This is a genomic window from Pseudomonas sp. IT-P2 (assembly GCF_949767575.1).
Classification (GTDB): domain Bacteria; phylum Pseudomonadota; class Gammaproteobacteria; order Pseudomonadales; family Pseudomonadaceae; genus Aquipseudomonas; species Aquipseudomonas pharyngis.
The window spans coordinates 448,572-658,303 of the sequence record NZ_CATKQA010000033.1 but is presented as its reverse complement, the minus strand read 5'-3'; the positions used below and the strand labels follow the sequence as shown (position 1 = coordinate 658,303).

General features: G+C 60.3%; 204 protein-coding genes, 2 tRNA genes, 1 pseudogene and 1 riboswitch (1 of these 208 only partly in view). Of the genes and pseudogenes, 97 read left to right on the top strand and 110 right to left on the bottom strand.

Going from position 1 to position 209,732, the window contains the following annotated elements:
- A partial coding sequence (locus tag ACM6JM_RS19260) for a retention module-containing protein (protein ID WP_414882347.1) occupies positions 1–2,325 on the bottom strand: 2,325 nt, incomplete at its 3' end.
- Between the two features lie 531 nt (positions 2,326–2,856).
- On the opposite strand from ACM6JM_RS19260, the gene ACM6JM_RS19255 reads away from it, so the two are divergent.
- The 3 genes from ACM6JM_RS19255 (at position 2,857) to ACM6JM_RS19245 (ending at position 7,957) form a co-directional block, all read left to right on the top strand.
- A complete protein-coding gene (locus ACM6JM_RS19255) occupies positions 2,857–4,215 on the top strand; it encodes a TolC family outer membrane protein (protein WP_074691154.1) in 1,359 nt (452 codons plus the stop codon).
- Between the two features lie 210 nt (positions 4,216–4,425).
- The gene (locus ACM6JM_RS19250; RefSeq protein ID WP_414882346.1) at positions 4,426–6,585 is read left to right on the top strand and encodes a type I secretion system permease/ATPase; all 2,160 of its coding nucleotides are present in this window, start codon (positions 4,426–4,428) and stop codon (positions 6,583–6,585) included.
- 10 nt (positions 6,586–6,595) lie between these two features.
- A complete protein-coding gene (locus ACM6JM_RS19245; RefSeq protein WP_414882345.1) occupies positions 6,596–7,957 on the top strand; it encodes an HlyD family type I secretion periplasmic adaptor subunit in 1,362 nt (453 codons plus the stop codon).
- Positions 7,958–8,109: 152 nt separating this feature from the next.
- Here the strand turns inward: ACM6JM_RS19245 and ACM6JM_RS19240 are convergent, their stop codons facing one another.
- A complete protein-coding gene (locus tag ACM6JM_RS19240) occupies positions 8,110–8,703 on the bottom strand; it encodes a tRNA-uridine aminocarboxypropyltransferase (protein ID WP_103385749.1) in 594 nt (197 codons plus the stop codon).
- Positions 8,704–8,707: 4 nt separating this feature from the next.
- Positions 8,708–9,601 (bottom strand): LysR family transcriptional regulator, encoded by an 894-nt coding sequence (locus ACM6JM_RS19235; protein ID WP_039772530.1) that lies wholly within the window; start codon positions 9,599–9,601, stop codon positions 8,708–8,710.
- A gap of 313 nt (positions 9,602–9,914) precedes the next feature.
- Between ACM6JM_RS19235 and speB the strand changes: the two genes are divergently transcribed.
- The 6 genes from speB to ACM6JM_RS19205 all read left to right on the top strand — a co-directional run bounded on the left by speB (position 9,915) and on the right by ACM6JM_RS19205 (position 15,440).
- The gene (gene speB / locus ACM6JM_RS19230) at positions 9,915–10,865 is read left to right on the top strand and encodes an agmatinase (RefSeq protein WP_003222717.1); all 951 of its coding nucleotides are present in this window, start codon (positions 9,915–9,917) and stop codon (positions 10,863–10,865) included.
- Positions 10,866–10,875: 10 nt separating this feature from the next.
- A complete protein-coding gene (locus tag ACM6JM_RS19225) occupies positions 10,876–11,298 on the top strand; it encodes a YybH family protein (RefSeq protein WP_103385750.1) in 423 nt (140 codons plus the stop codon).
- Between the two features lie 56 nt (positions 11,299–11,354).
- Complete coding sequence (locus ACM6JM_RS19220; RefSeq protein ID WP_064594245.1) at positions 11,355–12,866, top strand: purine-cytosine permease family protein; 1,512 nt, start codon at positions 11,355–11,357, stop codon at positions 12,864–12,866.
- Between the two features lie 93 nt (positions 12,867–12,959).
- On the top strand, positions 12,960–14,339 hold the full coding sequence (locus tag ACM6JM_RS19215; RefSeq protein ID WP_039772536.1) for a sodium:solute symporter: 1,380 nt from the start codon (positions 12,960–12,962) through the stop codon (positions 14,337–14,339).
- Positions 14,340–14,421: 82 nt separating this feature from the next.
- Entirely contained in the window at positions 14,422–15,147 is a 726-nt protein-coding gene (locus ACM6JM_RS19210) for an MBL fold metallo-hydrolase (RefSeq protein WP_414882344.1), read from the top strand.
- Positions 15,148–15,191: 44 nt separating this feature from the next.
- The gene (locus ACM6JM_RS19205; protein WP_039772540.1) at positions 15,192–15,440 is read left to right on the top strand and encodes a phosphopantetheine-containing protein; all 249 of its coding nucleotides are present in this window, start codon (positions 15,192–15,194) and stop codon (positions 15,438–15,440) included.
- 93 nt (positions 15,441–15,533) lie between these two features.
- Here ACM6JM_RS19205 and ACM6JM_RS19200 read toward each other — a convergent pair whose 3' ends face one another.
- Together ACM6JM_RS19200 and ptrR are read right to left on the bottom strand one after the other, a co-directional pair.
- The gene (locus ACM6JM_RS19200; RefSeq protein WP_003184145.1) at positions 15,534–15,662 is read right to left on the bottom strand and encodes a PA1414 family protein; all 129 of its coding nucleotides are present in this window, start codon (positions 15,660–15,662) and stop codon (positions 15,534–15,536) included.
- Between the two features lie 142 nt (positions 15,663–15,804).
- Positions 15,805–16,698, bottom strand: coding sequence for a putrescine utilization regulator PtrR (gene ptrR, locus ACM6JM_RS19195; protein WP_074691146.1), 894 nt, complete (start codon positions 16,696–16,698; stop codon positions 15,805–15,807).
- Positions 16,699–16,802: 104 nt separating this feature from the next.
- On the opposite strand from ptrR, the gene ACM6JM_RS19190 reads away from it, so the two are divergent.
- The gene (locus ACM6JM_RS19190; RefSeq protein WP_163974268.1) at positions 16,803–17,984 is read left to right on the top strand and encodes an MFS transporter; all 1,182 of its coding nucleotides are present in this window, start codon (positions 16,803–16,805) and stop codon (positions 17,982–17,984) included.
- On the opposite strand, the gene ACM6JM_RS19185 is transcribed toward ACM6JM_RS19190, so the two are convergent.
- From ACM6JM_RS19185 to ACM6JM_RS19175, 3 genes are all read right to left on the bottom strand, one after another.
- Positions 17,929–18,861 (bottom strand): DMT family transporter, encoded by a 933-nt coding sequence (locus ACM6JM_RS19185; protein WP_039772543.1) that lies wholly within the window; start codon positions 18,859–18,861, stop codon positions 17,929–17,931. The two genes, ACM6JM_RS19190 and ACM6JM_RS19185, sit on opposite strands and share 56 nt — an antisense overlap.
- Before the next feature lie 163 nt (positions 18,862–19,024).
- A complete protein-coding gene (locus ACM6JM_RS19180) occupies positions 19,025–19,414 on the bottom strand; it encodes a DUF2177 family protein (RefSeq protein WP_414882343.1) in 390 nt (129 codons plus the stop codon).
- Positions 19,415–19,458: 44 nt separating this feature from the next.
- Positions 19,459–20,295 carry a S1 RNA-binding domain-containing protein gene (locus ACM6JM_RS19175; protein WP_064594229.1) on the bottom strand — a complete coding sequence of 279 codons (837 nt, stop codon included), beginning with the start codon at positions 20,293–20,295 and terminating at the stop codon, positions 19,459–19,461.
- A gap of 351 nt (positions 20,296–20,646) precedes the next feature.
- Between ACM6JM_RS19175 and ACM6JM_RS19170 the strand changes: the two genes are divergently transcribed.
- The 3 genes from ACM6JM_RS19170 to ACM6JM_RS19160 all read left to right on the top strand — a co-directional run bounded on the left by ACM6JM_RS19170 (position 20,647) and on the right by ACM6JM_RS19160 (position 22,716).
- Positions 20,647–20,835, top strand: a complete 189-nt coding sequence (locus ACM6JM_RS19170) for a hypothetical protein (protein WP_170844885.1) — start codon at positions 20,647–20,649, stop codon at positions 20,833–20,835.
- A gap of 217 nt (positions 20,836–21,052) precedes the next feature.
- The gene (locus ACM6JM_RS19165) at positions 21,053–21,769 is read left to right on the top strand and encodes a TorF family putative porin (protein WP_039772546.1); all 717 of its coding nucleotides are present in this window, start codon (positions 21,053–21,055) and stop codon (positions 21,767–21,769) included.
- A gap of 77 nt (positions 21,770–21,846) precedes the next feature.
- Positions 21,847–22,716: a DUF6279 family lipoprotein gene (locus ACM6JM_RS19160; RefSeq protein ID WP_414882342.1), complete on the top strand. Its 870-nt coding sequence runs from the start codon at positions 21,847–21,849 to the stop codon at positions 22,714–22,716.
- 62 nt (positions 22,717–22,778) lie between these two features.
- On the opposite strand, the gene ACM6JM_RS19155 is transcribed toward ACM6JM_RS19160, so the two are convergent.
- On the bottom strand, positions 22,779–23,171 hold the full coding sequence (locus ACM6JM_RS19155) for a hypothetical protein (protein ID WP_039772548.1): 393 nt from the start codon (positions 23,169–23,171) through the stop codon (positions 22,779–22,781).
- Positions 23,172–23,348: 177 nt separating this feature from the next.
- Between ACM6JM_RS19155 and ACM6JM_RS19150 the strand changes: the two genes are divergently transcribed.
- The 4 genes from ACM6JM_RS19150 to ACM6JM_RS19135 all read left to right on the top strand — a co-directional run bounded on the left by ACM6JM_RS19150 (position 23,349) and on the right by ACM6JM_RS19135 (position 25,884).
- Entirely contained in the window at positions 23,349–24,083 is a 735-nt protein-coding gene (locus ACM6JM_RS19150; RefSeq protein WP_039772549.1) for a DUF899 domain-containing protein, read from the top strand.
- Positions 24,084–24,163: 80 nt separating this feature from the next.
- Positions 24,164–24,439 carry a hypothetical protein gene (locus ACM6JM_RS19145; protein ID WP_085666745.1) on the top strand — a complete coding sequence of 92 codons (276 nt, stop codon included), beginning with the start codon at positions 24,164–24,166 and terminating at the stop codon, positions 24,437–24,439.
- A 249-nt stretch (positions 24,440–24,688) separates the two neighbouring features.
- The gene (locus ACM6JM_RS19140; RefSeq protein WP_163974261.1) at positions 24,689–25,288 is read left to right on the top strand and encodes a papain-like cysteine protease family protein; all 600 of its coding nucleotides are present in this window, start codon (positions 24,689–24,691) and stop codon (positions 25,286–25,288) included.
- Entirely contained in the window at positions 25,285–25,884 is a 600-nt protein-coding gene (locus ACM6JM_RS19135) for a hypothetical protein (RefSeq protein ID WP_039772551.1), read from the top strand. The genes ACM6JM_RS19140 and ACM6JM_RS19135 overlap by 4 nt, the downstream gene beginning before the upstream one ends.
- 62 nt (positions 25,885–25,946) lie before the next feature.
- Here the strand turns inward: ACM6JM_RS19135 and ACM6JM_RS19130 are convergent, their stop codons facing one another.
- On the bottom strand, positions 25,947–27,287 hold the full coding sequence (locus ACM6JM_RS19130) for a DEAD/DEAH box helicase (RefSeq protein ID WP_011332966.1): 1,341 nt from the start codon (positions 27,285–27,287) through the stop codon (positions 25,947–25,949).
- A gap of 191 nt (positions 27,288–27,478) precedes the next feature.
- Between ACM6JM_RS19130 and ACM6JM_RS19125 the strand changes: the two genes are divergently transcribed.
- Entirely contained in the window at positions 27,479–28,777 is a 1,299-nt protein-coding gene (locus tag ACM6JM_RS19125; protein WP_064594211.1) for a mechanosensitive ion channel family protein, read from the top strand.
- A 65-nt stretch (positions 28,778–28,842) separates the two neighbouring features.
- Here the strand turns inward: ACM6JM_RS19125 and ACM6JM_RS19120 are convergent, their stop codons facing one another.
- A complete protein-coding gene (locus ACM6JM_RS19120) occupies positions 28,843–29,484 on the bottom strand; it encodes a hydrolase (RefSeq protein WP_007956548.1) in 642 nt (213 codons plus the stop codon).
- A 169-nt stretch (positions 29,485–29,653) separates the two neighbouring features.
- Between ACM6JM_RS19120 and ACM6JM_RS19115 the strand changes: the two genes are divergently transcribed.
- Positions 29,654–30,541 carry a LysR family transcriptional regulator gene (locus ACM6JM_RS19115; RefSeq protein WP_210711170.1) on the top strand — a complete coding sequence of 296 codons (888 nt, stop codon included), beginning with the start codon at positions 29,654–29,656 and terminating at the stop codon, positions 30,539–30,541.
- Here the strand turns inward: ACM6JM_RS19115 and ACM6JM_RS19110 are convergent.
- The 9 genes from ACM6JM_RS19110 to ACM6JM_RS19070 all read right to left on the bottom strand — a co-directional run bounded on the left by ACM6JM_RS19110 (position 30,504) and on the right by ACM6JM_RS19070 (position 38,092).
- On the bottom strand, positions 30,504–32,093 hold the full coding sequence (locus tag ACM6JM_RS19110; RefSeq protein WP_414882341.1) for a bacteriocin immunity protein: 1,590 nt from the start codon (positions 32,091–32,093) through the stop codon (positions 30,504–30,506). The genes ACM6JM_RS19115 and ACM6JM_RS19110 overlap by 38 nt on opposite strands.
- Positions 32,094–32,176: 83 nt before the next feature.
- Positions 32,177–32,452, bottom strand: a complete 276-nt coding sequence (locus tag ACM6JM_RS19105) for a bacteriocin immunity protein (RefSeq protein WP_103385759.1) — start codon at positions 32,450–32,452, stop codon at positions 32,177–32,179.
- Between the two features lie 25 nt (positions 32,453–32,477).
- Positions 32,478–32,753, bottom strand: a complete 276-nt coding sequence (locus ACM6JM_RS19100) for a bacteriocin immunity protein (RefSeq protein WP_103385760.1) — start codon at positions 32,751–32,753, stop codon at positions 32,478–32,480.
- 40 nt (positions 32,754–32,793) lie between these two features.
- Entirely contained in the window at positions 32,794–33,261 is a 468-nt protein-coding gene (locus tag ACM6JM_RS19095) for a DUF6392 family protein (RefSeq protein WP_103385761.1), read from the bottom strand.
- Entirely contained in the window at positions 33,261–33,449 is a 189-nt protein-coding gene (locus ACM6JM_RS19090; protein WP_414882340.1) for a hypothetical protein, read from the bottom strand. The genes ACM6JM_RS19095 and ACM6JM_RS19090 overlap by 1 nt, the downstream gene beginning before the upstream one ends.
- Positions 33,427–35,841: an S-type pyocin domain-containing protein gene (locus tag ACM6JM_RS19085; RefSeq protein WP_414882339.1), complete on the bottom strand. Its 2,415-nt coding sequence runs from the start codon at positions 35,839–35,841 to the stop codon at positions 33,427–33,429. The genes ACM6JM_RS19090 and ACM6JM_RS19085 overlap by 23 nt, the downstream gene beginning before the upstream one ends.
- A 98-nt stretch (positions 35,842–35,939) precedes the next feature.
- Positions 35,940–36,806 carry a carboxylate/amino acid/amine transporter gene (locus ACM6JM_RS19080; RefSeq protein ID WP_103385763.1) on the bottom strand — a complete coding sequence of 289 codons (867 nt, stop codon included), beginning with the start codon at positions 36,804–36,806 and terminating at the stop codon, positions 35,940–35,942.
- A gap of 212 nt (positions 36,807–37,018) precedes the next feature.
- Positions 37,019–37,618, bottom strand: coding sequence for an FMN-dependent NADH-azoreductase (locus ACM6JM_RS19075; RefSeq protein ID WP_011332962.1), 600 nt, complete (start codon positions 37,616–37,618; stop codon positions 37,019–37,021).
- Between the two features lie 159 nt (positions 37,619–37,777).
- Positions 37,778–38,092, bottom strand: a complete 315-nt coding sequence (locus ACM6JM_RS19070; protein WP_011332961.1) for a hypothetical protein — start codon at positions 38,090–38,092, stop codon at positions 37,778–37,780.
- Between the two features lie 49 nt (positions 38,093–38,141).
- On the opposite strand from ACM6JM_RS19070, the gene ACM6JM_RS19065 reads away from it, so the two are divergent.
- The 5 genes from ACM6JM_RS19065 to aqpZ all read left to right on the top strand — a co-directional run bounded on the left by ACM6JM_RS19065 (position 38,142) and on the right by aqpZ (position 43,290).
- Positions 38,142–39,065, top strand: a complete 924-nt coding sequence (locus ACM6JM_RS19065) for a LysR family transcriptional regulator (protein WP_011332960.1) — start codon at positions 38,142–38,144, stop codon at positions 39,063–39,065.
- A 14-nt stretch (positions 39,066–39,079) separates the two neighbouring features.
- Positions 39,080–39,883 (top strand): alpha/beta fold hydrolase, encoded by an 804-nt coding sequence (locus ACM6JM_RS19060; RefSeq protein WP_074691123.1) that lies wholly within the window; start codon positions 39,080–39,082, stop codon positions 39,881–39,883.
- 3 nt (positions 39,884–39,886) lie between these two features.
- Positions 39,887–40,450, top strand: a complete 564-nt coding sequence (locus ACM6JM_RS19055) for a peptidylprolyl isomerase A (protein WP_011332958.1) — start codon at positions 39,887–39,889, stop codon at positions 40,448–40,450.
- Between the two features lie 88 nt (positions 40,451–40,538).
- Positions 40,539–42,371, top strand: coding sequence for an ABC transporter ATP-binding protein (locus ACM6JM_RS19050; protein WP_414882338.1), 1,833 nt, complete (start codon positions 40,539–40,541; stop codon positions 42,369–42,371).
- 223 nt (positions 42,372–42,594) lie between these two features.
- Complete coding sequence (gene aqpZ, locus ACM6JM_RS19045) at positions 42,595–43,290, top strand: aquaporin Z (RefSeq protein WP_103385764.1); 696 nt, start codon at positions 42,595–42,597, stop codon at positions 43,288–43,290.
- 15 nt (positions 43,291–43,305) lie between these two features.
- Here the strand turns inward: aqpZ and ACM6JM_RS19040 are convergent, their stop codons facing one another.
- Complete coding sequence (locus tag ACM6JM_RS19040) at positions 43,306–44,430, bottom strand: GNAT family N-acetyltransferase (RefSeq protein WP_103385765.1); 1,125 nt, start codon at positions 44,428–44,430, stop codon at positions 43,306–43,308.
- A 282-nt stretch (positions 44,431–44,712) separates the two neighbouring features.
- Here ACM6JM_RS19040 and ACM6JM_RS19035 point away from each other — a divergent pair, with 282 nt between their 5' ends.
- A complete protein-coding gene (locus tag ACM6JM_RS19035; RefSeq protein WP_039772596.1) occupies positions 44,713–46,035 on the top strand; it encodes a putative porin in 1,323 nt (440 codons plus the stop codon).
- Positions 46,036–46,164: 129 nt separating this feature from the next.
- Here the strand turns inward: ACM6JM_RS19035 and ACM6JM_RS19030 are convergent, their stop codons facing one another.
- The 5 genes from ACM6JM_RS19030 to aceK form a co-directional block, all read right to left on the bottom strand.
- Positions 46,165–46,401 (bottom strand): anti-sigma factor family protein, encoded by a 237-nt coding sequence (locus ACM6JM_RS19030; RefSeq protein ID WP_039772598.1) that lies wholly within the window; start codon positions 46,399–46,401, stop codon positions 46,165–46,167.
- Positions 46,395–47,006 (bottom strand): RNA polymerase sigma factor, encoded by a 612-nt coding sequence (locus ACM6JM_RS19025; protein ID WP_064594197.1) that lies wholly within the window; start codon positions 47,004–47,006, stop codon positions 46,395–46,397. The genes ACM6JM_RS19030 and ACM6JM_RS19025 overlap by 7 nt, the downstream gene beginning before the upstream one ends.
- A gap of 135 nt (positions 47,007–47,141) precedes the next feature.
- Complete coding sequence (locus ACM6JM_RS19020; RefSeq protein ID WP_039772601.1) at positions 47,142–48,263, bottom strand: beta-ketoacyl-ACP synthase III; 1,122 nt, start codon at positions 48,261–48,263, stop codon at positions 47,142–47,144.
- Between the two features lie 318 nt (positions 48,264–48,581).
- Complete coding sequence (gene hrpA, locus ACM6JM_RS19015) at positions 48,582–52,493, bottom strand: ATP-dependent RNA helicase HrpA (protein ID WP_414882337.1); 3,912 nt, start codon at positions 52,491–52,493, stop codon at positions 48,582–48,584.
- Between the two features lie 135 nt (positions 52,494–52,628).
- On the bottom strand, positions 52,629–54,350 hold the full coding sequence (aceK, locus tag ACM6JM_RS19010; RefSeq protein WP_103385767.1) for a bifunctional isocitrate dehydrogenase kinase/phosphatase: 1,722 nt from the start codon (positions 54,348–54,350) through the stop codon (positions 52,629–52,631).
- Positions 54,351–54,758: 408 nt separating this feature from the next.
- Here aceK and ACM6JM_RS19005 point away from each other — a divergent pair, with 408 nt between their 5' ends.
- Positions 54,759–56,384: a methyl-accepting chemotaxis protein gene (locus ACM6JM_RS19005; RefSeq protein WP_103385768.1), complete on the top strand. Its 1,626-nt coding sequence runs from the start codon at positions 54,759–54,761 to the stop codon at positions 56,382–56,384.
- An 84-nt stretch (positions 56,385–56,468) separates the two neighbouring features.
- On the top strand, positions 56,469–57,377 hold the full coding sequence (locus ACM6JM_RS19000; protein ID WP_074691112.1) for a DMT family transporter: 909 nt from the start codon (positions 56,469–56,471) through the stop codon (positions 57,375–57,377).
- Between the two features lie 57 nt (positions 57,378–57,434).
- Here the strand turns inward: ACM6JM_RS19000 and ACM6JM_RS18995 are convergent, their stop codons facing one another.
- On the bottom strand, positions 57,435–58,298 hold the full coding sequence (locus ACM6JM_RS18995) for a DMT family transporter (protein WP_414882336.1): 864 nt from the start codon (positions 58,296–58,298) through the stop codon (positions 57,435–57,437).
- A 450-nt stretch (positions 58,299–58,748) separates the two neighbouring features.
- Between ACM6JM_RS18995 and ACM6JM_RS18990 the strand changes: the two genes are divergently transcribed.
- Positions 58,749–59,294, top strand: a complete 546-nt coding sequence (locus ACM6JM_RS18990) for a hypothetical protein (RefSeq protein WP_085666758.1) — start codon at positions 58,749–58,751, stop codon at positions 59,292–59,294.
- Positions 59,291–59,491: a hypothetical protein gene (locus tag ACM6JM_RS18985; protein WP_074691111.1), complete on the top strand. Its 201-nt coding sequence runs from the start codon at positions 59,291–59,293 to the stop codon at positions 59,489–59,491. The genes ACM6JM_RS18990 and ACM6JM_RS18985 overlap by 4 nt, the downstream gene beginning before the upstream one ends.
- Before the next feature lie 56 nt (positions 59,492–59,547).
- On the opposite strand, the gene ACM6JM_RS18980 is transcribed toward ACM6JM_RS18985, so the two are convergent.
- On the bottom strand, positions 59,548–60,486 hold the full coding sequence (locus tag ACM6JM_RS18980; protein WP_085700631.1) for an aspartyl/asparaginyl beta-hydroxylase domain-containing protein: 939 nt from the start codon (positions 60,484–60,486) through the stop codon (positions 59,548–59,550).
- A gap of 187 nt (positions 60,487–60,673) precedes the next feature.
- Entirely contained in the window at positions 60,674–61,648 is a 975-nt protein-coding gene (cysK, locus tag ACM6JM_RS18975; RefSeq protein ID WP_011332943.1) for a cysteine synthase A, read from the bottom strand.
- Between the two features lie 128 nt (positions 61,649–61,776).
- Here cysK and ACM6JM_RS18970 point away from each other — a divergent pair, with 128 nt between their 5' ends.
- Entirely contained in the window at positions 61,777–62,853 is a 1,077-nt protein-coding gene (locus ACM6JM_RS18970) for a DUF748 domain-containing protein (RefSeq protein WP_085666760.1), read from the top strand.
- Here ACM6JM_RS18970 and ACM6JM_RS18965 read toward each other — a convergent pair.
- On the bottom strand, positions 62,850–63,350 hold the full coding sequence (locus ACM6JM_RS18965; protein WP_039772614.1) for a DUF2442 domain-containing protein: 501 nt from the start codon (positions 63,348–63,350) through the stop codon (positions 62,850–62,852). The genes ACM6JM_RS18970 and ACM6JM_RS18965 overlap by 4 nt on opposite strands.
- Positions 63,338–63,568, bottom strand: coding sequence for a DUF4160 domain-containing protein (locus ACM6JM_RS18960; protein WP_039772616.1), 231 nt, complete (start codon positions 63,566–63,568; stop codon positions 63,338–63,340). Before ACM6JM_RS18960 ends, ACM6JM_RS18965 begins: the two co-directional genes overlap by 13 nt.
- Positions 63,569–63,768: 200 nt before the next feature.
- Between ACM6JM_RS18960 and ACM6JM_RS18955 the strand changes: the two genes are divergently transcribed.
- Entirely contained in the window at positions 63,769–64,614 is an 846-nt protein-coding gene (locus ACM6JM_RS18955) for an AAA family ATPase (protein ID WP_007911294.1), read from the top strand.
- A 12-nt stretch (positions 64,615–64,626) separates the two neighbouring features.
- Positions 64,627–65,805, top strand: a complete 1,179-nt coding sequence (locus ACM6JM_RS18950) for a vWA domain-containing protein (protein ID WP_016771218.1) — start codon at positions 64,627–64,629, stop codon at positions 65,803–65,805.
- A gap of 150 nt (positions 65,806–65,955) precedes the next feature.
- Here ACM6JM_RS18950 and ACM6JM_RS18945 read toward each other — a convergent pair whose 3' ends face one another.
- The 4 genes from ACM6JM_RS18945 to ACM6JM_RS18930 form a co-directional block, all read right to left on the bottom strand.
- A complete protein-coding gene (locus ACM6JM_RS18945) occupies positions 65,956–66,873 on the bottom strand; it encodes a biotin-dependent carboxyltransferase family protein (RefSeq protein WP_414882334.1) in 918 nt (305 codons plus the stop codon).
- A complete protein-coding gene (locus ACM6JM_RS18940; protein ID WP_039772620.1) occupies positions 66,870–67,574 on the bottom strand; it encodes a 5-oxoprolinase subunit B family protein in 705 nt (234 codons plus the stop codon). Before ACM6JM_RS18940 ends, ACM6JM_RS18945 begins: the two co-directional genes overlap by 4 nt.
- Positions 67,571–68,323 carry a 5-oxoprolinase subunit PxpA gene (locus ACM6JM_RS18935; protein ID WP_039772754.1) on the bottom strand — a complete coding sequence of 251 codons (753 nt, stop codon included), beginning with the start codon at positions 68,321–68,323 and terminating at the stop codon, positions 67,571–67,573. The genes ACM6JM_RS18940 and ACM6JM_RS18935 overlap by 4 nt, the downstream gene beginning before the upstream one ends.
- A 66-nt stretch (positions 68,324–68,389) precedes the next feature.
- Positions 68,390–69,676 (bottom strand): MFS transporter, encoded by a 1,287-nt coding sequence (locus ACM6JM_RS18930; protein WP_074691107.1) that lies wholly within the window; start codon positions 69,674–69,676, stop codon positions 68,390–68,392.
- Between the two features lie 146 nt (positions 69,677–69,822).
- On the opposite strand from ACM6JM_RS18930, the gene ACM6JM_RS18925 reads away from it, so the two are divergent.
- Entirely contained in the window at positions 69,823–70,734 is a 912-nt protein-coding gene (locus tag ACM6JM_RS18925) for a LysR family transcriptional regulator (RefSeq protein WP_163974239.1), read from the top strand.
- Positions 70,735–70,853: 119 nt separating this feature from the next.
- Here the strand turns inward: ACM6JM_RS18925 and ACM6JM_RS18920 are convergent, their stop codons facing one another.
- From ACM6JM_RS18920 to ltrA, 4 genes are all read right to left on the bottom strand, one after another.
- On the bottom strand, positions 70,854–71,396 hold the full coding sequence (locus ACM6JM_RS18920) for a DUF2937 family protein (protein WP_011332934.1): 543 nt from the start codon (positions 71,394–71,396) through the stop codon (positions 70,854–70,856).
- Positions 71,397–71,409: 13 nt separating this feature from the next.
- Complete coding sequence (locus ACM6JM_RS18915; protein ID WP_025110635.1) at positions 71,410–72,186, bottom strand: class II glutamine amidotransferase; 777 nt, start codon at positions 72,184–72,186, stop codon at positions 71,410–71,412.
- Between the two features lie 16 nt (positions 72,187–72,202).
- Positions 72,203–72,703, bottom strand: coding sequence for an MFS transporter (locus ACM6JM_RS18910; protein ID WP_414882333.1), 501 nt, complete (start codon positions 72,701–72,703; stop codon positions 72,203–72,205).
- Positions 72,704–72,798: 95 nt separating this feature from the next.
- Positions 72,799–74,496, bottom strand: a complete 1,698-nt coding sequence (ltrA, locus tag ACM6JM_RS18905) for a group II intron reverse transcriptase/maturase (RefSeq protein WP_103385775.1) — start codon at positions 74,494–74,496, stop codon at positions 72,799–72,801.
- 1,150 nt (positions 74,497–75,646) lie between these two features.
- On the opposite strand from ltrA, the gene ACM6JM_RS18900 reads away from it, so the two are divergent.
- Positions 75,647–77,701 (top strand): S9 family peptidase, encoded by a 2,055-nt coding sequence (locus ACM6JM_RS18900; RefSeq protein ID WP_414882332.1) that lies wholly within the window; start codon positions 75,647–75,649, stop codon positions 77,699–77,701.
- Positions 77,702–77,809: 108 nt separating this feature from the next.
- Positions 77,810–78,283, top strand: coding sequence for a cyclic nucleotide-binding domain-containing protein (locus ACM6JM_RS18895; RefSeq protein ID WP_414882331.1), 474 nt, complete (start codon positions 77,810–77,812; stop codon positions 78,281–78,283).
- Here the strand turns inward: ACM6JM_RS18895 and ACM6JM_RS18890 are convergent.
- Entirely contained in the window at positions 78,280–78,564 is a 285-nt protein-coding gene (locus tag ACM6JM_RS18890) for a hypothetical protein (protein ID WP_039772629.1), read from the bottom strand. The genes ACM6JM_RS18895 and ACM6JM_RS18890 overlap by 4 nt on opposite strands.
- A gap of 79 nt (positions 78,565–78,643) precedes the next feature.
- On the opposite strand from ACM6JM_RS18890, the gene ACM6JM_RS18885 reads away from it, so the two are divergent.
- From ACM6JM_RS18885 to ACM6JM_RS18870, 4 genes are all read left to right on the top strand, one after another.
- On the top strand, positions 78,644–79,330 hold the full coding sequence (locus tag ACM6JM_RS18885; RefSeq protein WP_039772631.1) for a hypothetical protein: 687 nt from the start codon (positions 78,644–78,646) through the stop codon (positions 79,328–79,330).
- Between the two features lie 48 nt (positions 79,331–79,378).
- On the top strand, positions 79,379–79,750 hold the full coding sequence (locus tag ACM6JM_RS18880; RefSeq protein WP_007944009.1) for a YajD family HNH nuclease: 372 nt from the start codon (positions 79,379–79,381) through the stop codon (positions 79,748–79,750).
- 212 nt (positions 79,751–79,962) lie between these two features.
- Entirely contained in the window at positions 79,963–80,433 is a 471-nt protein-coding gene (locus ACM6JM_RS18875; RefSeq protein WP_007958066.1) for an RNA methyltransferase, read from the top strand.
- A gap of 81 nt (positions 80,434–80,514) precedes the next feature.
- The gene (locus ACM6JM_RS18870) at positions 80,515–80,892 is read left to right on the top strand and encodes a DUF2892 domain-containing protein (protein WP_039772634.1); all 378 of its coding nucleotides are present in this window, start codon (positions 80,515–80,517) and stop codon (positions 80,890–80,892) included.
- Between the two features lie 3 nt (positions 80,893–80,895).
- On the opposite strand, the gene ACM6JM_RS18865 is transcribed toward ACM6JM_RS18870, so the two are convergent.
- Positions 80,896–82,125, bottom strand: coding sequence for a hypothetical protein (locus ACM6JM_RS18865; RefSeq protein ID WP_414882330.1), 1,230 nt, complete (start codon positions 82,123–82,125; stop codon positions 80,896–80,898).
- Between the two features lie 20 nt (positions 82,126–82,145).
- Positions 82,146–82,595, bottom strand: a complete 450-nt coding sequence (locus tag ACM6JM_RS18860; RefSeq protein WP_007958058.1) for a YcgN family cysteine cluster protein — start codon at positions 82,593–82,595, stop codon at positions 82,146–82,148.
- Positions 82,596–82,874: 279 nt separating this feature from the next.
- On the opposite strand from ACM6JM_RS18860, the gene ACM6JM_RS18855 reads away from it, so the two are divergent.
- On the top strand, positions 82,875–83,468 hold the full coding sequence (locus tag ACM6JM_RS18855) for a nitroreductase family protein (protein ID WP_039772638.1): 594 nt from the start codon (positions 82,875–82,877) through the stop codon (positions 83,466–83,468).
- 131 nt (positions 83,469–83,599) lie between these two features.
- Here ACM6JM_RS18855 and ACM6JM_RS18850 read toward each other — a convergent pair whose 3' ends face one another.
- The 4 genes from ACM6JM_RS18850 to ACM6JM_RS18835 form a co-directional block, all read right to left on the bottom strand.
- Positions 83,600–84,532 (bottom strand): D-2-hydroxyacid dehydrogenase, encoded by a 933-nt coding sequence (locus ACM6JM_RS18850; protein WP_039772640.1) that lies wholly within the window; start codon positions 84,530–84,532, stop codon positions 83,600–83,602.
- Positions 84,533–84,638: 106 nt separating this feature from the next.
- Positions 84,639–84,932: a YcgL domain-containing protein gene (locus tag ACM6JM_RS18845; RefSeq protein WP_007958052.1), complete on the bottom strand. Its 294-nt coding sequence runs from the start codon at positions 84,930–84,932 to the stop codon at positions 84,639–84,641.
- A complete protein-coding gene (gene rnd / locus ACM6JM_RS18840) occupies positions 84,929–86,062 on the bottom strand; it encodes a ribonuclease D (RefSeq protein ID WP_039772643.1) in 1,134 nt (377 codons plus the stop codon). The genes ACM6JM_RS18845 and rnd overlap by 4 nt, the downstream gene beginning before the upstream one ends.
- 130 nt (positions 86,063–86,192) lie before the next feature.
- Positions 86,193–87,842 (bottom strand): phosphoethanolamine transferase, encoded by a 1,650-nt coding sequence (locus tag ACM6JM_RS18835; RefSeq protein ID WP_414882329.1) that lies wholly within the window; start codon positions 87,840–87,842, stop codon positions 86,193–86,195.
- Between the two features lie 297 nt (positions 87,843–88,139).
- Here ACM6JM_RS18835 and ACM6JM_RS18830 point away from each other — a divergent pair, with 297 nt between their 5' ends.
- The gene (locus ACM6JM_RS18830; RefSeq protein WP_414882328.1) at positions 88,140–89,345 is read left to right on the top strand and encodes a cyanate transporter; all 1,206 of its coding nucleotides are present in this window, start codon (positions 88,140–88,142) and stop codon (positions 89,343–89,345) included.
- Between the two features lie 176 nt (positions 89,346–89,521).
- Positions 89,522–90,457, top strand: coding sequence for a LysR family transcriptional regulator (locus ACM6JM_RS18825; RefSeq protein ID WP_064383125.1), 936 nt, complete (start codon positions 89,522–89,524; stop codon positions 90,455–90,457).
- 3 nt (positions 90,458–90,460) lie between these two features.
- Here the strand turns inward: ACM6JM_RS18825 and ACM6JM_RS18820 are convergent, their stop codons facing one another.
- The 6 genes from ACM6JM_RS18820 to ACM6JM_RS18795 all read right to left on the bottom strand — a co-directional run bounded on the left by ACM6JM_RS18820 (position 90,461) and on the right by ACM6JM_RS18795 (position 96,042).
- A complete protein-coding gene (locus ACM6JM_RS18820) occupies positions 90,461–90,826 on the bottom strand; it encodes a 5-carboxymethyl-2-hydroxymuconate Delta-isomerase (RefSeq protein ID WP_039772649.1) in 366 nt (121 codons plus the stop codon).
- 57 nt (positions 90,827–90,883) lie between these two features.
- Positions 90,884–91,810: a LysR substrate-binding domain-containing protein gene (locus ACM6JM_RS18815; RefSeq protein ID WP_039772651.1), complete on the bottom strand. Its 927-nt coding sequence runs from the start codon at positions 91,808–91,810 to the stop codon at positions 90,884–90,886.
- 73 nt (positions 91,811–91,883) lie between these two features.
- A complete protein-coding gene (locus tag ACM6JM_RS18810; protein ID WP_414882327.1) occupies positions 91,884–93,980 on the bottom strand; it encodes a DUF6311 domain-containing protein in 2,097 nt (698 codons plus the stop codon).
- Positions 93,977–94,363, bottom strand: a complete 387-nt coding sequence (locus ACM6JM_RS18805) for a GtrA family protein (RefSeq protein WP_039772655.1) — start codon at positions 94,361–94,363, stop codon at positions 93,977–93,979. The genes ACM6JM_RS18810 and ACM6JM_RS18805 overlap by 4 nt, the downstream gene beginning before the upstream one ends.
- Positions 94,360–95,070: a class I SAM-dependent methyltransferase gene (locus tag ACM6JM_RS18800; RefSeq protein WP_039772657.1), complete on the bottom strand. Its 711-nt coding sequence runs from the start codon at positions 95,068–95,070 to the stop codon at positions 94,360–94,362. Before ACM6JM_RS18800 ends, ACM6JM_RS18805 begins: the two co-directional genes overlap by 4 nt.
- 3 nt (positions 95,071–95,073) lie before the next feature.
- The gene (locus tag ACM6JM_RS18795; protein ID WP_039772658.1) at positions 95,074–96,042 is read right to left on the bottom strand and encodes a glycosyltransferase family 2 protein; all 969 of its coding nucleotides are present in this window, start codon (positions 96,040–96,042) and stop codon (positions 95,074–95,076) included.
- 274 nt (positions 96,043–96,316) lie between these two features.
- Here ACM6JM_RS18795 and ACM6JM_RS18790 point away from each other — a divergent pair, with 274 nt between their 5' ends.
- Positions 96,317–96,508, top strand: a complete 192-nt coding sequence (locus ACM6JM_RS18790; protein ID WP_039772660.1) for a YegP family protein — start codon at positions 96,317–96,319, stop codon at positions 96,506–96,508.
- A gap of 61 nt (positions 96,509–96,569) precedes the next feature.
- Here the strand turns inward: ACM6JM_RS18790 and ppk2 are convergent, their stop codons facing one another.
- Positions 96,570–97,394, bottom strand: a complete 825-nt coding sequence (gene ppk2 / locus ACM6JM_RS18785; RefSeq protein WP_129972853.1) for a polyphosphate kinase 2 — start codon at positions 97,392–97,394, stop codon at positions 96,570–96,572.
- Positions 97,395–97,651: 257 nt separating this feature from the next.
- Between ppk2 and ACM6JM_RS18780 the strand changes: the two genes are divergently transcribed.
- Together ACM6JM_RS18780 and ACM6JM_RS18775 are read left to right on the top strand one after the other, a co-directional pair.
- Positions 97,652–99,052: a DUF3300 domain-containing protein gene (locus ACM6JM_RS18780; RefSeq protein ID WP_414882326.1), complete on the top strand. Its 1,401-nt coding sequence runs from the start codon at positions 97,652–97,654 to the stop codon at positions 99,050–99,052.
- Complete coding sequence (locus ACM6JM_RS18775; RefSeq protein WP_103386830.1) at positions 99,049–99,945, top strand: DUF2950 domain-containing protein; 897 nt, start codon at positions 99,049–99,051, stop codon at positions 99,943–99,945. Before ACM6JM_RS18780 ends, ACM6JM_RS18775 begins: the two co-directional genes overlap by 4 nt.
- Positions 99,946–100,020: 75 nt before the next feature.
- On the opposite strand, the gene ACM6JM_RS18770 is transcribed toward ACM6JM_RS18775, so the two are convergent.
- The 5 genes from ACM6JM_RS18770 to dapA form a co-directional block, all read right to left on the bottom strand.
- A tRNA-Ser gene (locus ACM6JM_RS18770) sits at positions 100,021–100,110 on the bottom strand.
- Positions 100,111–100,194: 84 nt separating this feature from the next.
- Positions 100,195–100,908, bottom strand: a complete 714-nt coding sequence (gene purC, locus ACM6JM_RS18765) for a phosphoribosylaminoimidazolesuccinocarboxamide synthase (RefSeq protein WP_007958019.1) — start codon at positions 100,906–100,908, stop codon at positions 100,195–100,197.
- 28 nt (positions 100,909–100,936) lie between these two features.
- Positions 100,937–101,698 (bottom strand): MBL fold metallo-hydrolase, encoded by a 762-nt coding sequence (locus ACM6JM_RS18760; RefSeq protein WP_011332911.1) that lies wholly within the window; start codon positions 101,696–101,698, stop codon positions 100,937–100,939.
- 4 nt (positions 101,699–101,702) lie between these two features.
- Complete coding sequence (bamC, locus tag ACM6JM_RS18755) at positions 101,703–102,818, bottom strand: outer membrane protein assembly factor BamC (protein ID WP_011332910.1); 1,116 nt, start codon at positions 102,816–102,818, stop codon at positions 101,703–101,705.
- Positions 102,819–102,835: 17 nt separating this feature from the next.
- Complete coding sequence (dapA, locus tag ACM6JM_RS18750) at positions 102,836–103,714, bottom strand: 4-hydroxy-tetrahydrodipicolinate synthase (RefSeq protein ID WP_007958015.1); 879 nt, start codon at positions 103,712–103,714, stop codon at positions 102,836–102,838.
- Between the two features lie 313 nt (positions 103,715–104,027).
- Between dapA and ACM6JM_RS18745 the strand changes: the two genes are divergently transcribed.
- Both ACM6JM_RS18745 and ACM6JM_RS18740 read left to right on the top strand, forming a co-directional pair.
- Positions 104,028–104,588 (top strand): glycine cleavage system protein R, encoded by a 561-nt coding sequence (locus tag ACM6JM_RS18745; RefSeq protein ID WP_007958014.1) that lies wholly within the window; start codon positions 104,028–104,030, stop codon positions 104,586–104,588.
- 10 nt (positions 104,589–104,598) lie between these two features.
- A complete protein-coding gene (locus tag ACM6JM_RS18740) occupies positions 104,599–105,072 on the top strand; it encodes a peroxiredoxin (RefSeq protein WP_163974165.1) in 474 nt (157 codons plus the stop codon).
- Between the two features lie 34 nt (positions 105,073–105,106).
- On the opposite strand, the gene ACM6JM_RS18735 is transcribed toward ACM6JM_RS18740, so the two are convergent.
- The gene (locus ACM6JM_RS18735) at positions 105,107–106,177 is read right to left on the bottom strand and encodes an AI-2E family transporter (protein ID WP_039772670.1); all 1,071 of its coding nucleotides are present in this window, start codon (positions 106,175–106,177) and stop codon (positions 105,107–105,109) included.
- Positions 106,178–106,209: 32 nt separating this feature from the next.
- On the bottom strand, positions 106,210–106,449 hold the full coding sequence (locus tag ACM6JM_RS18730; protein ID WP_007958011.1) for a sulfurtransferase TusA family protein: 240 nt from the start codon (positions 106,447–106,449) through the stop codon (positions 106,210–106,212).
- Positions 106,450–106,546: 97 nt separating this feature from the next.
- Here ACM6JM_RS18730 and ACM6JM_RS18725 point away from each other — a divergent pair, with 97 nt between their 5' ends.
- Positions 106,547–107,980, top strand: coding sequence for a M48 family metalloprotease (locus ACM6JM_RS18725; RefSeq protein WP_323150930.1), 1,434 nt, complete (start codon positions 106,547–106,549; stop codon positions 107,978–107,980).
- Positions 107,981–108,058: 78 nt separating this feature from the next.
- On the opposite strand, the gene ACM6JM_RS18720 is transcribed toward ACM6JM_RS18725, so the two are convergent.
- The 4 genes from ACM6JM_RS18720 to rpoE form a co-directional block, all read right to left on the bottom strand.
- Complete coding sequence (locus ACM6JM_RS18720) at positions 108,059–109,507, bottom strand: DegQ family serine endoprotease (protein ID WP_163974163.1); 1,449 nt, start codon at positions 109,505–109,507, stop codon at positions 108,059–108,061.
- A 206-nt stretch (positions 109,508–109,713) separates the two neighbouring features.
- On the bottom strand, positions 109,714–110,676 hold the full coding sequence (locus ACM6JM_RS18715) for a MucB/RseB C-terminal domain-containing protein (RefSeq protein WP_039772677.1): 963 nt from the start codon (positions 110,674–110,676) through the stop codon (positions 109,714–109,716).
- A gap of 8 nt (positions 110,677–110,684) precedes the next feature.
- The gene (locus tag ACM6JM_RS18710) at positions 110,685–111,272 is read right to left on the bottom strand and encodes a sigma-E factor negative regulatory protein (RefSeq protein WP_039772679.1); all 588 of its coding nucleotides are present in this window, start codon (positions 111,270–111,272) and stop codon (positions 110,685–110,687) included.
- A 31-nt stretch (positions 111,273–111,303) separates the two neighbouring features.
- Complete coding sequence (gene rpoE, locus ACM6JM_RS18705) at positions 111,304–111,885, bottom strand: RNA polymerase sigma factor RpoE (protein ID WP_003172477.1); 582 nt, start codon at positions 111,883–111,885, stop codon at positions 111,304–111,306.
- A gap of 559 nt (positions 111,886–112,444) precedes the next feature.
- Here rpoE and nadB point away from each other — a divergent pair.
- Complete coding sequence (gene nadB, locus ACM6JM_RS18700; protein WP_064594112.1) at positions 112,445–114,061, top strand: L-aspartate oxidase; 1,617 nt, start codon at positions 112,445–112,447, stop codon at positions 114,059–114,061.
- On the opposite strand, the gene ACM6JM_RS18695 is transcribed toward nadB, so the two are convergent.
- Entirely contained in the window at positions 114,030–114,482 is a 453-nt protein-coding gene (locus tag ACM6JM_RS18695; RefSeq protein WP_074691089.1) for a protein YgfX, read from the bottom strand. The genes nadB and ACM6JM_RS18695 overlap by 32 nt on opposite strands.
- On the bottom strand, positions 114,466–114,720 hold the full coding sequence (locus ACM6JM_RS18690; RefSeq protein ID WP_007957989.1) for a succinate dehydrogenase assembly factor 2: 255 nt from the start codon (positions 114,718–114,720) through the stop codon (positions 114,466–114,468). Before ACM6JM_RS18690 ends, ACM6JM_RS18695 begins: the two co-directional genes overlap by 17 nt.
- A gap of 149 nt (positions 114,721–114,869) precedes the next feature.
- Here ACM6JM_RS18690 and ACM6JM_RS18685 point away from each other — a divergent pair, with 149 nt between their 5' ends.
- A complete protein-coding gene (locus ACM6JM_RS18685; protein ID WP_414882325.1) occupies positions 114,870–115,811 on the top strand; it encodes a YgfZ/GcvT domain-containing protein in 942 nt (313 codons plus the stop codon).
- Positions 115,812–115,846: 35 nt separating this feature from the next.
- Positions 115,847–116,668, top strand: coding sequence for an HDOD domain-containing protein (locus tag ACM6JM_RS18680; RefSeq protein WP_039772686.1), 822 nt, complete (start codon positions 115,847–115,849; stop codon positions 116,666–116,668).
- Here ACM6JM_RS18680 and ACM6JM_RS18675 read toward each other — a convergent pair whose 3' ends face one another.
- Positions 116,669–118,054, bottom strand: coding sequence for a sensor histidine kinase (locus ACM6JM_RS18675; protein WP_039772688.1), 1,386 nt, complete (start codon positions 118,052–118,054; stop codon positions 116,669–116,671).
- Positions 118,047–118,718, bottom strand: coding sequence for a response regulator (locus ACM6JM_RS18670; protein WP_007957980.1), 672 nt, complete (start codon positions 118,716–118,718; stop codon positions 118,047–118,049). Before ACM6JM_RS18670 ends, ACM6JM_RS18675 begins: the two co-directional genes overlap by 8 nt.
- Positions 118,719–119,168: 450 nt before the next feature.
- Here ACM6JM_RS18670 and ACM6JM_RS18665 point away from each other — a divergent pair, with 450 nt between their 5' ends.
- Genes ACM6JM_RS18665 through ACM6JM_RS18650 form a run of 4 tightly spaced genes read left to right on the top strand, consistent with a single transcriptional unit; the run spans position 119,169 to position 123,207 of the window.
- Complete coding sequence (locus ACM6JM_RS18665) at positions 119,169–120,146, top strand: Bug family tripartite tricarboxylate transporter substrate binding protein (protein WP_414882324.1); 978 nt, start codon at positions 119,169–119,171, stop codon at positions 120,144–120,146.
- Positions 120,147–120,202: 56 nt separating this feature from the next.
- Complete coding sequence (locus ACM6JM_RS18660) at positions 120,203–120,661, top strand: tripartite tricarboxylate transporter TctB family protein (RefSeq protein ID WP_039772692.1); 459 nt, start codon at positions 120,203–120,205, stop codon at positions 120,659–120,661.
- 1 nt (position 120,662) lies between these two features.
- On the top strand, positions 120,663–122,177 hold the full coding sequence (locus tag ACM6JM_RS18655; RefSeq protein WP_414882323.1) for a tripartite tricarboxylate transporter permease: 1,515 nt from the start codon (positions 120,663–120,665) through the stop codon (positions 122,175–122,177).
- Entirely contained in the window at positions 122,170–123,207 is a 1,038-nt protein-coding gene (locus tag ACM6JM_RS18650; protein WP_039772696.1) for an AbrB family transcriptional regulator, read from the top strand. The genes ACM6JM_RS18655 and ACM6JM_RS18650 overlap by 8 nt, the downstream gene beginning before the upstream one ends.
- 151 nt (positions 123,208–123,358) lie before the next feature.
- Here the strand turns inward: ACM6JM_RS18650 and ung are convergent, their stop codons facing one another.
- Positions 123,359–124,054: a uracil-DNA glycosylase gene (ung, locus tag ACM6JM_RS18645; RefSeq protein ID WP_064384152.1), complete on the bottom strand. Its 696-nt coding sequence runs from the start codon at positions 124,052–124,054 to the stop codon at positions 123,359–123,361.
- Positions 124,055–124,186: 132 nt separating this feature from the next.
- Between ung and ACM6JM_RS18640 the strand changes: the two genes are divergently transcribed.
- Positions 124,187–125,299, top strand: coding sequence for an enoyl-CoA hydratase/isomerase family protein (locus ACM6JM_RS18640; protein ID WP_414882322.1), 1,113 nt, complete (start codon positions 124,187–124,189; stop codon positions 125,297–125,299).
- A gap of 77 nt (positions 125,300–125,376) precedes the next feature.
- Here the strand turns inward: ACM6JM_RS18640 and ACM6JM_RS18635 are convergent, their stop codons facing one another.
- From ACM6JM_RS18635 to ACM6JM_RS18615, 5 genes are all read right to left on the bottom strand, one after another.
- Positions 125,377–130,929 carry a calcium-binding protein gene (locus ACM6JM_RS18635; protein ID WP_414882321.1) on the bottom strand — a complete coding sequence of 1,851 codons (5,553 nt, stop codon included), beginning with the start codon at positions 130,927–130,929 and terminating at the stop codon, positions 125,377–125,379.
- A 2-nt stretch (positions 130,930–130,931) separates the two neighbouring features.
- Positions 130,932–131,792: a hypothetical protein gene (locus tag ACM6JM_RS18630; RefSeq protein WP_414882319.1), complete on the bottom strand. Its 861-nt coding sequence runs from the start codon at positions 131,790–131,792 to the stop codon at positions 130,932–130,934.
- Positions 131,793–131,838: 46 nt separating this feature from the next.
- Positions 131,839–133,038: a glycosyltransferase family 4 protein gene (locus ACM6JM_RS18625; protein WP_103386820.1), complete on the bottom strand. Its 1,200-nt coding sequence runs from the start codon at positions 133,036–133,038 to the stop codon at positions 131,839–131,841.
- Positions 133,039–133,241: 203 nt separating this feature from the next.
- Positions 133,242–133,643: a hypothetical protein gene (locus tag ACM6JM_RS18620; protein WP_134334246.1), complete on the bottom strand. Its 402-nt coding sequence runs from the start codon at positions 133,641–133,643 to the stop codon at positions 133,242–133,244.
- Between the two features lie 178 nt (positions 133,644–133,821).
- Positions 133,822–134,085, bottom strand: a complete 264-nt coding sequence (locus ACM6JM_RS18615; RefSeq protein ID WP_064383076.1) for a hypothetical protein — start codon at positions 134,083–134,085, stop codon at positions 133,822–133,824.
- Positions 134,086–134,368: 283 nt separating this feature from the next.
- Positions 134,369–134,469, top strand: a riboswitch (guanidine-I (ykkC/yxkD leader).
- A gap of 63 nt (positions 134,470–134,532) precedes the next feature.
- Here ACM6JM_RS18615 and ACM6JM_RS18610 point away from each other — a divergent pair.
- From ACM6JM_RS18610 to ACM6JM_RS18545, 14 genes are all read left to right on the top strand, one after another.
- Complete coding sequence (locus tag ACM6JM_RS18610; protein WP_134334245.1) at positions 134,533–135,600, top strand: putative urea ABC transporter substrate-binding protein; 1,068 nt, start codon at positions 134,533–134,535, stop codon at positions 135,598–135,600.
- 18 nt (positions 135,601–135,618) lie between these two features.
- Positions 135,619–136,434, top strand: coding sequence for an ABC transporter permease (locus tag ACM6JM_RS18605; RefSeq protein WP_085611623.1), 816 nt, complete (start codon positions 135,619–135,621; stop codon positions 136,432–136,434).
- Positions 136,431–137,219, top strand: a complete 789-nt coding sequence (locus ACM6JM_RS18600) for an ABC transporter ATP-binding protein (protein ID WP_039772712.1) — start codon at positions 136,431–136,433, stop codon at positions 137,217–137,219. The genes ACM6JM_RS18605 and ACM6JM_RS18600 overlap by 4 nt, the downstream gene beginning before the upstream one ends.
- Before the next feature lie 13 nt (positions 137,220–137,232).
- Positions 137,233–137,958 carry an urea amidolyase associated protein UAAP1 gene (locus ACM6JM_RS18595; protein WP_074691078.1) on the top strand — a complete coding sequence of 242 codons (726 nt, stop codon included), beginning with the start codon at positions 137,233–137,235 and terminating at the stop codon, positions 137,956–137,958.
- Between the two features lie 11 nt (positions 137,959–137,969).
- Positions 137,970–138,611: an urea amidolyase associated protein UAAP2 gene (locus tag ACM6JM_RS18590; RefSeq protein WP_201819592.1), complete on the top strand. Its 642-nt coding sequence runs from the start codon at positions 137,970–137,972 to the stop codon at positions 138,609–138,611.
- A gap of 175 nt (positions 138,612–138,786) precedes the next feature.
- On the top strand, positions 138,787–142,419 hold the full coding sequence (gene uca / locus ACM6JM_RS18585) for an urea carboxylase (RefSeq protein WP_414882318.1): 3,633 nt from the start codon (positions 138,787–138,789) through the stop codon (positions 142,417–142,419).
- 24 nt (positions 142,420–142,443) lie between these two features.
- Positions 142,444–144,216 (top strand): allophanate hydrolase, encoded by a 1,773-nt coding sequence (atzF, locus tag ACM6JM_RS18580; protein WP_414882317.1) that lies wholly within the window; start codon positions 142,444–142,446, stop codon positions 144,214–144,216.
- Positions 144,217–144,384: 168 nt separating this feature from the next.
- Positions 144,385–145,872 carry a diguanylate cyclase domain-containing protein gene (locus ACM6JM_RS18575; RefSeq protein ID WP_414882316.1) on the top strand — a complete coding sequence of 496 codons (1,488 nt, stop codon included), beginning with the start codon at positions 144,385–144,387 and terminating at the stop codon, positions 145,870–145,872.
- Entirely contained in the window at positions 145,865–146,095 is a 231-nt protein-coding gene (locus tag ACM6JM_RS18570; protein ID WP_085648617.1) for a cysteine-rich CWC family protein, read from the top strand. The genes ACM6JM_RS18575 and ACM6JM_RS18570 overlap by 8 nt, the downstream gene beginning before the upstream one ends.
- 33 nt (positions 146,096–146,128) lie before the next feature.
- The gene (locus ACM6JM_RS18565) at positions 146,129–146,821 is read left to right on the top strand and encodes a pseudouridine synthase (protein ID WP_414882315.1); all 693 of its coding nucleotides are present in this window, start codon (positions 146,129–146,131) and stop codon (positions 146,819–146,821) included.
- A gap of 316 nt (positions 146,822–147,137) precedes the next feature.
- A complete protein-coding gene (locus ACM6JM_RS18560; protein WP_414882314.1) occupies positions 147,138–148,022 on the top strand; it encodes an alpha/beta fold hydrolase in 885 nt (294 codons plus the stop codon).
- A gap of 170 nt (positions 148,023–148,192) precedes the next feature.
- Positions 148,193–148,266, top strand: a tRNA-Gly gene (locus ACM6JM_RS18555).
- A gap of 355 nt (positions 148,267–148,621) precedes the next feature.
- Positions 148,622–148,876 (top strand): hypothetical protein, encoded by a 255-nt coding sequence (locus tag ACM6JM_RS18550; protein WP_256587046.1) that lies wholly within the window; start codon positions 148,622–148,624, stop codon positions 148,874–148,876.
- A gap of 8 nt (positions 148,877–148,884) precedes the next feature.
- On the top strand, positions 148,885–149,181 hold the full coding sequence (locus ACM6JM_RS18545; RefSeq protein WP_103386810.1) for a hypothetical protein: 297 nt from the start codon (positions 148,885–148,887) through the stop codon (positions 149,179–149,181).
- A gap of 793 nt (positions 149,182–149,974) precedes the next feature.
- Here the strand turns inward: ACM6JM_RS18545 and ACM6JM_RS18540 are convergent.
- Positions 149,975–150,748, bottom strand: a pseudogene (locus ACM6JM_RS18540) (hypothetical protein); the annotation flags it as partial.
- A gap of 228 nt (positions 150,749–150,976) precedes the next feature.
- Between ACM6JM_RS18540 and ACM6JM_RS18535 the strand changes: the two are divergent.
- The 4 genes from ACM6JM_RS18535 (at position 150,977) to ACM6JM_RS18520 (ending at position 153,292) form a co-directional block, all read left to right on the top strand.
- Positions 150,977–151,381 carry a type II toxin-antitoxin system HicB family antitoxin gene (locus ACM6JM_RS18535; protein WP_103386809.1) on the top strand — a complete coding sequence of 135 codons (405 nt, stop codon included), beginning with the start codon at positions 150,977–150,979 and terminating at the stop codon, positions 151,379–151,381.
- Between the two features lie 44 nt (positions 151,382–151,425).
- Positions 151,426–151,620, top strand: a complete 195-nt coding sequence (locus ACM6JM_RS18530; RefSeq protein WP_103386808.1) for a hypothetical protein — start codon at positions 151,426–151,428, stop codon at positions 151,618–151,620.
- A 147-nt stretch (positions 151,621–151,767) separates the two neighbouring features.
- On the top strand, positions 151,768–152,913 hold the full coding sequence (locus tag ACM6JM_RS18525; RefSeq protein WP_103386807.1) for a polymorphic toxin type 44 domain-containing protein: 1,146 nt from the start codon (positions 151,768–151,770) through the stop codon (positions 152,911–152,913).
- Positions 152,894–153,292 (top strand): hypothetical protein, encoded by a 399-nt coding sequence (locus ACM6JM_RS18520; protein ID WP_414882313.1) that lies wholly within the window; start codon positions 152,894–152,896, stop codon positions 153,290–153,292. Before ACM6JM_RS18525 ends, ACM6JM_RS18520 begins: the two co-directional genes overlap by 20 nt.
- 79 nt (positions 153,293–153,371) lie before the next feature.
- Here ACM6JM_RS18520 and ACM6JM_RS18515 read toward each other — a convergent pair whose 3' ends face one another.
- On the bottom strand, positions 153,372–153,740 hold the full coding sequence (locus ACM6JM_RS18515) for a DUF6124 family protein (protein WP_103386805.1): 369 nt from the start codon (positions 153,738–153,740) through the stop codon (positions 153,372–153,374).
- Positions 153,741–154,263: 523 nt separating this feature from the next.
- Here ACM6JM_RS18515 and ACM6JM_RS18510 point away from each other — a divergent pair.
- On the top strand, positions 154,264–154,992 hold the full coding sequence (locus ACM6JM_RS18510) for a class I SAM-dependent methyltransferase (protein ID WP_414882312.1): 729 nt from the start codon (positions 154,264–154,266) through the stop codon (positions 154,990–154,992).
- A gap of 39 nt (positions 154,993–155,031) precedes the next feature.
- Here ACM6JM_RS18510 and tam read toward each other — a convergent pair whose 3' ends face one another.
- Positions 155,032–155,802, bottom strand: coding sequence for a trans-aconitate 2-methyltransferase (gene tam / locus ACM6JM_RS18505; protein ID WP_414882311.1), 771 nt, complete (start codon positions 155,800–155,802; stop codon positions 155,032–155,034).
- A 161-nt stretch (positions 155,803–155,963) separates the two neighbouring features.
- On the bottom strand, positions 155,964–157,049 hold the full coding sequence (locus ACM6JM_RS18500; protein WP_085666786.1) for a type I restriction endonuclease: 1,086 nt from the start codon (positions 157,047–157,049) through the stop codon (positions 155,964–155,966).
- 224 nt (positions 157,050–157,273) lie between these two features.
- Between ACM6JM_RS18500 and ACM6JM_RS18495 the strand changes: the two genes are divergently transcribed.
- Positions 157,274–157,684 (top strand): low affinity iron permease family protein, encoded by a 411-nt coding sequence (locus ACM6JM_RS18495; protein WP_039772727.1) that lies wholly within the window; start codon positions 157,274–157,276, stop codon positions 157,682–157,684.
- Positions 157,685–157,733: 49 nt separating this feature from the next.
- Here ACM6JM_RS18495 and ACM6JM_RS18490 read toward each other — a convergent pair whose 3' ends face one another.
- From ACM6JM_RS18490 to ACM6JM_RS18455, 8 genes are all read right to left on the bottom strand, one after another.
- Entirely contained in the window at positions 157,734–158,237 is a 504-nt protein-coding gene (locus ACM6JM_RS18490) for a DUF4142 domain-containing protein (protein WP_064594055.1), read from the bottom strand.
- 75 nt (positions 158,238–158,312) lie between these two features.
- Complete coding sequence (locus ACM6JM_RS18485) at positions 158,313–158,468, bottom strand: KGG domain-containing protein (RefSeq protein ID WP_080770669.1); 156 nt, start codon at positions 158,466–158,468, stop codon at positions 158,313–158,315.
- 118 nt (positions 158,469–158,586) lie between these two features.
- On the bottom strand, positions 158,587–159,936 hold the full coding sequence (locus ACM6JM_RS18480) for a diguanylate cyclase domain-containing protein (RefSeq protein ID WP_414882310.1): 1,350 nt from the start codon (positions 159,934–159,936) through the stop codon (positions 158,587–158,589).
- A 76-nt stretch (positions 159,937–160,012) separates the two neighbouring features.
- Positions 160,013–160,651, bottom strand: a complete 639-nt coding sequence (locus ACM6JM_RS18475; RefSeq protein WP_039772730.1) for a LysE family translocator — start codon at positions 160,649–160,651, stop codon at positions 160,013–160,015.
- Between the two features lie 60 nt (positions 160,652–160,711).
- Positions 160,712–161,128, bottom strand: a complete 417-nt coding sequence (gene fos / locus ACM6JM_RS18470; RefSeq protein ID WP_414882309.1) for a fosfomycin resistance glutathione transferase — start codon at positions 161,126–161,128, stop codon at positions 160,712–160,714.
- A gap of 3 nt (positions 161,129–161,131) precedes the next feature.
- Positions 161,132–161,854, bottom strand: a complete 723-nt coding sequence (locus tag ACM6JM_RS18465; protein WP_414882308.1) for a hypothetical protein — start codon at positions 161,852–161,854, stop codon at positions 161,132–161,134.
- A gap of 35 nt (positions 161,855–161,889) precedes the next feature.
- On the bottom strand, positions 161,890–162,627 hold the full coding sequence (locus ACM6JM_RS18460; RefSeq protein WP_414882307.1) for a hypothetical protein: 738 nt from the start codon (positions 162,625–162,627) through the stop codon (positions 161,890–161,892).
- A 19-nt stretch (positions 162,628–162,646) separates the two neighbouring features.
- Positions 162,647–163,558, bottom strand: coding sequence for a LysR family transcriptional regulator (locus ACM6JM_RS18455; protein ID WP_414882306.1), 912 nt, complete (start codon positions 163,556–163,558; stop codon positions 162,647–162,649).
- Positions 163,559–163,636: 78 nt separating this feature from the next.
- On the opposite strand from ACM6JM_RS18455, the gene ACM6JM_RS18450 reads away from it, so the two are divergent.
- The 3 genes from ACM6JM_RS18450 (at position 163,637) to ACM6JM_RS18440 (ending at position 166,754) form a co-directional block, all read left to right on the top strand.
- The gene (locus ACM6JM_RS18450) at positions 163,637–164,125 is read left to right on the top strand and encodes a DMT family transporter (RefSeq protein WP_074691062.1); all 489 of its coding nucleotides are present in this window, start codon (positions 163,637–163,639) and stop codon (positions 164,123–164,125) included.
- Between the two features lie 209 nt (positions 164,126–164,334).
- Positions 164,335–165,570, top strand: coding sequence for an aminotransferase class I/II-fold pyridoxal phosphate-dependent enzyme (locus tag ACM6JM_RS18445; protein WP_414882305.1), 1,236 nt, complete (start codon positions 164,335–164,337; stop codon positions 165,568–165,570).
- 17 nt (positions 165,571–165,587) lie between these two features.
- Positions 165,588–166,754, top strand: a complete 1,167-nt coding sequence (locus ACM6JM_RS18440; protein ID WP_414882303.1) for an MFS transporter — start codon at positions 165,588–165,590, stop codon at positions 166,752–166,754.
- On the opposite strand, the gene yiaY is transcribed toward ACM6JM_RS18440, so the two are convergent.
- The gene (yiaY, locus tag ACM6JM_RS18435; RefSeq protein WP_414882302.1) at positions 166,751–167,899 is read right to left on the bottom strand and encodes an L-threonine dehydrogenase; all 1,149 of its coding nucleotides are present in this window, start codon (positions 167,897–167,899) and stop codon (positions 166,751–166,753) included. The genes ACM6JM_RS18440 and yiaY overlap by 4 nt on opposite strands.
- A gap of 154 nt (positions 167,900–168,053) precedes the next feature.
- Between yiaY and ACM6JM_RS18430 the strand changes: the two genes are divergently transcribed.
- Positions 168,054–169,073 (top strand): DUF4917 family protein, encoded by a 1,020-nt coding sequence (locus ACM6JM_RS18430; RefSeq protein WP_414882301.1) that lies wholly within the window; start codon positions 168,054–168,056, stop codon positions 169,071–169,073.
- Here ACM6JM_RS18430 and ACM6JM_RS18425 read toward each other — a convergent pair whose 3' ends face one another.
- Positions 169,074–169,616: a helix-turn-helix domain-containing protein gene (locus ACM6JM_RS18425; protein ID WP_039772739.1), complete on the bottom strand. Its 543-nt coding sequence runs from the start codon at positions 169,614–169,616 to the stop codon at positions 169,074–169,076.
- A 108-nt stretch (positions 169,617–169,724) separates the two neighbouring features.
- On the opposite strand from ACM6JM_RS18425, the gene ACM6JM_RS18420 reads away from it, so the two are divergent.
- Together ACM6JM_RS18420 and ACM6JM_RS18415 are read left to right on the top strand one after the other, a co-directional pair.
- Positions 169,725–170,507 (top strand): aldolase, encoded by a 783-nt coding sequence (locus tag ACM6JM_RS18420; RefSeq protein ID WP_064594034.1) that lies wholly within the window; start codon positions 169,725–169,727, stop codon positions 170,505–170,507.
- Positions 170,508–170,533: 26 nt separating this feature from the next.
- Positions 170,534–171,415, top strand: coding sequence for a dihydrodipicolinate synthase family protein (locus ACM6JM_RS18415; RefSeq protein WP_163974145.1), 882 nt, complete (start codon positions 170,534–170,536; stop codon positions 171,413–171,415).
- Positions 171,416–171,468: 53 nt separating this feature from the next.
- Here the strand turns inward: ACM6JM_RS18415 and ACM6JM_RS18410 are convergent, their stop codons facing one another.
- The 4 genes from ACM6JM_RS18410 to ACM6JM_RS18395 all read right to left on the bottom strand — a co-directional run bounded on the left by ACM6JM_RS18410 (position 171,469) and on the right by ACM6JM_RS18395 (position 173,739).
- Positions 171,469–171,993 carry a hypothetical protein gene (locus tag ACM6JM_RS18410; RefSeq protein ID WP_039772742.1) on the bottom strand — a complete coding sequence of 175 codons (525 nt, stop codon included), beginning with the start codon at positions 171,991–171,993 and terminating at the stop codon, positions 171,469–171,471.
- Entirely contained in the window at positions 171,993–172,637 is a 645-nt protein-coding gene (locus ACM6JM_RS18405; protein ID WP_039772743.1) for a hypothetical protein, read from the bottom strand. Before ACM6JM_RS18405 ends, ACM6JM_RS18410 begins: the two co-directional genes overlap by 1 nt.
- Before the next feature lie 153 nt (positions 172,638–172,790).
- Positions 172,791–173,135, bottom strand: coding sequence for a YegP family protein (locus ACM6JM_RS18400; protein ID WP_414882300.1), 345 nt, complete (start codon positions 173,133–173,135; stop codon positions 172,791–172,793).
- A gap of 22 nt (positions 173,136–173,157) precedes the next feature.
- Entirely contained in the window at positions 173,158–173,739 is a 582-nt protein-coding gene (locus tag ACM6JM_RS18395; protein WP_064594029.1) for a DJ-1/PfpI family protein, read from the bottom strand.
- A 170-nt stretch (positions 173,740–173,909) separates the two neighbouring features.
- On the opposite strand from ACM6JM_RS18395, the gene ACM6JM_RS18390 reads away from it, so the two are divergent.
- Positions 173,910–174,824 carry a DMT family transporter gene (locus ACM6JM_RS18390; RefSeq protein ID WP_085666795.1) on the top strand — a complete coding sequence of 305 codons (915 nt, stop codon included), beginning with the start codon at positions 173,910–173,912 and terminating at the stop codon, positions 174,822–174,824.
- Here the strand turns inward: ACM6JM_RS18390 and ACM6JM_RS18385 are convergent.
- The 4 genes from ACM6JM_RS18385 to ACM6JM_RS18370 all read right to left on the bottom strand — a co-directional run bounded on the left by ACM6JM_RS18385 (position 174,814) and on the right by ACM6JM_RS18370 (position 178,157).
- Positions 174,814–176,046: a class I SAM-dependent methyltransferase gene (locus ACM6JM_RS18385; RefSeq protein ID WP_414882299.1), complete on the bottom strand. Its 1,233-nt coding sequence runs from the start codon at positions 176,044–176,046 to the stop codon at positions 174,814–174,816. The genes ACM6JM_RS18390 and ACM6JM_RS18385 overlap by 11 nt on opposite strands.
- A gap of 90 nt (positions 176,047–176,136) precedes the next feature.
- A complete protein-coding gene (locus ACM6JM_RS18380; RefSeq protein ID WP_039772747.1) occupies positions 176,137–176,754 on the bottom strand; it encodes a TPM domain-containing protein in 618 nt (205 codons plus the stop codon).
- 28 nt (positions 176,755–176,782) lie between these two features.
- On the bottom strand, positions 176,783–177,535 hold the full coding sequence (locus ACM6JM_RS18375) for a TPM domain-containing protein (protein ID WP_039771483.1): 753 nt from the start codon (positions 177,533–177,535) through the stop codon (positions 176,783–176,785).
- Positions 177,536–177,548: 13 nt separating this feature from the next.
- Positions 177,549–178,157 carry a LemA family protein gene (locus tag ACM6JM_RS18370; protein ID WP_039771481.1) on the bottom strand — a complete coding sequence of 203 codons (609 nt, stop codon included), beginning with the start codon at positions 178,155–178,157 and terminating at the stop codon, positions 177,549–177,551.
- 260 nt (positions 178,158–178,417) lie between these two features.
- Between ACM6JM_RS18370 and bglX the strand changes: the two genes are divergently transcribed.
- Entirely contained in the window at positions 178,418–180,709 is a 2,292-nt protein-coding gene (bglX, locus tag ACM6JM_RS18365) for a beta-glucosidase BglX (RefSeq protein WP_414882298.1), read from the top strand.
- Between the two features lie 164 nt (positions 180,710–180,873).
- Here the strand turns inward: bglX and ACM6JM_RS18360 are convergent, their stop codons facing one another.
- From ACM6JM_RS18360 to ACM6JM_RS18320, 9 genes are all read right to left on the bottom strand, one after another.
- A complete protein-coding gene (locus ACM6JM_RS18360; protein ID WP_236191642.1) occupies positions 180,874–182,031 on the bottom strand; it encodes a phospholipase D-like domain-containing protein in 1,158 nt (385 codons plus the stop codon).
- Position 182,032: 1 nt separating this feature from the next.
- Complete coding sequence (locus ACM6JM_RS18355) at positions 182,033–182,623, bottom strand: YceI family protein (RefSeq protein WP_236180988.1); 591 nt, start codon at positions 182,621–182,623, stop codon at positions 182,033–182,035.
- 81 nt (positions 182,624–182,704) lie between these two features.
- Positions 182,705–183,475 (bottom strand): IclR family transcriptional regulator, encoded by a 771-nt coding sequence (locus ACM6JM_RS18350; protein ID WP_414882297.1) that lies wholly within the window; start codon positions 183,473–183,475, stop codon positions 182,705–182,707.
- Positions 183,476–183,534: 59 nt separating this feature from the next.
- The gene (locus ACM6JM_RS18345) at positions 183,535–184,992 is read right to left on the bottom strand and encodes an amidase (protein ID WP_414882296.1); all 1,458 of its coding nucleotides are present in this window, start codon (positions 184,990–184,992) and stop codon (positions 183,535–183,537) included.
- Positions 184,989–186,299, bottom strand: a complete 1,311-nt coding sequence (locus tag ACM6JM_RS18340) for a citrate-proton symporter (protein ID WP_039771466.1) — start codon at positions 186,297–186,299, stop codon at positions 184,989–184,991. The genes ACM6JM_RS18345 and ACM6JM_RS18340 overlap by 4 nt, the downstream gene beginning before the upstream one ends.
- Positions 186,300–186,378: 79 nt before the next feature.
- A complete protein-coding gene (locus tag ACM6JM_RS18335) occupies positions 186,379–187,554 on the bottom strand; it encodes a M20 aminoacylase family protein (protein WP_210711121.1) in 1,176 nt (391 codons plus the stop codon).
- A gap of 143 nt (positions 187,555–187,697) precedes the next feature.
- Positions 187,698–188,000 (bottom strand): amidase, encoded by a 303-nt coding sequence (locus ACM6JM_RS18330; protein ID WP_414882295.1) that lies wholly within the window; start codon positions 187,998–188,000, stop codon positions 187,698–187,700.
- On the bottom strand, positions 187,997–189,076 hold the full coding sequence (locus ACM6JM_RS18325) for a serine hydrolase domain-containing protein (protein ID WP_414882294.1): 1,080 nt from the start codon (positions 189,074–189,076) through the stop codon (positions 187,997–187,999). Before ACM6JM_RS18325 ends, ACM6JM_RS18330 begins: the two co-directional genes overlap by 4 nt.
- A 31-nt stretch (positions 189,077–189,107) precedes the next feature.
- Positions 189,108–190,013, bottom strand: a complete 906-nt coding sequence (locus tag ACM6JM_RS18320) for an acyl-CoA dehydrogenase (RefSeq protein WP_414882293.1) — start codon at positions 190,011–190,013, stop codon at positions 189,108–189,110.
- A 153-nt stretch (positions 190,014–190,166) separates the two neighbouring features.
- Between ACM6JM_RS18320 and olsB the strand changes: the two genes are divergently transcribed.
- On the top strand, positions 190,167–190,922 hold the full coding sequence (gene olsB / locus ACM6JM_RS18315) for an L-ornithine N(alpha)-acyltransferase (RefSeq protein ID WP_039771455.1): 756 nt from the start codon (positions 190,167–190,169) through the stop codon (positions 190,920–190,922).
- A complete protein-coding gene (locus ACM6JM_RS18310; protein WP_414882292.1) occupies positions 190,922–191,716 on the top strand; it encodes a lysophospholipid acyltransferase family protein in 795 nt (264 codons plus the stop codon). The genes olsB and ACM6JM_RS18310 overlap by 1 nt, the downstream gene beginning before the upstream one ends.
- A 14-nt stretch (positions 191,717–191,730) precedes the next feature.
- Here ACM6JM_RS18310 and ACM6JM_RS18305 read toward each other — a convergent pair whose 3' ends face one another.
- Positions 191,731–192,303: an ACP phosphodiesterase gene (locus tag ACM6JM_RS18305; protein ID WP_039771450.1), complete on the bottom strand. Its 573-nt coding sequence runs from the start codon at positions 192,301–192,303 to the stop codon at positions 191,731–191,733.
- A gap of 171 nt (positions 192,304–192,474) precedes the next feature.
- Between ACM6JM_RS18305 and ACM6JM_RS18300 the strand changes: the two genes are divergently transcribed.
- The 4 genes from ACM6JM_RS18300 (at position 192,475) to ACM6JM_RS18285 (ending at position 195,924) form a co-directional block, all read left to right on the top strand.
- Positions 192,475–192,777 carry an ArsR/SmtB family transcription factor gene (locus ACM6JM_RS18300; RefSeq protein ID WP_007957866.1) on the top strand — a complete coding sequence of 101 codons (303 nt, stop codon included), beginning with the start codon at positions 192,475–192,477 and terminating at the stop codon, positions 192,775–192,777.
- Between the two features lie 33 nt (positions 192,778–192,810).
- Positions 192,811–193,974 (top strand): MFS transporter, encoded by a 1,164-nt coding sequence (locus ACM6JM_RS18295; protein ID WP_011332833.1) that lies wholly within the window; start codon positions 192,811–192,813, stop codon positions 193,972–193,974.
- A 32-nt stretch (positions 193,975–194,006) separates the two neighbouring features.
- Positions 194,007–195,056, top strand: a complete 1,050-nt coding sequence (locus tag ACM6JM_RS18290; protein WP_163974139.1) for an alkene reductase — start codon at positions 194,007–194,009, stop codon at positions 195,054–195,056.
- 166 nt (positions 195,057–195,222) lie between these two features.
- A complete protein-coding gene (locus tag ACM6JM_RS18285) occupies positions 195,223–195,924 on the top strand; it encodes a hypothetical protein (protein ID WP_414882291.1) in 702 nt (233 codons plus the stop codon).
- A 435-nt stretch (positions 195,925–196,359) separates the two neighbouring features.
- On the opposite strand, the gene ACM6JM_RS18280 is transcribed toward ACM6JM_RS18285, so the two are convergent.
- Complete coding sequence (locus ACM6JM_RS18280; RefSeq protein WP_039771446.1) at positions 196,360–196,992, bottom strand: TetR family transcriptional regulator; 633 nt, start codon at positions 196,990–196,992, stop codon at positions 196,360–196,362.
- A 266-nt stretch (positions 196,993–197,258) separates the two neighbouring features.
- Between ACM6JM_RS18280 and emhA the strand changes: the two genes are divergently transcribed.
- The 7 genes from emhA (at position 197,259) to ACM6JM_RS18245 (ending at position 207,188) form a co-directional block, all read left to right on the top strand.
- On the top strand, positions 197,259–198,416 hold the full coding sequence (emhA, locus tag ACM6JM_RS18275; protein WP_039771445.1) for an efflux RND transporter periplasmic adaptor subunit EmhA: 1,158 nt from the start codon (positions 197,259–197,261) through the stop codon (positions 198,414–198,416).
- A gap of 3 nt (positions 198,417–198,419) precedes the next feature.
- On the top strand, positions 198,420–201,584 hold the full coding sequence (gene emhB, locus ACM6JM_RS18270) for an efflux RND transporter permease subunit EmhB (protein WP_064593993.1): 3,165 nt from the start codon (positions 198,420–198,422) through the stop codon (positions 201,582–201,584).
- Positions 201,581–203,041, top strand: a complete 1,461-nt coding sequence (gene emhC / locus ACM6JM_RS18265) for an efflux RND transporter outer membrane subunit EmhC (RefSeq protein ID WP_064593991.1) — start codon at positions 201,581–201,583, stop codon at positions 203,039–203,041. The genes emhB and emhC overlap by 4 nt, the downstream gene beginning before the upstream one ends.
- Before the next feature lie 289 nt (positions 203,042–203,330).
- On the top strand, positions 203,331–204,590 hold the full coding sequence (locus ACM6JM_RS18260; RefSeq protein WP_074691044.1) for an OprD family porin: 1,260 nt from the start codon (positions 203,331–203,333) through the stop codon (positions 204,588–204,590).
- A 184-nt stretch (positions 204,591–204,774) separates the two neighbouring features.
- Positions 204,775–205,965 carry an FAD/NAD(P)-binding oxidoreductase gene (locus ACM6JM_RS18255; RefSeq protein WP_414882290.1) on the top strand — a complete coding sequence of 397 codons (1,191 nt, stop codon included), beginning with the start codon at positions 204,775–204,777 and terminating at the stop codon, positions 205,963–205,965.
- A 26-nt stretch (positions 205,966–205,991) separates the two neighbouring features.
- Positions 205,992–206,348: a DUF1641 domain-containing protein gene (locus ACM6JM_RS18250; RefSeq protein ID WP_052266600.1), complete on the top strand. Its 357-nt coding sequence runs from the start codon at positions 205,992–205,994 to the stop codon at positions 206,346–206,348.
- 21 nt (positions 206,349–206,369) lie between these two features.
- A complete protein-coding gene (locus tag ACM6JM_RS18245) occupies positions 206,370–207,188 on the top strand; it encodes a methyltransferase domain-containing protein (RefSeq protein WP_414882289.1) in 819 nt (272 codons plus the stop codon).
- 104 nt (positions 207,189–207,292) lie between these two features.
- Here ACM6JM_RS18245 and pcaC read toward each other — a convergent pair whose 3' ends face one another.
- The 3 genes in view from pcaC to ACM6JM_RS18230 are tightly spaced (at most 12 nt apart) and all read right to left on the bottom strand, a layout consistent with a single transcriptional unit that may run on beyond the window.
- Positions 207,293–207,685, bottom strand: a complete 393-nt coding sequence (gene pcaC, locus ACM6JM_RS18240) for a 4-carboxymuconolactone decarboxylase (RefSeq protein WP_064593983.1) — start codon at positions 207,683–207,685, stop codon at positions 207,293–207,295.
- Positions 207,686–207,697: 12 nt separating this feature from the next.
- Positions 207,698–208,489: a 3-oxoadipate enol-lactonase gene (gene pcaD, locus ACM6JM_RS18235; protein ID WP_134334222.1), complete on the bottom strand. Its 792-nt coding sequence runs from the start codon at positions 208,487–208,489 to the stop codon at positions 207,698–207,700.
- Between the two features lie 12 nt (positions 208,490–208,501).
- Positions 208,502–209,732, bottom strand: the 3' portion of a protein-coding gene (locus ACM6JM_RS18230; RefSeq protein ID WP_414882288.1) for a 3-carboxy-cis,cis-muconate cycloisomerase. It continues 134 nt past the right edge of the window; the window shows 1,231 of its 1,365 coding nt (coding positions 135–1,365); its start codon lies off the right edge, out of view; the stop codon is at positions 208,502–208,504.

Here is a 209,732-nt window from a genome sequence, read left to right as displayed (position 1 = left end):
GCCAGTCGCAGCATTGAAGCCGGTAATGGTCAGCGTACTGCCCAACGGAGTGACGATGGATTGCGGGAAGCCTGCCGCCACACCGTTAGTGACCACGGCGATGCCGCCGATGGTCAGCGTGGTAACGCCGTCCAGCGCGGTGATGGTGAAGGTGCCGCTTTGGGTCAGGGCTGGAGCGTCAGGGCTGCTGCCGTCGCCGAGGTTTTTTTCGTAGATGGTGAGTTCACCGCCATTCACGTCGAGGCCGTTGATGATTACCGGATCGTCGTTGTTGTGGATCTGCAGCACCAGGTTGGCGGTGCTGGTGTCGCCGTCAGCATCGGTGATGGTGTAGGTGAAGGTTTCGGTGCCGTTGCCGCCGCCGTGCAGGGCTTTGAAATCGGCATCGCTGGTATTCAGCGTGTAGGTGTAAGTGCCGTTGGCGTTCAGCACCAAGGTGCCGTAAGTCCCGGTGAAAGTGCCTGCGGTGATCGGGCCAGCGTTTTCGCCGACGGGTACACGGTCGGCGCCCTGCACGTCGTTGGTCAGGACGTTGCCGCTCAGCGTGAGGTTGGTTTCCGACGCGGTGCCGGCGTTGCTGTCGTCCACGCCTTTTGGCAGGTCGTCGACGATGTTCACGTCCAGCGTGGCATTGGCGGTGGTGCCGTTGTCGTCGACCACGGTCACAGCGAACTGCTCGTTCAGCACGTTGGCGCCGTTGGCATTCGGGTGCGCTTCGTTGTCGACCAGGGTGTAGCTGTAGCTGACGACGCCGGTTGCAGCGTTGAACCCGGTGATGGTCAGTGTGCTGCCCAGTGGCGTAGTCACCGATTGTGGGAATCCTGCGGCTACGCCGTTAGTAACCACGGCAATGCCACCGATGGTCAGCGTGGTGACGCCGTCCAGCGCGGTGATGGTGAAGGTGCCGGTCTGGGTCAGGGCTCCCGAATCCGGGGCGCTACCGTCGCCGAGGTTTTTCTCGTAAACGGTGAGTTCACCACCCTCGACGTTCAACCCGTTGATGACCACAGGATCGTCGTTGTTGTGGATCTGCAGCACGAGGTTGGCGGTGCTGGTGTCGCCGTCGGCATCGGTCAGGGTGTAAGTGAACGTCTCGGTGCCATTGCCACCGCCATGCAGATTCTTGAAGTCCGCATCACTGGTATTCAGCGTGTAGGTGTAGGTGCCGTTGGCATTCAGCACCAACGTGCCGTAAGTGCCGATGAAGGTCCCGGGGGTGATCGGGCCGGCGTTTTCGCCGACAGGTACGCGGTCGGCGCCCTGCACGTCGTTGGTCAGGACGTTGCCGGTCAGGGTCAGTTGGGTCTCTGATGCCGTGCCATTGTTGTCATCGAACGCTTTCGGCACGTCGTCGGTGATGTTGACGTCCAGCGTGCCGGTGGCGGTGTCGCCATTGCTGTCGCCGGCGATCACGGTGAATTGCTCGCTGAGGTTGTTCGTCCCGTCGCCGGCTGCGTGAGTTTCGTTGCCGTTGAGGGTGTAGCTGTAACTGACCGTGCCGGTGGCCGGGTTGTAGCCGGTGATGGTCAGGGTGTTGCCCAGTTGCGTGGTGATCGATTGCGGGAAACCGATCGGCACGCCACCGACGATCACATTGATGCCGCCGATGCTCAGGCTGCTCAGACCGTCCGGCGCCGACACCGTGAAGCTGCCGGTCTGGGTCAGCGCGCCAGGGTTGGCGGCGGAACCGTCGGGCAGATTGGCTTCGTTGAGATTCAATTCGCCACCGGCAACAGACAGCCCGGTGAGTGTTACCGGGTTGTTGACTGGCGGTGGTGGTGGGGCGATCGGCGTGGTGTCGTCACCGTTGTCGATCACCGCGTTGTGACGTTCTTCGGGAAACTCGGGAATGCCATTGAAACCGGCGGTGGGGAAACCGATGACCGGATCGACCCGGCCCGCCACTTCGGTCAACAACACGAAACTGTGACCGCCACCCAGCGCGCCCGGCGCGCCACCGGTGGCTCCGGGGCCGGCCGCGGTCGCTTCGGCGGATTGGGTCGGGTCATCGCCGGCGGCAATGGCTTTCTGGATCTGTTCGACGTCGGTCAGTTGCGACTCGCTCGGGGTCACCGCTTCCGGTGCATTGACGTGTGCTGCCTGATCGGCGAGCAACTGGCCGGTCATGGTCAGGCTGCTGTCGCGACCGAGGGTCAGCTCCTGGCCATTTTGCAGATGGACGGCAACCGCCCCCTCCGCCCCGGTGATCAATTGATCCCCTGCAAACAGCCGATCGCCTTCGACCAATGGGCGCCGACTGCCGTCTGCCGATTGAGCGAAAACCTGACCAATGACTTTAGTGACGATCCCGATGAGCGTTGCCATGTGCATTCCTCCGCTGCCGACCACCGTCGGCGCTGGTTCGCGAAGCAGCCCATGGCTCAAGCGGGTTGTCGGGGCGACGCTCGCACCTCGACAGTTCGTTTCGCAGGTTGTGCAGATTCAGAAACTCCAGCGCCATCAGGCACTTGGAATCTCTGTTCACTGCAGCAGGCCCACTAGCGCTACGTAACGGTGGTGAATCACCCGAGTGACAAAAATCTGTCGCTCATCAGCCGCTACGCGTCCCTCCCCTTTAGCAGTACTTCGCCGTATGTCGCAAAGTGAGTGGAACTTTCCTCAAGCCTTTCTGTGCTCCCTAAAGCGCATAAAACAAAGGCTTTCGAGTGGAACAATGTGCTGGATTTGGCGAACCGCATAAGTTTTTTTTGGCATAACCCTTATGAAAATTTTTTCTTAGCTACGCTTCAGGATGTTCTTAGCTCTGTTGTTACAGACATGAAACGCTTTTTACTAAAAATATCGTCAATAAATTGGCGACAGCGAAACACCATCAGGACTCAGGGAGATGCATCCATGCGCGTACTAACCCCCCTCTGCAGCGCGGTTTTGCTGGCCATGGCTTGCACTTCCCAAGCCCAGGCCATGAACCTCACCGAGGCGATTCAGAGTACCATCGCCACCCACCCCGAACTGGCCTCGCGCGTGGATGCGCGCCTGTCGGCTGATGAACAGGTGAAGGTCGCCAAGGGCGGCTTCTATCCGTCGGTGGATCTGAACGCTGCTTACGGGCGCGGCTACAGCGACAACACCAACACCCGGGCCTTCGGTAACCACCACACCGAAATCCTCAATTACACCCAGTCCGAGCTGCGGCTGCGGCAGATGCTGTTCGACGGTTTCAACACCGCCAACGAAGTCGAGCGCACCAAGGGCGTTTCCAACTCGCGCGCCTATTACGCGCAAGGCACCGCCCAGGATCTGGCCCTGCGCACCATCGAGGTCTACCTTGAAGTGCTCAAGCGTCGCGAACTGGTGACCCTGGCCAAGAACAACCTGCAGGCGCACTTGCGGGTCAACGACCAGATTGGCCTGCGCACCGAGCGCGGGGTGGGCAGCACCGCCGACTCCGATCAATCGGTGGCCCGTAAGGCGCTGGCGCAAAACAACCTCGACACCGCCGAAGTCGATCTGGCGGATGCCGAGTCGAACTTCTACAGCGTGGTCGGGCGCATGCCGGATGAGCTGGAAACCCCGGCCTCGACCCGCGGCGAATTGCCCGCCACCTTGCCTGAAGCCCAACAGAGCATGGTCGAGAACAACCCGTACCTGAAATCTGCCCAGGCCGACGTGCAATCGGCCGAGAGCCAGTACGAAGTCGCCAAGTCGCCGTTCTATCCACGCTTCGACGCAGAAGCCGCCGTCGGCGCCAACAACAACGTGCAGGGTGACGAGGGCCACGACAACGAATGGCGGGTCGGCGTGGTGATGAACTACAACCTGTTCCGTGGCGGCAGCGACAAGGCGCGACTGGCCTCCGACGCGCACCAGATCAACCAGGCAATGGACATCCGCAACAACGCCCTGCGCCAGCTCAACGAGAACATTCACCTGGCCTGGAACGCCATGCTCAACGCCAGGAAACAGACCCCGACCGCCCGCGAATACGCCGAAACCACCAAGCGTGTACGCGCCGCGTATCAGGATCAGTTCGGCCTCGGCCAGCGCACCCTGCTGGACGTGCTCGACAGTGAAAACGAGCTGTACAACGCCAACCGTCGCTACACCGAAATCCGCTACACCGAGGAATACTCGATGTACCGCGTGCTGGCGAACATGGGCCAGTTGTTGAGCAAGCAACGGGTGGTGCTGCCGGCCGATGCGATTGCTGCGACCGAGGTGAAAAACGAAGCGCGCTTGCCCGAGCTGAAATAACCACACTGCCGAAGGCTGTGTTTTTGATCGTTCCCACGCTCTGCGTGGGAATGCAGCCCGTGACGCTCCGCGTCACTGGACGCAGAGCGTCCCTAGAGGCATTCCCACGCAGAGCGTGGGAACGATCAGTACGGTTCGACGCTTCGACGTGGGAACGATCAACACAGGGTTGATGTGGATAGCCGAGCCAGTTCAACGGGAGCGATCAATATGACCAGCATGCAACCCGGTAACACCGGGATCGATCCGCGGCTGAGTTTCGATGACCCGTTGCTCGACGGTCTGTTGATCCTCTGCAAACTGCATGGCGCGACGGTCAGTCGCGCCAGCCTGAGCGCCGGGCTGCCCCTGGACAAACAACGCCTGAGCCTGGACCTGCTGCCCCGCGCCGCAGCCCGGGCCGGGTTGCAGGCGCGCTTGCTGCGCCGGGAACTCAAGGACATTTCACCGCTGAACCTGCCGGTGCTGTTGTTGCTGGGCAACGGGCGCACGGCAGTGCTGCGGCGGTTTGCCGAAGATGGCAAGGCGCTGATCCTGCCCAGCGAAGCCGACGGCGGCGAGCAATGGGTCAGCCGTGAAGAACTCACCGAACACTACAGCGGCCAGGCCTTGTTCGCCCGGCCACGGCATGAACTGGAAGACCTGCGCTCGCCGCTGGTGCCACGGGTGCAGGCGTGGTTTCGCGACACCCTGAAGCTGTCGAAATGGCTCTACAGCGACGCGATTCTTGCCAGTTTCCTGATCAACCTGCTGGGCCTGATGGTGCCGCTGTTCGTCATGCAGACCTACGATCGCGTGGTGCCGAACCAGGCCACGTCGACCCTGTGGGTGCTGGCCATCGGGCTGCTGATCGGCACCGGTTTCGAACTGGTGCTGCGGGTGGTGCGCGCGCACCTGCTGGACACTGCCGGCAAGAAGACCGACGTGATCCTTTCCGCGACTTTATTCGAACGCATCACCGGCATGGCGATGAAAGCCCGGCCGGCGACCATCGGCGGCTTCGCCCAGAGCATTCATGATTTTCAGGGCCTGCGCGAATTTCTCACCGCCGTGACCCTGACCAGCCTGATCGACCTGCCCTTCGTGGTGTTGATGCTGGTGGTGATCGGCCTGCTCGGCGGCTGGCTGGTGGTGATTCCACTGCTGGCATTTCCGATCACGATCGTGTTCGCGATGATCATTCAGGCCCGTCTGCGCGACACCGTGCAGAAAAGCCTCAGCCTCGGCGCCGAGCGCCAGGCATTGCTGATCGAAACCCTCGGCGGCCTGGAAACCCTCAAGGCGTGCAGCGCCGAAAGCGAGCGTCAACACAAATGGGAGAGCACCCACGGCGCCCTCACCCGCCTCGACAGCCATGCCCGTAATCTCTCGGCGCTGGCCACCAACGGCACGCTGTTCATCCAGCAGTTTTCGGGGATGGCGACGATTGTGGCCGGGGTTTACAGCATCATCGCCGGCAACCTCAGTGTCGGTGCGCTGGTGGCGACTTACATGCTCGGCAGCCGCGTGCTGGCGCCGCTGGGCCAGATCGCCGGGCTGATCACCCGCTACCAGCAAGCGCAACTGACCATGAAAAGCACCGACGCGCTGATGTCCCTGCCTCAGGAGCGCGACGGCAAACAGCGGCCGCTGGAGCGCACGCAACTGCAAGGTGCGCTGGACGCCAACGCGGTGACCTTCCACTACAACGGCCAGAATGCCCCGGCCCTGAGCAACGTCAGTTTCAGCGTCAGACCCGGCGAACGGATCGGCATCATCGGCCGCAGCGGCTCGGGCAAAAGCACCCTGGCGCGACTGGTGATGGGCTTCTACGAACCGGACGAAGGCCAGTTGCTGCTCGACGGCCTCGACCTGCGGCAACTGGATGTCGCCGACCTGCGCCAGCAGATCGGTTATGTCGCCCACGACCTGCCGCTGCTGGCCGGCAGCCTGCGTGACAACCTGACCCTCGGCGCCCGCTACATCAGCGATTCACGGATGCTCGAAGTGGCCGAACTGACCGGCGTCACCGAGCTTGCACGGCAGCACCCGCAAGGCTTCGACCGGCCGGTGGGCGAGCGCGGGCAACTGCTCTCCGGTGGCCAGCGCCAAGCCGTACTGCTGGCGCGGGCGCTGTTGCTCGACCCACCGATCATGCTGCTCGACGAACCGACCAGCGCCATGGACAACAGCAGCGAAGACGTCTTGCGCCAGAAGCTGCACGGCTGGGTGCAGGGCAAAACCTTGCTGCTGGTCACCCACCGCACTTCAATGCTGAGCCTGGTGGACCGGTTGCTGGTGCTGGACAACGGCCGGATCGTCGCCGACGGTCCGAAAGAAGCGGTCATCGATGCGTTGCGCAAGGGCCGGGTCGGCTCGGCAGCGGTCTAGGAGTTACCCCATGTCTGCTTCCTCCTCCTCAAAACCGCGCGGTTACTTCGACAGCTTCGGTAAAAGCGCCGAAGCCGAATTCATGCCGGAAACCGCCGGTGCTTCGCTGCAGGATTCGCCACGCTGGTCGCGGATCACCGTGTGGCTGGCGGCGGCGCTGCTGATCAGTGCGCTGGTCTGGGCCAAGTTCGCGGTGTTGCAGGAAGTGACCATGGGCGAAGGCAAGGCGATTCCGTCGAGCAAGGTCCAGGTGATCCAGAACCTGGAGGGCGGGATCGTCACCGAGATCTTCGTGCGCGAAGGACAAATGGTCGACAAGGGCGACAAACTGCTGCGCCTGGACGACACGCGGTTTCTGTCGAACAAGGGTGAGAGCGAGGCCGATCGTTATGCCTTGACCGCGCAGGTCGAACGCTTGTCCGCCGAAGCAGAGGGCCGGCCGTTCAAGCTGTCGGACGAAGTGATCGCCAAGGCGCCGCAAGTGGCCGAGGACGAGCGTTCGCTGTATGAACAACGGCAGCGGCGGCTGGCCAGCGAACAGAGAACCCTCAGCGAACAACTGCGGCAGAAGACTCAGGAGCTGGCGGAGTTTCGCTCGAAACAGGGGCAATACAGTTCGAGCCTGGCGCTGGTCAATCAGGAAATGAACATGTCCGAACCGCTGGTCAAGACCGGTGCCGTGTCGCCGGTGGAGATCTTGCGGCTCAAGCGCAGTGCGGTGGAAATCCGCGGTTCCCTGAACGCCACGACCCTGGCCATTCCCCGCGCCGAATCGGCCATCGCCGAGATCCGCAGCAAGATCGACGAATCGGAACAGTCCTTCCGCTCCGAAGCGGCCAAAGAGCTCAACGAGAAACGCACCGACCTGTCGAAAATCACCGCGTCGAGCATCGCCATCGACGACCGCGTCAGCCGCACCACCGTGACTTCGCCGGTGCATGGGGTGATCAAGCAGATGAAGGTCAACACCATCGGCGGCGTGGTGCAGCCGGGCAGTGACATGGTGGAAATCGTGCCGTTGGAAGACAACCTGCTGATCGAAGCCAAGGTCCGCCCTCAGGACGTGGCGTTCCTGCATCCGGGCCAGAAAGCCATGGTCAAGTTCAGCGCCTACGACTACACGATCTACGGCGGGCTCAGCGCCAAGCTTGAGCTGATCGGCGCCGACACCATCACTGATGACAAGGGCAACAGCTTCTACCTGATTCAGGTGCGCACCGACAAAAACCATTTGGGCGGGGATGTGAAACCGTTGCTGATCATTCCGGGGATGGTCGCGACGGTGGACATCATTACCGGGGAGAAAAGCGTGCTGGATTACCTGCTCAAACCGGTGCTGAAAGCCCGGACCGAGGCGATGCGCGAGCGCTAGTGATTGATCGCTCTCACGTTGATCGTTCCCACGCTCTGCGTGGGAATGCATCCAGTGACGCTCTGCGTCACCGTCTCGAAGGGACGCGGAGCGTCCCGGGCGGCATTCCCACGCGGAGCGTGGGAACGATCAGGCGATCAGTATCCGTCCGATCAGCCTCCGTGATTCTTCTGGAAAGTCTCCTCCCCCATCGCCGCAATCTGCCCCTCGATCAGCGCCTCGAACGGTTTAAGCAACGGCTCGAACGAGGCCGGCGCTTCCAGCGTCTGCAACGCCTGAACAATCGCCTCAATCGTCGACAACGCCCCTGGCTCCGGAGCCTTGCGCAGCCGATACCGCGAAACCCCGCCCTGGGCCAACGTCACCCGCGGCAACGCCGCCAGCAACGGATTGAGGTGCAACATCTTGCGCGCCTTGCGCCACGTGCCGTCCGGCACCACCAGCAACAGCGGTTCATCGCAAGCCGCGTAAGCCTGCATCGGCTGCGCATCGTCCGCCGGGAACAACAACCGTGCCCGATACCCCGGCCGATTCAGCAGCGCGGGCAAATCCTCGAATACCTCACCGACGATCAGCTCGGCATTGTTCAACCCAAGCGCCGCCAGCCGCGCGGTGTTGAGCGCGTGATTGACCTCACTCGGGTGCTGCAACAGCAACACCCGGGTGCGGCTGTCGAGGCTGGGGATCAGCGGGCACAGGCAATGGGTTTGTGGGCGCAGGCAGCGCGGGCATTGGGGTCTGGACATTGTCTTATGCCTGATTGAGCTGCGCTTTGAGCAGGTCGCGGAAAGTCTGGATCAGCGGCTCGCGGCTGCGGCCACGGCGCATGATCATGGAAAACGGCGCCTGATAGCCGAAGGTGGCCGGCAGCAGCACCCGCAGGTCGCCCTTGTCGGCCCAGGCCTGGGCGTAGTGCTCCGGCAGGTAACCGATGTAGGCGCCGGACAGCACCAGAATCAGCTGCGCCTCCATACTTTCCACGGTCGCGGCGCTGTGTTTGAAACCGTGGCGCGCCAGTTCGGCCTGGCTCCAGTAACCGCGCCCGACCATGCGTTGCTGGGTGATGACCTGCTCGGGAATCCGCCGTTCGTTGAACAGCGGGTGCCGGTTGCTGCAATACAGCCAGTGCTGCTCGCGATACAGCGGCATGTACACCAGACCGCTCATGCGCGTGGAAAACGCGCCAATGGCCAGATCGAGACGATTGTCCTGCACGCCGAGTTGCAGCTCATACGGGCTCATCACCGACAAATGCAGATGCACCGCCGGGTGTTCCTGGCTGTAGGCGCCGATGGCTTCGGCGAACGGCAAGGCCTTGTCGCTGACCGTGGAGTCGATCACCCCGAGGTTGAGCGTGCCGCGCAACTCGCCCTTGAGCGCCGCGGCGTATTGCTCGAAACCTTCAAGCTCCGCGAGCAGGCGCAGGGTTTCCTGATGGAACAGCTCGCCCTTGCTGGTCAGGCTGAAACCACCGCGCCCGCGATGGCACAGCACCAGACCCAGCGCGGCTTCGAGCTGACTCATGTAGGTGCTGATCGCCGAGGTCGACAGGTTGAGTTCCTGCTGCGCGTTGGCAAACCCCTGATGGCGCACGACGCTGACGAAGATGCGCAAAAGTTTCAGGTCGGGTAAAGCGTTGGCCATGTCTACTCCAAGGATCGTTCCCCATAGATCGTTCCCACGCTCTGCGTGGGAATGCCGCCTTGGACGCTCTGCGTCCGCTTCACGGCTGTGACGCGGAGCGTCACGGGATGCATTCCCACGCCGAGCGTGGGAACGATCAGCGAGAAGTCTATCCATCTCCCTCGCATTAGTTTAGAAATTTCTGAACTAAGTATTTGCCCGTAGCGATTCTTCCGCCTCACTACATTTCGCAGAATCGGCCCACAGCGGTGCCCGTGACCTTGCGAATACGGCGTGCCGACATAAATAAAACAAAGACGATGAGGCCCTACCCGTGGACAAGATTCTTCACCAACCACTGGGCGGCAACGAAATGCCGCGCTTCGGCGGCATCGCCACCATGCTCCGACTCCCCCATGTACCGACCGCTGCCGGTCTGGACGCTGCCTTCGTTGGCGTGCCGCTGGACATCGGTACTTCGCTGCGCCCCGGCACCCGCTTCGGGCCGCGCGACATCCGCACCGAATCGGTGATGATCCGCCCGTACAACATGGCCACCGGCGCTGCGCCGTTCGACTCGCTGTCGGTTGCCGACATCGGTGACGTGGCGATCAACACCTTCAACCTGCTCGACGCCGTGCGCATCATCGAAGAAGCCTACGACAACATCCTCGAGCACAACGTGATCCCGATGACCCTGGGTGGCGACCACACCATCACCCTGCCGATCCTGCGTGCGATCCACAAAAAGCACGGCAAGGTCGGTCTGGTGCACATCGACGCTCACGCTGATGTCAACGATCACATGTTCGGCGAGAAGATCGCCCACGGTACGACCTTCCGTCGTGCGGTCGAAGAAGGTCTTCTGGACTGCGACCGTGTGGTGCAGATCGGTCTGCGGGCGCAGGGTTACACCGCCGACGACTTCAACTGGAGCCGCGATCAGGGCTTCCGCGTCGTTCAGGCCGAAGAGTGCTGGCACAAGTCGCTGGCGCCGCTGATGGCTGAAGTGCGCGAGAAAGTCGGTGGCGGCCCGGTGTACCTGAGCTTCGACATCGACGGCATCGACCCGGCCTGGGCGCCAGGCACCGGCACCCCGGAAATCGGTGGTCTGACGACCATTCAGGCGATTGAAATCGTTCGCGGCTGCCAGGGCCTCGACCTGATCGGCTGCGATCTGGTAGAAGTCTCGCCCGCTTATGACACCACCGGCAACACCTCGCTGCTGGCCGCCAACCTGCTGTACGAAATGCTCTGCGTACTGCCGGGCGTGGTCCACCGCTGAGGGTCGGGTCATGAACGAACGTGATCAGGTTCTGAAAGCGGCCGCCGCTCTGGTGTCCGCCTTCGCCCGCAACGATCGCGAAGCCTACTTCGGCGCGTTCAGCGCCGATGCGAGCTTTGTGTTCTACACCCTCGAACAGCCCTTGCTGTCGCGCGATGCCTATCAGGCGTTGTGGGACAACTGGCGCGCCGAGGATGGCTTCGAGGTGCTGTCCTGCACCTCGAGCAACGCCTTCGTCAGCCTGCAGGGTGACGTGGCGATTTTCATCCATGACGTGGCCACCGAGCTGCGCATGCAAGGGGAGCAACACTTCAGCCAGGAGCGCGAGACGATTGTTTTCAGAAAACAAGCGTCGAGCCTAGAACAACAAGGCCATTGGCTGGCCTGCCACGAACATTTGTCCGCAATGCCGGAAGGGCTGCCATCCCCTTAGCCAAACAGGTGACGCCTCACACACGATGAGGCGCGCCTTTATGATCGGAGCAGATCATGAATAACAACAACAACGACCAAAGCCTTACGCAAATTGAAACCCACGGGGTCGAACAGATCCCGGACAACGAACGCACCGCCGGTCCCGTGGACTTGTTCCGCATGATCTTTGGCGGCGCGAATACCTTTGCCACCGCCGTGCTCGGCAGTTTCCCGGTGCTGTTCGGCCTGTCCTTTCAGGCGGGCGTCTGGGCGATTGTCTCGGGCGTGCTGCTCGGCTCGCTGATCCTTGCACCGATGGGCCTGTTCGGCCCGCTCAACGGCACCAACAATGCCGTGTCGTCCGGTGCGCACTTCGGCGTGCACGGGCGGATCGTCGGTTCGTTCCTGTCGCTGCTGACCGCCATCGCCTTCTTCTCGCTCTCGGTGTGGAGTTCGGGGGATGCGCTGATCGGTGGTGCAAAACGCCTGATCGGCCTGCCGGAAACCGACCTGACCCTGGGCCTGGCCTACGGTCTGTTCGCGATTCTGGTGCTGACCGTGTGCATCTACGGCTTCCGCTTCCTGCTGTGGGTGAACAAGGTCGCGGTGTGGAGCGCGAGCCTGCTGTTCCTGCTGGGCATCTTCGCTTTCGCAGGCCCGTTCGATTCGCACTACGCCGGCACCGTCAGCCTCGGCCAGCCGGGCTTCTGGGCCGCGTTCATCGGCGCCGCGCTGGTGGCCATGAGCAACCCGATTTCCTTCGGCGCGTTCCTCGGCGACTGGGCCCGCTACATCCCGCGTGAAACCTCGCGCCAGCGGATCATGGCGGCGGTGGTGCTCTCGCAGATCGCCACCTTCATCCCGTTCCTGTTCGGCCTGACCACCGCGACCATCGTCGCGATTCAGGCGCCGGACTACATCGCGGCCAACAACTACGTCGGCGGTCTGCTGGCGGTGTCGCCGAGCTGGTTCTTCCTGCCGGTGTGCCTGATTGCGGTGATCGGCGGCATGTCCACCGGCACCACCTCGCTGTATGGCACCGGGCTGGACATGTCGAGCGTGTTCCCGCGTCTGCTGTCGCGGGTCAAGGCGACGCTGCTGATCGGCGTGCTGTCGATTGCCTTCATCTTCATCGGGCGCTTTGCGGCGAATCTGGTGCAGAGCGTGTCGACCTTCGCCGTGCTGATCATCACCTGCACCACCCCGTGGATGGTGATCATGATCATCGGCCTGGTGGTGCGTCGCGGCTTCTACTGCCCGGACGACCTGCAAGTGTTCACTCGCGGCGAGCAAGGCGGACGCTACTGGTTCAGCCACGGCTGGAACTGGCGCGGCCTGGGCGCGTGGATCCCGAGCGCGGCGGTCGGCCTGTGCTTCGTCAACCTGCCGGGGCAGTTCGTGGGTCCGCTGGGTGAACTGGCCGGCGGCATCGACATCAGCCTGCTGGTGACCCTCGGTCTGGCCTCGGTGATGTACCTGATGCTGCTGAGCCTGTTCCCGGAGCCGGCGCTGGTCTACGGCCCGAAGGATCCCCGCAGCAAAGGCGCGCATGCGCCGGCTGAAGCGGCGCTGCGTCAGGCTGCCTGATCAACCTTGTGGGAGCGGGCTTGCTCCCACAAGGGCAGCCTCATAGAACCAATTTTGTTTCACCATAAAAAAGACAATCGGAGACACGCCATCATGGCTTTGGATTTATTCGTCGTCCTCATCTACGCCGCCGGCATGCTCTTGCTCGGCTACTTTGGCATGCGCAAGGCCAAGACCAACGAGGACTTCCTGGTCGCCGGGCGTAACCTAGGCCCGAGCCTGTACATGGGCACCATGGCTGCGACCGTTCTCGGCGGCGCGTCCACCGTCGGCACCGTGCGCCTGGGCTACGTGCACGGCATCTCCGGTTTCTGGCTGTGCGCGGCACTGGGTTGCGGCATCGTGGCGCTGAACCTGTTCCTCGCCAAGCCGCTGCTGAAACTGAAGATCTACACCGTTACCCAGGTCCTGGAAAAACGCTATAACCCGATGGCCCGCTCGGCCAGCGCGGCAATCATGCTGGCCTACGCGCTGATGATCGGCGTGACCTCGATCCTCGCCATCGGCACCGTGCTGCAAGTGCTGTTCGGCCTGCCGTTCTGGATCTCGGTACTGCTCGGCGGTGGCGTGGTGGTGATCTACTCGGCCATCGGCGGCATGTGGTCGCTGACCCTGACCGACATCGTCCAGTTCATCATCAAGACCGTCGGCCTGATGTTCATCCTCCTGCCAATCTGCCTGTACCGCGTCGGCGGCTGGGACGAACTGGTGCTGAAACTGCCGGCCACCGCCTTCAGCTTCACCACCATCGGCTGGGACACGATCATCACCTACTTCATGATCTACTTCTTCGGCATCCTGATCGGTCAGGACATCTGGCAACGGGTGTTCACCGTCAAGAACGAAAAAGTGGCTCAGTACGCCGGTAGCTTCGCGGGCATCTACTGCATCCTTTACGGTCTGGCCTGTGCCCTGATCGGCATGGCGGCGCACGTGCTGATCCCGGATCTGGACAACGTCAACAACGCCTTCGCCGCCATCGTCAAACTGTCGCTCCCGGATGGCATCCGTGGCCTGGTGATCGCCGCTGCCCTGGCCGCGATGATGTCCACCGCCAGCGCCGGTCTGCTCGCCGCTGCCACCACCCTGACCGAAGACCTGCTGCCGAAACTGCGTGGCGGCAAACAGTCGAGCCTGGGGGTAAACCGCCTGTTCACCCTGCTGACCGGTGTCGTGGTGCTGGGCATCGCGCTGGTGGTCAACGACGTGATCAGCGCCCTGACCCTCGCGTACAACCTGTTGGTGGGCGGCATGCTGATCCCGCTGATCGGTGCGATCTTCTGGAAACGCGCCACCACCGCCGGCGCCATCGCCAGCATGGGCCTGGGCTTCGCCACCGCCCTGCTGTTCATGTTCAAGGATGGTCTGGATGCCAACACGCCGATCTACTACAGCCTGGCTGTGGGGCTGGTGAGTTTTGTGGTGGTCAGCCTGATGTCCCGTCGCCCAAACGTGGTGGCCAGCGCGATCTAAGCTGAAGCGGTAGCAACAACTTTCTTCGGCGGGTGTGGCGTCGGTTGCCACACCCGTTTTTTTCGTCTCAAGGAAAGTGCTTATGAAGATTGTTTCTCGCGATCAGTGGTTCGAAGTGCAGCACCTTAGCGACGGCATTCGGCTGATTCACGAGCCGTTCATCCGCCCGTTCTATCGCTGCAACCTGTGGCACGTTCAGGGCCGGGACAAGGATCTGTTGCTCGACAGCGGTTCCGGGCTGGTCAGCCTGCGCGAACAACTGCCGTGGCTGACCGAACGGCCGCTGGTGGCGGTGGCCAGTCATTGCCATTTCGACCACATCGCCGGGCATCACGAATTTACCGAACGGCTGGTGCACCCGGCCGAGGCGGACATTCTGGCGGCGCCGGATGGCGAGAACGATCTGAGCCGGGCCTTCGTCGGCGACGACATGTTCGAAGCGCACCCGGATTGCCCGTTGTGCTACGCCGAATATCGGGTCAAGGCGGCGCCGGCCACTGGTTTTGTCGAGGACGGCGATGTGCTGGACCTGGGCAATCGCACGCTGCAGGTGCTGCACACGCCGGGGCATTCACCGGGCGGGATCAGCCTCTACGAAGCGGCCAGCGAAACCCTGTTCAGCGGCGACATCATTTACGACGGGCCGTTGATCGAGGACGCCTACCATTCCAACCTCGACGACTACGCCGCCAGCCTGCGGCGCTTGCAGGGGTTGAAGATCCGCACGGTGCATGGCGGGCACTTCGGCAGTTTTTCCGGAGAGCACCTGCGCGGGATGATTGACGAATGGTTGCGCCGGCACGCTTGAGGCCTGCTGTACTTCAGTCAGATCAACCACAATAAAAATCTGCCATGAGAAGAGCTGCCGTGCGTGCTGCCGTGCACCGCTTCATCCTGCGCCTGCTGGAAAATCGTGAATTCGACGACCACACCAGCCTGGCGCAACTGGGGCTGGAAAAAGCGGATATCGAGGATCTGATCTTCCATCTGGAAGATGAATTCGGACTGACGGCCTTCACCGCCGAAGAGGATCGGATGCTCAAGACTGCGAAAACCGTGAATGACCTGAGCCGGTTTCTGATGGAAATCGGGCGTCACTGAAAACAAAAGATCGCACCCGGCCGCCACTCCATGGAGCGACGGCCGGATGCGATCTTTTGTCGTTTAAATCCTTTGATCCTTCAAAGCGGGGCATTACCGCCGACGTGGCTGACGCCGACGCTGTTCGTCATCGGTGCGAATCGGGACCGGTTGCAGAGGCGGTTCGATCAAGCCGAGGGCAACACCCAAATCGTGCAGCCAGTTTTGAATTTTCTCTTTCATCGTCATGCCCCCTTCAGGGTGGTGCTGAGCGTCCGGAATTCTGAGGCCGCTTCGCACTGATAATAGTCCGAAGTCCTACGCAATGCTCGGCCAAATCCGCAATGATCTGTTACTGAATTGATCCAAATCCCTGACCGTTCGTTCAAGCCGTTTCCCGCACGTCCTCGCCAGCCACGGGATAGAGCGCCTGCTGCTGTTCAATCCACGCGTTGAGGTTGGCACCGACCATGCCCCGGCGCCACATGAGCCATGTTGTCGCACTGGCAAAAGGTTCGGCCAGCGGATGCACCGCCACGCTTTCGCGCCCCGGCAGGCTGGCGAGCATCGACTCCGACATCAGCGCCACACCGCTGCCGGCAATCACGCAGGCGAGCATGCCCTGATAGGACTCGATTTCCATCGCCCGGCCCATCGCCGCCTGGTAGTGGGCGAACCACGCTTCCAGCCGTGCGCGATAGGCGCAGCCATGACGAAAGGTGAACACTGCGCGCCCTTCGACATCCTTGGCGCTGCGCACCGGCGGGTGATCGGCCTCGCTGATCAGCACCAGTCGCTCGTTGCACAACGGCACGCCGTCGATCCCGGCCAGTTGCGGCGGGCCGTCCACCAGCGCGGCGTCGAGGCGCCCGGTGAGCAGGCCTTCGAGCAACTCGCCACTTGGCCCGGACTGCACCTGAAGATTCACTGCCGGATATTGCTTGTGATAGCGCGCCAGCAGCGCCGGCAAATGGATCGCGGCGGTGCTGTACAGCGTACCGAGCACGAAATCCCCCGCCGGCTGCCCGCCCATCACCGCCGCGCAGGCCTGATCGCGCAAGGCGAACAGTTTGCCGGTGTAGTCCAGCAGGACTTTTCCCGCAGGCGACAACTGCAAACGCTGACGCTCACGGACGAACAGTTCGACGCCCAGTTGCTCCTCCAGTTGTTTAAGCCGGGTCGACAGGTTCGACGGCACCCGATGCAAACGTTCGGCGGCGCGGGTGATCGAGCCCTCTTCCGCAACGGCCTGGAAGATCCGCAATTGGCTGAACTCCACAACCTTTCTCCTGAACAGAACAAGTTACTCACTATTATTCAATTTTAAAGAAAGTCAATCAGTCCTAGCCTTACGGTCATTGAACCTCCAACGGAATTCAGACCATGTCACCGCTGATTCGCTTATCCGCCTGTTTCGTTGCCCTGATGATGGCCATGGGCATCGGGCGTTTCGCCCTCACCCCGCAACTGCCGCACCTGCTCAGCGAACGCCAGATCGACCTGACCGCCGCCGGTCTGATTGCGGCGGCCAACTACCTTGGTTACCTGCTCGGTGCGGTGGACGCGATGTTTTCCCGGCGGCCGGATCAGGTACAGCGACGCCTGCACGGTGGCTTGTGGTTGTGTGTGCTGCTGACACTGGCGTCGTTCTGGGCCAACGGTTTCTGGTCGCATCTGTTGCTGCGGTTCGGCACCGGAGTGGCCAGCGCCTGGGTGCTGGTGATGATTACTGCGTTGAGTCAGCCACTGGCTGCGGCGGCGGGTCGCCCACGGTTGGGGGCGCTGGTATTTGCCGGGCCGGGGTTGGGGATTTTTCTGACTGGGCTGTTGGCGCTGTTCTCACATCTGGCGCAGCAGACTTCCGCGACTCTGTGGCTGATCTATGCCGCCGTGGCGCTGGTGATGTTGCTGGGGATCGTGCGGATCCTGCCGCAACCGGGTGTCGGCGTGCCGGCCGCGCCGACTGCGGTCGGTTCGTCAAATCGTGGAATTGGACGTTTGGCGGTGGTGTATGCCTTGTACGGCGTGGGCTACATCATTCCGGCCACGTTTCTGTCGCAAATGGCCAACGCGCAGTTTCACGGGCAGTGGCAGGCGGATCTGTTCTGGCCGTGCTTCGGCCTCGGCGCTGCAATCGGGGTGCTGCTGGTGAGTTTGCGTCGGCACGATCCGGAAACCACCCGGCACTGGTTGATGGCGACGTTGTGGCTGCAGGCCGCCGGGGTGTTCGCTTGTCTGCTGGGCAGTGGCCCTGGTCTGGCGCTGGGCGTGATCCTGTGCGGCACGCCGTTCCTGGCCTGCATGCAACTGGTGATGCAACGCTCCCGGGAACTGGCGCCCCACGCCACCCAGCGCAACGCCGGCCTGCTCACTGCGTGCTTCGCCGTCGGCCAGCTCAGCGGGCCGTTGCTGGCGGCGGTCAGCAGCCATTTCAGCGGCGGCCTGCAACCGGCGCTGGTGATCGCCGGCAGCGGCCTGCTGATTGCCGGCGGTCTGGCGTGCAAATCCGTTACGGCTGGCCGAGGGCTTTGCGCAAACGCCGACGCACCCACTGTTCCGCGCTGACGAAGGTGATGCCGAGTAACACCAGCACGGCACCGACGATGAAGTTCAGGCTGAGTTCTTCGCCGAGCAGCACTACGCCGAAGGTCACGCCGAACAATGGCGTCATGAAGGAAAACACCGCGAGGTTGGCCGCCAGATAACGGCGCAGCAGCCAGAACCAGGTCAGGTAACTGAAGAACGACACCACCAGCCCCTGAAACAACACGCTGCCCACCGCTACGACGGTCAGGCTGACGTGGGTGATCTGGCCGCTGAGCAACGCGATCAGCAGCAGGCCGATGAAGCCGACGATCAGTTGATAGAACAGGGTCAGGGTCACCGGCGCTTCCGACAGACGCGAGGCGCGCACCACCACGGTGGTCGCGCCCCAACTGGCACCGGCCAGCACGCCGAGGGCATCGCCCATCAACATGCGGCGGTCGAGGTTGTCCCACGACACGCCACCGGCAAATGCAATGGCAATCCCGACGAACGCGAGGAAAATCCCCAGCCATTGCACCGGGCGCAGACGCTCGCTCGGCAACAGGAAATGCACACCCAGCGCGGTGAAGATTGGTGCGGTGTAAAGGAACACCGACATGTGCGCCGCCGTGGTCAACTGCAAGCCTTCGGAGATGAACAGGAACTCCAGACCGAACAAGGCACCGGCCAGCAAGCCGCCGCGCCAGGTAGCACCGACCTGATCCCAGCCGCCCTTCCAGCAGATGAGCAGTCCTACCAGCAACGCGGAAATTCCCGACCGCCCCGCCGCCTGCATCACCGGCGCAATGTCGGTCGCCGCCCATTTGATCATCACCTGCTGCACGCCCCAGATCAGGCACAGGCCGATCATCACTTGCAGGGCAAACCCGTCGGCACTGCGCCGACTGGCGCTCACCTCGACACCTCGAACACACACGACATGGCAGTTTTTCCAATGGTCAAACAAAGCCCCGGCTCTTTGTCCGGGGCTAAAAAGGATGGCAGGGATTATCAACCAGTCGGACAGAAATTGCCGCCCGGCAAAGACATGCAATTGCCCTGTTGCGTCATGCCCGCCGTCAGCCTCGGCGAGCGGCCCAAAACCCGACCGTACAGGCCAGCGCCGTGGCAAACGTCCCCCAGGCCCAATCAATCAGCGACACCTGCATCGACCAGCCGCGCAAGGTCGCCCAATTGGTCAGGTCATAGGTGCCATAAGCCACCAGCCCGAGCAGCGCGCCCATCCGCGCGGCGCGTTGCCAGGTCAGCGACGGCAGCACCACAAACACCACACAGCCGAAAACGTACAGGCAATAAAAAACCGCTGCCGGTACCAGCAACGGTTTTTCGAGCATCAGCGAACCGAGCAGCTCACGATAGGTCGGCGCCATCAGCACGCCGAGCCAGAGCCCGTCGAGCAGAAGAAACGTCAGCAGTGTGGCAACGTAGGCAATCAACGCTTTTTTCATCTGCCGATCTCAAGTAAGCCCATGCAACATGGGCCACGCAAGACTCAGGTTAGTTCAATGCGATCGGCATGAATGACGATCTGACCGTTCTTGTACAACGAACCGATGGCCTTCTTGAAATTGCCCTTGCTGACACCGAACAGGCTGCTGATCAGCGCCGGATCGCTCTTGTCGCTGACGGCCAGGGTGCCATCGTTTTCGCGCAACTTGGCGAGGATCTTCGAGTTGAGGCTGCTGGCCGCTTCCTGCCCTACCGGTTGCAGACTCAGGCTGATCTTGCCGTCGGCGCGCACTTCCTTGATGAAACCTTTCTCGCGCATGCCGGAACGCATGAACTTGAAGATTTCATTCTTGTGAATCAGACCCCAGTGCTTGTTGTTGATGATCGCCTTGAAGCCCATGTCGGTGGCTTCGGCGACCAGCAGATCAACTTCCTGCCCAGCGCTATAGTTGGCCGGGGTCTTGTCCAGATAACGATCCAGGCGCGCGGTGGCGGTGATGCGGCGGGTGTGCTTGTCGAGGTAGACATGCACCACGCAGTACTCTCCGGCGGTCATCTGGCGTTTTTCTTCGGAGTAAGGCAGCAGCAGATCCTTCGGCAGGCCCCAATCAAGGAACACGCCGATGCTGTTGACTTCAACAACTTTCAAACTGGCAAATTCACCGACCTGAACTTTTGGTTTTTCAGTGGTGGCAATAAGTTTGTCATCACTGTCCAGATAAATGAAAACATTGAGCCAGTCTTCATCTTCGCTAGGAATATCTTTGGGGATATAACGGTTGGGCAAAAGGATTTCGCCGTCGGCACCGCCGTCCAGATATAAACCGAAGTTAGTGTGTTTAACCACTTGCAAACTGTTGTAACGCCCGACTAAAGCCATTTCCAATACCCTCATTGCGTGGGCGGCATTCTACCCGGTTTTGCCGTGCTGGTTGGCCGTCCGATCGGCCGGCCGCGCGAAAATCTGTGGTAAGCCTTGATTCTCCTGGATTTCGCGTTGGATGGACGCCGCTCGTCAGGCCAGCGTGACGGCTATCACGCGTTCCCGACAGCGCCGAACATCATGGAATCGCCTAAATGTTGTTATTTAAAACAGCAGGTTAGCGGGATATTTCGAATAATTAATCACGAATAATCCACCCGCCCACTGGGTTATTCCGGGGGATATTTACCAAGCAATTGTCAAGTTATTCCTGTACGATGCCTGGCCGAGTTACTTTTCTACAGGTTAATGGCCGCCATGCGTGTAAAAGCATCCTCCAGCAAAGCAAAGCCAGCTCCAGCCGTTGAAACCAGCGAATCGATCAACGATCAGATCGCGGCATTCCTCAAGTCCGGCGGCGAAATCCAGCAAATTGCCAAGGGCGTCAGCGGCCAGACGTTCGGCCCGTCCAAGCAGATCAGCCTGGGCAAGAAGTAACACCCCCGCAGCACACCAGTCCAAAGGCGCTTTGAGCTTCGAAGCGTCTGGACCGGATCCCTCGCAAGACCTCTCTCGCGTTTAATCAAACCTGTAAAACAGCAGAAATCGACGAACGGCCCTCGATGCCGATCATTCGCCGGTATCCTTGCACGCGTCTGGATCAAGCGTTTCAGCAGGCTTTATCGCCCTGCGCTCGCTGCTCAAGGAGTGACGCATGCTCAAATCATCCTGTTTATTGCTTGTAGGCCTGCTGGCGAGCACGGCCGCGCACGCGCAGATTTTCCAGCGTGAACTCGGTGACTTCGACCTCAAGCTCGGCACCACGCCCAGCCGCAGCATGGCCCAGGGGCTGGTCAAACCTTCCGCAGTCGGCTCGTTCCACGGCGGTCTGGATCTGAGCCATGACAGCGGCCTGTATGTTGGCCAGTACGCACCGAGCATGGGCCTCACGCCGGGGAAGAATCTCGAAATCGACTCCTACGTCGGCTTTAAACAACCTTTCGATCAGACCCTCGGTTACGAAGTCGGGATGATCCATTACAGCTATCCCAAGGTCGACACCCTCGACAGCCAGGAACTGTTCGGTGGCCTGACCCTGCTCGGCAGCCGGATCGGCATCGCCCTGAGCAACGATCCGGATAAACAGAACAACACCCTGTTTGCCGACCTGGGCGGCAATCAGCCGTTCGGCATCGGGATCAGCATGAAATACACCACCCATCAGCTCAACACGCCGGTCTCGGTGGACGGGGGTTATGTCAGCAGTTTTACCGATTGGTCGGTGAAACTTTCCCGGCCGTTCATGGGCATCGACCTCGACCTGATCTACAGCAATTCGAGCCTCAGCGGCAGCGATTGCTCGGCCTATTCCGGGCATAACAGTCAGTGCGACGGGCTGGTCACGCTCAAGGCCGAACGCCCGTTCTTTTGATGGGCTGAACTGCCGGGGCCATCCTGTGTTCACATGAGAATCAGACCCTCAAGGCTGGCTTTCGCAAGGACTCGCCCATGTCTAGCTGGTTCAAACGCATCGCGATTCTACTGATCCTGACCCTTGCCCTCGGCGCCTGCAGCCGTGTTGGCCTGGCCTATCGCAATCTTGACGTGATCATTCCGTGGACGCTCAGCGACTACCTGGACATGAACGGCGAGCAGAAGGACTGGTTCAACGAGCGACTCAGGGAACACTTGAACTGGCATTGCACCACGCAATTGCCGGGTTATCTCGATTGGCTGGATCGCCTGCAAACCATGGTCGAGACCAATCAGGTCACCGACGCCGCGCTCCAGGCCCGCACCGCAGAAGCCAAGCAGGCGATCGCCGAAACCGCCCGGGAAATCACCCCGTCGGCGATTGAGTTGCTGCAAGGGCTGGATGATCGGCAAGTCGCTGAAATGAACGACGCCTTTGCCAAGGATCTGCAAAAGCGCCAGCAGGAATACCTCAAGCCACCACTGGCGCAGCAGATTGCCGAACGAGGCGCGCGCATGGACAAGCGTCTCAACGATTGGCTCGGCCCATTGAGCGCCAAACAGGAACAGCGGGTGATGGCTTGGTCGACCGCCCTGGGCGATCAGAACACCCAGTGGATCGCCAACCGCGCCCACTGGCAGAAGCAGTTCAGCGCGGCAGTCGCGCAACGCAAAGATCCTGAATTCCCACAGCGGATCGAGACCCTTCTGGTCAATCGCGAGCGTTTATGGACCCCGGATTACCAAAAGGCCTACGCCAATACCGAGGCGCAAGCCCGTTCGCTGTTCGTCGATCTGATGGCAGAGAGCACGCCGCAGCAAAGACAGCGCCTGTTGAAAAAAATCGAGGGGGTGCGCAAGGACTTCAATGACTTGAAGTGCCTGAAGGCTGCGCAAAAAAGCTGAGATCACTGAAAAACCCGTGTGGGAGCGAGCAAAATCGCTCCCACATTTTTTTGTGCAAAGCCTCAGGCAATCTGCGCCTTGGAGGCCACCTCATCGAATGTCAGCTCATCCAGCGCATCTTCCTGCTCATCGAGCACCTGACGCGGATGATCGTTGCCGGGAATGCTGCTGTCGATCAGGCTCAACAGGCTGGAACCACGCGGGGTCAGGCTGAAGTTGTTGCCGGTACTGCCTTCATCTTCGCCACGGGGCTCGATGTAGCCGCGCTCCAGCAGCAGTTTTTCGTAGTCGCAGGCGAGCGTTTTCAGGTGATCCAGATTCTCGATCGGCTCGCCCGCCGCCGCTTTTTCTGCCGCATAGTCTTCGGCGAATGACCGTGGCGCGAAGCTGTGGCCCGCGCCGTTCTGCACTTCATGCAGCAGGCGCTCAATCAAATCCCAGTTATAAGTCGTCATCCTGATTCAACCTCCGGTGCGCGTGATTTTTTGGCGCGTTCACAGGTTGTGACCGGAGCGCTGCGTCACCGTTCAGGATTATTCGGCGCCCCGACCGACCGGCGGTCTGTCGATTTCCCGGGTGGTTGAACGACTAGTCTGAGACAGACGGTTTCAACCCCCGCAGGAGAAATCATCATGAACGTTGAGAATCATCCGGTGGTGTCGCGCGAAGCATGGCTCGCCGCCCGCAAGCAGCATCTGGCCGATGAAAAGGCCTTCACCAGGGAACGCGACCGCCTCAGCGCCAAACGCCGCGCCCTGCCTTGGGTGAAGGTCGACAAGGATTACCGCTTCATGGGCCCGAACGGCGAATTGAAACTTGCCGACCTGTTCGGCAAACACAGCCAGCTCGTCGTTTACCACTTCATGTTCGCCAAGGGCTGGGAGGAAGGCTGCCCGGGCTGTTCATTCCTCAGCGACCACATCGACGGCGCCAACCAACACCTGGCCCATCACGACATTGCGCTGGTGGCGGTGTCCCACGCACCGTTCGCCGAATTCCAGGCCTTCAAGCGGCGGATGGGCTGGACATTCGACTGGGTGTCGTCGGACGGTTGCGATTTCAACTACGACTTTGGCGTGTGCGCCCGTGCTGAGGATGTCGACGCTGGCAAGGCTACGTACAACTACGAAAAGACCGACAGCGTCGAGGAAGAAATGCCCGGGCTCAGCGTGTTTTATCGCGCCGACAACGGCGACATTTTCCACACTTACTCAACCTATGCCCGCGGCCTCGACCTGTTGGTCGGCGCCTACAACTACCTCGACCTCACGCCCAAGGGCCGCAATGAGGACGAGATCATGGAATGGGTGCGGCACCATGACCGGTATGAGGGAGAAACGAAATCCAGTTGCTGCCATGGAGACTGAGCCCCTAACACACTGAACTTTTCACGGTTGAAAACCCTCAACCGGTTAACCCGCCTTAACCGGAACTGAGGCCTGCCCCCATGAAAACCCTGCTCAAGCTCACCCTCGCCACCACGCTCGCCTGCGCCCTGCCCGTCTGGGCTTGTACGCCGGAAGAAGCCACCACCAAACGCGAGCAACTGGCCAAAGAAGTCGCGAAGCTCACCGAGCAAAACCCGGCCAAGGCCAAGGAGATCAACGCCGAGTTGCAGAAAATGGACCTGGGCACGGCCTCTGCCGATCTGCCGGACAAATGCCAGTTGATCGATCAGCGCTTGAAGGAACTGGGTTCGGCCGAGAAGAAAACCGAGGGATAGCACCCGCGCAGACAACGGCAGGCTTTGGTATCGATCCGGCTGGATCGATACCAAGGCCTGCTTTCTTTTGTCCTTAAATTTGCATTGGTGCATTTTGTTATTTGCACAAATGCATATTCACACCTAGGGTTACCCCGAGCCTGATCGGAACCGGCCATCGGAGATGGCAACCCTTTAGCACCGATCGCTCGGCAATAGCGTTATCCCGCAAACGCGGAACGTTTGTTTTCATTCATGGAGGATTGAAAAATGTTAACCACTGAGACAACGGCATTCACTGGCAACACCCTGCCCGAATGTCTGATCAGCCATCTGCTCGACCCGGAACTGGTCGAGGTCGAGGCAGCTGTTCAACAACGCGCCCTCGCGGCCGCCAGCCTGAACTTCATCATGCAGCAACAGACCCAGACCAACTGGTGCTGGGCCGCCGCTTCCGCCTCGGTCGGCAATTATTACGGCACCGGGTCCTGGACCCAATGCGCCGTTGCCAGTGCCGCGCTGGATCGCAATTGCTGCAATCAACCGGGGCCGTGCAACGTGTACGGCTATCTGGACGTAGCGCTGAAGATCACCCGCAGTTTCAACGGCATGAATTCGGGCTCGCTACAGATGTCGGCCATCCAGAACCAGATCAACATGGGTCGCCCGATCGGCCTGCGCTGTGCCTGGTACGGTGGCGGTGCGCACTTCCTGGCGATCTATGGCACCAACGGCAATTACGTGCTGGTCGCGGACTCGATCTACGGCTATTCGACCCGCGCGCTGAGTGCCTTCCCCGGCTCCTACAACGGCGGCGGTAACTGGACCCACACCTACTTCACGGCGAAAAACCAGGGGGCGGCATCATGAAACTGACTTATCCAAAAGCGCCTTCCAACGGCGTCCAGACCTTGCGTCCGGCCCTGCAGGCCGCGTTGCAGACCCAGGGTTTCGGCGTCAATCGCCAGTTCGCCAGCGCCGCGCCCACCGGGATCAGCCTCAGCGAGGCCTATCGCGGCTACTCGCTCAGTCTGGACGACTTGAGCCAGGGCAAAGGCCTGAAAAACGCCCGAGTCGGCGACTGGCATTACCTGGTGTTTTCTGGCGGGGTATCAATTGCCGATGCGCAATTGGCCGAAGTACGCGGTCACGTCGAGTTCGCCTCGCTGAACCACGGCAACCTGGCGGCCGCCACGGTCGGTGCGCTGAAACTGGCGGAACAATCACCGCAGCTGAAGGGCAAAACCGTTGAGCTGCGGATGCTGTTTGTGTCGTCGCTGCACTTCGTGGCGATCTGGCTGCATGCGGCGGACGAAGACGTGCTGATCCCGATCGAGCCAACGCCAAAAGAGCTGGCACTGACCGGGCTGTACAGCGAGGCTGCCCTGCTCGCACAGCTCAAACCGGCGGCCGATCAGGCCAAGCGGCGTTTTGACGCCGACACCACTGGCCTGCTGGGCAGTTGATAAACCCAGGCAATAAAAAACCCGGACCGTGCCCGGGTTTTTTATTGGTTGCCTGAAACTGCTTATTCAGCCGCTGGTGCTGCCGGCTTGCGGCGTTTCAGCGGGGCCATGCCGTCGCTGCTCACCAGTGCGTCCGGCTTCGGACGGTTGGCGCTCTTGCGCTTGGTCGGGGTCTTGGCGGCAGTTTTCTTCTTGTCGCCCTTGGCGTCGGTCTTTTTCTTCTTCACACCGACGGCCTTGCCCGAGGCCTTGACCTTTTTCGGTCCGCCGTAGGTGCCTTTGACTTCCTTGATGGTACGGCGCTCGAAGCTCTGCTTCAGATAGCGCTCGATGCTCGACATCAGGTTCCAGTCGCCGTGGCAGATCAGCGAGATCGCCAGACCGTCGTTGCCGGCACGGCCGGTACGACCGATGCGGTGCACGTATTCGTCGCCGCTGCGTGGCATGTCGAAGTTGATCACCAGATCCAGGCCGTCAACGTCCAGACCACGGGCCGCCACGTCGGTAGCCACCAGGATTTTCACGCCGCCCTGCTTCAGACGGTCGATCGCCAGTTTGCGATCCTTCTGGTCTTTCTCGCCGTGCAGCACGAACGCCTTGTATTCCTGAGCGACGAGGCGACCGTAGATGCGGTCGGCCATGGCCCGAGTGTTGGTGAAGACGATGGCCTTCTGGTAGGTCTCGTTGGCCAGCAGCCAGTTCACAATCTGTTCTTTGTGCTGGTTGTGGTCGGCGGTGATGATCTGCTGACGGGTGGTGTCGTTCAGTTGGCTGACCGCGTTCAGCTGCAGGTGCTCGGGGTTGTTCAGCACCTTTGCGATCATCTCGCGCAGGCCGGAACCGCCGGTGGTGGCGGAGAACAGCATGGTCTGCTGACGGTTCGGGCATTCGTCGACCAGACGCTGCACGTCTTCGGCAAAACCCATGTCGAGCATGCGGTCGGCTTCGTCGAGCACCAGCACTTCGACTTCTTTCAGGTCGAGGTTGCCGGCGTTCAGTTGCTCGATCATCCGGCCCGGGGTGCCGATCAGGATGTCCGGCACCTTGCGCAGCATGGCGGCCTGGACCTTGAAGTCTTCACCGCCGGTGATCAGGCCGGACTTGATGAAAGTGAACTGCGAAAAGCGCTCGACTTCCTTAAGGGTCTGCTGGGCCAGCTCGCGGGTCGGCAGCAGGATCAGGGTCTTGATGCTGACGCGAACCTTGGCCGGGCCGATCAGGCGGTTGAGGATCGGCAGGACAAAAGCGGCGGTCTTGCCGCTACCGGTTTGCGCCGTCACCCGCAGGTCACGCCCCTGAAGCGCCAGCGGAATGGCCGCGGCTTGCACAGGCGTTGGCTCGACAAATTTCAGCTCGGCCACGGCTTTGAGCAGGCGTTCGTGCAGGGCGAATTGGGAAAACACGGGTGCTACCTCGAAGATATGCAAAAAATCAGCTGCATAGGTTACCGGTTTCGAGCGCTCAGGCCGAGTTTCTTTGTGAAATCCGCCGTAATCAGTGGCTTTTTTGTTGCTCGATTTGTCTCCAACGGTAATACACAGCGTCTTAAATGCTCTAATCGCCCGTCGCGTCTCACAGAAGAATCGTTTCGCTCATGGATTTCAAACAGCTCTGGCTCAACGCCCAAGACCTCTGGGGTGCCCTCGATCAGCACCCGCTCCTGCACGCCGGCCTGGCGCTACTCCTGTTGTTGGTGATCGCGCTGGTGCTCGGACGAGTGGCGCGCTACCTGATCCTGCATGCCAGCCGCATGCTCGGTCGCCAGCCTGCGTTGCACTGGATCAACGACTTTCGCCATAACAAGGTGTTTCAGCGTCTGGCGCAGATGACGCCGTCGCTGGTGATCCAGTTCGGCCTGCACCTGGTGCCGGAACTGAGCAAGACCGCCATGGTGTTCCTCGGCAACGTGGCCCTGGCGTTCACCATTCTGTTCCTGCTGCTGTCGGTCAGCGCCCTGCTCAACGCACTGCTGGACATCTACGCCCGCACCGAACACGCTCGCACCCGCTCGATCAAGGGTTATGTGCAACTGGCGAAAATGGTCCTGTACGTGTTCGGCGCGATCATCATCGTCGCCACCCTGATCGACCGTTCGCCGCTGTTGCTGCTGTCGGGTCTGGGTGCGATGTCGGCGGTGATCCTGTTGGTCTACAAGGACACCCTGCTGTCGTTCGTGGCCAGTGTGCAACTGACCAGCAACGACATGCTGCGGGTCGGCGACTGGATCGAAATGCCGCAGGTCGGCGCCGATGGCGACGTGGTCGACATCACCCTGCACACGGTCAAGGTGCAGAACTTCGACAAGACCATCGTCTCGATCCCGACCTGGCGCCTGATGTCCGAATCGTTCAGAAACTGGCGCGGCATGCAGCAGTCCGGCGGGCGGCGGATCAAGCGCAGCCTGTTCATCGACGCCAGCGGTGTGCGCTTCATCCGCGACGATGAAGAGGAGAAACTCTCCCAGGTGCACCTGCTGACCGCCTACATGGGCCGCAAGAAAGCCGAGCTCAAGGCCTGGAACGAGGCGCAGGGCAATGTCGCGGCGATGTCGGCCAACCGTCGGCGCATGACCAACATCGGTACGTTCCGCGCCTATGCCTTGGCTTACTTGAAGAGCCACCCGGAGATCCAGCCGAACATGACCTGCATGGTCCGCCAGATGCAGACCACCGCCCAGGGCATTCCGCTGGAAATCTACTGCTTCACCACCACCACGGTTTGGGCCGATTACGAGCGGATCCAGGGGGATATTTTCGATTACCTGCTGGCGGTGCTGCCGGAGTTTGGCTTGAGCCTGTATCAGCAGCCGAGTGGTGGGGATTTGCGTTCCGGGATATTGCCGGCAGTCCTTGGCGCGAGCCATATTCCGGAAGCCGAAAAACATCTGATGTAGAGCTTTCTTGAGCTCAACAAAAAAGACGCAACCCAGGTTGCGTCTTTTTTTGTCCCGCCGATTTATCAGGCCTGCCGCTGCGGTGCCTTGTGCACCATGGTGTAGGCGTAATCGACGCCCATGCCGTACGCACCGCTGTGTTCCAGCACCAGGTCCATTACCGCCTGATAAGTGTCTTTGTGCGCCCAATCACGCTGGTACTCGAGCAGCACCTGTTGCCAGGTCACCGGCACCGCACCGGCCTGAATCATCCGCTGTACCGACATGTCGTGGGCTTCTTTGGTGGTGCCGCCGGACGCGTCGGTGACAATGTACACCTCGTAACCTTCGGCCAGGGCTTCCAGGGCCGGGAAGGTCAGGCAGACTTCGGTCCACAGCGCGGCGATGATCAGTTTCTTGCGGCCGGTGGCCTTGACCGCGTCAACCAGCGCCTTGTCTTCCCAGGAGTTCATCGAGGTGCGTTCGATCGGTTTCTGCTCAGGGTGTACCGCCAGCAGTTCCGGCCAGATGTAGCCGCTGAAGCTTTCGGTTTCGACCGAGGTGTAAATGGTCGGTACGTTGAAGATCTTGGCAGCCTTGGCCAGGCCGACGGTGTTGTTCTTCAGGGTCTGGCGGTCGATCGACTGTACGCCGAAAGCCATTTGCGGCTGGTGGTCGATCAGGATCAGGGCGGAGTTGGTTGGGTTCAGCAGTTCACGGATAGACATGGCGCGTTCCTTTTGATGTCGATTCAAAGTTTCGATCAGGTATTGGTGAGTCGAGGCGGCTTGCCGTCTTCGGCGTTGTTGTCTCGGCTTGGATGTCACTTTAGGGGCTAGCCGATAAAGGGACAATTCCCTAAAATCGAGAATCATTGATTCTAAAATAGGGACAATCATGGATCGCATCGAATGCATGCGCGCCTTCGTGGTGACGGTCGGCGAGAACGGCTTCGCAGCCGCCGCCCGGGCCATGGACGTGCCCCGCTCGAAAGTCAGCAAACAGATTCAGGCGCTGGAAGAAGCCATCGGCGTGCAACTGCTGCAACGCACCACCCGCAGCCTGCACCTGACCGAAGCCGGCGCCGAGTATTTCGAAGCGGCGCGGGAAGTGATTGCGGCACTGGACGAGGCCGAACAGCGAGCGCGGGACGGGGTGGGCGAATTGCGCGGGGTGTTGCGGGTCAACGCACCGATGTCGTTCGGCCTGCGACGGCTGGGCAAGCTGATTCCGCTGTTCCACGAGCAGCACCCGAACATCGAGCTGCAACTGGTGCTCAGCGACCAGCAGGTCGATCCCGTGCGCGGCGGGTTCGACGTGACCATCCGCATCGCCAGCCTGCCCGACTCGACCATGATCGCCCGGCAACTGGCGCCTGCCCCACGAATCATGGTCGCCTCCCCCGCTTATCTCGAACGGGCGGGCACGCCGCAGACTCCGCAGGATCTGCGCTCACATCAATGCTTGAACTACGGCTATCTGCAGAGTGGCGTCAGCCTGCAACTGTGCAACGGCAAGGAGACCCAGCGCGTCAACGTCACCGGGCCGTTGCACGCCAACAATGGTGACTTGCTGGCGCAAGCGGCCGAGGCCGGGATGGGCATTGCGCTGCTGCCGGACTTCATCGTCGAAGAGGCGCTGGCGGCCGGGCGGCTGGTGCCGGTGCTGTGCGAATGGCAAGCCCCGGCGATCACCATCAACGCGGTGTATTCGTCAGCGCGGCGGGTGCCGCAGAAGACCCGGGCGTTTATCGAGTTTCTGGTGGGGCAATTGGCGCCGGAGTAGTGCCGGCTTCCTGGGCAAACTCCAGTGGATTCCTGAACATCACATACACAGGTTCCAGGCCCGAATCGGCAGGGAACACCACGACATAGTCATCGTAAGCAAGCGTTGCCGGAGCGGTGAATGTTTCCAGTAATGGCACCGGCGATGATCGAACCGTGCCCAGTCGATAATCAGCAATGGAGGTGGGTGGCCGGAAAACCTCCAGCGTGTCCGGATGGCACCAGCTCACAGTGATGGGTGTGGCTCCATCGGCGGTGAAACGGTAGGTTTGAGAAGACTCATTCCAGATCGCGGAGCGAACTCTTACGCCAGACGCCGTAATTGCAACACTGCTCGGTGCCAGTTCCACCTGAAACAAGGTTTTGATTTCTCTGACGCCCTGCGACAGGGTGCCGACCGGCACGGCATAAGTACCGCTAGTCATTCTGAACGGAACATTGACCCTTCCAAGGGTTGCCGCCAGAGACAACCAGTCCGTTCCTTCAATCGGCAGAAATTCCGCCAGAGGAACGCAAACTCCATAACGGCCAACTTCCGCTCGGCTGCGAAAGTCGAACCGTAGCACTGCCGCATACTGAACTTGATCGGTCCGGGCGTTTGAAGTGATCTGCCAGGTGAACTCTGCCACCGCCGAGCGAATGGCTTTTTGCAGATCGACACGAGGTCCTTCCAATGTTCGTGAAAGTGCGCCATCGACCAGGATTGCCGGGCGTGCATTGACGAAAGCCAGCGGGGCAAACAGCTGCCCTCCGACCTGCGCGGGCCCGAGTTGCTGCTGATCGCGTAGACCAACAAGTTGAGTCTGCGCCGTAGACAACAGCGCTTCGGCCTCAGTTTGAAGCTGTCTGAGACGCGCATTAAGTTGATTCAACTTCGCCCCATAGCCGTCATAAACAGCACTGATCTGCTGCGCAATACCTTGCCACTGTCCTTTTTCCGCCCGAGCGTACGTGACTTCGCGCTGTGCATTGTCTCTTTTGAGTTGCACGCGCAGCTTCCAGAATTGATAGCGTTGCAGGGCAAGGCGGGACTCAAATTCGCTTCCCTCCAGCGCACGTATATCCAGTTCTCGTTGAGCAATGAGCACTTGCGTACTCAGTTGCTGGCGCAAATGGCTGATGCGCAGTTGCAGATCCGCGAGTGCCGCCTGGGCGGCGCGCTCGGAAACGGCCAGATCGGCAATGATTTTTTGCACCTCAGCCTGAGTCTGGGCAATGCGTTGTCGGATTATCTGCGCTTGGTCCAGCGGCGCCCGTGGCCCTTGCGCAGGCGCAACCGCCGCAGAAGCGGCCTGCCCTTTGAACGCAACCCGGCCCTGTTTGCGGTGCCAGTCTTTGACGTAGTAAACGACCGAGCCACTGGAGTTCGGATTGGGATCATCCTCGGGGTGATAGAACAACAGATCGGCCCCTTTGGGATGACCTGAAATCCGGTCGAAATGATTGATCAATCGGTCGTGATCCGCTTTGGGCATATCGACGGCCCAGATCCGCTCGACCAGTGCCAGGAACTCCGGCTCGGTGTAATCGCCGAGGGTTGGTTTGAGTTTCATGGTTTTTAACTTCCTTGTAGGTCCGCATGACACCGGAGGGCATTCAAGCGAATGCCCTCCGTCCTTGGTCACTTGCTTCAAAGTTACTCAGGTTTGAAGCCAGGTTTGTTATTGAGCGCGCGCCACTCTTTCACTTCTTTCAGAATGCCTTCGGGGCTGTCTTCACGTCCTTCCTTGGGGTAGAAGATGACGTCCGAGCGGTCGGGGTGTTCGGTGACAAGCTCGAAATGTGTTACGCGTCTCATCATGTAGCGATCAAACTCGTCACCAGACAGTTCCTCTCCGCCCTCAAAAAGCTCTGTAAGAAACGCTCGGAATTCGGACTCTGTGTAGTCTTCGATACGTGCAGTATTTTTCATTGCATATCCCTTTCCTTATGAAAAATCATTCTGGCTTAAATCCCCGCTTATCGCTGAGCACGATCCATTCTTTCACGACACGCAGAACACCTTCAGGCGAACTTTCCTGCCCCTCTTTCGGGTAAAAAATCACATCCGAGCGATCAGGATGCTGCGTCACCCGCTCGAAGTGTTCTACTCCCTTGATTATAAAAGCGTCGTAATCGTCAGCAGACATATCATCTCTTTCTTCATAAAGAGCGCGCAGAAACTCTAAAAACTCCACCTCGGTGTAGTCTTCAAGATTGTCTTTAAAAATCACAACATATCTCCGGAAAACACCATTCAGACACTTAGTTTTGCTACTTTTCCACCATGGTAAAAACCAACGTTTTGACTTGCATGTCAGCGGTGTATTGAAACACCACCTTTTTACCTGGATAGGTATTTTGATCGAGTAGATAGGATTCCCAACCTCCAGTTTGACCCATTGGCTTGGGCATCTTTATCGGCCCCCGGGTCTCCATAGCCGCTCCGAAAATTGCATGAACATCGGTTTGTGTCATAACCGACTTGAAGGGCGTTGGAAGATCACCTTCGTAAATGACAGTCATAGGCATCGTTTTGACCAAGGTGATAAATACGCTCTCCAGCTTCTTGGACTCGGCGAGAAATGTCAGCTCCACCCCGTTTTCAATCTCAAGATCTTGCAAGTCACACCCCGGATATAGCTCCACCAGAGGCTGTTCATCAAGCAACCCCTGTGTGACTAGAGCGCCAAAAGGAAGCCCTACACCTGCAATAAGCTCACTAATCTTCAAAGAATTCATCAATACCACCCCTGCTCTTTGTGAAGACCATGTAGTTTTTTACGTCCAGCTTCAACTTCCGCCTCAGCAAACCCTGCTTCCAACAATCCAGTTTTTATCGCATCAAAATTCTGATCGACTGAACTCTCGATATTGATCGCATCTTGTCCTTGTTTTGAAGAGGTATTACGCCCCCCCGTAGGTTTCACTAAATTTTCGATGCACATTAAACGGTATGGCAATGCTAGGAGCCCGTTGAAGAAAATTTCGACGCTCACGCGGAGACATATGGGGAAAATTATTCCGCAGGTACAACTCCAATGCCTTCTGCGAAGGAATATGGTCAATATCCAACCCATCCCCCCTGCTTCGCCCACTGAGTTCGTTGTACGGCCCGACCTCCAGCGGCTCAACCGGTGGACCGGCAAACACCAGATCCGGTGAAGGCAGCTCCATATCCCCCGGGAACCCCGGAATACTCGCACCCGCCTGCCCTTCATCGACAGCCGGAAACGTCTCGTTTGCCGGTAGGATCGGGATGAACGGGTTGCCGGGATAAGCCGTGGGTGTCGACGGGGAAATCGGTGTGGTGGTCGGCCCGAGGTGTTCGCTGCCCGGCGGCACCAACGGGGTCCAGGTTCCAATGCCCACTGTAGGAACCGGCCATGGCTGAACGGCGGGTAGAACACCACGTCGTCCGTGGGCACTTTGCGGCGCGACGATGCTGACCCGGTCAAGATTGAACGGGTTTTCGCCGACTGATGCATCGTCCTGAAAACGCAGTTCGAACTCGCGGCGTTCTCCCACCCATGTGCTCTTCGGCGCATAGGGGGCGAAACCTTGCTCGACGCGTTTTTTGTTGACCTTGTCGAATTGGCTGGTCAACGCGGATTGCTCACCGAGTGTTTGCCACAACACTTGGTCAAACGCGCCGAACGACTGAATCTCCCGCCCACGCAACTGGTCGCCGATCTGACTGGGAATGGCTGCACCGGTGCTGCGGCTGGCGGTGTTCCACCAGTCAGCCGTCGCGGGTTGACCGTTACCGGTGACAACGCCCGCGCCCAAGGGTGGCAAGTTGAAGGACAGGTACATCGGCGCCGAACCCGGCACGCAGATAATGCAGTCCTGAATGCGCAGGTCGACGCCCTTCGGCAAGTCCTGAACAACCGGTGGCAGCAGCGCTATCCGGCCCTGACTCGGAACCTCTTTGGTGATGCTCGCATCGGGCGTGAACTGCAGGTGTCGGGGTGGTGAACCGGGGACTTCTGCGGTGTAGTTGCCCGTCAGCGGATCAGGCACCGCATTGATGACCGGCACACTGGGGCTGATCTCGTTACCGGTGGTGACGGCAATGACGGCGGTGCCTTGCGCAACGGCCTCAGGCTTGAGCCGATAAGGCATGTCCACCGACCCGCCGGAATCGGCTATCGAGCGCAGCGTCTGCTCATCAGAAAGCCCCAGCACCTCGGCAGGCACGGCGACAGACTGAAACAATCGTCGTCGCTGCTCCGGCGTCAGTTCTCCATCACCCAGCGTTGGCGAATACACCAACCCGCCGATCAATACCGTGGACGGATGGGGAACCAGCATGGCGAGGGGAAGGTGTTTGACCGCTTGCCGTACACCTGCCTCGATGAGTGCACCCGCTTGCTGGGCGACGAGTGCTCCGGAACGCGTCAACACCATCGCGCCGTGCGTCATCGACGACATCGGAACGGTCAGCGTATTGGCCTGCCGGGTTCGACTGACCCGCGCATCTTCATCGGCCTGTTGCTTGAATCGAACCCGTGCCTCGCGTTGCGCAGCGTATTGGCGCTGAGCCTCCCAAACCGCTTCCCTTGCACGCCAGACCACGGTCTGCTCGGCGTGATGCCTGCCTAGAGCTGCGGACTTTTCCCGCAGGGCATGGATCTGCGAGGTAAGTAATCGCGCCTCATGGGCGGCGGTGTAAGCGCTTTCCCAGGTCCGGTGGCCGTCGTCGAGCGCCTGGCCGAACTGGCCGAGTCGTGTCAGGTAATCGTTGGAAGTTCGAATCAGCGGATCCTGACCATCGAAGGCGCGGGCGGTCGCGTTCTTTGCATCGAGGTCTACGGATTTGCGGGCAATCAGCCCGTCGATTTCATTTTTTTCCTTGGTAATCAGGTAGAGCTGCCAGCGCTCGCTGTAGCGGCTGTCAGGGGCCCTGCGCGCCGCCAAAATCTCCTGATCCAGAAGCGGCGCAAGTTGCCTGGTCCTTTCGGCAAAGCGACGATCGACCTCGGCCCTGATGGCGTCATGTCGCTGAACCAGCCCCGCCAAAAACTGCCTGTGCGCCAGTTGGCGGGCCTGTTCCTGAGCCTGTGCGGCGGCGGCCTGTGCCTGGTTTGCAGCTTCCTGTGCCTGAGCCGCCGCTTGGGCTTGCTCTTGCTGTTGTTTTTGCCGGTGCGCCGCCTTGGCCCGCGCCCGAGCCTTTTGTTTGCTCTTGCTGACCTTGCCGAAGCCGCCCGAAACCCCGCCACCGCCACCAAAACCACCACCCGAGCCGCCACCCGAAGCAGGCGGCCCGGTTCGGATGACGACGCTTCCCGACGTTCCATCGTTGAAATTGTTCTGTGCCATACAGTCACTCCTTGTCTGTAGGGCACAGCGTGTCGATCAAGCGGTAGTCAGGTGCGGTACATAGTTATCGCGGTGGAAATAAGGGGTGGAATGACAATTCAGCCAATGGCCTGCGGTTTGCGAATCCCCAACCGGCTGATCCACACCGCCGCCAGAATCACGCTGCCACCGAGGAACAATCGACCCAACTCTTCATGCTGATTCCAGATCAGCAGGTTCAGCAGCAGGCCCACCGGCACGTGCAGGTTGTTCATCACCGCCAGGGTGCCGCCGTTGACCAGGCACGCGCCTTTGTTCCACCAGTACAAACCGAGTGCGGTGGAGACCAGACCAAGGAACACCAGCACGCCCCATTGCAGCGGTGCTTCGGGCAGGAAATTGGATTTGCCGAACAGCAGGAACGCCGGCAGCGCCACCGCCAGTGCGCCGAGGTAGAAGAAACCAAAGCGCCGGTAGTGCGGCAGATCGCTCGGGTGTTTCGCCACCAGATGCTTGTACAGCACTTGCCCGGCGGCGTAGGTGAAGTTGGCCAGTTGCAGCAGCAAAAAGCCCATGAAGAAATCCGGGTTGATCCGGTCGTAGCGGATCACGGCCGCGCCTGCGACCGCCACCAGTGCGGCGATCAGCGCCCACGGATTGAAGCGTCGGTTGAGTGCGTCTTCGATCAGCGTCACGTGCAATGGCGTGAGGATGGTGAACAGCAGCACTTCCGGCACCGTCAGCACGCGGAAACTCAAGTACAGGCAGACGTAGGTCACGCCGAACTGCAACGCGCCGATCAGCAGCATGCCGCGCATGAACGCCGGTTCCACCGAGCGCCAGCGCGTCAGCGGAATGAACACCAGCCCGGCCAGTACCACACGCACCAGCACCGCGAAGTAGCTGTCGACATGACCGGCCAGGTATTCGCCGATCAGACTGAAGGAAAACGCCTGGATCAGCGTGACAAAAAGTAGATAGCCCATGCTCGCCTCGATTTCGAATGGCGGCGACGATAGCGGTTTTTGCCAGCCATCGCTAAATCCCGGGCAAAAAAAAGCCCGATCTCGCTAAAGCGTTCAATCGGGCTACAGCACTCAGGAGCAACAAGTGCAAAGGGAGGTTCGATGCGCGTAGAGCCTTGAAGGGGTTGCGCCAGGTCACTAGAACAATCGGCGATTATCTGGCGATTAACATATCAGGCGACCTGGGACAGTTTGGCGTTGGCCTGGTTGAGGCCTTTCTCCTGGAAGTCGCCGCCCAGATTCATGCCTTCAGCGTGGATGAAGGTCACGTCGTTAATGCCGATGAAGCCCATCACCTGACGCAGGTACGGTTCCTGATGATCCGCCGGGCCGCCGGCGTAGATCCCGCCGCGAGCGGTCAGCACATAGGCACGCTTGCCGCTGAGCAGGCCTTGCGGGCCGGTTTCGGTGTATTTGAAGGTCACGCCGGCACGCAAGACGTGGTCGAGCCAGGCTTTCAGGGTGCTCGGGATGGCGAAGTTGTACATCGGCGCCGCCATCACCAGCACGTCGGCGGCCAGCAATTCATCGGTCAATTCGTTGGAACGGTCCAGCGAGGCCTGCTCGCTGTCGTTGCGCTGCTCGGCGGATTTCATCCAGCCGCCCAGCAGGTTGATGTCCAGATGCGGTACCGGGTTCACGGCGAGGTCACGCACGGTGATCTGATCGGCCGGATGCGCCGCTTTCCACTGACTGATGAAGGTCTGGGTCAGTTGACGGGAAACCGAGTCTTGCTGGCGGGCGCTGCTTTCGATGATCAGAACGCGGGACATGTTGTGTAGCCTCCATCCGAGAATGTTGTAAGTCGATGGAGTGAAGGTTAAACAGTGTCGTATCGATGAAAAAGCGCAAATAATTGCTGCAAAGCATCGAAAAATTCGTTTAGATGCAAGCCTCAGCCTGTGGAAGCCCGCTCCCACAGGCCCGTGACGCTATTTCGGGGTGCAGCTCAGCTTTATGCGCAGCTTGATGATGGTCCGGGTGAACTTGGCCGTGGCGTTTTTATGCTTGCCCGCCGCCACCTCGATATTGCGCGTGCGCGGCGCTTCCGGGCCGTTGGTGAATACCACCTTGCAGGTCGCGTCGACGTCACCGTAGTTGTTGACCTGGATGGAGCCGATGTCGTTATCGGTGTCGAACGCGTTGTAGTCGATCTTCAGGCCGTTGAGGTCCTTTTCCACATCGATCGGGTACGCGAACGCAGTCAGCGGAAGCAGCGCCAGCAACACACAACAGAATTTTTTCATTCGGCAGTCTCCATGAGGGACCGCCAGCTTAGGACAAGAGGAGCTATTGATGAAAGCGCCCCGCGTGACCCTTGATCAATGGCGAACGTTGCAAGCCGTGGTCGACCACGGCGGATTCGCCCAGGCCGCCGAGGCCCTGCACCGTTCGCAATCGTCGGTGAGTTACACCGTCGCCCGCATGCAGGATCAGCTCGGCGTGCCGCTGTTGCGCATCGACGGCCGCAAGGCCGTGCTGACTGAAGCCGGCGGCGTCCTGCTGCGCCGCTCGCGGCAATTGGTGAAACAGGCCAGCCAGCTGGAAGACCTTGCCCATCACATGGAGCAGGGCTGGGAAGCCGAAGTACGGCTGGTGGTCGACGCCGCCTACCCGAGCGCCCGTATCGTGCGCGCATTGACCGCGTTCATGCCGCAGAGCCGTGGCTGCCGCGTGCGTCTGCGTGAGGAAGTGCTGTCGGGCGTCGAAGAAGTGCTGCTCGAAGGCGTGGCCGATCTGGCCATCACCGGGCTGAGCATTCCCGGTTATCTTGGCGCGGAATTGAGCGATGTCGAATTTGTCGCCGTCGCCCATCCTGATCATGCGCTGCACCGGCTCAACCGCGAGCTGAGCTTTCAGGACCTGGAAACCCAGATGCAAGTGGTCATCCGCGACTCCGGCCGCCAGCAACCTCGGGACGTCGGCTGGCTCGGCGCCGAGCAGCGCTGGACCGTCGGCAGTCTCGCCACGGCTGCGACGTTCGTCAGCAGTGGCCTGGGATTCGCCTGGCTGCCACGCCACATGATCGAGCGGGAACTGAAAGACGGCTCGCTCAAGCTGCTACCGTTGGACAGAGGCGGCAACCGCAACTCCAGCTTCTATCTGTATTCGAACAAGGACAAACCCTTGGGCCCAGCCACGCAAATCCTCATCGAACTGCTGCGCACCTTCGACACCCTGCCGCTGGACGCACCGTTCGCCGCCCCCGAACAAGCCTGACACGGAGTTCACCGATGGCGTATTTCGAGCATGAAGGTTGCAACCTGCACTACGAGGAATATGGCCACGGCGATCCGTTGCTGCTGGTTCACGGTCTGGGCTCCAGCACTCTGGACTGGGAAATGCAGATTCCGGCGCTGGCCGCGCATTACCGGGTGATCGTCCCGGACGTGCGCGGTCACGGCCGCTCCGACAAACCCCGCGAGCGCTACAGCATCGCCGGCTTCAGCGCCGACATCGTCGCCCTGATCGAGCACCTGAAGCTCGGCCCGGTGCACTACGCCGGGCTGTCCATGGGGGGCATGATCGGCTTTCAGCTCGCCGTCGATCAGCCGCGGATGCTCAAGAGCCTGACCATCGTCAACAGCGCGCCCGAGGTCAAGGTGCGTACCCGCGACGATTACTGGCAGTGGTTCAAGCGCTGGAGCCTGATGCGTGTGCTCAGCCTCGCCACCATCGGCAAGGCCCTTGGCGCCAAGCTGTTCCCCAAACCGGAGCAGGCAGATTTGCGTCAGAAGATGGCAGAGCGCTGGGCAAAAAACGACAAACGTGCTTATCTCGCCAGCTTCGATGCGATTGTTGGCTGGGGCGTCCAGGAACGACTTTCCCGGGTCACCTGTCCAACCCTCGTCGTCAGCGCCGACCGGGACTACACCCCCGTTTCGCTGAAAGAAACCTATGTCAGACTGCTGCCCGATGCGCGGCTGGTGGTGATCGCCGATTCGCGCCACGCCACCCCGCTCGATCAGCCCGAACGCTTCAATCAAACGCTGCTGGAGTTCCTCGCCACAGCCGATAATCACCCTCAGGATCACTGACCCATGCTGAAAAAACTCGCCCTCGCCGCCGGCACCGTGCTGTTCGCTGCCAACCTGATGGCTGCCACGCCGGCAAAAGCACCGCACGTGCTGCTGGACACCACCAACGGCCAGATCGAAATCGAGCTGGACCCGGTCAAGGCGCCGATCAGTACCAAGAATTTCCTCGAGTACGTCGACAGCGGCTTTTACAACAACACGATTTTTCACCGCGTGATCCCGGGCTTCATGGCCCAGGGTGGCGGCTTCACCCAGCAGATGCAGCAAAAAGACACCAAGGCCCCGATCAAGAACGAAGCCAGCAACGGTCTGCATAACGTTCGTGGCACCCTGTCGATGGCCCGTACTTCCAACCCGGATTCGGCCACCAGCCAGTTCTTCATCAACGTGGCCGACAACGCCTTCCTCGATCCGGGCCGTGACGCCGGTTACGCGGTGTTCGCCAAAGTGGTCAAGGGCATGGACGTGGTCGACATCATCGTCAACTCCCAGACCACCACCAAACAGGGCATGCAAAACGTGCCGGTCGACCCTGTGATCATCAAGTCGGCCAAGCGCATCGACTAAGCTTTACAGGGCATATCGAGCGGCGCCGATTACCCATCGCGCCGCTCACACTGATAAAAGGAGAGCCCGTGCTCCGGGCGGTTATCTGATGCTCTATCGCCGTTTCGAACAACTGATCGACATATTCCGCGACGCCCCGACGGCGTCTCCGCCGGACCGCGTTCTGCCCTTCTATACCTATTACCTGAAGCAGGTCTGGCCGAGCTTCGTCGCCCTGCTGATCGTCGGCCTGTTCGGCGCCTTGATCGAAGTGGCGCTGTTCAGCTACCTGAGCCGCATCATCGACCTCGCCCAGGGCACGCCGAACGTCGACTTCTTCAAGGTGCACGGCGTCGAACTGGCGTGGATGGCGGTGGTAGCGTTACTGCTGCGCCCGCTGTTCCTGGCGCTGCACGACATGCTGGTGCACCAGACCCTGAGCCCGAGCATGACCAGCATGATTCGCTGGCAGAACCACAGTTACGTGCTCAAGCAGAGCCTGAATTTCTTCCAGAACGACTTCGCCGGGCGCATTGCCCAGCGCATCATGCAGACCGGCAACTCGCTGCGCGATTCCGCCGTGCAGGCGGTGGATGCGTTGTGGCATGTGCTGATCTACGCGATCAGTTCGCTGGTGCTGTTCGCCGAGGCTGACTGGCGCCTGATGATCCCGCTGCTGACATGGATCGCGGCCTACGTCGGCGCACTCTATTACTTCGTGCCTCGGGTCAAGGACCGCTCGGTGGAAGCCTCAGACGCGCGCTCGAAACTGATGGGCCGGATCGTCGACGGCTACACCAACATCGCCACCCTGAAGCTGTTCGCCCACACCAACTTCGAACAGCACTACGCCCGCGAAGCGATCCAGGAACAGACCGAAAAAGCCCAACTGGCCGGCCGCGTGGTCACCAGCATGGACGTGGTCATTACGACCATGAACGGCCTGCTGATCGTCGGCACCACCGCGCTGGCGCTGTGGTTGTGGACGCAATCGCTGATCAGCGTCGGCGCAATCGCCCTGGCCACTGGCCTGGTGATCCGCATCGTCAACATGTCCGGCTGGATCATGTGGGTGGTCACCGGCATTTTCGAAAACATCGGCATGGTCCAGGATGGTCTGCAGACCATCTCGCAACCGGTCAGCGTCACCGACCGGGAGCAGGCCAAACCGCTGGCCGTGGCCCGTGGTGAAGTGCGTTTCGAGCACGTGGATTTTCACTACGGCAAGAAGAAAGGCATCATCGGCGACCTCAACCTGACCATCAAACCCGGCGAGAAAATCGGTCTGATCGGCCCGTCCGGCGCCGGCAAATCGACTTTGGTCAACCTGCTGCTGCGCCTGTACGACGTCGAGGGCGGGCGGATCCTGATCGACGGCCAGAACATCGCCGAAGTCGGCCAGGAAAGCCTGCGCGCGCGGATCGGCATGATCACTCAGGACACCTCGCTGCTGCACCGCTCGATCCGCGACAACTTGCTGTACGGCAAGCCCGACGCCACTGACGCCGAACTCTGGGAAGCGGTGCGCAAGGCCCGTGCCGATGAGTTCATTCCGCTGCTGTCGGACGCCGAGGGGCGCACAGGATTCGATGCGCATGTCGGCGAACGCGGGGTGAAGCTGTCCGGTGGTCAGCGTCAGCGGATCGCGATCGCGCGGGTGCTGCTCAAGGACGCGCCAATCCTGATCATGGACGAAGCGACCTCGGCGCTGGACTCGGAAGTCGAAGCGGCGATCCAGGAAAGCCTGGAAACCCTGATGCAGGGCAAGACCGTGATCGCCATCGCCCACCGCCTTTCGACCATTGCCCGCATGGACCGGCTGGTGGTGCTGGAAAACGGCAAGATCGCCGAAAGCGGCAACCATGCCGAACTGCTGGCCCATGGCGGGTTGTATGCGCGGTTGTGGGCGCACCAGACCGGAGGGTTTGTCGGCATCGATTGAACCGCGCTTCTGATCGTTCCCACGCTCCGCGTGGGAACGATCAACGTGAGATAAAACCGCCAGAGCCCTTTAACTATGGGCTCTGGCGGTTTTTTATCGCCTGCTGGAAATTCGCATGAACCCTGCTGTACTGACCCAAGGCTCCGGAACGGAACCTGTCGTAAATCTGCAAGGAAGCACCACTCGATCCAGTCTCGATAGTACGTCTATCAAGGACACTCTCATGTCTCTGTTCAAACGTTCAGTCACTGAGTTGTTGGGTACGTTCTGGTTAGTGTTGGGCGGTTGCGGCAGTGCGGTCATTGCCGCGTCTTCACCCTTGGGAATCGGTGTGCTGGGGGTGGCCCTGGCCTTTGGTCTGACGGTGCTGACCATGGCGTTTGCCATCGGCCACATCAGCGGCTGTCATCTCAACCCGGCCGTGTCGGTCGGTCTGGTCGTCGGCGGTCGGTTCCCGGCCAAGGAACTGCCTGCCTACGTCATCGCCCAGGTGATCGGCGGGATTCTGGCAGCGGCCCTGCTCTACCACATCGCCAGCGGCAAGGAAGGCTTCGACATCGCCGCAGGCCTTGCCTCAAACGGTTATGGCGAGCACTCCCCGGGCAAATACTCGATGGCATCCGGCTTCGTCACCGAGTTGGTGATGACCGCCATGTTCGTGGTGATCATCCTCGGCGCCACCGACAAACGCGCTCCGGCGGGACTGGCACCGATCGCCATCGGCCTGGCCCTGACGCTGATTCACCTGATCTCGATCCCGGTCACCAATACCTCGGTCAACCCCGCCCGCAGCACCGGCCCGGCGCTGATGGTCGGCGGCTGGGCCATCGCCCAGTTGTGGATGTTCTGGGTCGCGCCGCTGCTCGGTGCGGTGATTGGTGGCGTGATCTATCGCTGGTTAGGCAAGGAAGACAGCTGAGGGAGTCGGCGAGGATCAGGCTTGCCGATACGGCAAGGCGCTCCTCGCCTCTTCGGCATAGGCCAGGACACCGGCGCGCTCCTGGTGCAGGAAGTCTTTGACCGCTGCTTTCAAACCGGGATGACGCAGGTAATGCCAGGAATGGGTGATCACCGGTTCAAAGCCGCGAATCAGTTTGTGCTCGCCCTGGGCACCGGCATCGAAGCGCTGAAAACCCTGGGCAATCGCATAGTCCATGCCCTGATAGAAACAGGTCTCGAAGTGCAGCCGGTCGAACTCGGCCAGGCATCCCCAATAACGCCCGTAAAAGCTGTCGCCGCCCACCAGGCTGAACGCCATCGCCACCGGCCGTGAGCCCTGCCGGGCCAGTACCACGCGGATCGATTCCGGCATGCGCTCGGCCAGCAGGCTGAAGAATTCCCGGGTCAGGTAAGGTGCCTGCCGGCGTACCGCGTAGGTGTTGGCGTAACAGGCGTAGACAAAATCCCACTGCGTCTCGTCCAGTTCGCGGCCTTCCAGCCATTCGAACTCGAAGCCCTGTCCCGCCACTTGCTCGCGCTCCTTGCGCATCTGCTTGCGCTTGCGCGAGGCGAGCACGTCGAGGAAATCCTGAAAGTCGCGATAGCCGCGATTCTGCCAGTGGTACTGACAGCCGATGCGTTGCAGCCAGCCCGGCTGCTCGGCCATGGCGGCATCGGTAAACGCGTCGGTGAAGTTGATGTGGGCGCTGGAGAGTTCTTCGATTTCCAGATACCCCGGCAGGCTCTTGAGCAGCTCGAATCCGTCCTCGACATTCGCTGCCAACAACCGTGGGCCGCTGACCGGACTGAATGGCACCGCGCTCAAAAACTTGGGGTAGTAATCAATGCCGGCCCGAGCGCAGGCATCGGCCCAGCCGTGATCGAACACATATTCGCCGTAGGAGTGCCACTTACGATAACCGGGCAACGCGGCGATCACGCGCCCCGCTTCGACGTGCAGCAAATGCTCCGCTTGCCAGCCGGTGTGCGGGCCGACGCTGCCGCTGTCCTCCAGCGAAGCCAGGAAGGCGTGGCGCAGAAACGGCTGGTTTTGCGGGACCAGAACATCCCAGTCGGACGCTGGAATTTCCGACAGTTTATGCAGACGTTGCAGCGGCATTTTCCTCTCCACTTTCGGGCGTGAACGCCCGGCGAGTATCGCTGATCGGCGGGGCGTTGCCCACGTCCGATTACGCGACAGCGCTCTAAATCAATAGTTCACGGCAGCTTTGTATCGTCATCAACCTGCCATCATCGTGCCACTGCTCTGTCATAAACCATCGCGATACTGGCGCCTGTTTTTAGAGCGCCGGGTTCTACCCCCGGACACTGTTTTCCGACCGTCAAACCGTCGGTTGTGCCCAGGATGGTTCAGCCATCCCCTTCATCTTCGGAGATTGCTATGCGTCTTGCTTCCACGAAAACTGCGGCGGCCCTGTGCGGTGGCCTGTTGCTGGCCATGAGTGTTCCGGCCAGTGCCGCAGTCGACGCCAAACTGCTCGACATGCTCAAGGCTAACGGTTCGATTTCCCAGGCGCAGTACGTTGAACTGCAAACTGAACTGGCCAAGGATCAGAAGGCCCAGCAAATCGCGCAGCAGGCGCAGCAGGAGACCAACGAGCAAATCGCGGCGACCGCGAAGAAAACCAACGAACTCAGCAGTTTCGACCAGAAACTGGCCTGGGCCGCCAAGACCCAGTTCAAGGGTGACGTGCGTATCCGTCAGGAAACCATCAAGATCGATGGCGAGCCGAACAACGGCGGCCGCGACAAGGATCGCCAGCGCATCCGTGCCCGTCTGGGTGCGTACACCGAGATCAACCCGCAAGTCGACACCGGCATCCGTATCGCCACCGGCGGCGGCGACGACGCCCGTTCGACCAACCAGGACCAGGACAATTACTTCGACAAGAAGCAAATCTGGCTCGACCTGGGCTACATCGACTACCACCCGGATCAGATCAAGAACCTGCACATCATCGGCGGCAAAATGCTGCAACCGTGGGTGAGCATGGGCGACGTGATCTGGGACAGCGACATCAACCCGGAAGGTCTGGCCGTTACCTACAAGTATCCGTTGGGCAGCAGCGTCGAGCTGTTCGGCAGCCTGGGCAACTACAACCTCAAGGACAACGTCGATGGCGACGGCGTGCAATTCCGTCACGACCTGCGCCTGACCGCCGGCCAGTTGGGCAGCCGCTTCGCCATCACCGACAACCTGAAACTGACCCTGGGCGGCAGCGTCTACGCCTACCAGAACGACGAAGACAGCCGTTGCACCGGCACTTCCACGCCGTGCGCCCTGGCCGTCAACGGTAACTCGGCAGACAACGAATTCCGTCTGTACGAAGGCTTCAGCCAGGTCGACATCGGCGGCCTGCCAATGCCGCTGTCGTTCTACGGTCAGTACGTGAAGAACAACGATGCAGTGACCGATCAGGACACCGCGTGGCTGGTAGGTGCCAAGTCGAAAGTCTTCGGCCTGAACCTCGACTACAACTATCGTGACGTGCAGCGCAACGCGGTGGTCGGCGCCTTCACCGATTCGGACTTCGCCAACGGCACAACCGGTTCCCGTGGCCACAAGTTCAAGGTCGGCTACGACATCGACAAGAACTTCGCCATCGGTGCGACTTACTTCCTGACCAAGGCCGACTTCTCCAGCCGTACCCAGCGTGATGCAGACACCAACACCCTGCAGCTGGACGCGGAAGCGAAGTTCTAAGCAACCCGGCAACAGACTTCAAACGATGGGTTGTACATCCGGTTCCATCGTTTGAAGCGGCTTCAACAGACTGGCGCGGCCGCAGCGATCCCCATCATCCGTTCGCTGCGGTCGCGCCAGGCTGTGTTTTCAGGGACTGTCCTTGCGCCGCAGCGCTGCCAGCTGCTCTGCCAACGCGTCCACGCCCTCTTCAGGCTTTTGCGGCATCGCTCGCAACGTCGCCTGCATCAAACGCATCTGGCGAATGAACCGCCGGCAATTGCGGCAGAACATCAGGTGATGACGCACCATCAACTTCTCGCGAAAGCTCAACTGGCCATCGAGATAATCGCTGGATCGCGCCACTTGCTCCTTGCAGGTCAACATTCTCCCGTCTCCTCAAAATGCTCCACGGTCGCGAAGACCTTCAAGCGTGCCCTGTGCAGCAACACGCGGACATTGGAGAGCGAGATCTCCAGAAGATTACAGATTTCCTCCAGCTCCAGACCCTGACGCTCGCGCAGCGTGAGCACACTGCTCTGAAGTTCGGAGAGACTGAGCAACGTATGCTCCAGACATTCACGCAGCTCGCCTTCTGTCAGCAACGCTTCGGGCGTGTCCTGGTGCCAGGCGAACGGTGCGACAAGCCAGTGCCCGTCGCCGGGAGAGAAACGATTGTCGTCGATGGTGCCGTGGGGGGACGGCAGATCATCCAGCAACACTTCGCGACGATTGAGTTTGTAGCGGCTCTTGGCCGAGTTGGCGGTGATGGTCAGCAGCCAGGTCTTGAGACTGGAGCGCCCCTCGAAACGGCCGATATTGCGTACCACCGACAGCCAGGCATCCTGCACCACTTCCTCGACATGGCGCTGGCCGACAATCGCGTAGGCCACCGCGCGCATGGGGCTTTGATAGGTGCTGACCAGTTCCTTGAAGGCTTTCTGTTCACCTGCCAACAACCGCTCGAGCAGTTGTGTGTCGTCAACCGCCATCCATCAATCCCCTTTTCCTGACTCCGAAAATGATAGCGGCAGGATCTCTCCTGCCGCCAGTTTCGAAAATTACAGCGTTCGCGCCGATTCGGATGTAGGAAACGTCAGCGCGATTAAGAGGAAATGAACTCGCTCTTAGCGTTTACGCAGAATCACGCTACCAATCGAGTAACCGGCACCGAACGAACTCAGCACCGCCAGCGAACCGGCCGCCAGATCGTCCTGATATTTGTGGAACGCGATCACGGAACCGGCGGAGCTGGTGTTGGCGTAGGTGTCGAGAATCACCGGGGCTTCTTCTTCGGTGGCCTCGCGGCCCAGCAACTTGCGCACGATCAGGTGGTTCATGCTCAGGTTGGCCTGGTGCAGCCAGAAGCGCTTCACGTCACCGACGTTGAGCTTGTTCTCTTCCAGATGTTCGCCGATCAGTTCGGCGACCATCGGGCAGACATCCTTGAACACCTTGCGGCCTTCCTGCACGAACAGTTTGTCGCGGGCGCCGATGCCCTCTTCCGCCGCGCGATTGAGGAAGCCGAAGTTGTTGCGGATGTTGTTGGAAAACTTGGTCAGCAGTTTGGTGCTGACCACGTCGAATTGGTGCTTGGAGGTGGCCAGATCGGCGCGCTCGATAATCACGGCGGTGGCCGCGTCACCGAAGATGAAGTGGCTGTCGCGGTCACGGAAGTTCAGGTGACCGGTGCAGACTTCCGGGTTGACCATCAGGATCGCCCGGGCCTGACCCAGTTGCACGGTGTTGGCCGCTTGCTGGATGCCGAAGGTCGCCGACGAGCAGGCCACGTTCATGTCGAAACCGAAACCCTGGATGCCCAGCGCTTCCTGGACTTCGATGGCGATGGCCGGGTAGGCGCGCTGCAGGTTGGAGCAGGCGACAATCACGCCGTCGATGTCGGCGGCGGTTTTGCCGGCACGTTGCAGGGCTTGTTCGGCAGCGCCGATGGCCATCTGGCAGAGCACCGACCATTCGTCGTTGGAACGCTCCGGCAGGCGTGGCGCCATGCGCGCAGGGTCGAGGATGCCGTCCTTGTCCATGACAAAGCGGCTCTTGATGCCGGAAGCTTTTTCGATGAACGCGGCGCTGGACTCGGTCAGGGCCTGGACTTCGCCGTTGGCGATGGCTTCGGCGTTGTCCGCATTGAACTGGGCGACGTAGGTATTGAAAGACTGCACCAGCTCTTCGTTGGAGATGCTGTTGGCCGGGGTGTACAGGCCGGTGCCGCTGATGACGACGTTATGCATGGTCGTTTCTCTAATCTGTTCAGGCAGAAAGTGCTGGCACCGACGTGCCAACACGCAAAGGGTCCATTCCCGTATCAGGGACGCAAAAACCTGGCATCGCTTTATTCCGACCTCGCCCGCAGTTGAGAAGGCTCAAAACCGCGGGGCCGGCGTTTATAGGCGCGAAGTTTGCCATAAACCTTGGCTTTTGGCGCCTTTTGCTGATCGTTCCCACGCTCCGCGTGGGAATGCAGCCAGGGACGCTCCGCGTCCCAAAAACGGACGCAGAGCGTCCGGGGAAGCGCTACCACGCAGAGCGTGGGAGCGATCAGGCACTCGCTAGGGTTCGACCTGCGTCCATTGCTTGTTGAGCCGCTTGTCGGAGATCGGTACTTTCGTCCCCAACTGCTGGGCGAACAGCGAAACCCGGTACTCCTCCAGCCACCAGCGATACAGCTCGAGCTGCGGATCGCGTTTGCCTTCCTGCGCATGCTTGGCCGCGCGGGTCTGGTATTGCGTCCAGAGGCCGGCGAGTTCGCCGCTCCAGACCCGATCCTTCTGCACCTGCGCGCCCAGCTTCTCGAAACGCTGCTCGACCGCTTTCAGGTAACGCGGCAACTCCTTGAGCCAGAGCATCGGCGTTTCCCGGACGAAGCCCGGATACACCAGATGGCTGAGCTGCTGCTTGATGTCGTTAAGCGCCACCGCCTGAGCCAGGTCGATCTTGCCCTTGAAGCGTTTTTGCAGACCGTGCCAGAGCTTGAGGATTTCCAGCGTCAGGCGTGCCACGCGCTCGGCGTGTTCGGTCCAGCTGCCGCGCTTGCGCTCGGCCAGTGCCGCCAGACCTGCGCCATCACGCGGCAACGGGTCTTCGCCCTCGAGAATGCAGCTGTCGAGGCTGGCCAACAGAATGTCTTCGACCAGCGCATCGACCCGCCCCAGTTCGCGGTACAGCAGGCCCAGTTCGGTCAGGCCCGGCAACTTGCCGCGCAGGAACTTCGCCGGTTCGGCCAGTTGCTGCAGCAGCAGACGTTGCAAGGCGCGGCGATGCTGGAATTCGGCTTCGGCCGGTGTCGAGAAACGACCTTCCTTGACCGTACCGCCCTCTTCCACCAGCGCCGGATAGACCGTCATCGACAGCCCGGCGATCTTCTGCTGAGTCTTTTCCGCCACCGGCGCGAAGACCTTGGCCTCCACCGGTTGCTGGCTCTTCGCACTTTGCGGCACGGCCAACGCGGCCTGGCTGGCTTCGGCGAAACGTGCAGTGAGTTCGGCCAGATCCCGGCCTTCGCCAAGGAACTTGCCTTGCCCGTCGACGATTTCCAGGTTCATCCGCAGGTGGCTTTCGACCTGCTGCGTCGCTTCGGCCCAGGCTTCATCGCTGACCCGCGCGCCGGTCATGCGCAGCAGTTCGCGACCCAGCGCTTGCGGCAACGAACCTTCGGCGAAGGTCATGCGTTGCAGCGCGGCCTTGATGAAGTCCGGCACCGGCACGAAGTTCTTGCGCAAGGCCTTGGGCAGGTTGCGCACCAGCGCGATGCACTTGGCCTCGATCAGTCCCGGCACCAGCCATTCCAGGCGCTCCGGCGGCAGCATCGGCAACAGCGGCGCCGGCACTCGCAGGGTCACACCGTCGCGCGGGTGATTCGGTTCGAAGTGGTAACTCAGGGCCAGTTCCAGATCGCCGATGTGCAGCGTGTCCGGGTAATGCTGGGCGGTGACTTCACTGGCCTCGCGAGCCAGCACGTCTTCCTCGCGCATGATCAGCAGTTGCGGGTCTTTCTGGCTGTTGACCCGATACCAGCTGTCGAAGGTCGCGGTCTGGTGGATCTCCGCCGGCAAACGCGCGTCGTAGAACGCGTAGAGGGTTTCCTCGTCGGCCAGAATGTCCCGACGACGAGCCTTGGCTTCCAGTTCGTCGAGTTGTTCGAGCAATTGCTTGTTAGCGCTCAGGCACTTGGCTTTCGATTGAATCTCGCCCCGCACCAGGCCTTCACGAATAAACAACTCGCGCGATACCACCGGATCCACCGGGCCATAATGCACCGGTCGACGACCGACCACGATCAGGCCGAACAGGGTGATCTGTTCGAACGCCACAACCTGCCCGCGCTTCTTCTCCCAGTGCGGTTCGAAGTGGTTTTTCTTGATCAGGTGCCCGGCCAGCGGCTCGATCCAGTCGGCGTCGATCTTCGCCACCATCCGCGCATAAAGCTTGGTGGTTTCCACCAGTTCGGCGGTCATCACCCACTGCGGGCGTTTCTTGCCGATGCCCGACGATGGGTGAATCCAGAACCGCCGCTGACGGGCGCCAAGATAGTCGCCGTCCTCGGTTTTCTGGCCGATCTGGCTGAGCAGGCCGACCAGCACCGCTTTGTGCAATTTCGGATAATCCGCCGGTTCTTTGTTCAGGCTCAGCTGCAAGTCGCGGCAGATCAGGCTCAACTGACGGTGGGAATCGCGCCACTCGCGCAGCCGAAGGTAGTTGAGGAAATTCTTGCGGCACCAGTTGCGCAGCGGGCTGGCGGTCAGCGCCTGGCGCTGCTCTTCAAAACCGCGCCACAGATTGACCAGCCCGGCGAAGTCCGAATCGGCGTCCTTCCACTGAGCGTGGGCCTGGTCAGCGGCCTGCTGACGCTCCGGCGGACGCTCGCGCGGGTCCTGAATCGACATGGCACTGGCGACGATCAGCACCTCCTGCAAGCTGCCAAGTTTCGCCGCTTCCAGCAGCATGCGGCCCATTCGCGGGTCCACCGGCAGGCGCGCCAGTTGGCGACCGAGCGGGGTCAGCTGACTGTTGCGATCCACCGCCGACAATTCCTGCAGCAGGTTGAAACCGTCGCTGATCGCCTTGCCGTCCGGCGGCTCGATGAACGGAAAATCGGTGATCTCGCCGAGGCGCAGATGGAGCATCTGCAGGATTACCGCCGCGAGGTTGGTGCGCAGGATTTCCGGATCGGTGAATTCCGGGCGACCGAGGAAATCCTCTTCGCTGTACAAGCGCACGCAGATACCCGGCTCGACCCGGCCGCAACGACCTTTACGCTGGTTGGCACTGGCCTGGGAAATCGCTTCGATCGGCAGTCGCTGGACCTTGGCGCGGTAGCTGTAGCGGCTGATGCGCGCGGTGCCGCTGTCGATCACGTAACGGATGCCCGGCACGGTCAGGGAAGTTTCGGCAACGTTGGTCGCCAGCACCACGCGACGCCCCGGATGGGACTGGAAGATCCGCTGCTGCTCGGCCGGCGACAGGCGCGCGTACAACGGCAGGATTTCGGTGTGTTTGAGCTGGGCCTTGCGCAGCATGTCGGCGGCGTCGCGGATCTCGCGCTCGCCGGGCAGGAACACCAGCACATCACCGGGACTGCGGCGCTCGCTGCGCTCATAGGCGGCGATTTCGTCGAGGGTGGCGAGGATCGCCTGATCGACAGTCAGGTCGTCCTCGACGCGGTTGCCTTCTTCGTCCTGCTCGAGCGTCAGCGGGCGATACCAGGTTTCAACCGGGAAGGTGCGGCCGGACACTTCGACAATCGGCGCATCGTCGAAATGCTTGGAGAAGCGCTCCAGATCGATGGTCGCCGAAGTGATGATGACTTTCAGATCCGGGCGACGCGGCAGCAGGGTTTTCAGGTAACCGAGCAGGAAGTCGATGTTGAGGCTGCGTTCGTGGGCTTCGTCGACGATGATCGTGTCGTAGCGTTCGAGGTAGCGATCGTTCTGGGTTTCCGCCAGCAGGATGCCGTCGGTCATCAGTTTGATCAGGGTATTGGAATCGCTCTGGTCTTCGAAGCGCACCTGATAGCCGACCAGCGCGCCCAGCGGCGTGCCGAGTTCTTCAGCGACCCGGCTGGCCACGCTGCGCGCTGCGATCCGCCGAGGCTGGGTGTGGCCGATCAAACCGTGCTGGCCGCGACCGATTTCCAGGCAGATTTTCGGCAACTGGGTAGTTTTGCCCGAGCCGGTTTCACCGGCGATGATCAGCACCTGATGCTTTTCCAGGGCCTTCTTGATTTCGTCACGCTTGGCCGCAATCGGCAGGCTGTCGTCGTAACGGATCACCGGCAGGCTGGCCTTGCGCGCCAGCACCTGATCGCAGGACGCCTGCATGCGCGCCACCCACTGGGCCAGCTTGGCCTCGTCGGGTTTCTTGCGCAGCTCAAGCAACTGCCGCCGCAGCCGGTGGCGGTCGGCGAGCATGGCGTGATCGAGGTTTTTCAGCAGTTTGTCGATGGAGGGCGATTCGTCGGTCATCGGGTACGCAATTCGGTCGTCTAGTGGCGCAAGGACGCGATTGTCGCAGAAAAGCAGCTACAAGCGGCAAGCTACAAGCCGCAAGTTGAATGCGGTCTTTGACTTGAGGCTTGTAGCTTGCGGCTCGCGGCTGCTTTATTCGTTATCAAGGCCCTTTCGCCGATATGGAAAGACATCGATGACTTTCCCCGCCCGAATCGCCTCCTGCAATCCCTTCCAGTAATCGGCGTTGTACAACTCGCCATGCAACTGATCGAACAGCTTGCGCTGCGCTGCATCGGCAAACAGGAACGGCGGAAATTCCTCGGGAAACACATCCAGAGGCCCGATCGAATACCAAGGCTCGGAGGCCATTTCGTCCTCCGGCGTACGCGGTGCCGGAATGTGGCGGAAGTTGGCTTCGGTGAGAAAGCAGATCTCGTCGTAGTCGTAGAACACCACCCGGCCATGGCGGGTGACGCCGAAGTTCTTCAGCAGCATGTCGCCGGGAAAGATGTTGGCCGCCGCCAGTTGCTTGATCGCCAGCCCGTAATCCTCCAGCGCTTCGCGCACCTGGGCTTCGTTGGCGTTATCCAGATAGAGGTTGAGCGGGGTCATCCGGCGCTCGGTCCAGCAGTGGCGGATCAGCACGGTTTCACCTTCCAGCGACACCGTGGACGGCGCGACTTCCAGCAGTTCCGCCAGGCACGCCGGCTCGAATTTGCTCAGGGGAAAACGAAAGTCGGCGAATTCCTGGGTATCGGCCATGCGCCCGACCCGGTCGACGCTTTTCACCAGTCGGTATTTCTCGATCACCGTGGCGCGGTCGACGTTTTTCGATGGGGAGAAACGGTCCTTGATGATCTTGAACACGGTGTTGAAGCCCGGCAGCGTGAACACGCTCATGACCATGCCGCGCACGCCCGGCGCCATGATGAACTGGTCATCGGTGTTGGCCAGGTGATTGATCAGGGCGCGGTAGAACTCGGATTTGCCGTGCTTGTAGAAACCGATCGAGGTGTACAGCTCGGCGATGTGCTTGCCCGGCAGGATGCGTTTGAGGAAACCGATGAACTCCGCCGGCACCGGCACATCCACCATGAAATACGAACGGGTGAAGGAGAAGATGATCGACACCTCCGCTTCGTCGGTGATCAATGCGTCGATCTGAATCCCGCGCCCTTCGCGGTGCAGCAGCGGAATCACCAGCGGCCACTGATCGTCGTTGGTGTAGATCCGCCCGACCAGGTACGCGCCCTTGTTGCGGTACAGCACCGAGGAAAACAGCTCGACGCTCAGTTCCGGGTCCTTGCACACCCAGTCCGGCAGGTTCTCGCGCAGTTGCGCTTCCAGGCGATGCAAGTCACCGGGCAGATCGGCGTAGGCCTCGTTGAAGCGATAATCGGCAAAGATGCTCGCAAGCATGCCCGAGATCTGCCCTTGGGGCTTGTAGGTGCGGGTCTGTGCGGCCCTTGCGCGGCGCAGGCTCGGGCGCGTGGTGTGGATGAACATGCAGCCGTCGCTGATCAGGTCGTGGCTGAACAGGCCGCAGAAAATCGAGTTGTACCAGGTCTCGGACAGTTCATCGTCGAAGCGCAGGTCGATGATGCTGATGTAGGCGCTTTTCACCAGCGGCCAGCAGGTGACGTCCATCAAGGTGTCCGGCTCGAAGTACTCGCGCAGACGGGCGACGGTTTCACCGACCTTTTCTTCGTAGAGGTTGATCCGCGCCGCCGACGCCGTTTGCGTGTCCTGCCAGCGGGCCTGCTCGAAGCGCTCCCGGGCGCCGTCGGTGATCCGCCGGAAATGCTCGCGGTAATCGTCAAAGCCATCGAGGATCAGACGGGCGATGTCGGTGGCTGGCCATTGCTGCGGCATAGATGAGACCTCTGCGGGAATTGGAGAATCTGTGCTCGAAGGCCTGAGCTTAGCCACGGAAGCGGGCGCAGGAGAAGCGCAATTTCTGCCAAATGCTCTTGCGGGTTGTACAGCGACACAGTTTTTATCAAAGTTTTTTTTAATCGACCGTTCGGTCAATAAATACCCACTTCGGTTCCCCCCACCACTGGGCGCCAGCCCGCGTCTTCTCTGGGTTTCGGATCCAATTCAGCGGCGACATCTCTAGCCCGCGCTTTTGCCCGAGTTGTTCATGCCTGCCCATTCCCGTCAGCGACTGGCCTTACCAAGATAGTGGCACTTTGATATACACCCCGCCATCACCCGCCTCACAACAAGATCCTCGGCCCACGAGGACGACCTCTCCCCCAATCCCCAAGGAGCACATTGATGTCTATCCGGAATCTGCGCATCGGTTTGCGCGCCAGTTTGTGTTTTGCCGTTCTGGCCTGTCTGCTGCTGGTGGTCGGCCTGTTTGGTCTGGGCCAGATGAAAACCTTGCGCGAGAGCGCGGCGGTGATCGAGGAATCGTGGATGCCCAGCATCGAAAGCATCCATGACGCAGCGGCGAACATTGCCAGTATTCGTCTCGAATCCCTGCGCCTGATCACCAGTACTCAGGCTGCCGTTCGCGAACGCAGCAAGGGCCTTCTCACGGCGCAACGTCAGGAATTGCTCAAGCGCCTCGACGATCACAAGGCCCTGATTGCCAACGATCAGGAACGGGCGATGCTGGAAGGCTTGGGCGCCGACACCGCCAAGTACCTGAGCATCCTCGACCAGATCATCAAACAGCTTGATGCCGGACAAAACGAACAAGCCTACGCGCGCCTGAGCACTGAACTGGCGCCCCAGGGCACGGTGCTCGACAAGACGCTGGAGCAAATGATCAGCCTCAATCAGCAAGGTGCGGATGCCGCCGCCAAGTCCGCGGCGGCGATGTACCAGCAGGCGCTGTGGATCGTCGCCACGATCATCGTTATCGCCCTGATTGCCACGTTGTTGCTGGCCTGGTTGCTGACACGCAGCATCACCACGCCGATCAATCAGGCGCTGAACGTCGCACGGCGGATTGCTTCGGGAGACCTCAGCGGTCGCATCGACAGCGACGGTCGTGATGAAGCGGCGCAGTTGCTCACGGCTCTGGCCGAGATGCAGGGCAATCTGCGTTCGACCATTCGCGGCATCAGCGAGTCGGCCCAGCAACTGGCCTCCGCCGCCGAGGAAATGAGTTCGGTGATGGAACAGAGCACCCGCGGCCTGCAACAGCAAAATGACCAGATCGAGCAGGCCGCCACGGCGGTCACCGAGATGAGCACGGCGGTGGATGAAGTGGCCGCCAATGCGGTGTCCAGTGCCCAGGCCTCCGAAGCGTCGAACGAGGACAGCAAGCACGGGCATGTGCAGGTCAGCGAGACCATCAGCTCGATTCAGGAACTGGTCAGCGCCGTGCTCGGCGCATCCGAACAGGCCGAGGGCCTTGCGACTCAGGCTCAGGACATCAGCAAGGTGCTGGAGGTGATTCGCGGCATCGCCGGGCAGACCAACCTGCTGGCTCTGAACGCTGCGATTGAAGCCGCGCGCGCCGGCGAGGCCGGACGTGGCTTCGCAGTGGTTGCCGATGAAGTCCGTTCGCTGGCCCAGCGCACGCAGAACTCCACCGAAGAAATCGAGCTGATGATCAGCAGCATTCAGCAAGGCACCAGTGCCACCGTCGGCGCCTTGCAAAACAGCGCCGAGCAGGCCAGCCACACCCTGCGCCGGGCCAACAGCGCCGGCCAGGCTCTGGAGAAAATCACCGCGTCGATTTCGCAGATCAACCAGCGCAACCTGGTGATCGCCAGCGCCGCCGAGCAGCAGGCGCTGGTGGCCCGGGAAGTCGACGAAAACCTGGTGACCATCCGCGATCTGTCGACCCAGACTGCTGCCGGCGCCACCCAGACGTCTGCCGCCAGTCAGGAACTGTCGCGCCTGGCCGTCGACCTGAACGCACTGGTCACGCGCTTCGTGATCTGATCAGACAATTAAATGCCCGATTAGCGGTTGCCATCGCCGGGGCCCTCGGCAACACTCTCGTCCCGATCAAGGAAGGAGTGGCCCGTGAGCCCTGTCGATATTTTCCGCATGTTGTCGCTGGCTGCCATCTGGGGCGCGAGCTTCCTGTTCATGCGCATCATCGCTCCCGCGATCGGTACGGTTCCGACCGGATTCTTCCGCGTTTCAATCGCCGCCGTCGGCTTGCTGGTCATCCTCGGGCTGATGCGCATCAGCTGGGATTTCAAAGGCAAGCTCAAGACTGTGATGTTGCTCGGCGTGATCAACTCCGGCGTGCCGGCGACGCTGTATTCGGTCGCCGCCCAGGTGCTTCCGGCCGGGTACTCCGCAATCTTCAATGCCACCACGCCGTTGATGGGCGTGTTGATCGGCGGGTTGTTCTTCAGTGAAAAACTCACGCTGGCCAAACTCGCCGGGGTGTTCCTCGGCCTGCTCGGGGTGGGCGTGCTGACCCGCGCCGGCCCGGTCGCGTTCGATCTGCACCTGCTGATGGGCGCGGTCGCCTGCCTGCTCGCGACCACCTGCTACGGCTTCGCCGGGTTTCTCGCCCGACGCTGGCTGGATCAGGCCGGCGGGCTCGACAGTCGTCTGTCGGCGCTGGGCAGCATGCTCGGTGCGACCCTGTTTCTGTTGCCGCTGTTCGGTTACAGCGTCATCACTGCGCCGCCGGTGAGCTGGGGTGGCTGGAATGTCTGGCTGTCGCTGTTGGGCCTTGGGCTGGGCTGCACTGCGTTTGCCTACATCATTTACTTCCGCCTGCTGAGTTCCATCGGGCCGGTGAAATCGATGACCGTGACCTTCATGATTCCGCCATTCGGCGTATTGTGGGGGGCGCTGTTTCTCGATGAGCCGCTGTCGATGGCCCACTTGTATGGCGGGGTATTGATCGCCATTGCGCTGTGGCTGGTGCTGAAACCCGCTGTGGTGAAACCGGCAGAAATCGCCACTCGCTGATTCACAGATGCACAAAGGCCCGGGAGTTTCCTCCCGGGCCTTTTTCATGCGCGGCTATTAGGCCGATTTACGGAACACGAACACCAGACCGACGATGATCAACAGCATCCCCAGCACGCTCAACGCCGCCAGGCGATTGCCGAAGATCAGGTAGTCCATCACCGCCGTCACGGCCGGCACCAGATAGAACAGGCTGGTGACATTCACCAGATTGCCCCGGGCGATCAGTCGATACAGCAGCAACGTCGCCAGCACGGAAACCACCAGCCCCATCCACAACACCGGCACGATGAAGCCGGCGCTGTGCTCAAAGTGGAACGGCTGGAACGGCACGAAGATCCCGCACAGCAGCAGACCGGCCAGGTATTGCACCGGCAGCGTGCCGAGGGGATTGTCGGTGATGCGCTTCTGCATGATCGAGCCGAAGGTCATGCTCGCCAACGCCAGCAGCCCGAACAACATTCCAGCGAGCGACATCCCGGCCAGGCCGATGCCCTGGTAAACCACCATGATCAGACCGGCCAATCCCAACGCCAGCCCAAACATCCGACTCGCCGAGCGCTGCCGCTCCATGATCACCACCGTGAGAATCGGCTGCACGCCCATGATGGTCGCCATCACCCCGGGCGTGACTTTCAGATCCAGCGCCAGCAGATAGAAGATCTGATAAGCCCCCAACAGCACCACACCGGTGGCCATCGCGTACAGCACCGGCTTGCCGCCCTTGGGCAGTTTCAACTTGAGCAACGGTGCCAGCAGCACCAACCCGCACAGTGCAATCACAAAACGGATCAGCAGAAAGGCAAAAGGCGAAGCGTGGGCCAGCCCCCACTTGGAGAAGATCGCCCCGCTGCTCCACAGCAGAACGAACAGGCTCGTGGACGCCGCCGCGAGCGCGGATTTTTTCGAAAGGACAAACATGAATACCACCTGTAGTCAGGCAAATAGCCAACTCAGCCGAAGCTGAAATTCAGTAGGTTTTTTCAGGCGGGCACAGGGGTCAGCAGAAAACGCCGATCAGCCCGAAACACCAACGCCCGGCGGTGATACGACTGCGCACACCGGCGTGCTACTGACAGGTGGAGGGTAATGACTGATCTGCACAGGCTGCTGATTCCCGCACGGCACGACGCCAGCGTTGACCGCTGAATCGACTACCGCGTTGATGAGGGATGCAGGCATCTGGGCTGATCTTTTTTGAAGGGTTGAAAGGTGAGTCATACGACTCACGAGCGCCGACTATAACCAGCCCGCGACATGGATTGCAACGACTTGGACAAAGGGCCAGTAGCGACAGGCAGGAGGCAGGCGCATAGGCTCGTTTGCAATTGCAACGACCATTGATGGGGGACATGGAATGCGCGAGATCATATGCCAAGGGAACGGAATCATCTGCGGTATCAGTTGTACAAATCGCAAGCCAGGAAGCTTGCCCGCCTTGCCACGACTCAACTCCAGATTGACCTGGAGATGGCTGGCCCCACAACGCTTGACCTTTCGAAAGTACGTTTCGAACCCATCGACTCGTTGGCGCTGAGTGCTTTTGAGTGTTGGGAGAGCCCGCATTTTTCATGGGAAGAAGTCATTGGATGGAAAGCGTGCGAACCTCTCGCTCTCGACATCGCAATCTGGTTTGAATCTGAACTGTGCGGACTTTGCTTTGCCAACCCGAATAAAAGTCGACAACGCATCCGAATCGTACGACTGGAGGGGCGGCCAAGAGAAACACATCCATTGAAAAACCGTGTTGCACCGCTATCCGTTCTGGCAATTGAGCAATACGCCCGCATCATTGGCAGTAGCTTGATCGAGGCTCAAGAACCATTCCAGGGAGCAATACCAATTTACGAACAACTCGGCTTCGGTTTGGATAACGAGGGTCGCCTTGTCAAAACAGTAGGGAGCCTAGTATTGTGAAAAACGCTCAAATATTGATCAACCACGGTGTGAATATGCGCAAAGAAATAAAAAAATCCCCCAGAAAGAAAAAAGCGCATGCAATAAGGGGTGAATCTGATCCGGCGGTTCTGACAGCCAGTCAAAGACGGCTCTTACAGATCATTGCAACCGGCACCGCTATCGATGAACCAAGCTTACTTGCTGGCCGTCCCTGATTCCGAAAACAAAAAACCGCTCAAACGAGCGGTTTTTTATGCTTTTAATTCCAGCCTCAACCAAACAGCCAATACCCCAGCAACGTCAGCACCACCACCGCCAGCACTGGCCGCATCACGCGGTAGGCTTTTGGATTACGGCGTTTCCACTGCTTGACCTTACCGCTGAACTTGTCGCTGAAGTTCTTGCTCCACGCATAAGCCTGGTTGATCCCGCCAACACGCTCGTCGTCGAGGTTCTGCGGTGCCGTGGCACGGCCCAGCCAGGCGCTGATGAAGCGGTTGATGCGGGTCATCAGGCGGTTGCTCAGCGGCCGCTCGATGTCGCAGAACAGGATGACGCGGGTCTGTTCGGTTTCGTTCTTTACCCAATGCACGTAGGTCTCGTCGAACATCACGTCTTCACCGTCGCGCCAGGCGTAGACCTGCCCGTCGACGAAGATTCGGCAATCGTCGGAGTTTGGCGTTGACAGACCAAGGTGATAACGCAGGGAACCGGCGAACGGATCGCGGTGCGGGTTCAAATGGCTGCCGCCCGGCAACAGCGCGAACATCGCGCCTTTGACGTTGGGGATGGCACTGACCAGCGCCACGGTTTTCGGGCACAGGGTTTCGGCCGATGGCAGCGGTTTGTCGTACCACTTGAGGTAGAAACGCTTCCAGCCCTTTTTGAAGAACGAGCCGAAACCGGCGTCGTTGTTCTTCTCGGCGGCGCGAATATAACCCTCGTCGAACAGATGCATGGCTTCGTCGCGAATGGTTTCCCAGTTATCACGCAACACGTCCAGCTCCGGAAACTTGCTGCGATCCAGATATGGTTTGGACGGCACACCCGAGAACAGATACATCAGGGCGTTATAGGGGGCGAACAGCGCCGAGTGGTTGACGAACTGCCGCAGCACCGGCAAACGCGCCTTGCCGCGCAAATGCACGTAGAGGATGCTGCCCACAAACAGCAGCAACACCGACACCTTGGCGGCTAACGAAAAGGTCATCAACAACTCCTTGAAATAAGACAACGCCACGCCATGTCATTTACCCGAGATGGCGGCCGGCCATGATAAACACTACCGGCTCCGGGAAAAACCCGCCCGACTCAAGATTCAGTGTTAAGAATTGCGCAACAAAGCACTTATTAACATAACGATCCTGAACCCTGGCTGACCTGAATCAACGCACCCCTTACTGCTGGTTCTCCTGATCGGTGAACAGATCACTGAACAGCATGCTCGACAGATAACGCTCACCGGAGTCGGGCAGCACCACCACAATGGTCTTGCCCTGCATTTCCGGAGTTTCCGCCAGGCGCACCGCCACCGACATGGCCGCACCACAGGAAATCCCGCACAGGATCCCTTCCTCCTGCATCAGGCGCAGGGCCATGGCTTTGGACTCGTCATCCGTCACCAGCTCGACCCGGTCAACCATCGACAGATCAAGGTTCTTCGGCACAAAACCGGCGCCGATGCCCTGAATCTTGTGCGGGCTCGGCTTGATTTCTTGACCTGCCAGCGCCTGGGTAATCACCGGCGAAGACACCGGCTCCACCGCCACCGACAGAATCGGTTTGCCTGCCGTATTCTTGATATACCGCGACACGCCGGTGATGGTTCCGCCGGTGCCGACGCCCGCCACCAGCACATCGATGGCGCCATCGGTGTCATTCCAGATTTCCGGGCCGGTGGTCTTTTCATGAATGGCCGGGTTGGCCGGGTTATCGAACTGGGCCGGCATGAAATATTTGCCCGCGTCACTGGCTACGATCTCGTTGGCCTTTTCGATAGCGCCTTTCATGCCCTTGGCTGGCTCGGTCAGCACCAGCTCTGCGCCCAGCGCCTTGAGCACTTTGCGCCGCTCGATGCTCATCGAGGCCGGCATGGTCAGCAGCAATTTGTAACCGCGCGCGGCCGCCACGAAGGCCAGGCCGATGCCGGTGTTGCCGGAGGTCGGCTCGACGATGGTCATGCCCGGCTTGAGTTTGCCGCTGCTTTCGGCGTCCCAGATCATGTTGGCGCCAATCCGGCACTTGACCGAGTAGCCCGGGTTGCGACCTTCGATCTTGGCCAGAATGGTCACGCCACGGGGCGCGATGCGGTTGATCTGCACCAGCGGCGTGTTGCCGATGGAATGGGCGTTGTCAGCAAAAATACGGCTCATGGCTGGGTCCTTGTGCAGCGTTGAATTCAGCCTTCCAAGGTAAGCCTGTTGCCCGTGTCAGTCCAGTCGGGCCGAACGTCTGCGGCAGGCGGCAGTCAATCGCTTTACATCGTTCGGAATTTGCTGCCATGAAGCGTCGCTACCGTTGGCCATTGTGGATTTTCGCCACTGTTGTGGTGTTGCTGGTCGCCCTGCACATCGCCCTGCCCTACCTCGTGCGCGACTATCTGAATGACAAGCTGGCCAACATGGGCGACTACCGCGGCCAGATCACCGACGTCGATCTGGCGCTCTGGCGCGGGGCCTACAAGATCAATGGCCTGAAAATCGTCAAGGCCGACGGCAAGGTGCCGGTGCCATTCGTCGATGCGCCGGTTATCGACCTGTCTGTCAGTTGGCACTCGCTTTGGTACGACCATGCTGTCGTGGCGCAGGTGAAATTCTTTAAACCTCAGGTGAACTTCGTCGATGGTGGTGCCAACAAGCAGAACTCCCAGACCGGTCAGGGCACCGACTGGCGTGAGCAACTGGGCAAACTGTTGCCTATCACGCTCGACGAAGTGCAGATCAGCGATGGGCGGATCAGCTTTCGCAACTTCAACTCCAAACCACCGGTAAACATGAATGCAACCAACGTCGACGCCAGCATTTACAACCTGACCAACGTGGTCGACAAAGAAGGCAAACGCGATGCTCGCTTCGAAGGCAAGGCTCTGCTGCTGGGGCATGCCCCGCTGGAAACCACAGCCACCTTCGACCCCTTGAGCAATTTCGAAGACTTCGAATTTCGCCTGCGGGCCCGCGACATCGAACTCAAGCGCATGAACGACTTCGCCTCGGCCTACGGCAAATTCGACTTCAACGCCGGCCACGGCGATGTGGTCATCGAAGCCGCCGCCAACAAGGGCCAGCTCAAGGGCTACATCAAACCGCTGCTGCGCGACGTGGACGTGTTCAACTGGCAGCAGGATGTCGAGAACAAGAACAAGGGAATCTTCCGCTCGATCTGGGAAGCACTGGTCGGCGGCACGGAAACCGTGCTGAAAAACCAGGGCAAAAACCAGTTTGCCACCCGAGTCGAACTCAGTGGCAGCGTACATCAGCAAGATATCAGCGCGTTCGAAGCGTTTTTGCAGATTTTGCGCAACGGATTCATCCAGGCCTTCAATGCGCGGTACGAACGGCCGAAGCCGGATGCGGGCTAAGTTTTACGGTTGACGATGTAGCGCCCGGTATCCTCTGCCGCGATCAGTGCAGGTTTCACCTGCAATGAATCCCAACCCAGACAGGCCAGGGCCAATGATCGCGGCACCGCTTCCCGACCATTACTGTAGCGACTGATGCTGCGGGCACTGACACCCAACGCTTCGGCTGCCTCATTCAACGGTAAACCGGTGCGAGCGCGCCAATCCATGAAAATCCGTGTGTTTTCGTCCGGCGCATTTTGCGCGAGCGCGTCCCGATACAAGGTATCGGCACCAATCTGGATATCCGGTTCCGGCCACTCCACGCTCCAGCCGTCGTCACCCAACTCAGCGGTTGCGAACACTTCAGCGTCCAGTAGCGGAGCGAGCCCCGGGTAAGTTTGCAGATCGCAGCTCAAGTCCAGGTTCAGCTGTTGGCCGTCAATAAAGGTCAGTGACAGACAAGCATCGCCAAGAGCCTGCACTGCCGCCAACCGTGGCCGCTTCATGGGTAACATCGTTTCCAGTCCTCCAGCAATTGCGTCTGATGGGACAAAACCCACGCCAGCGCTTCCTTGACGATCAGTGGCGGTGCCTTGCCCATCATGACCTCGACGGTTTCCAGGCTCAGCATCACATCCACTCCGCCACCGGTCAGGTGAACATGGGGTGGTGGGTGATCCTTCTCGCGCAACTGAATGCGGTATTTTTCGCGAAATCGGTATTTGGTAGTCATGCCCGAAGGCTATCGCCAAATCGGCGATACCTGAATACTGGCCTCGTGCCAAAACTGAGTCAACATGTGACGCCCCATTCAGAGACTGAATAAGCCGTCTGCGTTCACAGTCGACCGGGCCGCGCGTTATAGTCGGGCATCCGATTATTTCGCCCCCGCCCTGCCCGTTCAGGTCGGCGTTACCGTTCGAGGATTAGCAGATGAAGTTCGAAGGCACCCAGGCCTACGTCGCCACCGATGACCTGAAGCTGGCGGTCAACGCCGCCATCACCCTGGAGCGGCCGCTGCTGGTCAAGGGCGAACCGGGCACCGGCAAGACCATGCTCGCCGAGCAACTGGCCGAATCATTCGGCGCCAAGCTGATCACCTGGCACATCAAGTCCACCACCAAGGCCCATCAGGGCCTGTACGAGTACGACGCGGTCAGCCGTTTGCGCGACTCGCAACTGGGCAATGAAAAAGTCCACGACGTACGCAACTACCTGAAGAAGGGCAAACTCTGGGAAGCGTTCGAGTCCGAAGAGCGCGTCATCCTGCTGATCGACGAAATCGACAAGGCCGACATCGAGTTTCCCAACGACCTGCTGCAAGAACTCGACAAGATGGAGTTCTACGTTTACGAGATCGACGAGACCATCAAGGCCAAGAAGCGTCCGATCATCATCATTACCTCCAACAACGAGAAAGAGCTGCCGGACGCGTTCCTGCGCCGCTGCTTCTTCCATTACATCGCCTTCCCCGACCGAACCACCCTGCAGAAAATCGTCGATGTTCACTACCCGGACATCAAGAAGGATCTGGTCAGCGAAGCGCTGGACGTGTTCTTCGACGTGCGCAAGGTGCCGGGCCTGAAGAAGAAGCCGTCGACCTCGGAACTGGTGGACTGGCTGAAACTGCTGATGGCCGACAACATCGGCGAAGCCGTGCTGCGCGAACGCGATCCGACCAAAGCCATCCCGCCGCTGGCCGGTGCGCTGGTGAAGAACGAACAGGACGTGCAACTGCTTGAGCGCCTGGCGTTCATGAGCCGTCGCGGCACCCGCTAAGAGGCTGATGCCATGTTGCTCAACCTGTTCAATGAAATGCGTGCAGCCAAGGTGCCGGTCTCGGTGCGCGAGCTGCTCGACCTGATCAACGCGCTGAAACAGCGCGTCACCTTCGCCGACATGGACGAGTTTTACTACTTGTCGCGGGCGATTCTGGTGAAGGACGAACGGCATTTCGACAAGTTCGACCGTGCGTTCGGCGCCTACTTCAACGGTCTGGAAAAGCTCGACGATCACTTGCAGGCGCTGATCCCCGAAGACTGGTTGCGCAAGGAATTCGAGCGTTCGCTGAGCGACGAGGAACGCGCGCAGATCCAGTCCCTCGGCGGCCTGGACAAGCTGATCGAAGAGTTCAAGAAACGTCTGGAAGAACAGAAGGAACGCCACGCCGGCGGCAACAAATGGATCGGCACCGGCGGCACCAGCCCGTTCGGCTCCGGCGGTTTCAACCCGGAAGGCATCCGGGTCGGCGATGCCGGCAAGCGCCAGGGCAAAGCGGTGAAAGTCTGGGATCAGCGCGAGTACAAGAACCTCGACGATTCCGTGGAACTGGGCACCCGTAACATCAAGGTCGCCCTGCGTCGCCTGCGCAAATTCGCTCGTCAGGGCGCGGCGGAAGAGCTGGACATCGACGGCACCATCGACCACACCGCCAAGGATGCCGGCCTGCTGAACATCCAGATGCGCCCGGAACGGCGCAACACGGTGAAGCTGTTGCTGCTGTTCGACATCGGCGGCTCGATGGACGCCCACGTGAAGATCTGCGAGGAATTGTTCTCGGCCTGCAAGACCGAGTTCAAGCATCTGGAGTACTTCTACTTCCACAACTTCATTTATGAATCGGTGTGGAAGAACAACATGCGCCGCACTTCCGAGCGCACGTCGACCCAGGACCTGCTGCACAAGTACGGCGCCGACTACAAAGTGATCTTCATCGGTGACGCCGCGATGGCGCCTTATGAAATCACCCAGGCTGGCGGCAGCGTCGAGCACTGGAACGAAGAGCCGGGTTACGTGTGGATGCAGCGCTTCATGGAGAAGTACAAGAAGCTCATCTGGATCAATCCGTATCCGAAAGATACGTGGGGCTATACATCGTCGACCAATATCGTGCGGGACTTGATCGAGGATCAGATGTATCCGCTGACGTTGCGCGGGCTGGAAGAAGGGATGCGGTTTCTGTCCAAGTAAGCGGATGGTTCCCATGTCGAGGCGTCGAACCGTCTGCGTGGGAATGCATCAAGTGACGCTCTGCGTCACTGGGACGCGGAGCGTCCCGGGCGGCATTCCCACGCGGAGCGTGGGAACGATCAAACGCAGACGCGTTCGACGTGGGAACGATCAAGTAAAGCGCTGTAGATATTCGAGGTGTTCCCGGTGTGCGACGTCCTGCACCACCGGGCGCAATCTGACCTTCACCCCCGGCAGACACTGTGCCAGTCGAGCCAGCGCCAGCGGCGTCAAGGCACCCAATCGCGGATAGCCGCCAATGGTCTGCCGATCATTGAGCAACACGATCGGCTGCCCGTCCGGCGGCACCTGCACCGCGCCCAGCGGAATGCCCTCGGAAATCATCGGTTTGCCCTGATACTGCAACGCCGTGCCCAACAGACGAATACCCATGCGATCGGCGCGACTGTCCAGCGTCCAGGCACGGTTGAAGGCATCGAACAGACTCTGCCCGCTGAACTGACCGATCTGCGCGCCCAGCACCAGATCCAGTGGCGCGTCGAGGCGCAGGTCCGGTCGATGCTCCGCCGGAACCTCACACATCAACAGGGTTTCGCCCTGATAACTCAGCGAAGCGCCCTTGGCCAGCGGCAATCCAAAACCATCAAGACCGCCAAGCTCCTCACGCACCACCGTGGCACTGCTGCCCAGCACTTTCGGCGCACTGAAACCGCCGGGCGCCGCCAGATAGGTCCGCGCCCCCAGTAACGGTTGGGTGAACTTCAAGGTCTGCCCTTTGCGCAGCTTGAAACTGCGCCACGGCGCCAACGCCTCGCCGTCGATCTGCGCGCCAAGGTCGGCGCCAGCCAATGCCAGCAAGCAATCTTCTTCAGCCACCACCGTGAACCCGCCGAGGGTGATTTCGATCACGGGCAAGTCCAGGCCATTGCCCAGCAGCCAGTTGGCCCAGGCCATCGACCGCCAGTCCGCCGCGCCGCCCTGAGTCACGCCCAGATGGCGCACGCCAAACCGCCCGGCATCCTGCAACAGGCACAGCGGCGTACTCGCTTCAATCGTCAGTCGGCTCATGCCAGGGCCTCCAGAGGCGTGTCGTCACCACCGAGGCGGATGAATTCGGCGTGGCTCACCGCTTCAAAACGCACGGTATCCCCGGGCTGCATGAGGCTGTAGCCATCGCGTTCACGGTCGAACAGTTTTGCCGGTGTGCGACCGATCAGGTTCCAGCCACCGGGAGACACCACCGGATACGCGGCCGTCTGCCGTTCGGCGATGCCGACGCTGCCGGCGGCGACTTTCTTGCGTGGGGTATTCAGACGCGGTGCTGCCAGGACTTCTTCCACCAGCCCCATGAACGCGAAACCCGGCGCAAAGCCTAGGGCGAACACCTGATATTCACGAGCACTGTGACGGCGGATCACTTCTTCCACCGCCAAACCGCTGCGTTGTGACAGCAGACTCAATTCCGGTCCGACGCTCAGGTCGTACCACACCGGTAGCACATGACACTGGCCGCCGGTGCGCGCGTTCGGCGACAGGTCGATCAAGGCTTCGGCGATCAATTCGCGAGCCTGACCCGGATTCAATTCGGTCAGGTCGTAATGCACCATCAACGTGGTGTACGACGGCACCAGATCGATCAGATGTGCGCCGAACACCGTGCGCAACCGCTCACTGGCGGCGAGCATCCACGGCATGTTGGCTTCGGCGATTTCATCGAACAGGCGCAGCATCAGGCAATCCAGCGCCACCACTTCCACCCGCAGATTCATGGCGCGCTCTGCTCGTTCAGGGCCTGACGAATGCGCTGCACGGCAGCCACTGAACTGGCGTTGTCACCGTGGACGCACAAAGTGTTGGCTTGCAGGTGCAGCGCGCTGCCGTCGCTGGCCGTGAGGTTGTCGCCACGGGCGATGGTCAGCGCTTGCCCGATGATGGTTTCGGAATCGTGGTGCACCGCGCCCGGCAGTTGTCGCGAGACCAGTCGGCCGACGCTGTCGTAGGCGCGGTCGGCGAAGGCTTCGAACCACAGGGTCACGCCGTATTCGTCGCCGAGCTGTTGCGCGGCCGTGTTATCGCGGGTGGCCATCAGCATCAGTGGCAGGCTGCGATCGTAAGCCGCGACGGCCTGAATCACCGCCCGCAACTGCGCCGGGTTGGCCATCATGTCGTTGTACATCGCGCCGTGGGGTTTGACGTAACTGACTTTGCCACCTTGGGCACGGCAAATGCCGTCGAGGGCGCCGATCTGGTAATGCAGGATGTCTTGCAGTTCCTGGGCGGTGTAGGCCATGGAGCGGCGGCCGAACCCCACCAGATCCTGATAGGCCGGATGCGCACCGATCTGCACGCCGTGGCTCAGGGCCAGGCTGACGGTCTTGCGCATGATGCTCGGGTCGCCGGCGTGAAAGCCGCAGGCAATGTTGGCGCAGTCGATGAAGGGCATGACTTCCGCGTCCAGACCCATGGTCCAGCTGCCGAAGCTCTCGCCGATGTCACAGTTCAATAGCAGGCGGCTCACGGTGAACACTCCTGTAGTTCTTTTCTTTTTTTGCTGTGGGACAGACAGTGTCCCGCAGGTTATCAGTTACTGCGCGTCCAGTTGCTTGCCACGGGTTTCCGGCAGGCTCAACGCCGCGAGAATCACCACCCCGTAGGACACCGCCGCAAAGGCACCGATGCCTACACTCAGCGGCACTTTCTGGCTGAGCAACCCGATCAACAGCGGGAACAACGCCGCCAGTGCCCGGCCGATGTTGTAGCAGAAGCCCTGCCCCGAGCCGCGAATCCGGGTTGGAAACAGCTCGGTGAGAAACGCGCCCATGCCACTGAAAATCCCCGAGGCGAAGAAGCCCAGCGGGAAACCCAACCACAGCATCACGCCATTGCTGACCGGTAATTGGGTGTAGAGCAGAACGATGGTGAACGAGCCGACCGCGAACAGGATGAAGTTCTTCTTGCGGCCCAGCAGGTCGGTCAAATAGGCGCTGATCACATAACCGACGTAGGAACCAATGATCACCATCGCCAGATAACCGCCGGTGCCGAGTACGCTCAAGCCGCGTTCGTTCTTCAGAAAAGTCGGCAGCCAGGAGGTGATCGCGTAATAACCGCCGAGGGCGCCAGTGGTCAGCAATGAGGCGCGAATGGTGGTGAAGAGCATGCCGGGGGCGAAGATCTCGTAGAACTTCGAAGGGCTGTCCAGAGTTTGCTTGGCTTTGGCTTCGCGGTAGATCTCCGGGTCTTTCACCAGACGCCGGACAAAAATCACGAACACCGCCGGCACGATGCCGAGGATGAACAGTGCGCGCCAGGCGTCTTCCGGTGGCAGCACCGAGAACAGCAGCGCGTACAGAATCGCCGTCAGCCCCCAACCCAGCGCCCAGCCGGATTGCACCATGCCCACCGCCTTGCCGCGATCCTTGGCGCGGATCACTTCACCGATCAGCACCGCGCCGGCGGTCCATTCACCGCCGAAACCGAAGCCCATCAGGGTTCGGGCGATCAGCAGTTGTTCGTAGTTTTGGGCGAAGCCGCAAAGGAAAGTGAAGAAGGCGAACCACAGCACCGTCAGTTGCAGGGTGCGCACGCGGCCGATGCGGTCGGAGAGAATCCCCGCCACCCAACCGCCGATGGCCGAAGCGATCAGAGTACTGGTGTGGATCAGCCCGGCCTCGCCAGTGGTGATGCCCCACATCGCGATCAGGGTCGGCACCACGAAGCTGAGCATCTGGGTGTCCATGCCGTCCAGACCGTAGCCGATCTTGCAGCTCCAGAAGGTCCGGCGCTCCTGCTGATTGATGTTGCGATACCAGTCGAACGGGCCGGGACGGGCCGCAGTCTTGGGGAGGTCGAGGGTGTCGGGCGCACTCATGGCATGTCTCCGCAGGCTTTTATTAGTCTTGTTCGAAGCTCCGACGACGCCTATCGTGGGAACCGGATGCGTCGATTCTTGGGTGCGTCACCCGGTCGCGTCCAACGAATAAAAACCCGCCCAAGACATAAGAAAAATTTGTTGCCATGAACCTGAAGTTTCTCGAAACCTTCGTCTGGGTCGCCCGGCTGAAAAGTTTTCGCCTGACCGCCGACAAGCTGTTCACCACCCAGGCTTCGATTTCCAGCCGGATTGCAGTACTCGAAGGCGAGCTCGGGGTGAAGCTGTTCCTGCGTGACTCACGCGGCGTTAGTCTGACGCCCGAAGGTTTGAAAGTGCTGGATTATGCCGAGCAGATGCTCGACACGATGCAGGCGCTGAAGCAGTCGATCGAGACCCGATCGAGCAAGGTCGGCCGGGTGCGCATCGGGGTGATGGACACGGTGATCCACACCTGGCTCAGCCCGCTGGTGGCGCAGATGACCGATCTGTACCCAAGGGTGGAAATCGAGCTGGTGGCGGATACCTCGCTGAACCTCTGCGATCAGCTGCAAAAAGGCTTTCTCGATCTGATCCTGCAAACCGATCTGGTGCGCCAGGAAAGCGTGCGCAGCCTGGAGCTGGCCAGCCACCCCATTGGCTGGATCGTCGCCAGCCATTCGATCTACAACCGCGACTACCAAAACCTCGCCGACCTGGCGCAGGAACGCATAATCACCTACTCGAAAAACTCCCGGCCGCATCAGGACATCCTGGCGCTGATGCAGGCCCAGGGCGTACTGGCGCCACGGCTGAACTGTGTGAACTCGGTGTCGGCGATCACCCGGCTGTTGCGCGACGGGTTTGGCATTGGCGCGTTGCCGCCGGTGCTGGTGGCCGAGGAACTGGCGCGGGGTGAATTGACCCTGCTTGACATCGAACAGCGACCGCCGAATCTGCAGGTGGTGGTGTCGTGGCGAGTCGGTGTGGAATGGGTCGAGGAGATCGTGACGTTGTGTCAGCAGGTGCTGGAGGAATATGCGCGCAAGGTAGGTACGGATTACATCGTTCTAAGTTGATCGTTCCCACGCTCTGCGTGGGAATGCCTAAACGGACGCTCCGCGTTCGGCTTTGGAAGGGACGCGGAGCGTCCCGGGCTGCATTCCCACGCGGAGCGTGGGAACGATCTTCATAAGTCTTACAGCCCGCGCACATCCCGGTCTTCGATCGGCCGGCTCTGGCGCAGGCGCTTGCCGCCCAGCACCACCCAGTCGATCAGACGGAACAGGCATTCAAGACCGAACGACAGCAACATCGCGCCACTCATGCCCCAGATCATCGCTTCCGGCGTCAGCAGGATCTGGTAGCTGTAGCCATTCCAGGTTTCCTTGCGGATGTCCGGGTCGGCGGCCAGCACCACTTGCAGGAAGCGGATGTACCACGGGCCCTGCATCGCCTGGAATTGCTTGTCCAGCGCCAGCTGACGGTTGAGCAAGGTGCTCAGGCTGTCGGCATCGCTGCGAAACACCGGGTCTTCGCTGGCACGGTAATGGGCGACCAGTGCCTGGATATCACCCTTGAAAAACTGCTCGGCGGTGCCCTGGAAGCCGCGTAGACCAGTCTGCGCCTCGATCAGGTGCGCTTCGACCCGCTTGGCGTAATCGTTGATGAAGCCCGGCACCTGGACACCGATCAACAGGCCCGCCGCAAACAACACCAGCCGTAGATAACTGAGCAACATGGGGGTGCAATCCTTATTCGGTCGTGCCCTGGCTGACGCATTCGCCGCGTCGCCACAGGCTCCATTGGCCCGGTTCGTAGCGGGTCCAGGTTTCGTTTTCGGTCAAGGGTTCGGTGGCAATCACCGTGACCACGTCGTTGGGCGTGGTTTCGGCCTGGAAGTCGACGATCACATCGACATCCTTGAGCCGCGCCGGGCCAAACGGTGCGCGTCGGGTGATCTGCGCCAGTTTGGTCGAGCAATAGCAGAACAGCCAGTCGCCGTCGCTGAGCAGGCAGTTGAACACGCCTTTGCTGCGATATTCGGCGCAGGCCGCGACCAGATCCGGCAGCAGCACTTCTATATCGACCGGTTCCGGAAACGCTGCACGTACCCGGTTGAGCAAATCGCAGAACGCCGCTTCGCTGTCGGTATCGCCGACCGGGCGGTAGAAACTCTTGATCGGGGTGAAATCGGCGAGCTGACCGTTGTGCGCGAAGCACCAGTTGCGCCCCCACAGTTCGCGGACGAACGGGTGGGTGTTGGACAGACAGACCTTGCCGACGTTGGCCTGACGGATATGCCCGATGACCACTTCGCTCTTGATCGGATAACGCTGCACCAGATTGGCCACTTCCGACTCGCTGCTGGCCGCCGGATCCTGGAACAGGCGCAGCCCACGACCTTCGTAGAAGGCGATGCCCCAGCCGTCGCGGTGCGGGCCGGTGCGGCCGCCGCGCTGCATCAGCCCGGTGAAGCTGAACACGATGTCGGTCGGCACGTTGGCACTCATGCCCAGTAATTCACACATGTGCGGACTCTCGTGATTACAGACGCGGCTCGACCCGCATGCGCTGCGGATTGCTCGGCACCGGCGGGCGACCGTAGCGGTCATCGCCGGCGCCGCCGAACGGTTGATCGGCGTCGCGCTCGTCTTCGGCACGGGCCGCTGCGCGGGCGGCTTCAGCCTGCTCCCGGCGGGCCTTGGAGGCGCGTTCGATCGGCAGGCGGATCAGCACAAAAATCAGATACAGACCGAACGCGATCATGGCGTACATGAGCAGTTCGGAAATGGCGCGCCAGGCGTTATTGCCGACCTTGAACGCCAGATCCAGCGCGGTGATGGCGATGGCCGGGGCGAATTTTTCCTTCACCGGGTCAATGATGGTCGGGCTGAACAGCAACACCGCCATCAGCACACGCAGCGGCTCGCGCAGCCAACGCCACATCCAGCGGGTCATGCGCATCCACACCAGCAGGCAGCCCACGGCGGCAAAGGCGTAAAGGCCCCAGGCGATCAGATAGTCGTTCTCGGTCATGGTGTCCATGGCAAGGCAGGCAAGTCGGGTAGAGACACACCATTACTGGTCTGCCTCCCCCTAAGAACCGTACGTGCGCCTTTCAACGCATACGGCTCAAGTCTTTAGAAAGCCCCGGTTGGAGCCGGCTTGTTTACTGTCAATCCACGGCTGTGTAGCTGCTGATGACAAACTGGATGCAATAGTACTCGGTTATCCAAGGTGTCTCCACCGCCTTGGGAGCGGTGGATTACATGATGGTCGTGCCACCCGCTTTCCTTGGTAATAGGCTGCTTGCACAGCGGACATAGACCTTTTTGGCTTTGAAAGAGACTTACGATCTGTTTCCGATACTTCAGCTTTTTAAGCATTCGCACCATTCGCAATTTCTCTCCCATTTCCTCCATGGAGGGATCGAAGGGGTTGTATTCCCCGCTCACCTTTCTATGCCGCTCGATCGCAGTGCTCGCTATTGAGTACAGGGGAGCTATTGCTTTGGTCCCGTCCGTCCTCATCGCCATGGTGGCGAACACCCAACTTCTGCCTTCATGGGGTTGGAAATAACCTCTCCTGACCCATTCCAACGATTTATTAGGATGTCGCCTTTTCGCCCAACGCCAAAGAGCATGGAAAACAGAGTTATCCATTCTGCTAAACGCCTTCTTGGCAACCACTGGCTGGTGGTACATCGCCCAGCCACGCAGTATCGGATTCAGCCGTTGGATCAGATCCTCTTGCTTTGCCGTTTTGTTGGTACTGATGACGTCCTTCACCTTGCGATAGAACGCTTTCACGTTTTTCTTGCTTGGCTTGATCAGGAGCTTTCCTTCGTACTTGCGGAAATTCCATCCCAGAAAGTCAAAGCCTTCGTCTATGTGAACCACGCGGGTTTTCTCGAGTGACAGCTGCAATCCTCGCACAGCGAGGAATTGCTCCACCCAAGGTCTGATTTCGCTTTCCAGCATCTCTTTCGAGTTTCCGGTAATCACAAAGTCATCCGCATAGCGCACCACATTGATTTTCAGCTTCTTGGCCTTCGTCACGCCCAAGTGTTGCTTGAGCTGTGACTCCAATCCATCCAGCACCATATTTGCCAAAGTCGGCGAGATGATCCCGCCTTGTGGCGTACCGGCATCCGTTGCCTGAAGCTGGCCTTTATGAATCACTCCAGCCTTCAACCATTTCCGGAGGATCGTTTTGTCCGTAGGGACATTGGCGATCAGCCAGTCATGGTTGATATGGTCAAAGCAACCTTTGATGTCCGCCTCCAGTACCCATTCGGCCGAGACCTTCTTGGATAAGCAGATGAACAGCTGTCCCATTGCGTCTGCGGTAGAGCGCTCGATCCTGAAGCCGTAGCTGTTCGGATCTCCGGTGGTTTCTGCAATGGGCGCCAGAGCTAGCAGGTATAGAGCCTGCATGGCCCTGTCAGTCATGGTCGGAATGCCTAGTGGGCGCTCCTTCCCGTTTGACTTCGGAATGAACACACGCCTTAAAGGCCGTGGTTTGTATCCGTGGCGCTTCAACCCGTTTGCCGCTTTCCATTTGGCATCGGGTGTATCCCAGAGCACTCGGTCGACTCCGGCCGTGCGCTTGCCCTGGTTTTCAGTGACTCGCCGAACAGCCAAATATCTGGCCGAACGAGAGCGGGTCAGCATTCGTTGCAGGGAGTTAACCCTGCGCCACTTGCCTTCCCGACAAGCCTTCGCAATCCGTAACTGCATCGCCCGGACATTCCGCTGAACACGCCACCAATCGATGTCATGCCATTGTTGCGGAGCGCCGGAAGGCGCAGACACGGCCGTAGGGCTGTGTACTTTCATGCTGCCTTCCTCTCAAGTTGCCTGAGCTGAAGACGTACGCATCCCCTGACGGGAATGGACGTCCCGTCAGGGGTGAATTAATGGGAAACCTCAACCGCAGGTTTCTGAAATTATTGAGACAGACTCAGTCAGAGTTCATGCGACGAAAGACCACGCAGAAGTCTGCCCGGTTTCCCGTGAGGTGATGTTTCAACCTCTATCCGATCCATTACAGATCGGCTTTCGCTTTCTCTGCGATCCCATACCCGCACAGCCAACAGATCCCCTTGCGGTTCACCTGCCCGAAGGCAGCTATACGGGTTTACCACGTTCCCTGCCTGTCACACGATTGGTTTAGGGCCTGCCTTTTCGCCGGTGATCCTGATGACGACGTACCTCCAGCCTCTACAGAGATATCCGATCACTTTGCCTTTTGGCTCAAGCCTGACAGCTGTTTTGGCTTGTTTATAATTACGACGTTTATCAGCAGTTCACATATGTTGCCCATGCCAACCAGCCTGGCGCCTCAACCCGGTTCAGCTCCGAGCATCTCTACAACCCCTCACGGTGGCTGCAGACCTTTCCAGGGGCTACGTTGTTAGAAAAGCTTCACACCTCATCGTCGCCAATGACGCATGTTTTCCTAGGCTATCGTTGGTCGCACAACGAGTCCGCTGCTACCTTGCGAGCAAGCTAGATGGACAATGACAGACAGAGCTTTCGCTCGAGTCTTCAGATGAGTAAGCAAGCACTGAACGAATCAGCAGGCTCAGAAAAGCGTTTCCTCCTGTTTCAGAAGCAGGAGAAAACCCTTGCGGGGATTCTTTCCCGCTGGGGTGAGGTTCTGTAAGAACCGATGATTTAGTGTGCATTCAGGAAAGAAAAAGATCTTTCCTCCAGTCAATAATTTGAATGCTGATGGACTGTGGGCCTGCCCCGCCGCAACGGTAAGTCCTTGAAGGCAGTGGACTTCTTTGATGGATTTTTATTCCGGAGATTGGGTACTCCAGCCTTGGCTGTAATCAAACAGCCCTTCAAGATGACCATCCACCTCGAAGTCTTGAAGACACGCTACGCGTGTCGCACAGAGGCGCTTATAGTAACGACTTTTCGCACGTCAGGCTTCCCCGCCGTCCGTGCTGCCCTTATTTGTCATGTCCGAGAGCTTTCCATGCCCGTATCCGCCAACGTCATCAGCGCCCCGATTGCCCACAAGGCCGCCGGTCATGACCCGTACGCCTGGCTGCAGGAACGCGACACCGACGCGGTGCTCGACTACCTCAAGGCTGAAAACGACTATCAGCAGGCACAGACCGCCGATCAGGCTGAGCTGCGCGAAACCCTGTTCGAAGAGATCAAGGGCCGGATCCTCGAAACCGACCTGTCCCTCCCCTCGCCATGGGGCCCGTACCTGTATTACACCCGCACCACCGCAGGCGACGAATACGCCCGCCACTACCGCTGCCCGCGCCCGGTCGATGACAGCCTGACCCTCGACGAAAGCCGCGAACAACTGCTGCTCGATCCGAACGCACTGGCCAACGGCGGTTTTTTCTCCCTCGGCGCCTTCAGCATCAGCCCGGATCACCAGCGTCTGGCCTACAGCGTCGACGCCTCGGGCGATGAGATTTACACGCTGTTCGTGAAGGAATTGTCCAGCGAGCGCGTCAGCGAACTGGAATTCCAGGACTGCGACGGCAGCATGACCTGGGCCAATGACAGCCTCACGCTGTTCTTCGGCGTACTCGACGACACCCATCGCCCGCACAAGCTGTTCCGCTATCGCCTCGACGGCACGGCCGCCGAAGAGGTGTTCCACGAACCGGACGGGCGTTTCTTCCTGCACTGCTACCGCGCCAGCTCCGAGCAGCAATTGCTGTTGTCGCTGAGCAGCAAGACCACCAGCGAAGTCTGGGCGCTGGATGCCCATCAGCCGCAGCAGCCATTCACTTGCCTGGCGCGACGGGTCGAGGATCACGAATACGACGTCGATCACGGCAAGCTCGATGGCGAATGGACCTGGTTCATCCGCACCAACCGCGACGGCATCAACTTCGCCCTGTATCAGGCGCCGGACACGGGCATCGCACCCAGCGAAGCCGACTGGCAGAACCTGATCCCGCACAGCGATTCGGTGATGCTCGATGGCGTGACCCTCAACGCCGAAGCCCTGACCCTGAGCCTGCGCGAAGGTGGGCTGCCGATCATCGAAGTTCGCCCACACGGTCTGGCGCCTTATCGCGTGCAATTGCCGGACGCGGCCTACAGCCTCTACGTGCAAAACAGCCTGGAATTCGAAAGCGACCGCATCCGCCTGCGCTACGAGGCGTTGAATCGTCCGGCTCAGGTTCGGCAACTGATCCTCGCCACCGGCGAGCAGACTGTCCTCAAGGAAACCCCGGTGCTCGGCCCGTTCGACGCCGACGCCTACGTCAGCCAGCGCCTGTGGGCGACCGCGCCGGACGGCACCCAGGTGCCGATCAGCCTGGTGATGAAACGGGAAATGGTTGGCAAACCCGTGCCGTTGTACCTGTACGGTTACGGCGCCTACGGTTCAAGCCTCGACCCGTGGTTCTCCCACGCCCGCCTGAGTCTGCTGGATCGCGGCATGGCGTTCGCCATCGCCCACGTGCGCGGCGGCGGTGAGCTGGGCGAAGCGTGGTACCGCGCTGGCAAGCAGGAGCACAAGCACAACACCTTCAGCGACTTCATCGCCTGCGCCGAATTCCTGATCCTCAACGGCATCACCACCGCGCCACAACTGGCGATCAGCGGTGGCAGCGCCGGTGGCCTGCTGATCGGTGCTGTGCTCAACCAGCGTCCGGATCTGTTCGGTGTGGCGATTGCCGAAGTGCCGTTCGTCGACGTGCTTAACACCATGCTCGACCCGGATCTGCCGCTGACCGTCACTGAATACGACGAGTGGGGCAATCCCGAAGAGCCGGAGGTCTACGAGCGGATCAAGGCCTATGCGCCGTACGAAAACGTCACTGCACAGGCGTATCCCGCAACACTGGTGATCGCCGGCTACAACGACAGCCGCGTGCAATATTGGGAAGCGGCCAAGTGGGTGGCGAAATTGCGCGCGACCAAGACCGATGACAATCCATTGCTGCTCAAGACCGAACTGGGCGCCGGCCACGGCGGGATGAGCGGGCGTTATCAGGGATTACGTGACGTAGCGCTCGAATATGCATTTGTTTTCAAGGTTCTGGGCATTGCCTGAGGAACTCCGCCGGTCAGTCAGGTCTTAATTCCGGGCACCGGGGGCCGATAAGCAGATCGCCCCCCGGTGGCGAGCCTGCCACTCGACACAACAAAAAGACCGCACGACATGTCAGAACCCACTCTACTGAACAACGAAATCCGCGACTGGCTGATGGACTGCGGCCTGTTCGATCAATTGCAACTGGCGGATTTCGCCGCCGCCTCGGGTTACTTCAGCATCAGCACCGTGGCTGAAGGCGAAGCGATCTTTCGCGAAGGCGATGCCGGCAGTTTCATGTGCATCATCCACGCCGGCCAGGTGGCCGTGCAGAAAACCGGCGGCGACGGTCAGGTCGTGACCATGGCCACTCTGCGCAGCGGCCGGGCGTTCGGTGAAATGGCCGTGCTCGACGGCGAACGCCGTTCAGCGACTTGCGTGGCGGCGAGCAACTGTCAGTTGCTCAACCTCGGCAAGGATTCGCTGGAAAAAATGCTCAACGACGCGCCGAAGATCGCCGCCAAGATCATCCGCGCCCTCGCCGTCTCCCTGTCCAAACGCCTGCGCATGGCCGACGGCCAGCTCGCCGCCCAGCAGATCTAGCCCCCTGGGGATTTGGGCTTGCTGTCGTTCTGTTCCAGGCCCGGCAATGGCTGATCCTTAGTCGGCGGGCTGGGCATTTCGATCGGCACCAGCGGCGGGCCGCCACTGCCGGGGCCGGCCTTGGGAATCGGCACCGGGCTGATCTGCGGATACGGGGTTGGCGTCGCAGTACCGGGCGAGCCCGGTTGCGGTGTCGGGCTGACGGGAATCGTCTGTTGCGCCTGTACGGCAGTTATCGAGAGCGCGGCCAGGGTAATGACCGTTAGAATGGTGCGCTTCATCAAGGGCTCCGTTGGCCTGAAGTCTGCCTTCAGGCTACTCCCAACGCGCCGGCTTGCCTTCCCCCCTGTAGAGATTTCCATGAAACGTTTCGTTCTGCTCGACACCACGCCGATCCCTGACAACGGCGGCGCCCTGTGCCTGTTCGAGTATGGCGAGGACTTCGTCATCAAGATCCAGGGCGGCGACGGCGGCCAATTGATGAACACCCGCATGCACGGCTCCGAAGATGCGCTGGCCGAGATCCCGTGCCGCAAGGTCGCCGGCCGGCCGAACTCGCGGGTGCTGATCGGCGGTCTGGGCATGGGCTTCACCCTTGCCTCCGCGCTCAAGCACCTGGGCAAAGGTGCCGAAGTGGTGGTCGCCGAACTGGTGCCCGGCGTCGTCGAGTGGAACCGTGGCCCGCTCGGTGAAAAGTCCGGGCGCCCGCTGCTCGATCCGCGCACGGTGATCCGTCAGGAAGACGTGGCCAAGGTGCTGCAAAGTGAGCCGAACGGTTTCGACGCAATCATGCTCGACGTCGACAATGGCCCCGAAGGCCTGACCCAGAAGGCCAACAGCTGGCTGTATTCCGCCGCAGGCCTGGCCGCCTGCGCCAGGGCGATGCGGCCCAAAGGCGTGCTGGCGGTGTGGTCGGCCAGCGCCGACCGGCAGTTTTCCGACAAATTGAAGAAGGCCGGTTTCAAGGCCGAGGAAGTCCAGGTCTTCGCCCACGGCAACAAGGGCACACGCCACACGATCTGGATTGCCGAGAAGCTCAAGGGCTGAGCTAAACTTGCGTCATAACCGTCATTAGTCTTCTGCAAAGGTGAACCCATGAGTTCGTCCACCCCGACCAACACCTCGAAGCTGGATCGCATCCTCGCCGACAACCAGCGCGACAAGGAAATGGGCTACCGCGACAAGGCCCTGAAGATGTACCCGCATGTGTGCGGTCGCTGCGCCCGTGAGTTTTCCGGCAAGCGCCTGAGCGAACTGACCGTGCACCACCGCGACCACAACCACGACAACAACCCGCAGGACGGTTCCAACTGGGAACTGCTATGCCTGTACTGCCACGACAACGAACACTCGCGCTACACCGATCAGCAGTATTTCGGCGAAGGCTCGCTGAGCACGCCGAAAATCGCCAAGGCCACGCACAATCCGTTTGCGGCACTGGCCGGTCTCATGAAAAAAGAAGACTGAGTTCCCCAACTCTGATGTGATCGTTCCCACGCTCTGCGTGGGAATGCCTCAATGGACGCTCTGCGTCCGCTTTGGGACGCGGAGCGTCCCGGGCTGCATTCCCACGCGGAGCGTGGGAACGATCAACAGCGTGGGAACGATCTGTCCTGAATCTGCCCGCCCTCCCCCAATCCCCGTATAATCGCCCTCTTTTTCCCGAAGGCACCCCGCTCGTGGCAGACAAACGGTACAGCTGCATTGGTTTGTATAACCCCAAATCACCGGAAAACGTCGGTTCGGTGATGCGCGCCGCAGGCTGCTACGGCGTGTCGACCGTGTTCTACACCGGCAAGCGCTATGAGCGCGCCGCCGATTTCGTCACTGATACCAAGCGCGTGCACTACGACATCCCGCTGATCGGCATCGACGACCTGAAAAAGATCCTGCCGCTCAATTGCGTCCCGGTTGCCGTGGAACTGGTTGACGGCGCCCGCCCGCTGCCGGAATACACTCATCCGGATCGCGCCCTGTACATCTTCGGCCCCGAAGACGGCTCGCTGGATCAGGAGATCCGCGACTGGTGCGAAGACGTCGTGTACATCCCGACCACCGGTTGCATGAACCTCGCCGCCACGGTCAACGTCGTGCTCTACGACCGCATGGCCAAAGGCCTGAATACCCGCTCCGGACCGAAATTCCGCTGAAACGCCGCACATCCGATGGAACGAGCTGACCGCCTGCGCAGTCAGCTTGTTTATCGATTACTCATTGCCTGGAGAAAGATCATGACCGAGCTCAAACGCGTCGAACGTATCGAATCCACCCCGTTTCAGAGCCGTCCTGAGCAGAACGTCGAAGGCTGGGAGCGCATCGGCTCGCTGGCCGGCGGCGTGATCATGGTCGGCAAGGGCCTGCGCCGTGGCGGCGTATTCGGGCTGATTCAGGTGGCGATTGGCGGCGTGGCCATGGCCCGCGGCATCACCGGCCACAGTTCGGTGAAAAGCCTGCTGGAGAAAAGCCGTCAGGACATGAACAACGTGCGGGCGAAGATCGAGCGGGCCGGTGAAGAGCTGAGCAAGCTCAAGGCCAATGCCGAGGCGGCGACCAACACCGCCACCGTGACCGGCAATGACTCGGTGAAATCGCCGAAAGCCGGGGTTTGACCACTACCGAAGCAACCCGCTATCAAGGACTTTGGACGACTCGCCGAGAATGCTTTCGGCGAGTTGCACGAACTCTTTGGTGTTCACCGTCCCCAGATGCATCGCCCCGCGCAGCATGTCGTCCAGCGAGCGCTTGTTGCGGGTCTTCAGGCGAATCTCGCCGTCCAGTTCCTGCAACAACAGCACCGCTTTCGACAGCTGCGCGGGGCTGATCTGCTCGCCGCGCAGGGTCGTGACTTTCTGACTGTCCTTCGCGAGTTTCGCCTGCAAGCTCTGATAACGCTCGTCACTCATGCCGCCGGCACGGCGCACCAGTTCGATGGCGTAATACTCGGCAAACCCTTCGCTGATCCAGTCGCTGCGCTGTTCGTCGTTGATCCGCCCGAACACCTGTGCCAGTTCGCGCACCAAAGCACTGCTGCCGCTTTCGCTGACCAGCGGCAAGCGCGTGTTGAGGTAGATCGACTCCCGCGCCGCCAGGCTGCCACGCCACATCGGGTCATTGGCACCGACAATCAACAGTTTGCTCGGATGGCGCGGAAACACCGCCTGCACCTGTGGCCAGACAAACGTCAGCAGCGTCAGCACGTCCATCCGGCGCATGCCCTGCCCTTGCGGCGAGGCCACGGTGACTTCGGTTTCCCCCAACCGCGTGCGGCGGCTACCGAGGTGGCCGGCGAGCATCCAGCCGGTCGGGCGGTCGAACAGGCGTGACGGATTGTCGATGCGGAATTTGTTCTTGCCGATGCGCGGCCAGGCGGTTTCGACGCTTTTCCAGCCGTCGGGCAATTCGAAGTGCAGGCGCGCGACCAACTCGATGCCATCCTGCTGATCAAGCTTGGCCGGCGGCACCAGTTCATCGCCGCGCATCAACGCCCAGGTCGGAGTCATGCGCGTGTCGAAGCTGCCGTTCTTGCGGCCGTGGCTGATGCGCACGCGGTAGGTCAGACTGGCCTTGTCCGCCGTCGGGCGCCAGACCCCGCGCGCCGGTTTGCCCGGCGTCAGTTGCCATTGGCCGTCAGCCTTGAAGTCGCTGTAATGGCTGCCATCGCCCAGGTCGAAATCCAGACTGCGCACCGCTTCGCCTTTGGCGAGGGTCAGGCGCACTTCGGCCTGATCGCTCTGCGGCAGCAGGCGTACCTGATAATCCAGATCGACTTTCTTCGCCGCCCACACCGGCGCACTCAGCGCCAGCAGCGTGACGATCAGCGCCCGGCGCAATCCCGTCGCCATACCTGCTCCTTGGTCAATCGTCAGCCTGCGCGGAAAATCAGGTGATCTTCCCAGTCGTCTTCCGGCACGCTGCCTTCGGCGAGCATGCGCCCGGACTGGGAAATCCGTTCGTGGTGCACCGCGTCGCGATCACCGCAGACCAGGTGATGCCACAGCGGCAGGTCCTTGCCTTCGCTGACCAACCGATAACCGCAGGTCGGCGGCAGCCATTTGAATTCTTCGGCCTGGCCCGGGGTGAGCTGGATGCAGTCCGGAACAAACTTCATGCGGTTCGGGTAATCGCTGCACTGGCAGGTTTTCAGGTCCAGCAGTTTGCAGGCGATACGCGTGTAATAGACGCTGTTGTCTTCTTCATCCTCGAGCTTCTGCAGGCAGCACAGGCCGCAACCGTCGCACAGCGATTCCCATTCCTCGTGATCGAGTTGATCGAGGGTTTTGCGTATCCAGAACGGTTCGACTTTGGCGGCCATGGCTCAAGCATCAACATCAGGTGGTGAAAAGGCCGCCAGTCTAGTGCCCAAGGCCCCGTGGGCCAAGCGCTGGCGACTGCCGGTTGTGCGGGGCTTGTCAGTTTTTGCACGGCCAAGTAGCTTTGCCGGTCACACCAGGCCTTTGCCGGATGCCATTAACACTCGACCGCGTCGCATCCGGTGAACTGCAGGCTTGCGCCACAACCCCATCGTTCAGCCCAACTGATCCCGCCGGGTTTCACTTCCAACCTGTCCTCAAACGTAGCAAGGAATCTTTCGATGAGTGCCAACCCTCGCGTTGCCGAATACGCCATTCACCCGCAGTTCACCGATCGCTGGTCGCCCCGCGCCTTCACCGGCGAAGCGATCCCGGAAGAAACCCTGCTGAGCTTCTTCGAAGCCGCACGCTGGGCGCCATCGGCGTACAACTCGCAGCCGTGGCGTTTTCTCTACGCCCGTCGCGACACGCCGAACTGGGAGCGTTACCTGGGCCTGCTCAATGAATTCAACCGCAGCTGGGCACAGCACGCTTCGGCGCTGGTGATCGTGATTTCGAAAACCACCTTCACCGCACCGGGCGCCACCGAAGAAACGCCAGCGCTGTGGCACACCTTCGACACTGGTTCCGCGTGGGGCCATCTGGCGCTGCAAGCGAGCCTGAGCGGCTGGCACACCCACGGCATGGCCGGTTTCGATCAGGAGCTGACCCGCAAGGAGCTGAACATTCCGCAAGGTTACGCGCTGCATGCCGCCGTGGCGGTGGGCAAGCTGGGTGACAAGGCAACCCTGGCCGAATACCTGCAAGCACGGGAAGTCCCGAGCCCGCGTCGTCCGCTGAGCGAACTGGCGGCTGAAGGCGATTTCACCCTCTAAGCCCCGTTTGATCGTTCCCACGCTCTGCGTGGGAATGCCTCAAGGGACGCTCCGCGTCCAGTGACGCGGAGCGTCACGGGCTGCATTCCCACGCGGACGGTTCGACGCCTCGACGTGGGAACGATCTCTAGTCAGTAACCGCGTGCGAAATCCACTTCCCCGCGCAACGCTTCACCCGCCTGATACGCCCGCAAGTTATCCAGAAACAACTGCACCATCATCGGCGGCGAGGTCGGCGCCGAGCTGTGCCCGGTCAGCAGCAAGCCCCACGCAGTCCAGAACGGATGCCGTTGCGGCAGCGGCTCCTGGCGGCAGACGTCGATCACCGCGCCAGCCAGATGGCCTTCCTTCAACGCTTCGACCAGATCTGCATCGACTACCGCCACACCGCGTCCGGCGTTGATGAACAACCCGGTCGGCTTGAATTGCTTGAACAGCGCCGCATCGTAAATGTCGTGGGTGTGCTCGGTGTTGGGCAGCAGATTGACCACGTAATCCACCTCGCCGACCAGACGCGGCAAGTCCGCCATCGAACCGACTTCGACAAACGGCGCCTGCTCGCGGGCGCTGCTGGCGATGCCGTACAACTCGACGCCAAACGGCAGCAGGAACTGCGCCACACTCTGGCCGATGTCACCGGTGCCGACGATCAGCACCTTGCGTCCGACCAGACTCTGGCCGGTGCGGTTGTCCCACTTGCGCTCGACCTGGCTGACCAGCCGCGCCAGCACTTCGCGCTCGTGGCCGAGCATGTAGGTCAGCACGTACTCGGCCATCACCTGACCGAAAATGCCGACCGCCCGGGTCAGGCGGTAATCCCGGCGCAAGCCGTCAGCCAGCAGCGGCGTGATGCCGGCCCAGGTCGATTGCAGCCATTGTGGCTGGTGGCCCTGACGCAACAGGGTCGCCAACAGATCCGGCTGGCCCAGCCACACCGGGCAATCGGCAGCCTGGCGGGCCAGTTCGGCGGAGTCGCCACTGGTCAGCACTTCAAGCTCGGGGGCCGCCTGACGCAGCAGTCGGGCGTATATCGCGTGGTCGTGTTCAGCAATCAGAACGCGCATCTTCAAACCTTTCGCAAACCGTGCAGGCGGCCGTCCACTTCGTGGCAGCCGTCGCCGTAAAAACCGTTCCAGGGGTTACCAGAGGCCCAGGACAGGGCCTCGCGGATCAGACCGGGTCGTTGCGTCGCAGCAACTCTTCGGGCAAGTGCTCGATGTACTCTTCCTCGGCCGGTGGCATTTGCAGGTGATAGCCCTGCTTTTCGAGGTTTTCCAGGACCACTGCGATGTCTTCGCTGGCCAGCTTGCGCTCGGGGGTCAGCACCAGATCGAAGGAATGCTTCGCCTTGCCGAACGCCGCCATCAGGCCTTCCGGCACGCGCTCCAGCGCATCGCTTTTGAGCACGTACAGGTACATGCCGCTTTTCTTCGAACTTTGATAAATGGAACAAATACGTTTCAAGGCTGTTCTCCGGCGGTGGCCAGGCTGTCGAGCAGCTTCTGGCCCATCAATTCGCGGCGCCAGCCACGCAGCGAATCAGGCAATTGGTAAGGGCCCTCGGGGAAGCCACTTTTGACCAGCGCTTCGAGGGTTTTCTTGCGCAGCATCAGTTCCGGCGCGATGCCCAGACGTTCGGCTTCGGCCTGACCGAGCGCCCGCAGCTGTTTGATCAGCGCGGCAGCTTCGATCGGCAGCGGCTCCGGCACGGCTGGCGGCCATTGATCAGGCCCCACACTGCCAGAGCGCTTGATCAGATCAAGCAGAAACTCGCCGTCCTGACGCACGGTACGCGGGTGCATGTCTTCGATCTTGCCCAGCGCGCTGAGGTTGTCCGGTTGGGTCCGGGCCAGCGGCCACAGCGAGTGTTCACGCACGATGCGGTTGCGCGGCAGATCGCGGGCGCGGGCTTCGCGCTCGCGCCAGGCACACAGTTCGCGCAGCACGGCCAGTTGGGCACGGGACAGTTTCCACGCCAGTTTGGCCTCGCGATACACCTCGTACGGATCGGTCTCGCGGCGCAGGTTGGCAACCAGTTCGGCGCCGTCCTCCAGTACCCAGGCGTATTTGTCGTCAGACAGTTTCGGACGCAGTTGTACGAAAACCTCCGCCAGATGCACGGCGTCTTCGGCGGCATAGCTGATTTGCGTGTCGGACAACGGACGCTGCAACCAGTCGGAACGGGTTTCGCCCTTCGGCAGTTCGATGCCGAGCACTTCCTGCACCAGACGCGAATAGCCCATCGAGAACCCGAGGTTCAGGTAGGCAGCGGCCAGTTGGGTGTCGAACAGCGGCGCCGGCAGGCTGCCGGTCAGGCGCAGCAGGACTTCAAGGTCTTCGCTGCAAGCGTGCAGGACTTTGAGCACTGCCGGGTTTTCCAGCAACGCGGCCAAGGGTTGCCAGGCGTTGATGGTCAGCGGGTCGATCAGGTAGGCGCGTTTGCCGTCGCCGACCTGCAACAGCCCGGCAATCGGGTAGAAGGTGTCGACCCGCATGAATTCGGTGTCGAGGGCAACGAACGGCAGCTGCTGCCACTCGGCGCAAAACTGCGCGAGGCTATCGTTGTCGCGAATCCAGTGAATATCGATGGCCACACGGCTCTCCCTTCAAGAATGGCGCGCAGTATATATCGCCACCGGCGCTTTCCGCGCCTCTACAGGGCAAGAGCTTGATGAAATCTCCTGCCCGAGGGAAAGAATAGTCTTACAGAGTGAGTCTGCCGGCTCAGTCCTTGGCCAACACCCCGTCGATCACCGCGCCCCGGCAACCGGCAAACATGTCGAGATCCTGCTGGTAGACCTTGCTCTGCACCTCCAGCAGCCCGAGCATCGAGTGGAACAGGTTGTCCTGGCTCAGCGGCTTGTCACGGCTCATTTGCAGGCAATGGGTGTCGACCGAGTAGGACTTCTGATAGCTGTCGGAGAACCACGCCAGCATCGCCACGTGTTTCTGTTGCTCCGGCGCCAGCATGTACGGCGTGCCGTGGAGGAACAGGTTGTACTCGCCCAGGGATTCGCCGTGGTCGGACAGGTACAGCATGGCGGTATCGACCTTGTCCTGATTGCTGCGCAGTACGTCGATCAGGCTCGACAACACATGGTCGGTGTACACCAGCGTATTGTCGTAGCCGTTGACGATGCTCTCGCGGCTGCAATTGTTCAGCGCGTTGCTTTCACATACCGGGGTGAAGTGCTCGTATTCCTTCGGATAGCGCTTGAAATATTCAGGGCCGTGGCTGCCCATCTGATGCAGGACCAGCACGGTGTCCTTGTCCAGGTGGTCGATGAAGCTTTGCAGGCCCTGCAACAGGATTTCGTCGCGGCATTCGCTGTTGGCGCACAGCGCCGGATCCTTGAGGTTGCTGACGTCCTGCAGGGTGACGCGATCGCAGGTGCCTTTGCAGCCGGACTGGTTGTCGCGCCAGATCACGTCGATCCCGGCCCGTTTCAGCACGTCCAGCAGCCCTTCCTCATTCTTCGCCTTGCTGGCGTCGTAATCCTTGCGGCCCATGTTGGAGAACATGCACGGCACCGACACGGCGGTTTCCGTGCCGCAGGAATGCACGTCGGTGAAGGCGATCAGGCCGACTTCCTTGTCCAGTTTCGGCGTGGTGTCGCGGTTATAACCGAGGATGCCGAAGTTTTCCGCCCGGGCACTTTCCCCCACCACCAGCACCGTCAGGGATTTGCGCGGATGATTTTGCACGGCGGCATTGCGCTGGGCGTCTTCGCCGATCGTGACGAACGGTTGCTGCGCCGAAGCCACCTGCTCACGCAGATAACCGGCCGAGGCGCCGATGTAGTTGCTCGGCACCAGCATCAAGCGAATTTCGTGGTGATTGCGAAACAGCGACGACAGCCCTTGATAATTGGCCAGCGCAACGCCGCCAATGACCGCGACCGACGCGACACTCACCACAACTTTGCTTAATAACTCGCGATGCCAGCGACGATAGTTGACTGGAACTTTCCACAACAACCAGGACGGCAAGACACCCAGAAACACGATATAAGCCAGCAACTTCAAAGACAGCAGATCGCGCACTTCAGTGGCATTGGTTTCAGCAAAGTTACGAAACATGCCGGCATCGATCATGACCCCGTATTGGCTCATGAAATAAGCCACGCCGGCACTGACCATAAACAACAACGTCAACACGGGTTTCAACACGGGTCGAAACGCCAGCAACGTCAGCACGATGTTATACGCCGCGAAGATCATCACCCCGAACGCAATGCGCATGGCAATGCCTTTGCCGTCCGCAGCGGTGATATCGAACAGGTGCTGCCAGAGAACGAAATTGAATCCGGCCAAAAGAAAGGCGCTGGCAAACAACGTCACCCATTCCGGGCGCACGGCTTTTAACTTGAACATGGCGAGTGGCGATTTCCTTGGAATAAGTGCCGTCGTCAATTGTGAAAATTTCATTGACTCAGACCACACAAACTTTATGCAGGCAACCATCAATTTTTTGTGAAAAAGAAGCCAACGATTAGTTGGCCCATGAAATAACGATGAAACTTTCGGAGTATTTGAGAATGGTTCAGCTGTGGTTCAGTCGCGGGTGACGAGGAGCCGTATCGAATTTCTCGATAGCGCTCCCGACTTTCTGATTTGCCGCCCTGCTCGCCTGCCCGCCTAATCGACCGCCTACGGTTCAAAGGTCTGAAGATGGAAAACGTTCGCGCCACCGCCCGCCCCGCTGTCTGGCTGATGCTCGGCATCATCCTGGTCGCCCTCAATCTGCGTCCGTCGATGGCGGCGGTGGGGCCTTTGCTCTCGGCCATTCGCGGCGATGTGCCGCTGAGTTTCAGCCTTGCAGCGTTACTGACCCTGCTGCCGGTGATGGCGATGGGGCTGGCGATGTTTTTCGGCATGGCGGTCAGCCAGCGCCTCGGTGAACAGCGCACGGTGCTGCTGTCGTTGCTGATCATTGGCGTGGCAACGCTGTCGCGGTTGTTCCTCGACTCGGCGGGGGGATTGATCGCCAGCGCCGTGCTGGCCGGGATCGGCATTGCACTGATCCAGGCCCTGATGCCCGCGCTGATCAAATCGCGGTTTCCCGACAACGTGGCGCTGTGCATGGGGCTTTACGTCACTTCGATCATGGGCGGCGCGGCGCTGGCCGCTTCGTTCGCACCGTGGGTGCTGATGCAGACCGGCAACTGGCGGGCGGGACTGGCCGTCTGGGCAGTTTTGGCACTGCTCGCCATGCCTGTCTGGTGGGCAACTCGTGACACGTCACCGGACACCACCCGATCTGTTGTGAGAAAAGAATCCTTCTTCACGAATTCCCGCGCCTGGTTGCTCGCGATCTTCTTCGGTCTGGGCACCGCGTCCTACACCTGCGTGCTCGCCTGGTTGGCGCCGTACTACGTGGAAAAAGGCTGGAGCGAACAAAACGCCGGCCTGATGCTGGGTTTTCTGACGGCCATGGAGGTGATTTCCGGGCTGGCGGTGCCCGCCATCGCCAATCGCAGCCGTGACCGACGCCAGGTGCTCGGCGCTCTGCTCGGCCTGATCATCGCCGGATTCCTGGGGCTGATCCTCAGCCCGCAGCACCTGAGCCTGCTGTGGCCCTGCCTGCTCGGGTTAGGCATCGGCGGACTGTTCCCGATGAGCCTGATCGTGTCCCTAGATCACCTCGACGAACCGCAACGTGCCGGCGGGCTGACCGCATTTGTACAAGGCATCGGTTACCTGATTGCCGCACTGTCGCCGCTGATGGCCGGCGTGGTTCGCGATCGACTGGGCAGCTTCGAGTGGGCGTGGTGGTCACTGACAGCAGTGATGGCGCTCATGCTGCTGATGGTGCTGCGTTTCAATCCACGGCATTACGCACGGCACATGGCTAATCTGACCGACCCGTCTGGATAAAGGCTTCTGGCCATCTTTGCCGGGTTTGATTGGGCACGTCGTGTTACTAAAACTTTCTGTCCCACAACTGACCGTGAAACGTCCTACAGGGCTTTCTCCTGGCACCATCGTTCCGTTACGATCAAGCGCACACGTTTGCGCGGATTCGGCGCAAGGAGCACAGCGAGACAGAACGGATGCTGAACAGTAACTTGCTTAGAAAGCTCGACATGCAGGATCTCATGGTGTTTGTCGCCGTGTATGAGCAAAGCAGCGTCACCGATGTCTCGGAGGCGCTGTTTGTCAGTCAGTCCACCGTCAGTTACTGCCTGAAAAAACTGCGCACCAGCTTCGAAGACGAATTGTTCGTCAACACCCGCACAGGCATGCGTCCGACCTACAAGGCCAGCAGCATGTACGGCCATGTGCAGAAAATCCTCGAAAGCATCAACCTGTGCCACGCCGGCGCCCCGACCTTCGACCCGATGGCGCAACCGGTGACCTTCAACATCTGCGCACCGGAATACTTCGAGCAACTGATCCTGCCGCGAATGTTGAAACGCTTCGACTTCGATGATTTGCCGGTGATGGTCAACATGCACAAGTTCGAAACCGACGTGCCGGTCGAAGAATTGCGCGACGGCAGTCTCGATCTGGTGATCTGTTTCGGTCCGAACTTCCATCGCAGTCACGCCGACCTGAAATCACGCATGCTGCTGGAAGATGACCTGGTCTGCGTCTTCGACAAACGCGCCACGCCGCTGGAACCGCGCCTGAGCCTGCAAGCCTTCACCGAACGCCGGCATGTGTTCCCGACACCGTGGACGTCGACCACCAACATGGTCGATGGCTGGCTGGCACGGCAGGCGCAGAAACGCCAGATCGTCGCCCGTTCCAACAGTTACAGCGCGGCGCTGAAGATGATCACCGGCACCGACTTCATCCTGACCCTGCCCCGGCGCATTCAGCGTTTGCTGACCAACGACGCGGTGTTCCAGCACTGCGAGGCGCCCAATGGTCTGCCGGGCTTCACCCTCGACATGCAGTGGAGCCACAACGTCGATCAGGACAGCGCCAACCTCTGGTTGCGCGAGCAGGTCATCAAGACCTGCGCGGAGCTGGAAGCCGCCTGAGTCCTACACGCCAATGGCGGTCTTGTTGTAGGACCCACGGTCGATGTCGAGCAGTTCCACGCTCAACTGCACCTCGACCCCGACCGGCCATTCGCACAGTTCCTGCAACACCGCCAGCAGGCTCTGCGAAAGTTGCGTCTTGATCTCAGAGGAACGACCGCTGAGCAGCGCCAGCCTTACCGCCACAAAGGCGCGCTCGTTCATGGCGGTGCCGACCTTGAAGGTTTCAACCTTGGTGGCACGACTCTTGATATCGAACTCCGCCGCGAATTGACCGGAACCCACCAGCGTGTTGTTGAGCCGGATCAACGCCACGTCGGCGTTCAGTTGCGGCAGGTTGGCGGTGTATTCCAGGTGCAGATGTGGCATCTCGGTGCTCCAGCGGTTCGGCAGAAAGGTCGTACATATAACACAGCATCGTCTGACTCACTCCAACGATGACATCACCGGACGCTCACTCATGAACTGCTCCAGCCGCGAGCGCAACCAGCGCTCGGCCGGGTCGCTGTCGACGTGGCTGAGCCAGACCATCGACAGGTCGAGGGTCGGGGTCTTGAACGGGAACGGCTCCTTGAACAGCAGCCCGGATGCGGCCATGGCATCGGCGGTGTAGTCCGGCAGGCTGGCGATCAGATCGGTGCCGGCCAGCAGCGCCGGCAACGAACTGTACTGCGGCACCGACAGCACCACCTGACGGGTGCGGCCGATGTCCGCCAGCCACTCATCGGCGTAGCCGCTGACATTCGCGGTGTGGGAAACCAGCACGTGCGGTCGTGCGCAATATTCATCGAGGGTCAGTGGCGTGTCGGACTTGTCGGCACGCAGGATGCTCGGCTGAATGTGCCGCAACAATTTGCGCTTGGCATTGGCCGGAAGGCCGCGGGTCTGGCTGATGCCGACGGTGATATCGCCCGCGGCCAGCAGATCGGGAATCCGCCAGTAATCGACGTGCTGCACCACGAACACCACGCTCGGCGCCTCCTGGCGCAAGGCGCGCAACAACGGTGGCAGCAGACCGAATTCGACGTCATCCGACAGACCGATGCGAAAGGTCATGGTGCTGACGGCGGGATCGAAATCCCGGGTCAGGCTCAGCGCCACCGACAGCGAGTCGAGCGCAGGTTTGAGATGGCGATAAATGTCTTCGGCACGAGCGGTCGGCTCCATGCGATGGCCCACGCGAATGAACAACGGATCGTTAAGCAGGGTGCGCAGACGGTTGAGCGCCGAACTGATGGTCGGCTGGCCGAGAAACAGTTTCTCGGCGGCCCGGGTCACGTTGCGTTCGAGCATCAAGGTCTCGAACACCACCATCAGGTTGATGTCGGCCTTGCGAAGTTCATTGCGGTTCATCCATTGCCCCCCCGATTCCCAGATGGCGGCAGTGTAGAAAGGCCGTGAGGGCGGCGTCCATCGAAACGCGGCGTCATTGCACCGTCAACGTCTTCAGCCCCAAGCCCATAATCCGCGAATCGTCGTTGATACCCAGCTGCCGAGGGCTGACGGCATCCGGCAGCTGCAATTCGATATCGAGCCGGTCATCGCTCCCGAGGCGCTGGCTGAGCTGGGCGCTGATCGGGATTTCCAGGCGATTATCTTGAAACTGCGTCAAACGGGTCTCCAGTACCTGTTGGCCGTTCAGACTGACTATCACCCGCTGGCCGGGGTGCCGGGGCTGGATGAATGCCAATGCGTCGATCACGATCGAGCGTGTCGGAGGGAGCACCCGCAATTGGATTTTCGCCTGTCGCCCTTCCGTCCACGTCCCCCAGCTTTCCGGCGTCGACCAGCCGCTGACCAGTTGTCGGTTTCGATAATTGAAGGTGAGCGTTTGTCCCGGGCGAGTGAGGGGGATCAGTGACATCCGCCGCCCCTCATCCTGCACGGACAGACACTGCGCACAACGCTTCCAGCCAGGCGCCAGCACTGCCATCCCGTCCACGCGAGTCAGCAGATCGGTTTCACTGTTGATGGTTCTTGCGGCATCGACCAGAACATCATCGTCCAGGAGATATAGGGAGTCCGCGTCGTACTGCCCCGAGTCAAGCATCGCGCGAGCTTTCTGCTGTGCCCGCGCCAGCGCCGAAGTGCTCATGCGTCCCAGATAGACCGCGTCGGTTTTCATCCCGTGGGTCGCTGCGAAACCGGCAATCATCTGCCAGCGCTCACCCTGATTCCGTGGCATCAGGCTGCGGACATTGGCATAACGCGCTGCGGCACTCGTCCAGAAAGGATCCGTCATCGGGCTGGCCCAGACCGACGAAGGCGCCACCCATTTTCCCTGCCGCAGCCCCATCCAGCCGTTGCGGCTGTCGGCGACCTGGATCAGCAGCGCCACCGCAAGCAGACCAATGGCGATACGCGGTCGATAACCGCGCACCACCAGAAAAATCGCAGCCAGGATGCAGACGTACAGAACCGGCCAGAACATCCGGCCCGAGGCACGAAAGATATTGGCCAGCGCGACAAGACTTTTCGGCAGCGGATAACCGAAGTTCCACGCCCCGATGCCGATCTGATTCGACAGCGCGAACAGCCATAAACCCAACAACGCCATCAACAGCCATGGACGTGCGCGCACCTGATGGTTCAGCGATTGGTGGTTGCGAAACCAGGCCATCAGCGCCAGCGGCATCAACAAGAGAACGCCCAGGCCAAGGTAGTTGAAACCTTCGTAATCCCCGTCAGCCTTTGGCAGGTCAGGCAGGATCAATGACCAGCCAGCCGGGTCGACGGGCGACAACAGATTCATCCTGTACAAACCAAAACCGCCGGAGGCCGCACCATCGGCAATGCTGAAGTAACCGGCCTGCCAGCAACACACGCTCACCAGGGCGAAAAGCATGCCCCCTTCGATCACACTCTGACGCCGGCTCAAAGACTGATTGAATGTCTTGCCCAGCAGATCCGCCACCCAGATCAGCGCAACCATCGCCAGCAGATAGGCGTGCACCCATGCCGTCACCGCCAGCAAGGCTCCCCAGGCGAGGCGCCGTCGGCGCAGATTTGGCAGCAGCGCCAGGTACAGCGAGGCCAGGATCAGGAAATGGCCGGCCAGTGAAAGATGTCCGCCCATACGCAAGAACATCGCTGGCGAGAACACCAGCAGCCCGGCACCCAGCAGTCGAATCAAGGGATTGGCCGTCATCAGCCCAATCAGTTTCCAGCCGAACCAGGCTTGCAGGACACAACAGGCCAGCAGCCACAATCCGAAATACTGAAAGGTGTCCGGCAACCAGGCATTGAATGGTTTGAACAGCAGCGCCAGCAAAGGATTGGAGTCGGAAAAAATGATCGCACTGCCCAGTTCCAACCCGTAAGAAGGATTGAGCCCGAGCGGAAAAACCCACGGCGAATGCCGGAAAAACGCCCAGCCCAGATAATGCGTTGCAGGATCGCCCTGCTGCAGCCAGGCAATGTTCTGCGGGTTCAGCGCCTGCGGCCCGACTACCAGAAAAAACACCAGAACACCCAATAACACGGGCAATAGAAATAGAGCCGGATGCTCGCGTGAATCCTTCATCGATACGTCCAGAAGTTATGCAGTACAAACGTGAACGCCGGAATCGTCAGCGCCACTGCACCGATACCCGCCAGATAATGCAGCCCGGCCATCTGCGCCGCCCAGGCCACGAACATCGCCAACAGAAAGCCACCCGCCGAAACCATCAGAAAACGCAGCAGGGTCTTGCCGTGCAACCGGGCGGAAAAACTCCAGGTGGTGTTGATGATGTAGGACACCACCGTCGCCACGATAAAGGCCACACCATTGGCCAACGGAGGCAGGGGGCTGACGAAGTTGATGAACAGCACCGCCACCAGCGCGTGCAGCGCCGTGACAAACAGACCGGTCACGGCGAAGCGCAAGCCGCGCTGGATCAAGGCGGATCTTTCAGTGGGTGTCACGGCTTGCGCGCCAGCACGAAGACACTCAGACCAGCGAGGCGATTGATACCCATCAACGGCAGCTCAAGACTGCACAGGGTTTTCAGCAGCATATTGACCAACGGATGGTGTTTTTTCAGTTGTGAACGCGGTGCCGAACCCCGAGTGCCGCCGGGCATCAGGCGCGACGCCAGCGCAAGCGGGAACACCGCTCCGAAATAATAGGCGCCCCGCTCCACCGTCAATCCGGCGTTGCCCGCCAGAGCCTCGAATTGCCCCAGGGTGTAGCGACGCTTGTGTTCGAGGAAATCATCGTGCCCGCTCCACATGAACTGGAACGCCGGCACGGTCATCAGAAAGCGACTGCCGGACGGCACTTTGTCGACGTAGGACTTGAGCAGGCCGAGGTCGTCTTCGACGTGTTCCAGTACATCCATCAGTAACACCAGATCAGCGTCGACGTTGTCGATCGAGCGACGGTAATGCACCGGTTTGCCGACGGTGGTGGCGCTTGAATCGGCCGGGTAGCTGATGTCCACGCACCACGCTTCGCGCGCCGCCGTGCGGGTCAACAAATGATGGGAGAAGAATCCTGAACCGGCGCCGACGTCGAGAATTCGTTTGATCGGCGCCTCACCCAGCAGGCGGCGGGTGGCGGCCGCTTTGGAGCAGTAATACCAATGCTCGCCGATGCTGTCGCCGAGGATGTCGGTTTCCTTGAGATCCATGCTTCAGTCCTTGGATTCGTAAATGCGGCGCACCAGGAAAACCGGCCGGCGCTTCGCTTCGATATAAGTGCGGCCCAGGTACTCGCCGAGCACGCCGATGCCGATCAACTGCAAGCCGCCGAGAAACGTCACAGCAACCATCAGCGAGGCGTAACCGGGCAAGTCAACGCCATGAATGAGCGTGCGCAGCACAATGAACATCGCAAAGGCGAACGACACCAGAGAGACCAGCGCCCCCAGATACGTCCAGATCCGCAACGGTTCGGTGCTGAAACTGGTGATGCCCTCCAGGGCAAAATTCCACAGCCGCCAGCCATTGAACTTGCTATGCCCCGCCGCCCGCTCCGGGCGTTCGTACTCGACCTGGGTGGTGCGAAATCCGACCCAGGCGAACAGGCCTTTCATGAAGCGCCGGGATTCGGGCAGCGTCAGTAGCGCGTCGACCACGCAGCGATCCATCAGCCGGAAATCACCGACGTTTTCCGGCAATGACTGTTCGGCAATTTTGTTGTGCAGGCGATAGAACCAACTGGCGGAAGTTTGCTTGGCCCAAGTATCGTTGCGCCGGCTAAGGCGATGGCCGAGCACCACCTCGAAGCCTTCACGCCAACGCTCGATCATTTGCAAAATGACCTCGGGCGGATCCTGCAGATCAACGTCGATCGGCACCACGATCTGTCCCGTTGCGACCTGCAATCCGGCGGACAACGCCGCTTCCTTGCCGAAATTGCGGCTCAGATCGACAATTCGGATGCGCGAATCGCTCTGCTGGCAATGCAGCAAGCGTTCCAGCGTCGTATCGGAACTGCCGTCATTGACGAACACCAGTTCCAGCTGGACGAGCGCCTCTTGCTCGAAAACCTGATGAATGCGCAGGAGAAAGCCGTCGAGGCTGTCCTCTTCATTGAATACGGGCACTACCAGCGACAACGTCACCGGGCCCGCGTGCTGCGTTCCATTCGAGTGGGTCAATGGACTGCTCTTTTTTATAGTGATTGTCGGTCGCCGAACGCTGTTCGACGCCATGAGCCGCACCGTATTAAGCAGCAGCCCTGAATGTCATGCAAGGGTGAAACGAGGGCGTTCCGGCCAATCCGGAGGACGATCCCTGCGCTCTGGCCCGCGCCTTTCAGAAACATTCACGAACGATTGGAAACAAATCCTCGATAGCCAAAAAACCGCGCTCCGCTAGGCTTGCGTCGAAGCGACAGGTTGTCGCACAAACGCATCGCATGGAGCGAACTGAATGTATTTCGAGATTTACAGGCAATCCAAAGGCACCCCGAGCACCGGTAAAGGCCAATGGCGCTGGAGATTAAGGGCGGGGAATCACGAGACGGTCGCCAGTGGCGAATCGTATGTGAACAAGGCGGATTGTCTGCATGTGATCGAGTTGATCAAAGGTGTGAAGGGTGAGACACCGGTCAAGGAGATCTGAGGAAAACCCAAGACGCCGAGCTGCCTGTATTGGCAGCTCCGGCGACTTGACGAATGCGGTTTCAGAACCTCTCGGGAATGTGCCTGAACGGATAATCCGACTCTTTGTATCCCCCCGGTTTCTGCCGCTTGGGCAAGGTCACCTTCTCTCGCGGCACCTCTTTGTAGGGGATGCGACTGAGCAGGTCGGAGATGATATTGAGCCGCGCCCGACGTTTGTCGTTCGAGTTGGCCACAAGCCACGGTGCGTAATCGGTGTCGGTCGCTTCAATCATGTCGTCCCGCGCCCGGGAGTAGTCATACCAGCGGCTGTAGGACTTGAGGTCCATCGGCGACAGCTTCCAGATCTTGCGACCGTCGACAATGCGCGCCTCCAGGCGCCGGGTCTGTTCTTCCTGACTGACATTCAGCCAGTACTTGAGCAGGATCACCCCCGAACCGACAACTGCGCGCTCCACCAGCGGCACGGTCTTGAGAAACTTGTCGACCTGTTTGTCCGTGCAAAAGCCCATCACCCGCTCGACGCCGGCGCGGTTGTACCAACTGCGATCAAAGATCACCACTTCGCCGGCCGCCGGCAAATGTGGCAGATAGCGCTGCATGTACATCTGACTCTTCTCGCGATCGGTCGGGGCCGGTAACGCGATCACGCGAAAGACTCGCGGGCTGACCCGCTCGGTCAGCGCCTTGATGGTGCCGCCCTTGCCTGCACCGTCGCGGCCTTCGAAGATGATGCAGATCTTGATGCCTTCGGCCTTCACCCACTCCTGCATTTTCACCAGTTCGATATGCAGGCGGCGCAACTCGGCAAGGTAGTCCTTGTTCGACAGTTTTGTATGTTCGTCAGTTTTTTCTCGGGGCGAGTCTTTCTTCTTTCCCTTTGCCATGACCAGACCTCTCGGGTTGGAACGACAGCCAGGCTCGTTGGCAATGCATGACCTGGAACCGGAAAGTTTAGTCATTTATCGCAAAACGCAAGGAAACGTGCAGTAAGTCACAGACAACGTGCTTATTTCGAAAAAGCCTGTGCAGTTTTTGACGGAACGCCAATCGCCAACCATCCTCCATCACGGCGCAGCGTCCGATGTTGGCCGTGGATGTCTCGCTGGATGCAAACCTGCCATTTGGATGTGGGGAAGAGGTCATGCACAGTTCGCTCTTGCGTGCCGCGTCGCTCCTGCTCGCCTTGAGCACTGCACCGCTCTTGTTGCAGGCCGCCGATGCGCCTGCGGCCCCGGCAGCTGCCAGCGCTGCGACCAAAGATGCCGTGTTTACCACGGAACAGCTCGATCAGATGCTCGCGTCGATTGCCCTGTATCCCGATCCACTGCTCGCTCAAGTGCTGATGGCCGCCACCTATCCGGGAGAGGTCGCCGAAGCCGTGACCTGGTCCAAGGCCCACCCGGACGCCAAGGGCGATGATGCGGTCAAGCAAGTGGCCAGCCAGACGTGGGATCCGAGCGTGCAGGCCTTGGTGGCGTTTCCGCAGGTTTTGGCGACGCTGGGGCAGGATCCGGTCTGGGTGCAACGTCTGGGGGATGCCTTCCTGGCCCAGCCTGACGAACTCATGGCCGGCGTTCAGCGCTTGCGGCGTCAGGCCCAGACGGCGGGCAATCTACAGAGCAATCAATATCAGAATGTGACGGTGCAGAACGTAACGCCGCCCATCTCTTCCGGGTCAACCAAGCCGGCCGACAACACGACCATCATCATTCAGCCCGCCGATCCGCAGGTGGTCTACGTTCCGACCTATAACCCGACTACTACTTACGGCACCTGGCCTTATCCGGCCTCGCCGCCGGTGTATTACCCGCCGCCGCCCGCTTACTATCCGGGTCAGGCACTGGTGGCCGGGCTGGCCTTCGGTACGGGCGTGGCGGTCGTCGCGTCGTTGTGGGGCGACTGCGACTGGGGCAATAACGACATCGACATCGATGTGAACCGTTACAACAACATCAACGCCAACAACCGGATCACCAACAACCAGAACAAATGGCAGCACAACACCGTGCATCGCGATGGCGTGCCCTACCGTGACAACCGCAGCCGCGCGCAGTATGGCCGGCAACTGGACGGTGCGGCTCAGCGTGATGCCTATCGCGGGGACAACGCGCAGCGGGCCCAGGCTCGGGAACGGGCGCGCAGTTCGATGGACAGGGCCGGTATCGAACACCCCGCCACCAGCAATCGGGAAGCCCGCAATCAAGTCCGCGAAGCGCAATCTGCCAATGCCGGCAACCGACTACAAGGCGGTGCGGACAGGCCCCGAGCCGCCGACCGCGCTCAAGGCAACACGCGGGAAGCGCGGCAACCGAGCGCGAATCAACGTGATACCCGTGCATCTCAAGCCCGACCCGCAGCAGGCAGCGCACGAAACAACGCCTTCGCCGGCGCGCGTTCCCCGTCACAAACCCGAGTCCAGGCCGATCGCGGCCGGGCCAGCCAGATTTCTGCGCAACGTCCCAATACCTCCCGCGCCGCCGGACATCAGATCAGCCGGCCATCCGGCGGGGGCATGCGTCAGAGAGGAGGTGGCCGTCGATGAACATCCATTCTCTGGTCAAAAACTGCCTGACCCTCGCGGCCGGCCTCGCATTGTCGAGCTTCGCCTCGGCCCAGCAGGTATTTCCAACCCCGGAAAAAGCCGCGGACGCCTTCGTCGAAGCCCTCGGCACGCAACACGCCGACCAAAAACGCCTGACCGAACTGCTGGGCGAGGAATGGCACAGCTTCATTCCCCGTGAAGGCGTGCAGCGCAGCGATGTCGATGCCTTCCTGCAGCAATACCGCGAACAGCACACCCTGGAAAAGACCGGCGACAGCAAGGCCGTGCTCTCCGTCGGGCCCGATCACTGGACGCTGCCCATCCCGCTCATCAAAGACAAAACCGGTTGGCGCTTCGACATGAACGCCGCAAAGGCCGAAATCCGTGCCCGCCGCATCGGCCGCAACGAACTGGCGGCAGTGCAATCGGCGCTGGCCTACCACGACGCGCAAATGGACTACGCCTCGGAAGACCGCGACGGCGACGGCGCCCTCGAATACGCACAGAAAATCTTCAGCTCCCCCGGCAAACACGACGGCCTCTATTGGCCAGAAGACGACAGCGGCCAGATCAGCCCCCTCGGCCCCGCCTTCGGCCAGGCCATCAACGACGAAGACTGGCACGGCTACCACTTCCGCATCCTCGACGCCCAAGGCCCGTCAGCACCCGGCGGCGCTTACAGCTATCTGATTGGAGACAAGATGAGCCGCGGGTTCGCCTTGATCGCGTGGCCAGCGAAGTATGGCGACACCGGAGTGATGAGCTTCATGATCAGCCATGAGGGCCAGGTGTTTCAGAAGGATCTCGGGCCGGATGGGGAGAAAGTGGCGAAAGCGATGAAGCGGTTTGATCCGGATGATAGTTGGGAGGTGGTGGATTTGGGGCAGAAGTAGTTGGGGTGTCGAATTGCGCCGGATCAGAAACGAAAAAGCCCCGTAGCTTCTCAGCTACGGGGCTTTTTCTATGTATGGCGGAGAGATAGGGATTCGAACCCTAGGTACCGGTGAAGGTACAACGGATTTCGAATCCGTCCCATTCGGCCACTCTGGCATCTCTCCAACGGCGCGCATCATAACAACACTTTCGCTGAATGGGAAACCCCCAGACGAAATTTTTTCCGTGCTATCAGATGCTTGCGTCGATTAAAGCGGTACGCCCAGACGGTTGGCGACTTCTTCGTAGGCTTCGATGACGTCACCGAGGCCCTGACGGAAGCGGTCCTTGTCCATCTTCTTCTTGGTGTCCTTGTCCCACAGACGGCAGCCGTCCGGGCTGAATTCGTCGCCCAGGACGATGGAGCCGTCGCTGAACACGCCGAATTCCAGCTTGAAGTCCACCAGCAGCAGACCTGCGTCGTCGAACAGTTTGCTCAGGACTTCGTTGACCTTGAGCGACAGTTCTTTCATGCGCGCCAGTTGCTCGGCGGTGCCCCAACCGAAGGCAACGACGTGGGATTCGTTGATGAACGGGTCGCCCTTGGCGTCGTCCTTCAGGAACAGTTCGAAGGTGTACGGGTTGAGCTTCATGCCCTCCTCGACGCCCAGACGCTTGACCAGGCTGCCGGCGGCGTAGTTACGCACGACGCACTCGACCGGGATCATGTCGAGTTTTTTCACCAGCACTTCGTTGTCGGCCAGCAGTTTGTCGAATTGGGTCGGAATTCCGGCCGCTTCGAGTTTCTGCATGATGAAGGCGTTGAACTTGTTGTTCACCATGCCTTTGCGGTCGAGCTGCTCGATGCGCTTGCCGTCGAACGCCGAAGTGTCGTTGCGAAACAGCAGGATCAAGCGGTCAGCGTCGTCGGTCTTGTAAACCGATTTGGCTTTGCCGCGGTAGAGTTCTTCACGTTTTTCCATGATGGGCTCCGCTTGCTAAGTAGATGGGCTAGGCGATGTGGCGCCAGTCGAGCCCTGAATCTTGATCGGCCAGTTGCAGCCAGTCCGGGTCGCACCCGAGGGTGTCGACAAAACATTGCCGGGCCAGCTGCGGCAGGTTGTTCTTGCTGCTCAGATGGGCCAGGACCAGGTGTTGCAAGCCTTGCCAGCCCAACTCGGCCACCAGGAATGCCGCCTGATGGTTGTTCAAATGTCCCAGCTCGCCGCCCACCCGCTGCTTGAGAAAGTACGGGTAATGACCACGGGCCAGCATGTCGCGACAATGGTTGGACTCGATCATCAACGCATCGAGGTCCCGATAGCCGTCCAGCACCCGCTCACAGTATGAACCCAGGTCGGTCAGCAGGCCGAAGCGCCGCTGCTCTTGATCGCTGAATACGTACTGGGTCGGTTCCTGTGCATCATGGGCCACGGCAATGACCCCGATGTTCAGAGCACCGATCTGCAACTGCTCGCCACCGGTCACGAAACCGGCAGGTTCAATCGGTTTGCGCATCCCGCGCAGTGTGCCGCGACTGAGGTAGACAGGCAGATTGTAGCGCCGAGACAGCAAACCCACGCCATGCACGTGGTCGGCATGTTCGTGGGTTACGAGTATCGCGCTCAGTTGCGCCGGGTTCACACCCAGGCGCAACAGGCGTTTTTCGGTTTCCCGCAGGGAAAAACCACAATCCACCAGCACATACGTATCAGCACTGGCGATCAGCGTGCCGTTCCCTTGGCTACCGCTGCCGAGAACGGCAAAACGCATTGGATCAGCCCAGGTTGTCCTGAATCACGCTCAACACTTTGCGGGCCACATCGGCCGGCGCAACGGTGTTGATGTTTTTCTCGACGGTCACCTGAACGTTCTCGCCGACCTTGCTCAGGCGAACCTGATAACGCTCGGCGCGGGCTTCAACTTCTTCCTTGGTCGGCGCGCTGCCGAACAGGCTGCTGAAGAAACCAGGCTTCTCGTCTTTCTTCTCGGCCTTTTCGGACAAGTTGATGTAGTAGAGACCGAGGCTACGGTTGATGTCTTCAACGCGCCACTCGCCCTGTTCCAGCGCACGACCGACGCTCGACCAGGCACGATCCAGGTCCGTACCGACGTTGAGTACCGGGTTGCCGCTGCCGTCTTCGCTCAGGCTGACACGGCTCGGGGTATCGAAATCACGCGAAGCCAGCATCGACACCGAACCACCCTTCTCGGAGGTTCGGCTCATGCTCGCGAGCATGTCGTCGACCAGCGCAGCGTCGAGGCCGGTGTTGACCGAACGGTTGGTGAAATCGACATTGGCGGTGCTGCCGGCAGGACGCTCGGCGCTGACCACATAGACTTCACTGGTGTTGCGCTGCACGCCCGGTTCGATGCGCACCCGCACGCGGGTTTCGCTGTCGGTGCTGACGCCGGCGGCGCTCAGGCGCTTGGCCATGGCGGCGGACAGTTCGTCGGAATGCTGCCAGGTGGTGGTGAATTCGCCGGTTTGCGGGCGCTGTTCATCCAGACGGAAACCGTTGTCCTGGAAGTACTGCACCGCCACTGGCCAGACTTCGGCCGGTGGATGCTGGGCCATGACCCAACGCGAATCACCGCTTTTCTGCAGTGAGTAGTCGCTGGCGTCGGCCACGGTCGACAGTGGTTGAGGGCGCGGAACGATGTACTCACCCTTGGCGGTGTCGTCGGCCACGTTGCGCGGGATCGGCAGCAGCGGATCCAGACGCTTGGAGGTGCTGACGTCCGGTGGCAGTTGCATCGGTGCAGTCTGTTGCGCTTCCAGGTAATCGCTACCACGGTCACGGAAATAACCTTCCGGGCCCCAGATCCATCCGCAGCCACTGGTGCTGGAGATAATCAAGGCAAGTGCGGAAAGTCCGGCCATTCGCTTCATGCGTTGTACTTCCTCAATTAAACCAGGACGTTGCACTGGCGCAGGGCCGAGCGCAGCGTTTCATGACAAGGAGCGCTCAGCCAGGTCAGCGGCAGGCGGATGCCTTGGTGCATCAGGCCCATTTCGACCAAAGCCCACTTCACCGGAATCGGGTTGGCTTCGATGAACAGGTCCTTGTGCAGCGGCATCAGTTTTTCGTTGATGGCCCGTGCGGTCTCGGCGTCGCCCTTGAGCGCGGCCTCGCACAGGTCGGCCATTTCGCGCGGGGCGACGTTGGCGGTGACGGAGATGTTGCCCTTGCCGCCCAGCAGGATCAGCTCGACTGCGGTCGGATCATCGCCGGACAGCACGATGAAGTCCTTGCTCACGCCGTCGATGATTGCCTTGGCACGCTTCAGGTCGCCGGTCGCTTCCTTGATGCCGATGATGTTCGGCACGGTGGACAGGCGGATCACGGTCTCGGCCTGCATGTCGCAGGAGGTGCGGCCAGGAACGTTGTAGAGAATCTGTGGGATGTCGACCGCTTCGGCGATGTGCTTGAAGTGCTGGTACAGGCCTTCCTGAGTCGGCTTGTTGTAGTACGGGACGACCAGCAGGCAGGCATCGGCGCCGGCTTCTTTAGCGTTGCGGGTCAGCTCGACCGCTTCGCGGGTCGAGTTGGCGCCAGTACCGGCGATCACCGGAATACGACCGGCAACCTGTTTGACCACGGCTTTGATGACGGCGATGTGTTCTTCTACATCAAGGGTTGCCGACTCGCCGGTGGTGCCGACCGCGACAATGGCATGGGTGCCGTTCTTGAGATGGAAGTCCACGAGTTTGCTGAGGCTGTCCCAGTCAAGACGCCCTTGTGCATCCATGGGTGTGACCAGTGCCACCATACTGCCCGCAATCATGAAACCGCTCCTGCCGGAAAAAGAGAGCGGTAATGGTACTGGCGCCAAGATGCTTGCACAAGCGAAGTACTGTGCCGCCATTCCCCTTGGCGCCGCTTTTCGCTACCCTTCAGACTTTGATCGGTACTGATCAGCTTGTACGCCGGGTTCCAGTCTCCCGTTTCGGCCTCCCGGGCCCCGTTCCAGTGTCGTTGCCGTACGCTTGCTTGTTGATGGAGCCGTAACGCCACACGAATCGGGCCTTCCGGACAGTCATTGCCCCGGCAATCAACGCCCTCTCGCTACCGACCGCTCATCGCTTTAGGAATGCTGCATGTCCACCCCCACAGTTCGCGAACAATTCCTTGTCATCAGTGCCCTCGGCGCCAATCCCATGGAGCTGACCAACGTCCTGTGCCGCGCCAGCCATGAAAACCGCTGTGCGGTGGTCACCTCGCGCCTGACCCGCCACGGCGAGTGCAGCGCGCTGGTGCTCGAGGTCTCCGGCAGCTGGGACGCCCTGGCCCGCCTGGAAGGCAGCCTGCCGGTGCTGGCCAAGCGTCATGCGTTCACCGTCAACGTGGTGCGCAGCGCCGCCCTGGAAAACCGCCCGCAGGCCCTGCCGTACGTGGCTTACGTGTCTTCGGCATACCGTCCGGACATCATCAACGAGCTGTGCCAGTTCTTCATGGATCACAACGTCGAGCTGGAAAACCTGACCTGCGATACCTATCAGGCACCGCAGACCGGCGGCACCATGCTCAACGCCACGTTCACCGTGACCCTGCCCGCCGGCACCCAGATCAGCTGGCTGCGTGACCAGTTCCTGGATTTCGCCGACGCCATGAACCTGGATGCACTGATCGAACCGTGGCGCCCACAGAACCCAATGTAAGGAAGCTTTCATGGCCGTTGTCATCGACCAACCGGTTACGGATTTCGAAGCACCTGCCACCAGCGGGCAGACTGTCAGCCTGTCGGCCCTCAAGGGCAAGCAAGTGGTGATCTACTTCTATCCGAAGGACAGCACCCCGGGCTGCACGACCGAAGGTCAGGGCTTTCGCGATCAGTACGCAGCGTTCAAGTCTGCCAACACGGAAATCTTCGGTATTTCCCGCGACAGCCTGAAGTCCCACGAGAACTTCAAGTGCAAGCAGGAGTTTCCGTTCGAGCTGATCAGCGACAAGGACGAAGCCGTCTGCCAGCTGTTCGACGTGATCAAGCTGAAAAAACTCTACGGCAAGGAATACCTGGGTGTTGATCGCAGCACCTTCCTGATCGACAAGAACGGCGTACTGCGTCAGGAATGGCGCGGCGTGAAAGTGCCAGGACACGTGGATGCAGTACTGGCTGCTGCTCAGGCGCTGAACAAGGCCTGATGCTGTCGGCGCCCTTGCGGGCGCCGCTTCATTTTCAAAGCAGCGGAGCTACAACTGGCTCCTTGCGCGGCCAGGCATCCAGCACAGCCTTGAACAACGTCGCCAGCGGAATCGCGAAGAACACGCCCCAGAATCCCCACAACCCGCCGAACAACAGCACCGCGCAGATGATTGCCACCGGGTGCAGGTTGACCGCCTCGGAAAACAGCAACGGCACCAGCACGTTGCCGTCCAGCGTCTGAATGATCCCGTAAACCGCCATCAAATAGATGAACTGATCGCTCCAGCCCCACTGGAACAGCGCAATCAGCAGCACCGGCACGGTCACCACCACGGCCCCGACATACGGCACCACCACCGACACGCCGACCAACAGAGCCAGCAGCGCCGCGTAGTTGAGGCCCAGTGCGACGAAAGCGATATAGGTCACGCCGCCACAGATCACGATTTCGATAACCTTGCCGCGAATGTAGTTGGCGATCTGCCGGTTCATTTCCTCGGCGACCCGGGTGATCAGTGCCCGCTCACGCGGCAAATAGCCGCGCACCCACTCACCGATCATCGCCCGGTCCTTGAGGAAGAAGAACACCAGGATCGGCACCAGCACCAGATAGATCATGATGTTCACCAGCAGCGGCAGGCTCGACAACGAGAACGTCAGCGCCCACTGGCCAAACTTGCCGATCTCGCCTCGCGCCGCTTCGATGGCTTGCAGCACCTGCTCATCGGAGACCAGATGCGGATAGCGCTCGGGCAGCAACAACAGCAGCGATTGCCACTTGGCGAGCATCCCCGGCAATTCGTTGAACAGCGTGATCAACTGATGCCAGAGCAGCGGCAGCACCACGACGATGAACACCATCAGCACGCCCATGAACAGCGCAAATACCAGACCGACCGCCGCCCCACCGGGCACGCGCAGACGTTCGAGCGTGAGCACCAGCCCCTGCATCAGATACGCCAGCACCATCCCGGCCAGCACCGGCGCAAGCATTCCGCCAAGCGTCAGCACCGCGGTGAAGGCGAGAAACAGCAAAACCGCCAGCACCACGGCTTCTTCATCGGAGAAGTAGCGCTGAATCCAGTCGCGCAACACTTTGAACATCAATTTTCCTTAGGTCATTTACGCGGTCGGTTTCAGGCTTTTTTCAGCCAGTAACGGTAGACACCCGCCTCGTCCTCTTCACGCAGCAGCGTATGACCGGCCAATTTGGCAAAGGTGCGAAAGTCGCGTTGCGAGCCAGCATCCGTGGCAATCACCTTGAGTACTGCGCCACTGGGCAGCTTGTTCAGCTCCATTTTGGCCTTGAGCAACGGCAACGGACAATTCAGGCCACTGGCGTCCAGTTCACAGTCATGGGCTACAGCGTCGGTCATGCGTCACTCCGGATCAGGTAGTCAGGCTGCCTAGAATATCTGGTCGCAAGCCCGGTGTCCGGCTACAGTAAGGTCTTTGTCGACTAAGGCTTTGTGCATGACATTTCTGCGCCCTACCCTGCTGACGCTCGCTTGCCTGCTCGCCTCACCGGGCTTCGCCGACGACCTGCCGTCACTCGGTGACGCCAGCTCTGCCATCGTCTCGCCACAACAGGAATATCAACTGGGTCGCGCCTGGCTGGCATTGCTGCGCAGCCAGGTTTCCCAGCTCAACGATCCACAACTCAAGGACTACGTCGAGTCCAGTGTCTATAAGCTGGTGGAAACCAGCCAGGTCAATGACCGACGCCTGGAATTCATCCTGATCAACAGCCCGCAGCTCAACGCCTTCGCGGCACCGGGCGGGATTGTCGGGGTCAACGGCGGCCTGTTCCTCAATGCCCAGACCGAGGGCGAATATGCCTCGGTACTGGCTCACGAACTGGCTCACTTGTCCCAACGCCACTTCGCTCGTGGCGTCGAGGCCTCGCAGCGGATGCAGGTGCCGATGATGGCGGCGCTGCTGGCCGGCATCGTGATCGCCGCTGCCGGCGCGGGCGACGCTGGCATCGCGGCGATTGCCGGCACCCAAGCGGCGGCCATCCAGGAGCAACGGCGCTTCTCGCGTCAGAACGAGCAGGAGGCCGATCGCATCGGCATCCTCAACCTGGAAAAGGCCGGCTACGATCCGCGCTCGATGCCGACCATGTTCGAGCGTTTGATGCGCCAATACCGTTTTGACGCCAAACCGCCGGAGTTCCTGCTGACTCACCCGGTCACTGAATCGCGGATCGCCGACACCCGCAACCGCGCCGAACAGGCTAAACCCGGCGGCATCGAAGACAGCAAGCGCTATCAACTGATCCGCGCGCGGGTGCAGTTGATCTACGAAGAAACGCCGGGCCTTGGTGCCAAGCGCTTTCGCGCGCAACTGGACGATAATCCGAATAACGATGTGGCCCGTTACGGATTGGCGATCGCCCAGATCAAGGGCGGTCAGCTGAACGAGGCACGAGAGAATCTCAAGCAACTGCTGGCCAAATCGCCGAACGAGATCATCTACAACCTGGCGCAGGTCGATCTGGACATCACCAACAACAAGCTGGCCGATGCCCAGTCCCGGGTTGACCGGATGCTCAGTCAGTACCCTGGCAATTACCCGCTGAATCAGGTGCGCGTCGATCTGTTGCTGAAACAGAACCGCACCGCCGATGCAGAGAAGGCGCTGGAAGGTTTGTTGAAATCGCGTCCTGACGATCCGGACGTGTGGTATCAGGTCGCAGAAACTCGCGGGCTGTCCGGCAACATCATTGGCCTGCATCAGGCGCGTGCCGAATATTTCGCCTTGGTCGGCGATTATCGTCAGGCCATCCAGCAACTGGACTTCGCCAAGCGCAAGGCCGGCAGCAACTTCCCGCTGTCGTCGCGTATCGATGCCCGCCAGCGCGAGCTGATGGAGCAGGAGCGTATGGTCAAGGACATGATGGGTTAAGCCCGCGCCGAGACAAATTCCGGACACAAAAAAACCGCCTCTTTCGAGGCGGTTTCTTTTACTTCTTCGATAACTGGATCATTCAGCCAGTTTGAAGGTGATGAAGCTGGCACGGCCCTGACGCAGAACGCGCATCGACACCGAACGGTTCTTCGGCAGCGCCTTGGCGATCTCGGCAAACTCCTTGGAAGAACCAATGGCCTGATTGTTCAGGTGCGTGATGATGTCGCCCGGTTGCAAACCGATCAGGGCCGCAGGACCGTCCTGCACTTCCTTGATTACCACACCGCCCTTCAGGTCGTAGGTTTTCTTCTGCTCGGCGCTCAATTCGGCAACCGAAACACCCAGACGATTGCTGTTGGTCTCGGCACCGGATTTCGGAAGGGCATCCAGCTCCTTGTCTTCATCAGGAATGGCGCCGACAGTCAGCTCGACATTCTTGCGCTTGCCGTCACGAATCACTTCGAGATTGGCCTTGGCGCCAGCCTTCAACGCACCCACCAGATGTGGCAGGTCAGCGGACATGACGATCGGTTGACCGTTCATGCTCAGGATCACGTCACCCACTTGCAGGCCGCCCTTGGCGGCCGGGCCGTCATCCTGAATCTGTGCAACCAGCGCACCGGCCGGCTTGTCCAGACCGAACGACTCGGCCAGATCCTTGTTCACTTCCTGGATCACGACGCCCAACCAGCCACGGCTGACCTTGCCACCGCTTTTCAGCTGGTTGGAAACGTCCATGGCCACGTCGATCGGAATGGCGAACGACACACCCATGAAGCCACCGGAACGGGTGTAGATCTGCGAGTTGATCCCGACCACTTCACCGTTCAGGTTGAACAGCGGGCCACCGGAGTTACCCGGGTTGATCGGCACGTCGGTCTGGATGAAAGGCACGTAGTTTTCATTCGGCAGGCTGCGGCCGACGGCACTGACGATGCCCTGGGTTACGGTGTGGTCAAAGCCGAATGGCGAACCGATTGCCACGACCCACTGGCCCGCCTTCAGGTCCTGGGATTTGCCAAGCTTCAGCACTGGCAGATCCTTGCCTTCGATTTTCAGCAGCGCGACGTCGGAACGTGGGTCGGTGCCGATCAGCTTGGCCTTCATTTCACTGCGATCTGCCAGACGCACGAGGATTTCGTCGGCATCGGCGATCACGTGGTTGTTGGTCAGAATGTAGCCATCCGGCGAAATGATGAAGCCCGAACCCAACGATTGCGCCTCACGCTGGCGATCACCACGCGGAGAACGCTGCTGTGGCGGCATGCCGCGTTCGAAGAACTCGCGCAGCATCGGTGGCAAGCCTTCAAGGTCAGGCATCTGCTGGTTAACTTTGCGATCCGGCAGCTTTTGCGTGGTACTGATGTTCACCACCGCAGGCGAGGCCTGTTCGACCAGTTGGGTGAAATCAGGCAGGTTGGCCGGACTGGCCGCTTCAGCCGCCTGAACTACAGGGACAGCCTGACCGAGCACCAGCACAGTGGCGAAAATGGAGAGATAAGACTTCAAGCTTGGTATCGACATACAGCTCCCGTTACGACGAGCAGGGTTAAGCGATATGGAGCAAGGAACACCGGAAACCACAGGCCGGCATTTTTGTTCCGGGAACAACAAACAAGGCCAGAGCCGAGAGGCTCTGACCTATAAAAAATTTTCGGTTGTTTTGCAAATGAAAATGCTCAGCAAACATTTCACGTCTCGACGACGAAGTGGAGATAGCTGGAATCAGCTCACTGCTTGCTGGTTGCAGCGCCATCATTGCGCATCGACAGGGCAATCCGTTCGGCGGTCCCGATTGGAATCTCGCCAACTACCGTGACCATCATTTCGCCTTGAGGCGTAGTCAAACGGCGGGATACGGCAACGGTCGGGCCCAGTTGAGTCCGGGTATCGGTGACGGTTGCGCCGTTCAGCGGCTCCAGAAAGACAGAAAATCGTGCAAGACCATCGTCATACATCAGGCTGTTGACCTGGGTCTTGGTTTCCGGATCCTTGTGCGAGGAGCTGCTGGTAAGTTCGAAGCCAGGAGGCAACCAGTCGGAACGCCATACCTGAGCGGTCTTGACCGCAGAAGCCTTGTCGCTGTCGAGGGTGACTGTCTTGCAATCGGAATTGGCTTGCAGATCTTTGTCGGATGGAATTTCAGAGGTATCCAGTCGCGTAAACTGAAATCTCTCGAGTAACTGCCCCTTGTCGTTCAACAGCAGCGACTTGAGCGGCAGACCCGTTTCCCTGTCCAGATGCAGTTCGAAACCGTAGCGGTGCTGATCACGCGGCGTCAGCGATACGATCACCGCTTCACGCCCGGCCACACGCGACTTGCCAATGACTGCAAGCTCATACCAGTTCTTCAGCTTTTGAGGATCGAGAGGGCGAGCGGCGGAATTGGGAGAATCCCCAAGCCCCGCAATCAGGGTGCCGCTGACGCATTGAGTATGTCCATCAATGCGCACGACTTCCTGAGCCGAACCGTCGAGCTGAAGCAAACGCTCGCGGACCTGGCCATTCTGGACGCGATGCCAGATGTTGTGGGTAGAAAAGCTACCGTTACGCTCGTAAACGAATGTGCCGTGAAAGCTTTGCTGCTGCTCGGCCTGGCCCAGGCGGGTCAACCAGTCCTGAGCCTCGTCGGCGTGGGCTGGAACAATGAACCAGCCGCTGAGCAGAAGCGAAAGTAGAGGTATGGCGCGCATGATCCCCCTTAACGGTTTTCCAGGCTTGCTGCACGTGCATAAGGCAGCGCGCTCTCGGTGCCTTTCAAGGCAGCCTGTTGAGCGTGTTGACGCAAGTAACCTGGCAGACGCTGATCGTGCCAGCCTGGCTGACCTTGCAATACGCCATTGGCCATTGGGCCAGTAGCTTCCGAACTCTCACTATAACCTGCCAATACCGCCGGGCCTTTGACCTGAGGAGTGGCCAACACTGGCTGATTGGATTGCTGAGCGAGTTCGACGCCGGCGATTTCGTCCTGGTTGTACAGGCGAACACCCGCCAGAACGGCAACAGTCACCGAAGCGGCTACGGCCAGACGACCGAGGCTGCGCCATGGGCCACGAGACACTTTGGCAGGAGTGGCTTCATCTTCCAGTGCAGCAGAAACCGCCGCAGCGAGATCCAGACGTGGAAGCAACAGATCCTTGTGCATGGCTGCCCGAGCGATCTGGTAACGAGCCCAGGTTTCACGGGTTTCAACATCGTCCAGTGCATTGAGCACTCGACGCAGTTCCAGTTCGTCCGCCTCGTTATCCATCACTGCGGACAGCGATTCCTGCAGGGCTTCACGACTCATGGCGTTCCTCTCTTGGCTGTCGCCGCTGTCTTTAGTTTTCCTGCAGCAACGGCTGCAGGGCTTTATCGATGGCCTCCCGGGCGCGGAAAATCCGGGAGCGCACGGTACCAACCGGACATTGCATGACGCTCGCGATGTCCTCGTAACTCAGACCATCGAATTCGCGCAAAGTTAACGCCGTGCGCAAATCCTCTGGCAATTGCTGAATGGTTCGATGGACGGTGCCTTCGATCTCATCCCGCAGCAATGCCCGCTCTGGAGACTCGAGATCTTTCAGGCCGTGATCGCCATCATAGAACTCTGCGTCCTCGGAACTTACATCGCTATCCGGCGGCCGTCGGCCGCGTGAAACCAGATAGTTCTTCGCCGTGTTGATGGCGATGCGGTACAGCCACGTATAAAACGCACTGTCGCCGCGAAAATTTCCAAGCGCTCGATACGCCTTGATAAAGGCTTCTTGTGCGACGTCCTGGGCTTCATGGGTGTCGTGCACAAAACGCACGATCAACCCGAGAATTTTGTGCTGATACTTCAGCACCAGCAGATCGAAAGCTCGCTTGTCGCCACGCTGAACGCGTTCGACCAGCTGCTGATCCTCTTCCTGGGTTAGCATGAACACTCCTCGATAAACTCGAAGGAGGCTTGCATGACCAAACGACCGGACTTGCAAACATAGACTCGGGCTTTTCGCAAAAGTTCTCCCCCTCCAAGCAAGTTTCCTGCGGGCTCTGATTTGGCACGCACGAAAAACGCAGCGCGGGATGAACCGGCTGCGCGAATAATCTTGTCATCGGCTCGCCGGCAAGAACCTAACCGCAGGTTCCGCATTGAAGCCGACACTGTCCCTTGTTTCGGGCAACTGTCTATTGATCTTGGGCCTTTGGCAAAAGTTCCAAATATTTATAGACGTGCCGCGCCGACATTGTGCAACCGTGAGCTGAAAAAGCGTGTTTCATCTGCGATACAGTCGCTTTTTCCTAAAACCGATGAAAAAAACTTCCCGACAAAGCGTCCGTATTTTTTCGTCACGGTAGTTTCACAATGCCATATCGGCCCGACTATTGTGCCGCCCAACCCCTCTATATACTAGTGGGCTGTGTGGCTGTCTCGACTCGCCCATCCGCCTGTCCTGCGCCAACCCCGACCCGGGTCGCTTTGAGCGGAATCCTGAAATGAGCCAACAGTTTCAACACGATGTTCTGGTGATTGGCAGCGGCGCTGCCGGTCTGAGTCTGGCGCTGACCCTGCCCGGTCATTTGCGCATCGCCGTACTGAGCAAAGGCGACCTCGCCAACGGCTCGACCTATTGGGCCCAGGGTGGCGTCGCGGCCGTACTGGACGACACCGACACCGTCGAATCCCATGTCGATGACACCCTGAATGCCGGCGGCGGCCTCTGCCATGAAGACGCGGTGCGTTTCACCGTGGAGCACAGTAAAGAAGCGATCCAGTGGCTGATCGATCAAGGCGTGCCGTTCACTCGCGACGATCAGTCCGGGACTGAAGACGGCGGCTTCGAATTTCACCTCACCCGCGAAGGCGGCCACAGCCATCGACGCATCATCCACGCCGCCGACGCCACAGGCGCCGCGATCTTCACAACCCTGCTGGCCCAGGCCAAAGAACGCCCGAACATCGAGTTGCTCGAACAGCGCGTAGCAGTCGATCTGATTACCGAGCGCCGGCTGGGGCTGGAGGGCGAACGTTGCCTGGGCGCCTACGTGCTCAACCGCAAAACCGGCGAAGTCGATACCTTCGGCGCACGCTTCGTGATCCTGGCGTCCGGCGGCGCCGCCAAAGTCTATCTATATACAAGCAACCCCGACGGAGCCTGCGGTGATGGCATCGCCATGGCGTGGCGTTCGGGCTGCCGGGTGGCGAACCTGGAGTTCAACCAGTTCCACCCCACCTGCCTCTATCATCCGCAAGCCAAGAGTTTCCTGGTAACCGAGGCCCTGCGCGGCGAAGGGGCTCATTTGAAGTTGCCGAACGGCGAACGCTTCATGCAGCGCTTCGACTCACGTGCAGAACTGGCGCCACGGGACATCGTCGCCCGCGCCATTGACCACGAGATGAAGCGCCTGGGTGTCGATTGTGTCTACCTCGACATCAGCCACAAACCCGAAGCCTTCATCAAATCGCACTTCCCGACCGTCTACGAGCGCTGCCTCGGATTCGGCATCGACATCACCAAACAACCGATCCCGGTCGTCCCGGCCGCGCATTACACCTGCGGCGGCGTGATGGTCGATCAACAGGGCCGCACCGATGTGCCCGGCCTGTACGCCATCGGCGAAACCAGCTTCACCGGTCTGCACGGTGCCAACCGCATGGCCAGCAACTCGCTGCTCGAATGCTTCGTCTACGCCCGCTCGGCAGCGGCGGACATTCTCGAGCAACTTCCCGATGTGGCGATTCCACACGCCCTGCCGGCCTGGGACGCCAGCCAGGTGACCGACTCCGACGAAGACGTGATCATCGCCCACAACTGGGACGAACTGCGGCGCTTCATGTGGGACTACGTGGGCATCGTGCGTACCAACAAGCGCTTGCAACGGGCTCAGCATCGGGTGCGTCTGCTGCTGGACGAAATCGACGAGTTCTACAGCAACTATAAAGTCAGTCGCGATCTGATCGAGCTGCGCAACCTGGCGCAAGTGGCGGAACTGATGATCCGTTCCGCCATGGAACGCAAGGAAAGCCGAGGCCTGCATTACACCCTCGACTACCCGAACCTGCTGCCCGAAGCGCTCGACACTATTCTGGTGCCGCCCACCTACGCCGGCTGAACTTCAGGCGAACCCGCAGGCGCCGGTGCAGATCCGCCGCCTGCGCATCCCGCGGCACGCAGATCGATCTGACTCGCCGCTCACCACGCAATCGAAAGCGCAGCACCACGATCAGCGGCAGCGCCAGGCTGTCCGGGCGCAATTGCACCGCCTGCCAGCCATCGGCCCGATTCCACAATTGCCAGCCATCGACGTCACGACGCAATCCGCAAAATGCCTTGGGATGACTCAGCAGAATCTGCCGCGGCAACACCCGCGCAGCATGGCCGAGACACGCGAAAGCCCCGAGCAACCCAGCCCAGAATGGAATCGATAACAGAAACAGAGAACCCAGCGCGAATGCCTGGGCCAACAGATACGCCGCCAGCAACTGCCGTGAGGCATGCCAGCGGCATTCGAACGTGTTACTTGGGCTGGACACGATCCAGAATCATGCGAACCATGCGTTGCAGCTCGGGATCTTCCGATTCGCTGCGCTCCATGAACCAGCCGAACATGTCCTGATCCTCGCACTCGAGCAGGCGGACATACAGCGCGCGATCCACCTCGTTCAGATTGGCGTAGACCTCTTTCACGAACGGCACCAGCAACACGTCGAGTTCCAGCATGCCGCGACGGCTGTGCCAAAAGAGGCGATTCAGTTCAACTTGTTCGACCATGGAGCCCTCCTCAAATAGGCCGCAAGTATACAGGCCCGAAGCGGCCCGAACAGTCGGCTTTGGTCGGGCACCATCGATCCTTTATGAACTACCCATTTCAACACCGCCCCCTTATGATGTGCCCCAGTCTATTTACCCTGCGATGACCCATGGCCGATTCTGCTTTTTTCTGCACCCTGTCTCATGAAGGCGTTCTCGCGGTTCGCGGCGCGGATGCCGGCAAATTCCTGCAAGGCCAGCTGACCTGCAACATCAATTATCTGAGCGAAACCCAGGCCAGCCTCGGCGCCCGCTGCACGCAGAAAGGCCGGATGCAGTCGAGTTTCCGCATCGTGCTGGAAGGCGACGGCGTGCTGCTGGCGATGGCCGGCGAGCTGCTGGAGCCGCAACTGGCGGACCTGAAAAAGTACGCAGTGTTCTCCAAATCGAAACTGACCGACGAAAGCGCCTCCTGGGTGCGCTTCGGCCTCGATGATGGCGATGCGGTCCTGAGCAGTCTGGGCCTGGAACTGCCGGCAGACACCGACAGCGTGGCCCGCCACGAAGGGCTGATCGCTATTCGCGTCTCCCCTAATCGTGCCGAACTCTGGGTGCCCGCCGATCAGGCCGACACCATCAAAGGCAAGCTGTCCGCGCAATTGACCGAAGGCGAACTCAATCAATGGCTGCTGGGCCAGATCCGTGCCGGGATCGGCCAGGTCATGCCGAGCACCCGCGAGTTGTTCATCCCGCAGATGCTCAATCTGCAAGCCGTCGGCGGTGTGAGTTTCAAGAAAGGCTGCTACACCGGCCAGGAAATCGTCGCGCGCATGCAGTACCTGGGCAAACTCAAGCGTCGCCTGTACCGCGTGCAACTGGACGCCGCTGAGTTGCCGGAGCCCGGCACCCCGCTGTTCGCCCCGAGCCACGGCAGTTCGATCGGCGAAGTGGTGCTGGCCGCCCGTACCGAAAAGAATATTGAACTGCTGGCGGTGTTGCAGGCCGAAGCTGCCGAAGCGGGCGACTTGCATCTGGGCTCGGCCGAAGGTCCGGCGCTGCACTTGCTCGACCTGCCATACGAACTGGATCGCGACCGCGAAATCCAGCGTTGATCGCAGCATTTGTTGCAACACCCTAGAGAAACGACATGAGTGAGCTGGCGGATAAGGTCCAACAGGATTTGGTTGAGGCCATCGATAACGATGACCTGGTTCTGCCAACGTTACCGGAAGTGGCCCTGCAGATTCGCAAGGCCGCCGAAGACCCGGACATCAGCGTCAGCGACCTGAGCAAAGTGATTGGCCGCGACACGGCGCTGTCGGCGCGTCTGATCAAAGTGGTCAATAGCCCGCTGCTGCGCGCCACCCAGGAAGTCACCGACCTGCACACCGCCATCACCCGGCTCGGCGTCAACTACAGCAGCAACCTGGCGATCGGTCTGGTGATGGAGCAGATCTTCCACGCCCGCTCCGACGTGGTCGAACAGAAAATGCGCGAAGTCTGGCGCAAGAGCCTGGAGATCGCCGGCGTCAGCTACGCCCTCTGCCGCCGTTACACCCAGCTCAAGCCCGATCAGGCTGCGCTCGGTGGACTGGTTCATCAGATCGGCGTATTGCCGATCCTGACCTACGCCGAAGACCACTACGAATTGCTGTCCGACCCGGTCAGCCTCAATCATGTGATCGACCACATTCACCCGTTGCTCGGCGACAAGCTGCTGCGGGTCTGGGAGTTTCCGGAGCGTCTGGTGGAGCTGCCGGGGCTGTATCAGGACCTCAAGCGCGAATCGCAGCAGATCGATTACGTCGACATCGTGCAAGTGGCCAGCCTGTATTGCCACAAGGACACCGACCATCCGCTGGCCCGCATCGATCCGTTCAGCGTGCCGGCGTTCCGCAAGCTTGGTATCGATCCGGAAAACAAGGCGCTGTGCGCCGATCTGGAAGAATCGCGGTCGATGTTCTACTGATCAACCGGCGACAAAACTCACCCGCACCTTCAAACCCGCCTGCTCGCCATCGTGCAGACTGATCTGCGCCAGATGCGCGCGGCAGATTTCCCCGACAATCGCCAACCCCAGCCCGGAACCGGCCACCTGCTGGTTGCGCCGGTAAAAACGTTCGAACACCCGGTCCCGCTCTTCCAGCGGAATGCCCGGCCCATCGTCTTCAACCTCCAGCACCGCCGGCGCCGTGACCCGCAGAATCACGTTGCCGCCCGGCGGCGTGTGCGCCAGCGCGTTATCCACCAGATTGCTCAGCAACTCGTTGAGCAATGTCGGCTCGCCGCGCAGCCACACCGGCTCGTCCGCTTCCAGCGCCAAGGCAACGCCGCGAGCATGGGCCAGCGGCGCCATGGCCATGCCCAGTTCCCGCGCCAACTGACTCAGATCGAGCAACTGTGCACCACCCTCGGCAATCGCCCGGGCGCCGTTTTCCACTCGGGCCAGCGACAGCAACTGATTGGCCAGATGGGTCAGGCGATCCGTGCTTTGTGCCGAGGATTCCAGCGTTTCGCGCCAGGTCTGCGGCTCGTTCGAGCGCAAGCCCAGTTCAAGCCGCGCCTTGAGCGCTGCCAGTGGGGTGCGCAGTTCATGGGCCGCATCGGCGATGAATTGCGCCTGCCGCTCGAATTGCCCGCGCAGGCGTTCGGTAAAGTGATTGAGCGCACGCACCAGCGGCGACAACTCATGCTGGACTTCCACCAGCGGCAACGGACGCAAGTCGTCAGGCTGGCGCTCTTCCACTGCCGTGCGCAGACGCTCGATCGGCCGCAGCGCCGCACTCACCGCAAACCACACCAGCAACAACGCGCCAATCGCCAGCATCCCGAGCCGCAGCAAGGTGTCGGCCGCCAGGCTGCGGGCCATGCTGACGCGCGCCTCGTCGGTTTCGGCGACGCGGATTTCCGCCATGCCGTTCATGTTCGGCTCGCTGACCGCTTTCAGCAGGCTGACCACACGCACGTTCTGCCCCTGATATTTCGCGTCGTAAAACCGCGCGAGGGCGGGATAGCTGTCGGTTCTCGGCGTGCCTGGCGGCGGGCCCGGCAGATTTTCATAGCCGGAAATCAACTTCTGGTTGATATCGTTGACCTGGTAATAGATCCGACCCGCACTGTCGTAAGCAAAGGTATCGAGCGCCACGTAAGGCACGTCGGCACTGAGACTGCCATCACGCTGCGAAAGACCGGCGGCGATGGTCCGCGCCGAGGCCAGCAGCGTGCGGTCGTAGGCGGTGTCGGCGGCTTCGCGACCGTTCCAGTACGCACTCAATCCGCTGGCGAGCATCAACACCACCAGCAGCAGTGCGAGGTTCCACAGCAACCGCCAGCGCAGGCTGCTGGGCTTATGCATCGCGGCTTTCCAGCAAATAGCCCAGACCGCGGAAGGTCACGATGGCCACCGAATGGCCGTCGAGCTTCTTGCGCAGGCGGTGCACGTAGATTTCGATGGCATCGGGGCTGGCCTCTTCGTCGAGACCGAACACCTGCGCAGCCAGTTGCTCCTTGCTCATCACTCGACCCGGACGGGCGATCAGCGCTTCGAGCACCGCTTGTTCGCGAGAAGTCAGTGTCAGCAATTCATCGCCGAGGGTGAAGCGCCGGGTGTCGAGGTCATAGGCCAGCACACCGCAGCGCTGCTGGCGTTCGCCGCCAAGCACACTGCGGCGCAGCAACGCCTTGACCCGTGCTTCGAGCTCGGTGAGTTCGAACGGCTTGGCCAGGTAGTCATCGGCGCCGAGATTGAGCCCATGGACCCGATCCTTGACGTCACTACGGGCCGTCAGCATCAGCACCGGCAGGTTCTTGCCCCGGGCCCGCAGGCGCGCCAGCACCTCAAAACCGTCCATGCGCGGCAGACCGACATCGAGGATCGCCACCGCGTACTCCTCGCTGCCCAGGGCCAGGTCGGCAGCCACGCCATCGTGCAAGACATCCACGGTCAGACCGGTGCTCTTGAGCGCCTGGGCGACGCTTTCGGCCAGCGGCAAATGGTCTTCGACGAGCAGGACACGCATGGATCTCTACCTCATTCAGGGATGGCCGATGCCATTCTTTGCGGCGGAGTTTACAGCCGCAACCGCCACTGTGAAGCCCGAAAACACGCGAAAGAATACTGAAAGGTTAGCGAAAGGTTGGGCCGTTAGAGTCGCTTTACCGAAGGTCCCGACTGCCGACCTTCGCCGTTTTGCCTGTTCATACACCGTAGCTTCAAACCGTAGCTCTCGAAAAACGCCTCGATGCGTTTTCGCCAATAAGAACAATAACGAGGTACTGCACCATGCTGTCCACACAGCTTCAGGTTGACCCGTTTCATTCTTCCTCTCGAATTTCCCCGTTTTCGCTTGTCAGCGCCATCCTCGGCTGCGCGGCGTTCAACCCGTCCGGGTCTGAGCCTGTTAGCCTGCGCGCGCGAAACCGCCGCACCTGAAACATCCCCAAAAACAACAACTCCCGTGGAGACACTCATGAACCGATCCCTGCGCCGTTTCGCCCTCGCCGCCGGTTGCGTGCTGTTCGCCGGCCAACTGATGGCCGAACCGAAACGTCCGGAATGCATCGCCCCCGCCTCCCCCGGCGGTGGTTTCGACCTGACCTGCAAACTGGCGCAAAGCGCGCTGGTCAACGAAAAACTGCTGACCAAACCGATGCGCGTGACTTACATGCCCGGTGGCGTCGGTGCGGTGGCGTACAACGCCGTTGTGGCGCAGCGTCCGGCCGATGCCGGCACGCTGGTGGCGTGGTCCAGCGGATCGCTGTTGAACCTGGCCCAGGGCAAGTTTGGTCGGTTCGATGAATCCAACGTGCGCTGGCTGGCGGCGGTCGGCACCAGCTACGGCGCCATCGCGGTGAAAAGCGATTCGCCCTACAAAACCCTCGATGATCTCGTGCAGGCGCTGAAGAAAGATCCGAGTTCCGTGGTCATTGGCTCCGGCGGTACCGTCGGCAGCCAGGACTGGATGCAGACTGCGCTGATCGCCAAAGCCGCCGGGATCAACCCGCGCGACCTGCGTTACGTCGCCCTCGAAGGGGGCGGCGAGATCGCCACCGCCCTGCTTGGCGGTCATATCCAGGTCGGCAGTACCGACATTTCCGACTCCATGCCGCATATCCAGAGCGGCGACATGCGCCTGCTGGCCGTATTTGCCGAGAAACGCCTGGACGAGCCGGAAATGAAGGACATTCCTACCGCGCGCGAGCAAGGCTACGACATCGTCTGGCCGGTGGTGCGCGGTTTCTACCTCGGGCCAAAAGTCAGCGATGAAGACTACGCCTGGTGGAAAGACTCCTTCGACAAACTGCTGGCCTCCGACGACTTCGCCAAGCTGCGCGATCAGCGTGAACTGTTCCCGTTCGCCATGACCGGTCCCGAGCTGGACACCTACGTCAAGAAACAGGTGGCGGACTACAAGGTGCTGGCCAAAGAGTTCGGCCTGATTCAGTGATCGTCTCTGTCTAGCGTCCATGGCCCTCTCGCCGGGGCCATGGCAGGAGTTCCCTCATGCTTATTCAACGCATTTTTGCCTCGGTGCTGTTGCTGGCCTGTGCCGGCCTGGCACTGATGGCGTGGCCGTATCAGGCGGCTTTTTCCTACGAACCGGTGGGCCCTCGGGCGTTTCCATTGCTGATGCTCGGCCTGATGGGCCTGGCGCTGCTGTACATGGTGTTCCGCCCGGCGCCGATCAAACACAGCGAGGACGAACCGCCGCTGGATCGCGAAACCCTGACCAAGATCGCGATCTGCGTCGCCCTGCTGCTGGTGTTCGCCGGTTTGTTCGAACCGCTGGGCTTCATCCTCAGCAGCATTCTGATCGGTATTCCGATGGCGCGCCTGTATGGCGGGCGCTGGGTGCCCAGCGTCATTGTCACGACGCTGATGGCGATTGGTTTGTACGTATTGTTCGACCGCGTGATGGACGTACCGCTGCCCCTCGGCCTGCTCGACGTTCTGGAGAACTGATATGGATACTCTCGGTTATTTGGGTCAGGGCTTCGGCGTCGCGCTGAGTCCGTACAACCTGGTCACGGCCCTGACCGGCACGTTGATCGGCACCGTGGTCGGGTTGTTGCCGGGCCTGGGCCCGATCAATGGCGTGGCGTTGCTGATCCCGATTGCATTCGCCCTCGGGCTGCCGCCGGAATCGGCACTGATCCTGCTGGCAGCGGTTTATCTGGGTTGCGAATACGGCGGCCGGATCAGCTCGATCCTGCTGAACATTCCGGGCGAAGCCTCCACCGTGATGACCACCCTCGACGGTTACCCGATGGCCCGCAAAGGCCTGGCTGGCGTGGCGCTGTCGTTGTCGGCATGGAGTTCGTTCATCGGCGCCTTCATCGCCACCTGCGGCATGGTGCTGTTCGCCCCGCTGCTGGCGAAATGGGCGATTGCCTTCGGTCCGGCGGAATACTTCGTGTTGATGGTGTTCGCGATTGTCTGTCTCGGCGGCATGGCCGGTGACCGACCGCTGAAGACTTTCATTGCGGCGTTGATCGGCCTGTTCCTGTCCAGCGTCGGCATCGACGCCAACAGCGGTGTGTACCGTTTCACCGGCGACAACATTCACCTGACTGACGGCATTCAGTTCGTGGTGCTGGTACTGGGTCTGTTCTCGGTCAGCGAAATCCTTCTGCTGCTGGAGAAAACCCACCGCGGCCAGGAAGCGGTGAAAGCCACCGGGCGGATGATGTTCAACTTCAAGGAAGCGGCGTCGGTGTTCGTGGTGAACATCCGTTGCGGCCTGCTCGGTTTCATCATGGGCGTGTTGCCGGGTGCCGGTGCGACCCTCGCCAGCGCCGTGGCCTACATGACCGAGAAACGCATCGCCGGTACCAGCGGCAAGTTTGGTCAGGGCGACGCCCGCGGCCTCGCTGCACCGGAAACCGCCATCGGCGCCTCCGCTTGCGGCGCGCTGGTGCCGATGCTGACCCTCGGCGTTCCGGGCTCGGGCACCACGGCGGTGATGATCGGCGCCCTGTCGCTGTACAACATCACTCCGGGCCCGCTGCTGTTCCAGCAACAACCGGACATCGTCTGGGGCCTGATCGCCTCGCTGTTCATCGCCAACATCATGCTGGTGATTCTGAACATCCCGATGATCCGCATCTTCACCCGCATCCTCGCCGTGCCGAACTGGGCTCTGGTGCCGGTGATCGCGATCATCACCGGGATCGGTGTGTACGCCGTACACGCGACCACATTCGACCTGTTCCTGATGGTCGGCATCGGCATCTTCGGCTACATCCTGCGCAAACTGGACTTCCCGCTGTCGCCAGTGCTGCTGGGGTTCATCCTCGGCGGGCTGATGGAGCAGAACCTGCGCCGGGCGCTGTCGATTTCCAACGGTGCGCTGGAAATCCTCTGGTCGAGTCCGATCACCTTCGGCGTCTGGGTGTTGACTGCCATCATGTTGCTGATGCCGCTGCTGCGCATCTGGCGCAAACGCTCGGCCGCGCAACGCGCCGTTGCCGATGTCTGATCGGCTCTCCCTCAAAACCTGGTGGGGAACCCCGCTGGTCGGTCTGCTTGGCGGTTACATCGCCAGCCAGATCGGCTGGCCGCTGCCGTGGATGGTCGGCTCGTTGCTGGCGATCATCCTGGTGCGCTGCCTGACCCCGTGGCAATTGACCGAAATCCCTGGCGGCCGCAAGTGCGGCCAGTGGATCGTCGGGATCGGCATCGGCCTGCATTTCACCCCGCTGGTGATGGAGCAGGTGCTCGGCCACTTCGGCCTGATCTTCTTCGGCGCGCTGGTCACCAGCCTGTCAGCGGTGGTCGGCGTGTGGCTGATGCGCCGCACCGGCGAGGATCGCGCCACGGCGTTTTTCTCCAGCATGCCCGGCGGCTCCGGGGAGATGGTCAACCTCGGCGCCCGCAACGGCGCGCTGCTCAGCCATGTCGCGGCCGGGCAGAGTCTGCGGGTGTTGGTGGTGGTGTTGTGTGTTCCGGCGGCGTTCAAGTATCTGCTGGGTGACGGCAATCCGATTTCACACGCCGGCAGCGTCGATTGGCGCTGGCTGGCGATTCTTTTTCCGGCGGGCGGCCTGCTCGCCTGGCTCTGGCAACGTCTGCGTCAACCCAACCCTTGGCTGTTCGGCCCGCTGCTGGTCAGCGCGGCAGTGAGCATCGGCTGGGATCTGCACATCGGCCTGCCCAATGGCGGCAGTCAGATCGGCCAGTGGCTGATCGGCAGCGGTCTGGGCTGTCACTTCAACCGCCAGTTCTTCCGCCGCGCACCATCGTTCATGGGACGCACGTTGATCGGCACGGCACTCACCATGTTGATCGCGACACTGGCGGCGTTGGGATTGAGTGCGCTGACCCATCTGGACCTGCGCTCGCTGACGTTGGGCATGATGCCCGGCGGGATCGCCGAGATGAGTCTGACGGCGGAAACCCTGCAACTGTCGGTGCCGCTGGTGACCGCAATGCAGGTGATGCGGCTGCTGTTCGTGTTGTTTCTGGCGGAACCGTTGTTCAAATACTGGAACCGTAATCCCGAAACCTGAGCCGGTGTTTGATCGTTCCCACGCTCTGCGTGGGAATGCAGCCCGGGACGCTCCGCGTCCCAAAGCGGACGCAGAGCGCTCATTGAGGCATTCCCACGCGGACGGTTCGACGCCTCGACGTGGGAACGAAATTAGCCGCCAGCCCTGAACGTCAGACCACCGACGGAAGGCGCCATTCAATCGGCGCTTCGCCATTCTGCTCCAGGAATTTATTGGTGCGGCTGAAATGCCCGCAACCGAGGAAGCCGCGATAGGCCGACAGCGGCGACGGGTGCACCGAGGTCAGCACCAGATGTTTGGTGGCGTCGATCAGCTTCTGCTTGCTCTGCGCATGGGCCCCCCAAAGCATGAACACCAGATGCGGCTGTTTCTGGCTGACCACTTCAATGATCCGATCCGTGAAGAACTGCCAGCCCTTGTCCTTGTGCGCATTGGCGTTGGCGCGTTCGACGGTCATGGTGGTGTTGAGCATCAACACGCCCTGATCGGCCCAGCTCTGCAGATAGCCGTGGTTAGGGATGTCGATGTTCAGGTCGCGCTTCAGCTCTTTATAGATGTTGACCAGCGACGGCGGCGCCGGCACGCCCGGTTGCACCGAGAAGCACAAGCCGTGGGCCTGGCCCGGGCCGTGGTACGGGTCCTGGCCGAGGATGACCACTTTCACCTTGTCCAGCGGCGTCGAGTTCAGCGCGTTGAAGATCATCGGGCCCGGCGGATAGATTTCCTTGCCGGCCGCCCGCTCCTGCTGCAGAAAAGTGCGCAACTCTGCCATGTAGGGCTGGTCGAATTCGGCACGCAGTGCCTCCTTCCAGCTCGGTTCGAGTTTGATACGGTCGTCAGCAGTCATGGTCATACCCGGCAAAAACAATGGGGCGAACCCTAGGAAAGCCGACCACGCTTGTCAATTGATCTGACGCAGATCCGGCACTTTCCCACACAGCGATCATACTGATCGTTCAAATTCCCGATCGAGGTCACGATGAATCTGCACTTCGAAGAACTCACCGGCACCGACGGCGCGCGCATCGGCGTGGCCACGCTGGATGCCGAAAAGTCGCTCAATGCGCTGTCCCTGCCGATGATCCACGCCCTGAGCGACAGACTGAACGCCTGGGCAAAGGATCCGCAAATCGTCTGCGTGCTAATGCGCGGCAACGGCGCCAAGGCGTTCTGCGCCGGCGGCGAAGTCCGCAGCCTGGTGGAAGCCTGCCGGGCCCATCCCGGTGAGGTGCCGCCGCTGGCCGCCCAGTTTTTCAACGCTGAATACCACCTGGACTACAGCCTGCATACCTATCCGAAACCGGTGATCTGCTGGGGACACGGATATGTGCTGGGCGGTGGCATGGGCCTCTTGCAAGGCGCGAGCATCCGGATCGTCACGCCGAGCAGTCGTCTGGCAATGCCGGAAATCAGCATCGGCCTGTACCCGGATGTCGGCGCCAGTTGGTTTCTGTCGCGGCTGCCGGGCAAGCTCGGTTTGTTCCTTGGCTTGACCGGCGCGCACATGAACGGTCGCGATGCGATCGATCTGGACCTGGCCGACCGCTTCCTGCTCGACGAACAGCAGCAGGAACTGATCGACGGCCTGTTGCAGTTGAACTGGCAGGAACAGACCGCCATGCAGCTCAACAGCCTGCTCAAGGCGCTGCAGCAGGAAGCCGTGGCGCAGATGCCCGAGGCGCAATGGCTGCCGCGTCGGCAGCAGATCGATGAATGGCTGGATGTCAGCGACGTGACCTGCGCCTGGAAAGCCATCAGCCTGCATCGCGACAGCAGCGATCTGTTGATTGCCCGTGCCGCGAAAACCATGAGTGAAGGTTCGCCGCTTACCGCGCATCTGGTCTGGGAACAGATCATCCGCGCCCGCCACATGTCGCTGGCCGAAGTCTTTCAGATGGAATACACCCTGAGCCTCAATTGCTGCCGGCATCCGGAATTCAGCGAAGGTGTCCGGGCGCGACTGATCGACAAGGATCACAAACCGCACTGGCACTGGCCGGACATCGCCCGGGTGCCGGACGCGGTGGTCGAGGCGCACTTTCATAAGGTGTGGGAGGGGCGGCATCCGCTGGCGGATCTGTCGCAATACTAAAACCGATCATTGCCCGCGATGGCAGTCTCCTAAGCTCTGTCGCGGGAAGTTTGAGCCCGTTGCGAAACTATCTGCGATCAAACATTCAACTCGTAAAACGCGATTATTTCCTTCATTGCCCGCAACGCCTCCTCATCATTTCTCGGCAAGATGTCCTCTACGTCCCGTAACGGAGGTAGAGGGTGCAAAAGCTCAGCGAGTTGGTTCGCCGTGTAACTTTTAACAGCGCCCTCTTCTCCTTGAACGCTGATGAAGCTGATAGCGGCATCGTCTCCTGAAAAGTGTTCGGAGACACGTATCTTTGGAGACATGCCATAACTCACTACGATGACGAGATCATCCCGTTCACGGTGAAACTTGAGTTGATCAATCGACAGTCCGACCTCCGAAAAGTCTATACCGTCGGTTCCGCCACCGGCATTGACTACCAGATCTCGTCCGAGACCATCATATTTATAAACATCATTGCCCCCGCCACCGGACAAGGTGTCATTGCCCGGCCCACCGTAAAGCACGTCATCGCCTGAACCACCGCCGAGCAGATCATCTCCTTGCATCCCTCTTATTTCACCAGCGCCGCTGAGGGTGTCATTACCGCGACCGCCCACGAGCGGTAGAAAACGGTTGTCTCGAAAAGACTTAACCTGAGTAGCGTACTGAACGGTGATGCCATGATGATAAGTATCGGGGGCAATGCCTAAGCGGCTAACGACGTCTTTAAAATTGATGCTCGAGCCATCAGCAAACCTCACCCTTTCAATTCCGGAACCACTGAGATCGTTCGGATTGGGCAAAACGATTCGTACTTTTTGAGTTCCGCCCCATTCAATATCGAGTGTGGTGTACAGCATCTTGGCTCGAGGCGGTTGACGATGAGCGCCACGCAGTGGGGCCGGTGAGAGTTCAATATTTACCGTCTCAACCAACACAGCGCCCCAGGTTAGCTTCAACTTATCTGGTTTCGCCTCTTCCGGAAGAACGACTGTATCAACATCAAGCCCCGCAAACTCTTCATGCCACCCAGAGACTCCAACCTCGGGACGCAAAAAAACAGGGTTAAGCACGTCGGCAATAATGGTGGTTGCGCCATCATGCGCTTCAACTATGTAAGTGTCGGGACCGTTTTCGCCGTAAAGCCAATCTTCTCCAGGCCCACTGATCAAATAATCGGCTCCCGCAGAGCCGAGCAGCGTGTCGTTGCCTGCGCCAGCCGATAAAAATGCACCCGGGATCCTGTCGTTCACTCCGCCGTACTCAAGCACTGAATCAGCATAGGTAACCACCAAGTCATCTCCTGCACCGCCATGAAAGAGATTTCCCACTTCGAGATTTACCCTGCCGCCAGCGTCATTACCATGAACAACTTTATGCTTGATCGTTTGGGTAGTAGAGCTCCAGCGAAACGCTTTACGAACAGTTTCATGATTTTCAAAACTGCCAGCGGGGTACACGTACCACCCCTTAATGGCGCCCGAGTGGTCTATATCTTCGACTACAGCATCACCCACGTTGAACGAGAACCCCGAATAACTGGAGCCAGACGGGTAATATTTTGGCTTTTGTTTCGGTAATTGCGCAGTTTCAGCTTTTACAAACTTGAACGTGGTTTTCGTTGCAGAAATTGACTGCCTTTCAGTCACCACGGCGTCAGCGGCAATCGCTCCCATCCACTCAGGTGTCTTGGAAAAGACCCCGGCTTCAACGTCCTCATGGATCAATTCGGCGCTGATGGCATAACCACTTTCGTCGGTAGCAATATGACTTCTAACCCAAACACCCTGATCGTTCAGTGCAAATCCTGATGCCTGCCTGTCCGCTGAGCGCTTTGCTTTCAGTTCCGAAAGAAAAAGGCTATCCCAGTCGATGTGACGACTGGTTTCACTACCTTCCCTCTCAGTAGAAGCGGCTAAGTCATCGGGCAGTGTCTGGACGACTGCTTCGCTCTCAATGTCCTGCATTTTTCCGGCATCGGGCACCGTAGCAATTGTCGCGGACGGATCTCTTACATCTACCGGTTGCACCGTTAATTTGATTACATCCTGGAAATTCAGGATCACGCCGTCGCTTAACCTGAACGTAGAACCTGCCCACTTTTCATGGTGAAGAATCAGAAGCGCGTCACCAATACCATTCGACAGCCGCAACGCCGTGCCCACATCAAGATTGACGATCTTGGCCTGCAAGTTCTCCGCAGAAAATCCATCACCAAAACTTACGACATTGTTGCCACCTGTATCGGTAACAACATCCAGTCCATCGCCTACTCCGAAGTAGAAAACATCGTTGCCCTGCATCCCTTCCAGATAATCGTTGCCGGCGCCACCCTCAAACACGTTATCGCCAGGGCCGCCGCGCAAATAATCGACTCCCTCCCCGCCAACCAGCGTGTCGTTTCCACCACTGCCCAGCAAAGTGTCGTTGCCTGAGCCGCCGTCAAGATAATCGGCGCCATGTTCTGCTTCGGATGTTAGCTCGTAGTCCCCCACCAAAAAGTCATCATCGGCACCGCCCAAGAGCGTATCGGCGCCCAAACCACCCCAGAGCGTATCGTTTCCTGAATTACCTTGAATGTGGTCATCGTTGGTTCCTCCCGCTTTCAAGTTGGGCTCATCGCCATCCAGAGCATCTGCACCTGATCCGCCTACCAGTGTGTCGGAGCCACCCAACCCACGGAGTGTGTCGTCACCCGCACCGCCATCGAGATAATCATCACCGTGGTAACGAATTGGGTGCTCATGGTAATCACCAACCAATTCGTCGTTACCGCTGCCACCGAAAAGTAAGTCATCTGCACCTCCGCCCCAGAGGGTATCGTCCCCCGCGCCGCCATCCAGAAAATCACTCCCGAAAAAATGCGCCGCATCACCCGAAATTCCTTGCAGTACGCTGTCATCTCCGCTCAGAACATCATTGCCAGCGCCACCGTACAGCACGTCGTTACCACCGTTGCCGGCTAGAGCGTCATCGCCATCGCCGCCCTGCAAAAAATCGTTGCCATGATGGATGCCGTGGAGACCGCCACCCCAATCGAGGTTGTCTCCAAACAATGTGTCATTGCCACTCCCGCCAGCCAGCGTGTCATTACCTCCCTCCCCGGCCAACGTGTCGTCTTCACCTCCGCCGTCAAGCAGATCATCTCCCCAGCCTCCATTGATAAAGTCCCGGCCCCCTTGGCCATAGAGAACGTCATTGCCTCCCTCCAAGGGTTGGTTCAAAGAGGAGTTCTCGAAGACGGTACGAAAGCTAGTGACTCCACCGGGGATTTGAACGTTGATCTGCTTGTATTCCCAATTTTGCTCATGTGCGCCCGTTGCTTCATCACCGGATAAATTGTCATCACCTGCTCCGCCAATCAGCGTGTCTTGACCATTGCCACCGAGCAGCACATCTCGCGAGGCAGTGCCCACAAGCAAATCATCACCCTGCCCACCATCCAGCCAGTCGCCGCGGCTGGCCTTTCCTTTTGTTGCATCGGCAAAGGCTTTTTCAAGAGACGACTGCTTGTCGCCGAACAAACGATCGTTGCCTTCTTTGCCGAACAATCGATCAGACCCGCCAAGACCAACGATCAGGTCGTCTTTCGGTGATCCGTAAAGCAAGTCGGCTTTGTTTCTCTGTTTAATATTGGGCAAAAGCTTGGCGTTACCCAACTCATCATAGGAAGGCTGATCCCCACGAACATTCGGGTCGGAATCTTTGACTTTCCAGTCGCCTTGAAGGACCAGATCGGGAGCGGGGAACGTCTGGCTCTGGTAATCAGGAAGATCAATGCCGAGCATCCCCGGCTTGAAGTTCTTTACGACGATGAGATCACTCAGTCCGTATTTAATGTTCAGCGTGTTTTCAGCCAGATCTTCAATGAGCGTCAAGCTGATGGCTCGATCTTCCGTAAGCCAGATATTGCTGAGCGGATCACTGCGTTCGAGAGGTGGGATCGGAAGTCCATTTATCAACAACCCGCCCCCAACGTCCGCATCAAAAATTTCGTCTATTCCATCTCCGGTGGAGAACTCATACCGATCGTTACCCGGCCCGCCAGTCAGGAAGTCGTTACCCTTGCCACCCACCAACACATCATCACCGGCCATACCGTACAACACATCATTGCCATCGCCGCCTGTTAAAGAGTCATTGCCGCGAGCCCCCTGGATAAAATCATTACCGGAAAGTCCGCTGATTGAATCGTTGCCGCCACCGCCGTAAAGATGATCGGTATTCGTTCCGCCACCAAATGATCGACCGCCGTCATCACCAAACATGACCAGAGGGTTTGAGACGCCTGTGGTCATCGGGGCCTGTTTGCCCGAAGCCAAATCCGAATAGGAAAAGGTCTGGACAGTATTTCGACCGAACGATCCATTGGTTCGGGAAATCAGCCGGGCCAGCATTTCCGAGCGATCAGCAAGCCACTGCTCAGTGATGAAACCCTCCCCCGTTTCGGGATCGTAAAGCTCCAGTTCGCGTCCGGAAAAACAGTCGGCCCGCTCAATCACGATTTCGCTTAGTTGCTTGAGGGAATTGCGTAACGCGGCGCCGATGGGCGTTGCCTGACTGGCCAACGTTGCCCAGTCCTTGGCACTGCCATACTCGCCAATGGTACTGGTAACGATGCTTTGCGATTGAGACGGAGAAAGTGCGGAGAAAAAGGTGTAGGCGTTGGAGGCGAAGGTTTCATCGGTGGTAGGCGTGGCGGCCGAGTTTCCGTCGTAGGTTCGCCTGAGCATGTCAAAGAAATCATTCAGGTTATATCGCAATATCAGGCTGACAATTGGTGAGATGGGCGTACCTTTCACCACATGCTGAATCAGCGGATTAATGCTGCCACTGGCAAGAGCGATGTTTATCTGTTCGGGCAGGACTGAAAACAGGCTCTCGACGATATTCAGTCCGAAATTCTTGATCACAGCGTGCAATGCAACACTGTATGAGTCCACGGCAAACAGAATATTCTTTAGATCGTCCAGCCTATTGACCTTAGCAAGATCATGATTACCTTTGATGTGGGAGTCCGGATCACCGGCGGAGATCAACCTCCAAGTTTCATATGGTTTTTCTCCACCCAACAGGCTGAAGCCGATTGTTCCAGACCATCCGGCGTTATGACGGGTCGCTGTATCAACGTTGCCAATATCATCACGAAATAGTACTTCACCAATCGCGCTCGCATCGATTTCTGCAATTTGGCTTATGGAGGGCACAGTCCATGGAGCCAAATCATGTTCAACGGAGCCTTTTATCAACGTATTCATGAGATTGACAGCCACCTGATTAGATGACTCTTGCATCTTCGAATCGCTGATTTTTTTATTTAACCTCAATTCCCCCTGCCGCAGGGTGTAGGCTCGGATCAACGCAGAGTAAGCGCCCACCCCGCCATTTGCATCAATTGCTACATCGAGCCAGAGTTTGGCATCTTTAAAAATTCCCATTACGTTCTCATCGAACGCAGAACCGTCTAAAAATTTCTCACCCAAAATATTCGACAATGTGCGATAAAGTACAGCACAGCTTCGCCCCTCCACTGCCATCGCAATATACTTTTCCTCCTCGACATTGAATTTCATTCCCTCACAAATATTTGCAGCCTGCAAAATTTCCGACTTTTCCAAATCACTGAATATATAGCTCATATTCACTTCCCTGTAATAATTGAATGTGAAAGATAGTCGCTGACAGCCTTAAGCGCTTCTGGAGCACCCCGCAAGCCCTCGGTACCCAAATGTATGCGAGCATCCCCACCTGCAAAGTCGAAATGGTGCAACTCGACCGTACAATACGTACGTAAACTCCCAAACTCCAAATTCTCCAACTGCTCCTTATTCATTTTCAAAAGATATGTTTTACTCAAACCACTGGCCGAAGCTTTAGATTCTGGCGAATTCAAACCATTACAATTTATCCTCCGTGGCGTTCCATCACGCCGGCGCCAGTCCTGCATAACAAAAGTTACAACAGAGAATTCATTTTTGATACTGGGTGGTGGCGCGGTAAGCCAAAGTTCAAGGCCTGGATAGTTCTTCAGTTTTACAACCAGATCATCCGGCCAATCCACATGCCGTCCGCCCATATTATGCGGCTCCGTGGTATCCCTTCTGGTGTAAAGTCTGGCGGAAACATTGTAATACGTCCAACTAATGGGTGGTTCTACCCCGTGAGCTTCATATTCCGGAAACAGTTCTTTTCCCGTCCACCAGAATGACCCTGAAAGAAGATCGGCAATACAGGAGCCGTCGCTCCTTAATGTCGATCCAAAATGGAATCCGGGAATCTTTGTCCGGTCCAGCAGGCTGCCGCCAAGTATCGGGACCTGCTCCATACCCGCCAGCTTCCTGCTGCACGCCCCTTGTTTCTTCTGATAAATCTCGCGCGCTACTGCGGCCTCCTCCCATCGAATACAGAAATCAACGACCCAATAACAGATCGCTAATAACACGCCATATTTAACTCCCCTTCTGCACTGGCGAAAAACTTCCTTGCGAGACATCTTAAGCATTTCAAATCTCCATTTTAAAATGACCAATCACATCACTTGAAACAACTCACCTCATCAACTCCTTAAACACTCCAAAGTAACCGCTTACTCCTTTAACCACATCGAATTCGCTTGCCTTCAACCTCGCCGCATCCTTCATAGACTCAAAACCAGCGAAAGACGTTAAAACCCTGCACACTGCCGTGGCGATTTCTTCAGCGTCAAAAAAATCAACAAGTATCCCGCTGATTCCATCTTCGATAACTTCCTGCACGGGAGCGGTATTTGAACCTACGACAACACAGCCAGATGCCATTGCTTCCAACAGAGACCAAGACAAAACAAACGGATATGTCAAATACACGTGAGCCTTTGAAAGACTCAGAACCGACCTGTATGTTTGATAAGGCAACTTCCCAACAAAGTGAACATTGGAAATATCAACATCCACCTCGGCGACCATCTTGCTTCGCCAGTTCGGGTATCCAATGGGCATCCGCCCATAACTGACATCATCCCCACCCACTACAATGACCTGCGCGCTCGGGCACTTTTCCTGAATATAGGGAATGGATCTCATAAAACTATGAAAGCCTCGGTAAGGTTCCAGGTTTCTGGCGACATAAGTCAAGATAGGCTGACCTGCTCTTATCACGCGCCCACTCGGCAGCGTTACAGATTCGACCTTTTCTGATTCGGCAAATTGAACAATGCCTTCGTGAATGACGCGGATTTTAGACTGATATGTATTAGGAAAAAGACCGCGCTGCCATTGTGTAGGTGCAATCCCGGCATCACACTGTTCAACATTCAGGAGATGCATCGAATTCAAGACTCTAAGCCTTGAAGTCGCGTCCATCGCACAGGGAAATTCAGGATCAAAACCAGAGTCGGCCCCGTGCGCTCGGTAATAGTACTCACAGAAATGAACTAGCGGCACATCGGGGTAAACATCTTTGACGAATAGCGATTCACCCCACCCAGGATGAGCGAGAACTACATCAGGCCAAAAGCCTGCCTGACTGATCCTCTTCAGTATTCGTTGAACTTGTTGCCCGTCCGAAACAGCTTCTTCATATTTATGCAAATAGTCATGAGCGCCATTAGTCATCTTCCTTGATGGTCGATATCGAAATAACTTTATCCCGGCAATACCTGGCGCTGTATCGCGTCCAATTGCAATGACGCCAAGACACCTGCGCAATGCTTCCAACGCCACATGACGAAATTGACCGGGAAAATTCTGATGAATGATAAGAAGATTCATATCTGAGCAATAACCCGCGCTTATACACATCCATGAAATTGAAGTTTTTCAACGTCAACATGTGCATACAAACGCTAACAAATGGTCAGAAATAAAACTGTAGGAGGGTTCCGAGAACCTCCTAGGAGATGGTGCAATCCACACCCACATAAAAAACAGGCACAAAAAAAGCGGCGCTCAATGCGCCGCTTTTTTGCGGGGGGTTACCAGCGGTTGCCGTGTCGGTTGTAGTCGCCACGTCCACTGTGACGGTCGTAGTTGCCACGACCCCGGCGGTCATCCCAGCCACCGCGACGGTGGTCATCCCAACGTCCGCGATCATGACCGTGCCAGCGACGGTTCTCGTAGTAGCGCGGGGCCGGTTGGTAGTAGCGAGGCGCCGAGTAATAGCGTGGAGCCGGTTGGTAATAACGTGGCGCTGGCTGGTAGTAGCGCGGCGCCGAGTAGTACGTGCTGCCGCCGGTGTAATAAGTGCCACCGGTGTAATACGAAGGTGCCTGCGATGTGTAGACCTCTGAGCTGTAGTAGCCATCTCCGTAGGAATAAGGGACGCATCCGCCAAGGGAAAAAAGCATCACGGTAAACAGAAGAATTCGGCGATACATGGCGGCCTCCTGGACCGCGGGTAGCCACACCAGCGACGCTGGCAGGCGTCAGTCTTTCATTCGGCGACTGACGAAATATCTGACAGCGATTTCGGCATCCGGTGCGTTTCTGCAACAACTTGAAACAAGTGATTGATGAAACCTTGTTCATACAGAAACGCCGTCATTCAGCCGCTGATTAGTGGTGCCCACCGTGGTATCCGCCGCCGTGATAACCCCGTCCGTAGCCGCCGCGATAGCCATGGCCGCCGTAGTAATAGCGAGCGCCACCGTAGTAACGCGGACCGTAATATCCACCGTAGTAATAGGGCGAGTAATAGCCGGGATAGTAGTAGGGCGTGGAGTAAACATCGTAACCGCCGGCGTAGTAGTAACAGCCGGACAGCCCTAGACCGAGCACTGCTCCCAGCAGCACCCGACGCAGCAATTTTGAAATACGCATGGCGGCCTCCTGAAAGACCTGTGACAGCAGTCGGCACAGACCGGCTGACATCAGATTTGACTGGCTGACCGGCAGCGAGTGCCCAACCCTCTCGGGCATCGGATCAGCGGCAGCGGACGCTGCATGACGGTGCAACCGCGCACCAACACAAAGCACCCACAGGCGTTTGCCATCCGCCGCAACGTCACGAAAGCCCGTAACAGAGGGCCCGTCCCGACTTGGCACGCCTCTCGCTTTAACAAACCCGTGCAGGAGTCATCACAGGTTCGCGGCACCACAATTTGCAATGGCTGACTAGGGTTCCGGCTCGCATCTGCGAGTGGCTGGTCCGAGAGTTGGCGACCTCCAGTTGAGGTTACACGGCGGGACAAAAGCCCGGGAGACAAGCCACCGTTCGCGGTGCCGCGTTGCCTTCCTGTCCGCCCTCGATCAACTGGAGAAGCCACCATGTCCCGACTACGTTTGCCCGCCCTGCTCGCCGCCGCGTTCGCCGCGTTTATCAGCACTCAATCCCCCGCCGCGCAGAAAGACCACTTCAGTGTCTGCTGGACGATCTACGCCGGCTGGATGCCATGGGAATACGCCGGCAGCCAGGGCATCGTCGACAAATGGGCGAAGAAGTACGGGATCAAGATTGATGTCGTGCAACTCAACGATTACGTCGAGTCGATCAACCAGTACACCGCCGGCCAGTTCGATGGCTGCACCATGACCAACATGGATGCCCTCACCATTCCGGCCGCCGGCGGCGTCGACAGCACCGCGCTGATCGTCAGCGATTTCTCCAACGGCAATGACGGCATCGTCCTCAAGGGCGACGGCAAGAAAGTCGCCGACCTCAAGGGCATGGACGTCAATCTGGTCGAGCTGTCGGTTTCCCACTACCTGCTGGCCCGCGCGCTGGACTCGGTCGACCTGACCGAAAAAGACCTGAAAGTGGTCAACACCTCCGACGCCGACATTTCCGCCGCCTTCAACACCGAGCAGGTCAACGCCGTTACCACCTGGAACCCGATGCTCTCGGACATCAAGGCCAAACCCGGTGTGACCGAAGTCTTCAACTCCAGCCAGATCCCCGGCGAAATCATGGACATGATGGTGGTCAACAGCGCCACCCTCAAAGACAACCCGGCCCTGGGCAAGGCGCTGACCGGCGCGTGGTTCGAAGTGGTCGACTTGATGAACGCCAAAAATGCCGCCGGCAAAGCCGCACTTGAGCACATGGCCAAAGCTTCGGGCACCGACCTGGCCGGATTCCAGGCGCAACTGGACACCACCAAACTGTTCGCCACACCGAAAGAAGCCCTGGCGTTTGCCACCAGCAAGCAACTGCCGGAAACCATGCGCAGGGTCGCCGAGTTCTCGTTCCAGCACGGTTTGCTCGGTGAAGGCGCGAAAGACACCAGCGCGGTCGGCATGGCGTTCGCCAACGGCGTGACCAGCGGCGATACCGGCAACCTCAAGCTGCGTTTCGATCCGACCTACGTGCAGATGGCCGCTGACGCCAAGCTGTAAGCCACGGAGGATTTGGCCATGCGCCTGATCAATCGCCACCCGGATCGCCCGAGTCGCCTGTTGCTGGTGATCCTGCCGTTCGCCCTGGTGCTGTTCGCCTATTTCATGGGCTCGGCCGAGCGCCTGGCGGACAATCCCAACGACAAGCTGCTGCCCAGTGCGGTGCAGATGACCGACGCGGTGAAACGCCTGGCCTTCAACGCCGACAGCCGCACCGGTGAATACCTGCTCTGGCAAGACACCGCGTCGAGCCTGCGACGCCTGGCCATCGGGCTCGGCATCGCGGCACTGGCCGGGTTATGCCTGGGCATGGCCGCCGGCACCCTGCCGCTGTTCGGCGCACCGTTGTCGCCGATGCTGACGGTGCTGTCGATGGTGCCGCCACTGGCCATCCTGCCGATCCTGTTCATCGTCTTCGGCCTCGGCGAGCTGTCGAAAGTGATGCTGATCGTGATCGGAATTACCCCGGCCCTCGCCCGTGATCTGGAACAGCGCGCCCGGGACATCCCCGTCGAACTGCTGATCAAGGCCCAGACCCTCGGCGCCTCGACCTGGACATTGATGCTGCGTGTGGTGCTGCCGCAACTGTTGCCGCGTCTGCTGATCTCGCTGCGGCTGATGCTCGGTTCGGCGTGGCTGTTCCTGATCGCCGCCGAAGCCATCGCCTCCACCGACGGTCTGGGCTACCGGATTTTCCTCGTGCGCCGTTACCTGGCGATGGACGTGATCCTGCCGTACGTGGTCTGGATCACCCTGCTCGCCTGGCTGATGGATTGGGGCCTCAAATACCTGACCCGTCGGGCATTTCCCTGGTATGAGGGGGCCGCCAAATGAGCTTCATCACGGTGAAAAACGTCTGGCAGCAATACGCCGACCAAGTGGTGCTCGAAGGCTTGAACCTCAACGTCAATGAGGGCGAGTTCTGCACGCTGGTGGGTGCTTCGGGCTGCGGCAAGTCGACCTTCCTGCGCCTGCTGCTCGGTCAGGAAACCGCCAGTCGCGGCGAGATTCTGCTCGACGGCCAGCCACTGGCGCGCGAGCCGGATGCCAGCCGTGGCGTGGTGTTCCAGCGCTACTCGGTGTTCCCGCATCTGAGTGTGCTGGACAACGTCGCCCTCGGCCTCGAACTGCCCCGGGCGCCACTGCTCGGTCGTCTGTTCGGCAGCGCCAAACGGGACGCCCGCGAACAAGCCTCGGCGCTGCTGCACAAAGTCGGCCTCGGCCATGCGCTGGACAAGTACCCGGCGCAACTGTCCGGCGGCATGCAACAGCGGCTGGCGATCGCCCAGGCGCTGATCATGAAACCGCGGGTTTTGCTGCTCGACGAACCGTTCGGCGCGCTCGATCCGGGCATTCGCAAGGACATGCACGCGCTGCTGCTGGAGCTGTGGCGCGAAACGCAACTGACCGTGTTCATGGTCACCCACGACCTGTCCGAAGGCTTCAGCCTCGGCACTCGCCTGCTGGTGTTCGACAAGGTCCGCCTCGACCCGCACGCCCCCGGCGCCTATGGCGCCCGCATCACCTACGACATCCCTTTGAACAGCGACCGCCGCGCCCAACGCGCCGCCGTCGACGCCCTGCCCGCCGCGTTGGCCGGCACGCTTCGTATTGCCTGAGAGGACTGCTCCCATGACTGATTCGACCCAACTGTTTCCACCCTTCGCCGAAGAAACCCTGCCCGGCGGCGGCCACCGCTCCTTCGTCTTGAAGCGCGGGCAACTGCTGCGTCTGACCGACCTGCGCGGTGGGGCCAACGTCAGCCTGACCTTGCTCAACGCCAACGAAAAAACCGAACGCCTGAACCTGCCCGACAGCCTCAAATGCCAACACACCGCCAAGCTCACCACCGGCCATTGCCTGTACTCGGACATGGGCCGCGTGCTGGCCGCAATCACCGCCGACACCTGCGGCTGGAGCGACAGCCTCGGCGGTGTGCTGTGCGCTGAAGAGGTCGCGGAAAAATACGGCCAGGGCCGCTATCAGGAACTGCGCAACGGCTTCTTTCGCAACGGCACCGACAACCTGCTGGTGGAACTGGGCAAGTGGGGCCTGGGCCTGTCCGACCTGCTGATGACCCTCAACCTGTTCAGCCGGGTCAACGTCGATGAAGCCGGGCGCTTCCATTTCGTCGAAGGCCATTCGAAGGCCGGCGATTACATCGAGCTGTATGCACCGATGGACACCCTCGTCGTCCTCACTGCCCTGCAACACCCGATGGACCCGTCGCCCGACTACGCGCCAAAACCACTGAAGCTGAGCTGGATGAACGCCGACGCCAGCGTCGCCGAGCACTGCCGTACCTCGCGCCCGGAGAACGAGCGCGGCTTTATCAACACCGACCGTTTGTTCGCCTGAGGATCATCGCCATGTCAGTTGCAATCGCCACTTCGCAAAAACAACCCGACGCTGCGGTGTACCGCGCCACCATTCCCGCCGGCGAACCCTGGCTGATGGAGGTCAAGGCCGGCCAGACCCTGCGCATCCTCGACCTTGAGGGCAACCAGGCGGTCGATACGCTGTTCTACAGCCTCGCCAATCCCCGCGAGCGCTACGACGTGCAACGCACTTTGCGCCGGCAGAACAGCGTGTACCTGAGTACCGGCAGCGTTTTGTATTCCAACCTTGGCAAACCGATGCTGACCATCATCGCCGACACCTGCGGCCGCCACGACACCCTCGGCGGCGCCTGCGCGCAAGAGAGCAACACCGTGCGCTACGCCCTGGAAAAACGCTACATGCACAGCTGCCGCGACAACTACCTGCGTGCCTGCGTCCACGACGGACGCCTGAGCAAAGGTGACATCGGGCCGAACATCAATTTCTTCATGAACGTGCCCGTGACCGCCGACGGCGGCCTGACCTTCGAGGACGGCATTTCCGCCCCCGGCAAATACGTCGACCTGCGCGCCGAGATGGACGTGATCGTGCTGATCTCCAACTGCCCGCAACTGAACAACCCGTGCAACGCCTATAACCCGACGCCTGCGGAGCTACTGGTATGGAACTGACATTCGTCCGTCTGCGCCGTTGGCTTTTCGCCCTGTGCCAGGCGCGCTCGGGCCAGTGCCTGAAAAAGTGAAGTGATTTCGCCGTCGGGGACGACCCTGGCGCCTGAACAAAAACGGCGGGACGGCCCGCCTCCCAGTCGAGCCCGCACCCTGCGCGGACTCCGGGGGTTTTGCCATGTTCGAAAAAGTCCTGATTGCCAACCGTGGCGCGATTGCCTGCCGCATTCTGCGCACCTTGCGTGAACTGCACGTCGAAGGCGTCGCGGTGTACTCCGAAGCCGATGCCGCCAGCCTGCACATCCTGCAAGCGGACGAAGCCCACAGCCTCGGTGAAGGCGCAGCGGCCGGCACTTATCTGGCCGTCGAAAAGATCCTCGCCATCGCCAAAGCCACTGGCGCCACAGCGATCCATCCCGGCTACGGCTTCCTTTCGGAAAACGCCGCATTCGCCGAAGCCTGCGCAAACCATGGCATTGCCTTCATCGGCCCGACTCCGCAACAGCTGCGGGTGTTTGGCCTCAAGCACACCGCCCGCGCGCTGGCCAAACAGCACGGCGTGCCGATGCTCGAAGGCACCGAACTGCTCGACAGCCTCGACGCCGCGCTGATTGCCGGCGCAGAGGTCGGTTATCCGGTGATGCTCAAAAGCACCGCTGGCGGTGGTGGCATCGGCATGCGCGTGTGCCGCAACGCCAGCGAACTGAGCGAGTCGTTCGAGGCGGTGAAGCGCCTCGGCCAGAACAACTTCAGCGATGCCGGAGTGTTCATCGAGAAGTACATCCAGCGTGCACGGCATCTGGAAGTCCAGGTGTTCGGCGATGGCCATGGCGAAGTGATCGCCCTTGGCGTGCGCGACTGCTCGGTGCAGCGACGCAACCAGAAAGTCCTCGAGGAAACCCCGGCGCCGAACCTGCCCGACAGCATGGCGGATGAGCTGTGCGCGGCGGCGATCAAACTGGCCAAAGCGGTGAATTACCGCAGCGCCGGCACCGTCGAATTCGTTTTCGACAGCGATGCGCAGCGCTTCTATTTTCTGGAAGTGAACACCCGGTTGCAGGTCGAACACGGCGTCACCGAACAGGTGTGGGGCGTTGATCTGGTGCGCTGGATGGTCGAGTTGGCGGCCGGTGACTTGCCGCCGCTGGCCGAGTTATTTGAAGGCCTGAAACCGCAAGGCCACGCGATTCAGGCACGGCTGTATGCGGAGGATCCGGGGCGAGATTTCCAGCCGAGTCCGGGGCTGTTGACCGCTGTGGAGTTTCCTGCGGCCAACGGCATTCAACTGCGCATCGACACCTGGGTCGAGGCCGGTTGCGAGATCCCGCCCTACTTCGATCCGATGATCGCCAAAGTCATCAGCTGGGCGCCGACCCGCGAACAGGCCCGCGCCGATCTGCATCAGGCCCTCGGCGACAGCCTGCTGTACGGCGTGGAAACCAACCGCGACTACTTGCGGCAGATTCTGCTCGATACGCCGTTTGCCAGCGGTCAGCCCTGGACCCGTTGCCTGGAAGGTCTGGTGTACCAGGCCAACACCTTTGAAGTGCTGAGCGCCGGCACCCAGACCAGCGTCCAGGACTACCCCGGTCGCCTCGGTTACTGGGCGGTCGGCGTGCCACCCTCGGGGCCGATGGACAGCCGCGCGTTGCGTCTGGGCAATCGCTTGCTGGGCAATGACGAAGGCGCGGCGGCACTGGAAATCACCATGAACGGGCCGCTGCTGCGCTTCAATTGCGACGCGGTGGTGGCGGTGACGGGGGCGCCGCTGACGCTGGCCCTCGACGGCGAAGCGGTGCCGATGAACACCGTGCTGTTGATCGAAGCAGGCAGCCAGTTACATCTCGGCAGTTTGCTCGACGCTGGCGCCCGCAGCTACCTGTGCCTGCGCGGCGGCCTGCAGGTGCCGGATTATCTGGGGAGCAAAAGCACCTTCACCCTCGGTCAGTTCGGCGGTCATGGCGGGCGCGCTCTGCGCGCCGGGGACGTGTTGCACCTGGCCCCACTGAGCGACCGCAGCGTCGGGCAGACCCTGGCCCCGCATCACGTCAGCGAATTGCCCGCCGTGCGCCGGATCCGGGTGATCTACGGCCCCCACGGCGCGCCGGAATATTTCACCGAACACTACATCGACACGTTCTTCGCCACGCAATGGGAAGTGCATTTCAACTCCAGCCGCACCGGCGTGCGCCTGATCGGGCCGAAACCAGAGTGGGTGCGCGCCGACGGCGGCGAGGCCGGGCTGCATCCGTCGAACATCCACGACAATCCCTACGCCATCGGCGCCGTGGACTTCACCGGCGACATGCCGGTAATCCTCGGTCCGGACGGCCCGAGCCTTGGCGGTTTCGTGTGCCCGGTGACGGTGATCGAGGCCGATCTCTGGCAACTGGGTCAACTCAAGGCCGGGGACAAAGTGCAGTTCGTGCCCGTCGATCTCAAGACCGCACGCGATCTCGCCCTCAAATGGGAGACCTGTGGGAGCTGGCTTGCCAGCGATGGGGCCCGAGCAGACACCGCGTCAACTTCATCGCTGGCAAGCCAGCTCCCACAGGGCTTGGTTTCGCCTGTGGTTCTGGAGTTGGGTCAGGACGACAAGCGGCTGGTGGGGCGTGTATCCGGCGATACCCATCTGCTGCTGGAAATCGGCGCGCCGGAACTGGATCTGGTTCTGCGCTTTCGCGCCCATGCCCTGATGCAGGCGCTGGAAGGCAAAAACCTGCACGGCGTGATCGACCTGACACCGGGCATTCGTTCGCTGCAGATCCACTACCAGCCCGAACAATTGCCGCTGGCCGATCTGCTCGGCATCGTCGCCGGTGAATGGGATGCGGTGTGCGCCGCCCAGGACTTGCAAGTACCGTCGCGCATCGTCCATCTGCCGCTGTCCTGGGACGATCCGGCCTGCCAGTTGGCGATTGAGAAATACATGACCACCGTGCGCAAGGACGCGCCGTGGTGCCCGAGCAACCTGGAGTTCATTCGCCGCATCAACGACCTGCCCAACCTCGACGAGGTGCAACGCACGGTGTTCGACGCGAGCTATCTGGTGATGGGCCTCGGCGACGTCTACCTCGGTGCGCCGGTCGCCACGCCGCTCGACCCGCGCCATCGGCTGGTGACCACCAAGTACAACCCGGCACGCACCTGGACCGCCGAGAACTCGGTGGGCATCGGCGGCGCCTACATGTGCGTCTACGGCATGGAAGGCCCCGGCGGTTACCAGTTCGTCGGGCGCACCTTGCAGATGTGGAACCGCTATCGCGAAGTCGCCGCGTTCGACGGCAAACCGTGGCTGCTGCGCTTCTTCGACCAGATCCGCTTCTACCCGGTCAGCGCCGAAGAACTGCTGCGCATCCGCCGCGACTTTCCCCTCGGGCGCTTCGATCTCGACATCGAACATAGCCAGCTCAACCTCGCCGACTACCAGGCCTTTCTGCAACGCGAAGCCGAGAGCATCGACGCTTTCCGGATGCAGCAACAGGGCGCCTTCCAGGCGGAGCGCGAACGTTGGATCGCCAGTGGCCAGGCGCACTTCGACAGCGAAGAAGCCGTGCCGGACAGCAGCGAAGACACACCGCTGACCAGCGGCCAGCAAAGTATCGACAGCCACATTGCTGGCAACCTCTGGCAGGTGCAGGTCGAGGTCGGCAGCCGCGTGGCGGCCGGTGATGTGCTGGTGATTCTGGAGTCGATGAAGATGGAAATCCCCGTGCTCGCGCCCATGGCCGGGGTGGTGCAGGACATTCGCGTGCAGCCGGGATCGGCGGTGCGTGCCGGACAACGGGTCGTGGTGCTGGAACTCGACTGAAACCATTTGCCAAAGGATCAACCCATGAATCTGCAACTCGATGCCCTGCGCCAGGCCTACCGCAATGGCGACACCACACCGCGGCAACTGCTGCTGGCGCTGCGGGACAAAGCGGCGGCGCTGAACCCGGACTACCACCTGTTCATCCACTTGCTCAGCGTCGAAGAACTGGAACCGTATCTGGCCGCCCTCGACGGTCGCGACCTCGACAGCCTGCCGTTGTATGGCGTGCCGTTCGCGATCAAGGACAACATCGACCTCGCCGGCATTCCCACCACCGCCGCGTGCCCGGCGTTCGCCTATGTGCCGGAGCGTTCGGCGACCATCGTCGAGCAACTGCTGGCGCTGGGGGCGATCCCGCTGGGCAAGACCAACCTAGACCAGTTCGCCACCGGCCTCAACGGCAGCCGTTCGCCCTATGGCGCTTGCCCGAACAGCGTGTTGCCGGAGTATCCGTCGGGCGGCTCCAGCGCCGGTTCGTCACTGGCCGTGGCGCTCGGTGTAGCCAGTTTCGCGTTGGGCACCGACACCGCCGGCTCCGGCCGGGTGCCGGCGGCGTTGAACAATCTGGTTGGACTGAAGGCCAGCAAAGGCCTGATCTCCACCGCCGGCGTGCTGCCGGCCTGTCGCACGCTGGACTGCGTCACCACGTTCACCGCAACGGCGCGGGAAGCCAGTCAGCTACTGGCGCTGACCGCGCGCCTCGATCCACGGGACGAATACAGCCGCAGCAATCCGTCATGGAACGACGGCTCCGCGTTCGGTGTGCCTCGGCCGTTTCGCTTCGGTGTACCGCGTGCGCAAGACCTGGAATTTTTCGGCTGTGAGGAAGGCCCGCAGCTGTTCGGCGACGCCATCGACCGTCTGAAAGCTCTGGGCGGTGAAGCGGTCGAGCTGGACTTGTCGCCGTTCCTCGAAGCGGCGCGGTTGCTCTATGAAGGGCCGTGGGTGGCCGAGCGCTACAGCGTGGCCGGCGAGTTGATGGAAGAAAATCCCGAAGCAGTGCTGCCGGTGATCCGCGCGGTGCTGGCCAAAGCACCGGCCGTCAGCGGCGTGCAGACGTTCCGTGCGCAATACCGCCTGCAAGCGCTGAAAGCCGTTTGCGATAAAGCGCTGGAAGGACTCGACTGCGTGCTCACGCCCACTATCGGTCGTCCGGTGACGCTGGCGGAACTCGACGCCGAACCGGTGCTGCGCAATTCCGAACTGGGCTACTACACCAACTTCATGAACCTGCTCGATTACGCCGCCGTCGCCGTGCCCAGCGGTTTCATGGCCAACGGGCTGCCGTGGGGTGTGACGCTGTTTGGCCGGGCGTTCACCGATCAGTACTTGCTGGGTGTCGCCGATGCCCTGCAGCGCCAGCAGAATCCCGGGCTGCCGACGCCAACCAACCCGGCGCGCCATGACCGTGCACGATTGGTGGTCTGCGGTGCGCACCTGGACGGGCTGGCCCTGAACTGGCAACTGCGCCAGCGCGACGCACGCCTGATCGAGGCCACCTACAGCTCGAAGGACTACAAACTCTATGCCCTGGCCGGTGGCCCGCCGTTGCGCCCCGGCATGCTGCGCGTGGCCGACGGTGGCGTGGCCATCGAGGTGGAAGTCTGGGAATTGCCGAGCCGTGAGCTGGGCTCGTTCCTGACCGGCATCCCGGCGCCGCTGGGCCTGGGCAAGGTGCAACTGGCGGATGGCCGCTGGGAGAGCGGTTTCATCTGCGAACCCTACGGCCTGGAAGGTGCAATCGATATCAGCCACTTGGGTGGGTGGCGCGCGTATCTGCAAACCGGAAACTGATTCGAAAACCGGCCTCCTTTCGTTCCGGGAGGGGGCTGGATGAGCGAGCCATTCTCCAGACACCCCTGCCCGGCTGATCCCCCCGCATTTCAGGCACAAATCCCGCAGTCTTTTCCCCGCCGTGCCACTAGAATGCTGCCCATCGGGTCACTGTCAACGGAATTGCCAATGCCGCTCAGATCTGCGTTTCACTCCCAACGTTCGCTGGTACTGACCCTGATCGCCCTGCTCGGCGCAGGTTTCCTCGCCACCTCGCTGCTCAGCTACTACGCCTCACGGGCGTCGATCCGCGACAACATCGTCAACACCGAACTGCCGCTGACATCCGACACGGTGTACTCGGAAATCCAGAAAGACCTCGTCAGACCGATCCTGATTTCCTCGATGATGTCCCGCGACACCTTCATGCGCGACTGGGTGGTGAACGGCGAGAAGGACAGCGACCAGATGACCCGCTACCTCGACGAGGTCATGACCCACTACGGCGCCTACACCGCGTTCTTCGTGTCCAACAGCACCCACACTTACTACCACGCCAAGGGCGTGCTCAAGCAGGTGAAAATCGACGAGCCGCGCGACGCCTGGTACTTCCGCGTGCGCGACATGAAGGATCCGTACGAGATCAACGTCGACCCGGACCTGGCCAACAAAGACAACATGACCTTCTTCATCAACTACAAGGTCTACGACTACAACGATCGCTTCATAGGCGCCGCTGGCGTGGGGCTGACGGTGGATGCGGTGATCAAGCTGATCGACAAGTACCAGCAGCGCTATCAACGCAGTGTGTACTTCGTCGACACCTTCGGCCGACTGGTGCTGACCGGCGCCGAGGGCGGGCCGGAAGGGGCGCGGGTCGGGAAAAGCCTGACCGACCTCGACAGCATGAAAAGCCTGGTCAGCCAATTGCCCAAACCCCACAGCGGCAGCTATGAATATTCCACCCATGGCCAGGGGCATTTCCTCAACGTGCGGTTTATTCCAGAGTTGAACTGGTACCTGTTTGTCGACAAACGCGAAGACGGCGCGCTGAGCGAAATCCGCCAGTCGCTGTACCTCAACCTGCTGATCTGCCTGCTGGTGACGTTGATCGTGCTGGCCCTGGTCAACCGCTTGATCCGCCGCTATCAGGAAAAAATCCACGCCCAGGCCACCCTCGACAGCCTCACCGAACTGCCCAACCGCCGCGGCTTCGACCTGCTCGCCGTGCAAGCGCTGCACGAAGCGCACCGTGAGCCGAAACCGCTGACCGCGCTGCTGCTGGATCTGGACCACTTCAAGGTTTTGAACGACACCTACGGGCACATGGCCGGCGATCAGGTGCTGATCGGGTTCGCCCGGGATCTGCAAAGCTGCCTGCGGCATTCCGACATCGTCTGCCGTTGGGGTGGTGAGGAATTTATCGTTCTGTTGAAAGACACCGACGGCGAGACCGGTCAGAAGATTGCCGAGAAGATCCGCCAGCACGTCGAAAAGCATGAATATGCCTACAACGGTCACACCCTGAATCTGACCGTCAGCATCGGCGCCACCACCCTGCAACCGGATGACACCTTGCACAGCCTGCTGTCCCGGGCCGATCATGCGATGTACCGGGCCAAACAGACCGGCCGTAACCGCACCTGCGTGGAAATGCCTCACTCGACCTATGCCTGACGCCAAGAACACACCTGACCTCTGCCCGGCCTGCGGCGCCCGCAACGACTGCACCCTGGCCGACCCGCGCACCGCCGACCGCGCCTGCTGGTGCTACGGCGTTTCCATCGATCCGGCAGTGCTCGAAGCCCTGCCGGCGGAACTGCGCGACAAGTCCTGCCTGTGCCCGCGCTGCGCCCAGGTCGAGGCGCAACTGCAAGCGGCCAAGCCGTCGATCCCGTAAGATGCGCGCCCCGCTTCCTGCCGATTGCTGAACATGCGTGTCGACCGTTTCCTGAGTAACCTGCCCCGCTACAACCGCAAGCAGGTTCGCCTGTTGCTGGTGGAAAAGCGCGTGCGCATTGACGGAAAAGTCGTCAGCGATCCCCACAGCGAAGTCCTGGAATTCAGCCGCGTCGACGTCGACGACGAAGTGCTGCAAAGCGGCAAGCCGGCGCGCTACTTCATGCTGTACAAACCGCAGGGCTGCGTCAGCGCCACCCGCGATCCCGAGCATCCGACCGTGCTCGACCTGATCCATGAGCCGGACAAAGACGACCTGCACATCGCCGGGCGGCTGGATTTCAACACCACCGGGCTGATGTTGATCACCAATGACGGCAGCTGGTCGCGGCGCCTGACCCAGCCGCAGACCAAACTGCCGAAGGTCTATTACGTCGAGACCGAACAGGAGATCGGCCCGGAATATGCGATCAAGTTCGCCGAGGGGATCTACTTCGCCTTCGAGGACCTGACCACCCAACCGGCGCAGCTGCAAGTGCTCGGCCCGCGAACTGCGCGGTTGAGCATCGTCGAAGGTCGTTACCATCAGGTGAAGCGCATGTTCGGCCACTTCAACAACAAAGTGCTGCGCCTGCACCGCGAATCCATGGGCCCGCTGCCGCTCGATCACGCGCTAAAACCGGGCGAGTACCGCGCTTTGCGCACCGAAGAGATTCATTTGTTCTAAGCAGCCGACCGCTCAGCAGAAGTTGTCGAACAATTTACCAACGGCACTTGCGCGATCCGGATCCCCCTGCTTGAATCAGGTCGTCGGCCAAATTGTGACCGATGAGTCACACATAACATCCAAGAAACTTTTTGTCGGTAGACAGCCCTCAAGGGCTGCGCCTCAGCCGGCAGACTGCCCGCCAATAACAACACCCGTCGACCTGCCGTACCGGATCGACATGGGCCACAAAATTCCAGGCATATGCCTACCTGTCACAAAGCTCGTGCAATCTCATTTGCGCGCATACCCGCTTGCTTGCCAGGAGTCTTATGACATGAGGCCAGAAATCGCTGTGCTGGATATACAGGGTCAGTATCGGGTTTACACGGAGTTCTATCGCGCAGACGCCGCAGAAAAGACCATCATCCTGGTCAACGGCTCGATGGCCACGACTGCGTCGTTTGCACAAACCGTGAAAAATCTGCATCCGCAATTCAACGTGGTCTGCTACGACCAGCCCTACGCGGGCAAGTCGAAAGTCCACAACCGCCACGAGAAACATCTGACGAAAGAAGTCGAAGGTCTGATCCTGCTGGAGCTGATCGATCACTTCGCGGCCGAGCACGTTTTGTCGTTCTCCTGGGGTGGCGCCGCGACCATGGTCGCCCTCGCTCACCAACCTCGGCGAATCGAAAAAGCCGTGATCAGCTCGTTCTCCCCGGTGATCAACGCGCACATGCTCGATTACCTCGAACGCGGCGTCGAATGCCTCGGCCAACGTGACGGCGACCGGGTCGGCCACCTCGTCAACAACACCATCGGCAAACACCTGCCGTCGCTGTTCAAGCGCTTCAACTATCGCCACGTCAGCAGCCTGGCCGAGCACGAATACGGGCAGATGCATTTCCACATCAACGACGTGCTGCACAGCGACCGTCAGTGCTACTTGAACGCGGCGAAGAAAATCAACGTACCGGTGCTGTTCCTGAACGGCGAATGGGACGAATACACCGCCGCCGAAGACGCCCGACTGTTCGGCAACCACGTCGCACAGAGCACCTTCACCACCCTGCTGGCCACCGGGCACTTCCTCGACATGGAACACAAATCCGCCTGCCGGGACAGCCAGAACGCCCTGCTCGGTTTCCTGAAACCGGCGCAACAGGCCAGCCGAACGCGTTACCAGTTTGTCCAGGATCACCATGCATTGGCCATTTGAAACAGTGTCGTCGCGAGCAAGCCTGCGAGGCTGAGATTCAGCCGTCCTCCAGCCCGCAGCGCTTGCCCGCGATTGACCGATTTCGGCTCTGTTTCAAGACTTTCCGTAGTTGGCGTGCAAAGAAAACTTCAAATCCGTGGCCGAGTCTGGTACAAAGTCAGCCGCTCTGAGCGGGTGTCGTATAATGGCATTACTCCAGCTTCCCAAGCTGATAACGAGGGTTCGATTCCCTTCACCCGCTCCAATCGAATTTATGTCCTGCGTCGTGGTTTGACGGGGGATGCGCAAATAGAAAAACCGGCCTGCAGGGCCGGTTTTTTTATGTCTGCGTCTTGAGGTCAACTGCTTGTTCGGCAAAGAACAATTCAGAAACACACCGTTGATTGCAGATACGGTATCCCTCTCTACTCTTCATTCTCTCCAGCCACAAGAAACACAGTTTGCTCAAAGGAATGATCCATGAGTACGGTTTCCCATCAAGATTCTGACCGATTGGAAACCACTACACTGCGGTAAATACAGAGCGCAAACCGTAAATGGCCTTTTAATCGAAGAGGGTTCACATCCAGTGCAGGAAGACAAAAGGCTTGGAATGACGGATGAAGAACAGGATATTTTTAGGCTCAGTCCCCTTTAAATCCCGAAAAATCCTCAGCATTAGCCCAATGGCAAGCGATGATGTGGCGCTGCTCGCCATGCCTGGCGCGCACCATAAGGCATTGCTCAAGCAGGCCAACGCACTGCACCAGGGTCAGGTAATTGACTCAGATGATCTCAGTGACATGCTCGAGTTCGCAGACGCTGCGCTGGCCTTCGCCGTGGAATCAATGCTCGAAATAGAATGCGACGAATAAGGGGACATATGTACTTACTGGTAACCCCTATGCGATTGCGAGGCGTCGCGCTCGGCCCTAAGGAACGGCGCCGCTATCCCGCGATCAGGGCCAACGTGATGGTGAATTCAGCAGTCAGTTCTAAGTTAGGCCGCGCGACAAATATCGCCTGCGCGAAGGTGGGGATACCGCTTGATCCGGATCCATTGCCACCGTTGATTGATGCCACTCTTGCTGGAATGGCGGTGACAGGATTTGTACTCAGCGGCATTGAGTACATCGATGGTTGTGCCTACGCACAGTCTTGGTGGTGTCGAGAGGGGTAGTCAGCTGGGATCACAACACTTATCAAAAGCAGGGGCCGAAGCCCCCGCCAATGCAGCGATCACTCTATCTGCTGATAGATCCTGTACAGGCGGATTGACCAATAGGCCGTTTGTAAAAGCCGGATTAGCTCTTCAGGGACAAAGCGTGCGATCAGTCTAAGCATGATAGAACTCCAAAGTTAGTTTCTGAGCCTCATCAAGAAAATGAAGCATTAAGCGAAGCACTCAACGGAGCAGTTAACTTTTGCACTAAAGGTTGATTAATTTGCTTTATAGCGAAACTAACACACCTTTTAACGCAACTTTTAACGGTGGAACGGCAACCGTATGGTTGACTGCTACATGGCTACGCCCTAACCTTTCGAGTTGCGAGTATCAAAAGCTGTAGGGCGTCGAGTGCTGGGGATCAATCTATCACAGGATTGAGCCTTGGAAACCACCCGCCGCTATCGTAGAAAGGCCGGGCGCACGCCCGGCCTTTCTGCATCCTGCGCCGGCGCCATGGCATTTTCTGGCCGGCCACCTAAAGATAAATTGACGAAACCTCGACAGTTTGCGGGTTTGCCGCCCCCGGGGCAAATGCGATTGTATGTACGCTCAACAAAGTGCATATGTGAGTAGTAATACGCTGTTGACGGTTCACCATCCGACGGACGGTAGGCCCCGGGGGAAGTATATTTCCCGGCCGGCCGTAAGTTGTACTCGGCCGGCCAAGTTTATCCACATTTTTATGCAATGAATTTCACCAGCACACGCTCTTGATAAAGAGAAAAAACAGCGACGGTTACTCTTTTTATAGAGTGATTGGAGACAGTTTTGTATTTAACGCTGCTATTTTTGTGGCTCTGGTTGTAAAGCCTGTGGCATCACTCGGAGTCGGTGTTGGCCTTGGCAAATGGGTATGCGCTGCTAACTGGATGTTCATCTCCTGCAACAGCGTGAGTGTGTCGCAAACGATCTTGAACAGATTCACATCCTCAGATCCGATCCAATTTTTCGGCGCTTGAAGCCGCTGCCCCATGGCCGACACGCTTCGACGTAATCCTTCGATCCGCTCCTGCATATCATCGCCCACTGTGGCGTTGAGCTTCTGTCCCACAACCAGGTTCAGATCCCGCCCAGTCGCCTGGTGCTGATCGTCCACCGCCGCCAGGCTCGCCGCCCCGCCCGACAGCAGCTTGAGCGCGCCCAGCGCTTCGATCTTTTTCACACCACCAACAGTCTCGGTCGAGTGGTCATCGACGGCCCGCGTGTGGCTCTGGAACTGCTCGCGGTCGTCCAGGGCTTCAACCTCACGCTCGATCGCGTGATCCCGGATCTTGCCGTCGGTTTGGCGTAGCCAGTTGCCGTCCGCGTCGACACGCTGCTGAGCCGTGCCGCTGTGCTGCCACACCTGGTCGCCATTCGGCACCTTCGGCATGCTCAGACCGTGGGGCAAGATCGATTGAATGTAGGGCTTGTTCGGCAGGCCGTAGGCAAAGCACACCACAACGCGCGTGCCTTCCTCCGGAAAGGCATAAATGCCCATGTCCTCGCCACCCCTGGGGATCTGCAGCGCCGTCCGGGCGGCAAAAAACTGTCCGCCCAGCTGCTCACAAACCCTTCACCCTTTCCCAACTGCGAAATAAGAATGGGAACCCCGACTAAAATTCAGAGCCTGATTTGTTCCGCTGAACAATTCAGAAACAAAGCGTTGATTGCAGATCCCCTGCTCCGCCGTACGCTCCCTCCAAGACCGAAACCGCCCTATGAGGCGGAGTCCAATATGTAGCACCATATTCAGGGGCGAATCCGCATGCTTTATCCAATCGCAATATCTCCCAGCGAAGGCGACTCAACATGGGGTGTTGAAGTACCAGACCTCCCCGGTTGTTTCTCCGCCGGAAACGATCAGGACCATGCGTTGGAAATGGCCAAAGAGGCGATAGAAACTCACATCGCGATTCTCGCTGAGAGCGGTGCCGTGATACCTGCCGCCAGCAAGGTCAGTAACCATGTTTCCGATCCGAGGTTTGAAAACTGCGTATGGGCGTTGGTGGATGTGGACATCAGTCAGTGCCTGGGGAATACCCAAGAGATCAACATCACACTTCCAGGCTACTTGTTGAGCCGCATAGACCTTCACGTCAGCCAGCATCCGGAGGAAAAGAGTCGTTCCGCGTTTTTGGCTTCGACTGCGTTGCGTATGTTGAGTTCGTGAATAATCTCGACCCCGATGGATCTGATCTGCACGGAAAATCTGCCATGAACAGCGAAACCATCCGTAACCGAAAAGACCTGAACATTGCATTTGCTCGGATGGAAAAGCTCTGGGGGGCTGAACCCGGATCATCCGATGGAAATGAACTGGAAAACCTCGCTGTGCTTATCGAGCAATATGAGAACGAGCACTATCCAATGCCCACGGAAAAGAACGACATACGAACGAACGACCAGTGATCCTGTAGGAATTGCCGCACACTAACATGGCGTGATGCTCGCCATGTTTTCAGACGTTTCCCAGCGACCAGTCCTTGAGATTCCGCTAGCATTCGCACACCCAAGAGGACGCTTGGGGTTAACGGATGTATTCAACAAGGACGACTCATGCTTTCTTCCGCACGCTTGGGCGATAAACACGTTTGCCCGTTGCCAGGACATGGCACAACCCCGATTGCCTCAGCCTCAGCTGACACCAATATCAATTTCATGGGCGCCGCTCGCGTTGGCGATACGTGCGGCTGTGGCGCAGTGATCACCACCGGTTTTCCATCGATTCTGATTAACGGCCGACCAATGGCTCACCTCTCCAGCCCCACCAGTCACGGTGGAACGATCATCACCGGCAGTGACGACACCTTTGGTGGTTTTGTTCTTGGGAGCGCCGTTGGTAGTCCTGTTATCGATTTCGCCTTAATGGGTGCGATTCGCCCTGACGGAAAGGTTGATGAGGAACGAATGGCCACTCTGCTGGCCGATCCTCAGTTGAAAACCAAGGCAACGGCTGTGGGTGCCCTTATCGATCCTAACGCCCCAAAAAAACCGCCAGCCAAGAGGGCCAAACCTGAGGAAGAAAAGAAACCTGCCGCCTGCACTCACCCCGATAACATGGAGCCCGTGGCGGCTTACATTGCCGATGAGATGAACCGGAATATCCTGCATCCGTCGGTCGTGAAAATGAAAAATGCCAACAGCTTCGATCCGGCAGCGGAGACAAGGAAATACCGGGAGCTGCCGTGGTATGCCCGAATCGGGGAACCGCCGAACTACTACACCATGGCTCTGGGAAAGAAAGCAGCGGCATTGACGTTGTGGACGGAGCGGGTTGGACAGAATCGCCCTTGGGATCACAAGCCGATTATCAAGAAGCGGTTCGGCTCGTATTACTACAAACACGGGAAATACGAATACTTCTACGACATCTGGTCGAACATCCATTACGGTTATGTCGGCAGAGCGGGAGGACTATCCGAAAGCCTTTTGCTGGATGGTGCAGGACTTGAACAGATCGCATCGGACTCGATTCGTAAAGCCCAAGACTGGAAGAACAAACCCGGGCCACGTCAGTCACCGGGTGTCGAAGGGCTGCGGGCTTGGGATGACGTCGCTGACAGGGTTTCTATCAGTATTGGTGTGAAGCTGTACAAGCGATACCCGCACGGTGGAATTACAGCAAAAATCGTCATGGATGAAGTGCTCGCCGTAGCACCTGAAAATTGGGGAGATGGAGTCAGTGTCCACGAATGCAAGTAAGCGACGCCCGCTCTATATCGTCATGCGGGTACTTATTTTGGCGGTGTTGACGTATCTGGTTTGGTACGTCGCAGTGCCACGCGTCGAGATTGATTTCTCGAAAGAAGCCACAGGTGATTTGAGGTTTGTGCTGAATACGCAAAATGAGATCTTTCGCGGAAACCTTGCCCCCGGAGAGTCTACGGGCGGACCAGGGCATCTGTTTCCCGATGATGATTTTTTTATGGAGTTTGATTGGCGTAATTCCGGGCAGAACCATTGCATCAGGATCACCCCGAAATGGCCCACGACTAAAATTCATATCGGGAACAATGGCGAGGTTGACCGTAGCGCTGGCAGTGGCACTGATGTCGATCAGTTGGAGCCCTGCGCACCTTGAAGGAGAAAACCTTCGTAAAGAAAAACCGGCTCAATGAGCCGGTTTTTTTTATGCCTTCTAAAACATTGCATCAACGCAGTTAACTCTTCACCTCAACATGATCCAGCGCCTGACTCACCGCCAATTCACCCAGCATCACCAGTTGCGCAATGCCTATCGCGGTTCTGCGGTGGGTGGGGTCGAGGGTGGCGGCGAAGTTGCTGAGCATTTCGCTGGCCGAGCCCAGGGATTCGCTGGCGTTGGCCAGCAGGGATTCGGTGTCGTAGGCCGGGTTGGCGAAGTACATCGGTTCGGGTTGGTTGGTCGTGCCCATGACATGGGCGCCGGGGCAGAGGTAGTGATCGAGGGCGCGGTTGGCGGCGTCGTTGAGTTTTCTGCAGTCGTTCGAGACGTACGGGGACGCTGGGTCGGTTTCGACTTCTGGGGGATTCGGGGTTGGCTTGAACATGATTTGATACTCGGTGTGATGGTTAGAGCTGCCCCATTCGGTTCCACGCGAAGGGGTGGCAGCTGTACGCAGGTTGGAACCCGGGCCACCAAGCAAAACCCGACAGACTCTAAGTCTCCCGCGCACAGCCGCCATAACAGAGTGCACACCATCAAGGTGCGCAAGCATACGTCATGAACGACGCTTTGCATTCAGTGAAGTCGCCGGGGTTCCAATCCCGATCGCCGATTCATCAGCGCCCCTCACAGGCTAGAGCCCGCACTTCCGACGGACAACCTGAAAACCTTGTGGGAAGGTTCAGTAAACAGGGCTAATACTTTAAACATCCCGTTGCGAAAAACCGCGTTTACAGATCCCCAACACTCCCCCGGTTCTCACACTCGCCACGACCCGCTAGCATTTCCCCATCGCCCACCACCCTCCCCCTGCGCGGCCATCGACGAATACGCGCCATCACCGTTCGAGGGATTCAAATCCGTGGCCTCCGAACCACCCAAATCAAATTCAAAAGAGCAGCAAACCCATGACCCAGAACATCTACGACGACCCCGAGTTTTTCCAGGGCTACAGCCAGATGAACCGCTCCATCGGCGGCCTCGATGCCGCGCCGGAATGGCCGGCGCTGAAAGCCTTGTTGCCCTCCCTGCACGGTTTGCAGGTGGTGGATCTGGGCTGCGGCTACGGCTGGTTCTGCCGCTGGGCCAGCGAACACGGCGCTGCCCAAGTGCTGGGTCTGGATGTCTCGGAGAAAATGCTCGAGCGGGCGAAGGAAACTATTTCGGCCGCGAACATCCGCTACGAACGTGCCGACCTGGAACACCTCGACTTGCCTGCGTGCACTTACGATCTGGCCTACAGCTCACTGGCCCTGCACTACATCAAGGATCTTTCGGGGCTGTTCGCCAACCTGCATTCGGCACTTAAACCCGGAGCGCATTTTGTGTTTTCCATCGAGCACCCGATCTTCATGGCACCGCGCAATCCGGGCTGGCTGATCGACAGCGAAGGCAACAAGCGCTGGCCGCTGGACAGTTATCAGATGGAAGGCGAGCGGGTGACCAACTGGCTGGCCGACGGGGTGATCAAGCAGCACCGCACGGTCGGGACGCTGCTTAATGCATTGATCGACGCCGGGTTCACGATTCAACACGTCAATGAATGGGGCCCGAGCGATGAGGAAGTGGCTGCGCAACCGGCCCTCGCTGAAGAGCGCGAGCGGCCGATGATGATGCTGGTCGCTGTACAGCGCTGACCGTAAAGAAAGGGCCGATCAAATCGGCCCTATTTCGTATCAACGTGTGGCGACAATGAACAACCGCGGAAACGGCAACAACACCGAACCGTCCGCCAGCGCCGGATACGCCTTCGCGACCTCCGCCAGATAGTGCGCCAGATAGTCCGCCCGCTCCGCTTCCGTCAGCGGACTGAGGAACGGAATCAAACCGCTGCCCTTGAACCACTCGACAACGCCTGAAGCCCCGCCCGCCAGCTGATGGTGATACGTGGTGCGCCACACATCGACCCGTGCGCAATGCGGCCGCAGCATCGAGAAATAGGCACTGGCATCCGCCATCTCGGTCCGCTGCCCCGCCGCGCCCGCCAGTTTGCTGGCCCACGACCCGTTGGCAGCCACTTCGCGCATCAACCGATGGGACGGCTCGTTGAGGTTGTCCGGCATCTGAATCGCCAGGCTGCCGCCCTGCGCCAACTTGCCCGCCAGCGCCGGCAGCAACGTCCCGTGATCCGGCACCCACTGCAAAACGGCGTTGGCAAAGATCACATCGAATGGCCCTGCATCCGCCCATTTATCGATGTCCGCCACCGCGAACTGCAACTGCGGCAGACGCTTGCGCGCGGCATCGATCATGTCCGGCGAACTGTCGAGCCCCTGCACTTTCGCCCCCGGAAAACGCTCCACCAACAACTCGGTCGAGTTGCCCGGACCACACCCGATATCCACCACGGAACGCGCCTCGGGCGTGGGAATTGCCGCCAGCAAGTCGCGGGCCGGGCGGGTGCGTTCATCTTCGAAAGTGACGTATTGCTTGGCGGACCAGGTCATTGCGTTCTCCTGTAAGGACTTTTGCAGTGGTTCCCTACGATACATCGACTCCCTGCGCATCCCCTATCCGACTTAAGACGTGACTGCGGCAAGCACCTTTTTCGCGGACTTCGCTTGCATAAAAAAACCGGCCGATGGCCGGTTCTTTGGAAAATCCCACACTAGTCGTAATAGCCCACAGTCTGTTTCAACTGATCTGAATACTCGTAGATATCATCCACGGAGTTAATGGGATGGCGGGTTTCGTTTTTCTCCTCGTCGAAAATGCCGATGTACTTCTGCGAACGGTTGAAATGCAGGCGGCAAATCGGCTTTCGGTTGTTATCGTCCAGCAGGATGCCAAAGTAGCTCTGTGTATCGCGCTGAACGATTCGTTTGGCATCGACCACAGATCGAACCAATGCACGAACAATGTGATACCCCTCCAGTTCCTCCAGAGTGGTCAAAACCTTATCGTCGGATTCGTCACGGGGATCTACTGGATCCGTCCCTCCAGACGCGGCCGGAATAGACGCTAGCGCCGGCTGGATCGCACCACTCATGGCCGACTTGAGGCGGTCATTGATCTGGTCATTGAGAAATTGAACGACCGCTTTTCTCGTCAGTTCGTGAAACTGATCCCGCACCTTCTGCGTAATGACTCCGTCGTAGACACGCGAAGCAAACACTTTGACGAAATCGTCATCCGGCTTGCTGACTTGCGAGGCGATAACTTTTTTGATCTGGCTGACGTACTTCAGCTCACCCGCCGCGTTGATGATCGAATCAACGTCGAACGCAGACTTGGTGAGCTTGATAAGTTCTGGCACCGAATATTCATCAATGTCCAGAAGGTCCAGTTCAAGGAAGGGTTTTTCATCCATCTTGTTCGGCGCATCCAGGTCAGTGAAGAACTTGTAGACCTGGCCGTTGGTGAGGATGGAGATTCGAGCGCTGGTTACGTGGAAATAACGGAACAGCTGCGAGGCGTGATTGATGTGCAGTGGCTCGCCGATTTTCTTGCACTCGATGAGGATCTGCACTTCGCCCTCTTTCATGATGGCGTAATCGATTTTTTCGCCCTTCTTCGTGCCGATATCGCAAACAAATTCCGGCGTCACCTCTGTCGGGTCGAACACGTCGTAACCCAGAACAGTACTGATGAAAGGCATGACAAACGCATTTTTTGTCGCTTCTTCCGTCTGGATTGCAGCGCTCTGCAACCGGACTTTGGCGGCAAGACTGGCTAACTTTTCGAAGAATTCCATGAGCGGCCTCTGACTGGGTTTCTATCCGTGCACTCGCATGCTGGCAAATTGACTGCCATTTCATCCTAGACGCAAACCCATACAAAGAAAGTTCCCACTTCCAAAAGTGTTCAAAACCGGGACCTGGAACAGTCAAGTTTCAAAGACAGCACGTCTCTGTAAGTAGAATTTTCCGCCCCCCTCCGATGTCTGAATTTCAAGCGCCCCCAACAAGGAAAACGGCCATGAAATTCGCAAAAATCTCCCAGAAGCTCGCCCTCTGGGCCGGCAGCCCCAAGACGTTCATGGGGGCGTTGATTCTGATCGGGCTCTGGGGGTTGAGCGGGCCGATTTTCGATTACAACGACACCTGGCAACTGATCATCAACACCTCGACCACGATCATCACGTTCCTGATGGTGTTCCTGATCCAGAACACCCAGAACCGCGATACCGACATCCTGCATTTGAAACTCGATGAACTGCTGCGGGTGAACAAGGAAGCGCAGAACGCGATGCTCGGGCTGGAGTCGCTGGATCTCAAGCAGCTGGAGGCACTGCGTCGGCATTACCGGGCGATGGGTGAGAATGAGGTGTTTGACCTGGAAGGTCTGGGGGACAAGAGCAAGCCGAAGCAGGATCTGAATGAATGCTGAAAGGCAAAAAAAACGGCGCTAAAAAAGCGCCGTTTTCATTGCTGCGGATTCAGCGACTAGCCTGAAGGGCTCGGGCCATTTCCAGATGACTCTGCAGTTTTGGCAGGGTCTCGTCGGCAAACGCCTTGATCTCCGGCACGTCGGTGGTCTGAGCCTCCTGCTGGATCTGCTGAATGGCCTCTTCCGTGGCTTTGACCTGGCTGGCGGCGTAGGCCTGATCGAAGCTGGCGCCTTCTTTGACTTCGGGCATCAGCGCTTTGGCCTTGTCGGCAACTTCTTCGCGGGGCGCCACCGGCAGGTCCAGTTTCTTGGCGATTTTCGCCAGATGCTGGTTGGCGGTTGTGCGGTCGTTGATGACGACGATGGTGTAATCCTTGACCTCTTTGGACTCGGCCTTGCTGTGCGCCAGACGACTGGCCTCAATGTCGGCCATGCCTTTGGCCGAGGCCTCATTGATGAAGTCGGCGGGCGACTGGGCAAACGCGCTGCTGGCGAACAACCCCAGCAGGCTGACAAAACTGATGTGGCGTACTCGGGTGGCCATCCGGCTCATGGTCGCGCCCTCCTTCTTTGCAGATTCAAGCGGGAGCTTGCGCCCCCGCCTCTCAATCAAAACAACCTTCACCGACTACTTCGACTTTTGAGCAGGCTTGCGGCCCATGTCGGTTTTAGGCTCTTTGTCGACCGTCGTGGTGGTGGTTTTCCCACCTTTGCGACCGGCTTCAGACGCCTTGGTCTTATCGTTGGCGAAGTTTCCCGAGTTCGAGTTTCTTGAATTAGGCATGATTCTCTACCCCTTGGTATTTGATCGCGGCGAGCAGGTGCCCGCCTAGATTGAGAATTTCCTGACCGCCAAAGGTTTAGAAAAGTTGCCGTCGCCGCGACGAACGGTGAGATGCCCGTCAGTGGTCCAGCGCGCGATGATTCAAACGTTTGGCGGCGTACATGGCTTGGTCGGCGTGGCGGAACAGTTGCTGTTCCTCGTCGCCATGCTCGGGATATCGGGCCACGCCAATGCTCGGTTCGATGTGCAGGTTGTGCCCGTCCAGGCGCAGGGGTTGCACCAATACCTGTCGGATTTTTTCCGCCACGCTGTCGGCATCGTCGGCGGCGTGGACGCTGTGCAGCAGCACCACGAATTCGTCGCCGCCAATCCGCGCCACGGTGTCGGTCTCGCGCACGCAGCCCTTGAGCCGGTTGGCCACCGCCTGCAAGAGCATGTCGCCCACCGCATGGCCAAAGGTGTCGTTGACTTGTTTGAAGCGATCCAGATCGACGTACAGCAGCGCCATGTGCCCGGACTGTTCCCGCGCATGGTTCAGAGCAGCCTTGAGGCGTTCGCGCAGCAGTTCGCGGTTGGGCAACTGGGTCAATTGATCGTATTGCGCCATGCGCCGCAGGCGGGCGTGCAGTTGTTGGCGTTCAATGGCGGTGGCGACCTGGGCACAGACGTATTGCAGCAGTTCCTTGTCGCGTTCGGTGTAGCGCTCGCCACCGGGCAGGCTTTTGACGATCAGCGCGCCGATGGTGCGGTCTTTCGAGCTCAGCGGTACGCCGAGCCAGCACGGCGATTGCTGCCCGGCCACCAGCGCGGCGAACTCCGGCGGCGCGTGGGGGCAATCCGGGGTCAGGAGGATTGGCTGGCGGCTGCGGATCACTTCCGCACACAGGCGACCGGTGACGGTGCCGGGTTGCTCCGGTTGCAGCTCGTCATCGTCGACGTGATAGGGAAAATTCAGCTGCGCGCAATGTTCGTCGTACAGCGCCACGGAGAAATTCAGCGCCGGCAGCCACTCGCCAATAATCATGTGGATGCGCTTGAACAGCGCCAGCAGATCCTCCGCCGCATGGGCCGCTTCGGAAATGGCGTACAGCGCCGCCTGCCGAGATTCGGCGAGTTTGCGCTCGGTGATGTCCCGGGCCACGGCGATGCGCAATTGGTCGACCTCCGACCAACGCGCCGACCACAGGATATGCACGACGCTGCCGTCCTTGCGCACATAACGGTTTTCAAAATTGTGCTTGGGCTCGCCGCCCATGATGTCGCTCGCGGCAGCCAGGGTGCGCTCACGGTCGGCCGGGTAGACGTAGTCGATCATCGACTGGCCGATCAGTTCGTCAGGCGTGTAGCCGAGAATCCGCTCGCAGGCTGCGCTGACAAAAACGAAACGGCCCTGCTTGTCCACGGCACAGACGGCGTCCAGCAACAGATCGATGTAACTCGCCAACGGCGCGGAATTTCGGCTTTCCATGGTTCAGAAAAGGTGTCCGGACAATGCAGCGCTGATCCACCGTCCCTGACCCCGACCTCGCATCCTGCGATCGATTTCAAGCCTTGTTCGGCATCAACCCCGGCAGTGCATGCACCAGCGCGTTGATGGCAAAACCGATGAACATGATCCCGCACAACCGGGTGATCGCCAGTTCATGACGCTGGTACAACGTACGCACCTGTCGCGCCCCGACGATGCCAATGAGGATAGCGTAGGCGAGCAATCCGCCGAGGAAGCTCAAGGCGATCAGCATCGGCAGCATCGACCAGTTGAGCAGTTCGGCGCGGCTCGACAGCAGCGCGGTGAAGGTTGCCACCGCCACCGGGTAGGCTTTGGGGTTGGTCAGGCCGAACAGGATGCCGTGCCAGAACGGCTGACGCGCCGCACCCTGCGGCTGATCGCCGTTGCTGCGTTTGGCCCGCACCGCACGCCAGCCGAGCCAGAACAGGTACAGGCCGCTGAGTACGCCGAGCACATCGAAAGCGGTGCTGCCGATTTCCCGGGCGCCGACAATCGCGATCAGCGCGGTGCTGCACCAGATCACGTCGCCCAGCAGATGCCCGCACAAGAACCCCGCCCCAGCCCGCCGCCCACGTGCGGCGCCGATACCGAACACCGCCAGCACACCCGGCCCCGGCGTGATGCCGTAAATGAAACCCGAAGCCAGCACGGCCATTAGCAACGATGGAGTCATGGAAAACCTGCAAGTCCCGGAAAACGTGGCCGCCAGTCTATCCCAGCAGTTTGTGAATATTCACGACTCGTTGAAAAAACCCATGCCCGCGTAGGGCTTTTGCCGACACGCGGCCAGTCGCGAGGCCAGATCACCGACGTGGGCTTCGAGTTTGTGCCCGTCCGGGTCGAGGAAGTAGAACGACGCGCCTTCGCTGCGGTTGTCGCGCCATTCCTGCACGTTGGCGGCGCGAAGCTGCTGTACGAACAGCGGGAAATCCGCCGCGCCAATGCTGAAGGCGTAGTGGGTGTAGTCGGCGGCGGGCTCGGGATGGCGCTTCGGATCGAGGGACAGGCACAACCACAGGCCCGGGAGCGACAGGTAGGCACCGGCGTCCCAGGTGGCTTCGACCCGCAGCTTCAGCACGTCGCGGTAGAACCCGAGACTGCGATCCAGGTCGGTGACGGCGAGGGTCAGGTGGTTGAGGCCGGTGAGCATCGGTCAGTAACCTCTGAGGTCTTCGGGGATGAGGTATTGCTTGCCGTCGTAGGTCAGGGTGATTTGGGTTTTCTTCAGTGGGGAATCCTGGGAAACGCACTCCTTGCCGGCCTTGACGGTTTTCATCGCCGTGCCGCTTGAGGTGACGATCAGGTCGGAATAACCATTGTGGCTGGTCGGGCCGATTTCCACGGTTCGGCGAATTTGCTGACCTTCACCCACACAGTTTTCCAGCCACTCACCGTTGTTCTTGTAGACCACCAGGCCATCAAGTACCGGGCGCAGTTTATTACCCTCGCGCACATAAAGTGTCAGGTCGGTTTTTTCGTAGGGAATGGCGCTTGAATTGTGCGAGAACTTTGACCGCAGCCCGAACGCGCGAACATCCGGGGCCAGCCGATAGCGAGCGGTATCGACCAGCAGATCGGTGAAACGAATGGCATCGGAATTGTAGGCACCGGGTTTCGCATACGTCGCTAGCGTCTTCCAGTTGCTGGTGTCGATGATCGCCAGATCCAGATCAAACACACCGGCATCGTCACTACCAGCATCCGGCACGTAGGTGGATTTGAGGGCAATCGCCTGATCCTTGAACGCCGGCCATGCCTTGCAGCGTGCCAATGACTGGTCGTTGTAATCCTTGGTGACGCAGGAAACCTGGGCCTGGGCTGGAGCGGTGATGGCCAGCAAGCCGAGGGCGATGAAAAGTCGAGTTGGAGTGAACATTGTTCTTCCTTGAAATAAGTCGCGTTGGCTCTGTATCACTCGATGGCTTTGAAACCTTTAGGCAAAACGTATGATTTTCCGTCGTAGCGAAGGGTTGTCAGTTCAGGGCTGCTGACACTGATCTTATCTTCACAAGTGTCGCCTTCGACGACATTGGTCGTCCCTGTCGTCTTGGTTTTGATGATCAGATCGGCATAACCATGGGAGCTGGTCTTGGCGATTTCTACCGTTCTGGTCGTCTCATATCGCTCGCCGGCGCAATCACCGTCCCATTCACCGCCGTACTCATAAACCACTAATTGACTTAGCACGGGACGTAACTTATCGCCCTCTCTCACATAAAGAGAGAGGTGCGTTTCTTCAAGCGGGTTGAGGCGAGAGGCATTGGTGAATTGCACGCGAACGCCAAACGCCCGTACTTCTGGGGTTAGTTTGTAGCGTGCGGTATCAAGCGAGATATCTCGCAATGCCACCCCACCCGAGAAGAAAGCGGAGGCCTGGTGATAAGTGGCAACCGGTTTCGTTTGGTCGCTTTTCAAGACCGATAAATTGAAATCATAGGTGCCGCTCGTGTCGGTGCTCTCCGGCACGGAGCTGCGCTCAAATTTCGCATTCGCGCTGATGATCAACCCCGGATACGCCGGCCACTCCTTGCACACGGAGAAATCCAGATCACCCGCCACCGGCTCAGGCACACAATCAGCCAACACCTGCCCCGCCATCAGCGCCCCACAAAGCGCCAGCCCCACAACAACCCCAGACTTCACTGTCACGCCCCGCTCCTTGATGTTTTCAGCCGCGCACTATCCCCTGCTCAATCCGCCGATTCAACCAGTTCAACGCCTGATCCCCGCCCCGCCGCTTGTGCCACGCCGAGACAAACGTGAACGGTGCAATTTCAAACGGTGGCGGCACGACGATCAGCGATTGGTCATCCACCTCATTCAACGCCCGCGAAGCGACGGTCAGGATCAGGTCCGTGCCGCTGATGAAACGTGGCGCGGCGCTCCAGTGCGGCAGGCTGATGGCGACGCGGCGGCGTTCGCGCAGGGAGGTCAGGGTGCGTTCGATTTCCGGGGTGCCGCTGCCGCGCATTTCCAGCAAGACATGGGGACGGGAGAGATAAGTTGGCAGGTCGAGCTGGCCGTCGGCCGGCAGGCTGTGGCGATCGAGCAAACACACGTAGCGTTCCTCGAACAGCGGCGTGCTGCGCAGTTCGCCGGGCAATTCGGGGAGTACGCCGGCGGCGAGGTCGATGTCGCCATTGAGCAGGCCTTCGACCATGCCTTCGCGGCTGGCATGGCTGATTTGCAGGTCGATGCCCGGTGCTTCCGCGCGCAAGGTGCGAATCAACCCGGGCAGGATGATCGCCGCGCCGTAGTCCGACATCGCGAGGCGAAAGGTCCGACGGGCGCTGGCCGGATCGAAGGTGTTCGGCGCCAGCAGCGATTGCACCTGGGCCAGAATTTCGGCCAGCGGCGCCGCCAGCTCCAGCGCCCGCGCGGTGGGCATCAGCCCCGAACCGGCACGCACCAACAATGGATCACCGAGCAAGTCGCGCAGACGCGCCAATGCGTGGCTGACCGCCGGTTGACTCAGGTGCAGACGCTCGGCGGCGCGGGTCACGTGTTGCTCGCCGAGCAAGGCGTCAAGGATTACCAGCAGGTTGAGGTCGATGCGGCGCAGATCATTCATTCGATGCATGTTCCGGATACCAAAACAGAATTTAAATCTGCGCGACGAATACCCTAGAGTCCAGCAAAACCTTGCCGGAGAACGATCATGGGAACGATGCAGTGGGTCGGATTGCTGCTGTTGGCGGTATTCGCCGGGGCGGTGGTGCCGTTTCAGAGTGCGATCAATATCAATCTGGCGCGGGGGTTGGGGCATCCGCTGTGGGCGACTTTCACCTCGCTGGTGGTGAGCGTGCTGGTGTTGTTGCCGGTGATTGTCGTCCTGCGCTTGCCACTGCCGTCGTTGGCCCCGCTCGGCAAGCTGCCGCTGTGGATGTGGACCGGCGGGGCGTTCGGGGTGTGCTTCGTCGCACTGGCGGTGGTGTTGCTGCCAAAGCTGGGGGCCTCGGGATTTCTGGCGCTGGCCCTGGCCGGGCAAATGATCACGTCAATCGTGCTGGATCACTTCGGCCTGTTCGGGCTGGTGGAGAAGCACCTGACATTGCCGCGCCTGTTCGGCGCGCTGTTGTTGGTGGCGGGAGTATTGTTGATTCAGTTCTCCCCAGTGCTGGAAAAGAGCGCCACAGCCGTTGGATAAGGGTTCGGGCGTAGGCACTGACGCGCCGGGTTTGTCGTTTTTTTCATCGTCTCACAGCCCGGCAAGGCTTCGCCCTACAAGCAAATCTCCAACAGCCGTCAATGCTATCGGACGCGGCCGATTCTGACCCTGCATAGCTCTCTGTAAAGTCTGGCAACACACACAATTTGCAACACCCCATGGATTGCCCTGCTCAAGGAGAGCTGCCTATGAATCACCTGTCGGAATCCGCCAACACTTTCTCCAATTACCGCAAGGTCATCGCTTTGGCAGACCACGATTGGGAGGCTGCGGAAGCTGGAAAAATCGCCGCCCTCAACGTCGAGGTCAAAGGCTGTAATCACTTGCTCGATCAGCACGGGCGCCAGTTCCATCATTTCTGCACCACCTCCTATCTGGGTCTCGATCACCACCCCGCTCTGCTTGAAGGCGCCATTGCGGCACTGCGTAAAACCGGGACACTGCGCGTTGCCAACTCGAAAAACCGCTGCAAGCTGGCGCTGCTCGAACAATACGAAAGCGAGTTGTCGCAATTGTTTGGCGCGGTGTGTCTGACCACTCTGTCCTGCAGCGCCGCGAGCGCCGGTATCCTGCCGCTGCTGGCCAGTGGCGTGTTCACCCAGAACCGCCCGCCGGTGATGGTGTTTGATCGCCTGGCCCATTACTCGATGAATCACCTGAAGGCCAGTTGCGCCGACGAGACCCAGGTATTGACCTGCCCCCACAACGACATGGATTTTCTCGAATCGGTGTGCCAGCGCCATTCCACCGTCGCCTATGTCGCCGACGGTGCCTACAGCATGGGTGGCGTCGCCAATCTGGATGGTCTGTTGTATTTGAAGGAGCGATATGGCCTGTTTCTTTATCTCGATGACTCCCACGCGTTGTCGGCAGTCGGCAGCAACGGTGCCGGTCTGGTACGACCAAGAATGCCGGCGCTGGAAGAGGACTGTCTGATCGTCGCATCTCTGGCCAAATCATTCGGGGCCAGCGGCGGCCTGGTGATGCTCGGGAATGATCGGCAGAAGAAATTGATCCAGCGTTACGGCGGGCCGAGCAACTGGTCGCAGAGCCTCAATTGCGCGGCCATTGGTGCGGGCCTCGCGTCGATCGAGCTGCATCGCAGTGCAGAACTGAGGGCCTTGCAGGTTCGGCTCCAGGCCAATATTCGCCTGTTCGACAGCCTCTTGAGCACCGAACAGCACGGCAGCTCCATGGCCATCCGCTTGATCAACTGTGGCGACGCCGCCCTGGCCAATCGAATCGCCATTGAACTGGCCGAACACGGCTTTTTCACCAGCGCCGTGTTTTTCCCGGTGGTAGCCCAGGGCAAAGCCGCGATCCGCGTTACGCTGCGCGCCGACATGGAATCGACACTGATCCACCACTTCTGTGATTTGATCACCGACCTGTTAATGACTCACGGTAGCGATCGCCACCGCTGAACCTTCACGGACGACTTATGAACCCCGGCCTCATCCTGCTCATCACCTGTTCCACCGTGTTCCTCGCCCAACTGGGCATGAGCATTTACCTGCCGGCGTTGCCGCAGATAGCCGGGTATTTGCAGGTCGGTGCGACGCAGGTGGCCTGGGGCTTGTCGCTGTACCTGATCGGCATGGCGCTGCCGATGCTGCTGTGGGGCAGTCTGGCGCAGCGCATCGGCCGCAAGCCGGTGCTGCTGGCGGCGCTGGGAATTTATGGCGCGGCGAATCTGGCTCTGCCGTTGGGCTCGACGCTGGAGACATTCCTGCTGCTGCGACTGCTTCAGGGGATCGGCGCCAGCGGCATTTCGGTGATGGCGCGGGTGCTGATTCGAGACAGCTTTCGGGGGGATCTGCTGGCGAAGGCGTTGTCGTGGATTTCGATTTCGTTCGTTGTCGCGCTCGGGATCGGGCAATACGCCGGCTCGCTCATTCAGGTGACGCTGGGCTGGCAGGCGATCTTTTATCTGCTGGGCGCGGTCAGTCTGTTGATGGCCGCGATAGTCTCGCGCCTGAACTTTCCAACACTTGTCGAAGCGCCCGCAACCGCTTCGCCGTGGGCGGTCTATCGAACGATCCTGATCCATCGGGCGTTTCTGCTGCCGGCGCTTGCGGGCGGTCTGGGTTATGGCGTGATCATCGCGTTCAACAGCGCTGCGCCAGTGATTCTGCAAGGCCCGTTCAATTGGTCGGCGACGGAATACGGGTTGCTGGGCTGGCCGATCAGCGCCGCATATTTTCTGGGGGCGCTGGCGGTCAATCGCTTTGTGCTGCGTACCGGTCAGCACCGACTGATGACACTGGGGGTCAGCCTGGTGATGGCCGGCACTGGCGTGATGCTGGCTGGCAGTCTGTTGGCCAGCTCGATGGCCTGGTTGCTTTGGCTGCCCTATTGCGTGGCCGTCTTCGGGCAATCGCTGAATTACCCGATCAGCCTCTCACGGGCCAACGATGGCGCGCCGATTGCCGGCGCCTATGCGATGGCCCTGAGCGGGTTCATCCACCAATTGATGGCGGCGCTGATCGGGGCGGTGGCCAGCGTGTTCGCCAGCCCGCAAGCGTGGCCGCTGTCGTTGCTGTGCTGCACTCTGGCGATGGGCGCGCTGCTCTGTACGAGAGGCACGCCCGTTCGCCTGCCCGCTTAAAACGCGCTGCGAAAAATCTCCTCGATCTGCCGCTGATCCGCCGCCCGCGGATTGGTGAAGCCGCAGGCGTCTTTCAGGGCGTTGGCGGCGAGCACCGGGATGTCGGTGCATTTGGCGCCCAGATCACGCAGGCCACCGGGAATCTCCACGTCCCTGGCCAGGCAACGAATCGCATCGATCGCGGCTTTTGCACCCTCCTCCGGGCTGAAACCACGAATGTCGGCGCCCATGGCGTGGGCCACGTCGGTCAGACGATCGGCGCAGACCTGCGCGTTGAATGTCTGCACATGCGGCAGCAATACCGCGTTGCACACCCCGTGAGGCAGATCATAGAAACCGCCCAACTGGTGCGCCATCGCATGCACGTAGCCGAGGGACGCATTGTTGAACGCCATGCCCGCGAGGAACTGCGCGTAGGCCATGTTTTCCCGCGCGGCCAGGTCGCTGCCGTCGCGCACGGCCAGGCGCAGGTTGTTGCTGATCAGGGTCATCGCCTTCAGTGCGCAGGCGTCGGTGATCGGGTTGGCAGCGGTGGAGACGTAGGCTTCGATCGCGTGGGTCAGTGCGTCCATGCCGGTGGCGGCGGTCAGGCTTTTCGGCATGGCGACCATCAGCGCCGGGTCGTTGACCGACAGCAGCGGCGTGACGTTGCGGTCGACGATGGCCATTTTCACGTGGCGGGTTTCGTCGGTGATGATGCAGAACCGGGTCATCTCGCTGGCGGTGCCGGCGGTGGTGTTGATGGCGATCAGCGGCAGTTGCGGCGTGGCCGATTGATCGACGCCTTCGTAGTCGCGGATCTGTCCGCCGTTGGTGGCGCACAACGCGATGCCCTTGGCGCAGTCGTGGGGCGAACCGCCGCCAAGGGAAACCACGAAATCGCAGCGACTCTCCTTGAGCAGCGCCAGTCCTGACTCAACGTTGGCGATGCTCGGGTTGGGCTTGGCGCCGTCGAAGATCACCGAGTCGATGTCCTGCATCGCCAGTTTCTCGGCAATCATCGTCGCCACGCCGGCCTTGGCCAGCCCGGCGTCGGTGACGATCAGCGCCTTGCGAAAACCGTAGTTGCGGATCGCATTCATGGCGTCGTCAAGGCAGCCGCTGCCCATGATGTTTACGGCGGGAATGAAAAAGGTGCTGCTCATGGCGCGTCTCCTGACTGGGGCCGAATCGACTCGTGCAATTCGGCAGATGCACACAGGATCGACCGATCGGTCACGGCGGATGTTGATCTGGCTCAATGCCCGCTCGTGATAAAGTCGCCGTCCATCTGCCCTTTGTTTTGAGACGTGCCCTGCAATGACCGATTTTCTGGATGTCGACGCCACCCTCGAAGACTGGAACGCGTTGCGCGCCACCACCGACTTCAGCGGCCTGCTGCTGGGCAACGGCGCCAGTCGCGCGGTGTGGGACGATTTCGGCTACGACTCGCTGTTCGAAAACGCACGCACGGTGGAAGAAAAACCGTTGACCCCGTCGGAACTGAGCGTGTTCGACGCCCTGCAAACGCGCAGCTTCGAGCAGGTGCTCGGCGCGCTGAAAACCACCAGCCGGGTCAACAAGGCGCTGGCCGTCAGTTCGGCCGCACCGCGCAACCGCTACTACGCGATCAAGGAAGCGCTGATCAACACCGTGCACGCGGTACACATCCCGTGGCGGCTGATCGAAGCCTCGACTTTGGCGACCCTGAACAGTGAACTGGCGCGTTATCGCACGGTGTTCACCACCAATTACGACCTGCTCAATTACTGGGCTCTGCAACATCAGGGCGAGGCGATCGACGACCTGTTCAACGGCCCCGATGCGAGTTTCGATCTGTGCGACAGCAGCACGGACAAACCGCGTCTGCTGTACCTGCACGGTGGCCTGCATCTGGTGCGCAACCAGGACGGCACCGCGCGCAAACTGACCGCCACCGAGGGCACGCTGCTCGGCAGTTTCGCGATCAACAACACGATCAAGACGCTCGACGACGTGCCGCTGTTCGTCAACGAAGGGCCGAGCGCCGACAAGCTCAAGACCATTCGCAGTTCCGATTACCTGTCGTTCTGCTACGACCAGTTACTCAAACACGGCGACAATCTGTGCATCTTCGGCCACGCCCTCGGCGAGCAGGACAGCCACCTCGTGCGCGCCCTGCGTCTGGCGAAGCCGAAGACCGTGGCGATCTCGATCTACCCGCGCAGCGCGGCGTTCATCCAGCACCAGAAACGCCACTACGCCAAGGTGTTCGAGGGCACGGGTGTCGAGTTGCGCTTCTTTGATTCCAAGAGCCATGCGCTGGGCCATCCGAAGCTGTCGGTGCCGGTTGAGGTCTGATCATTCCTCGCCGCTGTGCACCACCACCAGCAACTGCGCCTGCACCTCGCCCACTGAGCGGATGCGATGGGGTTTCTGCGCATTGAAGTGCAGCGCATCGCCCCGTTCCAGCAGCACCCGTTCGTTCACGAAGTCCACTTCGACCTGGCCTTCGTGGACGAACAGAAACTCCTCGCCCAAATGTTCCTTGAAGGTCTTGTCAGTGAATTCGCTCGGCGGATAAATGATGAACGGCAGCAGGCTGCGTTCGCTGACCTGATGGGCCAGCACCGCATAACCGGGGCTGTGGTCGTTGGCCGCCAGCGACTGGCGCTCATGGCTGCGCACCAGGCTGTAGCCGTCGAGGCTGACGTTGTCTTCGGAGAACAGCTCCTCGACTTTCACGTTCAGCGCCTTGGCCAGTTTCAGCGCGGCGGCAATCGACGGTGTGTTCAACCCGCGCTCGACCTTCGACAGATAACTCTTGGTCATGCCGGATTTCTCGGCCAGCGCCTCAAGGGTTACGCCAAGTTTTTTTCTCAATAATTTCAAACGGATAGACATGCGAAGCGATTAATCCAGCAAAGGAAAGACGATTTGTCCTTGCCAATGACACAAAGTGTCATATAGCCTCGTAAGTGTCATACATGGCAACCACCACAGGACACGGATATGGCGAAGACATTAGCACTACCCAAAGACGAACTGGTCAAGCAAGCGCTGACCCAGATGCAAAAAACCCTGGCGGATAATACGTGGACAGACCGGCAAAAGCTGGCCCTGACCTGCCGGATCCTGTTCGAAAACGGCCACGATTCGGGCCTCGCCGGGCAGATCACCGCCCGTGGCCCGCAGCCGGGCACTTACTACACTCAACAACTGGGCCTGGGTTTCGATGAAATCACCGCGAGCAATCTGCTGCTGGTCAACGAAGACCTCGAAGTGCTCGAAGGCCACGGCATGGCCAACCCGGCCAACCGTTTCCACAGCTGGGTGTACCGCGCCCGACCGGACGTGAACTGCATCATCCACACCCACCCGACACACATTGCCGCGCTGTCGATGCTGGAAGTGCCGCTGCAGATTTCCCACATGGACCTGTGCCCGCTGTACGACGATTGCGCGTTCCTTGAAGGCTGGCCGGGTGTGCCGGTGGGTAACGAAGAAGGCGAACTGATTGCCGGGGCGTTGGGCGACAAACGGGCGATCCTGCTTTCCCACCACGGGCAACTGTCGACCGGCACGACCATCGAGGAAGCCTGTGTCATCGCGCAATTGATCGAGCGCGCCGCCAAACTGCAATTGCTGGCGATGGCCGCCGGGACGATCAAGCCGATCATTCCCGAGCTCGGCCGCGAGGCCCATGACTGGGTGTCGAAACCCAAACGCCACGCCGCGGCCTTCAACTACTACGCCCGGCAGAACCTGCGTCAGCACGCCGATTGCCTGAACTGAACACCTCATCCTTGCGGAGCACTCTCATGTCCAACATTCACGGCATCATCGGCTACACCATCACCCCGTTCGGCGCCAATGGCGAAGGCGTCGACCTGCCGGCCCTCGGCCGCTCCATCGACCGTCTGATCGCCGGCGGCGTCCACGCCATCGCGCCACTGGGCAGCACCGGCGAAGGCGCCTACCTGAGCGATACGGAGTGGGACCAGGTCGCCGAATTCAGCATCAAGCACGTCGCCAAGCGCGTGCCGACCGTGGTCAGCGTGTCCGACCTGACCACCGCCAAAGCGGTGCGCCGCGCACGCTTCGCCGAAGCCCACGGCGCCGACGTGGTGATGGTGCTGCCGACGTCCTACTGGAAACTCACCGAGGCGGAAATCCTCGCCCACTACCGCGCCATCGGCGACAGCATCGGCGTGCCGATCATGCTCTACAACAACCCGGCCACCAGCGGCACCGACATGTCGGTGGAGCTGATCCTGCGCATCGTCAACGGCGTGGAAAACGTGACCATGGTCAAGGAGAGCACCGGCGACATCCAGCGCATGCACAAGCTGCAACTGCTGGGCGAAGGCCGGGTGCCGTTCTACAACGGCTGCAACCCGCTGGCGCTGGAAGCCTTCGCTGCAGGGGCCAAAGGCTGGTGCACGGCGGCACCGAACCTGATCCCGCAGCTCAACCTGGATTTGTACGAAGCCACACTGGCAGGGGATCTCGGCAAGGCGCGAGAGCTGTTCTACCGCCAGTTGCCGCTGCTGGACTTCATCCTCAAGGGCGGCCTGCCGGCGACGATCAAGGCCGGTCTGCGCCTGAACGGTCTGGAAGTCGGCGATCCGCGTTTGCCGGTGTTCCCGCTGGCTGAGGCCGGGCGTACGCAATTGCAGGCCTTGCTGAACACCTTGCGCTGAACGAAAAAAATCCCGCCCGGTTTACGCCGGGCGGGATTTTTTGTGGCCGTCGATCAGAGGCTGGCGGCGCGCTTCATGGCTTCGCGGTGGAACGGCTGATCCTTGAGAATCTGCGCGATGAACGTGTCGCTGATCAAGCGCATGTGTTCGAACTGACCGCCCGAGGCGTTGAATGCGCCGCGCCAGGATTCGGTGTGGTTGTTCACGGTGTAGACGCCCAGTATCTGCTTGCCATGGCTGAGGCTGAACACCACCGTGCTGTCGAAACTCACTGGCACCGGCACCAGAAACAGGGTGAAGGCGCTCAGAAGCATCTGCGGCTGAATCCCGCCGACATCGCTGTTGGCAATCACCAAAACGTTGTAGCCGTCTTCGCTGCGGCCGGCCTTCACTTCTTCAAAGGTGCCACGCCGACGCAATTCGTCACGCAGCATCCAGCTCGGCATGCCGATCACACTGACGTTGATGGCCGGCAATTGCTGGCTGCTGTAATCGACATCCGGCGCTTTCAGCGAATGAGTGGCCTGGCAGCCACCGAGCAGCAGAAGCAAGCCCAGAAGCAGACGTTTGATGAGCATTAGAATTTCCCCGAGAGCATGGCTTTGTAGACGGAGGCGCTGGTGCCGTTCTCTTCACGAATAAACGGTGTGGCGGTGTACAGGTTCGGCATGTCCAGTCGTTGCAGGCCGGGTACTTGCGGATATCTGGCGCGGACCAGCGCGGCGTCGCGTTCGAGATGATCGCTGTGCAGAAACAGGCAGGTGCTGTCGCTGGGGGACACGCAGCCGGCACGGAAGTCACCGATGTAGTAAGCCTTGCCCGCTTCAAGCTGCATGCCGATGGTGAAGTCCTCACGGCTCCAGGACACCGATCTGCCGCGATCGAATCGCACGTTGTAGATCTCGTAGCGACCGGGTTTGAGCGGCATCACGAACAGCGTGCCGATACCACGACCGGTCTCGCGCACGTCTCGTGCGGTACGAGCATAGAACTCGTTGTGCAGGCGCGCGCTGGCGAATTCGTCACTGCCACGTTTGCGGATCAGCAGCATCTGTTCCTGGGCCGCATAGGATGCTTTTGGCCAGATGCCGACCACACCCACCAGATACGCGGTGCCGGAATCGGCACTCGGTGCGAGTTCATCATCGATTTGGGTCGGGGACAGGCTATAGCAGCCGCTCAAGCCGAGCAGCAGGGTCAGGACAGCGAAAAGGCGGATCATCAGTGGGAAAACTCTGGCGGCAGTTGTTCAAAAATTCCGCGAAAGAGTCATCTCGCGCCCCTTCCTTGGATTGGCGGCGGAGGATAAGCGAAATGATGGCACATAGCCAGAATTCAGTCGCCAAGGATTTGGCGACTGAACGTCATGGGTGGTTCAAAGCACCGGCAGGGTTTTGTCCTTGATCACCTTGGACGGCCCGTTGGCCTTGACGCTGGCGATGCCCTTGTCACACGCCGCGTCCGATGAATAGGATTCGCTGCTGCCGATGATCTGGTGATTGGCCGCCTTGAGGTTGAAGTAGGGGTGACCGTCCTTCGTCGATTTTTTCTCGTAGCGTTCGTCCAGCGGGCTGTTGGCCTGCACCGAGGCGATGCCGTTTTCGGCAGCCGCGCGGCTGGTGTACAGCTCGCTGGTCAGAATGGTTTCGGCGTTCGCCGCTTTCAGTACGAACCTGTACTGGCCGTTGCTGCTTTTGCTCAACTCATACCATCCGGACATGGTGTTTCTCCTTTTCGATGTGTCACAGGGTGATTCTGGTTCCAAGCAACCCGAGGAAACCGGCCAGCCATTTCGGGTGCGCCGGCCAGGCGGGCGCAGTGGCCAGGTTGCCCTGGACATGGCCGTCCGTGACCGGGATGTCGATGTAGGTGCCGCCGGCCAGGCGCACTTCCGGGGCACAGGCCGGATAAGCACTGCACTCGCGACCTTCGAGAATCCCCGCCGCCGCCAGCAGTTGCGCGCCGTGACAGACGGCGGCAATCGGCTTGCCGGCCTTGTCGAAAGCACGCACCAGTTCGAGGACTTTTTCGTTCAGCCGCAGGTATTCCGGCGCACGCCCGCCGGGCACCAGCAAGGCGTCGTAATCCTTGGCATCGACCTTGGCAAAATCGAAGTTCAGGGCGAACTGGTGACCGGGCTTCTCGCTGTAGGTCTGGTCGCCTTCAAAGTCATGGATCGCGGTGCGCACGGTCTTGCCGGCGGCCTTGTCCGGGCACACGGCATGCACGGTGTGCCCGACCATCTGCAGAGCCTGGAACGGCACCATCACTTCGTAGTCTTCGACGTAATCGCCGACCAGCATCAGTATCTTTTTCGCGGCCATGGGCAGGACTCCTCTGGTGAATGCGCAGGAATATTCACAGTAGCCCAAGGACCGCGATGGCGTTCGCAAACTGTATGGATAACTCTGCGCTCAGCTGTAACAGCCCGACTGCCGTGGTTTGTGGCTAGATGAAGACACCTTCCCGTTACCTTCGAATCGAGTTGCCCTCAATGTCTTCGCGCGAAAACACCGGCATGGCCCTCGGCCTGCTCGGCGTGGTGATTTTCAGCCTTACCCTGCCCTTCACCCGCATCGTGGTGCAGGAATTACACCCGCTGCTCAACGGCTTGGGCCGTGCATTGGTCGCGGCGATTCCGGCGGCGGCGCTGTTGTTATGGCAACGGGAAAAGTGGCCGACCTGGAAGCAAGTCAAAGGCCTGAGCCTGGTGATCGCCGGGGTGATCCTCGGTTTCCCGGTGCTGTCGGCGTGGGCCATGCAGACCTTGCCGGCCTCCCATGGCGCGCTGGTCAACGGTTTGCAGCCGTTGTGCGTGGCGCTTTATGCCGCGTGGTTGTCCCATGAACGTCCTTCAAAAGCCTTCTGGGCCTGCGCCGCACTGGGCAGTGCGCTGGTGCTGGGATACGCGTTGTACACCGGTGCCGGCAGCATTCAGGCCGGGGATTTGTTGATGTTGGGTGCGATTGCGGTGGGTGGTCTGGGTTACGCCGAGGGCGGGCGCCTGGCCCGGGAGATGGGCGGCTGGCAGGTGATCTGCTGGGCGCTGGTGCTGTCGACGCCGCTGCTGATCGGCCCGGTGCTGTACCTGGCGTTGCAGCATCAGGGCGCGGTATCGGCAAAAACCTGGTGGGCGTTCGGTTACGTCGCGCTGTTTTCGCAGTTTCTGGGGTTCTTCGCCTGGTACGCCGGGCTGGCGATGGGTGGCATTGCCCGGGTCAGTCAGATCCAGTTGTTGCAGATCTTCTTCACCATCGCGTTTTCCGCGCTGTTCTTTGGGGAACACGTGGAGCCGATCACCTGGTTGTTCGCCTGCGGGGTGATCGCGACGGTGATGCTCGGGCGCAAGACCGCGGTGCGCCCGGCTCAACCGGGCACATTACCGGCCGGGGTTCAGCTCAAGCCTTGAGCTTCAGCAGGCCGTCAGCGAGCAGCAGGGTTTCGAGGCAGTGCTCGCTGATCTGGTAGAACGCCTTCAACTCCTGAATCTTCACCAGCAACTGAGTCGGGTCCACCGGCTCGGCGCGCTTCACGGCGAGGATCATCTTGTTCTTGTTGGTGTGGTCCAGCGAGATGAACTCGAACACCTTGGTCTCGTAACCGCAGGCTTCGAGGAACAGCGCGCGCAAGCTGTCGGTAACCATTTCCGCCTGCTGGCCCAGGTGCAAGCCGTATTGCAGCATCGGCTTGAGCAGCGCCGGGCTCTGGATCTGCAAGCGGATCTGTTTGTGGCAGCACGGCGAACACATGATGATCGATGCGCCGGAGCGGATGCCGGTGTGGATCGCGTAGTCGGTGGCGATGTCGCAGGCATGCAGGGCGATCATCACGTCCAGCTCGCTCGGCGCCACGCTGCGCACATCGCCGCACTTGAACACCAGCCCTGGGTGTTCCAGCTTCGCGGCGGCGGTGTTGCACAGGTTGACCATCTCTTCACGCAGTTCGACGCCGGTGACTTCGCCTTCGGCCTTCAGGGTGTTGCGCAAATAGTCATGAATGGCAAACGTCAGGTAACCCTTGCCCGAACCGAAATCCGCTACCCGCACCGGTTTGTCCAGGGCCAGCGGCGACGAGGTCAGCGCGTGGCTGAAGACTTCGATGAACTTGTTGATCTGCTTCCACTTGCGCGACATCGCCGGGATCAGCTCATGCTGGGCGTTGGTCACGCCCAGATCCTTGAGGAACGGTCGGTTCAGATCGAGGAAGCGGTTTTTCTCGCGGTTGTGCTCGGCGGACGGCACTTCACGCAATTGCTGAGGTTTGCTCATGAACAGTGAGCTCTTGCCCTTTTTGCTGTATTCGAGCTGGGCTTCGTCAGTCAGGGCCAGCAAATGCGCATTTTTGAACGCCGCCGGCAGCAGCCCGGCAATCGTCGCCACCGCTTCGTCCAGCGGCAGGTTCTTGGTGATGTCGCGGGTCTTGTAGCGGTAAACGAACGACAGGCACGGCTGCGCCTTGACCGTCACCGGTTTGATGATGATCCGCTGCAGATCCGCTTCTTCGCCGACGTACTTGGCCAGCACCAGTTTGATGAAACCATTCAGTTCGAGGCTGGTTTGCAGCAGCTCGATGAACCGGGCGTGGTGATCGGGCGCCGGTTTGGCAGATGCGGAGGGAGCGATAACGGACATGGGAAAAAGCGGCCTCGGACGGGCAAATCGGGAATGGGCGCTAGTTTAGGGGGGATGGCGTTCGAGGGCACGGCTAATTTCCCGAACGGCTTATCCCAACACCACCAACCGATTCGGCAACTCATTCCTGACCTGCGTCACCGGCACATGCACCTTCAGCAACTCGCCGCACGCCTCGATACAAGTGACGAAGCCCTGCAACGTCTGCCCCTGCCTTACCTGCTCGGTAAACGCCGCGACAATCGAGTCCCAGCTCTTGTTATCCAGCTTTTTGGAAATCCCTTCATCCACCAGAATTTCCACGTACCGCTCCGCCTCGCAGACAAAAATCAGCATGCCGGTGCTGCCCACCGTGTGATGCAGGTTCTGTTCGAGAAACTGCCGCCGCGCGAGGTTCGAGGCGCGCCAGTGCCGGACGTGGCGCGGGATCAGATGAGTGGTGACCCTGGGCAGGCGAAACACCAGGCACAGCACGACAAAACTGACCCACTGCACCAGCAACAGACTGTGCATGGTCAGCCAGCCGGTCAGGTAATGCACGATCCCCGGCACCACCAGCGCCAGCAGGCTGGCCCACAGCAGCGGGATGTACGCGTAGTCGTCGGCGCGGGCTGCGAGCACCGTCACCAGTTCGGCGTCGGTGTCGCGCTCGACTCGGGCGATGGCCTCGGCGACCTTGCGTTGTTCGTGTTCAGTCAGTAATGCCATGTCGTGAAGTGCCTGCTCATTATTGTTATCACCAGCCGCCGGAGGAACCGCCCCCGCCGAAACTGCCACCGCCGCCGCTGAAGCCCCCGCCTCCACCGCCGCCGCCAAAACCACCGCCACCGAAGCCGCCCCCTCCTCCGGAGCCGCCCCGGCCGGCGGGAAGGATACCGAGCATCTGGCAGACAAAAACAGTCAGGATGAACAACATCACCAGAAATACGAACAATGCCGGGTGCCGCGAGACAAAATCATCCGCAGGATCGCCGGCCGATTCATACACCGTGGACGGCTCGTCCAGCGGATTGCCGCCGAGCACCACCAGCATCGCCGCCACACCGTCGCTGATGCCCTTGCTGAAATTGCCGGCCTTGAACGACGGCGTGATCACCTGATGGATGATCACCGAGCTCTGGGCGTCGGTCAGCCGGTCCTCCAGCCCGTAGCCGACTTCGATGCGCAATTTGCGCTCGTCCCGGGCGACGATCAACAGGGCGCCGTTGTTCTTGTCCTTCTGGCCGATGCCCCAATGCCGGCCGAGTTCGACGCCATAGTCCTCAATGGTGGCGCCTTGCAGATTCGGTAACGTCACCACCACCAACTGTTCGCCGGTCGCCTGCTCGTGGGCCTGCAACTGCTGGCTCAGTTGCGTGCGCACCGACGGCTCGATCATCTGCGCCTCGTCCACCACCCGCCCGGTCAGCGCCGGAAAGGTCAACTCGGCCCGGGCGCTGACGGCAAACAGCCACAGCATCAGCACCAGGCCCATCTTCAACACACGCATGGGCATCCCCGGCTCAGAACTTCACTTCCGGGGCCTTGTCCGCGCCGGGGCTGGTGGCTTCGAAGGTCTCGCGGATCGGCAAATTGCTGTACATCACGCTGTGCCACAGACGACCGGGAAAGGTGCGGATCTCGGTGTTGTATTTCTGCACCGCCAGAATGAAATCCCGACGCGCCACGGCGATGCGGTTTTCCGTGCCCTCAAGTTGCGATTGCAGGGCGAGGAAGTTCTGGTTGGCTTTCAGGTCCGGATAGCGTTCGGACACCACCATCAACCGGCTCAAGGCACCGGTCAGTTGATCCTGGGCCTGCTGGAACTGCTTGAGTTTTTCCGGATTGTCGAGAGTGCTGGCATCGACCTGGATCGACGTCGCCTTGGCCCGCGCCTCGATCACGGCGGTCAGGGTTGCTTCCTCGTGTTTGGCATAGCCCTTCACGGTTTCCACCAGATTGGGGATCAGGTCGGCGCGGCGCTGGTACTGGTTCTGCACCTGGCCCCAGGCAGCCTTGGCCTGTTCGTCGAGGGTGGGGATGTTGTTGATGCCGCAGGCGGTCAACAACGTGGCCAGCACCAGCAGGGTGGCGACCTGCAAACGCGAGCGGTAGACAGGACTGACATTCATCGGACGGGTGCTCCCTTGCACATTTCATGAATAATGAATCGCGAAACATTCTCAGCCGACGGTTGGGGCATAATCGCCCCCGCCACTGGATTGCGGCGGGCCGATGGGCTAAAAAGAGGCCCTGCGCGATCACGTCGCCGAAACGTTCGACGTACATTCGGCTGTCGTTTTCTGAATCAGCACCCGAACAACAATAGTCGCTCCCTACATTTTGGCTGGCCGGTGTTGTAACGCCGTTTAGGCCCTTGAGAAAACTATTCATGAAGAAGCTGTGTTTGCTGGGCCTGTTCGTCAGCCTGGCCAGTCATCAAGTACTGGCCGCCACGACCCCGGTCCCCCTGGAAAACAAGGATGCGTTCATCAGTAATCTGATGAAACAGATGACCCTCGACGAGAAAATCGGCCAGTTGCGCCTGATCAGCATCGGCCCGGAAATGCCCCGCGAGCTGATCCGCAAAGAGATCGCCGCCGGCAACATCGGCGGCACCTTCAACTCGATCACCCGCCCGGAAAACCGTCCGATGCAGGATGCTGCCATGCGCAGCCGGCTGAAGATTCCGATGTTTTTCGCGTACGACGTGATCCACGGTCACCGTACGATTTTCCCGATTCCGCTGGCCCTGGCGTCGAGCTGGGACATGGACGCCATCGGCCAGTCCGGGCGCGTTGCCGCCAAGGAAGCCGCCGCCGACAGCCTCGACATCACCTTCGCGCCAATGGTCGACATCTCCCGCGACCCGCGCTGGGGCCGCAGCTCCGAAGGTTTCGGTGAAGACACCTACCTGACCTCACGCATCGCCAAAGTCATGGTCAAGGCCTATCAGGGCGAGACCCCGAGCGCGGCCGACAGCATCATGGCCAGCGTCAAGCACTTCGCCCTGTACGGCGCGGTCGAGGGCGGTCGCGACTACAACACCGTCGACATGAGCCCGGTGAAGATGTACCAGGACTATCTGCCACCGTACCGCGCGGCCATCGACGCTGGCGCCGGCGGCGTGATGGTGGCGTTGAACTCGATCAACGGTATTCCGGCCACCGCCAACACCTGGCTGATGAACGATCTGCTGCGCAAGGACTGGGGCTTCAAGGGCCTGGCGGTCAGCGACCACGGCGCGATCTTCGAACTGATCAAGCACGGCGTAGCCCGCGACGGTCGTGAAGCGGCGAAGCTGGCGATCAAGGCCGGCATCGACATGAGCATGAACGACACCCTGTACGGCAAAGAGCTGCCAGGGCTGCTCAAGTCCGGCGAGATCGAACAGCAAGACATCGACAACGCCGTGCGTGAAGTCCTCGCCGCCAAGTACGACATGGGCCTGTTCAAGGACCCGTACCTGCGCATCGGCAAGGCTGAAGACGATCCGGCCGACACCTACGCCGAAAGTCGCCTGCACCGCGCCGACGCCCGCGAAGTGGCGCGTCGCAGCCTGGTGCTGTTGAAGAACCGGAACGAAACCCTGCCGCTGAAGAAAACCGCCAAAGTTGCGCTGGTCGGCCCGCTGGCCAAGGCTCCGATCGACATGATGGGCAGTTGGGCGGCCGCCGGTCGTCCGGCGCAATCGGTGACCCTGTTCGACGGCATGAGCAATGTGATCGGCGACAAGGCGAACCTGATCTACGCCCGTGGCGCCAACATCACCAGCGACAAGAAGGTTCTCGACTACCTGAACTTCCTCAACTTCGACGCCCCGGAAGTGGTCGATGACCCACGCCCGGCCAACGTGTTGATCGACGAGGCGGTGAAAGCCGCCAAGGATGCTGACGTGGTGGTCGCGGCCGTGGGCGAGTCCCGTGGCATGTCCCACGAATCGTCGAGCCGCACCGACCTGAACATCCCGGAAAACCAGCGCGAGCTGATCCGTGCCCTGAAAGCCACCGGCAAGCCGTTGGTGCTGGTGCTGATGAACGGCCGTCCGCTGACCATCCTCGAGGAGAAGGAACAGGCCGACGCGATTCTGGAAACCTGGTTCAGCGGCACCGAGGGCGGCAACGCCATCGCCGACGTGCTGTTCGGCGACTACAACCCGTCGGGCAAACTGCCGGTGACCTTCCCGCGCTCCGTGGGCCAGATCCCGACCTACTACAACCACCTGAGCATTGGCCGGCCGTTCACGCCGGGCAAACCGGGCAACTACACCTCGCAGTATTTCGATGACACCACCGGGCCGCTGTTCCCGTTCGGTTTCGGCCTGAGCTACACCAACTTCAGTCTGACTGACATGGCGCTGTCCTCGACCACCCTGAACGCCACTGGCAAGCTCGACGCCAGTGTCATGGTCAAGAACACCGGCAAGCGTGACGGCGAAACCGTGGTGCAGCTGTATATCCAGGACGTCACCGGGTCGATGATCCGTCCGGTCAAGGAGCTGAAGAACTTCCAGAAAATCATGCTCAAGGCCGGCGAGCAGAAAGTCGTGCACTTCACCATCACCGAAGATGACCTGAAGTTCTACAACGCCCAGCTCAAGTACGCGGCCGAGCCTGGCAAGTTCAACGTGCAGATCGGCCTGGATTCCCAGGACGTGACGCAGCAGAGCTTTGAATTGCTGTAATTAGCCAAGCGCTGCAAAACCTGTAACCGATCGTTCCCACGCTCCGCGTGGGAATGCCTCAATGGACGCTCTGCGTCCGCTTTGGGACGCGGAGCGTCCCGGGCTGCATTCCCACGCGGAGCGTGGGAACGATCAACGCTCTGCGTGGGAACGATCAATTGCGCTTAGCCGCGTCTGTCGAGCAAGTTGACCACCACCCGATCCACCCAGCCCCAGATCCGCTGCTTCACCCGCCGCCACAGTGGCCGTTTCCGCCATTCCTCCAGGCTCACCTGCTGACTCAGGCCGAAGTCCTTCTCGAAACTCGCCGCCACCGCTGCCGTCAATGACGGGTCCAGCGCTTCCAGATTCGCCTCAAGATTGAAGCGCAGATTCCAGTGATCGAAATTGCACGAGCCGATGCTGACCCAGTCGTCCACCAGCACCATTTTCAGGTGCAGGAAACACGGCTGGTACTCGTAGATTTTCACCCCGGCCTTGAGCAGGCGCGGGTAGTAGCGATGCCCGGCATAACGCACCGACGGGTGATCGGTGCGCGGCCCGGTCAGCAGCAGGCGCACGTCGAGGCCACGGGCGGCGGCCTTGCGCAGGGAACGGCGGATCTTCCAGGTGGGCAGGAAGTACGGCGTGGCCAGCCAGATCCGCTGCTGGCCGCTGTTCAGCGCGCGGAACAGCGATTGCAGAATGTCGCGATGCTGGCGGGCGTCGGCGTAGGCCACGCGGCCCATGCCCTCGCCCGTGTCCGGCACGCGGGGCAGCCGTGGCAGGCCGAAATGCGCGTTGGGCCTCCAGGCCCGGCGATGGCGGTTGGCGATCCATTGGCGGTCGAACAGCAACTGCCAGTCGAGCACCAGCGGGCCGGTGATTTCCACCATGACCTCGTGCCATTCGCTGGTGTCGTGGCCCGGCGTCCAGAACTCGTCGGTGACCCCGGTGCCGCCGACCACCGCCAGACGCTGGTCGACCAACAACAGCTTGCGGTGATCGCGATAAAAATTACCGACCCAGCGCCGCCAGTTCAGCCGATTGTAAAAACGCAGCTCGACCCCGGCACCGGTCAGCCGCCGGCGCAGCGTGAGGGTGAACGCGAGGCTGCCGTAATCATCGAACAGGCAACGCACCCGCACGCCCCGCTCCGCCGCCAGTACCAGCGCCTGCACGATGGTTTCGGCACAGGCGCCGGCTTCCACCAGATACAGCTCCAGCTCGATCTGCTCGCGGGCACGGGCAATTTCGTCGAGCATGCGCGGGAAGAATTGCGGGCCGTCGATCAACAGCTCGAAGCGGTTGCCATCACGCCACGGAAACACCGCGCCGCGCATGTCAGCGCGCCGTGAAGATCAGCACCGCACCCACCGGCACCGACAGACTGATGGCCGACAGGCCGGCCAGGTTGCGCAGGCTTTCCAGGCCCGGCAGCAGATCGAAATCCTCGGCGCTGATCACCAGCGGCTCCAGGGTCACCACTTGAAAGCGTCGGTCATCGAGGCGCGTGGCGAGCAGTTCGGCGGGGTATTCATGCTGTTTGCCGTGCAGATTGACGGTCAGCGGCAAGCGCAATTCAAGCTGCGCGCCGGGGGCCAGATCGTTGATCGGGCGCAGGTCGATCTGGGTGGTGATGGTCGCTTCGGGGAATTGTTCGATCTGGAACAACTCCTTGCGCATGCGCTCGTCGCGCAGGGGGATGCCGCTGTTGATCGAGTCCAGCTCGACCTCGACCACGGCGCGCCCGTCGGGATCGACCTTGCCGTGCAGCACCAGAAAGCGCTGCACTTCGGACACGTTGGCGTTTTTCGTGCTGACGAACGACAGCCGCGACGACTCGCCGTCCAGATACCAGTTGGCCTGGGCCGGCAGCGCAGCGGCGCCCAGCAGCAGGCCGGCGAAGGCGTTGCACAGAGAACGGTTGAACATTGAAAACTCGTGGGGCCGATAAACGTGCACGAACCTTAACTGGCCTTGGCGTTATTGCAAACTGTCAGTCTGTGCAAACACTCAGGCCAATGCCTGCTGCACCTCGCCGATGGTCGACGCGAGGCTGTTGAGGTGCAGGCTCAGCACCCGTTCCACCGGCGCCTGATCCATCGGCCAGTGCAGCGCCATGCTGCCGACCAGCCGCCCTTGCGCACAAATCGGCAACGCCACCGCGCGAATCAGGAACGGCAGGCGCACCGGGTATTCCCAATAGCCTTCGGTGCGCTGGCCGAAGCCCTGCTGCAAGGCTTGCTCGGTGGCCTGCAACACACCGTCATCCGCCAGTTGTTCGCGTTCGGCCAGACGTTTCAAGTCCTGGCTGTCGAGTTCGCTGAGGCACGCCCGGCCCATGGCCGAATGAAACAGGCTGGCGTGATGACCGACGATCTGGCAGTTCGTTGGATAGCGCTTGCGCAACACCTGCGGGATCGCACTTTCCATCACTTCAACCCGTTCGCCGTCGAAGCACGACAGATCCGCCACCAGCCCGGTACGCTCGCTCAGCTCCAGCAGCATCGGCGCGGCGCTTTCCACCAGGTGGCGTTTGAAGCGTTGCTGTCGATCACCGAACAGCCGTTTGGCGCACAACCGGTAGCGGCGGTCGCTGAGGCCGCGATAGATCCAGCCCTGCTCCTGCAAGGTCGCGAGCATCCGCGACACCGTGGCCTTGGGCAGGGTTGTCAGGTAGTGCAACTCTTCCAGCCCCAACGCCTGATGCTCGCCAAGCAACTCGACGATGGCCAGCGCCCGTTCGACCGAGCGCACGCTGCCGGTGTCTGCCTTGCTGCCCATGTGTTCGACCTCCATGGATACGGATGAAAGATCACTTCGTGCAGCAAGATGCGGGCCGCTCAGGCCGATTGCAGGCATGCCGGCGGTCGCCGTTCGACCCAGCGGGTCAGTTGTTCATGAGCGTAGGCCAGTTGCAGCACCGCCCGATCCGCCTGGGCCGGGCCGATGATTTGCAGGCCCATCGGCAACCCGGCCGGGTTGAAACCCACCGGCACGCTGATGCTCGGCAACCCCGCCAACGTCGGGCCTATTACCACTTCCATCCAGCGGTGATAGGTGTCCATGGTCTGCCCGCCGACGACTCGCGGCCACGCTTGCTGTGCATCAAAAGGGAACACCTGGGCGGTGGGCAGCAGCAGGAAATCGTAACGCTCGAACAACTCGCTCAACGCGCGATACCACTCGCTGCGCGCGACCGACGCCTGATAGACCTCGGCAGCGGTCAGACGCAGACCGCCCTCGATTTCCCATTGCGCTTCGGGTTTGAGCAATGACCGTTTTTGCGGATCGGCATACGCCGCGCCGAGGCTGCCCTGCACCAGAAAATGCCGGTGGGTGAGCCAGTTCTGCCACAGGCGCTCCATGGAAAAGTCCGGCTGGCAGGCCTCGACCTGACAGCCCAGCGCACTGAAATCCGCCAGCGCCGACTCGCACAGGCTCAACACGCCGTCGTCCATCGGCAGATAGCCGTTGTAATCGCCGAGCCAGCCGAGGCGCAGACCGTTGCAGTCCTGTTGCAGATCCAGGCTGAAGTCCCGTGGTTCATCGGCCAGCGATAGCGGCACGCGCGGATCGTAGCCGGCCTGGGTCGAGAGCAATCGCGCGACGTCGGTGACCGTGCGCCCCATCGGCCCTTCGGTGGCCAGTTGCTGGACGAACACTTCCGGCATCGGCCCATGGGGCACACGCCCTTGGGACGGGCGGAAGCCGAACACGTTGTTGAACGCCGCCGGGTTACGCAGCGAGCCCATCATGTCACTGCCGTCGGCCACCGGCAGCAGGCGCAGGGCCAGTGCCACCGCTGCCCCGCCGCTGCTGCCGCCGGCGATCAGGCCCGGATCGTAGGCGTTGGTGGTGGTGCCGAACACGCTGTTGTAGGTCTGCGAACCGAGACCGAACTCCGGGACGTTGCTTTTGCCGATGATGATCGCGCCGCAGTCGCGAACCCGCGCCACGCTGATCGCATCGTGCTGCGGCACTTGCTCGGCGAACAGCGGCGAGCCGAGGGTCGTGCGCAATCCGGCGGTGGCCGCCAGATCCTTGATCGCCTGGGGCATGCCGTGCATCCAGCCCCTGGACTCACCGCGATCCAGTTGCCGGTCGCATTCATCGGCCTCGCGCAGCAGCACGTCGTGCGGGCGCAGCGAGACCAGCGCGTTGACCGCTGGATTGAAGCGATCAATGTGCTTCAGGTAGGCCTGCATCACCTCGCGGCACGACACCTTGCGGGCATGGATCACCCGGGACAGCCCATCGGCGTCGAGGGCGACAATCGGATCAATGGCCAACGGACTCACGGTTTCACTCCCAGGTTGAGCGCAACGGATTTCTTCGCGCGTGGAGCCTCCTGCAAACAGTAAGTACCGAGCAGGGTCAGCAGGCAAGCGAACAGGACATAGAACGACGGCGCCACCGGGGTGTTCAGAACTTTACTCAGCCAGGTGACGATCAGCGGCGCAAAACCACCGAACACCATCACCGCCACGTTGTAGGCCACCGACACGCCGGTGGAGCGCACCTCAATCGGAAACTGCTCGGCCAGCGCCGTCGGAGCCGGGCCGAAGAACCCGCCAATCGCCGCGCACAGCAGCAGTTGCATCACCAGCAAGCGCTCGATCGAAGGCGCCGCCGCCACCCACACATACAGCGGATAGACCATGACGAAAAACGCCAAAGTGAAAGCCATCAGCACCGGCCGCCGACCGAGGCGATCCGACAGTGCGCCGGAGAATGGAATCACCACGGTCATCAGCCCCACCGCAAGCATCTGCACCAGCAACACCTGATCCAACGGCAGGCCGAGGTTCTTGTGGGCGAAGGTCGGCATGTTCACCAGCACCACGTAGAACGACACTGTCGCCCCGCACGCCAGGCCCATCGACACCAGCAGGCTGCGGCGATGTTCGCGCAGCACCTGCCACAGGCCCGGCGCTGCGCCTTTGGCTTTCTTGCGCGCTTCGAGAAATTCTTCCGGTTCTTCCATGTGCTTGCGAATCCACAAGCCCACCGGGCCGATCAACAGGCCGAGCACGAACGGAATCCGCCAGCCCCAACTGTCCAGCGCCTCGGGGGAAAACAGGTGCGTGACCAGCGCCACCATCGCCGCGCCGCTGAACACCGCCAGGCATTGCCCGACCAGTTGCCACGAGCCGTACAAACCCTTGCGATGGGCCGGTGCGCTCTCCACCAGAAACGCCGTGGCGCTCGCATATTCACCGCCCGTGGCAAAGCCCTGAAGCATTCGCGCCACCACGATCAGCAGCGGCGCGCCCATGCCGATGGCGGCGTAGTTCGGCGCGAACGCGATCAGGGCGATGGACACGGTCATCAGGCGGATGATCATCTGCATCGCGGCTTTGCGCCCTTTGCGGTCGGAGTAGATGCCGAGCAGGATGCCGCCCACCGGGCGCATGAAAAAGCCGACGCCGAAGGTCGCCAGCGCCATCAGCAGCGAGGCGTAGTCGTCGTCGGACGGGAAAAACTGCCGGGCGATGATGCTCGCCAGAAAGCCATAAACGATGAAGTCGTACCATTCCAGGGCGTTGCCGATGACGGCGGCGACCACTTGCCGGGTGCGCGAAACGCCTGCGTTCGAAGTCTGCATGGGGATTCTCCAGAAGCTGTGGGTTGACCACGCAGGCACATGCGCACCTGCGTTCCAGCGGCAGCAAAAAGTGAAGAAATCAGGCCGGCTCGAGCCAGCTCTCGGTGAGCGCGCCCCAATACGCCGCGCCGGTCAGCAGAATGTCATCGTTAAAATCGTACGCCGGGTTATGCACCATCGGCCGCGCCACGCCGTTGCCGATGAACAGGTACGCGCCGGGGCAGCGCTGGAGCATCCAGGCGAAGTCTTCGCTGCCCATCAGTTTCGGAGTGTTGCCATCGACGGCATCGGCGCCCACCAGTTCGACGCCGACCTGACGAGCGAACTCGGTTTCGGCGGCGTGGTTGACCAGCACCGGGTAGGCCGGACGGTGTTCGATGGTCGAGGTGCAGCCGAAGCTTTCGGCCTGGGACTCGATGATCGAGCGCACGCGGTCCAGTGTCTGAACGCGGACTTCGGCGTTCAGCGCACGCAGGCTCAGCCGCAGGATCGCCTGTTGCGGAATCACGTTCGCCGCTTCGCCGGCCTGCAATGCGCCGACCGTTACCACCGCCGCCTGCTGCGCATCGATATTGCGCGCGACCACGGTTTGCAAAGCCATCACCACACTGGCTGCGGCCACCAACGGATCCACCGCCAGATGCGGCATCGAACCGTGGCCGCCGACGCCTTCGATGGTCACGGTGAGCAAGTCCTGCGAAGCCATCATCGGCCCTTCGCGAAAGCCCAGATGCCCCGCCGGCAGGCCCGGCATGTTGTGCATGCCGAACAGCGCATCGCACGGGAAGCGTTCGAGCAGGCCATCGGCGAGCATCGCTTCGGCCCCGCCCTGGCCTTCTTCGGCGGGCTGGAAAATCAGCGTCAGGGTGCCGTCGAACTGGCGGGTCGCCGCCAGATAACGCGCCGCACCGAGCAACATCGCGGTGTGCCCGTCGTGGCCGCAGGCGTGCATGCAGCCTTGATGCCGGCTGCTGTAGGCGACGCCGGTGTTCTCGATGATCGGCAGCGCATCCATGTCGGCCCGCAGCCCGAGCTTGCGTGTGCTGCTGCCGTTGCGCAGCACGCCGACCACGCCGGTCTTGCCGACCCCGGTGTGAACTTCATAGCCCCACTCTTCGAGCGAACGGGCGACCAGCGCCGAGGTGCGGCTTTCTTCGAAACCGAGTTCAGGGTGGGCGTGAATGTCCTGGCGGGTGGCGTGCAGGTCGCTGGCCACATCGTTGAGCCAGGCAAGAATGTGCTGATGTCGGGGCATGACGGTTCTCCTCGCGCGGGTGTTCCCGGTCTTGTTGTTCGGTGTTGTTTCACGACACGTGAACGGCAGGTCGTGCTCACCGCCAGATAACCGCGAGACACGCGAGAGGACAATCGAATGTGGTTCCACAGGGTGGAACCGGATCAGGGTTGCAGGCGACAGCCCTGGCGTTCGCCTAACCATTGGGCACTGTTGCTGCGTCCCAGGCCGCTGGCGGTGACGATTTTTTGCGTGCGGTCATCGGTCAGTTCGCTGGGCAGCCATTGCTTCACGTAGCCCCGGCAATATTCGGCGTCGTTGTTCATCACGTAACGGCACGAACAATATTCCTTGGCGGTGTAGGCGCTGATGATGTCGGGGAAGGCCCACAGGTTTTCGCGCTCGTGCCAGCCCCAGCCCAGCAGCGCGACCAACAACACCAGCAGGATTCTTCTGAACAGTTTCATGGCCGCACCGCCTCGAGCACACGCTTGAGCAATTCGTTGTGGCGATAGCTGCCGTCGCGGTCATCGGCGTAGCGCACGATCACCAGTTTTTCGCTCGGGATCACGTACAGCGCCTGCCCCCAGTGGCCGAGGGCGGCGAAGGTGTCGGGCGGTGCGTCGGGCCATGGCGACGGCGCGCCGTCTGCCGGGCGATTGAGCCACCACTGGCCGCCGGGTACGGCTTCGTCCTGATTAGCCATGTAGCCGGCGAAGGGTTGGCGATTGAAGGCGACCCAATCCTTGGGCAACAACTGCCGGTCGTTCCAGCGTCCCTCCCGTTCCATCAACAGACCGATTCGCGCCAGATCCCGGGCCGTCATATAAGCGTAGGAAGAGGCGACAAAAGTGCCTGTCGCGTCGGTTTCCCAGGTGGCATGGCGGATGCCCAAGGGATCGAAAAGTGCTGTCCACGGATAGTCCGGATAACGTTGCGGGCCGACGATGGTTTTCAGCGCCGCCGCCAACAGATTGCTGTCGCCGCTGGAATAGCGGAACGCCTGCCCCGCTGGCGCGTAGCTGTCGTGATCGGCGGTGAAGGCGGCCATGTCGCGGTGGCCACGGGTGTAGAGCATCGCCACCACCGAGGATTTCAGCGGGGCGTATTCGTAGTCTTCCTGCCAGTCGATGCCCGAGGCCCAGTGCAGCAGATCCTTGAGGGTAATGGCCGGGTGTTTTCCCAGCGCCGGATAAAACTTCGTGGCCGGATCATCGAGCTTGAACAGGCCTTCGCCGTACGCCACGCCGAGCACCGTGGCCATCAGGCTTTTGCTGATCGACCAGGTCAGGTGCGGGGTGTCGGCGGTGGTCGCGGCGGCGTAGCGTTCGTAGATGAGCTGGCCGTCACGGATCACCAGCAAGGCGTCGGTGCGGATGCCTTTTCGGGTGCTGTCATCGCGGGTCGGGAAGGCGTAGGCCTCCAATGCATCGACGGCCGGGCTGGTGAGTTTCGGGCCGGTCGGCCATTGCTCGCCCGGCCATTGTTCGGCCTGAACCGTGAAGCTGATCAGCAGCAGAAACAGGGACAGGCCTTTGAACATGGTGAGGGCTCTGGGGATGAACCTGAGAAGACTAGCCGGCGTTCATGACAGATGTGTTTTGGTTTGCCGCCAACGCCTTGGCCAGGCGTTTGGCCCGCGCCCCCGCCGCCAGTTGCATGACCGACTGATCGCGCTGCCACATCGCCGCCCACTCAGGATCGCCGTTGCGCAGGGCCTGATCGACTTCCGCTTTCAACCCGTCGAACTGCGCAAACAATCCGCCGAGCAACACATGCCCGGCGGGATTGTTCGGCGGCTGGCGACTGACCTCCGCGCACCCGGCCAACAGCGCCAGCAGGCGCAATTGCAGCAGCTGCGGCCAGCCGCTGTCCTGACCGACGCCGTACAACCACGCGGTCATTGCACTCAACACGTAAACGTCTTCAAGGGTGCGGAACGGCTTGACGTAAGCATCCCAGCCATCTCCCGCGAGCAATTCACACAACGCATCGTCGAGATGCAACCGGCCATGGCTGATGTCCGGCATCAACGGCAGCGCCGGGAGTTTTTCTACCCGCACGCCGGGTTCGCCGGGGTACACCACCGCCAGACTCAGGCGCGGTGATTCGCCGTGTTGTTCACTGCGCGCGGCGATCAGCAGCCAGTCCGCCGCATCGCCGGCGGTGACGAAATCCTTTTGCCCGGTGAGGCGCAGATCCGTGAGCCGGGTCTGCATGTCCGCCGGGCGCAGGCTGCGCTGCTCGGTCGCGCACATCGCACCGAGGCTCGGCGGCGCGCTCGGCCAGAGCATGCGCAGCGCCGCCTGATAACCCACCAGAAACGCCAGCCCCGGCGTCGCCATCCGCCGCCCGCCTGATACCGCCAGTTCGAACGGCGAAACGCTGCCCAGTTGATGCAGCAACGTGGCGAAGCCCTCGGCCAGGTCGGCAACGGCGGGCAGGCGTTCGCGGCATTCAAGCAGGGTCGACCAGGTCATCAGAGGCTCCTTGTGGGCTGTCATATAAGCATCACCAAACATTCATGGCGATGACACCGGGGCTACATAGCCTGACTTTGCACAACACGGCTGCATAAAGAAAGTCGATCGGCTGCAACCCATGACGGGTTCAAGGCCCGTACGGAGATTCACATGACTCAGATCGCCCGCATCAGCGACACCGGCAATGAACGCCGCCTGCAAGCCGAACGCCTGATCGGCGCCGAGGCCTTGCAGCAAGCCCAGGCCTTGCGCTTCAACGTATTCAGCGGCGAGTTCAACGCCAAGCTGAATGGCGCGGAGCTGGGTCTGGACATGGATGACTATGATGTTCACTGCAGCCACATCGGCGTGCGTGACCTGAACACCGGCCGCCTGGTGGCGACCACCCGTTTGCTCGATCACACCGCCGCCAGCAGCCTGGGCAAGTTCTACAGCGAAGAAGAATTCAGCCTGCACGGCCTCGCCGGTCTGCAAGGCCCGATCCTGGAAATCGGCCGCACCTGCGTCGACCCGGCCTACCGCAACGGCGGCACCATCGCCGTGCTGTGGGGCGAACTGGCCGAAGTGCTGAATCAGGGCGGCTACAGCTACCTGATGGGTTGCGCGAGCATCCCGATGCAGGACGGCGGCATACAGGCCCACGCGATCATGCAGCGCCTGCGCGAACGCTATCTGTGCACCGAACACCTGCGCGCCGAGCCGAAGAATCCGCTGCCAAGCCTCGACATTCCGTCGAACGTGATCGCCGAAATGCCGCCGCTGCTCAAGGCCTACATGCGCCTGGGCGCGAAGATCTGCGGCGAGCCGTGCTGGGACGAAGACTTCCAGGTCGCCGACGTGTTCATCCTGCTCAAGCGCGACGAACTCTGCCCGCGCTACGCCAAGCACTTCAAGGCGGCCGTGTGATGAGCCGGCTGCGGGTGTACGCGCGGATCGCGCGAGTGCTGCTGGTGGTGACTCTGGGCCTGAGCATGGCCGGTGTCTTCGGGGTTTTCGAGCGCCTGGGCCTGGCCCATTCGATGGAGCGTCGGCAGCGCTGGTCGCGGTTTTTCATGGCGCGTCTGAGCAATGCCCTGCCCTTTCGCGTGACCGTCCACGGTGAGCTGCCGAAACAGCCGATGCTGTGGGTCAGCAACCATGTGTCGTGGACCGACATTCCGCTGCTCGGCATGCTCACGTCGCTGTCGTTTCTGTCCAAGGCCGAAGTGCGCACCTGGCCGGTGGCCGGCTGGCTCGCTGCGAAGGCCGGCAGCCTGTTCATCCGTCGCGGTTCGGGCGACAGCCAGCTGATCCGCAAGCAGATGACCCGTCACCTGCAAACCGCTCATCCGCTGCTGATGTTCCCGGAAGGCACCACCACCGATGGTCGTTCGCTGCGTACCTTTCACGGCCGCCTGCTGTCGGCGGCGATTGATTCGGAAGTGAAGCTGCAACCGGTGGCGATCCGTTATCTGCGCGACGGCAAGATCGATTCGCTGGCGCCGTTCATTGGTGACGATGATCTGCTGTCGCACCTGATGCGCCTGTTCAGCAACGACTGCGGCGATGTCGAAATCCATCTGCTCAAGCCGATTGCCTGCCACGGTCGGGAGCGCGCGGCATTGGCGTACGAGGCCCAGCAAGCGGTGCAGAAAGCCTTGTTCGGTGATGTGCTCAAACCGGTCGAAGCACAACATGCCCGCGATCTGATAGCGGCCTGATCGGCGACATCTATCTACAGCTGCCGGCCGGCAAAGTCCTGCAGCTGTGGGTAGAACAAACGAAAGTCCTCGCTCAACGGCTCATACAACCGCCGCAACTCCTCCATCGCCCCCGCCAGCTCTTCGGGTCGGGTCAGGCGCCGGGAGATTCCACGCAACACCTGCTCCAGCACTTCGAACTCCTGATACGAGCCCAACCAGTCATTGGCGACCATGTGCGGGGCGATCTTCGCCAGGCGCTCGGGCAATTGCCGCTCGCTGGACAGCACGCGGTAAACGTCGGTGGTGAATTGGCCCAACGGACGGTCGGCGTACTGCGTCCAGTCCCGCGCCAGGCAATGGTCGAAAAACACGTCGAGAACGATGCCCGCGTAACGGCGGCGAGTCGTCGAAAACCGCGCCAGTGAAGCGTCCACCAATGGATGGCGATCAGTGAACACGTCGATCTGTCGATGCAGGGCAATCGCCGCTTCGATCTCCGGCTCGAACTGCCCTTGCAGCCGCCCTTTGACGAAATCGCCATACAGACTGCCGAGCAGTTGACCGGGGCGCTGGCCACCGAGGTGTAAATGTGCGAGATAGTTCATGGGCGCAGCTTAGCACCGCGCCCGCAATTGTTTACACCTCACATATCGTTATAACCCGATATACCGATTTATGCGGTCATCAGATCAAATTCATATTGGTGTATCGCGAAGTACCGATATAAAGTTCGCCTCATCGCGATATAGCGCTACACACATCACGAGCACCCAGCCATGAACATTGACCTCGACGAAATAATAAAAGCCCTGGCACACCCAGTACGGCGAGACATCCTCAACTGGCTGAAAGACCCGAAAGCCCAGTTTCCGGAACAGATCCACAACCACGAGTACGGCATCTGCGCCGGGCAGATCGATCAACGCTGCGGCCTGTCGCAGTCGACCGTCTCCGCCCACCTGGCCACCCTGCAACGGGCCGGGCTGATCAGCAGCCAGAAGGCCGGCCAGTGGCACTTTTTCAAACGCAACGAGGACGTGATCCAGGCGTTCCTCAGCACCCTCAGCAAAGAGCTCTGACCCTTAACGTCAGCCAGCCAAAAGGATTAAACGATGCCCCTCTCGCTACTCATACTCGCCTTGAGCGCCTTCGCCATCGGCACCACCGAGTTCGTCATCATGGGCCTGCTGCCCAATGTGGCGGCCGACCTCGGTGTGTCGATCCCCGGTGCCGGCTGGCTGGTGACCGGCTACGCCCTGGGCGTGGCGATTGGTGCGCCGTTCATGGCAATGGCCACTGCAAAACTGCCGCGCAAGGCTGCACTGGTTACGCTGATGGGCATCTTCATTATCGGCAACCTGCTCTGCGCCATCGCCACTGATTACAACGTGCTGATGTTCGCCCGAGTGGTTACCGCCCTCTGCCACGGTGCGTTCTTCGGCATCGGCTCGGTGGTGGCGGCCAACCTGGTGGCACCGAACAAGCGCGCCTCGGCCGTGGCCCTGATGTTCACCGGCCTGACCCTGGCCAACGTGCTGGGCGTACCGCTGGGCACCGCCCTCGGTCAGGAAGCCGGCTGGCGCTCGACCTTCTGGGCAGTGACCGTGATCGGTGTGATCGCGCTGATCGGCCTGATCCGCTTCCTGCCGGCCAAGCGTGACGAAGAAAAACTCGACATGCGCGCCGAACTGGCCGCGCTCAAGGGCGCCGGGATCTGGCTGTCCTTGAGCATGACCGCGCTGTTCGCCGCTTCGGTGTTCACCCTGTTCACTTACGTCGCGCCGTTGCTGGGCGATGTCACCGGTGTTTCGCCCCGTGGCGTGACCTGGACCCTGATGCTCATCGGCCTGGGCCTGACCGTCGGCAACATCATCGGCGGCAAACTAGCCGACAAGGGCCTCGCCGCGACGCTGATCGGCGTGTTCATCGCCATGGCCGTGACCTCCACCGTCCTGACCTGGACCAGCATCGCCCTGATCCCCACCGAAATCACCCTGTTCCTCTGGGCTACCGCGTGTTTCGCCGCCGTGCCGGCTCTGCAAGTGAACGTCGTGACTTACGGCCAGGCCGCACCGAACCTGGTGTCGACCCTGAACATCGGCGCCTTCAACGTCGGCAACGCCCTCGGTGCCTGGGTCGGCGGCAGCGTCATCGCCCACGGCTACGGCCTGACCAGCGTGCCTCTCGCCGCTGCTGCGCTGGCGGTCCTCGCGCTGCTGGTGACCCTGATCACATTCCGCCAGAACGGCAATCCCGAGCTGGCCACCGCTAACTGATTCACTCACTTACCTCACGAGGGTTGTATCTCATGGCAACAATTTTCGATCCGATCAAACTGGGCGACCTCGAGCTGTCCAACCGCATCATCATGGCGCCGCTGACCCGCTGCCGCGCCGACGAAGGCCGCGTACCGAACGCGCTGATGGCCGAGTATTACGTACAACGCGCCTCGGCCGGCCTGATCCTCAGCGAAGCCACTTCGGTGACCCCGATGGGCGTCGGCTACCCGGACACCCCGGGCATCTGGTCCAACGACCAGGTGCGCGGCTGGACCAACGTGACCAAGGCCGTTCACGCCGCCGGCGGCAAGATCGTCCTGCAACTGTGGCACGTCGGCCGGATCTCCCACCCGTCGTACCTGAACGGCGAAACGCCGGTTGCACCGAGCGCCATCCAGCCTAAAGGCCACGTCAGCCTGGTTCGCCCGCTGGCCGACTATCCAACCCCGCGTGCACTGGAAACCGCTGAAATCGCCGACATCGTCGACGCTTACCGCGTCGGTGCAGAGAACGCCAAGGCAGCCGGTTTCGACGGCGTGGAAATCCACGGCGCCAACGGCTACCTGCTCGACCAGTTCCTGCAAAGCAGCACCAACCAGCGCACCGACCACTACGGCGGCTCCCTGGAAAACCGTGCACGCCTGCTGCTGGAAGTGACCGACGCGGCCATCGAAGTCTGGGGCGCCGGCCGTGTCGGCGTACACCTGGCACCACGCGCCGACTCCCATGACATGGGCGACGACAACCTGGCCGAGACCTTCACCTACGTCGCTCGCGAACTGGGCAAGCGTGGCATCGCGTTCATCTGCTCTCGCGAGAAAGAAGGCGCCGACAGCCTCGGCCCACAACTGAAGGAAGCCTTCGGCGGCGCCTACATTGCCAATGAGCGTTTCACCAAGGACAGCGCCAACGCGTGGCTGGCCGAGGGCAAGGCTGACGCCGTGGCATTCGGCATCCCGTTTATTGCCAACCCGGATCTGCCGGCCCGTCTGAAGGCCGATGCTCCGCTGAACGAACCGCGTCCAGAACTGTTCTACGGCAAGGGCCCGGTCGGCTACATCGACTACCCAACGTTGTAATCACTACGCCTTGCAATTTAAGGGCCCCGGACTCGCAAGAGCCGGGGCTTTTTGTTTATCAGGGGGGGCGACTACTTGCGAAATAAACCATTACATAGATCGCATGCACTTCGACCTTGGCACTGTTATTTTCGCACCCTCCAACTAAACAAAAAGAGAAACCGTCATGAATGACACAACAAACGACACCATTTCAAAAGACGAAAACAATCATGAAGAAACTCAAATCAAAACATTTGAAAACACTACTCTAACCTCAATTCTTTCAAGCTCAACTTACTTGATCAGCCCAGTCGCCGCCAGTATATTAGGCACTGTGCTTTCCAACATCACCGACGACGAACACACCAAGACTACTACTCACTTAGAACTTGAAAACGAATTTCAAACCGTTATCAAAAAAGCTCAACAACAGGAAGAAAAAACCTGGAATACGATTAAACACGAAGGCAATAACAGTATTCTAATCAATATTTACAATGGAACTTCGGAAACATTTTCACTCACTCAATGCAGCTGGGATACCAGTGGACTCCAAGGAGAGGATCTGGTCATCCACCCTTGGCAATACATGCAGTTCATACTACGCAGTAAGCCTCCAGCGCTTTCTGGTGGGGCGAAACGGCGAAGATCAACTCCCGTCGGACATGCGTTTACTTACTCCGGTGAAAAGCAAGCCTTTCATTTCACAACCTCAGTAAAGTTAACGGCTCCCTATGAACCGTTCGCCTTTGACACGAAAATAATCCCCAACCGCGAACATAACGTTCGTTCTATTGGTAAAGAACCACTCACCGTCAAATCTCATATAACCCGGCACCAGTCCGCTCGTCCTTACAGCTATGCCATAGTGATCAACTTAGGTTAAGCACGACCGCCCGTATAACCAATTATTGGGCTGTTGTGAACCGAGATTACTTAGTTCGCAACCATTCAAGTAAAAAGATCCCTTTGATCGTAAAGCGGTATGCACTCAAGGATGCTCCACGGTCGGCCACATCGACTACCGACAGCATTCGTCAATTACAGAAATACGAAAAAAGCCCTGGACTCTTAAGAGTCGGGGCTTTTTGTTTATCGTAGGTCTGACGCAGCTCCAATAGGGGGTCACGTCAGGATTGATTGTCTGGCACTTACCCTCTCTCACATTCCAGACACAAAATTCCTACAAAATACTGAGCTAGCAATCTGTCAATCAAGTGAACGTGCGTATATAAAAGCAGCCCATTACCGCAGCGTGCGTGAAGCACCGTTCATTTTCAACATCACGGTTGACACCCACGGACCAATAACGAATTTTGTTTCATTTGCGCAGGCTGGGGCTCCAGCGCAGCATGTCCAGCCCGGTATCGACCCAACGCTCCGCCTCGGCGTACAGATCGAAGCTGTCTGGCGCCAGGAGCCATCCATAAAGGAGGCCGTCGATATAGGCGTGAATGCTGATGGCTGCCCGGGCGGTGTCGAGGTCCGCCGGCAACTGCCCACGATTGACCGCGTTACTCAGTGTCAGCGCGATCCGCACATTGCAATCGAGGCTGGCGGTCCGGCGCTGCTGACGCAGATCGCACATTTCATCGGTGAACTCGCACTTATGAAACAGAATTTCGTTGATACGCCGGGTCTTCGGATCCAGTGCAACTTTATGAAACAAATGAATCAGCAATTGGCGCATGCAGCCCAGTGGATCAGGTTCGTCCTCGCTTTCGCTGGCCTTGGCCAGTTCGTCCAGCGGCTCATGCAGAGTATCGAGCATGGCTTGCAACAGATCTGCCTTGTTGCTGAAGTGCCAGTAGATGGCACCTCGCGTCACCCCCGCCAGGGTCGCGATATCCGACAACGTCGTGCGCGCCACGCCCCGCTCATAGAAGGCTTTCTCGGCCGCTTCGAGAATCTGGCTGCGCGTTTCCTGAGCTTCCTCTTTGGTACGACGGACCATGGCAGTAAAACCTCAAACAGGATGTTTCAGGGATGGCTGAATATCCGCTGAATAAAAAAGGGTCGATCTCTCGCGGATCGGCTCCCCGGCCTACAATTTCAGACCTTGCGACGACTTTTGTAACAGGGTGGATACGACGCCAAGGTGTTTACAAACAACCATGAACGTAAGTATATTCATTAGCAAGCTACTTATCCACCCGGTAACCCTTTTTTACCCTTCCACACTTCTTGTGCGCTTTTCGCGCGCCTGACCCGAGGATCTTCATGCAATTCAAGCCAGCTGTTACCGCTCTGGTCACTGCCGTCGCCCTGGCATCGCTGCTCAGCGGATGTAAAAAGGAAGAGGCGGCTCCCGCCGCACCACCTCCTCAGGTCGGCGTCGTCACCCTGCAACCACAAGCCTTTACCCTGACTTCCGAACTGCCGGGCCGCACCAGCGCGTTCCGAATCGCCGAAGTTCGTCCACAGGTAAACGGCATCATTCTCAAGCGTCTGTTCAAGGAAGGCGGCGATGTCAAAGCCGGCCAGCAGCTGTATCAGATCGATCCGTCGGTCTATGAAGCGACCCTGAAAAGCGCCGAAGCCAACCTGCGTTCGACCAAGTCGATCTCCGACCGCTACAAGCAACTGGTCGACGAACAGGCTGTCAGCCGTCAGGAATACGACACCGCCGTGGCCAACCGCCTGCAATCGGAAGCGTCGCTGCAGAGCGCGCAGATCAACGTGCGTTACACCAAGGTCTACGCACCGATTTCCGGTCGTATCGGCCGCTCTTCGGTGACCGAAGGCGCGCTGGTCAGCAGCGGCCAGACCGATGCGATGGCCGTGATCCAGCAACTGGATCCGATCTACGTCGACGTCACCCAGTCCTCGGTGGAACTACTGGAACTGCGCCGCGAACTGGAAAGCGGTCGTCTGCAGAAGGCCGGCGACAACGCCGCTGCGGTCAAGCTGACCCTCGAAGACGGCAGCCAGTACAAACTCGACGGTAAGCTTGAATTCTCCGAAGTGTCGGTCGACCAGACCACCGGTTCCGTGACCCTGCGCGCCGTGTTCCCGAACCCCGACCACACTTTGCTGCCGGGCATGTTCGTCCACGCGCAGTTGCAGGCCGGTGTGAACAGCGCCGCGATCCTCGCACCGCAGCAAGGCGTGACCCGCGACCTCAAGGGCACCCCGACTGCGCTGGTCGTCGGTCCGGACAACAAGGTCGAGCTGCGTCAGCTCAAGGCCAGCCGCACCGTCGGCAGCCAGTGGCTGATCGAAGACGGCCTGAAGGCCGGCGATCGTCTGATCACCGAAGGGCTGCAATTCGTCAAACCGGGTGTTGAGGTCAAACCGACCGAAGCGACCAACGTCGGCAAGAAGAACCCGGCCCCCGCTCAGGCAGCTGACAAAGCCGCCGGCGGCAAAGGGGAGTAATCCATGTCAAAATTTTTCATCGACCGTCCGATTTTCGCCTGGGTAATTGCCCTGGTGATCATGCTGGTCGGGGCACTTTCGATCCTGAAGCTGCCGATCAACCAGTACCCGAGCATTGCGCCACCGGCCATTGCAATCTCCGTGACCTACCCGGGTGCTTCGGCACAGACGGTTCAGGACACCGTGGTGCAAGTGATCGAGCAGCAGCTCAACGGTATCGACAACCTGCGTTATGTGTCCTCGGAAAGTAACTCCGACGGCAGCATGACCATCACCGCGACCTTCGAGCAAGGCACCAACTCCGACACCGCGCAGGTCCAGGTCCAGAACAAGCTGAACCTGGCCACCCCGCTGCTGCCGCAAGAAGTGCAGCAACAGGGTATCCGCGTGACCAAGGCAGTGAAGAACTTCCTGCTGGTGATCGGCGTGGTGTCGCGTGACGGCAGCATGACCAAGGACGACCTGTCCAACTACATCGTGTCGAACATGCAGGACCCGATCTCGCGGACCGCCGGTGTCGGTGACTTCCAGGTCTTCGGTGCCCAGTACGCAATGCGCATCTGGCTCGACCCGGCCAAGTTGAACAACTTCAACCTGACCCCGGTCGACGTGAAAACCGCGATTGCGGCGCAGAACGTCCAGGTGTCGTCCGGTCAGCTCGGTGGCTTGCCTGCCGTGCAGGGCCAGCAGCTGAACGCCACGATCATCGGCAAGACCCGTCTGCAGACCGCCGAGCAGTTCAAAGAGATTCTGCTCAAGGTCAACAAGGATGGCTCTCAGGTCCGTCTGAAAGACGTCGCCGACGTCGGCCTGGGTGGCGAGAACTATGCGATCAGCGCCCAGTTCAACGGCAGCCCGGCGTCCGGTCTGGCGGTGAAACTGGCCAACGGCGCCAACGCTCTCGACACCGCCAAGGCACTGCGCAAGACGATTGACGACCTCAAGCCGTTCTTCCCGCAAGGCATGGAAGTGGTGTTCCCGTACGACACCACCCCGGTGGTGACCGAGTCGATCAAGGGTGTGGTTGAAACCCTGGTCGAAGCGATCGTACTGGTGTTCCTGGTGATGTTCCTGTTTCTGCAGAACTTCCGCGCCACCGTCATCACCACGATGACCGTGCCGGTGGTATTGCTCGGCACGTTCGGCATCCTCGCGGCGGCCGGCTTCAGCATCAACACCCTGACCATGTTCGGCATGGTGCTGGCCATCGGTTTGCTGGTGGACGACGCCATCGTTGTGGTGGAAAACGTCGAGCGGGTGATGAGCGAAGAAGGCTTGTCACCGAAGGAAGCGACCAAGAAATCCATGGGCCAGATCCAGGGCGCCCTGGTCGGTATCGCCCTGGTGCTGTCGGCGGTATTGCTACCGATGGCATTCTTTGGCGGCTCCACCGGTGTGATCTACAAGCAGTTCTCGATCACCATCGTGTCGGCCATGGCGCTGTCGGTACTGGTTGCACTGATCTTCACCCCGGCGCTGTGCGCCACCATGCTCAAGGCGATTCCACACGGCGAACACGGCACCCCGAAAAAAGGCTTCTTCGGCTGGTTCAACCGTGGTTTCGACCGCAGCGTCAAAAGCTACGAGCGCGGCGTCGGCAACATCCTGCGCCACAAGGCCCCGTACCTGCTGGCTTACCTGATCATCTTCGTCGGCATGATCTGGCTGTTCCTGCGTATTCCATCGTCCTTCCTGCCGGAAGAAGACCAGGGCGTACTGTTCGCCCAGGTACAGACCCCGGCCGGTTCGAGTGCCCAGCGCACTCAAGTGGTCGTGGATGAAATGCGTGAGTTCCTGCTGCGTCCGACCAAGGATGGCGGTGAAGGCGACGCCGTAGCGTCGGTGTTCACCGTGACCGGCTTCAACTTCGCCGGCCGTGGCCAGAGCTCGGGCATGGCGTTCATCATGCTCAAGCCGTGGCACGAGCGGAACGCCGACAACAGCGTGTTCAAACTCGCCGCCCGCGCCCAGCAGCACTTCTTCACCTTCCGCGATGCAATGGTGTTCGCCTTCGCCCCGCCGGCCGTACTGGAGTTGGGTAACGCCACCGGTTTCGACGTATTCCTGCAGGACCGTGCCGGTATCGGTCACGAGCAACTGATGGCCGCGCGTAACCAGTTCCTGGGCATGGCCGCTCAAAGCAAAGTGCTGTCGCAGGTGCGTCCGAACGGTCTGAACGACGAACCACAGTTCCAGTTGGAAATCGACGACGAGAAAGCCAGTGCTCTGGGCATCACCATCTCCGACATCAATAACACCCTGTCGATTGCGCTGGGCAGTAGCTACGTCAACGACTTCATCGACCGTGGTCGGGTGAAGAAGGTGTACGTACAGGGCCAGCCGGACTCGCGCATGAGCCCGGAAGACCTCAAGAAATGGTATGTGCGTAACGCCAGCGGCACCATGGTTCCGTTCTCCGCATTCGCCAAGGGTGAGTGGATCTACGGCTCGCCGAAACTGTCGCGTTACAACGGTGTGGAAGCGGTCGAGATCCTCGGTGCCCCGGCGCCTGGCTATTCCACCGGTGAAGCCATGGCCGAGGTCGAGGCGATTGCTGCCAAACTGCCGAAGGGTGTCGGTATTTCCTGGACCGGTCTGTCCTATGAAGAACGTCTGGCAGGTTCGCAGGCGCCGGCACTGTTCGCGCTGTCGCTGTTGATGGTGTTCCTGTGTCTGGCGGCTCTCTACGAGAGCTGGTCGATTCCGATCGCCGTCGTGCTCGTCGTACCGCTGGGGATCATCGGGGCATTGCTGGCGACCAGTCTGCGCGGTCTGTCCAACGACGTGTACTTCCTGGTGGGTCTGTTGACGACCATCGGTCTGGCGGCGAAAAACGCCATTCTGATCGTCGAATTCGCCAAGGAACTGCACGAACAGGGCAGCAGCCTGCGCGATGCCGCCATCGAGGCTTGCCGCATGCGTCTGCGTCCGATCATCATGACGTCCCTGGCGTTCATCCTCGGCGTGGTGCCTCTGGCAATTTCCACCGGGGCAGGTTCGGGCAGCCAGCACGCAATCGGCACCGTGGTGATTGGCGGTATGATCACTGCCACCGTTCTGGCGATATTCTGGGTTCCACTGTTCTTCGTCACTGTGTCGTCCATGGGTCAGCGCAAAAACGCTGGCAAGGATGACGCCATAGAAACTCCTAAAGAGGCTGGCCAATGAGCAAGTCGCTACTCTCCATCGCAGTCGCCGCCTTCGTGCTGAGCGGTTGCTCGCTGATACCGGATTATCAGCAGCCGCAAGCACCGGTGGCGGGCCAATACCCGCAGGGCCCGGCGTACTCGCCGGCCCAGGCACCGGCGCAGGCCGCTGCCGAACAGGGTTGGAAGCAGTTTTTCCATGACCCGGCCCTGCAGCAGCTGATCCAGGTCGCCCTGGAAAACAACCGCGACCTGCGTGTCGCGGCGCTGAACATCGACGCCTACGCGGCTCAATACCGCATCCAGCGCGCCGACCTGTTCCCGGCCGTGTCGGCCAACGCCAGCGGCAGTCGTCAGCGGGTTCCGGCCCGTGCGTCGCAGACCGGTGAAGCGGCCATCAGCAGTTCCTACTCCGCTACCGTCGGCATCAGCGCCTACGAACTCGACCTGTTCGGTCGGGTTCGCAGCCTGAGCGAACAAGCGCTGCAACAATACTTCGCCACCGAAGAAGCGCGCCGCAGCACCCAGATCAGCCTGGTGGCCAGCGTGGCCAACGCCTACCTGACCTGGCAGGCCGACAAGGAACTGCTCAAGCTGACCCAGGACACCCTCGGTGCCTTCGAGGAAAGCTACAAGCTGACCAGTCGCAGCAACGAAGTCGGTGTGGCCTCGGCGCTGGACCTGGCGCAGTCACGCACCTCGGTGGAAAACGCCCGGGCACAACTGGCGCGTTACACCCGCCAGGTCGCCCAGGACGAAAACAGCCTGACCCTGCTGCTCGGCACCGGCATCCCGGCCAACCTGCAAGCGGCCAAGCCGCTGTCGGATGACCTGTTGGCCGACGTACCGGCCGGTCTGCCGTCGGATCTGCTGCAACGCCGTCCGGACATCCTGCAGGCCGAGTACAACCTGAAGGCCGCCAACGCCAACATCGGCGCAGCCCGTGCAGCGTTCTTCCCGAGCATCAGCCTGACCGCCAACGCGGGCAGCCTGAGCCCGGACCTGTCCGGCCTGTTCAAGGGTGGTTCGGGCACGTGGCTGTTCCAGCCGCAGATCAACCTGCCGATCTTCAACGCCGGCAGCCTGCGCGCCAGCCTCGACTACGCCAAGATCCAGAAGGACATTGGCGTGGCGAACTACGAGAAGTCCATTCAAACGGCCTTCCAGGAAGTCGCCGACGGCCTGGCCGCGCGCCAGACCTACACCGAGCAGTTGCAGGCCCAGCGGGACTTCGTTCAGGCGAACCAGGATTACTACCGCCTCGCCGAGCGTCGCTATCGTATTGGCGTCGACAGCAACCTGACCTTCCTCGATGCCCAGCGTCAGCTGTTCAGCGCGCAACAATCGCTGATCACCGACCGCCTCGCGCAGCTGACCAGTGCGGTCAACCTGTACAAGGCCTTGGGCGGTGGCTGGAATGCGCAGACCGCGCAGAACGAGCCGCTCAAAGAAGAAGCGCCGAAGATGAAGTTGTTCTGATCATCTGCTGAATACAAAAAGCCCACCGTTTGGTGGGCTTTTTGTTGCCCGCAAATCTTGCGTTCGATAATCGCCCAAATTTCACTTTCGCCGATTGAATCGCCTCGCCCGCGCCCCGCACCATTCGAGCCACAAAACCAATAACAACAGGTTCGACACCATGCTCCCGCGCCCTGCTCCTCCCGGCTGATCGCCGCCGCTTCGCCTCTGAATCCATCGAATGTCTGCGCCTTGAAAAACGGCCGCAGCGCCCCCGTTTGCCCCAAAAAAACAAGAGAGACCCGAGCCCATGACAACCTCCCCTGCGCCCTACGCACTTCCCGGTCTGATCGCCCTCGCCCTGGCCGGCATCGCGCTGCCCGCTGCGGCTGAAGAAGCCGGTTTTATCGACGGGGCCAAGGTCAACCTGAACCTGCGCAACTTCTACATCAACCGCAACTTCACCAACCCGACCAAGGCTCAGGGCAAGGCTGAAGAGTGGACGCAGAACTTCATCCTCGACGCCAAATCCGGTTTCACCCAAGGCACCGTCGGGTTCGGTCTGGATGTGCTGGGGTTGTACTCGGTGAAGCTCGATGGCGGCAAAGGCACCGGCGGCACGCAACTGTTGCCGCTGGATCATGACGGACGCCCGGCGGACAACTTCGGCCGCACCAACGTCGCCTTCAAGGCGAAGCTGTCGCAAACCGAAGTGAAGGTCGGCGAGTGGATGCCGGTGCTGCCGATCCTGCGTTCGGACGACGGCCGCTCGCTGCCGCAGACCTTTCGCGGCGGCCAGATCACCTCGAAGGAAATCGACGGCCTGACCCTCTACGGCGGCCAGTTCCGCGCCAACAGCCCGCGCGACGACAGCAGCATGAGCGACATGTCGATGACCGGCAAAGCCGCGTTCACTTCCGATCGCTTCAACTTTCAGGGCGGCGAATACGTGTTCAACGACAAGCGCACCCAGATCGGCCTGTGGAACGCCGAGCTCAAGGACATCTACAGCCAGCAATACGTCAACCTGATCCACAGCCAGCCGCTCGGCGACTGGACGTTGGGCGCCAACCTCGGTTTCTTCTACGGCAAGGACGACGGCAGCGCCCGCGCCGGCGAACTCGACAACAAGACCTGGTCAGGCCTGTTCTCCGCAAAATACGGTGGCCACACCTTCTACGTCGGCCTGCAGAAACTCACCGGCGACAGCGCCTGGATGCGCGTCAACGGCACCAGCGGCGGCACCCTGGCCAACGACAGCTACAACGCCAGCTACGACAACGCGCAGGAACGCTCCTGGCAGGTCCGCCACGACTACAACTTCGTTGCCCTGGGCATCCCCGGCCTGACCCTGATGAACCGTTACATCAGCGGCGACAACGTGCACACCGGCACCATCACCGACGGCAAGGAATGGGGCCGCGAATCGGAACTGGGCTACACCGTGCAGAGCGGCGCGCTGAAGAACCTGAACGTCAGATGGCGCAACTCGACCATGCGCCGCGACTTCAGCAACAACGAGTTCGACGAGAACCGCCTGATTATCAGTTATCCGATCAGTTTGCTGTGACTGTGAAAACGGCGCTCCCGACGAGCGCCGTCTTTGACCGCTGGTCATTTGAGTCTGGCAAGCCACCAAGACCCGGTTACATTTAAGCGGTACTTTTTATTCTCCAGCCTGCAGTAGGAGTCATTTACCTTCCGTTATCTCCGGATGCCGTACGCGAAGCACACCTTGACCATGGAGGTCAGGTATGAAAAAGCGAATAGTGATCGTCGGTGGCGGTGTAGGCGGAACCATGCTGGCCAATCAACTGGTCGGCAAGCTGTATCCCGAACTCCTGCGCGACGAAGTCTCGATCATCCTCCTGTCGGAATCCCCCGATCATTACTACAAACCTGCGTTCATGTACGTGGCGTTCAACCAGTTCTTCAAAGAAGAACTCAAACGCCCGGAACGCTCGTTGTTGCGCCCTGAAATCGACTTTCAGGTTGAAAAGGTCATACGGTTCGACTTCAACAACCAGCGCCTCAAAACCCATAGCGGCAAGTTTTTTGTCTACGACTTTCTGGTCATCGCCACCGGTTGTGTACCCGCTCCGGAACGCATCGAAGGGTTGAAAGAGGCCGGCGACCATTTCTATCAATACGAACCGGCGCGCCAACTGGCGCAACGTCTGAGCACGATTGAAAAAGGTCGGATTTTCATTACCGTGTCTTTTCCGCAGACTCCCAATGTGCCGCACCAATGCGGTATTGCTCCGGTAGAAACGACACTCATGCTGCATGATTTTCTGTGCCGTCGTGGTGTTCGCAAGAACGTGGAGATCATCTACACCTACCCGACTACCGCCCAGCTGTTGCGCAACTGTCTGTTCCTGCAACGCCCGACCGGAGAGATCCTGCCGGGCATTTTCGACAAAGCGGGCATCCAGTATCGGCGCGGTTTCACTCTGAGCCAGGTCGATCCCGACGCAAAAATCGCCTACTCCCATGAAGGCGCGGACGAACAGTTCGACATCCTGATGGCAACCCCGCCGATCCGCGCCGTGGATGCGGTGCTGGAGTCCGGAATTTCCCAGGCACCCAACAACGAAGGCTGGTTGCCGACCAACCACGAAACGCTGCAGGTCTATGGCCATGAGGGGGTCTATGTGATCGGCGACACCGTTGACCTGCCAGTGAGCAAGGCCGGAGGCGCCTGCCATAACCAAGCACCGGTGATCGCCAACAACATCGCCGCCGAAATCCGTCTGGGGCACCCCATCAGTGCCTATGACGGTCGCGTTCAGGCCGTTGCGCAAATGGGCCTGAATGCCGGAATGCCGCTTTGGTACGACTACAGCCGTGACGTACTGCCGACGCCACCGACCAAACTCGGGGGTCTGCTGCGCAACAGCTTCAATCGCGGTCTGTACTGGGCGGTGGCCCGTGGAATGCTTTGACCCTGCACAGGGAGGAGTGATTGCTGATGAAAGAGTCTGAAGCCCTGTCGGCCACACCCGGCTACACCGCCCTGATGGCCAAACTACAGCCATTGATTGATGGCGGACGGCTGGAGAACATTATCGATCTGCTTTCCCTGCTGTCGGATCTGGTCGACCTGTTGGACGAAGCCATGGTGGAGAAGCTGTCCTTGCTGGTCGAACAGGCGGCAGCCTGCAGTTGGGAGATGGCCAATGCTCTGCGTCTGGCGAAGGCTGAAGTCGCTGCGCACCACCAGGCACCAAGCGCCGTTGCACTGCTCAAACTGTTGAACGACAGCGATACACGCAAAGGAGTAGCCGTTGTCCTGAAAGCGCTCAACGTCATCGGAAGACAACTTTAACTCGCCAGAGAGGATCACCTCATGAGCGTAAAACTCGAAACGCCGGGCAAGCCCTGCTCTGACTGGGATGCCCGGGCGTACCAGCAGTTTTCCCGTCTCAGACAACAACCGGTCGATGAATTGCTCGGCCGTGTCGACCTGAACAATCCTCAGCGCATTTATGACCTCGGTTGCGGCACCGGGATTGCCACCAAGGTTCTGGCCGATCGCTGGCCGCAGGCAGATATCAAAGGCATCGACAGTTCGAAAGACATGCTTGAGGTCGCCCGTTGCCTGCCGATCAAGGCGCGCTGGCAACACGCCGAACTGCAGCACTGGAAACCCCGCAAGCCGGCCGACCTGTTGTTCGCCGCGGCCGTGCTGCATTTCATCGATGACCATCAAACGCTGTTGCCGGGACTGCTTCGCCACCTCAACCCTGGCGGGTGCCTCGCCGCGCACATGCCGGACTGGCGTGATGCGCTGTGGTATCAGCTGATGCTCGACACCCTCGACGACGCCGGACCCTGCGGTCGCCCCATCGGCACTGCACAATTGCGCCAGCGCATGGCCGCGCGGCCGTTGTTGTCGCTGGAGGCTTACTACCGGCTGCTGGCCCCGCTGACCCAGTCACTGGATATCTGGGAAACAGAGCAATTGCAGGTGGTCGACGGCAAGTCGCCGGTTTATGACTGGGTGAAGGTGTCGGCGCTGCGGCCGGTGATGCAGGGACTGACGTCAGAGGAACAGGCGCGCTTCATTTATCACTACCTGATGCGGGTGCACGCGCATTATCCGCAGGAGAAAAACGGACATACGTTGTTTGCGTTCAAGCGGATTTTCATTGTCGCCAAGGTTTGAATCGGCGCGGCAAATACCGCCATCGCTAGCAGGCTAGCTCCCACAATGGACCGCATTTCACTGTGGGAGCTAGCCTGCCAGCGATGGCGTCCGCTCAGTCGCCGTTAATCCCGGGATTCGGTACCCAGCTCATCCCACACCGATTCGGCCAGATGGAACGTCGCATTCGCCGCCGGAATCCCGCAGTAGATCGCGCTCTGCATGATCACTTCCTTGATCTCGCCGCGACTCACGCCATTGTTGGCCGCCGCCCGCAGGTGCAACTTGAGTTCACCTTCGCGGTTCATGCCGATCAGCATGGCGATGGTGATCAGGCTGCGGGTGTGGCGTGGCAGGCCCGGGCGGGTCCAGATGTCGCCCCAGGCGTGACGGGTGATCATCTCCTGGAACTCCGAGTTGAACTCGGTCAGCGTGGTCAGGCTGCGATCGACATGAGCGTCGCCAAGCACCGCGCGGCGCACTTGCATGCCGTCGTCGTAACGTTGTTTCTCGTCCACGAAAATCCTCCTTCAGTCAGCCAGCAGGAATGTCAGCACACGGTCGCTGAACGCGTCGCCGGCCTGAACGTTGGAAAGGTGCGCCGCATAAAACTCGGCGTACTCGGCATCGCGCACATGCTCCTGGATGAAGTGCCCGCCGGACGGTGGCGTCACCGCATCTTCGGTACCGGCGATTACCAGCAGCGGCACCGTGATCGACGCCAACTGCTCACGGAAATCCGCATCGCGTACCGCTGCGCAGTTGGCGGCGTAACCTTCAGGGTTGGTCGCGGCCAGCATGTCGGTGATCTGCTTCGCGGCTGCCGGATTGGCGGCGGAAAAGTCCGGGGTAAACCAGCGGGCAATGGATGCATCGCGCAACGCGACCATCGCCGCCGGACCGTCGCGCAGCACGGTTTCGATGCGCGGATTCCACACCGACGGATCGCCGATTTTCGCCGCCGTGTTGCAGACGATCAGTTTGTTCAGCCGCTGGCCGGCGTTGATTCCCAGCCACTGGCCGATCAGGCCGCCCATCGACAGCCCGCAGAAATGCGCACGTTCGATGTGCAGCGCATCCAGCAGCGCCAGCACGTCGCGGCCCAGTTGCTCGATGCTGTAAGGGCCCGGCGTCACCAGCGACTGGCCGTGCCCGCGAGTATCGAAACGCAGCACGCGAAAATGTTCGGTGAAGGCCGGCATCTGCACGTCCCACATGTGCAGGTCGGTGCCCAGCGAGTTCGACAGCACCAGCACCGGCGCATCGACCGGGCCTTCCAATGTGTAATGCAGTTCGCCATCGGCGAGTTGAACGAAAGCCACAGCCCTCTCCTTTCAGTCAGACAATGCGTTGTGTTCGGCCACTGCCCGCTCGACCCAGACCTGTGCCTGGCCGAGGTAATGGGCGGGATCGAGCAGATGATCCAGTTCGGTTGCGCTCAGTTCGGCGGTCACCTGCGGCTCGTCACCGAGGACCGCTCGCAGATGGCGCTGTTCGGCCACCGCTCGTTTGCAGCATTGCTCGAGCAGATGATGCGCGGTGTCGCGGCCGACCCGTTGCGCGAGCACGATGCTCACCGCTTCGGCCAGCACCAGGCCTTGAGTCAGTTCCAGGTTGCGGGCCATGCGCGCGGCATCGACCTCCAGACCGTCGGCCAGCAGCCGCGCCTGTTGCAGCGCGCCCGACACCAGGCAGCAGATCTCCGGCAGGGTTTCCCATTCGGCGTGCCACAGACCAAGGCTGCGTTCGTGCTCCTGAGGCATGGCGCTGAACAGCGTCGAGACCAGCCCCGGAACGCGGGTGGCGGCGCCGATCAACACCGCCGCGCCCACCGGATTGCGTTTGTGCGGCATGGTCGAGGAACCGCCCTTGCCCGGCGCCGACGGTTCGAACACTTCCGCCGCTTCGGTCTGCATCAACAGGCTGATGTCGCGGCCGAATTTGCCGAGGCTGCCGGCGATCAGACCGAGCACCGCGCCGAACTCGACGATGCGATCGCGCTGGGTGTGCCAGGGTTGTTCCGGCAGGGTCAGATTCAGTTCTTCGGCCAGCGCCCGGGCGATCGGCAACGCCTGTTCGCCGAGCGCCGCGAGGGTGCCGGACGCGCCGCCGAATTGCAGCACCAGCAGTCGCGGTTTGAGCTCGCGCAGACGCTGACGGCTGCGCGTGATCGCACCGAGCCAACCGGCGATCTTCATGCCGAGCGTCACCGGCGTCGCATGTTGCAGCCAGGTACGTCCTGCCAGCGGCGTCGCGGCGTGGCGCTGCGCCTGAATGGCGAGGGCGTCGGCCAGTTGCGCCAGCTCCCTTTCAATCAATTCCAGCGCCTGACGCAATTGCAGCACCAGCCCGGAATCCATCACGTCCTGACTGGTGGCACCCAGATGTATATAGCGCTCGGCTTCGGCATCGGTCGCGGCGATCTGTTTGCCCAACGCCTTCACCAGTGGAATCGCCGAATTGCCGGCCGTGGCAATCGCCTCGCTCAGTGCTGCGAAATCAAACAGCCCGGCGCGGCAGGCGTTTTCGATCGACGCGACAGCACCCGCCGGAATCAACCCGACG

What these genes read in the sequence shown, in the direction of transcription:
- ACM6JM_RS18680 (WP_039772686.1), top strand. Translation starts at nt 115,847, where the DNA reads ATGAGTGAGCTGGCGGATAAGGTCCAACAGGATTTGGTTGAGGCCATC.
- ACM6JM_RS18405 (WP_039772743.1), bottom strand. Translation starts at nt 172,637, where the DNA reads ATGATCCGCCTTTTCGCTGTCCTGACCCTGCTGCTCGGCTTGAGCGGC.
- ACM6JM_RS19200 (WP_003184145.1), bottom strand. Translation starts at nt 15,662, where the DNA reads ATGAAAGAGAAAATTCAAAACTGGCTGCACGATTTGGGTGTTGCCCTC.
- ACM6JM_RS18415 (WP_163974145.1), top strand. Translation starts at nt 170,534, where the DNA reads ATGTCCAACATTCACGGCATCATCGGCTACACCATCACCCCGTTCGGC.
- ACM6JM_RS18440 (WP_414882303.1), top strand. Translation starts at nt 165,588, where the DNA reads ATGAACCCCGGCCTCATCCTGCTCATCACCTGTTCCACCGTGTTCCTC.
- ACM6JM_RS18965 (WP_039772614.1), bottom strand. Translation starts at nt 63,350, where the DNA reads ATGTTACCCATGAAGCGGCCACGGTTGGCGGCAGTGCAGGCTCTTGGC.
- fos (WP_414882309.1), bottom strand. Translation starts at nt 161,128, where the DNA reads ATGCTCACCGGCCTCAACCACCTGACCCTCGCCGTCACCGACCTGGAT.
- ACM6JM_RS18685 (WP_414882325.1), top strand. Translation starts at nt 114,870, where the DNA reads ATGGCCGATTCTGCTTTTTTCTGCACCCTGTCTCATGAAGGCGTTCTC.
- ACM6JM_RS18710 (WP_039772679.1), bottom strand. Translation starts at nt 111,272, where the DNA reads ATGAGTCGTGAAGCCCTGCAGGAATCGCTGTCCGCAGTGATGGATAAC.
- ACM6JM_RS18475 (WP_039772730.1), bottom strand. Translation starts at nt 160,651, where the DNA reads ATGACTCCATCGTTGCTAATGGCCGTGCTGGCTTCGGGTTTCATTTAC.
- ACM6JM_RS18925 (WP_163974239.1), top strand. Translation starts at nt 69,823, where the DNA reads ATGAACCTGAAGTTTCTCGAAACCTTCGTCTGGGTCGCCCGGCTGAAA.
- ACM6JM_RS18775 (WP_103386830.1), top strand. Translation starts at nt 99,049, where the DNA reads ATGAACATCCATTCTCTGGTCAAAAACTGCCTGACCCTCGCGGCCGGC.
- ACM6JM_RS18310 (WP_414882292.1), top strand. Translation starts at nt 190,922, where the DNA reads ATGAGCCGGCTGCGGGTGTACGCGCGGATCGCGCGAGTGCTGCTGGTG.
- ACM6JM_RS18380 (WP_039772747.1), bottom strand. Translation starts at nt 176,754, where the DNA reads ATGGCATTACTGACTGAACACGAACAACGCAAGGTCGCCGAGGCCATC.
- ACM6JM_RS18850 (WP_039772640.1), bottom strand. Translation starts at nt 84,532, where the DNA reads ATGCGCGTTCTGATTGCTGAACACGACCACGCGATATACGCCCGACTG.
- ACM6JM_RS19125 (WP_064594211.1), top strand. Translation starts at nt 27,479, where the DNA reads ATGGATTTCAAACAGCTCTGGCTCAACGCCCAAGACCTCTGGGGTGCC.
- ACM6JM_RS18970 (WP_085666760.1), top strand. Translation starts at nt 61,777, where the DNA reads ATGAAGCGTCGCTACCGTTGGCCATTGTGGATTTTCGCCACTGTTGTG.
- ACM6JM_RS19180 (WP_414882343.1), bottom strand. Translation starts at nt 19,414, where the DNA reads ATGAAAAAAGCGTTGATTGCCTACGTTGCCACACTGCTGACGTTTCTT.
- ACM6JM_RS18260 (WP_074691044.1), top strand. Translation starts at nt 203,331, where the DNA reads ATGACAACCTCCCCTGCGCCCTACGCACTTCCCGGTCTGATCGCCCTC.
- ACM6JM_RS18865 (WP_414882330.1), bottom strand. Translation starts at nt 82,125, where the DNA reads ATGGCGACGGGATTGCGCCGGGCGCTGATCGTCACGCTGCTGGCGCTG.
- ACM6JM_RS18870 (WP_039772634.1), top strand. Translation starts at nt 80,515, where the DNA reads ATGACCGAGCTCAAACGCGTCGAACGTATCGAATCCACCCCGTTTCAG.
- ACM6JM_RS19240 (WP_103385749.1), bottom strand. Translation starts at nt 8,703, where the DNA reads ATGTCCAGACCCCAATGCCCGCGCTGCCTGCGCCCACAAACCCATTGC.
- ACM6JM_RS19150 (WP_039772549.1), top strand. Translation starts at nt 23,349, where the DNA reads ATGAACGTTGAGAATCATCCGGTGGTGTCGCGCGAAGCATGGCTCGCC.
- ACM6JM_RS18250 (WP_052266600.1), top strand. Translation starts at nt 205,992, where the DNA reads ATGAAAGAGTCTGAAGCCCTGTCGGCCACACCCGGCTACACCGCCCTG.
- ACM6JM_RS18895 (WP_414882331.1), top strand. Translation starts at nt 77,810, where the DNA reads ATGTCAGAACCCACTCTACTGAACAACGAAATCCGCGACTGGCTGATG.
- ACM6JM_RS19245 (WP_414882345.1), top strand. Translation starts at nt 6,596, where the DNA reads ATGTCTGCTTCCTCCTCCTCAAAACCGCGCGGTTACTTCGACAGCTTC.
- emhB (WP_064593993.1), top strand. Translation starts at nt 198,420, where the DNA reads ATGTCAAAATTTTTCATCGACCGTCCGATTTTCGCCTGGGTAATTGCC.
- ACM6JM_RS18300 (WP_007957866.1), top strand. Translation starts at nt 192,475, where the DNA reads ATGAACATTGACCTCGACGAAATAATAAAAGCCCTGGCACACCCAGTA.
- ACM6JM_RS18330 (WP_414882295.1), bottom strand. Translation starts at nt 188,000, where the DNA reads ATGAAACTGTTCAGAAGAATCCTGCTGGTGTTGTTGGTCGCGCTGCTG.
- ACM6JM_RS18630 (WP_414882319.1), bottom strand. Translation starts at nt 131,792, where the DNA reads ATGCTTAAGATGTCTCGCAAGGAAGTTTTTCGCCAGTGCAGAAGGGGA.
- ACM6JM_RS18820 (WP_039772649.1), bottom strand. Translation starts at nt 90,826, where the DNA reads ATGCCACATCTGCACCTGGAATACACCGCCAACCTGCCGCAACTGAAC.
- ACM6JM_RS18790 (WP_039772660.1), top strand. Translation starts at nt 96,317, where the DNA reads ATGTATTTCGAGATTTACAGGCAATCCAAAGGCACCCCGAGCACCGGT.
- ACM6JM_RS18500 (WP_085666786.1), bottom strand. Translation starts at nt 157,049, where the DNA reads ATGGAATTCTTCGAAAAGTTAGCCAGTCTTGCCGCCAAAGTCCGGTTG.
- ACM6JM_RS18740 (WP_163974165.1), top strand. Translation starts at nt 104,599, where the DNA reads ATGGCCGTTGTCATCGACCAACCGGTTACGGATTTCGAAGCACCTGCC.
- ACM6JM_RS18455 (WP_414882306.1), bottom strand. Translation starts at nt 163,558, where the DNA reads ATGCATCGAATGAATGATCTGCGCCGCATCGACCTCAACCTGCTGGTA.
- ACM6JM_RS18635 (WP_414882321.1), bottom strand. Translation starts at nt 130,929, where the DNA reads ATGAGCTATATATTCAGTGATTTGGAAAAGTCGGAAATTTTGCAGGCT.
- emhC (WP_064593991.1), top strand. Translation starts at nt 201,581, where the DNA reads ATGAGCAAGTCGCTACTCTCCATCGCAGTCGCCGCCTTCGTGCTGAGC.
- ACM6JM_RS18940 (WP_039772620.1), bottom strand. Translation starts at nt 67,574, where the DNA reads ATGAATCTGCGGGTGGAAGTGGTGGCGCTGGATTGCCTGATGCTGCGC.
- ACM6JM_RS18885 (WP_039772631.1), top strand. Translation starts at nt 78,644, where the DNA reads ATGAAACGTTTCGTTCTGCTCGACACCACGCCGATCCCTGACAACGGC.
- ACM6JM_RS18560 (WP_414882314.1), top strand. Translation starts at nt 147,138, where the DNA reads ATGAGGCCAGAAATCGCTGTGCTGGATATACAGGGTCAGTATCGGGTT.
- ACM6JM_RS18615 (WP_064383076.1), bottom strand. Translation starts at nt 134,085, where the DNA reads ATGCGTATTTCAAAATTGCTGCGTCGGGTGCTGCTGGGAGCAGTGCTC.
- ACM6JM_RS18860 (WP_007958058.1), bottom strand. Translation starts at nt 82,595, where the DNA reads ATGGCCGCCAAAGTCGAACCGTTCTGGATACGCAAAACCCTCGATCAA.
- rpoE (WP_003172477.1), bottom strand. Translation starts at nt 111,885, where the DNA reads ATGCTAACCCAGGAAGAGGATCAGCAGCTGGTCGAACGCGTTCAGCGT.
- ACM6JM_RS19160 (WP_414882342.1), top strand. Translation starts at nt 21,847, where the DNA reads ATGTCTAGCTGGTTCAAACGCATCGCGATTCTACTGATCCTGACCCTT.
- ACM6JM_RS18760 (WP_011332911.1), bottom strand. Translation starts at nt 101,698, where the DNA reads ATGCGTTTTGCCGTTCTCGGCAGCGGTAGCCAAGGGAACGGCACGCTG.
- ACM6JM_RS19190 (WP_163974268.1), top strand. Translation starts at nt 16,803, where the DNA reads ATGTCACCGCTGATTCGCTTATCCGCCTGTTTCGTTGCCCTGATGATG.
- ACM6JM_RS19095 (WP_103385761.1), bottom strand. Translation starts at nt 33,261, where the DNA reads ATGAATTCTTTGAAGATTAGTGAGCTTATTGCAGGTGTAGGGCTTCCT.
- ACM6JM_RS18445 (WP_414882305.1), top strand. Translation starts at nt 164,335, where the DNA reads ATGAATCACCTGTCGGAATCCGCCAACACTTTCTCCAATTACCGCAAG.
- ACM6JM_RS19140 (WP_163974261.1), top strand. Translation starts at nt 24,689, where the DNA reads ATGTTAACCACTGAGACAACGGCATTCACTGGCAACACCCTGCCCGAA.
- ACM6JM_RS18305 (WP_039771450.1), bottom strand. Translation starts at nt 192,303, where the DNA reads ATGAACTATCTCGCACATTTACACCTCGGTGGCCAGCGCCCCGGTCAA.
- ACM6JM_RS18325 (WP_414882294.1), bottom strand. Translation starts at nt 189,076, where the DNA reads ATGTTCAAAGGCCTGTCCCTGTTTCTGCTGCTGATCAGCTTCACGGTT.
- olsB (WP_039771455.1), top strand. Translation starts at nt 190,167, where the DNA reads ATGACTCAGATCGCCCGCATCAGCGACACCGGCAATGAACGCCGCCTG.
- ACM6JM_RS18715 (WP_039772677.1), bottom strand. Translation starts at nt 110,676, where the DNA reads ATGCGCGCCATACCTCTACTTTCGCTTCTGCTCAGCGGCTGGTTCATT.
- tam (WP_414882311.1), bottom strand. Translation starts at nt 155,802, where the DNA reads ATGACCTGGTCCGCCAAGCAATACGTCACTTTCGAAGATGAACGCACC.
- ACM6JM_RS18565 (WP_414882315.1), top strand. Translation starts at nt 146,129, where the DNA reads ATGCGTGTCGACCGTTTCCTGAGTAACCTGCCCCGCTACAACCGCAAG.
- ACM6JM_RS18385 (WP_414882299.1), bottom strand. Translation starts at nt 176,046, where the DNA reads ATGTCCGTTATCGCTCCCTCCGCATCTGCCAAACCGGCGCCCGATCAC.
- ACM6JM_RS18640 (WP_414882322.1), top strand. Translation starts at nt 124,187, where the DNA reads ATGAATCTGCACTTCGAAGAACTCACCGGCACCGACGGCGCGCGCATC.
- dapA (WP_007958015.1), bottom strand. Translation starts at nt 103,714, where the DNA reads ATGATTGCGGGCAGTATGGTGGCACTGGTCACACCCATGGATGCACAA.
- ACM6JM_RS18430 (WP_414882301.1), top strand. Translation starts at nt 168,054, where the DNA reads ATGACCGATTTTCTGGATGTCGACGCCACCCTCGAAGACTGGAACGCG.
- ACM6JM_RS18880 (WP_007944009.1), top strand. Translation starts at nt 79,379, where the DNA reads ATGAGTTCGTCCACCCCGACCAACACCTCGAAGCTGGATCGCATCCTC.
- nadB (WP_064594112.1), top strand. Translation starts at nt 112,445, where the DNA reads ATGAGCCAACAGTTTCAACACGATGTTCTGGTGATTGGCAGCGGCGCT.
- ACM6JM_RS18510 (WP_414882312.1), top strand. Translation starts at nt 154,264, where the DNA reads ATGACCCAGAACATCTACGACGACCCCGAGTTTTTCCAGGGCTACAGC.
- ACM6JM_RS19080 (WP_103385763.1), bottom strand. Translation starts at nt 36,806, where the DNA reads ATGGGCTATCTACTTTTTGTCACGCTGATCCAGGCGTTTTCCTTCAGT.
- ACM6JM_RS19070 (WP_011332961.1), bottom strand. Translation starts at nt 38,092, where the DNA reads ATGAAAAAATTCTGTTGTGTGTTGCTGGCGCTGCTTCCGCTGACTGCG.
- ACM6JM_RS18450 (WP_074691062.1), top strand. Translation starts at nt 163,637, where the DNA reads ATGGGAACGATGCAGTGGGTCGGATTGCTGCTGTTGGCGGTATTCGCC.
- ACM6JM_RS19205 (WP_039772540.1), top strand. Translation starts at nt 15,192, where the DNA reads ATGAGAAGAGCTGCCGTGCGTGCTGCCGTGCACCGCTTCATCCTGCGC.
- ACM6JM_RS18245 (WP_414882289.1), top strand. Translation starts at nt 206,370, where the DNA reads ATGAGCGTAAAACTCGAAACGCCGGGCAAGCCCTGCTCTGACTGGGAT.
- ACM6JM_RS19055 (WP_011332958.1), top strand. Translation starts at nt 39,887, where the DNA reads ATGCTGAAAAAACTCGCCCTCGCCGCCGGCACCGTGCTGTTCGCTGCC.
- ACM6JM_RS18915 (WP_025110635.1), bottom strand. Translation starts at nt 72,186, where the DNA reads ATGTGTGAATTACTGGGCATGAGTGCCAACGTGCCGACCGACATCGTG.
- ACM6JM_RS18945 (WP_414882334.1), bottom strand. Translation starts at nt 66,873, where the DNA reads ATGAGCCGACTGACGATTGAAGCGAGTACGCCGCTGTGCCTGTTGCAG.
- ACM6JM_RS18285 (WP_414882291.1), top strand. Translation starts at nt 195,223, where the DNA reads ATGAATGACACAACAAACGACACCATTTCAAAAGACGAAAACAATCAT.
- ACM6JM_RS18995 (WP_414882336.1), bottom strand. Translation starts at nt 58,298, where the DNA reads ATGTTTGTCCTTTCGAAAAAATCCGCGCTCGCGGCGGCGTCCACGAGC.
- ACM6JM_RS18910 (WP_414882333.1), bottom strand. Translation starts at nt 72,703, where the DNA reads ATGGACACCATGACCGAGAACGACTATCTGATCGCCTGGGGCCTTTAC.
- ACM6JM_RS19225 (WP_103385750.1), top strand. Translation starts at nt 10,876, where the DNA reads ATGAACGAACGTGATCAGGTTCTGAAAGCGGCCGCCGCTCTGGTGTCC.
- ACM6JM_RS18575 (WP_414882316.1), top strand. Translation starts at nt 144,385, where the DNA reads ATGCCGCTCAGATCTGCGTTTCACTCCCAACGTTCGCTGGTACTGACC.
- ACM6JM_RS19105 (WP_103385759.1), bottom strand. Translation starts at nt 32,452, where the DNA reads ATGAAAAATACTGCACGTATCGAAGACTACACAGAGTCCGAATTCCGA.
- ACM6JM_RS19215 (WP_039772536.1), top strand. Translation starts at nt 12,960, where the DNA reads ATGGCTTTGGATTTATTCGTCGTCCTCATCTACGCCGCCGGCATGCTC.
- ACM6JM_RS18725 (WP_323150930.1), top strand. Translation starts at nt 106,547, where the DNA reads ATGACATTTCTGCGCCCTACCCTGCTGACGCTCGCTTGCCTGCTCGCC.
- atzF (WP_414882317.1), top strand. Translation starts at nt 142,444, where the DNA reads ATGAATCTGCAACTCGATGCCCTGCGCCAGGCCTACCGCAATGGCGAC.
- ACM6JM_RS18960 (WP_039772616.1), bottom strand. Translation starts at nt 63,568, where the DNA reads ATGACTACCAAATACCGATTTCGCGAAAAATACCGCATTCAGTTGCGC.
- ACM6JM_RS19035 (WP_039772596.1), top strand. Translation starts at nt 44,713, where the DNA reads ATGCGTCTTGCTTCCACGAAAACTGCGGCGGCCCTGTGCGGTGGCCTG.
- ACM6JM_RS18690 (WP_007957989.1), bottom strand. Translation starts at nt 114,720, where the DNA reads ATGGTCGAACAAGTTGAACTGAATCGCCTCTTTTGGCACAGCCGTCGC.
- ACM6JM_RS18835 (WP_414882329.1), bottom strand. Translation starts at nt 87,842, where the DNA reads ATGTTCAAGTTAAAAGCCGTGCGCCCGGAATGGGTGACGTTGTTTGCC.
- yiaY (WP_414882302.1), bottom strand. Translation starts at nt 167,899, where the DNA reads ATGAGCAGCACCTTTTTCATTCCCGCCGTAAACATCATGGGCAGCGGC.
- uca (WP_414882318.1), top strand. Translation starts at nt 138,787, where the DNA reads ATGTTCGAAAAAGTCCTGATTGCCAACCGTGGCGCGATTGCCTGCCGC.
- ACM6JM_RS19145 (WP_085666745.1), top strand. Translation starts at nt 24,164, where the DNA reads ATGAAAACCCTGCTCAAGCTCACCCTCGCCACCACGCTCGCCTGCGCC.
- ACM6JM_RS19005 (WP_103385768.1), top strand. Translation starts at nt 54,759, where the DNA reads ATGTCTATCCGGAATCTGCGCATCGGTTTGCGCGCCAGTTTGTGTTTT.
- ACM6JM_RS19220 (WP_064594245.1), top strand. Translation starts at nt 11,355, where the DNA reads ATGAATAACAACAACAACGACCAAAGCCTTACGCAAATTGAAACCCAC.
- ACM6JM_RS18425 (WP_039772739.1), bottom strand. Translation starts at nt 169,616, where the DNA reads ATGTCTATCCGTTTGAAATTATTGAGAAAAAAACTTGGCGTAACCCTT.
- ACM6JM_RS18890 (WP_039772629.1), bottom strand. Translation starts at nt 78,564, where the DNA reads ATGAAGCGCACCATTCTAACGGTCATTACCCTGGCCGCGCTCTCGATA.
- ACM6JM_RS18490 (WP_064594055.1), bottom strand. Translation starts at nt 158,237, where the DNA reads ATGAGCCGGATGGCCACCCGAGTACGCCACATCAGTTTTGTCAGCCTG.
- ltrA (WP_103385775.1), bottom strand. Translation starts at nt 74,496, where the DNA reads ATGAAAGTACACAGCCCTACGGCCGTGTCTGCGCCTTCCGGCGCTCCG.
- ung (WP_064384152.1), bottom strand. Translation starts at nt 124,054, where the DNA reads ATGACTGCTGACGACCGTATCAAACTCGAACCGAGCTGGAAGGAGGCA.
- ACM6JM_RS18825 (WP_064383125.1), top strand. Translation starts at nt 89,522, where the DNA reads ATGCTGAACAGTAACTTGCTTAGAAAGCTCGACATGCAGGATCTCATG.
- ACM6JM_RS18535 (WP_103386809.1), top strand. Translation starts at nt 150,977, where the DNA reads ATGCTTTATCCAATCGCAATATCTCCCAGCGAAGGCGACTCAACATGG.
- ACM6JM_RS19170 (WP_170844885.1), top strand. Translation starts at nt 20,647, where the DNA reads ATGGCCGCCATGCGTGTAAAAGCATCCTCCAGCAAAGCAAAGCCAGCT.
- ACM6JM_RS18255 (WP_414882290.1), top strand. Translation starts at nt 204,775, where the DNA reads ATGAAAAAGCGAATAGTGATCGTCGGTGGCGGTGTAGGCGGAACCATG.
- ACM6JM_RS18530 (WP_103386808.1), top strand. Translation starts at nt 151,426, where the DNA reads ATGAACAGCGAAACCATCCGTAACCGAAAAGACCTGAACATTGCATTT.
- ACM6JM_RS18590 (WP_201819592.1), top strand. Translation starts at nt 137,970, where the DNA reads ATGTCAGTTGCAATCGCCACTTCGCAAAAACAACCCGACGCTGCGGTG.
- ACM6JM_RS18395 (WP_064594029.1), bottom strand. Translation starts at nt 173,739, where the DNA reads ATGGCCGCGAAAAAGATACTGATGCTGGTCGGCGATTACGTCGAAGAC.
- ACM6JM_RS18620 (WP_134334246.1), bottom strand. Translation starts at nt 133,643, where the DNA reads ATGTATCGCCGAATTCTTCTGTTTACCGTGATGCTTTTTTCCCTTGGC.
- ACM6JM_RS18480 (WP_414882310.1), bottom strand. Translation starts at nt 159,936, where the DNA reads ATGGAAAGCCGAAATTCCGCGCCGTTGGCGAGTTACATCGATCTGTTG.
- ACM6JM_RS18900 (WP_414882332.1), top strand. Translation starts at nt 75,647, where the DNA reads ATGCCCGTATCCGCCAACGTCATCAGCGCCCCGATTGCCCACAAGGCC.
- ACM6JM_RS18375 (WP_039771483.1), bottom strand. Translation starts at nt 177,535, where the DNA reads ATGCGTGTGTTGAAGATGGGCCTGGTGCTGATGCTGTGGCTGTTTGCC.
- ACM6JM_RS18350 (WP_414882297.1), bottom strand. Translation starts at nt 183,475, where the DNA reads ATGGGCAGCAAGGCAGACACCGGCAGCGTGCGCTCGGTCGAACGGGCG.
- ACM6JM_RS19020 (WP_039772601.1), bottom strand. Translation starts at nt 48,263, where the DNA reads ATGCATAACGTCGTCATCAGCGGCACCGGCCTGTACACCCCGGCCAAC.
- ACM6JM_RS18665 (WP_414882324.1), top strand. Translation starts at nt 119,169, where the DNA reads ATGAACCGATCCCTGCGCCGTTTCGCCCTCGCCGCCGGTTGCGTGCTG.
- ACM6JM_RS19030 (WP_039772598.1), bottom strand. Translation starts at nt 46,401, where the DNA reads ATGTTGACCTGCAAGGAGCAAGTGGCGCGATCCAGCGATTATCTCGAT.
- ACM6JM_RS18855 (WP_039772638.1), top strand. Translation starts at nt 82,875, where the DNA reads ATGAGTGCCAACCCTCGCGTTGCCGAATACGCCATTCACCCGCAGTTC.
- bamC (WP_011332910.1), bottom strand. Translation starts at nt 102,818, where the DNA reads ATGAAGCGAATGGCCGGACTTTCCGCACTTGCCTTGATTATCTCCAGC.
- ACM6JM_RS18735 (WP_039772670.1), bottom strand. Translation starts at nt 106,177, where the DNA reads ATGTTCAAAGTGTTGCGCGACTGGATTCAGCGCTACTTCTCCGATGAA.
- ACM6JM_RS18745 (WP_007958014.1), top strand. Translation starts at nt 104,028, where the DNA reads ATGTCCACCCCCACAGTTCGCGAACAATTCCTTGTCATCAGTGCCCTC.
- ACM6JM_RS18780 (WP_414882326.1), top strand. Translation starts at nt 97,652, where the DNA reads ATGCACAGTTCGCTCTTGCGTGCCGCGTCGCTCCTGCTCGCCTTGAGC.
- ACM6JM_RS19175 (WP_064594229.1), bottom strand. Translation starts at nt 20,295, where the DNA reads ATGGCTTTAGTCGGGCGTTACAACAGTTTGCAAGTGGTTAAACACACT.
- ACM6JM_RS18830 (WP_414882328.1), top strand. Translation starts at nt 88,140, where the DNA reads ATGGAAAACGTTCGCGCCACCGCCCGCCCCGCTGTCTGGCTGATGCTC.
- ACM6JM_RS19085 (WP_414882339.1), bottom strand. Translation starts at nt 35,841, where the DNA reads ATGGCACAGAACAATTTCAACGATGGAACGTCGGGAAGCGTCGTCATC.
- ACM6JM_RS19255 (WP_074691154.1), top strand. Translation starts at nt 2,857, where the DNA reads ATGCGCGTACTAACCCCCCTCTGCAGCGCGGTTTTGCTGGCCATGGCT.
- ACM6JM_RS18525 (WP_103386807.1), top strand. Translation starts at nt 151,768, where the DNA reads ATGCTTTCTTCCGCACGCTTGGGCGATAAACACGTTTGCCCGTTGCCA.
- ACM6JM_RS18950 (WP_016771218.1), top strand. Translation starts at nt 64,627, where the DNA reads ATGTTGCTCAACCTGTTCAATGAAATGCGTGCAGCCAAGGTGCCGGTC.
- ACM6JM_RS18815 (WP_039772651.1), bottom strand. Translation starts at nt 91,810, where the DNA reads ATGAACCGCAATGAACTTCGCAAGGCCGACATCAACCTGATGGTGGTG.
- ACM6JM_RS18360 (WP_236191642.1), bottom strand. Translation starts at nt 182,031, where the DNA reads ATGCGCGGCGCGGTGTTTCCGTGGCGTGATGGCAACCGCTTCGAGCTG.
- ACM6JM_RS18930 (WP_074691107.1), bottom strand. Translation starts at nt 69,676, where the DNA reads ATGAGTGCGCCCGACACCCTCGACCTCCCCAAGACTGCGGCCCGTCCC.
- ACM6JM_RS19060 (WP_074691123.1), top strand. Translation starts at nt 39,080, where the DNA reads ATGGCGTATTTCGAGCATGAAGGTTGCAACCTGCACTACGAGGAATAT.
- ACM6JM_RS19075 (WP_011332962.1), bottom strand. Translation starts at nt 37,618, where the DNA reads ATGTCCCGCGTTCTGATCATCGAAAGCAGCGCCCGCCAGCAAGACTCG.
- aceK (WP_103385767.1), bottom strand. Translation starts at nt 54,350, where the DNA reads ATGCCGCAGCAATGGCCAGCCACCGACATCGCCCGTCTGATCCTCGAT.
- ACM6JM_RS18570 (WP_085648617.1), top strand. Translation starts at nt 145,865, where the DNA reads ATGCCTGACGCCAAGAACACACCTGACCTCTGCCCGGCCTGCGGCGCC.
- ACM6JM_RS18655 (WP_414882323.1), top strand. Translation starts at nt 120,663, where the DNA reads ATGGATACTCTCGGTTATTTGGGTCAGGGCTTCGGCGTCGCGCTGAGT.
- ACM6JM_RS18720 (WP_163974163.1), bottom strand. Translation starts at nt 109,507, where the DNA reads ATGTCGATACCAAGCTTGAAGTCTTATCTCTCCATTTTCGCCACTGTG.
- ACM6JM_RS18670 (WP_007957980.1), bottom strand. Translation starts at nt 118,718, where the DNA reads ATGCGTGTCCTGCTCGTCGAAGACCATTTGCCGCTGGCCGAAAGCGTC.
- ACM6JM_RS18370 (WP_039771481.1), bottom strand. Translation starts at nt 178,157, where the DNA reads ATGAATGTCAGTCCTGTCTACCGCTCGCGTTTGCAGGTCGCCACCCTG.
- ACM6JM_RS18625 (WP_103386820.1), bottom strand. Translation starts at nt 133,038, where the DNA reads ATGAATCTTCTTATCATTCATCAGAATTTTCCCGGTCAATTTCGTCAT.
- emhA (WP_039771445.1), top strand. Translation starts at nt 197,259, where the DNA reads ATGCAATTCAAGCCAGCTGTTACCGCTCTGGTCACTGCCGTCGCCCTG.
- ACM6JM_RS18990 (WP_085666758.1), top strand. Translation starts at nt 58,749, where the DNA reads ATGCCAAGGGAACGGAATCATCTGCGGTATCAGTTGTACAAATCGCAA.
- ACM6JM_RS18355 (WP_236180988.1), bottom strand. Translation starts at nt 182,623, where the DNA reads ATGTTCAACCGTTCTCTGTGCAACGCCTTCGCCGGCCTGCTGCTGGGC.
- ACM6JM_RS18650 (WP_039772696.1), top strand. Translation starts at nt 122,170, where the DNA reads ATGTCTGATCGGCTCTCCCTCAAAACCTGGTGGGGAACCCCGCTGGTC.
- ACM6JM_RS19065 (WP_011332960.1), top strand. Translation starts at nt 38,142, where the DNA reads ATGAAAGCGCCCCGCGTGACCCTTGATCAATGGCGAACGTTGCAAGCC.
- ACM6JM_RS18980 (WP_085700631.1), bottom strand. Translation starts at nt 60,486, where the DNA reads ATGACCTTTTCGTTAGCCGCCAAGGTGTCGGTGTTGCTGCTGTTTGTG.
- ACM6JM_RS18410 (WP_039772742.1), bottom strand. Translation starts at nt 171,993, where the DNA reads ATGCTCATCAAACGTCTGCTTCTGGGCTTGCTTCTGCTGCTCGGTGGC.
- ACM6JM_RS18955 (WP_007911294.1), top strand. Translation starts at nt 63,769, where the DNA reads ATGAAGTTCGAAGGCACCCAGGCCTACGTCGCCACCGATGACCTGAAG.
- ACM6JM_RS19210 (WP_414882344.1), top strand. Translation starts at nt 14,422, where the DNA reads ATGAAGATTGTTTCTCGCGATCAGTGGTTCGAAGTGCAGCACCTTAGC.
- ACM6JM_RS18295 (WP_011332833.1), top strand. Translation starts at nt 192,811, where the DNA reads ATGCCCCTCTCGCTACTCATACTCGCCTTGAGCGCCTTCGCCATCGGC.
- ACM6JM_RS19155 (WP_039772548.1), bottom strand. Translation starts at nt 23,171, where the DNA reads ATGACGACTTATAACTGGGATTTGATTGAGCGCCTGCTGCATGAAGTG.
- purC (WP_007958019.1), bottom strand. Translation starts at nt 100,908, where the DNA reads ATGGAAAAACGTGAAGAACTCTACCGCGGCAAAGCCAAATCGGTTTAC.
- ACM6JM_RS19115 (WP_210711170.1), top strand. Translation starts at nt 29,654, where the DNA reads ATGGATCGCATCGAATGCATGCGCGCCTTCGTGGTGACGGTCGGCGAG.
- ACM6JM_RS18400 (WP_414882300.1), bottom strand. Translation starts at nt 173,135, where the DNA reads ATGTCCGGATGGTATGAGTTGAGCAAAAGCAGCAACGGCCAGTACAGG.
- ACM6JM_RS19040 (WP_103385765.1), bottom strand. Translation starts at nt 44,430, where the DNA reads ATGCCGCTGCAACGTCTGCATAAACTGTCGGAAATTCCAGCGTCCGAC.
- ACM6JM_RS18545 (WP_103386810.1), top strand. Translation starts at nt 148,885, where the DNA reads ATGTACTTACTGGTAACCCCTATGCGATTGCGAGGCGTCGCGCTCGGC.
- ACM6JM_RS18800 (WP_039772657.1), bottom strand. Translation starts at nt 95,070, where the DNA reads ATGGATCTCAAGGAAACCGACATCCTCGGCGACAGCATCGGCGAGCAT.
- ACM6JM_RS18420 (WP_064594034.1), top strand. Translation starts at nt 169,725, where the DNA reads ATGGCGAAGACATTAGCACTACCCAAAGACGAACTGGTCAAGCAAGCG.
- bglX (WP_414882298.1), top strand. Translation starts at nt 178,418, where the DNA reads ATGAAGAAGCTGTGTTTGCTGGGCCTGTTCGTCAGCCTGGCCAGTCAT.
- ACM6JM_RS19050 (WP_414882338.1), top strand. Translation starts at nt 40,539, where the DNA reads ATGCTCTATCGCCGTTTCGAACAACTGATCGACATATTCCGCGACGCC.
- ACM6JM_RS18280 (WP_039771446.1), bottom strand. Translation starts at nt 196,992, where the DNA reads ATGGTCCGTCGTACCAAAGAGGAAGCTCAGGAAACGCGCAGCCAGATT.
- ACM6JM_RS18495 (WP_039772727.1), top strand. Translation starts at nt 157,274, where the DNA reads ATGAAATTCGCAAAAATCTCCCAGAAGCTCGCCCTCTGGGCCGGCAGC.
- ACM6JM_RS18550 (WP_256587046.1), top strand. Translation starts at nt 148,622, where the DNA reads ATGAAGAACAGGATATTTTTAGGCTCAGTCCCCTTTAAATCCCGAAAA.
- ACM6JM_RS18335 (WP_210711121.1), bottom strand. Translation starts at nt 187,554, where the DNA reads ATGCCCCGACATCAGCACATTCTTGCCTGGCTCAACGATGTGGCCAGC.
- ACM6JM_RS18320 (WP_414882293.1), bottom strand. Translation starts at nt 190,013, where the DNA reads ATGACCTGGTCGACCCTGCTTGAATGCCGCGAACGCCTGCCCGCCGTT.
- ACM6JM_RS19165 (WP_039772546.1), top strand. Translation starts at nt 21,053, where the DNA reads ATGCTCAAATCATCCTGTTTATTGCTTGTAGGCCTGCTGGCGAGCACG.
- ACM6JM_RS18340 (WP_039771466.1), bottom strand. Translation starts at nt 186,299, where the DNA reads ATGCAGACTTCGAACGCAGGCGTTTCGCGCACCCGGCAAGTGGTCGCC.
- ACM6JM_RS18465 (WP_414882308.1), bottom strand. Translation starts at nt 161,854, where the DNA reads ATGTTCACTCCAACTCGACTTTTCATCGCCCTCGGCTTGCTGGCCATC.
- ACM6JM_RS18390 (WP_085666795.1), top strand. Translation starts at nt 173,910, where the DNA reads ATGTCTTCGCGCGAAAACACCGGCATGGCCCTCGGCCTGCTCGGCGTG.
- ACM6JM_RS18810 (WP_414882327.1), bottom strand. Translation starts at nt 93,980, where the DNA reads ATGAAGGATTCACGCGAGCATCCGGCTCTATTTCTATTGCCCGTGTTA.
- ACM6JM_RS18730 (WP_007958011.1), bottom strand. Translation starts at nt 106,449, where the DNA reads ATGACCGACGCTGTAGCCCATGACTGTGAACTGGACGCCAGTGGCCTG.
- aqpZ (WP_103385764.1), top strand. Translation starts at nt 42,595, where the DNA reads ATGTCTCTGTTCAAACGTTCAGTCACTGAGTTGTTGGGTACGTTCTGG.
- ACM6JM_RS18920 (WP_011332934.1), bottom strand. Translation starts at nt 71,396, where the DNA reads ATGTTGCTCAGTTATCTACGGCTGGTGTTGTTTGCGGCGGGCCTGTTG.
- ACM6JM_RS18595 (WP_074691078.1), top strand. Translation starts at nt 137,233, where the DNA reads ATGACTGATTCGACCCAACTGTTTCCACCCTTCGCCGAAGAAACCCTG.
- ACM6JM_RS18485 (WP_080770669.1), bottom strand. Translation starts at nt 158,468, where the DNA reads ATGCCTAATTCAAGAAACTCGAACTCGGGAAACTTCGCCAACGATAAG.
- cysK (WP_011332943.1), bottom strand. Translation starts at nt 61,648, where the DNA reads ATGAGCCGTATTTTTGCTGACAACGCCCATTCCATCGGCAACACGCCG.
- ACM6JM_RS19135 (WP_039772551.1), top strand. Translation starts at nt 25,285, where the DNA reads ATGAAACTGACTTATCCAAAAGCGCCTTCCAACGGCGTCCAGACCTTG.
- hrpA (WP_414882337.1), bottom strand. Translation starts at nt 52,493, where the DNA reads ATGACCGACGAATCGCCCTCCATCGACAAACTGCTGAAAAACCTCGAT.
- ACM6JM_RS19025 (WP_064594197.1), bottom strand. Translation starts at nt 47,006, where the DNA reads ATGGCGGTTGACGACACACAACTGCTCGAGCGGTTGTTGGCAGGTGAA.
- ppk2 (WP_129972853.1), bottom strand. Translation starts at nt 97,394, where the DNA reads ATGGCAAAGGGAAAGAAGAAAGACTCGCCCCGAGAAAAAACTGACGAA.
- ACM6JM_RS18290 (WP_163974139.1), top strand. Translation starts at nt 194,007, where the DNA reads ATGGCAACAATTTTCGATCCGATCAAACTGGGCGACCTCGAGCTGTCC.
- ACM6JM_RS18660 (WP_039772692.1), top strand. Translation starts at nt 120,203, where the DNA reads ATGCTTATTCAACGCATTTTTGCCTCGGTGCTGTTGCTGGCCTGTGCC.
- ACM6JM_RS19250 (WP_414882346.1), top strand. Translation starts at nt 4,426, where the DNA reads ATGACCAGCATGCAACCCGGTAACACCGGGATCGATCCGCGGCTGAGT.
- ACM6JM_RS18515 (WP_103386805.1), bottom strand. Translation starts at nt 153,740, where the DNA reads ATGTTCAAGCCAACCCCGAATCCCCCAGAAGTCGAAACCGACCCAGCG.
- ACM6JM_RS18605 (WP_085611623.1), top strand. Translation starts at nt 135,619, where the DNA reads ATGCGCCTGATCAATCGCCACCCGGATCGCCCGAGTCGCCTGTTGCTG.
- ACM6JM_RS18600 (WP_039772712.1), top strand. Translation starts at nt 136,431, where the DNA reads ATGAGCTTCATCACGGTGAAAAACGTCTGGCAGCAATACGCCGACCAA.
- ACM6JM_RS18675 (WP_039772688.1), bottom strand. Translation starts at nt 118,054, where the DNA reads ATGCATAAGCCCAGCAGCCTGCGCTGGCGGTTGCTGTGGAACCTCGCA.
- ACM6JM_RS19110 (WP_414882341.1), bottom strand. Translation starts at nt 32,093, where the DNA reads ATGAAACTCAAACCAACCCTCGGCGATTACACCGAGCCGGAGTTCCTG.
- ACM6JM_RS19120 (WP_007956548.1), bottom strand. Translation starts at nt 29,484, where the DNA reads ATGTCTATCCGTGAACTGCTGAACCCAACCAACTCCGCCCTGATCCTG.
- ACM6JM_RS18610 (WP_134334245.1), top strand. Translation starts at nt 134,533, where the DNA reads ATGTCCCGACTACGTTTGCCCGCCCTGCTCGCCGCCGCGTTCGCCGCG.
- ACM6JM_RS19235 (WP_039772530.1), bottom strand. Translation starts at nt 9,601, where the DNA reads ATGGCCAACGCTTTACCCGACCTGAAACTTTTGCGCATCTTCGTCAGC.